Origin of the sequence: Solitalea longa (assembly GCF_002920915.1) — a bacterium.
GTDB classification, from domain to species: Bacteria; Bacteroidota; Bacteroidia; order Sphingobacteriales; family Sphingobacteriaceae; genus Solitalea; species Solitalea longa.
On the sequence record NZ_PQVF01000002.1, the window covers coordinates 57672 to 288357 of the forward strand.

Genomic DNA, 230686 nt, shown 5'->3' on the forward strand with positions numbered 1-230686 from the left:
CAGTGGTTTATTAGGTTTAAAATTGATGGACGAGCTTGCACGAAAAGGTGGTAGTGAAGCTAAACCAGAATTGAAACTGAAAGGTGATAAGCCTGAAAAGCACGACTAATCTGATTATTAAATAATTTCAAGAGCCGGAAACATTAGTTCCGGCTCTTTGCGTTTTATATAAAAACTAATAAAAGAAAATCAGCAATTTTGCAGTATGATTCCATTACGTCAGTTATTTCTACAACATAACGCACAAACCACCGATTTTCCTTTAATGCTCGAATTCACTAGAGGTGAAGGCATTTATTTGTTCGACAAAAACAATAAGCCTCATATCGATCTGATCTCAGGAATCGGGGTAAGCAATATAGGCCATTGTCACCCAAAGGTTGTTAATGCAATAAAAACACAAGCCGAAACCTACATGCACCAAATGGTATATGGAGAGTTCATTCAAGCGCCACAAACAGAATTTGCCAAAAAGCTGGCCGCTCATCTTCCTGAGCAGCTACAGTCGGTTTATTTTGTAAACTCAGGTGCCGAAGCTACTGAAGGAGCATTAAAACTAGCGAAGCGTTTTACCGGAAGAACGGAAATTATTGCCTGTAAAAATTCGTACCATGGAAGTACAAACGGTGCTTTAAGCGTAATGGGCAATGAGGATTACAAATATGCTTTCAGACCACTTCTGCCTGATATTCGTTTCATCAACTTCAATCATTTACCCGATCTTGAATTAATAACCACTAAAACCGCTTGTGTTATTCTCGAAACCATTCAGGGTGAAGCGGGTATTCGCGTACCTTCATTAGAATATATGCAAGCCTTGAGAAAGCGTTGCACGGAAACAGGTACGCTTTTAATTTTAGATGAGATCCAAGCCGGAATGGGACGCACAGGTAAACTGTTTGCCTTTGAGCACTTTGGAGTTATTCCTGATGTTTTACTTCTGGCAAAAGCATTAGGGGCCGGAATGCCAATCGGTGCATTTATCTCTTCTAATGAAATCATGGCTAGCTTAAGAAATGATCCTATTTTGGGCCATGTTACCACTTTTGGAGGGCACCCGGTGTGCTGTGCTGCAGGCTTGGCCGGCTTTGAAGCCTTGCTTGAAAGCAATTTAATTGAGCAGGTAGAAGCTAAACATCAGCTTTTCAAAGAGCTATTAAACCATCTTGCCATTTTAGATTTCAGAGGAAAAGGATTAATGTTTACCATTGAGTTTGAAAGTTTCGAATTAAATAAGAAGATCATTGACCGATGTATTGAAAACGGCGTTATCACCGACTGGTTCTTGCATTGTTCAAACTCGCTAAGAATAGCTCCTCCCCTGATCATTACTGAAGATCAAATCAGAGAGGCATGTGCAATTATTTTGCAAAGCATCAATGAAATAATGTAGATTTTAGATTTACGAAGTACGAAATACAAATGCGTACATTTCTCCTAATTATGAATTTCAAATTCGTACCGCTAAAATTGTACTTCTAACTTTACTATATGAATGTTTTAATTGTTGAAGATCGATATAGCTTATCTGACGAGATTGCCAAGTTTCTAAAACAAGAAGGCTTTTTATGTGATTTAGCCTATAATAAAAAGGAAGCTACTGAAAAGCTTTTTGTCAATTCGTACGACTTTGTATTGCTTGACTTAGGTTTACCCGATGGCGATGGTTTAGAATTGCTGCAAGAGTTCAGGCAATTACCTAACCGGGAAGATGCTGTTATAGTTTTAACTGCACGAGGTGCAACAGAAGACAAGGTAAAGGGCCTAGATTTAGGAGCTGATGATTATTTAAGCAAACCGTTTGAGCTTTCGGAATTGAACTCGCGCATGCATGCGATACTGCGCAGGAAACATCGTTTGGTTAAAAATGATGTTAACCTGCATGGTTTTGTAATCGACATTCAAAACAGGGAGGTAAGTTTCAACAACACGAAGATCAGCCTGACAAAGAAAGAATTTGATATTCTTAACTTTTTAATGCTGAATAAAAACAGGGTAATATCGCGATTGCAGCTTACCGAGCATGTTTGGGGGGATGTTTTGGAAATTAACAGTGATTCGAACTTTGTAGATGTTCATGTTAAGAACCTTCGTAAAAAGCTTCAGACCCACTCTCCTATCGACTGGTTTGAAACGGTGAGAAGTATAGGATATAAGATAAACCAATAAAATTTTTGATTTCAGATTTACGACTTTAGATTTCGTAAATCCGAAATCGTAAATCTGAAATTAACACATGCGCTTACAAGCAAAATTTGCCACTTACAACATCATCACTAAAATAGTCATCATCATTTCGTTGGCATTGGTTTTTGATTTTGGGGCGAAGCGTGTAGCGTACAACCATCTCGACACACGGATCCTTCAGAAAAAGCAGCAATTCATTAAAAACCTCTCTGGAAAAGAAATATCGGAATATATCACTGAACAGGATACCGATTTTGCCAGCTACAACGTGCTCAAAGAAGAATATATCTTATTAAAGATCATTCCTCCGGTAAATGAGAAGGATAGTATAGGCAATTTTTCGAATGAAGAACGGATCATTGAAAACCAGACCAGTAATTACCGCATATTAACTTATAACTTTGATTTTAATAAACAGCAATATCAGTTAGAAATAGGGGAAAGCCTGGCAAGCATCAAGCAGTTTCAGGAAACCTTTCGGAATTATACCTTGTTGGTATTGTTTGTGGCAATTGCGCTTACACTGATCACTGATTTTCTGTTTACTGGATATCTGCTCAAGCCTTTATCTGCGATCATCAACAGACGTTTAAAAGATGTAAACGATCCATCCCATTTCAATTTTGACCCCATTGAAACCAGTACTTCTGATTTTCAACACCTGGATAAACAATTAAAAGAAATGCTAATGCGTATATCAACATCGTTTTATACGCAAAAGGAATTCATTGCCAATGTATCACACGAAATTTTAACTCCTATTGCCATATTAAAAACCCGTTTCGAAAATTTATTGAACGATGAACGTGTAAGTGAAGAAGTACAAAACCAGGTTTATTCGTCTTTAAACACATTACACTGGCTAAAAAATGTGGTTAATAGTTTATTGCTCATATCGAAAATTGAAAATGAACAATTTGAACAGGAAGATGAGATTGATATTCACAAGCAAATTCAACAGATTAGCGAGGAGGTTGAACATCGACTAGAAGAAAAAAACATTAAACTAGGTCTGCATTTATCGCATTCATTCCAATTTAAAGGTAATGAAGCGTTAATCCGAACGATGATCTTTAATGTGGTAACAAATGCTATCAAATACAATCAATTGAACGGGAGGATAAACATCCTCGACCAAGAGATAAACAGCCATTATGAACTTTTGATAAGTGATACTGGCCTTGGAATTGAGCCAGAACTACTAAAGAATATTTTTAAGCGATTTGGCAAACCAGCAACTATTGAAGAAAACAGCAATGGGCTGGGTCTTTCTATTGTAAAAACAATCGCCAGCTTTCATAACATTGACGTAAGTATCTCCTCTACTCTACACAAAGGAACTACCATAATATTCAAATTTCCAGCAACAGCTTAACAGGCAATCAAACCACCGAATTTCTTATTCAAAAAAACTGAATCTTCATAAAATCTTCATGTAATAAGCTGACCTTAGACTCAACAATACAATGGTAATCATAAAGATTACACCTTTAAAACGTGAATAAGCAGTTTTAGATCAAACAAAAAAACACAAAAAATGGTAGCGGAAGCTACAATAACGAAACCTAAAACTCCATACAGTTCATTAGGTAATTAATAGTAGAAGAGGGCCTGTTTGCATACCAGCAAACGGGCTTTTTTTCTGAAATTTAATTGATTTTTAAAGGCCATCAAGAACCCACTAATTAGCGTTCATGGCTGTTGGTATATTTTTTATTTCATGTGGGTTTTACATCATCTTATTCCGTTTTACCAAATAGGCATTCAACACCGGATAAAAGCCTTCATTAATATCAGCATCAATGTAATCGATACGATATTGCGCACATTTAAGCATCAGGTTATACTTATACTCTGTAATGGCTTTTAAATACGACTCTTTAACCTGGCCCGGCTGAACTTTGATTTCTTCACCACTTTCCGTGTCAATAAACAGGTAAGGACGATTTTCAAATCGAAACTCTTGTTCCGAACGCTTATCGGTTACGTTAAAAAGCACCACCTCATGTTTATTGTGTTTCAAATGGTTAAGCGCTGAAAAAACTGCTTCCGTGTCTTCTGCACTTTCCATCATATCACTGAAAATAACCACCATTGAACGTTTATGAATATTCTCGGCAATTTCATGTAGCGAAGTGACCAATGAAGTATTTCGGTTTTTTGGCTTATCGGCCATCAATTTTTCTAATTCGAAATAAACAAAGCGTTGATGGGCGGTAGTAGATTTGGCCTGAGTGGATAATAATACCTTATCAGAAAAAACGCTTAATCCGAAGGCATCGCGCTGACGTTTCAGCAGATTGATCAATGATGCCGCGCAATATACTGAAAACTGCAGCTTATTTTTTTCTCCTTCGGGATAATACATAGACGAAGAAGCATCAATAATCAACTGGCAGCGCAAATTAGTTTCTTCTTCAAACCGCTTGGTGAACAAACGGTCGGTGCGACCAAACAATTTCCAATCGATATTTTTTACTGATTCGCCGGTATTATATAAGCGATGCTCGGCAAATTCAACCGAAAACCCATGAAACGGACTTTTGTGCAAACCGGTAATAAAACCCTCCACCACCTGGTTGGCCAATAGTTCAAGGTTTATTTGTTGAAGTTCTTCTTTGTTTTCGAGCATCGTTGTTGAGATAAGAGATATGGGATTTGAGATATGCAAATCACTTTTCGTTTGAAAACGAATTAGGATAAACGCAAATAGCTATCAAATTTCATTCATTCAAATATAACCTTAAGAATGTATTCTGAAAACAAAAATGGCCTTGGAAAAATCCAAGGCCATTTAATTAGTGCTTTATATGATTATCCTAATTGAGCTTCCAATTTACCGGCTAAAACCGATTTTGGAACTGCGCCAATTTGTTTATCTACAATTTCACCGTTTTTGAAGAATAATAAAGCAGGAATGTTACGGATACCAAATTTCATTGATACTTCAGGATTGTTATCTACATCTACTTTTCCGATAACAGCTTTACCTTCGTATTCGCTTGCTAATTCTTCTACAACTGGACCAACCATGCGGCAAGGACCGCACCACTCTGCCCAGAAATCAACTAATACAGGTTTATCTGATTTCAATACAACTTCTTCGAAGTTTGCGTCGGTAATTACTAAAGCCATATTTTTAAAATTTACGTTTGCAAATATAACAGATTGACTGAATAATTGTTGCAACGAATACATCAAGAAATTAGACTTACCGAATTACTTTTTAAAGCCATGATGGCAGCGTTCAAATCCCATTTATTCTACCTTTATCCTGTTTATTTTAATTTCAACGTAACACTTCTTTTGAAACATTAAACATTCCCTGCACTCTAATATCATCCGAAGAAGCCCCAACCATTAATGTAAATTGGCCAGGTTCAACAACTTTTCGCAGCTGATTATCAAAAATAGCAAGGTCATCGGCGGTTAGTGAAAACTTAACTATTTTCGCCTCACCTACTTTTAAGTTAACTCTCTTAAAGCGTTTCAGCTGTTTAACTGCGGTAACCACCGAACTTACATTATCCTTAATGTATATCTGTATCACTTCATCACCATCAAACTTGCCGGTATTTACAAGCTTAAATTCCACCGCAACTTTTAAATCACGTTCTTCCTCCGAAACTTTAATTTCTAAATCACGATAATCAAACGAGGTGTAACTCAATCCATATCCAAAAGAATATAAGGGTTTCTCATCCATTTCAACATATCCGTGAGGAGAGGGTTGTTTATGGTTATAATAAACAGGAAGCTGTCCCACTGATTTAGGCACAGAAACGGTTAATCGCCCTGCAGGGTTAAAGTCTCCAAACAGCACATCCGCAATTGCATTACCACCTTCCTGACCGGGATACCATGCGTTGATTATAGCAGGAACATTCGTAGCAGGCCAATTCAGATTAAGTGGTCGCCCCTCAATCAAGACAAGGATTACCGGAGTACCGGTTTTAACGACTTCCTGCAACAGTTTAAGTTGATATCCCATCAGATCAAGGGTAGCACGATCAAAGCCTTCACCGCTTTCCATGTCACTTATCTTATCTGACACTATCGCTGCTCCGGTATTTTGATACTCGGTTTTAAAATCCCTTGCACTGGATCCTCCAAGCACAACTATAGCTACTTCCGATTTTTTCGCGAGTTCTACAGCTTCTGCAATCGACTGTTCCGTTGTATCCCGGATATTGCAGCCCTTAACGTAAGTGACTTCTGCATTTTTACCGACCTTATTCCTGATACCCTCCAAAACCGTAACTACCCTATCTTCTTGCTGTGGAGCGGTATAATCACCTAGTTGATTATAACTATTATTTGCATTTGGACCAATTACTGCAATTCTCTTCAAGTTCTTTTGAAGAGGCAATAAATGGTTTTCGTTTTTGAGTAAAATGATTGATTCTTTAGCCACCTGATTTGCCAATTGGGTATTCTGTGCCGACCCAACCAGTTTTGCAGCCTTATTTGGGTCGACGTAGGGTTGCTCGAATAACCCCATTTCAAATTTCAACCAGAGCACTCTAGCCACCGCCGAATCAAGTGTTTTTTGTGACACTTTACCTTGCTCTATTGCCTTTAGTAATTGGGCCCCATACCCATACCCTCCTAAATCCTGATCCAATCCGGAATTAATTGCCAAAGCTGCAGCATCTTCTTTGGAGGCCGCAACATTATGATTATTATATAAACCTGAAATACTGCCAAGATCAGAAACAGTAAATCCATTAAACTTCCAGTTTTCTCTTAGCACTGTTTTAAGCAGAAAGGGATTTGCACTGCAAGGAATACCGTCAACAGAGTTATAGGCAGTCATAACCGACCATGCACCAGCCTTTACAGCTTCTTCAAACGGAGGTAAATAAGATTCAAATAATTCTCGCTGACCCACCGAAATGCTCCCTCCGTTATGTCCTCCATCAGGATTTCCGTAAGCAACAAAATGTTTAAGGGTAGAAGCTAAATTGATTCCGCTTTTTAAGTTATTGCCTTGAAACCCTTTGACCATAGCCTTCCCCATTTCAGCATTCAGATAAGGATCTTCTCCATAAGTTTCCTCCATCCTTGACCAACGGGGTTCTCTTGCCAAATCGAGCACCGGACCATAGCCAATGTGTGCACCTTGTAGCCTGGCCTCAACGGCAATTGTTGATGCCATTTGTTCAATTAAGTCGGGATCCCAGGTACTAGCCTGACCAATGGCCGTTGGGAAAACCGTTGTACCAATTGCCATATGACCATGGGGACATTCTTCGGCCAATAACAATGGAATACCTAAGCGTGTGTTTTTAATAATATACCGTTGAAGCTCATTCGTTGCATTAGCCGCTAATTCAGGATTTAACCCGGTTTTCAAGGTCTTTTTTGTCCATGGATCGGCCCTTAATGTAGCCCAAAGCATCCCTATTTGCTGTTCTGCCACGGATTTTTTAAACAGATCGCTAACTTCAACCTGGTTCCCTTTTTTCAAATACATATCCCATCCAAGCAAAGCCGAAAGTTGACCTACTTTTTCTTCGATTGTCATTCTTGAAAGAAGATCATTTACTCTGCTTGTAATCGGTGTATTTGCATTTTTATAAAGAGGTGTTTGTACTTGTGAAAAAGCTGAACAGGCAATAAATATTGATAACAATAACAACAACCCATTTTTTAAATTCATAAAAACCTTATTAGTCTATTGTAATGACTTTCTCTGTTACATTCCACCCTTGTAATTTGATTGCAAGCTCAGTTGAATTAAGTTTCGGATCGAACTCAACCACTACTTTCTTCTCCCCGCCCGGAGTAACAGAAAGATAATTATCAGAATAAAACACCGGCAATATTCGATTTGATGATTCCTTATCAACAACGGACAATCTGTTAAAAAACGCCACAGGGTTAGTTGTTGGATTCTGGAGCGTAACTTCCAGTTTACCTGGAGCAATTTTCTTGGCATTTACCTGCAGATCTGCAGCTTTCATCTCTTGCAAACCCGTGTATTGTCCGCTCTCATTAGGTAACCAGTAAAAGTTATCACTTACTACTTTTTGATGCTCATCCAGTATTCTTAATGATAAAAAAGCACCTTTGGCTTTTGCCATCTCATCTACCTCTTTTTTGATGGATAGATATTTTTTAGCGCTTGAAGCATCAATATTAGAAAACACCTGAGTTATCAGTTTTTCTTTCCCTTCCATATCGATCAATTTCACCTCTAGCATCAAATTCCGTTGAGCTTCAAAACCATTGTTTACCACCATTACCATTCCATCGACAGGATTACACATAATATGCAGTGCCTCACTTCCTGATCTTAAGCCATACAAACAAGCATTCGGATCGAGGTAATAATCATACATCTGTCCTCTCATTGCAGTCCAAGGATTTTGAGTTTTCCAGATGATCACGCCTGTATACCAATCCCAAATGTGAGAGCTAAACCCTTCAATTAATCCCCGATATTGATCATAATTTACCAATTGGGCTTTTAAAGCAAAGTCTCTTAAATCCTTCGGCTTTCCGTAGGGCTCTATAAATTGATTATACCCAACACCAGTGTACTTATGGTATGTCCAAACCGAATCCGTTAACTCTTCCGGTTTCACCCCTGATTTAAAAACAGGGACTTTCATATTTTCTTTTGGGATAAATCTCTCGAGTGATTCATAATCACCAATACCTACCGACCCCACTTCACTATTAAAGGGATAGGTTCTTTCTTCCCAAAACGTCTTGATATTTTGAATTCCATAGGGGCCATCGCCGTTTCCTCCAATAGAATTGTACGACATTTCGTCAGCGTTCGAATATTCAACAAACCAACGAGTACCATCCAGTGTTGGCAAGATGGAGTCTCTTAATGGCACTAGTATATCCTCCGGCGGAGTCATTTCATTTCCCCCACACCACATGGCAAGCGAAGGATGATTGCGAACCATTTTAATCATATCTGCTGCCGATTCCAAAAACAGGTTATGATCTTCAGGGTATTTTCTGCGGGACCATTGATCCTCCAGTTTCATCGGGTCAAGCCAGCGTCCATTACAATCGCCGGATATCCAAAAATCCTGAAATACCAATAATCCATATTTATCGCAGGCCTCATAAAACTCAGGACGTTCAACCAATGCCCCTCCCCATATTCTGATCAGGTTTAGATTCATATCCCGATGAAAACGCACTTCGGCATCATAACGTTCTTTTGAAAACCGAAGCATCGCATCAGAAATAATCCAGTTACCGCCTTTAATGAATATTTTCTGTCCATTAACCGATATCTGCTTGCTTCTTGTTCGTTCATTCCATTCAGTTTTGATCTCTCTTAATCCAAAAGAAATAGATTCAGAATCCGTGACAACTGCACCATTCTCTACAAATTCAAGTTTAATGTTATAAAGAGGCTGATCTCCATAACCAGCCGGCCACCATAAACGAGGATTAGTAATGGTTAAATCGGGCAGTCGAACTGTTACGACAGTATTTGGCTTGATCAGTACTTGTTTGGATATTGTTTTTCCGTCGAAATTATATTTTAATACACCTTGTACCGTTTTATTCGAGGCATTTTGTAGGTCAGCAGAAAGCTTAATCTGCGCAGGAGCTTGTATTCCTGATGACTTCCTCTTACCAGGAACTACTGTGACCACAAGTGGATCTTTTATGTTTACAGCTGCGGTCCGTTCAATAAACACTTTATCCCAAATTCCGGTATTTCGGTCGCGAATAGGTTGGATCCAGTCCCAACCGGCTACATATTGATGCGAAACATTTCGGGCAATAGTTCCATCACCGCCTTGTCCTCCGTTCGGGTTCCCAACCGGATCAGGCGGATAAACGATCACGGCCAATCGGTTATTTCCGGTTGAAGAAAGTAACGAAGTAATATTGAAAGTCTTCCGAAGAAACATTCCTTTGTATGGCTCGACATTTACTTTTTTCCCATTCAGGTAAATATCGCAGCTGTAATTAATCCCCCGAAAAGTTAACCAAACCTGCCGTGAACCTGTTGGCGCTTCCTCTTTAAAATCCTTAACAAACCAATAAGTATAGTAATCTCTCCCGGTTTGATAGATATCTGGGATCAGGTTATTATTCATCCCGTAAAAAGGATCAGGAATTTCCTTGTTAGCAAGCATGGAAGTTAAAACCGTTCCGGGAACAAGAGCTGGTTTCCATGCTTTCAATGAATAGGATAAGGAGGAAATGGCATCCCCAGTTTCTTTTATTGATGTTATTGGAGCACATACCCAGCCCGAGTTTAATTCGTACCGGTTTTGGGCGGTTAATTTGAAAGATGCTATAGAGAGAATAATCAAAACGATTATGCCTAATCTTTTCTTCATACGTAATTGTTATAAACCTAACTAAATTTACAATATTATCAATTACAGTCAGCTTCGACTACGCTCAACGTGACAAAACAAACTACGTTTTAACAACTATTGATCAGCCTGAGCGTAGTGGAAGGCAATTAAAAAGACAAGGCAGTAATTAAAAAATCACTGCCTTGTCTTTATATAATTAACCCAATTAATTCAAGCTGAAGTTCACATTCTTAAACTTGCCTATCTCATTCATAAAATTATTATTCGGGTCGATCTTTATTGACTTAGATGGAAGATCGAGCACAATACGCTCAATTGCATCAATCACATTCAGTTTCAATTTACAATTACCCGGATGCGCTTTGCAAAGTGATTCCAGGTTATCAATAAACTCTAAAGTAAGTTCATGCAGTGGAAAAGTCAAAGTGACATTTTTGGCCATCTTTTCTCGAATCTCCGAGAGCAATTGAATACTTTCTACCTTAAACTCGAGGTTATCTGCCTGACCGAAACGTGGTTTAAAAGAGCCTTTAACAAACACACATAAGCCCGATTGGAAAAAGTGTTTATTTTTCAGGTAATCTTCTGAGAACATCATCATCCGATGACTACCTGAATAATCTTCGAAAGTAAAACCGCCAAAAGGTTTACCGTGTTTTGTCAGACGTTCTTCGGCAGCAGTAATGATACCAGCAACCACTAATGTACCTGGTTTAGGTGTAGCCAAATCCGTAATCCTTGCATTACAGAAATTGTCAATTTCCAATTTATAATCATCTAAAGGGTGGCCGGAAATATACATTCCCACTACCTCTTTCTCAAAACTCAACTTTTGTAATAAACTCCATTCCTCTGAATCCGGCATAGGTGGCTCTGGAACATGAGCATCAGCGGTTCCTCCAAACAAAGAGTTTTGAGCACTATTCTGATTGGCCACAAAATCGTTCCCGAACTTTACTAAACGTTCAATACCATTCAACCGATCGGAAACATTGACACCAAAATATTGCGCACGGTGGTATTCATCATAACAATCAAAGGCACCGGAATACACCAAATTCTCCCATGATTTTTTATTAACCGCCCGTAAGTTCACACGTTTGGCAAAATCATAAATCGATGCATAAGGTCCATTTTCTTTGCGCTCCGAAACCAAACTTTCAATGGCGGCCTCTCCCAAACCTTTAATTCCCGATAAACCGAAACGTATTTGTCCTTTTAAAGTTGCCGTAAAGTGGAGTGAACTTTCATTCACATCAGGCCCTAAAACAGGTACGCCAATACGCTTACACTCTTCCATAAAGAAAGTGATCTTATCAATCTGACCCTTTGTGTGCGTTAATACCGAAGCCATATATTCAGCGGGATAATGCGCTTTCAGATAGGCGGTTTGATAGGCTACGAAAGCATAACAAGTAGAGTGCGATTTATTGAACGCGTAGGATGCGAAGGCTTCCCAGTCGGTCCAGATCTTCTCTAATACTTTGGCATCATGACCTTTTTCCTTCGCGTTTTCAATAAATTGAGGTTTCAGCTTATCCAGCGTTTTACGATCTTTTTTACCCATCGCTTTACGCAACACGTCGGCATCACCTTTAGTAAAGTTGGCCAGTTTCTGCGAAAGCAACATCACCTGCTCCTGATAGACGGTAATTCCATAGGTATCAAACAAGTACTCTTCCATGTCGGCCAAGTCATACTCAACTGCCTTTCGACCGTGTTTACGTTCAATAAAGTCTGGAATGTACTCGATAGGTCCCGGGCGATACAGGGCGTTCATCGCAATTAAGTCTTCAAACTTATCCGGCACCAGGTCTTTCAGGTACTTCTGCATACCCGGGCTCTCAAACTGGAACGTACCGTTGGTTTCCCCGCGTTGATAAAGCCCAAACGTTTCCTGATCATCCAATGGAATATAATCGATATCGATCTCTACCCCATGATTCTCCTTTATCATCTTCAATGCGTCGCGAATGATGGTAAGGGTTTTCAGCCCCAAAAAGTCCATCTTAATTACACCCGCATCTTCAATTACTTTTCCTTCATATTGTGTAACCAACAGATCAGAATCTTTGGCAACGGCAACCGGAACGATATTAGTTAAATCTTCCGGAGCGATAATAATACCCGCTGCGTGAATACCCGTTCCACGAATAGAGCCTTCGAGAATTAAAGCTTCCTTGATTACTTTGGAACGAAGATCTTTCCCTTCCCTGATCTCACGAAGCTGCTTAACGTTCTCAATATCTTCCGGCCCTAAACCTTCTTTATCCTTTAAAGACTTATCTCCATCAATAGGCGCATTCATCACCCTATCCAAAGAAATACCGGGCTTATCAGGCACCAGTTTCGCCATGGCATTTGAATCAGGTAATGGTAAATCCAAGGCGCGAGCAACGTCTTTAATCGACATTTTTGCAGCCATAGAACCATAGGTAATGATCTGTGCTACCTGATTTTTACCATACTTATCAACCACGTAATCAATTACACGCTGGCGTCCCTCGTCGTCAAAATCCGTATCAATATCGGGCATTGACTTACGATCGGGATTAAGGAAACGCTCAAACAGGAGATTGTATTTAATCGGGTCGATATTGGTAATTCCGATACAATAAGCCACCGCTGAGCCAGCAGCCGACCCACGGCCCGGACCAATAAATACGCCCATATCGCGGCCGGCCTTAATAAAGTCGGATACGATAAGGAAGTAACCCGCAAACCCCATAGTACGGATAGTATGCAGCTCAAAATTGATACGTTCTTCCTTATCAGCATCAAGCGTATCTCCATAACGGGCCCTTGCTCCTTCCCAGGTAATATGTTCCAGGTATTGCATCTGGTCAATAAATCCTGGAGGAATTGGGAAGTTTGGAAGTAAGATATCCTGCTTTAATTTAAGGAGGTCAACCTTATCAACAATTTCGTTGGTATTATCAATGGCTTCGGGAATGTCATGAAACAAGGCGTTCATTTGCGCCTGTGTTTTGAAGAAGAACTGATCGTTAGGGAACCCAAAACGGTAACCTTTACCGCCTTCTTCATCGGTTGCAATTGGTGTTGCCTGTATATCACCGGTGTTGATACACAATAATATATCGTGAGCGTTGGCATCTTCCTGATCCACATAGTGTGAATCGTTAGATGCAATAACTTTTACATTGTATTTTTTAGCAAAACGAAGCAAAACTTCATTCACTTTCTCTTGTTCGGGTAAGTTGTGTCGCTGTAATTCGATGTAATAATCTTCACCGAAAATATCCAGCCACCATTTAAATTCCTTCTCCCCTGCTTCTTCACCCTCATTTAAAATGGCCTGTGGAACCGATGCTCCAATACAACAGGTGGTAGCAATTAGTCCTTCGTGATATTGAAGGATCAATTCTTTATCAATACGCGGCCACTTGCTGTACAAACCCTCCATAAAACCATAAGAACATAGTTTGGTAAGGTTTTTATAACCCTGTGCATTTTTCGCCAAGAACAGCTGATGGTAACGTTTATCTTTTTTCTCTTTTGTAAATTTCTTTTCGTGACGATCAGTTACCACATAAAACTCACAACCAACAATAGGTTTTACTTTATTGTCGTGCTTACCAGCTTCGGCCACAAACTTGAACACCCCAAACATATTACCGTGGTCGGTAATTGCGAGGGCTTTCATGCCGTCATTGGCGGCCTTTTTAAATAGCTTGGAAATATCCGCCGCTCCATCGAGCAGGGAGAATTGAGTATGTACGTGGAGGTGACTGAATTCGGGCATTCTTTTTTATTTGCAGTTTTATGATAGACCATAGACCATTGTCGATAGTCGATGGAATTACATTAATGAACGTTAATGCTTAAAGCTCATTAGATATTAATTCACAGCTCTTTACCATCGTCTATTGACTATGGACCATGGACTAAATAAGCGATTTCAAAGGTAAAGAAAAAAGGGAGTTGTTAAGCGGATGTGGAAAACGTGTATTTCGTGCTTAAGAAGACATATCGCAATGAATTTTATTCGGCAAGGGTTAAGTAATAGACAAAAACTTAAGCTAGTTCCCCGAAAAAAACTTATAGACATCTTTTCGTGATAATAATCGCGAACAATTCTTTATTTTTCAAATCAACATTCTCTAAAACTAACTTCATAACTAAAATTCAATACAATGAATACAGATAAGGAAAATTGAAACCCATAAATGAATTGCTATTAACCTTTCTTATACACATCCACCGCTTTAATCTGCATAAAATTGTCGGCATCACTTAATAACGGTGTAAACCCAAATTGGGCATACAAACCGTGAGCATCGCGGGTTGCCAACAGCATTCGTCTTAATCCCTGTAAATCTGGATGTTCTTTAATAACTTGCATCAACCTTTTTGAAAGTCCCTGTCCCCGGTATTTTTCATCAATAAAAACATCCGCCAGATAAGCAAAGGTGGCCCCATCGGTAATCATCCGGGCAAAACCAACCTGCTGCTTTTCGTGATAAACGCCAAAACATAGGGAATTGGCAATTGACTTGGTGACAATTTCAATTGGAATACCGGCTGCCCAGTATGATTCTCTATTTAAATACTGGTGTATATAAATCACATCTAATTTTGATTTATCGGTAGATATCAAAAAATCGGAATAGGTAGCTTCAATTAATTGCATACCCAAAGATAATTATTTGATTTAAAGCAGGTACTACAGTTCATCTTCAATTAATGTTACCAAACATTTAAACCTCCGGCAATAAAATAAACCCTAACGAAGGCTATAATAATTCATTAATAAATATTACCTTATATATAATAACCGCTTATTATATTTTCTAACGTCTTTTTTTAGATCATTCCTATTTCCGGCTTTTCGGAGAATCTTGTTTTTAACATTAGCAACATGCCAAAACTTAAAATCGGAGTTATTGATTTGGTTAGTAAAGGACCAACAAACACACTTTGGGCAAGAATAATGCATGCAAACATGGCTAGCATAATGCCTCAGGTGGTGGCAACCTGGTGCGAACAAGATGGTCATGATGTAAAACTGATTTGCTATACGGGGTTAGAAGATCTGCGCAAAGAAATTCCGCAGGGAATAGATTTGGTATTTATTTGCGGATTTACCCAGGCCGCCTTACTGGCCTATGCCTTAAGCAACTATTTCAGAAGCAAAGGTGTTGTAACTGTACTTGGAGGACCCCATGCACGCTGTTACCCTGACGATGCAGTTAAATATTTTGATTACGTAGTTGGTTTTGCACACAAATCAACCATTGCTGAAATCACCAATAACTGTACACCCCAACGACCAGAAGGAAAACACTTAACCGAAAAAGGACAACCTGGGCATTTTCCGGGGGTAGTTGAGCGGTGGAGGTTTATTGAGGAAACATTAAAGAAAGCTCCTTTCCTTAAAATTGTACCCATGATTGGCAGCGTTGGCTGCCCTTATACCTGTTCATTTTGCATTGATGCCGAAGTTCCCTACCAGCCTTTAGACGTTGAAACTCTCAAAAAAGATCTGCGCTTTCTGTTAACTAAATTTAAAAAGCCGCTCATTGTGTGGCACGACCCTAATTTTGGGGTACGATTTGAACATTACATGAATGCGATAGCAAGTGTTGCACCACCTAAAAGCTTTCAATTTATTGCCGAAAGCAGTTTATCCATTCTCACCGAAGATCATTTGAAAGTATTTCAACAGAATGGATTTCTGGCCATGTTACCGGGCATTGAATCATGGTTTGAACTTGGCAATAAATCACGAACAGCCCATAATACTGGTATGGAAAAAATGATGCGCGTTTCGCAACATGTGAACACGATCTTTAAATACATTCCATACATGCAAACAAACTTTGTTTTGGGGTTAGATTCTGACGAGGGATCGGACCCATTTGAAATCACAAAACAATTTATCGATCTATCTCCTGCTGCTTTTCCAGGTTATTCATTGCTTTCGGCATTTGGAGAGGCTGCGCCATTGAACCTTGAATATCAAAAAGAAAACCGCGTTTTACCGTTTCCATTCCATTTCCTGAATAATCACCTGGCAATGAATGTGAAGCCAAAAAACTATGAGTGGGTTGATTTTTACGACAAAGTGATTGATCTAACTGAATATTCATTTTCTCAAAAAGCCATTTACCGTCGTTTTGCTGCAACACCAAAATTTACCTCAAAATGGATGAATTTTATGCGCGCCATTTCCTCGGAAGGCTGGGGACGTTTAAAATTTTATCGTCAGGTACGTAAAAACCTTATTGAAGACAGAGCCTTTAGAGATTATTTTGAAGGAGAATCACAACAACTACCTGAATTTTATATCAATATTATTAAAAGAGACTTAGGAGATTGGTGGGACTGGCTCCCTCAGGACGCTATTTATCATAACCCCAATGCTTATTTGCACAAATCATCTAAAAAAGCACTAAGTCGCCTCAGTGAGTAAACAACTTAATAATTTCAATTGATCTTTTCTGTAGAACACAATTTTTCATGCCCTTCCTTCATTTATTGAATAGTTTCTTTCAATAAACACTCCTCATTTTCAAAATACAGGTCTTTTAACAAGCATTAAAACCTTTTTCCCTCCTCGTGCAACATACTCAAAGTTTTTTTGTCATGCTAAAGGAGCATGAAATCCAATCTATACTTTGCGAGCCTGCAAAGCCTCGATTTTGTTACAAACAGCTCGTGTTAAGTAGTCGAACAATTATTAATATTGATACATGAACAAAACTTTTCTGCTATTAATTTGTACGCTTTTCACATTTAACGTTTATAGTCAAAAAAGTGACTCGACGATTACCAAAAAGAAGTACTTTACCAAACCTCTAAGCGGAAGTATAAACTTTGATGGCATTCCACAGGAAGAAGCTTGGAATGCTGTTGAATGGGGGGGCGATTTTACACAATGGCAGCCTAATGAAGGAAAATCGCCTTCGCAAAAAACCAATTTCAAAATTCTTTACGATAATCAATACCTATACATCGCTTATCGTTGCCATGATATGGCGCCTGATTCGATCATAAAACGTATGGGCAGAAGAGATGAGTTTCCTGGTGATTGGGTAGAAATTAATATCGATAGTTACCATGATTTGCGCACCGCCTTTTCATTTACCTTATCGGTTTCGGGGGTACGTAACGATGAATTTGTTTCAGAAAACGGCAATAATTGGGATGCGAACTGGAACCCCATTTGGTTTGCTAAAACCCATGTTGACGAGCAAGGTTGGACTGCCGAAGTTAAAATTCCGCTAAGTCAGCTTCGTTACGGCAATGAAACTGAAAAGGTTTGGGGCATCCAGGTTATGCGTCGCATTTTCAGAAAAGAAGAACGTTCTACCTGGCAGTTTATTCCACAAAACTCCGGAGTTTGGGTAAGCAGTTTTGGCGAACTATATGGCCTCAAAAATATTCCTACACACCGTCAGATTGAAATTGCCCCTTATCTAGTTGCCCAAGCCGACAAATACCAGGCAACTCCGGGAAATCCCTTTGCTACCGGATCAGATAAAAAACTGACCATGGGAGTAGACGGAAAATTTGCCGTAACAAATGACCTGATTCTCGATTTTACGGTAAACCCTGATTTCGGACAAGTGGAAGCTGACCCTTCACAGGTTCGTATCGATGGTTTTCAGAATTATTTTGAAGAACGTCGCCCGTTCTTTATTGAAAGTCGGAATATATTTAGCTATCAGCTAACTGGCTCAGAAGCTGGAGGTGATTACGACTCAGATCTGCTTTTCTATTCCCGCCGTATTGGGAGTTCTCCGCACAGCTATCCAACTACCGGAGCTGGAGAGTTCGCTGATGTTCCCTTAAATACTTCTATTTTGGGGGCCGCTAAGTTTAGCGGGAAAACCCAAAAAGGCTGGAGTATTGGCGTGCTCGAAAGTGTAACCCAACGCGAGATGGCCACCATTGATAATTTGGGTGTAAGACGCGATGAATTGGTTGAACCATTAACCAACTACTTTGTTGGACGATTACAGAAAGATATAAATAGTGGCAATACTGTTTTAGGAGGTATTTTCACGGCAGTTAACCGAGGAGAGGGCTTGAATAACATGTTGACTAAAAACGCCTTTTCTGGAGGCTTGGATTTTCTTCATTACTGGAAAAAACGCACCTGGTACATAAGGGGTAATATGGTGTTTAGTCATTTAGAAGGAAGCAAAGAATCGATTCTAGGTGTTCAAACTGCCTTTGAGCACTTATTTCAACGAGATGGAGCTCCAGAGGTTTCGGTAGATCCTAACCGCACCTCGTTGACAGGCACCGGAGGGACTTTCCGTTTGGGTAAAATAGGTGGAAAATCAGGCAATATGGGTCAGGTATTTAAATTTGAAACCGGCGTTACCTTCCGCTCTCCCGAACTCGAATTAAATGATATTGGTTTTATGTTAACATCAAACGAAATCAATCATTTTACCTGGGCCGGATTACAATTTCAAAAACCATTTTCCATTTTCCGTAGCGCACGGATTAACTACAACCATTGGTCGCGGTGGGATTTTGGCGGTCAATTCCTTTATCAAGCCTTCAACACCAATTCACATGCAACGTTCAAGAACAATTGGCAAACAGGTGTAGGGCTCACCTGGAATCCTTATGATGTTTCAAACAATACTTTGCAGGGCACATCATCCTTACGCAAGCCGGCAGGAATAGCCCAAAACTGGTATGTTAACAGCGACTATCGTAAAAAAATATATACTAATTTTTATTACAATAATTTCTGGGGGTTTGAAAATACTGTTAAAGGAAATGATTTGGGCATTGCCTTTACCTTCCAGCCTTTAAATGCACTTCAATTGAGTTTAGGAGTTGATTATTCATACTATTGGCGCCGTCAGGATCAATTTGTAGCCAATGCTAAAGTCGATGATCAAGCTATGATCCGTTCAATTGTTAGCTCTGTAGATCAAAATACGCTTCGTTTTACAGGAAGAATGAATTTTAACATTACTCCCGATTTAACACTGCAATACTATGCGCAGCCTTACATTACCCGACCGCTCTACAGCAACTTCGCATACGTATCAGATCCATTGGCTAAGCACTATAACGACCGGTTTACACCTTATACTTCCAGCCAAATAAGCGAAAGTGATGGCCGCTATTATATTGATGAAAAGGGAGACGGAACGGTAAAATATGATTTCGCTAAGCCTGACTTCAACTTTGTACAATTCCGTTCGAACTTAATTGCCCGCTGGGAATACCGACCAGGTTCGGAACTATACCTGGTTTGGTCGCAAGGAAGTACTTCCAGTTCAAATTATGAACTCGATACACCAATAATGGGTAGTTTGTTCGACAATGCATTTACCGATCAGGGGCGCAATACATTTTTGATAAAGTGGACCTATCGATTCATACGATAAATATTTAAAAGCCCCCCAATGCTAATACCACTGGGGGGGCTTTAACAAAAATTATCTTAGAGCAGGAGTCATTGATAAAGTAACCCCTATCCTATTCCAGGCGTTGATAATGATAATGGCCATGATCACTTCGGCCAATAATTTTTCTCCTAAAACTTTTTCGGCATATTGGTAAGTAGCATCAGAAACACCTTTAGGTAACAAGGTCATCTCTTCTGTTAAAGCCAATATTGCCTGCTCCTCTTCACTAAAAAACCGGGTTTCTCTCCAGGCACTTAAGGTATAGATGCGCTGTTCGGTTTCTCCCAACTCACGGGCATCATACGAATGCATATCCAAACAATAAGCACAGCCGTTTATTTGCGAAGCCCTGATCTTAATTAGCTCTTTATGCAGCGGGTTAATTTCTGTAGTTTTTAAGTAGCTATCGAAAGCCAACATTGCTTTATAGGCTGACGGTGCAACCTGGTTAATGTTAATTCTGTTACTCATGACTTTTAATTTTTCAGATAATTGTTATTATTTACAATTCAAAAGTCGTGAGCCTGCCGCTCAAAAAAATTAATCTAGTTTAAGAAATACTACAATTGTTAATAGTGCTTAACGGGGTGGTATTACCCACGTGCGATAAGTCCACTTTAAGAGATTTAGAGGTTCTTTTTCGCCCTTATTTTACTTAAAAACTCCAGTGTGATACCTAAGTAAGAAGCCAGCATATACTGCGGAACACGCTGAACGAATGCAGGGAACTGCTCTACAAAGTTGCGGTACCGCTGCTCTGAAGAAATGGTATGGATCCAAAGTATTCGTCGTTGTGCAGCCACAAAGTTTTTTTGCAGGATGATCCGGAAATAACGTTCAACCTTTGGAACTTCATTGTATAAATTTTCCAAAGCATTTTTATCAATTGCAATCACCTCCGACTCTTCAACTGCCTGAATGAAAAAGGCCGAAGAAGTTTGATTTTCGAAACTGTCAAAATCCGTTATCCACCAATTTTCAATACCGAATTGGGTAATTTGCTCCAGTCCGGAATTGGTAATTAAGTAAACCCTCAAACAGCCTTTAACCACAAAATAATTATAGTTGCAAATTTGTCCTTCGGATAAAGGGTATTCCTTTTTCTTTACTTTTTTAAAAGAAAGCCTTCCAAGCAATAACTCTTTTTCAGACATATCAAGATCAACAAATCGACCAATATGATCCAAAAGAGGTTGGAACTGTTCAGGCAATGATGTATTTAGATAGTTTTTCATTAAGATCTCATTTCAAACAGAAACTATAAACAAATATTACATTTTATCAGCTTTTTAAAATACGAAATTGATGCAAGCCCCTTAAATTGCATTAATTAAACTTTGTAAAAATGAGCGCTGAAACAAATGAAAAAATTGCTTTAAACTGGTTTGAAGCTTTTAATGAACATAATTTAGAGAAACTGTTATCACTTTATGCTGACGATGCCATCCACTTTAGCCCGAAATTAAAGGTAAGAAGGCCAGAAACGCATGGCTATGTAAAAGGTAAAGAGGCTTTACGCGAATGGTGGCACGATGCTTTTGATCGTTTACCTTCGCTGCATTATACTGTAACAACCTTAACAGCTAATAACAACCGGGTGTTCATGGAATATGTGCGTAGCGTTGAAGGAGAATTTGAAATGTTGGTTGCCGAAGTATTGGAAATAGAAAATGACAAAATTGTCTCCTCCAGGGTTTACCATGGATAATAAAATTTGATCTATTGTATTTATCTTTACTGTAACATCTATTGTTATTGTCTATTTAAAAGATACTTTCATGATTAAACATCTGGTATTACTTTCAGTGTTTGTTGTTGTTTTTAACTTTTTTGCAGATGCTCAAAATAATTCTAACGCAATGCCTGTATCTCAAGCTGAGCTGGATGAGTTATACAATCAACAAACAAGTCGTCAAATGCGCGATAACTTTAATAACTTTTGGAAGAACAGAGGAAAAGAGCACCCTGATCAAAAAAGCTATTCTTTTAAAGTTATACTCAAAGACAGTTCAGAGTTAAAATGCAAATCCAAGATCTATTTTTCTGATTCAGTAACTTACATTCTTTATAAATCAGAGAAAACGGGCGACAGTATAAAGATCACCCCTAAAGAAACCCAAAACATACTAATGGATGATGTTTTTCTAAGCAAAAATATCGAAGGGATCTCAACTGATAGTTGCTGGCTATTTAAAACTATAAAAGGAAAAATCAATGTTTATTCCTTCTACCCTATGGCTCCCAAAAACTCGACGGAAACTATTGCCTATTTACAAAAAGGAGATGGACCATTAGTTAGATATTCGCCAAAACAACTATTGCGTATGGTGGGTAAAAATAAACGTTCTGTAAAGCTTTGTGTCAAACAAAAGTATATGGATGCCCTTACTCAGTATAATGGTGATTAGCTATCGAATTAATCAAAGCACTATCACAAAGACACAAAGTTTGGTGCTCGTTATTTTTTTGTGTCTTTGTGACTTAGCCCGATCATTCTTTTTAACCTTTTTTGAACTTTTCTATCTCATCTACAAACTCTACGGCTTTAGATAAAGTTTTACCCCCAAAGCTTTCCATCATACTTTTCACCCACTTTATGTGCATATTTTTGTAGGTAAGTTTTTGGTACAAATAAATAGAAGCAGCACAAAAGATCGCTACTACGCATAGATTAATTATCCAAAACTGCGGCCCTGCTTTTTGAAACAGTTCGGTACTATACCAAAAGGTACAATAAAACGGTGTTTGCAAGATCAATATACGCCCCACATTCGATAAGGATATTCTTACTTCAGTAAGCTTCTGTTGAGTTACGGTTATACTTTCGGCGATATTAATGGAATTAAGTATAACAATGTGCTTAATATAAACCGCCACTGCGTAAATATTGAATAGAACAATTGCTCCAATGGATATTCTAAAGAAGATATTAGGCGTATGATATACTAAAAAGCCTAAAAACCATACCCATAAAATACCCAATACAACATAAACAGCCTGATTTCTTAAAAAAGCCCTGATTTTCGATTCGGCTTTTTGGGTTTGAATCTCTTCAATCAGTTTTCTGTTCAATGTTAATGTTTCCTCAAGCTTGCGACTTTGCTGCTGCCATAAGCTTTTTAATTCTAATTCGTCCATCGTTATCAATTACTTACAAGTGAAAAACGTTGTTTTAATTTCTCTTTAATGCGACTAATCTTTGTAGCCACATTGGTTTCGGTAATACCTAAAATTTCAGCCATTTCTTTATAACTGCTTTCTTCGAGGTACAGAATCATTAAAGCCTTATCCAGCTCTTTTAACTCATTAATAAACTGCTGCAGTAATCCAATATTGACCTCCAGATCTTCCGATAAATTTTCATCAGCAATTTCAATAAGTTCCTCCATTAAAGGCACACTCGCATCTTTTCTTTTATGCTCCTTTCGGTAAAAGGAGATAGCAGTATTCAATGCAACCCGATACATCCATGTCGACAGCTTATAATTATGGTCGTAGCGTTCAAATGACTTCCACAACTGAATAATAATTTCCTGAACCAGGTCTTTCCTATCCTCATTGTCTTTACAATAAGAATTGGCCACCTTGTAAACAAGTCCTTTATTTTTTTCGAGCAGTAATAGAAACTCTTCCTTACTCATTATCATTTTCTATTTTAAAAGAGTTGTTGCAGCAGAGAACCATGGACTCTCTTTGGAGAAATATAGTTTCTTTCAACATTAATTTGTTGCTCAATATTCCGTATTACAAACCTTACTTCAGTTTGCAACACTATTATTAATATAAGCACCATCATTAAATTCTGTCTTCTTGCAATTTCCTTTTCCATAAAACCATAAAATAACCAGTTAGGTAAAATCTTTACCAATTATTAACCTCATGTAGCAAAAAATCACATCATTCCCTATTTTTTTATTTACTAAATCATCGATTTTAAGTCTTTGGTTTAAAGAGGGTTTCAACTTATTTAAACAACACCAGCACTTTTTCAGGCACTAGAAGTCAAAAATACAGCGTTAATAAACTATCATTTAACATAGTGGCTTGCCAATTGTATTACTTGGCAGGTATTTTTTTTAACAAAATTCTTTTGATATGAAAAAAGCAGCGATGGCTCTAACCATGTTTTGTACCGTTTTTTTGTTTTCATGTGTTAGCAATAAAAAGCTCAAACTGGTAAAAGCAGAAAAAGAGGATATAAATACTCAGTATCAGAATTTATTGGCCAAACAGCAAGATTGCGAATCGCAGTTAGGTAAGGCCAACTCACAAATTGAAAATTTAAATCAACAGATGGCTTACTTAAAAGAAAACAATACAGTGGCCATAAAACAATTGCAAGATCTATCGGTTATTTCGGCATCTCAAGCCGAAAGCATTAAAAAGTCGATGGAGAATATCGGCGCAAAGGACCTTTACATTCAGGATTTGCAAAAATCGATGGCACGTAAAGATTCATTAAATATGGCCCTGGTAATGAACCTGAAAGGTGCTGTTGGCGATTTAAACGATAAAGACATCAATATAAAAGTTGACAAAGGCGTAGTTTACATTGATATTTCTGATAAGCTTTTATTCAACAGTGGTAGTTACACGATAACTAACCAAGCGAAAGTTGTTTTAGGGAAAGTGGCTAAAGTATTACTTAATCAGCCAAATATTGAGTTTATGGTTGAAGGCCATACCGACAACAAACCAATTAAAAATAATTCCATGGAAGATAATTGGGACCTGAGTGTTAAACGCGCCACATCAGTAGTAAGGGTCTTACAGAACGATTACGGCTTGCCGCCTGAACACATGACAGCCGCCGGAAGAAGTGAATTTATTCCAATTGCTGATAATTCGAGTGCCGAGGGCAGGGCTACTAATCGACGTACACGAATTGTGATCTTACCTCAACTCGATCAATTCTTCAAGTTGTTGGAAACACAAAAAAAATAAGCCTTTAAAGGGACGAAAGTTTCGTCCCTTTTTCTATTTACCTGAGATACTTGATTCAAAATCTTAGTCGCTACTTTAATTTGGTTCGACTATCTTAAAACAAACTAAATTTATTCGTGTTTAGATAATCACTTACAGGTCAATAGAAATAAGTTTTTTAATTATGGCTTCAAACTTGTTACTATTCTGTAGGCTCACTACCATATAACCTTCTGATATTTTTATACTTTTGTATACAATATTAGCTGATACATAATTTTAGCACATTAAAATAAAAGAGAGAGACTTCTTCCTCGTTGCAGTATATGATTACAGAGAATGATATTCTACGTCGGAATAAAAGAGTTGTAGATTTTTTTACCCGTTCAGGCTTTTCAGTTAAATTATTAGGCGACCAAAATTGTCCCGCGATTATTTATAACGACCTTTTTTGTCTGTCGTGTTACGTAAAAAACTTTGATCTGATTTTTACTGACAAACCAAAAGCCGGTGCCGAGATTTTTAGAGTTAAGTTGGAAGCAGGAAGTTTCCTCCAACGCGCTGAATTAATGGATGTGCTAGATCAGGCTGAGCACCGTAGAGTGTTCAAGGTAAAAGTTTCATCAGTTGATTTATTCCTTTCGGGGTATAACTTTTTAGATAAAACAAAACCCGAAACCCGATATCCGGTATTTGCTAAGCATGGGGCCAAATTGTATTTCGACGAAGAATACGCCCGTCAAATTTGCGAAGACTACAATGAATACGATCTGGTTGTAGTTTAATCAGGTACAATTACTAATAGGCAAAGCACTAATAATTAATTTAAACATTATTAATGCTTTGTACTATGCGTATAATTATTATTAAAATCGATTGCTACAGCATCCTGTCTTTCCAATCCCGTAAGTACCATTTCAAATCATCTGAGCAAGTACCAAGTTCTAATTTACCCCTCCTATTCTCACGGTAATTACTATTTTTTACAGCAAACAAGAGAAAGTCTAAAACCCTATTTTAGACCCCAATAAAATGAGCTGATTATTTTATCATATTTTATAACTCTTCCCCATTTTATTCGTTTAAGTAGTAAACAACAATAGTCAAATCAATAAACCATATTACCAAACATGCTAAAAAAAGTACTCATTACTTGTGCCATTGTAATAGCGGTATTACTGGCAGCAGCTACCGCTGTGCCCTTTTTTTTCAAAGACAGTATTGTAGCTAAAGTAAAATCGTCCATCAACGAAAACGTTAATGCGAAAGTTGATTTCAAAGATTTCGATCTAACATTGATCAGCTCGTTTCCCAATTTAGGTTTGCAATTAAACAACCTTACCGTTATTGGAGTTGACAGTTTTGCAACAGACACACTTGCCAATATTGAGCAACTCCAGATTGATGTTAATCTGATGAGTGTAATCAAAGGTGAAACTTATGATATCCGTTCGGTTTCATTGGATAAGCCTTCAATTTATGCTAAGGTGTTAAAAAGCGGAAAAGCCAACTGGGACATTGCTAAACCAGGTCCAGCAGAACCGACTCCATCACAACCAACCTCTTTTAAAGCTGCATTGAAAAAATACAGCATCAATGAAGGTAAAATAATCTACGAGGATGCTTCTTTAGGATTTTTCATGGAGCTCGACAACCTTAATCACAGTGGTAAAGGTGATTTTACCCAGGATTTATTCGTTCTTGAAACCGAATCATCAATTGAAAAATTAACGGTTAAATACGGAGGAATTCCTTACCTGAATAAAGTAAACCTAGCAGCCACGTTGCCAATTGAAATGGACATGAAGCAGATGAAGTTTACGCTGAAGGAAAATGAAATTAAGTTGAATGAGCTGTTACTTTCATTTGTTGGAAGCCTTGCTATGCCATCTAATGGTGATATGGTGATCGACTTTAAATTTGATGCGCAAAAATCTGAATTGAAAAACTTCCTTTCACTAATTCCTGCTATTTACGCAGCTAACTTCAAAGACCTTCAGGCTTCGGGTAAGTTTGCAATGAGCGGTTTTACCAAAGGTATTTATAATGAAAAATCGTTGCCTGCCTTTAATTTGAATATGGCGATTGAAAATGGTAAGATCAAATACCCTTCATTACCCTCAGCTATCAACAATATTCAGGTTAAAACCACCATCAACAATCCTGATGGGGTAATTGACCACACCGAAGTTAATGTTCCTGCTTTCCACCTGGAATTCGGCAGTGCTCCTATCGACGGCCGGTTATTGGTTAAAACGCCTGTTTCCGATCCTTATGTTGAAATGGCAATGAAAGGTAAACTGGACCTGAAACAATTGACTACCATTTTCCCGATGAAGGATATGCAGTTAAGTGGACTTTTGGATGCAGATTTAACAGCAAATGGCCATAAATCATCAATTGACAAAGGGAAATATGAAGAATTCAAAGCAGCGGGAAAATTGGCATTAACCTCATTTAATTATTCAGGTGCTAATGTTCCGAAACCGGTAAGCATTCCATCGGCTAACATGACCTTCAATCCTAAAAACATTACCTTAAGTAATTTATCGGCTAAAGTTGGTGCAAGTGATTTTCAGGCTAATGGAACAGTTAATAATTACCTGGCTTATGTATTTAAGAAAAATCAGCCTTTACAAGGTACTTTTAACGTTTCTTCAAACCTCATCAACGTAAACGAATTGATGGGTCCTGCAGCTGTTGAAACCAAAAACGATACTACTAAACTTACGGTGGTTGAAGTTCCGGGAAATATCGATTTCACCATGACAGCTAAAGTTGCCCGTGTTTTATACGATAACATGGACATACAAAATGCACATGGCGCAATGATCGTAAAAGACAAAACGATTTTCTTCAAGGATATGTCGCTGAACATGTTGGATGGTTCGGTAACCATGAACGGTTCATATGCCACTACCGATGCTAAAAAACCAAAAGTGGATATTGCTTTCGGTATTGATAAAATGAATATCCAAAAAGCATTTGCAACGTTTAATACCGTTAAAATGCTGGCGCCGATTGCTAAGTACACCAACGGTTCGTTCTCAACTAACCTTAAATTCAATACGGATTTAGATCATAACATGATGCCTGTTTATTCTTCGATCAATGCCGAAGGTATAACGAATATTATTCAGGCGATTGTTGAAGGCTTTGAGCCAATGAATAAGCTTTCAATGGCTTTAAACACTGATAAATTCAAAAAACTGGAAGTGAATAACCTGCTGGCAAAATTCAGAATTGAAGAAGGTCGTTTAAAGGTTTCTCCTTTTGATATTAAAAAAGGTGATTTCTTGATGAATGTTCAGGGTTCTAACGGCATTGACCAGTCGATGGATTATAAGCTGGCCTTAAATGTACCTCGCAGCATGCTGGGCTCACAAGCTAATGCAACAGTAAATTCGTTGGTTTCACAATTTAACAGCAAAACCGGCACAAACGTTTCGGTGGGTGAAACGGTTAAAGTAAATGCCATTTTAGGTGGTAGCATTACCAAGCCAACTGTTAAACTACAGTTAGCAGGAGGTAGCGACGGTAAATCAGCTGCACAAACGGTACTGGCACAAGCAGTTGACCAAAAGAAAGCCGAAGTGGAAACTAAAGCCAAGGAAGAAGTTGCAAAACTAAAAGAGCAGGCAACTGAACAGGCTAAACAAAAAGTTGACACCGTTAAAAAACAAGCAACTGAAAAGGTAAAATCAGAAATTAAAAACAAGTTAAAAGGCTTCTTTGGAAGTTAATATAAACGAACCTTTTCCTTTTAAAGACCATCAGTTATGCTGATGGTCTTTTTTTATTTATTTAACCAGCAGCTCTTCAAAATAATACAGCAAAACATTTAAAATTATTTTATTTTAACATTTTAAATATTGCTTATTTTTTAAAAAGACAATTGCAATGACCATAAAAAGCAACCGTTTAGCTTCAATTGATGTGCTTCGCGCCTTAACCATGTTCCTGATGATCTTTGTAAATGATTTGTGGACATTAATAGGCATTCCAAAATGGCTTGAGCATGTTGACGTAAACACTGATGGAATGGGTTTAGCGGATACCGTTTTTCCGGCATTTTTATTCATTGTAGGTTTATCAATTCCCTTTGCTGTAGAAAGCCGATTGAAAAAGGGTGACTCAACTTTTGAAATTCTAAAGCATATTGGCTTTCGCTCATTAGCGTTATTGATCATTGGTTTTTTCCATGTCAATCTCGAAACTTATAATCCGGAAGCAATTCTTTCAAAACCTATATGGGAAATACTCATCACCATTGCTTTCTTCTTAATCTGGTTATCTTATCCAAAAGATTTCGATAAGCGTAAAAAACAATTGTTACAAGGAACCGGAATTTTAATGCTTATTATTCTGGCTGCTATTTATAAAGGAGGAGACGCCGCACATCCAACTTGGATGACTCACCAATGGTGGGGAATTTTAGGTTTGATTGGTTGGGCGTACCTACTTTGCAGTTCAATTTATGTTCTTAGTAAAGGAAACATTGTACCGGTAATTATCAGTTTAATTGCATTAATCGCTATTAATTCTGCTTTTCATTTGAACTACCTACCTAAAAATCTTCATTTCTGGCTTATTGGCGACGGTTCAAACGCTACTCTGGTAATGGGAGGTATTCTGGCTGGTCTTATCTATAAAAAGAATAGCGATAAAAATAGCAGTCTTTGGTTGCTTTTAGGAGGTTTTGCTTTGCTGATGTTTATTTACGGTTTTAGTACCCGCCCGCTATGGGGAATCTCTAAGTTGCGCAGCACTCCTTCATGGACCACTATCTGTTCGGGTATTACACTTATTGCTTTTATGCTTTTAATCTGGTTGGTTGATATTAAGAGTAAAGAAAACTGGTTCAATAGTTTAAAACCCGCAGGAACCGCTACTTTAACCGCTTATTTATTGCCTTACATTCATTACCCTATATTTACCCTTATTGGTTGGCAGTTACCTGAAATATTACGAACCGGAGGAATAGGCATTATTAAATGTTTATTGTATTCATTGATTATTATTTTGATTACCGGTTGGTTGGAGAAAAGGAAGATTAAGTTGAAGTTGTAAGGATGAATATTATGTGTATTTAATGTTTTATGAAGATTAAACTCTTGCGGTCAGCTAGACTGGCATTGCTTTTATTTATAACCACATTGAAGGTTTATGGACAGGATTCCTTTTTTGTTTCTGAAACCTGCAAACAGATTCAGGCATTAAAAAACAAAGATGACGTTGAAGAACAATTAAAAATCTTTCGTCAGCAATCCGAAAAACATGGACCTGATCAATTAAAAAATGCTTTGGAAAAAGGCCATGTTAAATCCCCATTTATCTTTTATTACAAGTTTACAAGAGACCTGGATAAGTCTTGTTCGAACTATAAACTAGGAATTTTCCCCATCAAGGCTCTTCACGTAATAGATATAGAAAACAAGTTAACAAAGGTCGAGACAGATTCATTAAAAAGCTTAGTAAGTGAAATTGGCAAGGAGAAAAAGGTCTATTTATTAGTAACAACCATAGATGATTACTACCCTGATACAACCATTAAAGAATTTTGTCAGAGAAATATTAATAGTTGGGGCAATGGGCGATATTTTGAAAAAGACAATATACTGATCGCAATTAGTCTAAAAAACAGAGATATATACATCTGTACAACGAGTATTTCTATGAAACATTTGACCAACGAAGAATGCATTGAAGTAATACAAACAATAAAGCCTTATCTAAAAAACAATGAATTATATAATGGACTTGCAAATGGCTTAATTGCCATAAAAGAAAAACTATAGTAATAATCAGACACCACATTATTGATGAATAATTTATGGTTGTTAAGCAAAATTGCTTCAACAGATAGCAATTTTTGCTTAACATAGATGAAAAAGTTCTTTCTCCGAAAGGAAAATTTCATTGAAAAAAAAGGACTTTTTCCATGCGATGAGGCAATGTTCCTTAAACAAATGACCACAACCTCCTACTCAAAGGGGAACTGCTCCACTTGTTCCGCAATTATGCCTTACAACAATGAAAATAGCTATTCTTTACAAACAAAAATCCTTTGTATTCATCCAAATTAGCCCAAGCAATCTGATGCTCCAATTAATTGCCATATTATTTCTATATTAACTGCCCAAACATTCTACTGTTAACATTCATATTTTTTAAGGTGTCGAATCGCTCTGCTTCAGTTTACAAGCTTCTTCCTAAAAAATGACAAGTCTATTTAACAAAAAAACCATACTACTGGCATTTACCCTCTTCGCCATGGTCAATTGTAAATCAGAAAAGACAGGTGATGATCCCAACCCTGTTCCTCCGGTTGCACCACCTGTCGATAAACCCAATCATCCGCCTCAAACGCCTACCATCTATAACGGATACTCACTTATTTGGAACGATGAGTTTGACGGTGAAACTATTGATGCAGAGAAATGGAATTCTGAAACAGGTACCGGTATTAACGGTGATTTTGGAACTGGCCAATTGGATAGGGCCACCAACCGCTCAGAAAATGCAGTAATTGCCAAAAATGTTGCTGATGCTTACGGAAACTGTTTAGCCATTACTACACAAAACGAAAACTATATTGACCGTAATTATACCAGCGCCCGACTAAATACCCAAAACAAAGGGTCATGGGGACCAGGCACGCGTATTGAAGCCCGGGTTTGGGCACGTGATGTTTTGTACAAGGGCCAGGGATTTGCTTTTTGGATGATGCCCAGTGAAATACCTGAAGGTCAGGATCACCTAATGTGGCCGCAGGGAGGCGAAATTGATATAATGGAATATGTTGGCAGTGTACCCTATCACAACCTGGGAAGTGTGCATTATGCCTGGTTTTGGGAAAACAACGAATACAAAGATTGGAACCATGCCCATAAAGGCGCTTATTATTCTTATGCAGATAAACAAGTCCCTACAGTGAACCCACAATACGGAAATTGGCCTGCAACTGCCAACGACCCTAAAAGCGGAAGTGGTGGATTTCATCTTTACCGCATCGACTGGTTTACCGACCGTATAGAGTTTAGCGTTGATGAGCAGGTTTATCACATCCATTATATCAAAGATGGAGATGCTTTTGCCAATGGTGTAGCTGATGGTCAGGATAAAGATGCTGTAATAACCAAAAATGGAAAAAGGGTTTTCCTTTCTGAATATTCACAACATTTTACGGAATGGAATCCTTTTAGTCATAAATTTTATTTGCTGCTAACTGCCGGAGTGGGAGGCAATGATAATTTAACCTATGGTGGTTCTATTGTTCAAAACGCTAAATTCCCATGCAGCACCTATATTGACTATGTACGTGTTTATAAACGTAACTAGCTGCAACAGACAATATATTTACCTATAATTCCACCCGCTTCAAACACGTAGTTATACTTTTAAATATCAGGTATTTACACCTTTAATACCACTGCTTAACCCCCTTACATTTGACTAACGAATCAACGGAGATCCGCCGAAAATCCATTGAAAAGAGTAGGCAATTACATTCACCTTAAAACATTTTATTATGTCAAACAAGCTCTCATCACAGTTATCATTTCTGCTAAAATTCAAGATCTATCCTCCAGAAGCAGAAGATGCAATTAATCCTCATGGACCAAAATTTTCAGTAGCCATTAGGGAATATATGATAGCAGGATTGGTCCGCGATATCGCTCAGAAAATTCCTAAACGAGAAATTAAAGCAAAACTATTATCTGTTGGAAAAGCTCTTGTAGGGGTTGCTTCCAAAGGTTTGATAGTTGCATGGGAAGACGGAGATGATATTTGTCCGCCTTATTTCCCTCACCGTTTCCCGCCACCTCCTCCAGGTCCATATCCCGATCCTGATCCTCAACCCTACCCTTGGCGCACTGCATTTGAAGTTGACTCAGCATTTGATCGTGTCATCGAACAAAAGCAACTGATTGGTGCAATTAAGCTTTTAGCCATCTTAACTTCGCAAAAAGAACTGGGCGAACAATTAGGTGATATTGGTTCCGAATTGGACCAGCATTTAAATAAAGGCGAATTTGTTAACGCCAATTAACCACACTATTTTATTCTACTTATGATCAAAAAGCCATTGTTTAACGATGGCTTTTTTGTTTTTTTGGAGATTCGAGTGTTCAACTTATAGTATCTTTTTGTAACGTTTAAAATACATTTTAAAGCAAAAAAATATCTAACCAGTTAAATAACAAGCTTTTAACACTACTTATCATTTACATTCGAAATGTCAGCCCAGTTTTTCATCTTCTTATCATACAACCTTCTTTTATTTGAATCGTCATAGTAATAGAAACACCGCTTAAGGCGGTTATTAAAGAAAGGATTCAATATGAAAACGATAAAATTTACATTGGTAGCTGCATTAACCGTGTTAAGCATGTCCTTTTGCATGAATATTAGCAAAGCATCAGCGCAAGGTTTCGAAGGACAATATGAGGAGGGTGACAGAGATGTTAGCTACCAAACTTTTTACGATGAATTAAGCCCATACGGCGATTGGGTTTACGACAATCAGTATGGGTACGTTTGGCGACCAAATATGGGTCCTGATTTTATGCCATACCGTACCAACGGTCACTGGGTCTCGAGTGAAATTGGCTGGACCTGGGCGTCTGATTATCAATGGGGGTGGGCTCCTTTCCATTACGGTCGCTGGAAATTTGATACTTATTTAGGCTGGTATTGGATACCGGGTTATGAATGGGCGCCAGCCTGGGTAGTTTGGAGTTCAAATACTGATTACTATGGATGGGCACCAATGGCACCGGGATGGAACATTAGCGTTTCAATTAACCTTGGCAGCATTCCAAGTAATTACTGGGTTTTCGCCCCACCTAGATATTTATGCCATGTACGCATGTATGATTATTGTGCGCCGGTTTACAATAATGTAACTATTGTTAGAAATGTAACCGTGATCAATAACTATGGTTACTATAATCGCACTCGCTACGTTTGTGGCCCTAGAGTACATGAATACAATACCCGTCCGGGCTGTCATGCCCGTCCGGTTCCGGTTCGCGAGTGCCATGAGCCACGCAGCACCAGATGCGATAATAAGAATATGTATGTATATCGTCCACGCATAGTTAATCATCCAAGTTGTCGTCCACCGGAAGTAAGAGGTCGCGAATATTTTGCTAATCGTGATGCACAACCTCGCAGCCGTGGTGAATACCCTGGAAATAGCAGACCTGATAATCGTTATGAAAACAATCGTCAACGGACTGAGGCTCCACAACAAGATAATCGCAGGAACGACAATTGGACCAACCAACAGCGAGACAACAACAATGAGCGTCAGCAACGGGAAAGGGCAGTACAGTATGCTCAGCAGCAACAGGAACGCCGTTCTCAAGCAGAATCTCGTCAAGCGCCACAGCAAACAGAACGCTATGCGCAACGACAGCCACAGCAAGAACGTCGTTCTCAGACTGAATATCGCCAGGTTTCACAATCACAAGAACGACACAGCAGAGAAAACAGCAGTTATCAAAGTGCTGAGCGTTCATCAAGAGGTCAACAGCAACGCAGTGAATCACACAGCGAAGGCCGACCAAGAGGCAGAAATTAGTGTTTGATCGACATAAAGTTTAGTTTGTAATGGCCCGGAATAGTTTCGGGCCTTTTTTATAACCCGTAAATAAAAGTGCTACAGCAGATTTGTATATTTAAGTGAAATGCTCTAACACCGGCAGATGAAAAACAAATATGTTATTCTGTCAACCCTAATGATAGGAACCCTTATGGGTTCACTCGACTCGAGCATTGTTAACGTTTCCCTCCCAATTATTCGCAAAGATTTCAACTGCCGCATGGATGAGATTCAATGGGTTGTTACCGCCTATATGCTGAGTTTCTCTTTATTTATGCCCCTAACCAGTTGGCTAAAAGACCGTATCGGCTTTTTTAATTTATACGTTGGAGGCCTAGCTGTTTTTACACTTGCTTCTTTACTATGTGGTATTTCAACTGACTTAACAACTCTTGTGGGAGCGCGTGTGATACAAGCCATTGGAGGCGGAAGCCTTCCTCCTACTGCAATGGCCATCATGTCAACCGTTTTTCCAAAAGAAGAAAGGGGAAAAGCGCTGGGATGGTGGGGCATGGGTTCTGTTGTTGGACCAACAATTGGCCCGACATTGGGCGGTTTTTTAACCCGTGAATTCGGCTGGCACAGTATCTTTCTGATCAATCTCCCTATAAGTGTAATTGCCATTGGTATGTGCTTTTATTCCCTCGGATTTTTACGACAGGTACCTAAGAAATATGTAAAATTTGATTTTAAAGGATTCGTAAGCCTAACCGCATTCCTTATCCTTATTCAATTGGTGTTGGTTAGAATGGAACAAGCCGGTATACTTTCTTTTGAAACGCTTGGCGTTTTGATCTTACTTATTGCCTCATTCATCTTTTTTATTCGGGTTGAAAAGAAAGCAGAGTCGCCAATTATCAATTTAAGACTCTTTAAAAACCGTCGATTTGTGAGTTGTATTTTGGTAACCATAGCCCGTTCGGCAGCCTTGTTTGGAGGATTGTTTCTAGCACCCTTCTTATTACAGGGACTTTTAAAATACAATGAATTGCAATCGGGTTTAATCTTATTCCCTGGAGCTTTATTAATGGGAGCTTTAATGCCCTTTTCAGGTACTTTAGCCGACCGTTATGGATCAAGAGGTCTGACCATGTCAGGACTGGTAATTGTAGCGATTTCTATGCTTCAATTTTCAATGTTGGGAGCAGAAAGTGTTTTAGCCACTATTTTGTTAGCTGTATGTTTACGGGGTATTGGATTAGGGCTATTGATCACTCCTGTGTCATCGGCAACCGTTAATTCAGTAAAACTCGAGCAGGTTTCCATGGCTTCATCCATTAATAGTTTATTGCTACAGGTAGGTGGCTCGTTGGGTATTGCCATGCTAACCTTTATCCACCAAAATGTTTATAATCATAAAATTGAGCTTGGTCTTTCAACTGTTGAAGCAGAACAATTTGCCCTGAACAGAGGTTTTACTGTTTCCATGATCCTGGTTTTACTGGCCCTGATCCCTGCAAGCAAGATCCCCGCAAAAAATATTGTAACAGCTAAAAAAGAGCATCACGACATTTGAGGCGAAGGTTTTAGTTTGAAATAGTATCTTTAAGCACCTATCCATTTCGTTGTGCATTTTCAGTCATTCATCAATAAGCTAGCTACTCAACTTAGGCAACCCTTACCTGGTAAAGAAGCGCATTTACAAATGATTCCGGCGGTGCGATTACCTGATTATGATAAAGGTTATGATCTTGAGAATGCCCGACAAAGCAGCGTTCTAATTTTACTTTACCCTTCTTCTACTTCTATCTTTATTCCCTTTATTCAGCGGCCAATTTACGAAGGTGTTCATAGTGGACAAATTGGGTTACCTGGAGGAAAAATGGAGACCTATGATCCCTCACCTGAAGCAACAGCCTTGCGGGAAGCCAATGAAGAAATAGGTATTATTGAAGCAGAGGTTGAAATTATTGGAGCCCTTACCCCTGTATATGTTCCCCCAAGTCGTTTTCTGATCAATGTGCTGGTAGGTTATCAGAATTCTTCACCCATTTTTATTAAAGACGATAAGGAGGTTGATGAGATCATTACCATCTCAGTGGATGATGTGTTGAACGATTTAACCATGGGTTCCGTTCCGGTAACCAATTCAATGGGATTGCATTTCGATGCTCCCTGTTTTCTGATTGAAAACAAAACCATTTGGGGAGCCACCGCAATGATCATCAATGAATTTAAATGGATCTTAAAGAAGACTGATCTGGAAACTGACTGATGACTTGCGACTGATAACTAACCTTTTACTCCGTACTCCTTTTGTAAAAGTTCAATAATTGCATTTACTTCCTCTGGTTGAAACCAATGGGTGCCTTTATCGCGGTTAAACCAGGTAATTTGTCGTTTGGCAAACCTTCGGGTATTTTGTTTTATTAAATCAATGGCTTTTTGCAAGTCATGTTTTCCTTCAAAGTAATCGAACAACTCGGTGTAACCTACAGTTTGTAAAGCATAAATATGTTTACTCGCCTCCATTGATTGCACCTCTTCAACTAAACCAGCATTCACCATCAGATCAACACGATGATTTATGCGCTGATAAAGCTCTTCGCGCGGAAGATTTAACCCAATTTTTATGATCTGAAACGGCCGGTTTTTAGTTTCTTTCGTTCTAAAAGTAGAAAAAGGTTCTCCAGTCATTAAACAAACTTCGAGTGCCCTCATTAAACGTTGCGGATTATTCACATCCACTTGCTTAAAGTATTCCGGATCCAATCGCTCAACTTCCTGCTGAAGATAACTCAAGCCTTCATTTTCGTAGCGCTCCACAATTTGCTGACGTAATGATTCATCGGCCTTGGGTAAATCATCTAATCCATCGCACAACGCATTGATATACAATCCAGAGCCGCCAACCATTATTAAGGTATCGTATTTCTGAAATAATTGTTCGAGTAAAGCCAGTGCTTCAACCTCAAAACGGCCTGCATTTATCTCATCGAAAATAGAATGTGAGTTGATAAAATGATGTTTTGCTTCAGCAAGTTCAGCATCCTCGGGTTTTGCGGTGCCGATGCTTATTTCTTTAAAAAACTGGCGGGAATCAGCAGAAAGAATTTCTGTTTTGAAGTGTTTTGCCAACTCAATGGCAGTGCGGGTTTTGCCAACGGCCGTAGGGCCTACAACAACTATTAATTTTTTAATCTTTTCTTTTAGCACGTTTAATAAGTCTATGGTCCATAGTCCATGGACCATGGACTTATTTATTTACTAATAGTCATCGCGATCGCCGTATTCATCGTCGGAGCCACTTCCATAGCCCATTTCACCAAATTCATCATCACCTTCTTCTTCCTCTCCCGACTCTTCACTTTCTTCCTCTCCCTCAGATTTCGATGCGGATGAAAAATCCTCGACATCAATGCCAAACTCATCTAATTCTTCCGGCTCTTCAATATCAAACTCATCTTCTAGTGATTCAAGCGGATCTTTATTTGCTGCAGCAGCTGAAACGGCCGAAAGACGGAACTGCTTAGGTGCATCTCCCGTTGATTTTGTACATACCGGATATTCAACCCCTGCTTCAGGCTCTAAAAAGATCTTTGAAAGTTCAACATGGAAATCAAACGGACGATCAAAGTTGGAGATATAATAGAATTTCTGGTGTGGATCGTCAATGAATTTGCTAAGCTTAAAGTCTTTCATCAACTTCACTTCCTGCGCAACTTTTCGTGCATTTGGCATAAAGGCCAACTCTTCACCTTTTATCCATTGGTCATTACTTACATAAAATGACGAAGGATGCTGCGCATCATAATTGATTGACTTATGAATGGCGTAGTGAAAATCCTCGAATGTATGATTCGATTTTATGTCGATTTCTCTAACCGCGTCGTAATCTTCAAAAGCAACTCTGAATCGATAAATAGCCATTATATATACTGTTTATGAAATTCTATTTGTTTATTAATAGGTTAAATACCCGGCTTCGATTAATTTCTCTGAACGTCACACACCTGCCGGTTTTTTTTGCAAAAATAGGAAACTCACCCGAATCAATGAACAATGCCTTACAAAAAGTACATAAGACACTGTTAAACAAGGGCTTTCATAAGCACAAGTCAGACCATTCTCTACTTCCCGGCCGATAAAATTTTCGATCTAATTTTTTTTCAATCAAATTTGGCGTTTTCATTCTCATTTATAACTTTGCAATACAAAGTTCTTTTTAAATGGACATCAACGTAAACAAGCACCTTGAATCGTTAACCGAGATCAGGAGCTTAATGGAGAAATCTTCAAAATTTATTTCGCTAAGTGGTTTATCGGGCATTTTTGCCGGTGGTTATGCTTTATTGGGCGCCGCTGCTGCATTTTGGGCTAATATCCATTATAATCAGTTAAGAATCCCTATTAAAGAATTTTCTCCAGAGTTTTCGCTTCAAAACAGTTTTTTATTATTCTGCCTGATCGACGCTTTGCTCATTTTGCTTTTATCCATAGTAACCGCTTTTATTTTCTCCAAACAAAAAGCAGCTAAAACGCAGCAATCTATTTGGGATAAATCGGCGCAACGATTAGCTATTAACCTTGCCATTCCATTAGCCACAGGTGGTGTTTTCGCTATTTATTTATTGCTCGATGGCAATTATAAACTGATTGCTCCAAGCATGCTGATTTTTTACGGATTAGCACTTTTTAACGCCAGCAAATATACCATTGGCGACATCAGGTATTTAGGCTTAACTGAAATTGCTCTTGGATTGATCAACCTTTTTGTAACCGGATATGGATTTTGGTTTTGGTGCTTCGGATTTGGAGTAATGCACATTATATATGGCTTAGTGATGTACCGCAAATATGATTCGGCAGCCTAAACTTAAAACGCTTAATTAAGAAAAACCAATGGTCGTAAATCTGTTTAACAATTTCAATAAAGCCTTTGAAAGCAAGGTCAGATTGGGCATTATGTCGGTTTTAATGGTAAACGAAACCATTGATTTTACAACCTTAAAAGAACTATTGAATGTAACCGATGGTAATTTGGCCAGCCATTCAAAAGCACTCGAAGAACTTAAATACATTATGATAACTAAACAATTTATCGGTAAAAAGCCGAACACCACCTATTCAGTAACTGAATTAGGCAAAAAGGCTTTTGTTGAACACTTGAACAGCCTTGAGCAGTTATTGAATTCTAACAGATAATTTTTTTTGTATAACAACTTTGAATTACAAAGTACTTTTAATTATAAAAAATGAAAAAATTCATCATTATCGGTCTTTATAATCTTAGCAAAAAACCTTATCAAGCTCTTTTTAAAAACAATAAGGCTTGGAACATTTCGTCTCAAGAATTACGTGACTTTCCGGAAGGATCATTAGGAAATGAATTAGGCTGTTTTCTAACAGAAAATGATTTCGAGCTACAAGCCAAATTAGAAAATCATGATGTTTTTCATGTTTTAGCTGGCATAGGCACTTCAGTGATCGAAGAAATTGCTTTGCAATATTATTTGCTTGGAAATGGTAAGAGGAGTATTTATCTAAAACTGGTGATTCTTTTAGGCACTTTGTCCTACCCTAACCAATTTTCGCTGTTTTTTAGTAAATACAAGGAAGGTAAATCATTCTCCGCTTTTCATAACCTTGATTTCTTCCCTCTTCTTCATCATCCAATTGCGGAAATAAAAAAACACCAGCCCAGTATCGCTTTAAAATACACCAATAAAGGCAAATTCTATTCGCCCTTAAAACCTATAGCAATTACTGTTCAACGACAAGAATTTATTAAATATTAACACAAATAGAATCATGGAAACCTTAGAAACAAAACAACCCGCACCAACCTTCTTCGAGCGTAATGCCATTATTATTAAACTGATGATGGTCGGTTTTATCAGCCTGTTATTACTTATCCCGTCGGTAATGATTCAGAACCTGGTTATTGAACGTTCTGAAAGCAGAGATCATGCAGTAAACGATATCTATTCGAAATGGGGACAGACGCAAACCTTGGCCGGGCCAATTCTAAATGTGCCTTATCGAACGTTAACAAAAGATGCGAATGGCAAGGAAGAGATCACGCTCGATTACCTTCATTTTTTACCGGAACGACTTGATGTAAAGGGAAATATTGACCCTTCAATTCGGTATTATGGAATTTACGAGGCGATCTTGTACAACGGAAAACTTAATTTTTCAGGGAATTTTACCTCTCCTGATTTGAACGGATTGAAAGTAGTTCCTGAAAGTATCTCATGGAAAGACGCTTTTATAACCATTGGCATTAGTGATTTAAGAGGTATAAAAGAAAGCGTTTTAGTTAATCTGAACGATAAAGCATATACGGTAAATCCGGGTATAGAAAGAGGTGGCGTTTTTGATTCGGGTTTAAGTATTCCATTTCCATTGGAGGGTGCTCAATTACTGTCTGGAGTAAAATTTGGCTTTAGTATTAACTTAAACGGAAGCAGTAAATTAAGCTTCTGGCCATTAGGCAAGGAAACCAATATCCAACTGAACTCTCCTTGGACTACGCCTAGTTTTTCTGGAGCATTTTTACCAGAGAGCCGTGAAGTCTCTGAAAAAGGATTTTCGGCCAAATGGAAAGTACTGGAGCTAAATAGAAATTTCCCGCAAAAATGGACAGGAGATCTGTATAGCTTTGCAAACGCTGATGAAGATACAGATGCTACCTCCCTAGCCATTGATACTAGAGAACATAAAACAAAGAACGCAGTTATCGACAATTATTCTTTTGGTGTTGACCTGTTGATGCCAGTTGATTTCTATCAAAAAGTATATCGCTCGGCAAAGTATGCGCTTATGTTTATCGGCCTCACCTTTACTGCCTTCTTCTTTATTGAATTGGTTAACAAAAAGCGAATACACCCTGTTCAGTATATTTTGGTTGGATTTGCCCTGGTGATCTTTTACACGCTGTTGCTTTCATTCACCGAGCATTTATCATTTGGAATAGCTTATTCAATCGCATCGGCGGCAACCATTTTACTGATTACCTGGTTCTCGGGAACAGTGCTTAAAAGTAAAGGTCTCTCTATTCTAATGGGATCCTTACTTTCTGCGCTTTATTTATTCCTCTACATTTTATTGCAAATGGAAGATTATTCGCTGTTAATTGGCAGTATCGGCTTATTTGTAATATTAGGATTGGTGATGTTTATTTCGAGAAAAGTAGACTGGTACGATTTCAGAAAAACGGAAGTACAGGTCAATTAGCTTTCAGTAAAAAAGCCGCAAAACAATATATTTTGCGGCTTTTCTATCTCTAAACTTACTATTATGAAAATATGTTTTTTTAAAATCCTTAAACAAAACGCGAGTTGGTTAAACAGCATTTTTATCTTTTTCTTCTTCAGGTATCGGAGCTCTGTCGTAAACAATCAGTCCCATTTCAACTCCTTTTTGAACAATAAAACCTAGCGCTTCTTCCCTGTCGTTTTTAATTTCGCCTTCTAAAATGGCTTCACGTACTAAATTCTTCAAAACTCCAACTTCCTTACCTGCAGGCAACTGAAACATGGTCATAATATCAGTTCCGGTTACCGGAGGTTGCCAGTTGCGGATCTTATCACGTTCTTCAACATCCTTCAGCTTTTGCTGAACGAGTTCGAAATTACGTTTGTATTTTTTGATCTTGAACTCATTTTTAGTGGTTACATCTGCGTGGCAAAGTTTCATTAAGGCGTCAATGTCTTCACCTGCATCAAACAACAACCTTCTAACGGCCGAATCAGTAACGACTTCCTGGGCCAAAACAATTGGCCGTAAATGCAGCAACACCAACTTTTCCACCAGTTTCATCTTTTCATTCAACGGAAGTTTTAACTGACGGAAAATCTTAGGTACCATACGAGCACCTTTATCCTCATGCCCATGGAAAGTCCAGCCATGCACAGGATCGTATCGTTTGGTTGCAGGTTTGGCAATATCATGTAAAATAGCCGCCCAGCGTAGCCATAGATCATCAGTGCTTTTACAGATGTTATCCAGCACCTCGAGCGTGTGGTAAAAATTGTCTTTATGCGATCGGCCATTGATGGTTTCAACCCCATGCAGAGCCACCATTTGTGGGAATATCAGCTCCAGCAAACCTGTATCGAACAAAAGATTAAAACCAATTGACGGTTTTTTAGAAAGGATAATTTTGTTCAGTTCGTCTGTTATACGCTCTGCAGAAACAATTTTAATGCGGTCTTTATTCTTGGTGATAGCCTTCAGTGATTTTTCTTCAATCTCAAAATGCAACTGGCTAGCAAAACGAATGGCCCTCATCATTCGCAAGGGATCGTCAGAATAGGTAATATCCGGATCTAATGGCGTACGGATCGTTTTATATTCCAGATCAATAACACCATTGAATGGATCAACGAGTTCGCCAAAAGTGCTTCCATCATTTAAACGGATGGCCATTGCATTGATGGTAAAGTCTCTGCGATTTTGATCATCCTGCAGTGTACCTTCTTCCACAATTGGTTTGCGGGAATGTGAGCGGTACGATTCTTTACGGGCACCTACAAACTCCACCTCCAGGTCCTCAAGCTTTAACATAGCCGTTCCGAAATTCTTAAAAACAGCCAAACGCTTTTCCAAACCTACTTTTTTTGCTACTGCAGTGGCAAATTCAACACCATTGCCCAGCACCAAAATATCAACATCCTTTGATGGTCTTTTTAAAAAAATATCGCGCACAAAACCACCAATCACAAATGCCTCAATATTTAACCGTTGCGCTTCCTCTGATATCGTTTTAAAAATCGGATGATTGAGATGTTTTCTCATTCTAATTAGGTTGTTAGCTTTTAGTTATGAGCAGTTAGCTGATCTAAAAGATCCATCTTCCCTGTACTTCTAACTCTGTACTTTTATCTTCTTTATACTATTTTCTCAAGATCTTAATCAGGCCACCGTTACCTAATTTAATGATCGACGATGGAGCGGCCGATTTTTTACTTCTTTCAAAATCAACAACATAATCAACCCCTTGTTTAATTTCTTCGGAAATTTCATCAAAACTCATTGCCGATGGATTTCCGCTTATATTGGCTGAAGTGGAGACTATAGGCTTTCTGAACTTACGGATCAGTTGCTCGCAAAAGGGATGTTTTACCACTCTGATACCTACACTTCCGTCCGCGTTCAAAACATTTGGAGCCAGCCCTTTTCCACCGTCAAAAACAACGGTTAAAGGTTTTTCTGATAGTTCAATCAGTTCATAGGCCACATCAGGAACTTCCTTTACGTATCTGAATAAATCATTAAGATTCTCGAGTAAAACAATAAAGCTTTTCCCTTCACGCTTTTTAATTTGTATGATCTTTTCTACAGCTTCAGGATTTGTGGCATCGCAACCCAAGCCCCAGATCGTATCAGTTGGGTACAAAAGGATACCTCCAGACTTCAGGACTTCTAATGATTTCTCAATTTCTTTCTGCATTATTGATTGTATTCAATAGTTTCAGGCAAAACTACCTTTTAATTTTGTTTGGATGAAACTGAGCGCTAATTAAACTAGTCAACCAGGTTAAAAACCGTCATCGTCTTTATCTTTTTATAATTCCCTTCGGATGGGATAAAATAAGAAACCTCTGTAAAGTTGATCTTCACCTTTTTCCCTACGTATTTATTCGGATCGGGTAATAACTTTTCGGCGCCGCAGTTTTGCAACCAATAGAATGTTTCTTGCAGTCCTTGCTCGCTGGTGCAAATAAATCTATAGAAATCCCCTTTTACCACTTTCGTGAGTTTTCCATTAAAATTGGAGCTTACACTTTCTGTTCCGGCTGAAGAGGAAGAAGACGTTTCATCTGTAGCGGCCATTTTCATCGCAAAATCAACAAAGGCCGGACAGGATTTCATCAGTTGTTTAGCCACGTCGTTGCCCAGCTGTGTTCCGGCTTCATTAGCGTTGGGCCCCATCAAATCATAATATTCCATAAGACTGCCCATATGCTCCAAACACACCTTCGTCATCGTTTTTTCAAAAAGGTTACTAGCAGAATCAGCTGAAAGTTTATCAATATTAACGCCCTTCAGTTCTAAACAAATTTTTTGAGTGATGGTATCGACCAATGCTTCTTTTTGGGCAAAAACATGGGAAACCGAAAAAAGCAGAATAGCGAGAATCAGTAAATTTTTCTTCATAAAACAAGTATTAAAAAAATAGTCCATAAAGTAATTGACTTTATGGACTACATCTATAATTTACAATAAATTCAGCATTAAACGGCTACGTTATAATCACGTAATGCATTGTTCAATGATGTTTTTAGATCTGTACTTTCTTTACGTTTTCCAATGATCAATGCGCAAGGAACCTGATAACTGCCGGCAGCGAATTCTTTTGTATAACTACCAGGAATTACAACTGAACGAGATGGAACAAAACCTTTATATTCTTTAGGTTCTAAACCGGTAACATCAATTATTTTTGTTGATGCTGTTAATACCACGTTAGCCCCTAAAACGGCCTCTTTTTCAACGTGAACACCTTCTACTACGATAGCACGTGAACCAAGGAAACAGCCATCTTCGATAATAACCGGAGAAGCCTGAACTGGTTCCAACACACCGCCGATACCAACACCACCACTTAAATGCACATCTTTACCAATTTGCGCACATGAACCCACAGTAGCCCAGGTATCAACCATAGTACCCGAATCAACATAGGCACCGATATTTACATATGAAGGCATCATAATAACACCTTTCGCAAGGTAAGATCCGTAACGAGCCAAACCATGAGGTACAACGCGAACACCAGCCTCTTTGAAATTGGTTTTTAATTTTATTTTATCGTGGAATACGAAAGGACCGGCCTTGATTTCTTCCATTTCGCGGGTAGGGAAATACATAATAACTGCTTTTTTCACCCATTCGTTTACATGCCAGCCGCCCATTACTGGTTCGGCAACACGTAGCTTACCTTTATCAAGTAATTCTATAACTTCTTCGATAGCTAAAATAATGTCGCTGTAGTTAAGCAGGGAACGATCTTCCCAAGCTTTCTCAACTTTGTCTTTTAAAGCACTTAAAGGCATTTGTAGAGGAATTTTAAAAATGAACTAATTCTTTTGAATACAATTAAGATTTAAGGTTAAATCTTTCGGCAAAGATGCGCAATTTTTAAATAAAAACTTTGAACCTGAAATTCATTTAACTGTCAATTCTATAACTTGTAAGCTTCATAATTATTAATTTGCAGCATGAATGAGAATGAAAAACTGAGGGTTGATAAATATTTATGGGCCATCCGGATTTTTAAAACCCGAAGCCTGGCAACAGAAGCATGCAAAGGTGGAAAAGTGAAATTGGATGGAAACAATTTAAAGCCGGCCCATGTGGTTAAGGTTGACGATGTTTATCATATTCAAAAAGGCATTGAGAAAAAAATTGTAAAGGTAACCGGCTTACTTGAGAACCGTGTAGAGGCCAAAAAAGCAGTTTTATATTACGAAGATCTGAGTCCGGTGAACACCGAACCTCGGAATATGTCGATATTTACAGCTCCTGTTTTCACCCGCGAGCGCGGAACAGGAAGGCCTACTAAGCGCGAACGACGTGATCTGGATGATTTAAGAAATAGTGGAGACTGAAAATCAGTCGGCAGTGGTCAGTCGACCTTGTACTTGCTGATTCTGCAATCAGCAATCCAAAACCTAACTTTAATAAAAACGGGTTGCAAACATTCTTTTGTTCGCAACCCGTAACTTGAAATAAGAAAAATAAATTATTTCTTATCCGCTTTATATTCTTCGTTCAAACCCTTTAACACATCATTGGTAACATCCAGGCTTTCATCAGCATATAATATATTGCTATTGCCTTTTGAGTAAGAAACCACCATTTTGTAGTTATGGTCTTTGGCATATTTCTTCAAGTAATCAGTGATTTTTCCATATAATTTTTCAGTTTCTTCCTGCTCTTCCTTAGCTGCTTGTCCGGCTAAGCTTTGCTGTAACTGACCTAAATCTTGTTGTTTCTTTTGTAGCTGTAAGCTTAACTGTTGCTGTTGCTCTTGGGTCATGCCCTGAGCAGCACGTTGAGCGTTTGCCACTTCTTGCTGAAATGAACGGCCCTTACCTTCAAACTGCTGTTGACGAAGTGTGTTCTTATCATCAAGCTTCTTTTTAACATCAACAAAATATGTGTAATGCTTTTGCAATGAATCAGAGTTCACATACACAATTACTTCTGATTTTGCCACATCAGTTTTTGCTGCGGTTGAATCAGCTTTTTTAGTCGTAGTGTTGCCGTTATCGTTAGAACATGCAGCCATAATACCTAAAAAGGTAATGCCACATATTGGTAAAAGAGCAATTGATTTTTTAAGGTTCATATTTAAAACGAGTTTGCGGCAAATATAAATATTCAAACCATTTTCAAAATTTTTTCTGAACCTACTTTTAAAAAAAAATCAGCGCCCATATTACAATAAAAAGAGTTGCGAAGATTGATCTGCATCAATGGTCGCAACTCTCTAACATTTACTTAACACTCTATAACTACAATTATTCGGTAATGGTAATTACATTTCCATTAATGGCAATATTGTATTTTTTCAAAGCGCGGGTTGAACCGGCAGAGTTAACAGGTCCATTAATTACCGAACCATCTAACTGATAACGGCTATGATGCAATGCACATTCGAAACGATTATTCGTTTCGTCGTACATTATTGAGCCTTGTTCATGTGGGCAAATAGCATCAAGTGCAACAAAGGAGCTCGCCACTATAGTAGCAGCAGTTCGTACAACAATTACCCCCTGCTTAACCTTAGAGCTACCTATGTTTGGAAAATCGGTGCTGGCATCAAATGTAAAATTCACCGGATTGCCGTTGTTACCACCATTGTTACTTGGGCCAGCATCATCTCCTCCGCCACAAGCATGTAATACCCCCCCGGTACAAACCAGTGCTGCACCAATACCTAACTTAGACAAGAATTCATTGCGTTTCATATTGTAATTGTTTATCAAAGTGGTTTACGTTAGTCTTATTGCAAAAGTTGCCTCACTGCGGAAAAGAAATTTAAAAAATTGCCTATTGAAAAGAATCTGTGATTCTTGTTTTAAAAATTCAGTTTCAGGTTGAATCATACCGGACATTTCTCCTTTTTAAAATGTTAATAAATAGCATTTATTACGGCTTTATAAATCGGCAATAAATTACTAATATCGAGGTCTTAATAGGCACTTTTCATTTCGGCAAGAGGCCTAAAAACAGTATCTTTGAACTTTTGTAACTATAGGATAACATGAGCGAAACAGCAGAAACAAAAGCTGCGAATTATTCAGCGGATAATATTCAGGTTCTTGAAGGATTAGAAGCCGTACGCAAACGCCCAGCCATGTACATTGGCGATGTTGGCGTAAAAGGCTTGCACCATTTGGTTTATGAAGTTGTTGACAACTCAATTGACGAGGCTTTAGCCGGATATTGTAACGATATAAACGTTACCATTCAACAAAATAATTCTATCTCAGTAAAGGACAACGGCCGTGGTATTCCAACGGGTATGCATACTAAAGAGAAAAAATCAGCTTTAGAAGTTGTAATGACTGTATTGCACGCCGGGGGTAAATTTGATAAAGACACTTATAAAGTTTCCGGAGGTTTGCACGGTGTGGGGGTTTCCTGCGTGAACGCCTTATCTACCCATTTAAAAGCCGAAGTGCACCGTGACGGGAAAGTTTGGGTACAAGAATACGAGCGTGGTAAGCCACAATATGATGTTAAAACTGTTGGTGAAACCAGTGTTACCGGTACCATTGTAACCTTCACTCCTGACGCAGAGATTTTCACTCTTACTACCACTTACAATTACGACACACTTGCTGCTCGTTTACGTGAGCTTGCTTTTTTAAATAAAGGTATTCGCTTAACCTTAACCGATGAGCGCGAAACAGATGATGATGGCGCTTTTATCACTAATACATTTTATTCAGATGGTGGGTTAAGAGAGTTTGTTGCTTATTTGGACGGCACTCGTGAACCGTTGATCCCCGAGCCGATATACATTGACGGCACCAAAGCGGGAATTCCGGTTGAGCTTGCTCTGCAGTATAACAGTACTTACTCTGAAAACGTTCACTCGTACGTAAACAACATTAATACCATTGAAGGTGGAACGCACGTAGCCGGTTTCCGTAGAGGCTTAACCCGTACGCTCAAAAGTTATGCTGATAAAAGTGGTTTACTGAAAAACCTTAAGGTAGAAATTACAGGTGATGACTTCCGCGAAGGATTAACCGCGGTAATTTCTGTTAAAGTTCAAGAGCCGCAGTTTGAGGGTCAGACTAAAACCAAATTAGGAAACAACGAGGTTACCGGAGCGGTTGATCAGGCGGTTGGGGAAATTTTAAATATTTATTTAGAAGAACACCCTAAAGAAGCACGATTAATTGTACAAAAGGTTGTCCTTGCTGCTACAGCTCGTGCTGCAGCCCGTAAGGCCCGTGAAATGGTGCAACGTAAAACAGTTATGACCGGCTCGGGTTTACCTGGCAAACTTTCGGATTGTTCAAATAATGACCCTGAAGCATGTGAGTTATATTTGGTAGAGGGTGACTCGGCAGGCGGTACAGCCAAACAAGGCCGAAACCGTAATTTCCAGGCCATTTTACCACTAAAAGGAAAGATCCTTAACGTGGAAAAAGCCATGGAACACAAGATCTACGAAAACGATGAGATCAAGAATATCTTTACCGCCATGGGCGTAAGTATTGGCACTCCAGAAGATGATAAAGCTCTTAACATAGTTAAACTACGTTACCATAAGATCATCATCATGACGGATGCCGACGTGGACGGTTCTCACATTACAACACTGATCCTTACCTTCTTCTTCCGTTACATGAAAGAACTGATCGAGTTTGGATACATTTATATTGCTACGCCGCCATTATACATGGTTAAAAAAGGTAAGGAATTTGAATACGCATGGACCGAAGACCAACGCTTAGCGGCTATTGAACGCTTAAAAGGTGGCGGTAAAGAAGACAGTGTACATACACAACGATACAAAGGTTTGGGAGAGATGAACGCGGAGCAGTTATGGGAAACAACCATGAATCCTGATACACGTACGCTTCGTCAGGTAACCATTGAAAACGCTGCCGAATGTGATCACATCTTCTCGGTACTAATGGGCGATGAAGTAGCACCACGCCGCGAGTTCATTGAAAAACATGCGAAATACGCTAAAATTGATGCTTAACAGCATTATAAAATAATTCGAATAAAGGCTCCTCTACCGGAGCCTTTATTTTTGAATATAAATTGTATACAAAGCAACCAAATAAAAAACCTGTCCGTACTAGCAGTACAGTTCTTCGGGTAAACCAGCTACTCTTAACAATTCATACACTCTATTTCTATTTCCTTTCGAAGAATTGACAATTAACCAATTTGTTAATCTAATTTCTTCAATTATGAGAAAATCTGATTTAATGATGGTGAAAAGCATCGGATGTTTTTTACTGCTTGGATTTCTTAACACATCTTGTCAGGAGGACGGCCAGGTGGCGACCTTAAATGATTCGCCAAAATTGGCCAAAGAGTTTGAGGATTCTCCTATTTCGCCTCGCTTTGAAGTTCCGGCCCATATGGATAGAAATGAAAACGGTGAGGCTTGTGTTCATTTATATAATAACCGAAAGCTGTATTTTGAAATATCTGTTAACAACCTTGACCCTACTGATCATCTTACCGTTGCCCATATTCATGAAGGCGGAACCTTGGAAACGGGCCCTGTGTTGGTAGGGCTTGTGGATAACAATGTGTTAAAATTCGACTCAAATAATAGTATAAAAGACACGATAGATGTTACGGAAGAACAGTACCAACGGATATTGGCCGGAAATGATTTGTACATAAACATCCACTCTATGCAAAAACCCGGAGGATTATTACGTAATCAATTGGACCACCCGCTTAAGTTTGGTGCCGATATTAACCTGTTACCAGGCAACCAGGTTCCTGCAGTTAACAGTACCGCTAACGGAATGGCTCAAATCAGGATTTCGGAAGATAAAATGTTGTTTTCGAAGGTTACTGTTGCCGATTTAGAAGCTGGAGACAACCTGGTGATTGCCCATATACACAAAGGAACAGCCACTGAAAATGGACCGGTAATTATTAACGTGGCAGATAATGTCGGTCAAATAGGATCAATCCAATCAAGAACGATCAATGACACTCAGTTTGCTGATCTTTTTGGTAATCCGCTTTACGTTAATGTGCATTCAACAAATTTCCCGGGAGGAATTATCAGGGGACAACTGAAAGACTAATTTTGCGCTCTCTCTAAGTGAAGGAGGCCTCGCCTCCTTTGCTTTTAGGCTTTTAGTACCAATACTTTATTGGCGTAATCAATAACCGCATTGTATCTGACTAAAATATCACTGCCAATAACACCTATAACCTTTTCAAAACCCAGTTTTTCATATGCAATATTGATATGTGACAGATCGAGGACGGCCGCATCATACTTCTTTATGCTTAAATCTCCGAGTTTTAAATCAATAGTTGCCCTAAAACACTGCATTGAATTAGTGCCCAAACCCGTAGAAAGTTTTTCATCCAAATGAAAAGCCTGTTCACCTGCTATTGCTTGCAACAGATCATGATCAAATGCAGTTTTCGACGCACCGGTATCTAAAATTGCCTTTTGTCTTACCCCATTAATCTCAATTTCAATTTTAGGGTGATACCCTTCTCCATCCAAACTGAAAATGTTTAGCGGGAGTGTATATGTTTTTACACCAAAAATGAGTGTTGAAAGATTAAAGACCATAGTAAAATTAACTTAAACAAGAACTGCTCTTTACGGACTATAAATTTCCAAATTAAAAACAGCATACAAAGGAACAAAAGAAAATGATGAACTACGTATTTAAAACAATAAAGCCTGATCGGTTTCGATCAGGCTTTAAATTATTTTTATTGGCTAGTGATTAAACCAATTTCATATCTGATAATACATTGTTCATTGCACGAACAGCGTCAGCGCTTTTTGCAAAAGCTGCTTTTTCTTCTTCGTTCAATTCGAAATCAATGATTTTTTCCCAACCATTTCTTCCTACTACCACTGGAACTCCCATACAGATATCTGACTGACCATATTCACCTTCTAAGAAAACTGAAGAAGCGAATACACGTTTCTCGTCACGAACAATAGACTCAACCATTGCAGCACCGGCAGCACCTGGAGCATACCATGCTGAAGTACCCAATAAACCGGTTAAGGTAGCACCACCCACCATTGTATCAGCAGCAACTTTTTTCAATGTATCAGCATCTAAAAATTTAGAAACCGGTACACCATTATAAGTAGCAAGGCGAGTTAAAGGAATCATGGTGGTATCACCGTGACCGCCAATAACAGTTCCATGAAGTTCATTTGATGAACAGTTCATTGCCTGACCTAAGAAATATTTAAAACGAGATGAATCCAATGCTCCACCCATACCAATTACACGGTTTTTAGGCAAGCCTAAAGCCTTGTAAGTAAGATAAGTCATCGTATCCATTGGGTTTGAAATAATAAGGAAGATAGCATTTGGGGAATGCTTTAAGATGTTTTCTGCAACACCTTTAACAATACCAGCATTAATACCGATCAACTCTTCGCGAGTCATGCCTGGTTTACGTGGTAAACCTGAAGTAATAACTACTACATCCGAACCTGCTGTTTTTGAATAGTCGTTAGTAGTACCAACAATTTTGGTATCAAAACCTAACAACATAGCAGTTTGCATCATGTCCATTGCTTTACCTTCGGCAAAGCCTTCTTTGATATCTAATAAAACTACTTCAGAGGCAAGCTCTTTACGAGCGATGTTGTCTGCACAGGTAGCACCCACGGCGCCTGCACCAACTACTGTTATTTTCATAATAAAAGTATTTATTGGGTTATAAAAGTGCACGAATATATGACTTTCGGCATGAAAAATTTATGATTTAAGACAACTTAATACAGCGAAAAATTGCATATATAAAATCAACCAACATCACTTCCTTAAAAGGAAATACTGTCTTCTAGAACAAGCCATTTGCAATCCTTTTCTTTAAATAAAGATGAGCTGATTAACCACTTTGTCATTTTAACTGATACAGAGTGATTTACTTCGAATTTATTAAGAAATCGTTTTAGGTTGAAGTTTAACCTTTGGCTTTTTCTTTTTATACCAAATTACCAGCAACACAGTTCCTGTAAGTGCAGCGAGTAAATTAACGAGGGCAGCAAAAACAAGAAGTAGGTCACGCGTAGATTTACCCATTCCATGGGAAAAATGAAACATATGCAGCTTTGAAAAACTGAAGCGTTCTCTTGCATCCACATCATTAACCTTTGTGGCCAGTTTACCCGATGAGGTTTCTACATACCAGCGTTCATTGTTGTTGGCATTAAATTGAACCTTGTAAACCGGCAAACGTTTGTTCATCATGCTGTAGTCATCATCAAAAGCTGTTACAGAAGTAACCGAAATAATATTTTCAGGAGATTGCCGACTGAAATTACAAGCCATATTTTTAGCGAATGCCTCCTCTCCATCAGGCAGTTCTTTCAAATCAGTAATCGATACGTATTGAATAACATCCGGCAAGGATTTCATTTCCATATGATGTTGGGAAGCGTCCTTGTCCTTTTTGTGGCATTCCGCATTGGTAGCATTTGGGGGCGAAACAATTCTCAAATAGTTGGTACCATTTAATTTCGCTAATGAAACATTTTTTACCGAATAACGCTTCGCAATAGAATCAAACGAAAATGATAGATGTGCCGCCTTAAACTCATCATTTATAGAATAGAGCTGACGCGTGTCGGGTTCTAATTTCACAAAAGCACGGTAGGCACCGCTAAACGTAAACATCAGCATGGTTATAGATGCGATAATTCCAATTTGGCGATGCAAACGGCGATATTTCAGTGAAGAATTCGAAGAGTTTACTTTTTTACTTTTTGTTATACAGACTATATAAATCCCCATAACGGCTGTGATAAAAGAAATACCAGCCAGGAAAACTAAGACTGCACTGCGAAAAGGACCTAACTTTTCTAGAAACTGCCAGCTATGAAAATTGCGAAAGAAAATTGAGAAAGCAGCCCTGCTATCGTTAGTTGCAAGCCCCATACGATCACTGGCCGGATCAACATATAAGCGAGTATTATCATACCGATTAAAATCAACCCTGTAAACAGGCAGCAATCGGTTGTTATCAAGGTATTCCTCATCAAAATTCTGAATAAAAGAAACCCCGGTAACCTTGGCTGTTGAATCCCCTAAAAACTGTTTAGCGATCTTCATTGCATAGTTTTCAGCTGCGGCCGAATCAATGGCTGCCGATTGGGCATCAATATAGGTTAGCCGGTTATCCGCAACCTTTCTAATTTGATAATAGATCTTACCATCTAATTCAACCAATCGAAAATTTGAAATGCACTCAATACGATTCTTAAGTAAAGCGGAATCTAATGAGACCTTAACTTTTGAAAGATCAATTGATTTGGATGCCAGAAATTGATTTTTAACTTTCGGTTTAAAGGAGCTCATGATGGGACTCATGAACCCGCTTAAAGTCCACATAATAACCGGAATGGCAATGATGATACTTAACATTCGATGCCATTTATATATATTTTTCCTGATCATTTGCTGTTCTAAATATGCTATTACTGAAAATCAACTACATTTTGCTTAGCTGATAGCTTACCCCAAACACCAGGGTTCGAGGTGCTGCAGCTGTATAAGTTGTACGATCGGTAGTGTTATTACCCCTTGATGCGTTGCTTGCGTACAATTCATCGGTAAGATTCATCAAATTTGAGTACACTTCAATGCCTCTCCATTGATAACCCACCCTTGCATTTAGCAGATCATAGCCGGAATAACTAACCATGTTGATTTGATTTTGATACCAGGCCGAAACATGTTGCCACTCTATAGAGCTTCGGAAGTTTTTAAACCATTTCGGATAATAACTCAATTCATTATTCCAAACCCAGCGCGGCGACGAAGGCATATCATAACCATTCAGGTTTTTAAGTTGATCAGCAGCTTTATTGCTCACCTGGAAATCTTCAAAACGATGGATAGCATAGGTACCTCCCAAACGGAAACTTAGTTCTTTTACTGGTTTTAGCGTAGTGCTAAACTCAATCCCTTTATGCAGGGTTTTTCCTGCAGATTGGTAATCATAAGAATTATCAGGCTGACGGATATTCAGTAATTCATTCTGCCCATCCATTTGGTATATAGCCACATCAACATAAACCTTATTTTGCAGGAAGGATGCCCATGCACCAAGTTCATAGTTTTGAAACAGTGCCGGTTTTAGGTTATAGTAAAACTCTGCAGGGCTGGTATTTGGTTTTTTACGAAAAATAGCGGTTAATGCCGGAGGAGCAAATCCTTGTGAATAGTTGGCATACAAACCTTTGTCATGACCCAAATCATAAGTTAAACCGACTTTTGGTGTAAAGCGTTGATATTCTTTGCTGCCTGCTGATGCATCTAAAAAATTATCATAGGTAAACGACATCAAATCGTAACGTAAACCTGTTGAAAAGCGCAAATTCTTCAAAGGCTCAAAATCATATTGTAAATAAGCCGCAGCATTTCTGATTTTGGCAGCATAATCAGACAGTTTAATATCCGGGCGCTCCTTAATAATGGTGTATTTCTCTACAGATTTACCGTCAGGACGTAACTGCGCATTTAAATCTACCTGATAAGCTGAATAATCATTAGGGGAATAATCGAACATACCTCCCGTAATCAGTTTTGAGTTTAAGAAACCAAAACGCTGGCTGTGCTGCCCTACTATACCATAACTGGTAAAATCATTTGAATTGATTTCTCCTGTGGCAGTTGTTTGCCCCGATTTCCATTTTATGCTATACGAAGGATTTTGTCCATGCTCGTTAAAACGATTAAACAGCGTAATAAAACTCTTAGACCCGTTCGTCCAATCGTGTTCTAATGTAATACGTGAGCGACTGGCGGTTGATTTTCTGTACGTAAAATCGTTTGTACTGGTGTAGTTTCGGTTAAAAAAGGCAATACTATCAACGCTACCACTGGTTTGCGAATAGTAATCGCCATACATTAAAGTACCGATCAGACGAGTTTTATCTGACAATTGGTATTCTAAGCGGGTATTAATAGATGTTTTATTATAATCAGAATAAGTCATCCAGGCGCCCTTCTGTTGGCTTCTCAACCCTCCTATATATATACCAAATTTTCCAATTTGCGCTCCGGCACCAAACTGCAAACGTTGGTAGCCCCATTGATCAAACTGAACACCCACCCGGGCCGATGGAACAGCTGTTGGGCGTTGGGTTATAAAATTAACGGCTCCGCCTACTGCTTCAGGGCCATAAATAGACGAGACCGGACCTTTTACAACTTCTATAGAACTAACGGTATATTGGTTAACTTCCAACAAGGCATTATGATTAAAAACACCCATTGGCCTGATACCAATACCATCTTCCATATACAGATAATAACCTGAAGTAGTCATTGGCTGGCGAATAGACATGCTGTGCTGCTCATTGCTTAAATTCACCATCAACACACCCGACACCTTGTTCATCACCTCATAAAAAGCAGTAGGCTTGGTTTCTTCTAACAATTTAGCCGAAACCTTGCTAATAGCAATCGGTGCCTGACTACGCAATTGTGTTTCTCGGCTCGCAGTTACAATTACCTCCTGCATATTAGCCGTCAAAGGATTTAAGCCGATGGAAAGATCTTTAGTTTCAACAGGTGTGGTTACTGTTTGATACCCAAGCAATGAAACGGTAATCGAATTAACTTTTTCTGTTGCAGAAAGCTTGAAATTCCCCTGAGCATTTGTTTGTGCACCGATCGTTGAATTAGGCACAAAAACGTTTACTCCCGATAGTGGCTCACGGGTAATGGCATCGTAAATTTTCCCTTTTATTAATTGCTGGGCATAAGTGTTTGCAAACACACTTATTAAAAGTATAGTAAAGTATAACTTCAGTCTCATAAACTCATTTCTTGCCCATAAGCACCCTGTACGGCATTAGGTATAAGCATATACCGGTACACTTAGCTCAACTTGGGCTGATAATTCAAAAACTAAAAAGATGAATGTTGATTTCGGAATAATAAAGTATAGGATCACATTGATAAAAATCAATAGACCAATTCCGAAATGAATAGAAGTTAAACCTGGGGAGGCTGATAGATGGAAAGGGAAACTGTACATGTTTCTTTCTGCAGGAAGAAACGTTGTTGAGTTAACTCGATATAGGTACTATCAATAAAATTTTGCACAACCGAATGTTCAAAAAGGTTGATCTCAAACTTTTCTCTAAGTGAATTATTGGCCTTTTGCTCCTGCTCTGCTGCTTCTTTCTTCAAGGCTTTCATCAAGTAACATTGACCATTACAATGAAGTTTAGGCTTATTTTTATTTTCACAAAGATAGGTGGAAATGAAACTTTTATTTACCTCATAGCCCGAAACAATGACCAAGCTGCTAAATGTTTGCAGTAGTATGGCTATCATTAAAACTATGGATAAAATTCTTTTCATTGATTTTCTTTAATCCCTTACGATTATTTGTACTTAAGGAATACGTCAACAAAATTAGAAAAGAAAAACAATTTAGAACTGATTTAAATCATTTGCTTTTATGAATAAATAGATTATGACTTAGGTATAACTTTTCAAACAGTTTACCAGCAATACATTGGAAATTTTATGATTTACTTATAATTTTTCGAGCAGTTTCCTGACAACGGTAATATTTTGCGATTCGGGGAATAAATAGTTTATGGCATCAGCAAATTCACGCCGCCAAAACCATTCGGCGTGGCGGCCATCGGGCTTAAATACAACCTTTAATTGCTCTTCATTCAATCCTTTGTGCCTAAGTATGGACTCCATTTTTCGTACTTCATAAACCAGTGAGTCACTTTCTTTTTCTCCAGCCAAAATATACAAATGTGTTTTACGTATTGGTTTCCATTTAGCGGCATAACTGTAAATAATAGGATGAAACCAAAAAGAAGGCGAAAACACTCCTATCTTTCCAAATACTTTATCGTATTTCAAGCCACCGTAAAAAGAGATCAATCCCCCCATTGAACTACCCATGATGCCGGTATTTTCAACATCTTTTAAGGTTCGGTAGTGTTCATTAATATAAGGCCGCAGGGTATTTACCATAAATTCGAGGTACAAATTGCCATTGCCACCTCCATATTTTAAATTCTGATAAGGAGAGTAATCATTCAGTCGTTCTTTTCCACCATGGTCAATACCTACCACGATTAATTCCTTATTAAGACTGTCGAGGGTTTCATCAACATTCCATTCGCCATAAGGGGCGTAAAAATCATCAAATAAATTCTGACCGTCCTGCATATATAACACCGGATAGCGTTTCTTTTTTACTGATTTATCGAAATAAGATTTAGGGAGATAGATCCATACCCGGCGATGGGTTTTCAGCTGTGGAATATAAAAAACCGAATCCACCAACCTAACATTAGCTGATGCGGTATGAATCATTTCTTTTTCATAAGTATCACTCCAGCCATCAACATCAATTATCATCTCGGTATCGCCATTTACTTCTACATAACGGTTGACTTTGGAATTGCCCAGGCTGTCAACTTCAACCTTATCCCAGGTACCTCGTGTGACCTTAAACTCATATTTACCAGGCTTTAAATCGGCAGTTAATGAATAAGTACCGTTTGCCTTACGTTTAAAACAGTAATTTGAATCACCGGGGTTCCATCCGTTAAAATTGCCGGCGAGGTAAAGCTTGTCGGAAGAAGATGTATTTTCAGGTACAGATTGTATATGAACTGTTAACTGGGCATTACATAAAATGCTCAAAAACAGAAAGAACGCCAACAAAAGGATTCTTTTTTGCATAGTTCTAAAATAGAAAATGGAAAATGGTTTGCAACATTTTTTAGGGTATTTAATTCTTAAAAGCAAAGCTTAAGGGTTATTTACCCATAGGCAACTTTACCGAATCAGTGGCTAACATCAATCCCTTTCTTTTGAGTTACAGTTGATTTTACCTGAAGTAGGTTTGCGATCATAGAAAAAGAAAAATCGCTTTTGATGGGCTTATTTTCAACATGATCAGAATATTTTGAAGAACGGTAAAATAATGCTTCAACATTTTCATTATCTGTCGTAATTTTATGTTGCTGAACGGCTGTCTTACCATTTTTAATATTTCCGAGCCGATCAACAGGATTCAGCCGGGCTTTTTCAATACCCCCTATCTCTCCAACACTGACAGCATGCGAAATATTCCTACAAAACTATGTAAAAAACCTCATTAGGAACCAAAAGGGGCTGTTTTAGAAATTAAATCACTTAGGCTAATTCGAAGTTAAATCTTAGTGTAATTCATACAAAATGAAAATTATTTATTCTGCTTACAGCAAAATATTTATTACTGAAAATCAGTATATTATATGATTATAAGCGCTCAATTGTGTAATCAATTAAAAAACAATAGTCGACTTTTTAATATTTTTTTAATTCTCCCATTAATAAATCTTTTTTTTTGCTATTTTTGAAATGTTTCTGATGATTCATTAAACAAACAACGGATAGGATTAATATTAACGGAATATATTATGATAATTATTGCTGATGGTGGTTCTACAAAAACTAACTGGTGTCTGTTGAATAAAGAGAACAAGAAGGTTTATTTTAATACAGAGGGCTACAACCCTTATTTTATTGACACTCCTGGAATTATTCAGTCATTAAAAAATAACCTTCCGGATAATCTTGATATTAACAGCATTGATCATGTTAGTTTTTACGGTGCTGGATGTTCGAATGAAGAGAAAAACGAGGTTGTCGCTTTAGCATTACGTACCGTTTTCACAAAAGCAAAGGTTTTTGTGAGCCACGACTTATTGGCTGCAGCAAGAGCTTTACTAGGCAATCAACCCGGATTTGCTGCTATTTTAGGCACAGGCACCAATACCTGTTATTATGATGGGCGCGAAATTACCTTAAATATCGACTCGTTAGGTTATATGTTGGGTGATGAAGGCAGTGGCTCGCACATTGGCCGCCGACTATTGCGCGATTATATGCGTGGAGTAATGCCTAAAGAGTTAAGTGACGCTTTCGATCGAACGTACGGATATTCACACAGCGATATTTTAGATCGTATATATAAAAAGCCATTACCTAACCGTTTCCTGGCTAGTTTCAGTAAATTTTTATACGATAACAGCAACGTTCAGCCCTATACCCGAACTATAATTAAAGATTCGTTCGATGCATTTTTCAAGGACCTGGTAAGTCGTTATCCTGATTATCAAAAACATACGTTTAATTGTATTGGTTCAGTTGGCTATAATTTCCGTGATGTGTTACTTGAAGTAAGTACCGAATACGGAATGCAGGTGGGCAAAATTGTTCGCTCGCCAATAGATGACCTTGTTCATTATCATATTAATGAATTAAAGCTTAGTACAGTTTAATTTTTCCTGATAATTTATTATCACACTTCATGGCTGCTTTTCCCAGAGCGGCCTTTTTTATTTTAAAAACCGCCAAGTTTTATAATCAATATTTTAATAAATAAACTTTCAGTTATAAAAAAATATTTCTACAATTATAGTGTACTAGTAAACCATAACACTATATCAATCTTACATGTTAAACATTTATCAATTAAAATTTGGCTACAAGGCTAAGCAGCATCTCTTTGAAAAATTAGATCTGGAATTATCAGCAGGACATATTTATGGGCTTTTAGGAAAAAATGGAGCGGGAAAGTCTTCTCTATTAAGAATGATGTGTGGTTTGGTATTTCCTAAAGAAGGCTCAGTTGAAGCTTTTGCCTTTAACCCTATGCAACGTCATCCTGCGTTTTTGCAACAAGTATTTTTCGTACCGGAAGAAGTGGAACTTCCCAATTTAAAAATCAAGCAGTTTGCAAAAATAAATGGCGCTTTCTACCCTGGTTTTGATAGAGAGAAGTTCAACCTTCTGTTAACTGAATTTGAATTAAACATCGACTCCCACATCAAAGACCTATCCTACGGACAACAAAAAAAAGTAAGCATTTCATTTGCGATCGCTACTAATGCCAAATTGTTATTGCTCGATGAACCAACCAATGGATTGGACATTCCATCGAAAGCACAGTTGAGAAAAATATTGGCAGGTCATATCAATGAAGATAGCTGCATAGTTATTTCCACCCATCAGGTGAGGGACCTGGACAACCTGATTGACAGCATTATTATTTTGGAAAACGGGGCAATTATTCTAAACGAAAACACTGAACGCATTACCGAAAAGCTGGCATTTAAAGTTTTGCAACAAGAAACTAGTTCCAATGTGTTATACGCAGAGCCCTCACTGGCCGGACAACTTTCTGTTCTGGAAAACACACGTAACGAAGCAAGCAAATTGGACATTGAACTGCTGTTTAACGCCGCCATTGAAAACAAACCTGAAATACTACGAATCTTTAACAACTAAACCATGAACAACACATTTAGCTTTTATCGACTTAAATTGCTTTTTCAGAAAGACTGGGCGGAGAATAAGAAATTATATCTGCTCGCTTTACCGGGTTTATTGATTCTAATAACCTTAGTTTATAGAACTCAAAGTAACTTTAAATTTGATATAAATTGGATTAAGGAAATCCATAATACAAGTCAATGGTATATAAATGATTTGGAGTATCAAAATGAAAAGATTTTTTTTGGAGGCTGGTTTTTAACAAGCCTAGTAGCCATTTTTATAAGATGGAATAAGTTATTGACTAGAAAATCTTTAATTGACTTTTTACTTTTACCTGCTACATCGACTGAAAAATTCATATTTAACTGGCTTTGGATATTTCTAATACCATTTTTTATTTATGTAATACTCTTTCAGATTGTTGATTTCTTATTTATAAGCAGCTACATAGAGAAGATAAAGGAAGCGAATATTCCTCAATTAGTTGAAAAGCTCAAATACTTTAACATTAGTCATTTTATACAAAACGGGTGGTATGCTCTAGGCTATTTAACTATCATTTTTTCAGCATTATTACTAAGTCCTTTTATATTTAAAAAATATTCAATTCTAAAAGGAATCCTCATTATTCCTGTTTTCTCATATTTACTGAATTTATTTAGCGATAAACTTCTGAAATATTTATACCCTTTTCAGCATGGTGTTAATGGTTTATACTTTTCGATTAGTATTAGACTACCTCAGCATATTGAAAACGAAGGCTTCCTCCAAGAATATTCCTTGTCAGAAAATCACAAAATATTAATAGGACTCATCCTATTTGGAACCGTCCCAATACTTATTTGGTTAGCCAATTGGTATAAGATCAAAGAAAAACAAATCTAAAACAGAGCGATATGCAATTCCGGGAACAACAAGCTATTTATTTACAAATTGTAGATTATGCTTGCGAACAAATATTGCGTGGCATCTGGCTGCCTGAACAGCGTATCCCATCTGTACGCGAATTGGCTATTACGCTGGAAGTGAATCCCAATACCATTATGCGTGCGTATGAAATATTGCAGGATGAAACTATTTGCAGTAATAAACGTGGTGTTGGTTTTTTTACGAGTTTAGATACATATGAAAAAGTACAGCTTTACAAACGCAAACAGTTTATTGAAAATGACTTGCCTCCTTTATTTAAAAACATGCATCTGTTAGGTATATCAATTAGAGAATTGGAGGAGCGTTACCAAAATTATACCGCTAACCTAAACGTAAATTAATGAAGACTTCAAATAAAATATTATTAATTGTTTGTGCCATCTTAATTGGGCTAATACCGATTTCGGCACAGTTATTAAAAACACAGCTACCATCACGTGCTATTAACATGATAAATGACCCTTTCGATGGGGAAATAAATGTGGTTGTAATTGAAAAACTAAATTATTCCCATTTAGAAATTAAACCTGGCAAAAATGCAATTGAAATGCCTGATTTTTTAAAGGATTCAATTCTTATAAAAACACGCAAAGATACCTTGTACATTAAAGATGAGAGACATTCGCCTAATAATACCGGATATTTTCTTCATTTGAACCTAGTTAATTGTCCTAATGTCATAGTTAATAAAGTAAACAGTGGGGCGGGCACTATTGAAATTAGAAATTTCAATAGCGCTAAAAGAATGTTAGACTTTACACTTCAAAGCGGACAACTGGTCTTAGACTCTTTTACTGCGGATTCAATTGATTTCGATATTAAAAATGGATCGATAATATTAAGAAGGAATACAAAATTCGATTACATGAATTTGAAAGCTACCGAATCTGAATTAACTCTTGATTCAGAAGAAATAAAAACAATAAATGGCAAAGTAGATTCAACTGTCAGCGTCAGTGGCCTAATGAAAAATATAAGGTTGTTGCTAAACAGTACAAAGTAAATAAAAAAAAGAGGGAAGCTCTTCCCTCTTTTTTCTATTGATTCCAATAAAATTACAACTCAAAAGAAAATCCCATTTTCTTTAAATTATTATAGCGGGTTTTATTAAATTTATAAAGTTTTGCGGCCCGATGCGATACATTCTTTTGCTTTTCGTCAAGCTCAATTAAAAGTCCAAAACTTAAAATTTTCTTTCTAAAATTTCGTTTATCAATAGGCTTCTCTAAAATCACTTCATACAATTGCTGTAACTGGCTTAAAGTAAATTTTTCGGGAAGCAACTCAAAACCTATAGGCTGATACCTTATTTTATTTTGAAGGCGCTTATAGGCTTTTTCCAAGATCAGTTGGTGGTCGAATGCCAAAGGTGGCAAATCAGCAACCGCACACCACTGCGCTTTTTTAGCATAAGTACTTAACGGATTGAGTGTGTGCTTTTTCACTTTGATCAGTGAAAAATAAGCTACTGTAATTACTCTCCCCTGGGGATGTCGGTTAACATCTCCAAAAGTGTAGAGTTGTTCCATGTATACATCATTCAAACTGGTCAACTCAGTTAATACGCGATTAGCCGCCTGATCAATATTTTCATTGTCGTAAACAAGGTTACCGGGTAATGCTAAATAATCTTTAAAAGGTTCTTCAGCACGTTCAATCAGCAGGATTCTGAGCTCCCCCTTGTCAAAACCGAACACTACACAGTCAACTGAAAAGTCGGAATGTAGTTTAGGCAGGTCATTAATTTCCATCAAAAAAATAGGATATTGTATAAATTACACTAAGTTTACAAAATAAAACCACAATATTATTATTTTTGCACGAGAGACAAAATACAGAATGAAATATTAAAAGTACTCAATGTTTCTCGATAAATTTTGTAATTTTATCGCTTTATGGGGAAAAAAATTGAAAGAATTGCAGTATTAACATCCGGAGGCGATGCTCCCGGAATGAATGCCTGTATAAGATCAGTTGTACGAACAGGTATTTACCATGGCGCCAAAATGTTTGGCGTAATGCAAGGTTATCAGGGCCTGATCAACAACGAGATCATGCCTCTAAACTCAAAATCAGTGAGTAACATCGTACAACGAGGGGGAACCATCCTGAAAACTGCCCGTTGTTTAGAATTCAAAACTCCCGAAGGTCGAAAAACAGCCTATGACAATTTAGTTAAGCACGAAATTGATGCATTGGTAGTAATTGGCGGAGATGGTAGCTTTACCGGAGCCGAAATATTATCCCGAGAATATGATATAAAGGTGATTGGTGTACCTGGGACAATTGACAACGACCTGTTTGGAACTGACTTTACTATTGGTTTTGATACGGCTAATAATACCGTTATCGAAGCCATTGACAAAATAAGAGATACAGCAGCCTCACATGATCGTTTATTCTTTGTTGAGGTGATGGGCCGCGATGCAGGTTATATTGCATTATGGTCGGCAATTGGCGGAGGAGCCGAAGCGGTATTAATTCCAGAAAAAGAAACCTCAGTTGATGATCTTGTTGATAAATTAATGGTGGATTTAGGAAACCATAAGACCTCAAGTATTGTTGTTGTAGCTGAAGGAGAACACGGAGGAGGTGCAATTGCTATTGCTGAAAAGGTAAAAGAACGCTTTAACTACGACACTAAAGTAAGCATTTTGGGCCATTTTCAACGCGGAGGAAGTCCAACCAGCTTCGACCGTGTACTTGCCAGTCGTTTAGGTCAGGCGGCAGTAGAAGCCTTATTAAAGGGCCATAACCGTAAAATGGCAGGAATGATCAGCAACCATGTTGCCCTTACCAGTATTGATTTAGCCATTAAGAATAAAACCGAAATGGATGATTCATTAATTGAACTGGTTAACATCCTGGCTATTTAAGCAGCAAAAAACGCAAGCAAATTTCACAAACTATTATAAAATTAGATTAACATGAAAATTGGAATTAACGGATTCGGCCGTATCGGAAGGTTAGCTTTCCGCGCTGCCATTAACAGACCAGGTGTTGAAGTTGTAGGTATCAATGACTTAATTGAAGTTGACTACATGGCATATATGTTAAAATATGATTCAACTCATGGCCGTTTTGATGGAACTGTTGAGGTTAAAGACGGAAACTTAGTGGTAAACGGAAAAACTATCCGTGTAACTGCTGAGAAAGATCCGGCAAACCTTAAATGGAATGAAATAGGCGCTGAATACATCATCGAATCAACCGGTTTATTCCTAACGCAAGAAACTGCAGCTAAACACATCCAGGCCGGTGCTAAAAAAGTAGTTATGTCGGCTCCAGCAAAAGACGATACCCCTACTTTCGTAATGGGTGTTAACCACAAAAGTTTAACTGCTGATCAGAATATCGTATCAAACGCTTCTTGTACCACCAATTGTTTAGCTCCTGTTGCAAAGGTATTAAACGATAAATTTGGCATTGTTGAAGGTTTGATGACAACTGTTCACGCTGCTACCGCTACTCAAAAAACCGTTGACGGTCCTTCAGCTAAAGACTGGAGAGGCGGACGTGGTGCTTACCAAAATATTATCCCTTCTTCAACAGGTGCAGCTAAAGCTGTAGGTTTAGTAATTCCTGCTGTTAAAGGTAAATTAACAGGTATGGCATTCCGCGTTCCTACTGCCGACGTTTCTGTAGTTGATTTAACTGTTCGCTTAGAAAAAGCAGCTTCTTATGAGGATATCAAAAAAGCGATGAAAGATGCTTCTGAAGGTGAATTAAAAGGAATTTTAGGTTATACTGAAGATGAAGTAGTATCAACCGATTTCACCGGAGATGCTCGTACTTCTATCTTCGATGCTAAAGCAGGTATCGCTTTATCTGATAACTTCGTAAAAGTGGTTTCATGGTACGATAATGAGTGGGGTTACTCAAACAAAATCGTTGACTTAATTGAATATATCGCTACTGTAAAGTAATCCGATAAGAAATTATAATACAAAAAACGCCTTGCAGGAACCTGCAAGGCGTTTTTCATTACCCTCTCTTTAAAAGCATAGCTTTGATTAGACTATATATTTCTAGAAAACAGTTTGGTATTTTATCGAAATATTCACTTGCTCAGTGGAAATAATTTCCGCAGGTTCAAAAGCAAGATTTTTCTCTACTGTTGTTATAACTCCATTTACAGGGTAACCACATCTGTTATAGTTTAAAACATAACTCGAATCAAAAACATGATTATTATTTAACCAATACCGTTGTGACAAAAAATTGTTTCTGTTATTAAAAATTGGGAAATCCAGATTTGGACCTCTTCTGAAAACCTGAGAAAAAACCCAATCAATGTATTTTACATTTCTGAAAATGCCATTCTTGTTGTCGTAGTTATCAAATTGATAGGATTGCCAATCCACAGGAAATACCTCATCAAGTCCCTGAAGGTTTTTAGAGGTAACATTCCAAAAATCTAAATAAATTTTATCTTCTGTATCATAGGCAGAGCCATATGGAGGTTCATACTGATCAATAGTACCATTGGGATTGAATGTAATTTTTACTTCACCCACTAAGGTTCCATTGCCACTATACAGTTCGGTTTTAGAATAAGCAAGCCCGTTATAGTAATATTTATAAAAATGATGCAATACTCCACTGCCATCTTCAATGTTCACTCGAGTAAGTTTTAAAAATTTGTTATACTGAAATTGGATAATCCGGTTAACCACTCCTGAAGTGCTTATCGTTATTTTCTTGGGTAGATTCGTTTTTTTAACATATAAAAATTTATGCATCCGATCTCCGAATGTTATTTCTGTTGGAAGCAATAAGCATTGTGGATTTAAATTTAAATCCAAGGCTTCCACTTCTTTTTGCTTTTCAGGATTTACACTTTGATCTTCCTGTAAAGTTTGAGTTTTTTCACAACCAGTTATTGCAAAGAATAACATTAGTGCAGCGATTAATTTAGATTTCATAGTAAACAAATTAGGTTTAGTAGAAGAATTAAAATTCGTTTATTAAGGTATAATTAGAGCTGGGCAATGAACAATCAGACAGAAAAATTCCAGCATTAAAATTTAAAATAAACACCTGTATATAAGCATGTTAAACAAAAACATTGCAGTTTATCTCAAGTCGATTTTATTTTCTAATCTAATCAGGGTAAACTTTTATATTCAACCGAAAGGGCATCGACAGCGATAAGATGTGGTATATCATCAGGTATAAGAGTAATATAGGTTGAGATATAAACTGTTCCGATCGATGGATAGCCACATTTATTGTAGCCAAATCTGTATGTTGTTTCATAAATTTCAGTATCGTTAGGCCAGTATTTAACAAACCTGAAATTATTTTGATTGTTGAAAAGAAAAGTGGAGGAATTGAAATAATAATCCTTGTTTATACTGGTAAATGCCCAATCCATGTATAACACATTTTTAAAGATCCCATTCTTGCCATCATAGTTGTTAAACTCGAACCCCTGCCCTTCTATTATTATCGATTCAATTAACATGTGCAAGTTTCTGCCAGGATGATAGCCAAGTAGTGTATAATTAGTTTCTTCATAAGAATCCTCTAATGCATCAAATTTGTTGATGGTACCATCCGGATTAAATGTGATAATGAGCTTATTAATCAAGGCATTTTGTGCATTATAAATCGCAGTATTTGCTAACTGGCCGGTTCTGCTTGAATATTTAAATAAATAGTAATGACTAATAACGTCCTGACCATCTTTAACTGTAATCTTATTTAACCTGTAATTAGCCAAATATTCAAAGAATATTTTCTTAGTGGTATCAATGCCTTCCATAAATTTAATTGAAGCTATCCGTGCTGAAGTATCATTAGCATAAGTAAAAAAGTATCGCTTGTTTCCAATAATAAGTTTAGTCGGAACCAATCGACAACTTGTGATTGTTGTTGCAGCTTCTGCACTTTTAGCCTTACTTTCATTTGATGGTGGTTCATCTAAGACCTGGTCTTTTTTGCAGCTGACAATTGCGACAAACAACACCAATACTATTACAAATTTTGCTTTCATAATGATTAGATACAATTTGGTTAGTTCAACAATTGACTATCAATCAACACATTGTTAATCAAGGTGATATAAAAGTATTAAATAATAAAGGTCTAATTATGAGTAGAAATACGGCAAATAGAATAAACCGTTTAAAGTCATTCAAAAAAAACACCCGGTAAATTGCCGGGTGTTTCCGATAAAAAGAACCTATAGTGATTTATATTTTACTGATATATTCCTTATTTCAGCAGGAGGATCATTTTCTGGGTAAGTAGTATTATGAAATTGAACTGAAGCTACTCCACTTACAGGATATCCGCAATTGTCATATGTAAAGGAATAACTTGATTCGTACATAATGTTATCATTGAACCAAAAATCTTGTGACAAAACATTATTTTGGTTATTAAAGATGAAAAAAGGACCATCAACAGCACGTTCATTAATGTTATTACATAACCAGTCTATATATTTTACATGTTTAAAAATACCACTCTTCGTATCATAACTTTCGAAAAAATAGGCCTGATTATCCATATAAGGATCAGTTACCTCCCACATTTGCTCTAGATTAAAATTATTTGCAGCCTTATAAGTAAATCTTAAGTAATCATCCGAATCATATTGCCCACAATCAGCTGGAGGATCATACTTGTTAATTGTACCATTGGCGTTATAGGTTGTTAATAGGTTACCAATTAAAGTCCCATTACCTTTATATAATTCTGTTTTTGACAACGCTGGAATAACTGTTGAATAGGTGAATTTATAATAATGGGATAAAACTCCGGCGCCATCTGTTACATTTATACGGATTGGTTTAAGTGATCTGTTATATTGAAGTGATATAACTCTTTTAATAGTCCCGGCTTTGCTAATGGTCACTTTAGTCAGAGTGCTAGAGCCGGTTGCATACTCAAAAGCAAAAGTTGCATCTCCATATTTCAACTCGGTGGGTATTTGAGTACAAACTATAGGGAGCGCTTCAACGCTTTTTTGATTGGCAGCTTTTGTTGGTTCAACATCCAGTTCACCGGTAAGGGTTTGGCTTTTTTGGCAGCTTGTTACTGTAAAAAATAAAATTACTGTAGCGATTAATTTAGATTTCATAATGATTAGATAATTAATTTGTTGAGTTAGAATGTTAATGCCTGTTTTTTAAAGGCGAGGTAAAAGTAGAAAAAGGGAAAAGGGAGCATCAGCGTATAAATACCTAATTAACTATGTATTAACTACTTATAATTAACTACTAATGAAAATCCAGAAACGAAAGAGACAATCGGAGGCGCCTAGCTAATAAGAAGGGAACAGAAGATAAAAAAGCGTAAAGGTCGGCTATATAATACGTGTTTTAACTGCATAAAAAAGGCGATTCTTATAGAATCGCCTTGTACGTGTATACAACGATTTTTTATAGTTTAGGATACCCTGGAGAGTTCTTCACCTCTTCAATTTGCTTTGTATGACGTGCACTATGGGCGGTTAACAAAACGAGAAATTGATACGCATCCAGCATTCCTAAAGGACTTTGCCCAATATGTCCGTGCAAATCGTCCTTAGTCTTTTTAATATAATCGATAGTTTTCTGACGTTCACCTTCAAATGCTTTAACTGCATCAGCCGGTGTGGCGAAAACATCTTTGGGAACTAACATTTCAGGAGCTTTTGCTTTATGACTGCGATCTTCGATCATAGCAGAAATATCTTCCGTTTTAATGGTAACCTTTTTAGCCGGATCAACCGGTTTACTCATTATTGAATCGAGCGCATAACCTCTAATCATTGCTTCGGCTTTGATGATATGCTCAGCGCATTCGGCTATCGACCAACGGCTCGAATCTGCTTTATAATGCCATTGGGCATCAGACAAGCCTTTAATAGAATTCAGAAAGTTAGTTTTGGTTTTCTGAAGATAGTTAAGTACATATTCACGCTCATCTTTGCTGATCTGCTGAGCAAAGAGAACCCTTGGCAATAATGATACAAACAGTACCAGAGCCAAAAAAACGGGTTGTTTTGGGGTCTTAAATTTCATAGCGAGAGCGATTTAGGAAATCAAGTTAATGAAATTTAGTTAGAAATAATCTACCACCGATCTAACAATCCTGTTAGAGAACAATCAAAAAACTCGTGCATGAACCTTGCTATAAACCCATAAAAAAGTGGCTGCCTTTGTTTTGACAGCCACTTTGTTTATTCACGGAGTCTTTTATTTAACTCATTATAGTTTAGGATATCCTTTAGAGGATTTTATCTCCATAATTTGCGCGGTATGACGTGAACTATGGGCTGCTAATAAAACAACCCACTGATAAGCATCCAGGTACCCAAAGACAGGATGTTGCATCAAATGAGTATTCACCTCATTGTTGGCTAACTTCATAAAATCTATAGTTTTCTGGCGATCTGTTTCAAACTCAGCCATTAGATCTTCCTCGTTTTTCCATCGGTGAGTAGGTTTAAGCATCTCAGGTGCCTTTGCCTTAACCGACCGGTTCTGAACCATTTTAACCAGATCCTCGGTTTTATATTTCATTTCAGCTCGCATCGCTGAATTTGCCGGATCAGCCATGAGCTTATTCACTAAACTCAGCAGTGTTTTTTCGGAAATTGCAATATGTTCGGAACACTCAGCAATTGACCAATGCAGTGAATCTGTCTTATAGTTCCATTGCTCCGGCGTTAGATCTTCAATTTGAAAAAGAAATTTCTCTTTGGTTGTTTGAAGTAGTTGAAGAGCGTAGTCCTTTTCCTGTTTGCTCAATTCTTGTGCTAAGGAAAAAACAGGCATTGCAAAGGCAATACACATCAATGCCAGGGTTTTTCGGATGGCTAGTTTTGCTTTCATTTCCACATAAGTTGTTTGTGTCAATTAAAGAAAAATCTTTGGTTCAAACAAAGAAAAGGATCGATTTGGCGGTCAATCTTTTTCTCTAAGAACTGCAAAGCAAAACCCCGATTTATGGATTCACCGGGGTTTTCTTTTTGATATCTTATTATTGACAAACATGTAAATCATCACTTACATTCACTTGGCTTAAGTTCCACTTTGCTATTAAAATTCAACGATTTGTGATCTTTAAACATCAGCCTGCCATCTTTCTCAACTGTTTCTCCGTAACCTTCCACAAAGTCATCTCCTTTTTTAAGAAACGCCACTTCCCGCACTGACTCAATTCCTTCCGATTGAAAAATATAATCCAACAATAATGTATCACCTTTTAACATACCTTGCACATTGCCCTTATTACTATCTTTTTCGTAGAAATTATAATTCAACGTTCCAAGAATCAGGCTGTCATCCGACATTTTAAACCGTAATAAAACACTGTCTTTATCCTTAATAAATGAATAACAATATTCATTTGATTTGGGTGAATCAGAAGTGCTTACTGAATCCGTTTGAACCGTTGTTTTATTTGTTTTAGAGTTACAGGCTATTATAAAAACAAACGCCATTACCGAGAGAGCTGTGTTTCTTTTCATTCTTTAATAGGTATTTATAATGTATTGTTGATTTTTCGCGAAGTCGACAGGATTATTAATCCAATTGCTCTTTCAGAAAATAAAAGAAATAGAGCCAAATCAGGCCCTTAACCAAGAAGAACAAAAAGCCAAGAATTCCAATCTTCTTAAAATATGTTTTGATCTTTGAATTCATAAATAGCCGAACTAACCTTAATAAGTACGCAAAAAATAAATTTTTATTTTACTGATCAGCCTTCTCCCCTCCTTTAGGTCCATAAAAAAACACCCAGGTCGAAAAGTCTTCTGTAAAGTTCATAAATCTGTGTTCAACGCCAGCCGGAACAAATAAAAATTCACCCGCTGTAAAAGGAAAGACTTCCCCGTTCATATAAAAATCACCACTTCCTGCGATCACTACGTAAATTTCATCACGATCATGTGGCTGCTGATGATCAACCTTTTCGGGTTTGTAAACCTCCACCGATAAAGTACCATGCTTAAATATTTCTGTAAATAATTGCTTGCTGTCTTTTAATGTTTGTAAAGCTTTTTCTGTAGATAGATTCATATTAAATGTGTTATAAGTTTTCCTTCTTTATACCCAAATCATATGCTATTAGCATGTATTGTTTAAGTTCATCATTTATGTCATCAGCAGAAAATATCCGGCAATGATGATTGAATGTGTTCGAACCGGGAATTTGTCCCATTTTATGAAAGCATAAATTATCTTCATACAGTTGATTCAGATGAAAAACCACATCAATATAATTTTTACCTAAATTAATGATGGAACAAAACCTGATTTTGGCGGCAAAGCCAATTTTCGATTTCGCCGGATGTAATACAAAATCACCGATCTTGCGATACTCGTCAACAAATCGATTAAATACTTGAGTGGTAATTTCTGATTTCCCCTCGAGGAAACTTTCCAGTGTTCGATCATTGCATGAATGATTTTGGTTTTGGTGAAGAAACTTCTGCTGGCAAAGCGGGCAAATCCACATAGCTTAATATCTAATTAAATCAAAGGGAGCCCATAGGCTCCCTTATACTTTTTCGGTTTAAAGCTTTTGCTTAGCTAGGAGAATTTTTATCAAAACCAACCATCCAGTTAATGCCAAATTTATCGGTAAACATACCGAAATAAGATCCCCAAAAAGTATCCCCCATCGGCATTGCAACTGTACCTTCTGCAGATAATCCCTTAAACAAACGATCTGCGCTTTCCTTGCTATCAGCACTTATTGAGATAGTGATATTATTACCTACTGTTACTGGAGGACCAAAACCTTGACATGTATCGCTTCCCATTAACACTGAACCGCCACCAATGGGCAAAGAAATGTGCATTAATAAATCGTCTGATCCGGCTGGCATTGGAGGCATTCCTTCTTGTGGAGGCATATCTTTAAACCGTCCGACAAAGGCAAAATCGCCACCAAAAACCGACTTGTAGAAATTAAAAGCTTCTTCACACTTACCTTCAAAAGTAAGATAGGGATTGATTGTAGTTGCCATTTTAAATTAGTTTTAAAGGTTAATAGACAGATAGGTATTAATTTTTGAAGGATGGAAGTTACAGAAATATACAATTCTACGTATACCCAAAACGTAACTTATAGCTTACAGTTTGTTTAGATCTTCTGATAATCAAGCTAAAAATTAAGAAACAAAAAAGCCCGATTAATCGGGCTAAATTATTTTTCTTTTTTGCGGCCAACCTCGCCATCAATGACAAGCAATTTTGTTGGTAACCATTCAAAGTCTTTTTTGCTTTCCAGACAGTTTATCATTTGCATTAGCTGCTGAATGATTGTAAAGGTTACGAAGCAAAAGTAGACGCATTAGGGTAGCTAGGCAATACTCATTTATGAGTATTTTTATATTCAGATTGACTATTGAAAAAACATTATAAAATCCACTTTTCCTGTTCCTCTTTAGTCAGAAAAGTCCAGGCTACAAACCGACTAACCTTATTACCCTGGCTCATTTCCACAGTTTTAAACTCTTGTACATCAGCACGTTTAAGCAATGTATAAATTCCGTTTAGGTTAACGCTTTTTGAAACCAAGGTAGTAAACCATAAGCATTGCTTCGAAAAAGCTGTGCTTTCATTGATCATCTTTCTTATAAATTCAAACTCTCCTCCTTCGCACCAAAGTTCATTATGCTGACCTCCAAAATTAAGTACAGGCTTATGACCTTGTTTTTTACCAAGGTTAGTTAATTTCCGGTTGGTGCCTGAAGCAGCCTCTGCAGCCGATGAATGAAAAGGTGGGTTGCAAAGTGTTAAATGAAAACGATCTTCAGTCTTTATTAATCCTTTAAATATCTGATTAGAATGTTTCTGTAAACGAAGTTCAATTTTAGATTGAAGGGTTGGATTTGCCTTAATTATTTTTTCAGCCGATTGAACTGATCGAATGTCAATATCAGAGCCAACAAAGTTCCATCCATATTCTGTGGTTCCTATGATGGGATAAATGCAATTAGCCCCCGTTCCAATATCTAAAACCTTTGCAGTTTGACCTTGTGGCTCCACACCATTATTGGCTTCAGCTAATAAATCGGCCAGGTAATGAATATAATCAGCACGGCCCGGAATAGGCGGACATAGGTAACCTGCAGGAATGTCCCAATAATCAATTTGATAAAAATTCTTCAGCAATGATTTATTCAGCATTTTTACTGCTGCTGCATTGGCAAAATCAATTGACTCAATACCAAACTTGTTTTCTGAGACAAAAGCTGAAAGTTCAGGGCAAGCACTGATCAGTTCAGGGAAATTATACCGCCCTCTGTGCTTATTGCGTGGATGTAAGTTTGTCTTTTCAACCGAATCTTTTTTCAACTGCATGCCCTAATTATTTAAAAGGCAAATTTCGTTGAAAGATCGTTCATTATAAAGATTAATTGCTTGCTGGTTGATGATCATAGCTAATAACCCTTGAAATTCTCCAAACGCCATCTTTAAACATCCACAAATGAGTGAATTTGGCTATTCCTACACGTTTTTCAGTACCGTCTTTATATACCTCGTAGAAATAATGCTCTCCGTTTTGAACTGCCCCATAATTTCCCATTGGATAAACTTTCATAGTTCCGGGAACTAAAACCCTCTTCAGTCCAACTTCTCGGTTGGGATCACAAAAGTTCTTTTTCAAGTTAGCGATGAATGCAGCTTTAGAAATGGTTATGCCTCCTTTATCATGGTAAAACTCCATATCATCTGTAAAAAACTTCTCTGTAATCTCAGGCTGACAGGTATAAGCCGTTGCAAATAAGCTACTGTCCAACGCAAACAGGACTTTATACAATTGCTTTTCATCTGAAGGATAAGCAGTGGAAGTTTGTCCCTTGGAAGTCCATGCAAATAAAACAAAGAGTATTAAAATTCTAGTTTTCATTTTGGTGATGCTTTTTTTGATTTACCATTTCCATTTTTAGGCTCAGTGAATTCCGTCTTTTCCGCATTTACTCCATTAGACTTAACCGACTTCTCTTTTTGTGTTGTCGTCTTCGTATTTTCAGCTGATATATCTTGAGCTTTCCCCGAATTTTCTGATGGCGTTGCTGTTTCCTTCTTTTCCTCTTTTACGCCATTTGACTTAGCCGGTTTTTCCTTCGAAGCACCTGTTTCTGTTTTTTCAATGTGTTCTCTAAACGAAGGATGATCCTTTAGCTTCCAAATAGTAACACCTAATGGAGGCAGGCTAATTGAAATAGACTGTGCTTTGCCGTGTTGCGGTTGCATTTCAGCTTCTAGCGGATAAGGATTCACCACTCCACTACCCCAGTAATCATGTTTATCGGTATTAAATATCTCCGTCCACACGCCATTGTGAGGTAGACCGATCCTGTAATTATGACGGGCCACCGGTGTTAGGTTGGCCGCTATTACTACATATTCCTGCCAGTTATGGCCTTTGCGGCAATATAGAAATACAGAATTCTCTGCATCCGATTGATCAAGCCATTCAAAGCCATAACCTGAAAAATTATTTTCAAACAGGGCTGGCTCATTGCGGTAAAGTTGATTCAGGTCCTTCACTAAATCTTCCATGCCTTTGTGAGGTTCAAATTGGGTTAGATGCCAATCGAGCGAATGGTCGTGGTTCCATTCGGCAGTTTGAGCAAACTCGCACCCTTGGAACAACAATTTTGTTCCGGGATGAGTAAACATAAAGCCGAATAGCGCTCTTAAATTGGCAAAACGCTGCCACTCGTCTCCAGGCATTTTACTCACTAATGAACCTTTACCATGTACCACCTCATCATGCGAAAGCGGCAGCATAAAATTCTCGGTAAATGCATAAACTGTACTAAAAGTAAGGTCTTGCTGATGATGCTTACGATAAACAGGTTCTTTCGAAAAATATCGTAGCGTATCATTCATCCAGCCCATCATCCATTTCATACCAAAACCTAAACCACCTTGCCATGTAGGATGTGAAACACCCGGCCATGAGGTTGATTCTTCAGCTATCATCTGTATATCGCCATAATTTCCGTAAGCCACTTCGTTAAGTTCTTTCATAAACGAAACCGCATCCAGATTTTCCCGGCCACCATATTGATTAGGCACCCATTCACCCTCTTTACGTGAATAATCGAGGTACAGCATTGAAGCCACGGCATCAACACGTAAACCATCTGCATGATAACGATCGAGCCAGAAAATTGCATTGCTAATTAAAAATGAACGAACCTCATTTCTTCCGTAGTTAAAAATATAGCTGTTCCAGTCGGGGTGAAAGCCCTGACGAGGATCAGAATGCTCATACAAATGCGAACCATCAAAATTGTATAAACCATGTGCATCTCCTGGAAAATGCGAAGGAACCCAATCAAGGTAAATTCCAATTCCGGCATTGTGCAGACTTTCAACCAAAAACATAAAATCTTGGGGTGTACCGAAACGAGCTGTTGGCGCAAAATAGCCGGTAACCTGATAACCCCATGATCCCGAGAATGGATGCTCCATAATCGGCATAAACTCCACATGGGTAAAGCCCATATGGGTTACATATTCAACCAGTTGATGGGCCAGCTCCTGATAAGAAAGAAAACGATCGGGGTTGGAAGGATCGCGGCGCCAAGAAGCCAAATGAACTTCATACACTGAAATCGGCTTATCCAAGGCATTTTTCTGATTCCTTCTATTCATCCATTCCTGGTCATTCCATTCGTACCAGGTATCCCACACTATTGAAGCTGTACGAGGAGGCTCTTCCCAAAATAAAGCATAGGGATCACCTCTTTCAAAGTAGCCATTTTCGTGTGTTCTGATAAAATATTTATATGCTTCGCCTTTACCAATATTCGGAATGAAACCTTCCCAGATCCCTGACGAGTCCCATCGGGCATTTAAAATATGTGCATCACTATTCCATCCATTAAAATTACCAATAACCGAAACCCCAGTGGCATTAGGCGCCCAAACGGCAAAATAAGTCCCGGTTACACCATCGTGTTCTACCACATGTGAACCAAGTTTTTCATATAATCTAAAATGTTTACCGGCTTTAAATAGACTGATATCGAAATCGGAGAATCGACTATAAGATTGTACGGAAGAAGTCATAGAGTTTGATGGATGTTATATCGCGTTAATAAGCCTAAATATCGGAAAAAGAAGGATAGAAACGTTAGGTTTTTTAAGCGAAGGTAAAATTGAACCACAGAGGTCATAGAGTGACACTGCGTATTTGGATAAACTAAGTGTTTTAGCGTGAAACCCGGTGGTTTTATTCATCTAAAATCTCATCCGCTGAATTCTTATTGCATTTAGAATAGCCAGCATGGCTACGCCTACATCTGCAAAAACAGCTTCCCACATAGTAGCAAGCCCTCCCGCGCCTAAAATTAAAACAGCTGCTTTTACCACGAATGCCAGTCCAATATTTTGCCAAACAACGGTCTTGGTAGCTCGTCCAATTTTAATGGCAGTAGCTATTTTCGAGGGTTGGTCGGTTTGAATCACCACATCGGCTGTTTCAATAGCTGCATCGCTACCCAAGGCACCCATTGCAATACCTACATCGGCCAATGCCAAAACCGGTGCATCATTTATTCCATCTCCTACAAATGCCACTACTCCCGGTTTACCTTTCTTAATTTCTTCAAGCTTTTTAACCTTATGCTCTGGCAATAGATCACCAAAAGCCTGATCAATACCCAAAAAGCGGGCAACCTTATGTGTAATGGAAGTTTTATCGCCCGAAAGCAATACCGTTTGGCGAACTCCATTAATATGCAATTCTTCAATTGCTTCTTTGGCATCCGGTTTAACCTGGTCGGCAATAAGAACATACCCTGCAAATTTGCCGTCAACAGCCATCATAACAGTTGTTTCAGCGATTCCTTTTAAATCCGAATTATAAATAATATCGAATCTATCCATCAACTTACTGTTTCCCGCCAGCAGCTGTTTTCCTTGCCACTCCCCTTTCAATCCTAAACCGGCAAGCTCTTCAACATTTGTTATTGCTAACTGTTCAACTCCATTCTTCGAATAATCAGCAATGGCATTGGCAATAGGATGCGTGGATTTACTTTCGAGAGCACCCAACATTTTTATGAATTCTTTTTCATCATATCCGTTAGAATTCACTTTTTGAACATTGAAAACCCCTTCGGTTAATGTTCCTGTTTTGTCCATAACAACTGTTTCTACCTTAGCAATAAGATCGAGGTAATTAGAACCTTTAAACAAAATTCCATGACGAGAAGCCGCTCCTATACCTCCAAAATATCCTAGTGGAATGGAGATCACCAAAGCACAGGGACATGATATTACCAAGAAGATCAACGCACGATATAACCAATCCCCAAATACATAATGTTCAACAAAAAAGAAAGGAAGTATAGTTAAAGCAACTGCAAGGTAAACCACAATCGGGGTGTAGACTTTGGCAAACTTTCGGATAAACAGTTCGGTCTTAGCTTTTTTTGCCGTAGCATTTTGAACCAGTTCAAGAATGCGAGCTAAGCTGCTTTCGGAGTATTTACGGTTTACTTTTAGTTGGATAACGCGATCGAGATTGAGCATGCCTGCCAACACCTGTTCATTTTTACGGATCGTTTTTGGCTTGCTTTCTCCGGTTAAAGCAGAAGTATTAAAACTACTTTGATCAGAAAGCATAATTCCATCCAGCGGTACTTTTTCTCCTACTTTAATCTGAATGGTTTCCTCAACATTCACCTTCTCAGGATTTACAGTAATAAAAGAATCGTTCCTTAATACATTAGCACTATCCGGTCTTACATCTAGCAAGGCTTTAATATTTCCTTTTGCTTTGCTAACAGCAGCTTCCTGAAACAGTTCACCCACCGCATAAAAAAGCATTACAGCAACCCCTTCAGGATATTGACCAAGGGCAAAGGCTCCAATTGTAGCAAGGCCCATCAAAAAAAACTCTGTAAACACTTCGCCTTTAGCAATAAGTGCAAATCCTTTTCTAATAACAGGCCAGGCAACCGGAATATAGGCAAGCAAATACCAGACAAAGCGAACTGTACCGTTGAAAAAACCGGGTTTGATATAATGATCGAATACCAAACCGATCATCAACATTAAAAAACTAAATAGCTCTGATTTATACCTAATGAACCATGATTGAGACACTACTTCTGCATGGCTATGTTTATGTTCTGAAGGCGCTGCTTCAACCTCTGCACAATGCTCACACTCCGAATGATAATATTTATGATTGAGTTTCACTGTTTGCTTATTAAACGAATTTAAGGTTAATTCATTTAGTATTACGAGTTACGGACCAAGTTTGAATGAATAACATTTCCCAGCAACCCGTAACTCGTAATTAGTAACCCGTAACTTATAATCAATTACAGTCTCAACTTCAAACCTCCGTTAACAACAAACCCATCCAGAGGCGCATATAGATCTTTAAATACCGGATTAGTAATCGGTCCTGTGTAAATGCTGCCATATTTAGTTTGACGAACATCCAAAAAGTTTTCAAAATTGATGAATAATGAAAAACGCTCCCATAAACGTTCGGCCATAAAACCGGTGATCCAATAATTTTGACTTCGGGTACCATCTGACAATAGTTGAGGACTAAAATAATAAGCCTCTAAACCTAACTTCCATTTATCATGCAGCTCATACATTAAAACTGAATTTAAACGATGCTTGGCTGTCAGCGTATTTTCTTTCACCAAGCCCTGATAGTGGTTTTCGGCATCGGTATACGTATATCCCAAAAACAATTTAAAATCATCATAGGTAATTTTTGCATTGGTTTCAGAACCTTTACTATCACCATAACCATCAATGTTTTCAAACTTGTAAACACCGTTTGACTCATTCTGCAATACCAATGGATTATTTAAATAAGTATAAAAGAAAAGCTGATTGATCGATAATCCAACTGTATTGTTGAATAGAGAAGTGCTAAAGTTAACATCCCAATTAACGCCATAGCTGCGTTCCAGAATGTTCTCATCAGTATTAATTGGCAACACGCCCTTGTACTGCAGGCGCTCACTTTCTTCAGTAAAAATAGTTGGGGTTTTGTAGCCCAAACCGCCACCCATTCGGGTATTAAAATGGTTATTTAATTTAACCAAAACCGATAAACGGGGAAGGAATGCAAAGCCATAATCCCTAACATAATCTGTCCGCAATCCGGTTTCAACGTTAATTCTTCCCGTCGCTGTCCAGTTATTTTGAATAAAGCCGCCAACTGTAAGCAGATCATAATTTCTTAGTGGAAAACTATTGTATTGCTGTTCAGTAAACTTATCCGTTAGGAGATTAAGCCCTCCTACCCATTCCATTTTTTCGCCGTTTGCAGCATAATTTAATTCTGAAAAAGAGCCGAGCTGTTGGCCATTAAATTCATAACCAGGAGTAGTTAGTTCTCTCTTAAATGAGTTGAAACTACTTTTAAATGTGAGTTTACCAATCTTCCCCGTATTCCATTCCAATGATCCCTGTCCCGAAACCCGATTCGAATTATTATTTTCAAAATAGCTGTGGTTAGTATCTCCTTTACCATCAATATAATGCAGATCTCCACCTATCCGGTCTTCAAAGCCCATATTAACCCCAACGTTCAACTTTAAGTTTTTATTAAAATCAACAAATAGTTTAGGATTGATGGTATAACGCTCGAACTTCGGAATTGCGGTTAGGTCAATATCCGAGGGATCATAAGGTTTATTACTATTGCGTGCCGCATAAAGCGTAAGGCCTATTTTATTGAACTTTTGGGCAAAAAACCCATTTAAATCTAAACCTCCCGCCGATGTTCCGTTTAAGAAAAAATTGAGCTCGCGGTTTGGAGTTGGCGTTTTACTGATCAGGTTTACCAATCCGGCAATAGCTCCACCACCGTACAAGGTTGATGCAGAACCCTTCACTACTTCCACTTGCTTCAAATCTAAAGGGGGAGTTTGTAATAACCCCAATCCTCCTGAAAACCCTTCATAGAGTGGCATTCCGTCTTTTAGAATTTGTGTATAGCGACCATCTAATCCTTGAATCCGGATAGAAGCATTCGCTGTTGTTGCTGAAGTTTGCTGAACCTGAATTCCGGTACTTTCACTCAGCACCATTCTGATGTCGCCCGGTTTCATATTGGCTTTTTCGTCCAATTCCTCACCTGCTATAAACTCAACACGGGTAGGTATATTTTTTATGGTTCTTGAGCTACGGGTTGATTGGACAACAACTTCATCCATTTCCTCTTCTTCAGGCTGCAAACTGATCAATAAGGTATCGGTAGTGTTTCGAGGAAACACGATTTCGGTTTTATTTTCTTCAAAACCCAAAAACCTTACTATGATTTGTTGCTTACCATTAGGAATATTTTGAAGGACGGCCAACCCATACGCATTGACTTTAGTTGCCATTTTCAGGCCCTCAACCATAACCGTTGCTCCGGCTAATGATTCATTGTCTTCTGCATTTTTTACAGAAACAACTAATTTATTTTGACTGAAAGCAGTCGAAGAAAAAAATAAAGTAATTATAAATAGAAAGATAAATCTCATTTATGATGAAAAATTAAGCATAAAACATTGTCTGCATAAAGTTTATGCAGCTTAAAACAATAAATAATTTTATGCTTGCTTTGGGGGCTGCCAAATAGAAAGGTGATAGACCGAAAGGTAGTTATCGGTGTAAAAAGAATAATGAGTAATGATAAGTTTAGGCTTGGTTTCAAATGAAACTATCTGCATTGAAACCGTAAAACCACAACAAGCGCTACAACTTGAAAAAGGGGAACACAAACCATCTTTTTCTACCTGCTTTGCAGTTGAGCACTCTTTCTTTACCTCATCCTCATTGCAATTATCGAACATACAGCATGGCACCACTGATAACAGCAGCACAAAAAAAGCCAGTATGACGATAAGAGGTTTCATGCACTGCAATAATAAGCAAAATTGCACTTGACTGATTGTATCAATTTTATTTTGATAAAACTCCCAAATCATAAATCATCTGGTACATTTAGGGAACCTGGTTTTTCCAGAGATTGATTACTTTAGACTACTAAATAAAAAACTCTACACTACTTTACTCGACCTATGCTCACACACCCTATCATTGAAAAGGTTATGGAAGAAAATAAATCAGTGATCAACGCTGACTTCAACCGATATAGAAATCATGTTTATCGGGTGTTTAATCTGTGTCTTAAGCTTGATAACACTGTTGAGAATATTGACAAATACGCCATAGCAGCTGTTTTCCATGATTTAGGTATATGGACCCACCATACTTTTGATTACTTGCATCCATCTGTTGCCTTAGCTAATGAATATTTACTACGTATCAATAGAGTGGATTGGCAAGAGGAAATAACGCTGATGATTGATATGCATCATAAAATAAACCGTTATACCGGTCATTATGAAAACACTGTGGAAACATTCCGGCAAGCCGATTGGATTGATGTAACCCAAGGAGCGCTGCACTTTAACCTAAGTAAAGCAGTAATTAATGAGATCAAAGCGCTGTTTCCTAATTTAGGATTTCATGCGTTTCTATTAAAACAATCTTCCCTAAACTTTTTAAAGCATCCTTTTAACCCTTTGCCTATGTTTAAGAGGTAAAAGGTGGGCACATGAAACAGAAGATCACTTCCCAATAATTATATTTTAACAAAAAACGGTGCTGGGAATTACCCTCAGCACCGTTTTAAATTTATCAGCTTTTCTTCAATTCGTTATAAGCCCTTTTTAATAAAATCAGCGGGAACCTGACCTTGCATTCCTTTTAGTTCAATTCCAGAGAGTTTTACAATTAAAGGAGCAACATCAACCATATTCATAATCGGAATAACAACTCCTTTTTGTAGTCCCGGACCAAAAGCAACAAAACCGGTTTCTATTTGCTTATGATCGGGAAAATAACCATGAGTCCCTCTAACCTTATCAAACTTTTCGATAAGAACTGTTGATTTACCGCCAAAGGTAGTTCCATTTAAACCGGTTAATGCCAATGGGCTATTCGGATCTGCACCAATAGCATCCATTTTGTCTTTATCAACTAGGGCAAAATAGTTTTTAACTGAATCAGGTACATTTTGCAAAATGGTTTTCACTTTTGCCAGCGTGGCTTTATCGTTAGGATCTTTTAATTGTAAGAAAGCCGAACCTCCCGAAGTATGAAACTGCGCTTTCCAATCACCTTTTTTAGCATCGTTAATCAATCCATTTTGCTTCAATAAATAATTAGGATTGAAACTTCGATAAATATTCTCGAAACCATGATCGCCCAATATTACAATCAGGGTACTATCGGCAATTCCGGCACGGTTTATACCTTCCATTAATGTTTTAATGTTTCTATCAGCACCGGCAACAGCGGCTCGAACCATGTATGACTCACGGCCTTCGGCATGTTCATAATGATCAGTACATGCTAGATGGAGCGCTATAAAATTAGGTTTGTACTTACGAATGATATAGCTTGAGATACGGGCCACATTCTCATCACCTATCAATTCATTATTTTCTGCACCTAAATCATTCGCTTCTAAAACACCGGTTGCATTGTCTTGTACTTCCTTCCATAAACCTGCCGGGGCTGTTGCTGCGGAAGTATACGGACGAGCGTCGCTCATGTCTTTATGATTCCAATACTCCGGAATACGATAATCAATAGGTGCATTTACCGTAACCGGCCAACGTACACAAGCTGTTTTACGACCAGCCTTATGCATGGCGTCCCAAAGCGTTTCCACTTTAATAGTTTGATAATCCCAATACCATTTACCGCTTTGACCTTCGGCCTCGAACGGAGTATTGTAATAAACACCGTGTTTGGCTGGAGTTACCCCGGTAACCATTGTTGTATGGTCAGGATAGGTAACTGATGGAAATACCGGATTTAATCCTTGCGCTGCCACACCATTTTTCATTAACTCTCTTACCGTAGGCATAGCATAAGTACTATCAAGGTAAAACTCAGGTCTGAAACCATCTATCGTAACCAAAACAACATACTTTGCCTGTGCATTTTGAGCCGATACCTTTGAAGTAAATGCGGCAATAACTGCCAATATCAGCGCACTTGTTATAATTAGTTTTTTCATGTTAACTTATTTTGAATAATTAAAAACCGTATCGCACTCCTAATTGAATTTGGTACGGATTCCCGCTTAAGTTTGAAACTCCGGCATTGGTATTTACACTGTACTTGTAAGTAAGTGCATTCTGATCAAAACCTTTAATAGTATAAATACTTGTGGTTCCAACGTTATGATTTACTCCCCATGATTTATTCAGCAAATTGGCAATATTGAATAAGTCGGCAGAAACTTCAACAAACTGGCTTTTATAGGTTTTCACCTTTTTCATTAATCGAAGATCGAAAACACCATAGAATGGATTCTCTCCACCATTTCTTTCTGCTATTTTACCAAAATTGCTTCTGATATAATCTTTAGTGCTTTTTTCCACATTCGGATTACTTAATATGGCATTGATACCATCTTTCAAATACTGAGGAGTGTTGGGATTATTCGGATCATAGATATATGCTAGGTCGTTGGATGCCACAAAGTCGCCATTTACGTTTCCATTAACAGTTAAAGAATAACGGGTTCCTGAAATTCCAGAGAAACGAAGACCAACACTTACACCCCAAAACGTTGGCGCGGTACCAAAGAATACTACTTTATTGCGGAATTGATTATCCGAATAACTCATTGAACTAAGGTTACGTGGATCATCTTTAATGTATTGTACAAGCGTAGCTGTATTGGCTACGTTACCGTTATATGAGGTATTGTCTTTTGATTGATTCCAGGTGTATGATACTGAAACCTCTCCATCTTTATAATAACGATACGTTCCGTCAAGTACAAATGCAATCTGATTCACTTTTCCTTTGCTTTCTAATTGTAATACCCGACCTACATCAGTTGTTTTGCGCCCTTTTGTCCAATCGGCGGCACCATTTGAAGTATTGATCGTATTAGCTGGTACATAAACACCACGGTTATCTTCGGCTGCAATACGGAAGTATGGCTCATCCGCCATATTTCTATCTAAATAAGTATAGTTATTACGCCCCATTGTTAAATAACCGTTAATGCTCATTCTAAAATTCTGGTTAAAAAAGTGAGAATAAGAGGCATTTGTTTTATACACAGTTGGAACCTTGGCATCCTTTCCGTTCATATTGATAGTAGCCATCTTAGGAACTGAAGGATTGTTGATCAGATCAAGTCCCGGAGCTGTTGATGGATCCTGACGATAGGAAATGAAGTTAGGAGTAGGTACTGCACTACCACTTAAGTCAACACTCATAATGTGTGAACCATCAAACAACATATTATTAATCATTGAGTAAGGGTTAAGCGCTGAGCCTAAGATACCTCCCCCAAGTCGAATGATATCTTTACCATTTTGAGCAAGATCCCATGTTATTTGAGCGCGAGGTTGAACCTGGAGTGTGGCCAATTTATTGGCGGTATTCAATCCTAAAGTGTTATAAACTGTTTCGTTGAAGTTAGCCTGATCTAAATAAGTGGTATAATCCACCCTCACACCTACAGTTACGTCAAAACCAGGGAATGCACTCGTTTGAACCTGTCCGTAAAGGTTTGGAGTTAAAATATTGAATTTAATATTTTGATCACCCGACAAATAGATCTCACGTGCAAAGCGATACGGAGTTTGGTTATTAAAGTTCTCTAAACCCGTAAAATAAAAGCGCCCGTTGATCTCGCTTCCGTAAATAGAATTCTGGTTGGTGAAAGATAAGCCACCACCAAAAGTGAAATTGAACTTCCCTTTATTCCAATACAGGTTATCTACAACTTGGATCACGTTATTATTAAAATAGTCGCCACCATAACGCTGCCCACCAAGTTGTATTGCCGTGGTATAGGTAGAATTATCAGCAGCTACTGAGGTGATATTTTGCACGATGGCTCTTGGAATATTGTCTTCAGGCAACTGATCATTGGCAAACAGCTTATTATATTCCCAATAATGCTGCAATTTCAGTTCGTTGGTCAAATTTGAGTTTAGCGTCGAACGCAATGAGGCCATCAAACTGTTATTCAAACTTCTACGAGAGCTATACACCTCGTAAATATTAATAGCTGTATTATCTCCATCCGATTGATTATCCATATCATAGATAAAATTATTTCGAACGGTAAGTAAGCTTTTACCTATTTGCCAGTCTACACGACCAAAAACAGCATTGGTACCCTTGGTTTTATCGAACTCACCAAATTGTGAAGAGTTAGCTACTCCATATTTGTTTCTGGCAATTAGCAGGTAGTTATCTAAAGTAGCCTGGGTAACATTGTAACGTTTTTCATCCGCGGCATTTTGGATTTTAGCAATAATCAATGGACGAGCATCAGCCTGATGATCGAAAGCCAAAAAGAAATGAGCTTTATCCTTGATAATTGGACCCGACAGTGAAAAACCATATTGATAGGTTGAAAAGTCCTGATCTCTTTTTAAACCGTTTAATCCATAAGGGCTTGATAAACGATTATTCCGAGCATAGGTAAACGCACTTCCTGAAAAGGTATTGGTTCCTGATTTGGTAACGGTACTTATTGTTCCGCCCCCGGCATTACCAAAAGTAACATCATACTGGTTGGTCACTACCTGAAACTCGCGAACGGCTTCCATCGTAATTGAATAAGCCCCTGTAGGCAATCCTCCGGAAATAGTACCTCTGGCCGCCATACCATCAATGGTATAGTTAGTTGATGATGGCAACTGCCCTGAAAGACTACTACCTGTACTTAATGGAGATAGATCTGTTAGAGAGGTGAAGTTTCTACCATTTACTGGCAGTTTAGAAATATCTTTAGCCTTAATAGCCGTTGATGATCCAATGTTCTCTATTTTATTTCTTATCGAACCGGCAACAACAACAACTACATCCAATTCTGCAGTTTTCTCCTTCATTATAAAGGTTACTTGCAATCGATCACCTTGGTTTAATGTAAAGTTGGTTTGTTTCTCGGTGGACATACCTGCCATTTCAACGGTAATTGAGTAAGGAGAACCTAATGGCAATTCTTTAAACTGAAACTCACCTTTGTCATTTGAGATCCCTTTGGCAATAAAGCCTGTCGACTCATTTTTCACAGTGATGGATGCCCTGCTGAGCATTGCTCCTTCAGGCACCTTTATTTTACCGGATATACCGGCAAAATTGGCCTGAGCCATACTGTATAAACTTACAAAGCACAAGAGAATGCAGAGTAAGAATGATTTTTTGTAATTTTTTTGCATAGTGAAAGTTGTTTTTTGAATAGCTCAAAAATGCTTTCACTATGTTACCGGGAGTTTAACTAACAATTAATTTGCAATCACATTGATTATCAGAATATTATCTTATTATTTCATTTAAATAAAAACTTATATTAATAGTTAAAGGAGGGTTAACAATTAGCCATTAAAGAGGTTGTTTAAATTCATAAAAAGTATTAATTAGATACAATAGCCCTAAATAACAAAAGGCACCTATAGGGTGCCTTTCAATATCATCAGAAATAAATAACCTTTTCAATTAGGCCAATATCTCAATCTTTTTAAACTGTTTGGTAGTAGTAAAAGAAAGAACATTTGTTGCATCAACACTATATTTTTTCATTTCCTTCCCATCAACCACCACTTTTTTCACTTTAAACGGAAGGCCATAAACAATATGCTCATACTTCTCGTAACGAGGAGTATACATACCAAACATTGTTTGCTCCATCACAAATGAACCATTGGTTCCTCTTACAGTAATTGTTTTTTCGAGATAAATATCAAGTTTATAGGCAAAGTTTTCACCGTGGTCTTCATAAATGATCGACTTTTCTTCCATTTCTGAATACCAGGTTTTTAATGTTAAAAACTCAAGCTCTACTTCATTAACATACTGCATTACAGGATATTCAGGAACTGAGGCACCAGCCTTTACAAAAATCGGCATACTATCTAAAGGAGTATTGATCACAAACTCCTTACCTCCCTTATACTTTTGATTATTCCAATAGTCGTACCAGGTACCTTTTGGTAAATAAACTTTACGATTGGTTATGCCCGGTTGTAAAACAGGGCAAATCAGTATGCTATCGCCAAAACTAAATTCATCCTCCCGGTAATGATTGATCTGCTCATTAGGCTCGAGCATTATCACCGGACGTAAAACCGGCATATGATATTTATAATGTTGCCAGAATGCTGAATACAAATAAGGAAGCAACTTATAACGCAACTCAATAAATTTTCTACAGATCGATTCAAAAGGCTCACCAAACGACCAAGGCTCACGTTCACGGGTATCACCCGCCGAATGTGCCCTCATTAATGGTGTAAATACGCCCAACTGGATCCAACGAGTAAACAATTCTCCATCAGGTTCACCTGTAAAACCGCCAATATCGGTTCCACAGAAAGAAATACCTGAAATACTCAAACGCTGACACATTACATTCGCCAGTTTCAAGTGTTCCCAGCTAGCAACATTATCGCCTGTCCAAACGGACGAATATCGTTGAACTCCCGAATATCCTGCTCTGGTAATGGTAAAAGGCCGTTTATTTTTTTGAAGCTTTTGTAATCCTTCATAAGTAGCTCTTACCATTTGCATTCCGTAAACGTTATGTGCTTTACGATGTGAACCACGATGATGATCAAAATTATGGCGTACATCGTCAGGGAATGAACCCGAACCAAAAACCGCAGGTTCGTTCATATCGTTCCAAACACCGTCCACACCGGCATCAAGTAATCCCTGGAATAGGCCACCCCACCATTCACGTACTTTCGGGTTGGTAAAATCAGGAAACTGGCATCGACCCGGCCAAACGTTACCTTCCATAAAGTAATCGTCACATCGGCGACAGAAATAGTTATTTGCCTTACCTTCCTTAAACACCCAATAATTATCATCTACCTTAATTCCAGGGTCGATAATTACAACAGTTTTAAATCCAATTTCATCCAGTTCTGTTAACAGCTGTTTGGGATCAGGAAAATATCGGTCATTCCAGGTGAAACACCTGTAGCCATTCATATAATCAATATCTAGATAAATGGCATCACAAGGAATTTTCTTTTCCCTGAAGGTATTGGCTATTTGTTTTACTTTTTTATCAGGATAATAACTCCATCGGCACTGGTGAAAACCCAAAGCCCACATCGGTGGCATTTGATGAGTTCCGGTTAACATGGAATAGCGTTTAACCACATCAACCATTTGAGGCCCATGAATGTAATAGTAGTTCAGTTCACCACCATCTGACCAAAAGCTTGTACAATCATGGCTCTCAACCGCAAAATCATAATGAGTTTTAAAGGTATTATCATAAAAGATACCATAGCAATAGCCTTTGTTCAAACTCATGTAAAAGGGAATGCTCCTATATAAAGGATCCTGATTTTTGGCAAAAGCGTAAGTATCCGTATTCCACAACACCTGTCGCTTGCCTCTTAAATTAAATTCAGTAGCCTTATCACCTAAAGCATAAAAATCCTCAGTAGCCTGACAGGTTTTACTGCAGTAAACATAGTAACCGCCAAACTGAACATTTTCTTCATAATGCATTGGTTTGGCATCTGAACTCATCAGATTTCCGTTGCGGTCAATAAATGAGATCAGGAAATCGGCTTTTGTAACTGCGCAGGTTACTTTAGGAGTGGCAATCAGGTATTGGAGTTCAGTTTCGGTGAATTTAACTTCCGTTATAATGTGATCGTACGGATTAATAGCGTAAGAAAAATCGGCCAGGAAGGTTCCCTGCGGAGCCATGCGTACCCTGATGATCTCATCACTGATTACCGAAATTTGAACTTTTGAGGCACCGTCTGAAAATACAAAACGGTTGCCATCAGTTATATAGTTTTTAACCGACTTTAAATATTGCTTGGTAATGGGGCCAAGCGTTACGATGGGATTGTTTAAGAACTTTTCCTCATTATTTTCGTCTGGAACTTTTAAAGCCGGGTCAATCATAAGATCGAGGTTTGTTAAATTTTCCATAATTGTTCGGGATTGCTGTAAAACTAACTGAGCTTAGTTTTAATGTCTATTAGTGTAAATATAACACTTTGAGATATTAAAAACCGACTTAGAGAAAAATTAGTGTTTAAACAGTTTCTTCGGACAATTAAAAAATGATTGTGAACTACGCGAAGTTTTCAAGTGAAAACAGGTCTTCTAAGCTCATTGCTCCCAAAGAGGGAACCACGAAATGAGCATTTTTAAGTGCATCTTCAGAACCAATACCTACTGATCGCATACCGGCATTATTGGCCGCTTGAATACCTGATATTGCATCTTCAAAAACAATACAACTATCCGGGTCAATACCTAATTCACGGGCCGATCGCAAAAATATTTCGGGGTTTGGTTTGCTTTTATTTACAAGGTTTCCATCTACAAGTACAGGAAACTTATTCCTCAGTTTTACTTTCTCCAATATGATTCCGGCATTTTTACTGGCAGAGGCAATGGCCACTTTTAATCCGGCATTTTGAACTGCTTCAATAAATTCAGCAGCACCAGTAATCACATCCTTCTCGGTCATAGTGTTGATATGCTCAACATACCAGCGATTTTTCATTTCTGCCAAATCATATAGTTTATCTGCAGAAGTGGAAACACCTCCAATACTCAAAATAATCCGCAGGCATTCCATGCGGCTTACTCCTTTCAGTTGTTCATTATCTTCTTCGGTTATATCAAATCCCAGTTCATTAGATAAGCGTTTCCAAGCCAAATAATGAAAATGAGTGGTATCAACAATAACCCCGTCAAGGTCGAATATACAGGCTTTGATGGGCGACATAATAGGTTAATTTAAGAAGTTGGCAATATCGGTAAGATATGCCTGATTTACAAACTGATTAATTAAACAAATGGCATTACTAATTTCTTAGTAATGCCATCAATGTTTTTCTATAAGAAAATACCTTACAAATTATATCCAATAGAAATATAACCAGTAGTTCCTACCATTGGGTTCCCCCAAGCTTGTCGGTATGACTGGTTTGTTAAATTTGATGCACCTAACTTGATGATTGTTTTATTTTTAGGAAATGCTTTAGAAACTTGAGCATCTAAACTACCATATGCAGGAATTACTGCTCCATTAGATGCCTGAAGATTAACTCCGACAAATGATGATTGCCAGATGAATTCTTGTTGCCATCTGTAAGTAAGGTTAAATCCGAAATCTGTTTTAGCAATATTACGGTTACCTACATTTACATTGAAACGATATTCAGGAGTATTGAACTGAGCATACATTCCATCTAAATCTTTTTCATTAGTAAGTTTATTGAAAGATACGTTACCACCCACAACAAAGTTTAAAGGCAATGAGTAATCCATTCCTAATGCCCATCCCCAAGTATTAATAGTTTTTGTGCTATTTACTGGTAATGAATAAATATTTTGTTGAGTTTGACTTACAGGTTGAACGAGAACTTGCTCTCCCATAAAGTTATTGTAGTCACTTTTATAAACGTAAGCGTCAATTAAAAGCTTTCTATTCACTAATGCTTTATAACCCAACTCATAAGAAACTACTTTTTCAGGCTTGAAATCAGTAAATTGATACTGTTGAGGATTCCCAGCTTGTACAGACTCTAATGAATATACCGGACCAGATAATAATCCATAACGTTCACGTAAAAATGGTAAGCCTCCGATTAGATGTGCTTGTGGGGTTACCAAATCAATATATTGGTCTTGTGTAGTTGGGATACGGAAACCTGTTTGATAAGAGGCTCTGAAATTATGATCTTTTGCAACTGTTAATACAGCAGAAAGGCGTGGTGAGAATTGACCTTCAAAGTTCATATTTTTATCATAACGTAATGACCCTGAAAGTTTCAACTGGTCATCAAATAATTTTTTACCTAATTGAATATAAGCACCCCACTCTTTGATATTAAACTCGCCACCATTTTCGTCAAGAGCAAATAAGGTTTTCTCTGAGTTCAAATCATAGATGCGGTAGTTACCTCCAACTAACATTTCCATGAACTTAATTTCATTCATGAAATTGTACATACCTTCAACTTGGTAAAGATTGGTTTTATCGGCAAAACGGGCTCCTACGCCATTTGCATCGCCTGGAATTGATTTTTCACGGACTGTTTTAGCGGCAGCATCAAATTCAGCAGTACCTGGCATTAATCTACCTTGATCTGCAGTGGTGCGTGCCTGAGTATTAAAATTGCCAAATCCTCCTTTTGCAGCAGCAGTGGCAGCCGCAACTGCTTCAGTAAATGCAACAGGTTGAGGTTTTCCGGCTAACATTCCTTCTTGATATTTAGCTTGAAATGTACTCGAATAGGTTGTTAATGCACCGGTAGCATAGGTACCGAAGTACTGCTGAAACCAAGTCTGGCTGGGTTTCCAGGCCTCATTTATACCTGCACCTAACGTACCTGAAGCATAGCTATCACCTGCGTCTTCTTGAGTAGTATATGCGCGAACATAAAAATTACTTCCTTTTACTTCTGCCTTGTATTGGCCCATATTGAAGTTTTTGATTGAATAACGATCAGCACCTGTATACACCGTTGTTCCGTAGCCATAGCTACCTTGTACAAAAGCTTCAACATTTTCGTTAATACGATAATGAAATGCGCCATTAAACTTCAAATTTTTGGTATTATAATCAGTAAGGTCACGCTCATTATATCCTGTACGGGATACATAAGTGTTATCTTTTGATGGCATCATTCCATCAAAAATAGCCTGAGGTGTAAGAACTCCACCTGTTGCATCTGATAATTGCTTAATTCCATTGCCCAAAGGATTTCCTGGAGTTAAAGCAGCAGGTAATAACCTTTCGTACATATTTAAATTCAACTCATCTCCATAAGTATTTACCCCGTTATAAGCTGGATTCGTAAACTGAGCACCATTATTTAAATTAAACCCATTTAACAAGCTTTGATCACGCATATCACTAGCTTGCCAATCATCTGCACCTAACATTTCAAAATTAAGTTTAAAGGCAAACTTGTTATTAAATGCCTTAGCGTATCGTAAAGCTACATCGTAATAAGGAGTGTTTGTTTTACTACGATTTGATTCACTTAACATACCACCTTTTATTAAGGCGCTAAAACCTTGATAGTTGAAAGGACTTTTACTGTTTAACAAAACAATTCCAGTAATAGCGTTAGGTCCGTAAAGTGCCGAAGCTGCTCCAGGAAGCAATTCTGCATTCTCCATATCAAGTTCAGTGATACCAACAATATTTCCCACTGAAAAGTTCAAACCTGGAGCCTGATTATCCATACCATCAATGAGCTGAACCATTCGGGTATTACCATTGGCATTGAATCCTCTTGTACTCACTGACTTAAATGTTAAAGATTGAGTACTCATTTCCACTCCTTTTAAATTAGCCAATGCATCATAAAATGAAGGAGCAGGAGATGATTTGATTGCTTGAACGCCCATACGTTCAATTGATACCGGTGACTCAAGAATTTTTTCTTCCACCCTTGATGCGGCAACAACAACTTCCTGACCAAGTACGGCCTCGGTTTCAAGTTGAATAGCCAAATCGGTGGTATTTCCGGTAACATTAACTTCAAAAGGTTTAAATCCAATTGAACTCACAATAAGTACAAATGGAACAGGTGTGGTGGTTTTTAATGTAAAGTGGCCTTTCGCATCAGTAGCCGTACCTGTTTTCTTGCCCTTAATAGTTACACTTACTGCCGGTAATTCCTCTCCCGTTGCTTTGTCTTTAACAGTTCCACTTACAGTCACAGCATTTTGAGCAAACGCAACAACCTGTAGCAACAGAAAAAAAGCCATTAATAGCCAAAATCTCTGGTAATTGTGTTTCATAAATTTTAAGTAATTAGGTTCCTAAATTGGTTATAAGGCTCCTAAAATATTAAAAAAAGGGGAATAACAAATTTTTTTATGCTTGCAGAAGAATATTTTTTTTCAACATCTATAATATTCTCAACATATTGTTTTGTTTCTTGAAATTAGTTCCTAATATTATTTCATATAACCAATTTAAAACAAACAATGAAGATTTTTAAAGCCATTGCGCTACTGGTGGTTTCAGGAGCACTGTTTTACCTAATGGACAATAAAACAGGCCCGATACCTCCTCTAGGGCGATTTTTGAGTCCATATATGGGTTTTTGGCAAAACGCTGAAGTAAAAAAAACTGAAAAAGAACAAAGCTTTTCATTACCGGGGGTAAAAGAAGAGGTGAGCATTTTGTACGATGAAAATCGCATACCGCATATTTTTGCAAAAAATGATTACGATGCTTATTTCGCGCAGGGGTATGTTACTGCAAAGGACCGTTTATGGCAAATGGATTTCCAGACACGTTTTGCTGCCGGAAGAATCGCTGAAGTTATAGGCGATAAAGCCATTGAACTGGATAAATATAAACGTCGTAGCGGAATGGTGTATGGTGCCGAACAGTCATTAAAAGGTATGATGGAAAATCCTGCCAGCCGTATGGTTGTTGAAGCTTATACGGCAGGCATAAATGCATACATCGCTTCATTATCTCCTAAAGAATATCCTATTGAATTTAAAATTCTGGATTATAAACCCGAGGCTTGGACCCCTTTAAAATGTGCCTTGTTACTAAAGCAGATGACCTCTACTTTAGCCGGAGGTTCTGACGATTTCTATTTAACCAATATTTTAAAACAATATGGCCCTTCGGTGGTCAAGGACCTTTTTCCTGATTATCCATTTCGCGAAGACCCTATCATTCCTGTGGGAACTAAATGGGCATTTAATCCATTAAAAGCTCCAGAAACGCCTTCGAGCTTCATTGCCATGATGACCGATTCAATTCATCCCCAGGAAAAAATTGAAGGTATTGGCAGTAATAACTGGGCTGTTTCGGGTTCAAAAACCGCCAGCGGATTGCCAATTTTGTCCAATGACCCTCACCTCGATTTAACCTTACCTAGTATCTGGTATCAAATTCAAATCGTAACCCCTACCATGAATGTTTACGGTGTATCATTACCGGGTTCGCCACATGTAATAATTGGTTTTAATAAAGATGTAAGCTGGGGAGTAACTAATGTTGATGCCGATGTTTTGGACTGGTATCAGGTTAAATTTAAAGACAATAATAAAGATGAATATTGGTGGAACAATAAATGGAACAAAACCACCAAACGAACAGAAACTATTGGCGTACGAAACGGAACATCAATTACTGATACGGTTATTTACACTCATCAGGGACCTGTGGTTTATGATAGTCCACAAGAACCATTTAAAGACTTTGTTCCTGTTGGTACCGCAATGCGGTGGATCGCTCACGATAAATCAGATGAACTTGCAACGTTCTATAAATTAAATCGGGCGAAAAACTATAACGATTATCGAGAAGCATTAAGAAGCTACGTGGCTCCTGCTCAAAACTTTGTATTTGCCGACAATCAAAATGATATCGCCATTACTCCTAATGGAAAATATCCGTTGAAATGGAAAGAACAGGGAAAATTTGTTCTCGACGGAACTGACCCTAAAAACGATTGGCAGGGTTGGATTCCTGCTGAGCAGAATCCTACGGTTAAAAATCCTGAAAGGGGTTTTGTTAGCTCAGCTAACCAATCAAGTACTGATCCAAGCTACCCTTATTATTTAAACTGGGAGTTTGCACCATATGAGCGTGGTACGCGGATCAATCGTCGTTTGGCACAAATGAACCACATTACCGTTGATTCAATTCGTAGCTTACAAAACGATAATTATAGCATTCATGCCGAAAATGTTAAAACAATAATGATCTCTTTGATCGATCAAGGTGATCTAAGAAAGAAAGAAGAAGTTGAAGGCTATCGATTATTAAATAACTGGAACGACTACTATAACGCCAATGAAATAGCCGCAACCATTTTTGATGAATGGTACAGTTTGTTAAGACAGGCCATTTGGGCAGATGATTTTAGCGGAAAAGGCAGTATTATGCGTTTCCCTTCTAGAGATCGTACGGCACAAATAATTCTGCACGAGCAAAATTCGAAATGGGTGGACAATATAAAAACTCCTCAAAAAGAAACATTAGCGGAATTGGTAACCCAAACTTATAGCGCTGCCATTGACAGTTTAACGCAAGCACATGGGCCAATGGGCGAAAAATGGCAGTGGGGTTATGTAAAAGACACCTTTGTTCCGCATCTTGCCAAAATCCCAGGATTTAACAGTAAGCATTTGTTCAACGGTGGTAGTAAAGGTTCGGTAAATGCATTAAGCCAGCACAATGGCCCATCGTGGAGAATGATTGTTGAATTGGGGGAAAGTGTAAAGGCTTATGGAGTTTACCCCGGAGGTCAGTCGGGTAATCCAGGCAGTTGGTATTATGATAATATGGTTGATACCTGGTCTGAAGGTAAACTTAATGAATTGGTTTATTTACTTAGTCCAACCGCAAAAGACAAACGAATTATCTCTGTAGTTAAATTAAATAAATAATAATATGCTATTTTTCTTAATATTTATCATATGTGCTATATTGCAAATAATGCTTCCGTGGTGGATCATCATGGTGATTCCATTCATTTTAGCATTATGGAAAAGTGAAAAAGGTTCAAAGACATTTATTTCGGCGTTTGGAGCTATTTTCCTGAATTGGTTTTTATATGCATTTTTTGTTCATTTTAAAACCGAAGGAATTTTAACCGTCAAAGTTGCTGAAATGCTAACTGTAAAATCGCCTGTGGTATTAATATTTATAACCGGAATTATTGGAGGTTTGGCAGCAGGAATAACGGCTATAACAGGTCATTACTGCAAAAATCTGATAAAAAAACAATAGAGTAAATACTCTTAAAGATAAACGATTGTTAAATAACTTAGTCGTTTCTTTACCCTAGCCTCTGTTTCAACCACAGAGGCTTTTTTTATGCGATACAGGTTGATTACTTTTGCACCGTGAACAAACCAACTTCCCAAGAGATCTTCTCCATTAACAACGAGCAAACTTTTAATGAGTTTTGTCTTCGGGTTTTTAGGTATCAGGCCCAAACAAACCCGGTTTATAAAGAATATTTGAAGCTTATTAAGGCAGACCCTCAATCTGTTAACACTATTTCCGCAATTCCTTTTTTGCCGATCAGTTTTTTTAAAACTCACGATGTTATTACTGAAAATCAGCATTCGTCAATTATTTTCAGTAGCTCCGGAACCACCGGTATGATCCAAAGCCGGCATATGGTAGCCAATGTTCAGCTTTATATAGACAGCTTTACGAAGGGTTTTGAATATTTCTATGGTTCCCCACAAAACTATTGCTTCCTTGCTTTACTCCCTTCTTACCTTGAGAGAGAAGGTTCTTCACTGATTTTAATGGTGGAAGACTTGATCAAACAATCCGGTCATGCAAAAAGTGGTTTCTTTTTGCACAACCATTCCGAACTGTTTGAAACCCTGAACGAACTTGAAGTGCAAGGCCAAAAAACCATTTTAATTGGAGTGACTTATGCCCTACTCGATTTTATTGAAAAATATCCGATGAGTTTAAACAATACCATAATTATGGAAACGGGGGGCATGAAAGGCAAGCGCAAAGAAATGGTTAGAGCGGAGCTGCATGAGGTATTGGAAAAAGGTTTTGGAGTACGGGAAATTCACTCGGAATACGGCATGACAGAACTGTTGTCTCAGGCTTATTCTAAAGGAAAGGGAATTTTTGAATGTCCACCATGGATGAAAATATTAACCCGTGATACTAATGACCCACTAAGCTTAACTAATTTAAACCAGTCGGGAGGCATTAACATTATTGATTTGGCTAATCTAAATTCCTGTTCATTTATTGCCACTCAGGATCTTGGTAAACTTTACCCCGATAATTCATTTGAAGTGTTGGGCCGCTTTGACAATAGTGATATCCGCGGTTGCAATCTATTGGTTCAATAGTTAAAATAACCGATCGTCAAAAGCAAAAGGTTTAACCTTTACTATTTCCACCTTTTTCATGTCAGCATGACCTGGATTAATTAGATAGTTAAACTCATCTTCAACAAGAGCCGAGGGAACTTTTAATACTAACCCGCCAGATTGACGAACAAAGTCATCACCAAAAAACTTTAAAGAAAAGGGAGATGGAAATTTTTTCCAGTCCAAGGGCAATAGGTGTAGATCAAGATTTATAACGTGTTCTTCCGGAACACTTAAATGAATAACTGAATAATTAACTGGTAATTGGGTTGCTGGTAGATGAGCAAGTAACTCTAGCACACTTAACGCTCTCGTTGATGAAGTATAGATCAAAGATGTTCCTATGCTATTCCAACGGCCTCCAAACAACCTTGATCCAGCCCCACTTAAATCATTTATATACTCATTTCTGGCAATATGGTAAACGTTCATTAGGCTAACACTCCGTGTTCAATCTTACCTAATTCATTGAGTACAATATTGAACCCCAACGAATTATCTAGTAAATTAATGGGGGCTTCTCCACCAAGTATAAAACTGGGTGTTCGCATCCAATTTTTAAAAGTATCCATATTACCAAAAACCTCTTCGCCCCGGGTATAAAGTTTTGCAAGCTCAACAGTTTTTTCGGCATATTCAGTTTTCAAAATAGATGAAGAGGTATACCGGTGAAGCGAACGCTCAGAGAGATGCAATACAGTGGCTATTTCAGCTAGCGAGAATGATATTTTTTTGGCGAGCTCCATAACTGCCTTTTTGGGAATACCGTTACGCGCAATATTCATCCAATCAAACTCTGATCGAGGCTGATTAGTGATTTTTAATGCTGTTAACCCTCCCATTAACTGCACTAATTCGGTAGATTCAGATAATTCAACCTTTCCATAAGGAACACCTTTATCATGTGCTTCAAAGCTCATATTGTGAAGTTTGTCATAAATTTACAGACAAATTTCATGAATTTAAAATTTTTAAAAGTTTCTGCTAACAAATTCCTGAACATTTAGTGACATGAATCGATTCACAATTTGTTCAGCCGCAATCTTATTATGTTCGAGATGAAGATTCTTCATGCCATTATTTTCAAAATTATAGGCATGCTTCAATAAGTAATCATCTAAAAACTGAAACTCCTCCGAGGTCCAATAACCATTGATCGGATCAACTATTCCATCATAATCCGACCCTAAGCATTGAATATCCCAGGCGAACAAGCCATTTGCGTCGAGTAAAATCGCAATATGTTCTATTTGGCGCCAAACCAATCTCGACCAATTATAAAGTATCTTTTTTCTCAATATACTGCCTTTGGTATTTTCGAGTTCAGCCTTACTGGCAATTCTACGTTCATCCAGTTGAACGCCAAACAATCCTCTTGATCGGGCTATCAGCAATAATTCATCATCATAAAAATTAATCTCCTCATCAACAAAAAAATGCCGATCAGTTTCATTTCCACAAACTCCACCATGACTGGCTACTATTGGAATTCGTTCGTTTGAATATTCAGTCGCCAGCATATCGAAATATTCCAATCTCGATTTCCGGCTCATATGCTTAATATCAATCAATATCCGTTTGCCATTGGTATTATCAAGAAGTTTTCGGGCAACTGATTTGCCAAGTTCTGTGAACCCTTCACCCAATTTATAACTCTGATCACAAACAGTTCCAACAATGCCTTTTAAACTTTTAGCCTGACCACATAATTCATTATAAAAATGATGAGCAAAAGTGACAAACAATGGTTTATGAGGCCAGTTTTTAACCTTGTCGAGATTGCTTAATATTAAAGCTTCCTCACTGGGTTTATTAACCGGATCCATTCCGGTTCCCAAAGCATGACAGCCTTCAAACGTAATAAGGATCGCTATGGTGAAAACCGGATCATTTTCGATCAATAAAGATTCTACCTCAGCATAACTTTTAACAATAACATACCGATACTTTTGATTATCGATGGTATAGATCTTACCATCCAATTGTTGCAGAAATGCATATTCCTGTTCCAAATCGGTAAAGTAATCTGCTGAGGACTGTATAAAATCAACACGCTTCTTCCCTACTCCGGTGATAAAATTGTTAACCACATCTGAAATTTTTCCAGAGCCTAAATGATTATTAAAGAACAATTTTTCAATAGGATATAATGAGGCACAAATCAAACCTACATTACCATAGCCTAATGCTGTTAAATTAGATTGAGAAAAACGGGTTATTCCTCCAACAAAATTTAAAAGCTTATCCGATAAATTTGGGGGATCATAATACCAGATAGATGAGCGGTCATTAGTTCTTGAACTGTTTGTTCCTTGCTCTCTGTTAAAACTTTGTCCATAAGATTTCATGGTAGGGTGACAATGAATGTCAGCGAAAACATTTTTCATAGTATTGATTTTTAGATACTTAAATATACTAAATCAGCAAATCAAAGTAATCACCCACACTACTAAAAGCAAAAAGCTCTGGATATCCAGAGCTTTTCTAAAACCAAACTACTACAGAGAACTACGCTTCTACAGTTTCTTTTAGCATGCTTCCAAACTCGGCTTCTAATGCTTCACCTTTATTTTTTGCATACCATAAATGTATCTCCTTGGCCATTTCGTCCTTGGACATTCCTAATTCATTTTTCATGTGAAGAACTCTTTCCTGGAGAGCCTCGGGGCGCGGACCCCAAGTGCCTATTTCTTCGAAAGTTTCGGCGTTAAGGCGTATTAGTTTTGGAATACTCCGGCTGCCGTTTGTTAAATATTGATCCATTAACTCAGTATGTTGATCTCTCAACAGAAAACGAATCTCAATATTGGAACTTAAATCAGCGATTTTTTTAATCAGCGGAACATTCTGAGCCGCATCACCGCACCAACCTTCTGTTAACATCAGCCATATTTCCTTTTGATTATATGAATTAACTATTTCGGTTAATTCTGCAGAAGGGGTATAGGTTTTATCCCAACGATTCATGCGCTGAACATTCATTCGGGCATACTCCAACATTTCCGGTGAACTGTTTCCTCCGGTAGTTAAATTATGCGGCAACAGGTCATTTATCAATTCCCTGTAAGATTCGTATGTAATTGATTGTTCGTATTCGGATTTTAAGAAAGCATTTTGGCTCATTACCATTTTAGTTTAATGATTCGCCTCAAAAGTGAGAGTTAAATCATTAAACTAAAATGACACAAATCATGATTATTTATTTTTACATAATAATGACTTCTTGCCAACACACATGTGAGATTATGCCTGCGCGGTAGGTCCACCAAAATTCATGGGTAAGGCTTGCTGCCCTTCGTGAGTTTTTATTTTTCCATGAACCATTTCATATTTATGAATATTGTCTTCCAGGGCATTTAGCAAGCGCTTGGCATGCTCTGGGGTTAACACAATACGAGATTTAACCTTTGCCTTAGGAACTCCAGGCATAATACGTATAAAGTCGACAACAAATTCGGTTGATGAATGGGTAATAATAGCTAAGTTAGAATAGGTTCCTTCCGCAATTTCTTCCGACAGTTCTATGTTTAATTGGTTTTCGTTGTTTTCTTCCATAATAGCAATCTTTATTGTTCAAATATAAGGCTTGATTAATTGAAAAAATAGAATTGTTGTTTTATTTAAGTATGACCTCTGTTGCTCCATAACCAAATTTATCCTTGCCAGCGTCTTTAAAGGTTTTAACATGAGGGTGCTTACTTAGCACTTTATACAATTCATGCTTAAGTATTCCGTTACCTATTCCATGAATAAAAACGATGGATGAAAAATGGTGAACTATGGCAGCCTCTAAACATTGATGAAACTTATCCAATTGTATTTTCAAAATATCGGACTTGTTTATAAATTGATGATCATCTCTCAGTTGCTCTATATGAAGATCAATTTCCTTGGGGGGTACCGCAACTTTAGGTGTTTCAACTTTCACGTTGAAAAAACTCTCTTTCAGCTCATCAATATTAATGATCAATTCCGGTTCATCAATTTGGAACAACCAACCGGTATCATTAAGCGCACTAATACTCTTTTTAGAAGAACTAAAATCTTTGGCTTTAAATTTAAACTCCCCTACTAATGCTTGCTCCGGCTTAAAATCACTAAACGAATGACGCAAAGTTTGAATAATAAGCTTAGGCCAGGCATCTAGTTCTGATAACGAATAGGATGTTATTTTTTGATTTGAATGAGGCTCAATTGTTCCTGCAAAAATCGACTTAAATTGCTGCTTCGTTTCACCTATAACTGAAACCAGTAGTTGAAATGACGTTTCGTTAATTAAATAAAGATGCACAACCGACTTAGCTTTAGCATCGCTGACCACTCCCCAATAAATACCATGCTTTACAAAATTGCTGGTGGAAGCAGGCATTAACGATTGTTTTTCCTCCGGTTCATCATCATCCAAGTGACTGCCATGAACAAGCGTTATCTTCGAGATCAGTACTGGAATTTCAAAATCATCTTCTCCGGTAACACCTACCGTTTGATGGTTGATTATACGAGTGATGTAACCTTCCCTTCGCTCGTCAACAAATCGTACAAAATCGCCCAGTTTATAGTTCATTTTAGAATATATTTTTTTATAAAAATCTATTACTGCTATAAAAGCAAACAGGCTACTCGATTAAGGAGCAGCCCGTTTGCTTATTATCTGTTAAGATAGTTTGATTGTTAAATCATCAAACTAGTCTTCATCTTCTTTTGAAGCAAGAAGTTTTTCGTATTCTTCACGAGAACCAACAATCATACGATCATAAGTACGCATACCGGTACCAGAAGGAATTAAGTGACCAACGATCACGTTTTCTTTCAAGCCTAACATTAAGTCAGTTTTACCAGCAATCGCAGCTTCGTTAAGTACTTTTGTTGTTTCCTGGAAGGATGCGGCCGAAATCCAGCTCTTAGTACCTAATGAAGAACGGGTAATACCTTGCAACACCGGACTAGAAGTAGCAGCAACCGCATCGCGAGCCTCTACTAATTTCATATCTCTGCGTTTAAGGATTGAGTTCTCATCACGTAGTTTACGAACTGTGATAATTTGACCCTTCTTAACCGAAGTTGACTCTCCTGGATCTACAACTACTTTCTTATCAAACATGTTGTCATTCTCATCCATAAAGTCGAGTTTGTCAACAGCTTCTTTTTCTAAGAAACGAGTATCTCCCGGATCTTCGATGAATACTTTTTGCATCATCTGGTGAACGATAACCTCAAAGTGCTTATCGTTGATTTTCACACCTTGCAGACGGTAAACCTCCTGAACTCCGTTTACAAGATATTCTTGTACGGCACCAGGACCTTTAATTGCTAAGATATCGGTTGGACTTATTGATCCGTCAGACAATGGCATACCAGCTTTAACAAAGTCATTATCCTGAACCAGGATATGTTTTGACAATGAACACAGGTATTTTTTGATCTCGCCATCTTTTGATTCGATGATGATCTCACGGTTACCACGTTTAACACCACCCAAAGTAACAACACCGTCAATTTCAGTAACAATTGCAGGGTTTGATGGGTTACGAGCCTCGAATAACTCCGTTACACGAGGAAGACCACCGGTAATATCTCGGGTTTTTCCAGCTGAACGAGGAATTTTAACAAGAACCTGTCCTGAAGAAACCTTTTCACCTCCCTCAACGGCAATGTGCGCTCCTACCGGAATACTGTAACCTTTTTCACCATCCTTACTTACAATGCGGATAATTGGGTTTTTGGTTTTATCACGGCTGTCGATAATAACTTTCTCTTTGTGACCAGTTTGCTCATCTGATTCTTCACGGAAGGTAACACCCTCAAGAATTGCTTCAAATTCAACTTTACCGGTATATTCAGAAACGATAACAGCGTTATATGGATCCCAGCTACAAATTGCAGCACCTTTTTCCACTTTTTGGCCATCCTGTACAAACAGGTGAGCACCATAAGGAATGTTATTGGTCATAATAACCTTGCCTGAGTTCTCTTCGATTAAACGAATCTCACCTGAACGGCCTAAAACAACTTCGATGTTTGCATCATCAGTTTTTAAAGTAACCGTACGGATGTTTTCGAATTCAAGCTTACCAGGGAACTTAGCAATAATTTGTGATTCGGCAGCAATGTTTGATGCAGTACCACCGACGTGGAAGGTACGAAGTGTAAGCTGTGTACCTGGCTCACCGATAGATTGTGCAGCAATAACACCTACAGCTTCACCGATTTGAACCATTTTACCGGTTGCAAGGTTACGGCCATAACATTTAGCACATGTTCCGCGTTTTGATTCACAAGTTAATACCGAGCGAATCTCCACTGCTTCAACGGCTGAATCTTCAATACGCTGAGCAACATCTTCATTAATCTCTTCACCCGCAACAGCTAAAACCTCACCCGACATTGGATCGATAACATCATTTAATGATACACGACCAAGAATACGATCATACAATGGCTCAACAACTTCTTCATTATCTTTCAATGCTGAAGTTAATACACCACGTAAGGTACCACAATCTGGTTCAGATACTACCATGTCTTGAGCTACGTCATGTAAACGACGAGTTAAGTAACCAGCATCGGCAGTTTTTAACGCCGTATCGGCCAAACCTTTACGAGCACCGTGGGTAGAGATAAAGTACTCTAGTACCGACAATCCTTCTTTGAAGTTTGAAAGAATCGGGTTTTCGATAATCTCACCCCCTGAACCTGATTTCTGCGGTTTTGCCATCAGACCCCTCATTCCACAAAGCTGACGAATCTGCTCTTTAGAACCACGGGCTCCTGAATCCAACATCATATAAACTGAGTTGAAACCTTGGTTGTCTGAAGCAAGTTGCTTCATCAAGTGATCAGTTAACCGTGAGTTAATACGAGTCCAAATATCAATGATCTGGTTGTAACGCTCATTATTAGTAATGAAACCCATGTTATAGTTGTTCATTACCTCGTCTACTTCCTCTTGAGCCTGTTTCAACAAAATGGCTTTTTCTTCCGGAATAGTTACGTCTTTCAAGTTGAAGGATAAACCACCTTTAAATGCCATCTGGAAACCAAGTTCTTTAATATCATCAAGGAACCTAGCAGCACGAGCCATACCGGTAATTTTTACGATGTTACCAATAATATCACGTAATGATTTTTTGGTTAACAGTTCATTAATATATCCGGTTTCAGAAGGAGAAAATTCGTTTACAATTACACGACCAACAGTAGTTTCGATCAATTTATTTACAGGTTCGCCATTTTCGTCAATGGTGTTTACCTTAACCTTAATCCAGGCATGTAAATCAATACGATTTTCATTTAACGCGATACGAACTTCCTCAGGGCTGTAGAATATCGAACCTTCACCACGAACAATACGATCTGGCGTAGACTTCCGACCTTTGGTGATATAGTACAGACCCAACACCATGTCTTGCGATGGTACAGTGATAGGAGTACCGTTAGCAGGGTTCAGGATGTTGTGAGCAGCCAACATTAAAATTTGGGCTTCCAAAACTGCTGCATTACCTAATGGTAAGTGAACAGCCATCTGGTCACCGTCAAAGTCGGCGTTGAACGCGGTACACACTAATGGGTGTAACTGAATTGCTTTACCCTCTACTAATTTAGGTTGGAAAGCTTGAATACCTAAACGGTGAAGTGTAGGAGCACGGTTTAGAAGAACAGGATGTCCTTTTAATACGTTTTCAAGAATATCCCAAACTAAAGGATCTTTGCGGTCAACAATTTTCTTAGCTGATTTTACTGTTTTAACAACACCACGCTCAATCATTTTACGAATGATAAATGGTTTGAACAGCTCAGCAGCCATATCTTTAGGTAAACCACATTCGTGTAATTTTAAGGTAGGACCTACAACAATTACCGAACGAGCTGAATAGTCAACACGTTTACCTAACAAGTTTTGACGGAAACGACCCTGTTTACCTTTCAGGATGTCTGAAAGTGATTTCAAGGCACGGTTACCTTCAGTTTTAACAGCATTTACTTTACGTGAGTTATCGAATAACGAGTCAACAGCTTCCTGTAACATACGTTTTTCGTTACGTAAAATCACTTCAGGAGCTTTGATCTCGATCAAACGTTTTAAACGGTTGTTACGGATGATCACACGACGATATAAATCGTTCAAATCTGAAGTTGCAAAACGACCACCATCCAAAGGAACTAACGGACGTAATTCTGGTGGAATTACCGGAACGATCTTAACGATCATCCACTCCGGACGGTTCTCAATATTGGCTTGAGCGCCACGGAAAGCTTCAACAACCTGAAGGCGTTTTAAAGCCTCATTTTTACGTTGTTGTGAAGTTTCGTTAGCAGCCTGGTGACGTAAATCATATGATAACTGATCCAATTGTAAACGACCTAATAAGTCCTGAAGAGCATCAGCACCCATTTTAGCCACAAATTTATTAGGATCCTTATCATCTAAATATTGATTCTCTTTAGGAAGAGTATCTAAAATATCTAAGTATTCTTCTTCTGTTAAGAAATCAAGGTATTGGATACCATCCTGAGCTTTAATACCCGCTTGGATAACCACATAACGCTCATAGTAGATAATTAAATCAAGTTTTTTAGTAGGAAGACCTAACAAATAACCGATTTTATTTGGCAATGAACGGAAGTACCAAATATGAGCAACAGGCACAACTAAGTTGATATGGCCCATACGCTCGCGACGTACTTTCTTCTCGGTAACTTCAACACCACAACGGTCGCACACAATGCCTTTATAACGGATACGCTTGTATTTACCGCAGGCGCACTCATAGTCCTTAACCGGACCGAAAATACGCTCGCAGAATAAACCATCACGCTCCGGTTTATAGGTACGGTAGTTGATCGTTTCTGGCTTTAATACCTCACCACTTGAACGTTCAAGAATGTTCTCAGGTGAAGCAAGGCTGATCGTAATTTTGGTAAAATTACTTTTGATCTTATTTTCTTTTTTGTACGACATATTCTTTTTTTGAATGAGAGAATGAGTGAATTAGAGAATGACAGAATGGATTTTCCATCCTATCATTCATTCATTCAAAATTATTCAAGTGTTACGTCTAAGCCTAAGCCGCGTAACTCATGTACCAATACGTTAAATGACTCAGGAACACCTGGAGTTGGAAGGTTTTCACCTTTAACAATGGCTTCGTAAGTTTTAGCACGTCCGATAACGTCATCCGACTTAACGGTAAGGATCTCTTGAAGAATATTTGCTGCACCGAATGCTTCAAGTGCCCAAACCTCCATCTCACCGAAACGCTGACCACCAAACTGTGCTTTACCACCCAACGGTTGTTGAGTAATAAGTGAGTAAGGACCGATCGAACGAGCGTGCATTTTATCATCAACCATGTGCCCCAATTTCAGCATGTAGATAATACCTACTGTTGTTGGCTGATGGAAACGATCGCCTGTTAAACCATCGTATAGATAAGTTCTACCTGACTCTGGAACACCTGCTTTCTTGATCCAATCTTCAACTTCTGAGTGACTAGCACCGTCGAAAATTGGAGTTGCGAACTTGATACCTAATTCTTTACCAGCCCATCCTAAAATAGTCTCATAAATCTGACCCAAGTTCATACGTGAAGGTACCCCAAGTGGGTTCAACACGATATCTACTGGAGTTCCGTCTTCCAAGAATGGCATATCTTCATCACGAACAATACGGGCAACGATACCTTTGTTACCGTGACGACCAGCCATCTTATCTCCTACTTTCAGCTTACGTTTTTTAGCAACATAAACTTTAGCCATTTGAACAATTCCTGAAGGTAACTCATCACCTACGCTGATAGCGAATTTCTGGCGACGGTAATCTCCCAATTCCTCGTTCACTTTAATACCGTAGTTATGAAGTAACAACTTAATCTGATCGTTTTTATCTTTATCAGTTGTCCACTTATTCGGGTTGATATTCTCATAGTTCAACTCAACCAACATCTTTTGAGTGAATTTCACTCCCTTAGCGATCAATAACTCTTTATAGTTATCATAAACGCCTTGAGCTGTTTTGCCGTTAACTAATTCAAATAGTTTCTCAACTAAAGTATCTTTTAACTTAGTGTTGTTATTGTTATGACGTGCGTCCAATTTCTCTAATTGCGCTTTCTCATCATTTTTTGATGTTTTCTTAGCACGAGAGAATAATTTGGTATCGATAACTACACCACTGATTGAAGGAGAAGCTTTCAATGAAGCATCTTTCACATCACCGGCTTTATCACCAAAGATGGCACGTAATAATTTTTCTTCAGGAGAAGGGTCAGATTCTCCTTTTGGAGTGATCTTACCGATCAAAATATCACCTTCTTTAACCTCAGCTCCAATACGGATGATCCCGTTTTCGTCAAGGTCTTTAGTTGCTTCTTCTGATACGTTAGGAATATCTGGAGTTAATTCCTCTTCACCACGTTTTGTATCACGTACTTCCAATTCAAACTCTTCGATGTGCAATGAAGTAAAGATATCTTCACGCGCAATACGCTCAGAAATTACAATCGCATCCTCAAAGTTGAATCCTTGCCAAGGCATGAACGCTACCTTTAAGTTACGTCCTAATGCTAATTCACCATTTTGGGTAGCATAACCTTCGGTAAGTACCTGACCTTTATTAACCTTCTGTCCTTTTTTAACAATAGGTTTAAGGTTGATACATGTACTTTGGTTGGTTTTCTTGAATTTAGTTAATGAATAACTACGCTCATCACCCTCAAACGAAACTAAACGATCGTCGTCAGTGCGTTCATAACGGATAGTGATCTTATTAGCATCAACATACACAACTTCACCGTCACCTTCTGCATTCATCAATGTGCGAGAATCTGAGGCTACACGACCTTCCAAACCGGTACCAACAATTGGCGATTCAGGACGTAATAAAGGAACGGCCTGACGCTGCATGTTCGATCCCATCAAGGCACGGTTGGCGTCATCGTGCTCTAAGAAAGGAATCAACGAAGCGGCAATTGAAGTGATCTGGTTAGGAGCAATATCAATAAGGTCAATTTTCTCAGGCTCAATTACAGGGAAGTCACCCTCGTAACGAGATTTTACTTTTGGAGTTAAGAAATTACCTTTATCATCATATTGCGCATTCGCCTGAGCGATAGTTTTACCATCTTCATCTTCTGCACTCATATAAATAACTGGCTCACCTACCGAAACTTTACCTTCAATAACTTTACGGTAAGGAGTTTCGATGAAACCTAAATTATTGATCTTCGCATGCACACACAGAGACGAGATAAGACCGATGTTCGGACCTTCAGGAGTCTCAATAGTACATAAACGACCGTAGTGAGTATAGTGAACGTCACGAACCTCGAAACCTGCACGCTCACGAGAAAGACCACCTGGACCTAAAGCTGAAAGACGACGTTTGTGCGTAATCTCTGCCAATGGGTTAGTTTGGTCCATAAACTGTGATAACTGGTTAGTTCCGAAGAACGAGTTGATCACAGAAGAAAGTGTACGTGCATTGATAAGGTCAGTTGGCGTAAACACCTCGTTATCGCGAATATTCATACGCTCACGAATAGTACGCGCCATACGAGCTAAACCAACACCAAACTGTGCGTACAATTGCTCTCCTACTGTACGAACACGACGGTTCGACAAGTGATCGATATCATCCACCTCAGCTTTGGCATTGATCAAACGAATAAGGTATTTAACGATCTCGATGATGTCAACTTTGGTTAACACCTTAGTATCCTCATCGGTATCTAAACCTAATTTACGGTTGATACGGTAACGTCCTACATCACCTAAATCGTAACGTTTATCAGAGAAGAACAAACGCTCAATAATACCACGAGCTGTTTCTTCATCAGGTGGTTCAGCGTTACGTAATGCACGATAAATGTGTTCAACAGCTTCTTTTTCAGAGTTTGAAGTATCTTTTTGAAGCGTGTTATATATAATAGCATGATCAGCGGTGGTTACATCATCTTTAGTTAAGATGATTGATTTAACACCTGCATCAATGATCAAGTCGATATGATCGTCTTCAAGGATCGTTTCACGTTCCATGATCACTTCGTTACGATCGATAGATACCACTTCACCGGTATCCTCATCCACGAAGTCTTCAACCCATTTACGTAAAACTCTGGCAGCCAAACGACGGCCAACATATTTTTTCAATCCTGATTTGCTAACCTTTACCTCATCAGCAAGGTCGAACAATTCAAGAATGTCTTTATCAGAATCATACCCAATGGCACGCAGCAACGTTGTAACCGGGAATTTCTTCTTACGGTCAATGTAAGCGTACATCACATTGTTAACGTCTGTTGCAAATTCGATCCATGAACCTTTGAAAGGAATTACACGGGCCGAATAAAGCTTAGTACCGTTTGTGTGGCGGCTCTGACCAAAGAATACACCTGGTGAACGGTGCAACTGAGATACAATAACACGCTCAGCACCATTGATCACGAAAGTACCTTTAGGTGTCATATAAGGTATGGTACCTAAATACACATCCTGAACAATCGTTTCAAAATCTTCGTGTTCCGGATCGGTACAATACAACCTAAGCTTAGCCTTTAATGGTACGCTATAGGTTAAACCCCGTTCAATACATTCTTGAATATCATAACGAGGCGGATCAATGAAATAATCCAAAAACTCAAGCACGAAAATGCCACGAGAGTCGGAAATAGGGAAGTTTTCGCTGAATACTTTAAACAAGCCTTCTGTGTGACGATCATCCGCCGTGGTATCCAATTGGAAAAACTGTTGGAACGATTCCAATTGAACATCCAGGAAATCCGGGTAATCCAGTACGTGTTTACTTGTAGCGAAACTTACTCTTTGCGAATTATTAGTGTTGTTTGCCAAGGGAATAAAGTTTGAGAGTGAAAACTATTATAAGGTTTCAAACATCGATTAAAACATTGATAACTCATTCATTATCAATGGATTCGCGTAAATTTTATTAAACTTATAAAAACAGGAATAGACTCCCCCTTTTGGGAAGAGTCTCATCCTGTAATATGTGAATTAAGTAATTACTTAATTTCAACTTTAGCTCCAGCTTCTTCTAATTGCTTTTTCAAAGCTTCAGCTTCGTCTTTAGCAACACCTTCTTTTAAAGGTTTAGGAGCACCGTCTACTAAATCTTTAGCTTCTTTCAAGCCTAAGCCAGTTAAATCTTTAACTAATTTAACAACTGCTAATTTTTGACCTCCTGCGTCAACAAGAATTACGTCAAAAGCAGTTTTTTCTTCTTCAACAGCAGCAGCTGCACCAGCGCCACCTGCAACCATTACTGGTGCAGCAGCAGCAGGCTCAATACCGTACTCGTCTTTTAAAATTTGAGCAAGCTCGTTAACTTCTTTAACTGTTAAGTTTACTAGTTGTTCAGCAAACGCTTTCAAATCTGCCATCTTTATAAAAATTTGATAGTTTAAATACTAAGTTAATTACAATATAAGCACTCTAATGGCAGCTTATTCGCCTCTTTCTGATAATGTTTTAAGGATACCAGCCAATTTACCACCTTCTGATTTAAGAGCCGAAATAACGTTCTTAGCAGGAGATTGTAATAAGCCAATGATATCACCAATAAGCTCATGACGAGATTTGATCGCCGTAAGCGTATCTAACTGATTGTCGCCAACGAAGAAAGCTTGTTCAATTGAAGCACCTTTCAAAATTGGTTTCTCAGCACCTTTTTCACTACGCAATTCTTTGATCAATTTAGCTGGAATATTTCCTGTATTAGAAAACATTACGCCAGATGTACCTTTTAATGCAGCGAATAATGGGCTGTAATCAACACCTGTAGCTTCCATCGCCTTACGAATAAGGGAATTTTTAGCTACTTGAAACTTAATGTCTTTTTCAAAACATTTTCTTCTGATCGCGTTAATCTTAGCAACAGTTAGATTTGAAGTGTCGGTAATGTAAAAATTACCGTACGTTTCCATCTTTTCTTTAAGATCGAGAACGATTACATTTTTTTCTTCTCTGTTCATGTCTTAGATTCCCGCTACAGATTTAGTTTCAACATGAATGCCAGCACTCATTGTGCTTGACAAGTGAATACTTTTGAAATAAGTACCTTTAGCAGCTGAAGGTTTTAAACGAGAAATAGTTTGAATTACTTCTAACGCATTTTCGTAAAGTTTTTCAGGAGTAAATGATACTTTTCCTACTGAGGTATGAATGATACCGGTTTTATCAACTTTAAAGTCAATTTTACCACCCTTAACATCAGTTACCGCTTTACCAACTTCGTTAGTTACAGTACCTGATTTTGGGTTTGGCATCAAGTTACGTGGACCTAAAACGCGGCCTAACTTACCTACTTTAGCCATACAAGCTGGAGTTGTGATGATGATATCAACATCTGTCCAACCTTGTTCAATCTTAGTAATATAATCATCCAAGCCTACGTAATCCGCACCGGCTTCTTTAGCTTCCTGTTCTTTGTCTGGAGTACATAATACTAAAACGCGAACAGTTTTACCGGTACCGTGTGGTAACACAGCGATACCTCTCACCATTTGATTAGCTTTCCGAGGGTCAACACCCAAACGAATATCTAAATCAACAGAAGCGTCGAACTTGGTAGTGGTGATCTGTTTTACTAAGGCAGAGGCCTCCTGTAGAGAGTAAGCTTTATCTTTCTCCAGCAGGGATAATACTTTTTTGCGATTTTTTGTTAATCTTGCCACTGTTTTACCCTTAATAATTTAATTAATTAATTAATATGGACGCTCACCAGAAACGGTGATACCCATGCTGCGTGCAGTACCAGCAACCATTGACATTGCTGATTCAATTGTAAACGCGTTTAAGTCAGGCATTTTATCCTCTGCAATGGTACGTACTTGATCCCAAGATACCGATGCAACTTTTTTACGGTTAGACTCAGCCGAACCGCTTTTAAGTTTTGTAACTTCCAATAACTGAATTGCTACTGGAGGAGTTTTGATGATAAAATCAAACGACTTGTCGGCGTAAACTGTAATTACAACAGGAAGTACTTTACCTGGTTTATCCTGGGTTCTAGCATTAAACTGCTTACAGAACTCCATGATATTCACCCCTTTTGCACCTAATGCAGGTCCTACTGGAGGAGAAGGATTGGCAGCACCGCCTTTGATTTGTAATTTAACAAGCGCACTAACTACTTTTGCCATGTCTCGTTTGTTAATTAAGAAATGTTAAACAATTGTGGAAGCAATAAGTAACATTTAAAATTCACTAATATAAAATTAATGAGGCGCAAAAGTAAACCTTTTGCGCCATATTATCAAATATTTATGATTATTCTTTTTCTACCTGCATGTAGTTCAACTCAAGTGGGGTTCTTCTACCGAAAATCTTAACCATCACTTTAAGTTTTTTCTTCTCTTCGTTCACCTCTTCTATTACACCGGTAAAGCCATTGAATGGCCCATCCATCACTTTCACATTTTCGCCCACATAATATGGAACGCCTGTGGTTTCACCTTGAGCGGTAATTTCGTCAACCGTACCTAAAATACGATTCACTTCTGATTGGCGAAGAGGAATCGCAGTTCCGTCTTTATCACCTAAGAAGCCAATAACACTATTAATATTTTTAATAACGTGTTCGAGCTCGCCATCGAGTTGAGCCTCAATAAGTACATAACCTGGGAAAAAGTTGCGTTCTTTGGCTATTTTCTTACCATTACGCATTTGGTAAACCTTTTCCATAGGAATAAGCACCTGTGGAACAAGATGATTGATGCCTAAACGATTAATTTCGGCCTCAAGATATTGCTTTACCTTTTTCTCTTTTCCACTAACGGCTCTTACTACGTACCATTTTAATTGATCACTCATCCCTATCCTCCTAAATTATGCGAACAAATTATAAAAAGATCCGAGTATGCCCTGTCCGAAAGCTTCGTCCATTGCAAACACCACAAGTGCTAAAATTCCTGATGCTACAAGAACTACCATTGCACTGTTGAACAATTCAGAAGCTGTTGGCCATGTTACGTTATTCACCAACTCGTTTTTAGATTCTTTGATGTATTCTACTACCTTGCTCATTTAACTACGTTATTAGATACAATAAATGGTTAATAGAATTTTTACCGGTTTCCTTCAGAATTTTCGAGAAACCAATAGAAAACTATTAACCTATTATCTTGCACGGGTGGAGAGATTCGAACTCCCATCAACGGTTTTGGAGACCGCTATTCTACCCTTGAACTACACCCGTTTAAAAAACAACAGCGATTAGCGAACTAACGCTGTTGTTTTATATTGTATGTTAATTACTTAACAATTTCAGTTACCTGACCAGCACCTACAGTACGACCACCTTCGCGGATAGCGAAACGAAGACCTTTTTCCATAGCGATTGCGCTGATTAATTTAACGTTGATTGTAACGTTATCACCTGGCATTACCATTTCTACTCCTGGCTCAAGTGTAATTTCACCTGTTACGTCAGTTGTACGGAAATAGAATTGAGGACGGTATTTGTTGAAGAATGGAGTGTGACGGCCACCTTCAGCTTTGCTCAATACATAGATCTCAGCTTTGAAATCAGCGTGAGGAGTTACTGAATTTGGTTTCACGATAACCATACCACGACGGATATCAGTTTTCTCAATACCACGTAACAATAAACCTACGTTATCACCAGCCTCACCGTAATCTAAGATTTTACGGAACATCTCAACACCTGTTACAGTTGATTTCAAATCTTCTGCACCCATACCAATGATTTGTACTGGGTCACCTGAGTTGATCACACCACGCTCGATACGACCAGTTGCTACAGTACCACGACCAGTGATCGAGAATACGTCTTCAACAGGCATCAAGAAAGGAAGATCTTTCAGACGTGGTGGAACTGGAATGAATGTATCTACAGCATTCATTAATTCCATGATGGTAGCTACCCATTTAGCATCACCGTTCAAACCACCAAGAGCAGAACCGCGAATAACTGGAGTATTGTCACCATCAAATTCGTAGAATGATAATAACTCACGAATTTCCATTTCAACTAGGTCTAACAATTCTGGATCGTCAACCATGTCTACTTTGTTCATGAACACAACAATTTTAGGAACTCCTACCTGACGAGCAAGAAGGATGTGCTCACGAGTTTGTGGCATAGGACCATCAGTAGCAGCTACTACCAAGATAGCACCGTCCATCTGAGCAGCACCAGTAACCATGTTTTTTACATAGTCAGCGTGACCTGGACAGTCAACGTGCGCATAGTGACGAGTAGCAGTAGAGTACTCAACGTGTGCGGTGTTAATAGTAATACCACGCTCTTTTTCTTCAGGAGCAGAGTCGATAGAATCGAATGAACGAGCTTCTGACAAACCTGCATCTGCTAATACTTTAGTGATAGCGGCAGTCAAGGTAGTTTTACCGTGGTCAACGTGACCGATTGTTCCAATGTTCAAGTGTTCTTTGGAACGGTCAAATTTTTCTTTTGCCATTTTATTTTATACTTAATGTAGTTTTATAAATTGATTAAAAATTAGACTAAACTAATTCAGAGCCTTTGGGGGGAATTGAACCCCCGACCTCATCCTTACCAAGGATGCACTCTACCCCTGAGCTACAAAGGCCTCGCCTAACAATCAAAGGTTAACCGCTAGTGGTATCTTTCATTAAAAAAGAAACTCTAACTGTTAACGATCTTGATTACAAGAGAGCGGGAGACGAGGCTCGAACCCGCGACCTACAGCTTGGAAGGCTGTCGCTCTACCAACTGAGCTACTCCCGCTTGTAATTTTGTTTTTAGAAGCTAAATGGTTGATCCTGACTTGCAAAATCAACCATTTACCTAATTGTTAGCGTGGGGAGAGAAGGATTCGAACCTTCGAAACCGAAGTAACGGATTTACAGTCCGTCCCATTTGACCGCTCTGGAACCTCCCCATCAGAAACAAAACTTTGCTTCTTTTGAGCCTCCTATCGGAATCGAACCAATGACCTACTGATTACAAGTCAGTTGCTCTACCAGCTGAGCTAAGGAGGCTTAATTTTGCTATTTAAAAGAACTTTTTTATTTCTTTATCCGCTTAACATTTCTGTTTTGTTAAGGGATTGCAAATGTACAAATTTTTAAACTCTGTCAAAATTTATTTTAAAATTTTTCTTGACCTAGGTTCAGATTAAAAAATGGGGTTGAATAGCCCTTAAATCTGATTTTTGTACCTTCAAAGAACATTGCCGAAGCGGCTGCAAAAGTAATACTTTAACCCAAATAGCAAGAATATTTTTAGTTTTTTTTCTCCTGTTTCTCCTTTGCATTTGATAGTCAGATAGAAAAGTTTAAATCCTGTTTAAAACTTTCTGATAAAATGAATCAGTCTTGGTTTTTTTCAAGCTTAAAACTGATACAAAAAACAAAGCCGATGAAGGATCATCGGCTCTATTATTTGCTTGTTTTATTTCTTATTTTAAAACTCCGGCTCCAATTCAACAGGTGAATCTGCTTTGCCCGAATGAGTTTTTAATTTTTCTTTGTGTTTTTTTAATTGTTTGGCGAGTGATTCTACAGCAATATCTGTAGCTTCTTCAAACGTTTGGCATTGTTCTTTTACAAATAAATCTTTCCCAGGAATATTAATTTTAATTTCTACAATCTTGTTCGCATCATCTTCGGCCTTGTCGAGTTTCAAAAAAACATCTCCGTCTATCACATGATCAAAAAATGAATCCAGCTTATCCAGTTTGCGTTGGATAAAATCAATTAATTTAATGTCTGCATTGAAACGAATGGATTGCACGCGAATTTTCATAAATCCTCCTTTTTTTTGTTAAGCCCTGGGATGGGCTTGTTTATAAATAGATTTTAATCGTTCAGTGGTATTATGTGTATACACCTGAGTTGCGGCCAAACTACTATGGCCTAAGAGTTCTTTTATTGCGTTTAATTCAGCCCCTTTATTCAACAAATGAGTGGCAAATGAATGCCTTAAAACATGAGGGCTTTTCTTTTTTATCGTTGCTACTTGTGTTAGATAATTATTAACTAGGTTATAAACATACTTAGGATATAATTCATTTCCTTTATTGGTAACGAATAAACATCCGGTATTGGTATCAAATCCTTCTGATTTTTTAACAATTACGTAATCTGAAATTAAACTTCCAAATGATTTAGTAATTGGAATAATTCTTTCCTTATTTCTTTTACCTAATATCTTAATAGTGAGACTAAAAAAATCAACATCTGTTTGTTTTAAACTTATCAATTCTGCTAATCGAATACCTGTTTGATAAAACATTTCGACAATGAGTTTGTCACGAATACCTGAAAACCCTTCTCCAAAATCAACATTATTTAACAAGTGTTCAATGGAAGTTTCATCTACCACTACAGGCAAGCGTTTTTCCTTTTTTGGTGCCTGGGCTTTAAGAACCGGATTAAACTCTATAAATCCTTCCCGATAAAGAAATTTGAAATAAGTACGAAGTGTTGAAAGTTTGCGATTAATAGTAGCTGCACTTTGCTTATTGTTCATTAAATCCACTAACCAGGAACGAATAATAGGATGCGTTACTTCAGTTGGACCTATGATCTCATATTGGGTAAGGAATGCAAAAAACTGCTGAATATCATTTTGGTAAGATATTATTGTATGAGAAGAGTAACGTTTTTCAAACTCTAGGTAACGGAAGAAACTTTCGAAATGCATCAAAAAAAAATGGTCGTATATTTCAGTTGAATATACGACCATTGATATGTAATTGCAAGAAGAATTACAGATTCTCTTGCTGAAGTGTTTGCTTGTAAATAGCTTTCTTAACAACATTACGACGTGCTACAGAATGCTTTTCAAAGGCTTGGCGGCTTCTAAGTTCGCGTAATACACCAGTCTTTTCAAATTTCTTCTTAAAACGCTTAAGCGCCTTATCGATTGCTTCGTTTTCTTTTACGTTAATGATAATCATACCCTTGATATACCTCCTTTCAGTGGGACGACAAAGGTAAAACAAATAAGCTGATTATCAAACTATTTTAAAATTACTTTTTCAACCGATTGTTGTTGTAATTGCAGAGCGGATAAACCTTGCATTATAAAATACTGCGCCAAGCCGTAAGTTATCATAACCATTATACCCAAAGCTGCACTGGGAGATACAAATTGATTCACTGCCAATGTAGTATCCGAGATCAAAAAGAGTATTGCTCCTGTGTATATTGAATTGAATACAGATGGCGCTAGGCCACCTTGTAAGGCTATAGCAGCAATTGCCATTGTAGAAATAACTATCGCATAAATTACTACAGGTGCCATCATTGGCCCCAAATATGGAATAATTTTAAAGATCAGGATACCTCCTACGACTAATACTGGAATCCCAAAAAATAATTTATTCTTATTTACACCTGAAAGCGAAATAGAATTGGCAATTCTCCTAAAAACAAGAATATAGCATACATGAGCAATCAAAAAGCTTATTAAGCCACCAATGAAGAAATAAAACCCAGGCGCCTTGGAAGAGTCGTCGGCAAATAGCAAGGCTATATCACCTAACCAAGAAAACAAAAAGGCCGAATAAGTCATTGTTCGAATTAGCTGGTTTTGTTCATTAGTATTTAACGAGTAGATCCAAGCCAGAAAAACCATTATTAAAGGTTTGGCAATATATCCTAACTCAATAAATTGGAAATAATTGGCGACTATGGTAAGTACTACTGATAAGAAAAATAAAAATGTTAACGCTCTCTTCATAAATTGATTGATTTAATGGATCTAAAATAAATGAAAAAGCCAGACTATCAAGCCTGGCTACCAATGGAATAATTTAAAGTATAGTTAGTCGTTTAACACTTCACGCGAAATAACAATCTTTTGTATCTCCGAAGTTCCCTCTCCTATTGTACAAAGCTTAGCATCGCGATAATATTTTTCAGCCGGAAAATCTTTTGTATAGCCGTAGCCTCCAAATATTTGAACTGCTTCATTTGCGGTTCTTACTGCCACTTCTGAAGCATAATACTTAGCCATTGCTGATTGTCGGGTCACTTTCTCTCCCCTATTCTTTAAGTCTGCGGCCCTGTGAATCAATAGTTCTGCGGCATCAATTTCAGTAGCCATATCAGCTAGTTTAAATGCGATAGCCTGAAACTCACAAATTGGTTTACCAAACTGTTGACGTTGTTTCGAATAGTTTTTAGCTGCATTAAATGCTCCCTTTGCAATTCCTAAAGCTAAAGCGGCAATTGATATTCGACCTCCGTCTAAGATCTTCATTGCCTGTTTAAACCCATCGCCTTCATTTCCTAGTAAATTATCCTTATGAACACGAACATTATCTAAGATCAACTCTGTGGTTTCCGAAGCCCGCATTCCCAGTTTATTCTCTTTTTTACCATGAGAAAAGCCAGAAGTTCCCTTTTCAATTACAAACGCCGATGCTCCATTTGAATCACCAGAATTACCTGTACGAGCCATTACCACGACTACATTAGATGATTTACCATGAGTGATCCAGTTTTTGCTGCCATTAATAATATAGTAATCTCCATCACGTACAGCTGTAGAATTCATGCGAAGAGCATCTGATCCAGTATTGGCTTCAGTTAGTCCCCATGCGCCAATCCATTCGGCTGTAGCAAGTTTAGGCAACCAGCGTTGTTTTTGTTCCTCGTTACCAAACTGAAGAATGTGACCGGTACAAAGCGAATTATGTGCAGCTACCGACAAACCAATCGAACCACATACTTTTGCTATTTCTTCTATAATGGCCACATATTCAAAATAACCCAAACCAGCTCCACCGTATTGTTCAGGAACCAACACACCCATTATCCCTAACTCTCCCATCTGTTTAAAAAGTTCTACCGGAAAATATTGGCTCTCATCCCAATCCATCACGTGTGGCAAAATTTTCTTTACAGCAAAATCTCTGGCCATTTCTCTTACCAACCGCAGGTTTTCGGAGGATAGGTTCGTGGTTGAATCAAAAGTTAAATCGGTCATCATAAGGTTATATATAAATGGTTATTGATAGTTGACGAGTGATATTATCTGGTTAGAATGCGGCAACAATTTTTCCCTTCCTTTTAAAAAATCAAGTTCTACCAAGAAAGAGATTGCTCCCACTTTAGCGCCCAGCTTTTCAATAAGTTTCGCAGCTGCATCAATTGTTCCGCCAGTGGCCAGTAAATCATCATGAATCAGCACAATTTTTCCTTCATCGATTGCATCAGCATGAACCTCAAGAGTGGCCTGGCCATATTCAAGATTATATGACTGCTCAATCGTTTTATAGGGCAGTTTCCCTTTCTTTCTGATTGGCACAAACGGCACATGTAATTTATGTGCTATCATCATGCCAAATAAAAAACCACGACTTTCAATTGCAGCAACCTCATCAATTTTAACTCCGTCTAACCGTCGCACATATTCATCAGCAATATCATTGCACAGCTGTGGGTGCTTTAATATTGGAGTAATGTCTTTGAAAACGATCCCTGGCTTTGGAAAATCTTTAACATCTCTTATTACTGCTTTGATTTGTTGTTCAATTGTCATGATTTTGATTATTAATTATGATTAGATATCGAATTTACAAAAATGCCTGTCATTAGACAGGCATTATATAAATGTATTATGATAAGTTTAGCCAAGTTTTAAATAAACTCTTTTTAATCAAACAACAAATAAGGAGCTACTTTGGTTAATATAGCATCATCAATTACTTCAGTCTTTAGCAGATCTTCACTTTTTAAAAACTTGCCATGCTGATTCCTGTAGTTTAATACTGTATTAATTTGCTTGTAACTCCAATAAGGGTACTTTTTTAGTTCATTAAAAGAGGCGCTATTGATATTCACTTTTTGGATCAGCGAAGAATTAACCGATATTTTCTCTTGTATCGACATATATAAGAGTGAGTCTAACCCATATACATCTTTAAGTTGTTCCTTCGAGTAGAAACCACCAAGCCTGTTTCTATATTTTAAAATTCGAATGGCAAAAGCTGGTCCAATACCGCGTAGTGCGGTTAGTTCAGCTGAATCTGCGGTGTTCAGCTCTATTTGTTTCGGTTTGAGAATCGAAAATTTCGGGATGTTATTGACTTTATAGTTAGTTGAAGAAATGGGATCATCTTTATCAATTACAATAAAAGGTTCCAATCTTGCATAGTCCTTCTCTGTTATTGAATAGATCTTTTTTAAATCTTCGCTCTTTTTAAACTTCCCCCCTTTACTAACATAATTAATAATTACCCTTGCTTGCTTTTCAGTTAAGCCCATTTGCAGCCAATCATTTAATTGCAGGGTATTTGGATTAAATGGCTTGAGCTCAACTTTAGCCTGGCTTATTGATTCATTTGAATTAATTTTCTGGAAGGCCTGCTTATCTGCATACTGCATCTTACTCCTTTCAAATTGATCAATTTCATATTCAAATTCATTAAAATCAATTGGGGGCTCCCTGAAAACAATTTCCTTGAAAAAGTTTAATCCTATAACAATCAAGCTAATAGAAGCTAAAACCAATAAGCCATTTTGCTCCTTTTTAGAAAAGGAAATCCATAGATTGTAGATGTTTTTCATACATAAAAATTAAAGTTTAATTCACAATTTTCAAACTTTGAAGAAAGTCACAAATAAGTATCTTTAGCGAATAGCAATATTTAAGAACCTAAATCTTATTTTTGCGGATTAAACCTTAAATGGAAAAAATGAAGTTAATCACGAAAAAAGAGTTCGCGAAGGCAACAAAACTGGATAAGCTGAAAATGCCTGGCCTGGCCGAACTAGTGATGGAATTGACCAAGATTAACAAAGTAAATAGAGTTTTTGCCGAAAATATTGATAAACAAGGGCTTGATTTTATCGATGGAGTGCTTGAAGATATTGGCGTTACTATTGAATTTGACGAAGATGACCTAAAAAACATCCCGAAAGAAGGTGGCTTTATCGCTTTGGCGAATCATCCTTACGGAGGTGTTGAGGGTTTAATTTTGGTAAAACTGCTTTGCATGGTTCGCCCAGAGGCTAAAGTAATGGCTAATTTCTTATTAAAGAAAATACCTAATATTTCAGATTACTTTATTGGCGTGAACCCTTTCGAAAACGTTAAAAGCGTTTCGAGTATGGCCGGAATGAAACTAACCATGGAACAATTGAAAGAAAATGTTCCTGTGGGTATTTTTCCAGCCGGAGAGGTATCAACCTATGATGCAGAAGCACAAACCATCACTGATAAAAAGTGGTCACCTATAGTAGGAAAGTTAATTACCAAGGCGCAATTACCGGTTGTCCCTATTTATTTTCACGGAAATAATGGTGTTTTGTTCCATTTGCTTGGCTTAATTCATCCTTCCCTTCGAACGGTAAAACTTCCATCGGAACTGTTCAATAAAAAAGGAAACACGATAAAATTAAGAATCGGCAAACCGATAATGCCTGTTGAATACAATAAGTTTCCTAACCCCGAACGAACCTTAAATTATCTACGAGCCAGAACATACGCTTTAAATTCGAGCTTTGAGGCTGACGTAAACCGCTTCTTCGTAAAAGATATTTTCACTGTTTTAAAAAAGCCTGAGGACGTAGTTGAGGCTACTTCTCAAGAGTTGTTGGAACAGGATGTTGCTCAAATCAAAGAAGAGGCATTGGTTTATACCGAAAAAAACTATGAGGTTTATATAGCCAAAACACAACGCATTCCAAATATTATCAGAGAGATCGGGCGTCTGCGTGAAATCACTTTCCGACAGGTTGGCGAAGGTACCAATAAGAAAATCGATTTGGATGAATTCGATTTATATTACCGCCACTTGTTTATTTGGGATAAGGATGCCAATAAAATTGTTGGCGCTTACCGTATTGGACGAGGAAATGATATATTTTATGCCTATGGTAAAAAAGGCTTTTATATCAATACCCTGTTCAATATTAAAGACCAGATGAACAATGTGCTTAAACATTCGCTTGAATTAGGCCGTTCGTTCATTGTTAAAGAATACCAACAAAAACCACTTCCATTGTTCTTACTTTGGAAAGGTATCAGCGCTTATGTATTAAAGCACCCCGAGTTCCAGTATCTGATTGGTCCGGTGAGTATCAGTAACAGTTTTTCTAATCTGTCGCAATCATTGATCATTGATTTTATTACTCAAAACTTTTATGATCATGAACTAGCGAAGCATGTTACCCCTAAAACCAAATTTAAAGTAACACATACCAATGTTGACACGGATGTTTTAATTGAGCAATTCAATTCGTTAAAATCATTGGATGCATTGATCTCTGAAATTGAAATCAGCAATAGCAAAATCCCAGTACTTTTAAGGCAGTACATTCAACTGAATGCTAAAATTATCTGCTTCAATATTGATCCGAAGTTTGAAAATTCGCTGGATGGTTTCCTTGTTTTAAATCTGAAGGATATTCCGGAAGATAAAATGGAAAAACTTTCACAAGGTGTCTAACTAGAAAATAACTCAAATATAAAAAGTAAGAAGGTGCTCGATATTAATATCGAGCACCTTCTTACTTTTACCATACTGAATAAGACTCCGGTTTTATTTTTTAAAATAAAAAAAGTGAAGCCCGAGGGCCTCACTTTCCTTAATCGTATTTTTCAAGGTAACTATTAATAAGTTGTAGCCTGAGGATTAAAGTTACCCCAGCCTGAAGTCCAATTGGTGGTATCAAAAGCACCTTTATAAGTGACCTGGGTAAAGTAACTATCCAATCCTGTAAAGCTAGCACCCGTTTTTGCTACAGAAGCTGATTTCAATAGGAAGTTGGGAGCAGTTTGATTAAATGCATCTTCAATTCCTGCATCAGCAGCTGTATTTAAAGCACTATTGCCTAAAAGGGTGAATGCTGCATTTAAGGCTGCATCATCAACATAAGTAGCAGCAGTTGTACCTTTTACACCAAAAGGCTTAGCAATACCGTACACCAAATTGTCTTTAAATTCAGATGAACCATCTTTTAATGAGGCAGCAGTATTATCGCTTTCAATTAAAACGCCTGCAGTTGCAAAACCGGTAATAATTGAGTTTCGAACAACTAACTTCGAGCTTCTTCTCCAATGGTTACCAGCTGCATGGTGAGTGTTAGCAGTAGAGTTAACGCCAATCAAAGTCATATTTGAGATCACAGGACGAGTGATTGGAGTGTTAGTAGTACCATTTGCATCGTTATCCGATTCGATACCGTTTGATGCTCCGGTACCAGCGTTGTCGGCAAATGCAGGGTCTTGTTGAGCAATTATAAACTGTAATTTACCGCTAAAACCATTATCAAAGTCGAAGTTATCGTCGGTAGCGTGAACAGATACTAAGTATTTAGCATTTACAGTCCCGCCGAAGAACTCGAAACTATCATCACCAGAGAATGAAACCTGAATGTGATCTAACGTAGTTCCTGATCCAACACCACCACAAGTTAATCCGTTGATCTCATTGTTTGGTTGGAAAGCGATTCCTGGGTATTCAATACGAACATATTTTAATGAACCTGAATTATCGGCCGGATCATTACCTCCGTATTTACCATCACCTGCAGTGTTGTCAACACCACCTTCAATAACACTTTCGCCTCCGGTAACATTGATAGGAGCTTTACCTAACAAAATGATACCACCCCAATCACCAGGAGCACGTTGACCAGCCGGTTGACCTGAAGTAAATACAACTGGATCTGCTTCAGTTCCATTTGCCACTAATTTACCACCGCGGGTTACAATAATGGTCGCTTTAGAATCTTTATCACCTTTAATAACTGAACCAGCTTCAAAAGTTACCGTTGCACCATTTTTAATATATACAAAACCTTTTAAAACGTAAGAACCACGTTTATAAGTTACGCTCTGAGTAATTTCTCCGGTTATTTCTTTGTTAACAATAGGAGGATCAGGAGTAGGATCGTCATTGCTACTGCTACATGAAGCAAATGCTAATGCTCCAAAACCTAAAGTTAAAATGGCTAATAAATGTTTCTTTTTCATTTTGCTTCTTTGAATTTGATACAAACATATCGTCGCATCGTTACCTGAATGTTAAGCATTGATTATATGTGAAGCATCATTCTGTTACCATTTTGTTAAGTGATAATTCTAAGCTCAATTCCAATTAATAAAAAAGGGAGCTGAAATAAATCAGCCCCCAATTCAATCAAAAATAGTGGGTAAAAGTGATTGCTATTTAAATGTATAGGCAAAGGCCAGCGAAAAACTTCTGCCAAAAACCGACGAACCGATTACATTATCTGAATTATCAAAAGATTTATTCTTATTTATATCCTGATACAATGTAGTTTTTTGGTTCAGTAAGTCTGATGCGGTAAGTTTTAATTCAGCATTATTCTTAAACAGTTTCTTACTAACCTGAAAATCGATTACATCACGAGAATTTTCATATACATCTTCATACTCACCCGGAACACCCACTTCATTTATACGTCTGCCAATTCTATTGTACATCAAACTCATATTTAAAGAGCTTTCTAAAGCACTAAACTGCAAACCTGCATTAACCAAATAAGGTGATTGTCCTTGCAACGGCCTATCTCCAATAGCTTTTCCTGTAGCATCAAGTACATCCACTTTCGAATTAATAAGAGCCGCATTGGCGAAAACAATAAGGTTACGCGCCCAGTCAGCTTTTGATATGAACGTTAAATCTTTTCGAACCTCTGCTTCAATACCATAGTTAACCGCCTTGTCAACATTTTCGTAACTACGGGTACGATTTACACCACTTAAACCGGGCACCACAATTTGCTCAACCGGATTGTTAAAGCCTTTATAAAAACCTGAAATTGATAATACCTGTCCAGCCGATGGGTACCATTCGTATTTCAAATCAACGTTATTAATATTGGTTGAAATAAGATTTGGATTTCCGTAAACAGTGGTGGCAATTGAAAAGTCATAGAATGAGAACGGAGAAGTTTCTCTAAACTCGGGACGAGAAACGGTTCTCGAATAAGCCACGCGAGCATTCGATTTATCATTTACCTTAAAGGTTAAATTAGCCGATGGCAACAGATCGAATTTAGAGAAGTCGAAATCCTCTTCCCTTAAATTATCAGGCGTACGGGTTTTTAAATTTTGTGAGTAAGCTTCCGTTCTTAATCCCCAAACCAGGCGTATTTTTTTTGAAAGATTATTATCGAACATAAAATAAGCCGCATTTAAGTAAGCGACGGCATTATACTTATACGTTCCGTTGTTCAGCTCACCCAACTGAAACCCCCCCGGACGAATATTCTCATCATTAAAAATCTGGTCTTGAGGAAGCGCTAACAGATCATTCTCAAATTGAAGACTGGTATAATAAGCCAATACGCGAGAAGAAAAATCCCGTTGCTTATAATAGCCCATATAGCCAAACTTCAATAAGCTTTTCTCTTTTAAAAATGTAAATGGTACAGAAATGAAGCCATTGCCACCATAAACATTATCTTTTAGGTCTGAATAAAACTTACCACCATAATTTGGAGAAGGAGAACCACCAATACCAGCGGTATAAGGAACAGAAGGGTCATCCACTTTCTCCAGATCTTTGGAGTAAAGTATTCGACGAAGATCCGGCTCACTACGATTAGCATTCGTGTAGTTTAGGTTCCAATCTAATTTTATACGTTTTTCACCAACCAAATGCTCTCCTTCAATTTGTGAGGAAAGGAAGGTCTTCGGCGTGGTATAATCCGAATTAGCAAGCACTGCATTATCCTTACCATCCTTGTTCCATCCAGAACGATCCGTATGTGAATTATCTAACGTTCTGTTATAAAAGTTTTTGAATGAGATTTTATTGCCTTTGTAGTTGTATGCAAAATTTAAAATACCACCTAAAGCCGATGAATACTTAAACTGCTGGTCGTCATAAGAAAATACCTGCCCCGTGTTATCATAGTCATCCCTGTGTGTTTCAGTGATATTTTCCTGGTAACGGTACGATAATGAAAAGATAGAACCTAAAATGGTATTGTTTTTAAACTTTTTATTGTTACCCAAGGTAAATTGAAGCGCCGAAGTTGGCATTCCTTTTCCTTGATCCAAAACAGCCCAGTCATTTTGCAAGTCGCGACCAAATTGGTAACGCTGTTCATTGGTGTAATCGGCATAAGTAATTTTTGACGGAATACTTGAAGGCAAACTTCGTGTACCATCTTCAATAGTTAACCAATCTAACTTTCCTTTTTGTGAGCCTTTAAAAGGCTTGAACGTTGATTGCGAATTAAAGCCTGTGCCGATATTAAGCGTAATAAAGTTTTCGTCAGGAATGTCTTTGGTTGTAATTTGAACAATACCTCCTGCAAAATCCCCCGGCATATCCGGAGAAGCCGTTTTATTGATCATAACGCTTTCAACAAGGTTTGATGGAATAGCATCGAATGAAAACGCTTTGCGATCAGGTTCGGTACTTAACATTAGTGAATTATTAAGGGTAGTTACATTGTAACGATCATTTAATCCACGTACAATAACGAACTTATTATCCTGAACGCTGGTTCCACTCACCCTTTTTAAAACATCGCTGGTGGTTTTATCAGGAGTTTTCTTAATGATCTCTGCAGAAATACCATCTGAAATACTGATGTTGTTTTTTTGCAACGAATAAAGGGCATTAACTGTTTCTTTTTTATATGTAGAAGAAACAACCACTTCGCCTAACTCTGTGGCAGCATCATCCAACACCACATTCAACTCTGTAACTTTATCGGCCTTTACTTCAACCTCTGAAATGGTTTTTGTTTTATAACTGATGTATTTGAATTCGAGGGTGTAGGTACCCGGAGCCAAATTAAACTCATAACGGCCATCAACCGAAGTGGGTGCTACTTTTTGTGAACCTTTAATTATTACCGGTAATCCGGCAATAGGTTCGTTAAATGTTTTATCTGAGACCTTACCAATAATTTTACCGTTTTGCGCCCATGCCGTAACCGCAGTGAGCAACACTAAAGTCATTGAAAGAAAAATCGTTGAAATGGAGAATTTTTTCACTTTTACCTAATTTTTGTTTGAGGCAAAAGTATGTGGGGAACATTAAGCTGATGTTAACTATCAATTAACCTTGTTTTACTTATTGGTTACATCTGTGTTAAGCAGAAATTTAAAACCGAATCAAATTATTGATTTTCAGCATTTTAACTAACATTGAAAAATTAGATAATTATTAAATCAAGTTTTATTTATTGTATTTAACAGTACATTTTAAGTTAACGTTCTAATAAATATCGTTCAGTGATGAACAAAGCCGCAAAGGATCAGGAACTTATTAAACAAAAAGGATAATCAGGCTTTAATAATTTATTAAACCTGATTATCCTTCTGTATTTCTTGTGCTTTTTCTGCTTTACGAAACGTATAACTAGTAAGCTATACCCAGTTTTTTAAAGATGAAATGGAGTAACCAAATAGGGCCAATCAATAAAAATTTAACATCATCTAAAAACGACGGTTTTTTGCCTTCAATATTATGCCCGATAAATTGAAAGATCCATGCAACAACAAAAATTATTGCACACAAAATGGCCAAACCAGACAGACCAATGTTTTGCTCAATTAGAACATACAACGCTGAATAAGCACCAATGATCACCACCATTACCAAGGCAAGTGGCTGCGACAAGCGCCAATAATAATACAATGAGAACGCTATCAAAAAGCTCGCCCAGTTTAAAAACTTATAGTCCCATGGAACAGGAATACTCCATAATAAACCAATCAAGCTAAACATAATTGCCGGAACACAGATCCAGTGTATGAGTTTGTTGGTTTTATTCTGATGACTTTCAGCATACTTATCGAAATACTGATCGACTAACTTTGGAGCGTTTGCAGTTGATTTTGAGGTTGCGGCCATCTTTTAAATTGGTTGTTTTATTAATGATTGGTTAAACATTTAATGCATCCTAATTTAGTATAATTCTGTAAATAACAATAAGGCCCGACTAATTGCCGGGCCTTATTATTATAATTGATTAAACTAAGTCGTGATTCTATTTTGCGTATGCCACTGAACGGCTTTCGCGGATAACAGTCACTTTGATCTGTCCAGGATAAGTCATCTCTGTTTGAATACGAGTTGACAAATCAAATGCCAGTGTTTCTGCCTGCTGATCAGAGATCTTATCGCAATCAACTACTACACGTAATTCACGTCCAGCCTGAATAGCGAATGTTTTTTCAACACCAGGATATGATAATGCAAGATTTTCCAGATCGTGAAGACGCTTAATATAACTTTCAACCACTTCACGACGAGCACCAGGACGAGCTCCTGAAATAGCATCACAAACCTGAATAATTGGTGAAATAATGCTGGTCATCTCCACCTCATCGTGGTGAGCACCAATCGCATTACAAACATCGGGATGTTCTTTAAATTTCTCTGCCAACTGCATACCTAACAAGGCGTGAGGAATCTCCGGATTATCTTCAGGCACTTTACCTATATCGTGTAAAAGTCCGGCACGTTTAGCCAACTTAACATTCAAACCTAACTCAGCAGCCATAGTAGCACAAAGGTTAGCCACCTCACGTGAGTGCTGTAATAAGTTTTGACCATAAGAAGAGCGGTAACGCATACGACCAACCATACGGATCAATTCCGGATGAAGGCCATGGATACCTAAATCAATAACAGTACGCTCACCAATTTCCACGATTTCATCTTCAAGCTGTTTTTTGGTTTTGGAAACCACCTCCTCAATACGAGCCGGGTGAATACGACCGTCGGTAACCAAGCGGTGTAAAGAAAGACGGGCAATTTCGCGGCGAACAGGATCAAAACATGATAAAATAATCGCCTCCGGAGTATCATCAACAATGATCTCAACACCTGTAGCCGCTTCTAAAGCACGGATATTACGGCCTTCGCGACCAATGATCCGTCCTTTAATTTCATCGCTTTCAATGTTAAAGATCGAAACGGTATTTTCAATTGCCGCCTCGGTAGCTGTACGCTGAATTGTTTGAACAACGATCTTTTTAGCCTCTTTGGTAGCGGTAAGCTTGGCATCTTCAATAACATCTTTAATTGATGCCATTGCCTGTGACTTTGCTTCTTCTTTAAGCTGTTCTACCAATTGATCCTTGGCTTCAGCAGCAGTTAATCCTGCTACCTTTTCCAACTGGGTAACGTGCTCATTTTTAAGCTCCTCAACCTCTTTTTTCTTCGTTTCAACGATATCAAGTTGCTTATTCAGATTTTGCTTTACCGCTTCTAACTCCTGGTCTTTACGGTTAACATTCTCAATTTTCTGATTCAGCGATTGCTCTTTTTGTTTCAAGGAGTTATCTCTTTGAGCGGCAACCTGATTCTTTTGACTAATCTCTTTTTCATGCTCGGCCTTTAGCTGAAGAAACTTCTCTTTTGCCTCCAGTAACCTATCCTTTTTAAGGATTTCAGCCTGCGCTTCTGCATCTTTCAGAAACTGCTTAGCCTTATTTTTGGCCATCACTTCCTGGCTTTTGAACAGTCGACGTAACAAAAACCGGTCTATTCCGATACCTGCTACCAGCGCCAACACTGCATATAAAATAATATCTATACTCATTCTACATTATAAATAAAAAACCGCAACTATAACTTATATAAACACTTAACAGGCTTTACACCATAACTAAACAAAAAAGTGATTATATAAATTTAACTGCGGTTAAACTTATTTAGTTAACTCTAAAAATTACTGATTTGATAAAAACTGAGAAAGCTGATGGTCGAGTTCAGCGATTTTTTCAGAAATGCCATTATCTTCAATCAAGCTTTTTCCATCAAATTTCAGTGCAGCAGTCGCATAATGCAACACGCACATTGAAAGTAAATCCTGTTTGTCTTTAACCTCATAATTTTGCATCAGCATCTTTATTCGGTCATTGATCTCTTTAGCGGCTTTCCTTACAGTTTCCTCTTCCGAAGCGTTAATTCGCAACGGATACACCCTATCGGCAATATTTATTTTAATGGAAATTTCTCCCATTTGAGCATTAAATCACGCGTTTACTTAGCTAAAAGTGCAATGCACCTGTCTATTTCTTTCGCAAATTCGTTAATTTTTTGTTGGATGTCAAGAGCCTTTTCGCTACCCCCTGATATTGAAGCCGCTAATCGGGCCACTTTAATCCGGTCTTCCAACTCCAAAATTTTAACATTTCGGCTTTCTGATTCAACCTTTACCCTTTCCAGCTCTTCAATTAGCACAGCATGCTGCTGCTGAAGCTTTGAATGCATAACCATAAGTTTCTGCATCTTTTGCTGGAGTTGTTCAAGTGTTTTTACCAGATCAGCCATTTTTCTCAGATAAAAGAAGAAAGTCTCAAGAATAAAGATTTCTTTTAGAATTCAAAAAAAATCAACTAATAAATTATTCTTTTCCTTCTCTCCTAGCTCTTATTTCCTTATTTCAGCACCCAATTTTTCAAAACCGATTACCAATTTTTGCATTACGCCATCAATTTGTTTATCGGTAAGGGTTTTCTCCTCATCCTGAATCACAAAACTTAATGCGTAAGATTTTTTGCCATTTGGTAATTTGTCGCCTTCGTATTTATCGAATATGTTCACTTCCTTCAACAGGTTTTTCTCTGTTTGGAACGCCAATTCTTTTAATTGCGCAAAGTTCAAGGAACTGTCAATCAACATCGACAAATCACGGCGAACAGCAGGGAACTTGGCGACTTCTTTATATTCAGCCTTGTTATTCAACTGAACTTTAAGAATATATTCCCAGTTAAAATCAGCAAAGTAAACAGGTTTATCAATATCCATTTTCTTTAAAATGGCTTTGTTCACCTGACCAAACTGAACGATCACATTTTTGCCTTTTTTATAAACCAATGCTTCAGCAAAAACATCATTTTTCAGTGTTTCAGATGAAGCTATTGAAACTTTTAACTTAGTTAAAATCGCGTCAACAAACCCTTTTAATTGATAGTAATCAGCTGTTTCTTTTGAAGCATTCCATTGCTCAATTTCTTTTCTTCCTGTTACAAATAAAGCCAGCTTGGATTCTTCCGTGAAATTACAATCAACTTCTTTATAGACTTTACCAAATTCATACAGCTTTAAATCAGCATTTTTGCGATTCTGATTATACGCAATGGCTTCTAAGCCCGAAAACAACAATGTTTGGCGCATAACATCCAAATCATTACTCAACGGATTTAAGATCACTACATTTTCATCAGGGTTAATCGTCGCTGTTGACTGACTGTACAACGATTTGGTTAATGAGTTGGACATGATCTCATTAAACCCATTTGAAGTAAAGAAATCAGCAACTGCATTTTGCAATTTTTCACGATCAGGTTTTACCGCAAACGACAATGAAGAATTTAAAATCGTTGGAATTTCAATATTATTATAACCGTAAATGCGAAGGATCTCTTCAATAACATCCACTTCACGGGTTACATCCACCTTATTAGTAGGCACACTCACTGTTAATCCTTCGTTATTTTTCGAAAGAATCTCGATCCCTAATGCCAACAAAATAGCATTGATTTCCTCTACAGGAATTTGCTTTCCGATAAGACGATGAACGTTTTTATAAGAAACCTCAATTTTGGCTTTCTCAATTTTAGTTGGATAAATATCAACTACTTCCGAAGAAATTAAACCACCGGCAACCTCCTTGATCAATAAAGCAGCACGTTTAAGTGCATAAACAGTAGCCTCTGGATCTGTACCACGCTCGAAACGGAAAGAAGAATCGGTTTTTAAACCATGGCGTTTACCGGTTTTACGTACCGATACCGAGTTAAAATAGGCTGATTCAAGGAAAATTGAAGTAGTAGTTTCGCTTACACCCGAATGTAAACCACCGAAAACACCGGCAATGCACATTTCTTCTTCAGCATTACAGATCATTAGATCTTTTGAAGACAAGGTGCGTTCAACACCATCAAGTGTGATGAACTTCTCCCCTTCAACAGCATCCCGAACGATCACTTTGTTGCCTTTTATTTCAGCAGCATCAAAAGCATGTAAAGGCTGTCCGGTTTCATGTAACACGTAATTGGTTACATCCACCACATTATTTATCGGTCGAAGGCCAATTACCCTCAATTTATTTTGCAACCAATCAGGAGAATCTTTAACAGTAATCCCTGAAATAGTAACTCCTGAATATCGTGGACAAGCCTCGTGATCAATAACCTCTACCGAAATGCTTAGATCCTGACTATCAACGGCAAAATTATCTACCGAAGGCAGTTCTACCGTATTTTTTAATACCGCAGCAATATCACGGGCAACACCAATGTGAGAGGCTGCGTCAACCCTGTTTGGAGTTAAGCCAATTTCAAAGCAATAATCATCTTCTATTTTGAAATACTCTTTGGCAGGCATTCCAACAGGAGCATCTTCAGGAAGTACCATAATGCCGGCATGTGATTCGCCCAAGCCAATTTCGTCTTCGGCACAAATCATACCTTCAGATACTTCTCCCCTTATCTTAGCTTTTTTAATTTCAAATGGCTCTCCTGATGAAGGATGAACAGTACAGCCAACTGTAGCTACCACCACTTTTTGCCCGGCAGCAACATTTGGGGCACCACAAACGATATCCAGTTCGCGTTCGCCACCAACATTTACTTTGGTTACACTTAATTTATCAGCATTGGGATGTTTATCACGAAAGGTCACATGCCCAATTACCAGTCCTTCCAATCCGCCTGGAATTGTTTGGATCTTTTCAAGGCTTTCTACTTCTAAGCCTGTATTGGTAAGGACCTTTGAAATCTCCTCAGGGCTTAATTCGGTATTGATATATTGTTTTAACCAGCTATAAGAAATCTTCATTTGTTTTAACGCTTTTAGGCGAAGCGCAAAAGTAGGAAAAAATTTGATGCTACAGCTTTGCCGCCCCAACTAAGGCCAAAAAATCATTGAAGAAGCCGAATATTCATCCTAAGCATAATTTCTGAATAAATAGCTCCGCCTAAAAACTATTTAGATTAATTACAAATAATTTTGCTTGATTAATTCTGATTTATACATTTGCGCTTAATTTAGATTTAATACAAATAACAAAAACCTCCATATGAACTTTAATATCTACAAATTCCCCTCTCTTGCTTATGCTATAAGCTTTATGCTGATATTATTTTTAGGATTCGGAGCAACGGCTCAGACCAAAAACGGTGTAATTTCAGGAACAGTTAAAACCAGTGATGGCAACCCTGCCGCTTCAGTAAACATTAGCTTGAAAGAAATAAACAGAGGAACTATTACAAATGAATTGGGCGCTTTTCACCTTAAAAATATTAAAGAAGGCACCTATACATTATTAGTAAGCTCTGTAGGACTTACTTCACAGGAAAAAACAATAACTGTTGCTTCCGGTCAAACCTCAACTGTAGAATTAACCCTTACCGAAACTGCAGGCCAACTAGCCGAAGTAGTGGTAACGGGTGCAAAAAGTGTGAACAAAAAACCTGTAACGGTTGGTAGAATTGAAATCGCTCCAATGGATCTTCCACAGGCTGTTGCAATTATTGATAACAAAACAATAACAGAGCAACAAGTAAATAAATTAAGTGATGCTATAAAAAATGTAAACGGTGTAACTCTAACCGATAACAGAGGGACCAACGTGGAAACATTTTTTGCAAGGGGATACAACCTGGGTGCAAATAACATTATGAAAAACGGCGCCAGAGCTAATTCCGGTATCGTTCCAGAGGCAAGTACCTTAGAAAGTGTTGAGGTTCTAAAAGGAAGTGCGGCTTTACTTTATGGAAATGTAAGCGGAGGAGCTGTAATCAATATGGTTACCAAGAAACCGAAATTTGAATATGGAGGTGAAGTGTCGATGCGCACAGGAAGTTATAGCTTTTATAAACCATCCGTTGATGTGTATGGACCGATTAGTAAAAAATTAGCTTTCAGAGCAATTGGCACCTATGAGAATGCTGAAAGCTTTAGAAGCTCGGTAGAATCAAAACGCTATTACATTAATCCATCTTTATTATATCAGATCAGTTCTAAAACCGATTTATTGGTACAGGGAGATTATTTGAATGCTGACTTCACCCCAGACTTTGGAATTGGTACTTTAACCGATAGCGAAAGCAGTAAAATTCCAACAACTATAAGCAAGTCGAGCTTCTTTAATACGCCATGGGCTTATCAAAAAGCAAAACAAGCAACCGCTTCAGCTAACTTAAATCATCAGTTTAATGCTAAATGGAAGTTAAATTCCGTTTTGGCTTACCAAAACTTTGACCGTAACTATTTCTCAACCGAGCGTATTCAAGCAAACGCTGTGGGTGACTGGAATAGGGTTTTAACACGTACAAAATCAAATGAAAACTACTATACCGGTCAATTGAACCTTACCGGAGACTTGAAAACGGGCAAAATAAGACATCAATTATTAGTTGGATCAGATGCAGAGCGCTATAACAATACTACCTATACATTCAAAAAATTTGCTACCGCTTATGACAAGATTAACATTTTAGACCCATCAAAATATCCATTACGAACCGATATGCCGGTTACAACAGATTCGTTAAGAACAGTGGTACCTACCAATCGCTTTGGGATATTCGTACAAGACTTGATTTCTGTTTCAGAGAAATTTAAAGTATTAGCAGGCTTAAGATGGTCGTACCAAAATGTAATTACCGGAAACATTCACAATATTGCAACCGGTGCTGAATATAAAACAACCGTTAAAAACAAAGATGAAAAAGCCTTCTCGCCACGTTTAGGTTTGGTTTATCAACCAACAAAAACTACTTCATTATTTGCAAGTTATTCAAACAACTTTGCCCCTAACAGTGGTGTTGATATTAATAATAACAACCTAGACCCTTCAATTATTGACCAATATGAAGTAGGTGTAAAAAATGATTTCTTCCAGGGACGCCTTTCTGCCAACCTCACCATTTATAAAATAATTAATGATAACTATGCTCAATCCGTACCTGGCTCGTCAAACGGAGCTAAAGAGTTAGCAGGCGAAACAACAAGCGATGGATTAGAAGTAGATCTTAACGGTACATTAGCTAAAGGGTTAAACTTCCTGGCTGGTTATAGTTACACCTACATGCGTTTTACCAATACTACAGGAAATACTGGAAGCAATAAAGAAGGTGAACGATTAGTAGGAGTTCCATCAAACACTGCAAATGCAAGCCTATTCTATACTTTTTCAAACAATTTATTAAATGGCTTAAAAGTAGGATTTTCAGGATTTTATACAGGAAAAAGGAATGGAGGGTATAACAACACGAACTATATCAATGGAGCTGTACCTCCTGCTGGACAACCTCAAAACCGCTTAATTCCTGTTGACGGCTTTACCACATTTGATCTGTCATTGGGATATACGTACAAAAAACTTTCCATCTTAGGTAAGGTGTCTAACTTAGCCGATGAGTTAAACTACTATGTTCACGAAAACTACAGTGTAAACCCTATTGCCCCTCGTCAGTTCACCACTACATTGGCATATAAGTTTTAATTAAAATCAATTAAATAGCTTTTACGGCCGGATCATTTTCTAATGATCCGGTTTGTTTATAAATAATATGAAAGTATTTTTCAGAAATATCCACCTTTATCTAAGTCTAGCGGCCGGATTGATCATTTTCACTTCCTGCCTAACCGGTACCATTTTAGTTTTCGAAGAGGAAATCGAGCATAGCTTGTACGCCAACCGCTATTTTGTTACTTCTCAGGGTGAACGTTTACCCTTGACTCAAGTAGTTAAAAGCGCTGTTGAAAGTACTCCAAAGGCTAAACTTTCGTCGGTTAAGGTTTACCATGAAGCCAACCGATCGGTAGAGGTAAGCATTACCGTTCCGGAGAAAAAAGGCCATAAAGAGCAAATGGATAAGGCTAAAGCGGAACAAAAACCAGAAGCAAAAAGTACCGACAAACGAGGCCCGAAATCGAAAGATAAAAAGAACGAAAAGCGTAAACCAACCATTACTGTTTATGTAGATCCATTTACTGGCAAAGTTTTGGACGTGGTTAACCCAAGAGAATCCTTTTTCTTCACAGTGGAGTCCATTCACCGCTGGTTACTGGGTGGCAAAGACAGCATTGGGAATTTTCTTACAGGCTTCTCTACTTTATTTTTCTTTTTCATTTTGATCACCGGGATCATCTTGTGGTGGCCAAAAACGAAGAAAATACTATATCAGCGTTTAAAAATTAAGTTTGATGGCGGATGGAAACGACTGGTTCATGACCTGCATATTGTTACAGGATTTTACCTTTCTATTTTCTTAATCGTTATTGTTTTAAGCGGATTAGTGATGGCTTTTAACTGGGTTAACAAAGGATTGTTCACCCTAACCGGTTCTAAAATGGAAAACCCTGAACCTCCAACGGTTGTTTTTCAAAAGGTATTGAAATCGGTTTCGGTTGATGAGGTAGCCAAAACTATTCAAAATGAAGTTAACACCTTCGAATTATATACTATCCGCATTCCAAAAGATTCGGTAAGCACCTACAGTGTTAACGTACTTCCTTTAAACTCAATTGAAACCGCTGGCGATACTTATTTTATCGATCAGTATACCGGTAAAACTGTTGGAGCTCAAAAATTTTCAAATAAAAACTCGGGACAAAAAATACGCGCCATCGTTAAGCCTTTACACACTGGCGCTATTTATGGCCTTACTTCAAAAATTATCAGCTTTTTAATTTGCTTGTTGTCTTTGGCTTTTCCGGTTACAGGAGTAATCATGTGGCTAAACCGATTGAAAGTAAATAAGAAAAAAGAGAAGAAAACGGTGGTTCAACCAGCTGTGGTCAATCAAAAATAATTAAAACAGAAACGCTAAGTCAAAACTTAGCGTTTCTGTTTTTTAATTCCTACTACATTTTACCTTCATCAGCAAAACTATAAAAACCACCGTCAGTAATAATAAGATGATCAACCACAGCTATATCGAGCATTAGACCTGCTTGTTTAAGCTTAGAAGTTAAAATTAGATCTTGCTGGCTGGGTTTTAAATTTCCGGAAGGGTGATTATGAACCAACACCACATTGGAGGCCGTATGTTCAAGCGCTAATTTGAAGATAATCTTTGGATCGACCACAGTTGATGATACACCACCTTTACTGATGTTTTGTACAGAAAGCACACGATTAGAGCGGCCTAAAAAAACAGCCCAAAATTCTTCATGGCCGAGGTCAGCCAAATAAGGCCGCATTAACAGATAAGTGTCTTTACTGGAAATAATTCGAGTAATTTTGGTTGCATCTTCTTCCTTCCTCCTTCTTCCTAACTCCAATGCAGCTAAAATAGAAATAGCTTTCGCCTCTCCTATTCCATTAAACTTAACTAATTCCTTAATACTCAATTTAGCCAAGGTGTTTAAATCATTATTCACCGCATTTAAAATATGCTTGCTTAAATCAACAGCGCTAAGCTTTGCGGTTCCTGAACCTATTAAAATGGCGATCAGTTCGGCATCGCTCAAACTCTGGCGGCCTTTCAGCATCATTTTTTCACGCGGACGATCGTCCTCCGCCCAAGCTGTAATAGGCAGTTTTTTGTCGTAGATATTTTCCATATTTTAAGTAGAAGTTGTATTGAATGCAAAATGTAAAGCACGAAAAAAGCAGAACCGTGAAGTCCTGCTTTAACTAAATAATATAATCTAACTAATGACCTTTTTTTTCGTCTAATCCTTTAAGCGATTTATATCGCTTTTCGTTATTTCTATACATCCACCATCCTGCAAACAACCCACAAAAAACACAAACCGGCAATCCCCAATAAATTCGTATTAACAAGTACTGATCCATATCCTCAATACCTCTAAGAAAATCGATCCCAATTACAATAAGAACAATAGGAATGGCATATTGCAAAAGGCCAATTCTGATAGCGAATCGCAGTTTATTTTCCTTTCGCTCTTTTTCCCATTTACGTAAAAAGGCAAAATCATTTTTGGGCTGAGGCATACTGATCGCGTTAATAATTAGATGTTAAAAATTAACAAACATTTTCAGCAATTGAAAGACAAAAAGTTGACCAAATGAAAAAACACTTCCAATGCGGAGCGTTTCAATGTTTTATAATTTACAGTGCATATAGGTTAAGACAGGTAGTCTACCTTAAATTACGGTGTTGTGGTGGCTACCGGAATGATCTTTCCATTAAAAAACTTATGTCCAGTAAGTGCAAAATCGGCAATGTATTTACCCATTTCAAATGCAAGCACCGGTGCCTGATAACCAGGAAATGCCTTTTCCAACATTTCGGTTTGCGCCGAACCAAGTGCCAGGCAGTTAACCTTAATCTTTTGCTCTTTAAGCTCTTCTGCCAAACATTCGGTTAGGTTGTGTAATGCCGCCTTGCTTGCCGAATACGACACCAAACCCGGAAACTTTACGCTTCCCTGGAAACCGCCCATGCTGCCAATGTTAAGAATATGGGCATTTTCAGAAAAATAAGGCAATAACTGCTGAATCATCCGGATGTGCCCATACAAATTACTGTGCATCATTTGGTCGAAATCAGCGAGGTTTAATTCAGCAAAAGGTTTATTGATCAACTCCCCGGCATTGTTAATGAGTATATCAACTTTACCAAACAGTTGTTTTACAAAGGGAAGCAAGCCACCTTCGTAATCGCCTGAAAAAATGTCAAAAGCAATTGCATACAGCTTAGAACCCGGATTCAGTTGCTCATTGATGCTTGCCAATTTAGCCAGTCGTTCTTCAGTGCGGGCCAATGCTATGATGTTAACATTTGAATGAGCTGCCAATTCGAGAGCGGCTTCAAAGCCTACTCCACTGCTGGCTCCGGTTATGATAATGTTCATGAATAGTTATTAAAAGGTCCATAGTTGATAGACCATGGACCATAGTTTTTGTTGCAAAGATAAAATTGTATATGAGCCATGGACAATTGACCATGGCCTATAAAGTTATTTTTAATGGACTAAGTCAATTACCGGATTGGCAATCAATGAAAAGCCATCATTAATTAACTTAGTCATTGATGGGTTACTTGCTGCTTTATTTTTTAGCCCGAGCTTAATATCATCAGCTAGTTCAGGGTGCAGCGCTGTATGTTCAAAAATCTCTAAAATTTCAAGAGCACATAGCCAATCGTTGTTATGTTCGGTTTTCAGCGAATCCCAAACAGATGGTAAAAGTGCCACATCGGCCTTATGCTCACGTACATTCCTAACTATACGATACAATTCATGCAAGCGTACTGTTTGATTATCGAACTGAATCTGATGTGTTTTAGTCTCAGAAACCAACGCTATTGGTTCAAATGCATCTTTATCGGCGGCACCGCAAAATACCGAATCGATTTTATGCCCTACAGCCATATCATAAACTCCCCAGAAAGGCTCGAAATAAACCTTACCTGAGTTTTTGTCGTACACTTTACAATCAATAAAGCTCAAAAGAACCAATTTCTCTTCTTCCTGAATCACCGATTTTAAGGTACCTTCCACCACAATCCCGCTTTCAAACTCCAACACCGTAGGTTCACCCAGCTCAATTCCCATATTCTTAAAGTCATTAATATGAAAATCTTCCAAAGGCATATCAAAATTCTTCAACTTGCCTACCGGAGAACTAAAGCCATCAGAATGATAGGTTTTGCCATGACTATCTAATTGGTTGTCGTTATAACTTAATGCCGAAGGCCCTGTTGTTTTAATGTAAACTGGTTCATCATTCGCATTCAGAACTATATCGGTAAACGTACCAGTAACCTGCAAGCCTGAGCTGAACACTGCTGTACAAGTATTTTTGCACTCAATAGCTTTCATCAAGCCATGGGTTCCTCCCTTTCTGAACGACATTGTAGAAGCAAATTCTTCCAATACGTTTATCAGGGTTTCAAAATCAGGGGTTACAAATAATTGGGGCTGCGGTTTGGTGATATCGTACGAATAATTCAGCGTATCTATCGAATAAGGCAGTTTGATTACATCCGGGCGCATACATGATGCACTTTCACCAATTGACGAAAGCAAGCCCGCTCCATAAATTTTAGGATCCTCAAGGGTTCCGATCAAACCGTATTCAACAGTCCACCAATGCAAACGACTCAACAGAGCCATTTCCGAGGGCTCTCCCAAATTTTGCTGCTTAAACTCCAGATCTTTTTCTGCTTGCACAATATCAGCAGGATCGGCATCAGGCATCTCTTTTAAAATAGATAAATGACGTATAGCTTCATACAATTCAAAATCTTTGGACGAATACATGGCCTTTGATCCGATGTAACCGAAATAGCTTAAGTAATCGGCGTAACGAGATTCTCCAATAATAGGCGCATGTCCTGCCGACTCATGGATAATATCCGGTGCAGGAGTATATTCAATATGATCGATCTGACGAATATCTGCCGCAATTACCAATACTTTATAAGCCTGAAACTCCATGAAAGCTGCAGGAGGAATAAATCCATCAACTGTAACTGCCCCCCAGCCTATTTGGCCAAGAGCGTCATTCATTTCCTGCAAACTGGGGATCTTTTCTATGGTTAACCCTGCCTTTTTTAAGCCTGGAATGTAGGGGTAAAAGGCCACATCTTTCAGATAGCTATAGTTTTGACGCATTACGTAACGCCAAATAGCATGATCAACCGGTGTGTAATGCTCATAATGCTGTTCAACGATGTATTGCTTCAAATGGTTAGGCAAAGCTGCCACTTGTTTATTGCTAAAGGTATTCATTAACTTAAATTGATTGGTGGTGTAAATTTAGCAATCAGGAGTATTTATCAATAACTTTTTGAATTAAGTTAAGGTGGAAACCTGAAAAATAAATCGACCGAGAATTTCTATAAAAAAAATTACAATACCAAGGGTTACATTTTTAGGTATTTGAGCATTAATGAAAACTAATTTATAAGAACCTAGCGTAATTTATAGCTGCCAATTCTAGACTACCCAGACATAACGTACCTAAGGTTAAATTCATCCTTTTAAAACCTTATTATAATGAAAAACGTACAAAAACTACTAATTGTAGTTCTTTCAGCTACCGCTATGAGCTGTGGCCAAGGAAAAAAAGCTGAAAATTACGAAAACTCCGCAGACAGTTCTGTTGTTGCATCATCTTCTGCAGCTGTTGAAACCACCCATACTTCAGGAAGAAGATTCATTCGTTCTTCAGAATTAAAGTTTAAAGTAAAAAACGTTACGGAGGCTACTTACAAAATTGAAGACATTACTAACAGAAACGGAGGCTTTGTTACCTTAACAAACCTGAACAGTAATGTAGATTATACAAATACGACCAAAGTGAGCGCTGATTCATCCGTTGAATCGAAATATGTAACCGTTACAAATGAAATGACCATCAGGGTGCCTAATACCAAACTCGATACTACCTTAAAAGACATCGCAAAGCTGGTTGACTTTTTAGATTATCGTATAATAAAATCAGATGATGTTAGCTTGCAATTGCTTTCCAATAATTTAACTCAACAACGCATAACCCAAAACGAACGTCGATTGACTAATGCCATTGATAATCGTGGCAAAAAATTGAATGAAACTTCAAACGCAGAGGAGACCCTATTGAACAAACAGGAAGAAGCTGATAATGCCAAAATCTCAAACCTTAATCTGGAAGATCAGATCAATTTCAGTACTGTTCAGCTTTCTATTTATCAGCGCCAATTGGTAAAACAAGAGTTGATTGCCAACCAGGAAAACATCAAACAGTATGAACCGAGCTTCTTTAGTAAAGCCAAAGAATCGTTCATCACCGGTTTTGAAATACTGTCTGACCTGATTGTTTTTATCATCAGACTTTGGGCGTTGATCCTTCTGGCGGTGGTTGCTTTTATTCTTTACAGAAGATATGGCTATAAATTGAGAAAGGAAGTGTAAACAGATATAAAACGAGAAGGAAGATCGTTCTTCTCGTTTCTTTCTTTATATTTCAACATCAATCAATTAGCGAAACATGAACATGGAAAAGTTTTTCATCAATCCTGATATTACGAAGGCTGAGACTTTACCAACGTCATTTTATAAAAGCATAGCTCTTTTTGAGGAATCCAAAGAAAAGATCTTTGCTAAGAGCTGGCAGTTAATAGAATCAGAAGAATATGCAAAACAGGCGGATGAGGCTTTTCCATTTTCATTATTACAAGGTTTTTTAAACGAGCCTTTGGTTTTAGTCAGAAATCAGAACCATGAATTAAACTGCTTTAGCAATGTTTGCACCCACCGTGGAAACATTTTGGTTCATCACCCCGGTAAATACAAAAAGTTCATCTGCAATTATCATGGCCGAAAGTTTAATACCGATGGCCAATTTGAATCGATGCCCGAATTTAAGGAGGCCAAAGATTTTCCAAGAGCCTGTGAGGATCTTCACCAAGTTGAGGTAAAAGAATGGAATGGATTCCCATTTGTTTCATTAAACCCAGGCTTTGATTTCGATAATGTAGCTGCCATTTTAAATGAGCGTGTTGGCTTTATGCCGGTTTCCCAGTTTCAGTTTCGCCCCGAACTATCAAGAGAATACCTGGTAAACGCTCATTGGGCACTGTATTGCGATAATTACCTAGAAGGTTTTCATGTTCCTTTTGTCCACCCAGACTTGAACAAGGTTTTAGATTACCAACAGTACAGAACACTCATCTATGATTATTGTAACCTGCAAATAGGCATTGGTGATCATGCTGAGGAATGCTTTAACCTGCCCGAAAATCACGTTGATCATGGGCAAAAAATAGCTGCGTATTACTATTGGCTGTTTCCAAACATGATGCTCAATTTTTATCCCTGGGGATTAAGCATAAATATTGTAAAGCCTATTTCAATTAAGCAATGCCAGGTTAAGTTTTTAACTTATATGTACGACGAATCGAAATACGATAAAGGAGCGGGAGCGCTTTTAGATAAAGTAGAACGTGAAGATGAATTTGTGGTGGAGAATGTACAACGAGGCATTAACTCGCGGTTTTATAAGAATGGCCGTTTCTCTCCGACACGAGAACAAGGCGTTCACCATTTCCACTCCCTTTTAAGCCGTTTTATCACTGGCGAAATTATCTCTTAACTGTTTATGAGCTGTTTTCTGAAACAGGTAATAAAAAGGAACACCGGCAATTAACAAGATGATTCCGTAAAGAATACTTTTCGAACCGGTTCCTATAATAGCTCCAATAGAAAACAGAAAGGCGATAATGGTAATAACCACAAGCTTAGTATTCTTTCTCCATCTAAAATCGGCTTGCGTTTTTCGCCTAATCATTAACTCGGCTACCGAACAAAAAACATACGGAATCAGCGTGGACAGCGTTGACAAAAGAATAAGATTTTGGAATTGTTCCTGCAGCGATTTTGAATAATTTAAGGTAATGGCAATGCACACCAGTATGCTCGAAATAATTAAAGCATTTGCAGGTACATTATTCTTGTTTTTCTTTTGAAAGAATGAAGGGAATGCTCCATTTCGGGCCACTGCATAAGCTACTTGTCCCTGCATTAAAACCCAACCATTTAATGTGCCTACACAGGCAATCACTGCCGAAATTCCAACAATAATATAGAAAACGTTCCCTCCTATTAGCTGCGCAGAATCAGCAAAAGGCGCTGTAGACTTGGTCAAATCGACGTTAGTTAAAATCCCCATTACTGCAGTACTGGAAAATATATAGATTACCGAAGCCAATATAGTTCCGACAATCGTTGCCTTCGCTATGTTTTTCTCCGGATTACGAATATGCTCGGCAGGAACGGTAGCGGATTCCAAACCAAGAAAGGACCAGAGTGTTAATGCAGCAGTTTGTAAAAAAATAGATGGATAACTGATATGCTGTGGACGAACCCAAAAGTTGGTCGATTTAAAATAAAAGAAACCCACTGTTCCGATAATTATCAATGGTATAATTTTAAGAATAGTGGTAACCATCTGAAACTGGGCTGCTTCTTTTATTCCTTTCAGATTGATAAATGTTATTATCCATACCACAGCAATACCAATGCTTAAGGCTGCCAATGGATATTGATTGAGAACCGGGAAAAATGAAGATAAAGTGGCGACCAGTGTGATAACTATTGCTGCATTACCCGTCCAGACGGCTATCCAATACCCCCAGCCTATTATAAAACCCATCAAAGGACCAAATGCCTTATCAACATAAATATAAAGACCACCGGTAAATGGAAGCAACTTACTTAAACGCGCAAAAACAATGGCGAGCGTAACAGCTCCTACGGTTGAAATAAGCCAGCCCCATAAACTAAAATAGCCAAAAACCGCCAATGATGCTGGTAGTAATAGAATTCCTGTACCAATCATGTTTCCTGAAACAAGTGCGGTGGCATGTAAAAATCCAATCTTTTTATCGGGCATAGTAGCGTTTCGTTATGATCAATTTAATTATAAATATGTCGCTTTCAAAACTCCCATAATCAACCTATCTTTCTGAAAACCAAGCCTACAACATTTTTGTTACGAAACATTTCGTAGATATATTTTTAAATACGAAAGTCTTCGTATATATTTGATATACGAAACAATTCGTAGACAAACTTAGCGTTTAGAACGTATGAAAATTCCGAAACCTACCGATGCCGAATTAGAGATACTGCAAGTATTGTGGGAACATGGCGCCAACACCGTCCGTTTTGTAAACGAACATCTGAATGAAAAAAAAGAAACAGGGTACACCACTACCCTAAAGCTCATGCAAATTATGCATGGCAAAGAAATGTTATCTCGAGATGACAGAAACCGTACACACATTTTTGACGCAGCAGTTAAAGAAGATGATATTCAAAAAGAGCTGCTGGATAAGTTTCTGGATGCTACTTTCAGAGGCTCGGCATCGAAACTTGTGATGCACGCACTGGGAAATTCTCAAACATCAAAAGAAGAGCTCGATCAAATTCGGCAACTTTTAGATCAATTAGAAGGAGGTAAATAATATGAATTCCTTTGATTCTATCTTAAACGGAAACTTTTCACAGGCCTTAGGCTGGACCCTTATCCATTCAATCTGGCAAATTGCTATTATAAGCTTAATACTTGCCGCGTTGATGGTTGTTTTAAGAGATAAAAGCGCCCGCTTACGTTACAATGTGGCCATCGGTTCACTTGGAGCCGTTTTGGCAATCTCTATATTTACTTTTTTGAGTGTATGGACCAGCACACCTGCAACTTCGCAAAGTATCAATTTCAACCAACTTAGCTACAGTCAGTTGTTTTTTGAGGCTAACACCCAAAGCAACTTCGTTTCAAACTGGTGGAATTTACTAGGTTCATTTATTCAACAAAACTTAAACCTGATCTTAATTGCCTGGACAATTGGGGTAGCAATCCTTTCTGTTCGACTGATCGGTGGAGTGTCTTATATATTCCGTTTAAGAAATCGGCATTTAAAACCCGTTACTGAACAGTGGCAAAACAAGCTTAAAAAACTTGAAGACCGATTTGAAATAAAACGTAAAGTGGCGTTGTTTGAATCGGCGCTGGTGCAAATCCCAACCGTTGTTGGATATCTGAAACCTTACATTTTAGTCCCTCTAGGTACTTTTGCAGCTTTACCTGCTAATCAGATTGAAGCCATATTAGCGCATGAATTAGCACATATTAAACGTAACGATTACCTGATCAACATCTTACAAACCATTGTCGAAATCATTTATTTCTTCCACCCTGGAATTTGGTGGATCAGTAATACGATCAGAAAAGAACGCGAATTATGCTGTGATGATTTAGCCGTATCCTCAGGATGCGATGCCATCTCACTTGCCCGCGCATTATCAAATATTGAAGAATTTTTCAGCACTCAACCAAAAACAACATTAGCTATGGCACTTAACGGAAAGGGATCGTTATTAAATCGGATCAAGCGTTTAATTGGTCACCAGGAACAAAGCACAACAACTCTTAACAGTTTCTCTGGAACAGCGATTATACTTATTGCTGCAATTATCACTTTTACAATGAATAGCACCAATGTGTTTTCATCAGAGAAAAAAGATAAAAAGCCAATTGAGAAAACTCTTAACACTGAAAAAACACCTGTTCAGGCGGTCTCATTAACTAATATTTCTTCGGGTAAGTTTGTGAATTTGGACAGTATCAAGATCAATAATAATGTAAGTATTGATGATAAAGACGCCGTGGTAATTATTAAAAACGATAAAGGAGAGGTAAAAGAAATTAAGGTGAATGGCAAAGCTATTCCTAAAGAAAACTGGAATCAAAAAGAGCTACAAATGGCAATTAGCCAGCGAATGGGTACTCAGGTAGCGCCTATTCCACCTCCTCCACCTGTTGGAGCTGCTTCTCCTATAGGTGCCGTTCCTCCAGTTCCGCCTACTCCACCAGTTCCAGGATCTAGCGCATTGCCTCCTATTCCTCCAGTACCTGCACTACCTCCCATGAGTTTTAATTTCCCTGGGTTTAATTTCAACCTAGACATGAGTGATTACAAGGAAAACATGACTCCTGCCGAACGTAAAGCCTTTGAGAAGAAAATGAAAAAGTTTGAAAAGGATATGGAGGCCTGGGGTAAAGAATACGAGAAGAACTTTGGAAAAGACTGGGAACAAAAAATGGAGAAAGAATGGGAGCCTCAATTAAAGCAATGGGAAATGAGCATGGATGAATGGTCAAAACAAGCGGCTCCTCAACTGGAAGCTATGGCTGCCAATATGGCGAATATGAATCCAGAGGTAAACATGAACTTTCCTGCTCACAGTTTCAATTTTGACATGAACAATAACTTTTCATTGTCATTGGAGCAGGCATTGGTGGCTGATGGATTGATCAAGAAAGATGAAAGTTATAGTTTCATGATTTCAGGCAGAAATAAAGAGTTAATTATAAACGGCAAAAAACAATCGCCCGAAGTATTTGAGAAATATGATAAACTGGTAAGAAAATCATCTGGAGCCAAAGGCGAGGACTACACCTTTAGCATTTCGAAGTAATTCTCTTTTGTAGATTCATATTAATAAAAATGCCTGTCTGGTTAAAACCGACAGGCATTTTTTATGTAAAGTAATAGCCTTCGACTACGCTCAGGCTAGCTTAAAAGGTCATTTAACTATCCTAACAAATTCTTCCAGCTCACCATTTTACCGATAATGCTCTCCAACTGATCAATAGCTACACGCTCCTGCTCCATTGAATCGCGGTGGCGGATAGTTACGGTGTTATCTTCTAACGATTGATAGTCAACGGTGATACAGAAAGGTGTTCCAATAGCATCCTGACGACGATAACGTTTTCCAATTGCGTCTTTCTCATCATATTGCATATTGAAATCCAGCTTCATCTTATCCATGATCTCACGCGCTTTTTCAGGTAATCCGTCCTTTTTGGTTAACGGAAGTACCGCAGCTTTAACAGGAGCCAATGCCGGGTGGAATTTCAATACCACGCGAGAATCTTGTTTATCGCCTTCACTCAAATCCTGCTCTTCATACGCATTGCACATGGTTAACAAGAACATACGATCTAAACCGATAGAAGTTTCAATAACATATGGCACATAGTTTCCGTAAGGTTTGCCTTCTGCATTTAGCTCAGGATCGAAATATTGCATTTTCTTTCTTGAATATTCCTGGTGCTGGCTTAAGTCAAAATCAGTACGAGAGTGAATACCTTCAACTTCTTTAAAGCCAAATGGGAATTCAAACTCAATATCTACAGCAGCATTTGCATAATGCGCTAGTTTAGTATGATCGTGGTAACGGTATTTCGCAGGATCTGTACCTAAAGCCTTGTGCCATTTTAAGCGAGCTTCTTTCCAGTAGGCATACCATTCCATTTCGGTACCCGGACGAACAAAGAACTGCATTTCCATTTGTTCGAACTCACGCATACGCATAATAAACTGGCGGGCAATTACTTCGTTACGGAATGCCTTACCAATTTGCGCAATACCGAAAGGAATCTTCATTCTTCCTGTTTTTTGAACATTCAAGAAGTTTACGAAGATACCCTGAGCCGTTTCAGGACGTAAATAAACTACATCTGCCTCGTCAGCCATTGCTCCAAATTGCGTGTTAAACATCAGGTTAAACTGACGAACATCGGTCCAGTTGCGGGTGCCGGAAACAGGACATGCAATCTCGTGCTCAATGATCAATTCTTTTAAGCCAGGCAAATTCTCAGCTTTCAGGTATTCATCCATTTTAGCCTGAAGTTCTTCAGCCTTTTGGGTTTTACCGTCTTTCTCATACTTGGCAATTTTATCTTCTAACAAGTTATCGGCACGATAACGTTTTTTAGAGTCTTTATTATCGATCATCGGATCGCTAAAGCCATCAACGTGACCTGAAGCTTTCCAGATTTTCGGATGCATAAAAATTGCCGAATCAATCCCGACAATATTCTCATGCATTTGAACCATGGCTTTCCACCAATAGGTTTTAATATTATTTTTTAGTTCAGCACCTAACTGCCCGTAGTCGTAAACAGCGCTTAAACCGTCATAAATTTCGCTCGAAGGGAAAACAAAACCGTACTCTTTTGAGTGTGAGGTAACATTTTTAAATAGTTCGTCGTTGTTTTTACTCATAGTGGCGCAAATATATTTTTTATCAGCCAAAAAAACACGGTTTGTACGGCATTAATTTGAAACTAACAGCTTTATCTTTTAGTAAATTTGTCAGACATCACCTTAATGAACCATGCCTGAAATAAGCAGATTTTATGGAATAATCATTAGAATGTTTTTTGATGATCATAACCCGCCACTCTTTCATGTAATCTATAACGAATACAGAGCAGAGTATGAAATAAAAACATTAACTCCTTTGGTAGGTTCTTTTACCCAAACGGGCACATCAGCTTGTTACTGAATGGGCAACAATTCATCAAAAAGAATTATTATTAAATTGGAATAACTTGCAAAATGAAATACCTGCTAATAAAATAGCTCCTTTAGATTAAAGTTATGTACAAAACAGCAGTGATAACGGAACTTAACGTTTTGGATAATTTCCATATAAAACTAAAATTTGATGATGGATTTATCCGAATTGTTGATTTTAATCCATGGCTAAATAAAGGTCCAATGACCAAACCTCTATCAAATCCGGAGTATTTTAAGCAAGTAAAAATTATAGATAGAGGACATGGAATTGAATGGCCAAACGGTTACGATTTTTGCCCTGATTATTTGCGTCATTTGGACAAGTATCAAGCAGAAAGCGGCTCGAACAATCAAGTTGCCGAACCGCCCGAAGAGTATCATTAGCCAAATACAAACTTCTAAAAATATTCTTCGATATAAGTACTGAGGAAATTATTGAAAGCTATCATCGTTTTTTGACTTTGGGATCCTTTATCCGACATTTTAAAATCCCCCGCTATACTTCCTACTCCTAACATTTTTGTCTTTAAATGATTTAGTAACGGGTCACTGACCTCACCATCGGGAAAGGAGTAACCTATTGACATTTTTGGAACTCCCAATAAGACCAATTTTAAGTCCGCATTAAATTTACTAAAAGTGCTTAATAGAGCAGTGTAATCGAGTGTATCTGTGTCATATTTAAACATTGAAATCATAAAGGAAGAATCAGGAACAGCAAAAATAAAGTCCTTAAGTTTCAATTTAGTCTTGTTTCCGGATAGATCATTATTCAAGATCACCTTTTTTACTAATCCCGAATATGCGTCCGCTGTAATTACCTCATCCTCCATTGCCATAATGCCTAATTGGTGAAAAGCCATTTTAGTATATTCGGGTAATTCTAAAACAGTACAGTAATCAAAAGAAAAATAAGATTTATTCACTGATGCTTTTCTGAAATATATATCATCGATTTCCACTAACTCACTGTCAATTTTCGCATCCCAAACCAATGGCAAATTCCTAGGAACATTCGTGAGTATTAATTTTCGCTTTTTGATATGAGAGATGTATTGAATTTCACTTCTTTTAATATCATAAAAAGTGTCATAAACTTTTTTGACATTAGGATCCATCACAATCGTTCTGACCGAATCATTATGATAGTAGCAATTTACCCTTAGCGTTTTTTTAGAATTGGAGTTAACTTCATAAGCGAAAAAAGCGTCCCTTTTTAATGTTTGTCCATGTACAGAAATTAGGCTTGAGTTTAATAATATCAGAATAAAGATGTTTAAGATTTTAGGGTTCATTAAAATAGCTAGCATATTACTGCAAACATAAAATTTTTAGCACAAATTTATTTCAACATTTAAGCACGTAAAATATTTATACTATATGGAGCCTTTTATTACTTTCGCAGGTGATTTTTGATAATTGATTTATAGAGGCTTATTCTATCCTTCAATCATTCAATCATTCAGTCATTACAAGAAAGCATGTCGGTAATAGTAGAACAATTAACCAAACAATACCAACACCAAACGGCCGTAAACAGCATTTCATTTGAAGCTCATCCCGGCCGTATTATGGGTTTTTTGGGGCCTAATGGCGCCGGAAAGTCCACCACGATGAAAATGCTTACCGGCTTTATTCCACCTTCCTCAGGGAAAGCGAGCGTTTGCGGTTTCGATATTGTTGAGCAATCATTAGAAGTTCGCAAGCATATTGGATACCTTCCTGAGCACAACCCGTTGTATTTAGAGATGTATGTAAAAGAATCACTGGCTTTTACTGCAGCGATGCATAAGTTAAAAAACCCGACTAAACGCATTGCCGAGGTAATTGAAATGGTAGGTTTGAACGTGGAGCAGCATAAAAAGATCGGTCAGCTATCAAAAGGATACCGTCAACGTGTGGGATTGGCACAAGCAATCATTCATGATCCTCAGGTGTTGATTTTGGACGAACCGACCACAGGTCTCGATCCGAATCAGTTAGCTGAAATCAGAGGATTGATAAAAAACATTGGGAAAGAGAAGACCGTTATTTTCTCTACCCACATTATGCAGGAAGTTGAAGCCATTTGCGACCAGGTGGTGATCATCAATAAAGGGCTTATTGTTGCCAACGACAATACCTCTAATTTGAAGAACCTGCTTTCAGGAGGATTTACTTTTTATGTTGAATTTGACAATTCCGTTTCGGAAGAACAGTTAATGACTATTGAAAGCGTAAATGCTGTTCAGCAGGTAAATAATCATGAATGGAAACTAAGCAGTACTGCCGATATCAGAAAACAGGTTTTTGACTTTGCCAAATCGAATGACCTTGCTCTTCTGAGCTCTAAGCAGGAAGAAAGTTCATTGGAAGATATTTTTAGAAACTTAACGCAATAATACTTTTTGACTCTGCGCCCCCGCGGTTAATTTCACCGCAGAGACGCAAAGATGCAAAGCTGAAAACAACACATGTATACGATACTTAAAAAAGAAATTTCAGGATTTTTAAGCTCAATGGTTGCGTATGTAACCATTATCTTTTTCCTGGTTATTACCGGTTTGTTTTTATGGGTATTCCCTGATTCAAGCATTTTAGATTACGGCTATGCCGGTCTCGACAGCCTGTTTTACATCGCCCCTTATGTATTCATGTTCCTTATTCCGGCTATTACCATGCGCTCTTTTGCCGAAGAAAAGAAAGAAGGAACCTTTGAATTACTTTCTACAAGTCCGATAACTGATTGGCAGATCATTTTAGGAAAATTTGGCGCAGGTCTTTTACTGGTTGTTTTTGCCCTTATTCCCACTATTGTTTATTACTATTCGGTTTATGAATTAGGTGCAACTCCCGGCAATCTCGACTCAGGAGCGGTAACTGGTTCTTATATCGGCCTTTTATTACTTGGAGCTGCATTTACAGCCATAGGCATTTTCAGTTCATCTATCACCAACAATCAAATTGTAGCTTTTATTATTGCGGTATTCTTATGCTTTATCGCATTTAATGGTTTCGAATCTATAAGCTCAATTGCTTCTTTAGGAACGCTTTCATCTGCGTTGATCAACCTGGGCATCAATGCTCATTATCAATCAGTGAGTCGCGGAGTGTTGGATACTCGTGACCTGATCTATTTCCTAAGCTTTGCCGCTGTTTTTCTGGCTGCAACAAAAACGGTTTTATCCGCACGAAAATGGTAATTCCATCGTGATCCTGGATGAAAAGTTTTAATACATGAAATTGACTCAATGAAAAATACCAAACAAAAAAATATATTTCAGCTTATCGGTTTTATCGCTGCTATTGTAGCCTTGAACGTTATAGCTTCCACGTATTTTACCCGCATAGATTTTACGAAAGAGAAACGCTATACTCTTTCTGGAACAACAAAAGGAATACTCCAGAACTTACAAAACGAAGTAGTTGTTAACGTTTATCTCGATGGAGAACTTCCGGCAAACTTTAAGCGCTTAAAAAAGTCGACGCAGGAAATGCTGGATGAGTTTAAAGCCTATTCGAACGGTAAACTTTACTTCAACTTTATTGATCCACTGGCATCAACCAATGTTGAAAAGCAAAATGCGATGATCGATTCATTGGCAAAATCAGGTTTACAGCCAACCAACCTAATGATGAAAACCGATAAAGGGAACACACAAAAGATCATCATTCCTGGCGCTTTGGTTTATTATGAAGGCCGACAATTGCCACTTAATTTATTACAAAATAGCAGCAGAGCCGGTGCCGGAACCCAGGAAGAAGCCATTAACGCTTCTATTGAAAACATTGAATACTCATTGGCATCTTCAATTAAGAAGTTATCCGAGAAGAATAAAGCCTTAATAGGGTTTACTATTGGTCATAATGAATTGGACGACCAACATCTTTCGGATATAGGCAGAAGTTTAGCCGAATCGTACCAGCTAAGACGGGTTGATTTAAACACGGTTAAACTGGCTGATCTTTTCAAGTTTAAAACGCTTGTAATTGCAAAACCAACTCAACCATTTGCCGAGCCTGAAAAATATAAACTCGATCAGTTTTTAATGAACGGCGGTCGTTTATTCCTTTTGATTGACCAGGTTAATGCAGAAACTGATAGCATTAGAACAAGAGGAATGTCTCTTGCAACTCCGTTAAACTTAAACCTCGACGATCAGTTATTCCGTTACGGAGCCCGGGTAAATTATGATTTGGTTGAAGACGTGTATTGTGCGCGTATCCCGGTTATTTTAGGCGAAGGCAATCAGTCCCAGCAAGAACTTTTGCCTTGGGTGTATTATCCAATGTTGATCTCCACTTCAAGCCACCCAATTGTTCGCAACTTAGATGCTGTACGTTGTCAGTTTATTAATTCGATAGATACGATTGGCAATAAGAACATTCATAAAACAGTTTTATTGACCACTTCGCCATATACACGCAAAGCTAAAGTTCCAGCTATGTTGTCGCTGGCAAGTGTGCAGGACGAACCTGATCCGAAAGATTATACTGGAGGACCGCAAGCTGCCGCAGTGTTATTGGAAGGGAAATTCAACTCGATATTTAACAACCGAACAATTGAGGGCGCAGACTTAAGCACTCCATTCAAAGCTGAAAATAAAGAGAGTAAGATCATTCTTATAGCTGACGGCGATGTGATCAGAAACGACGTTTCGGCTTTAGACAAGCAGATCTTTCCCTTAGGATTCGACAAATACACCAACCAAACCTTTGCTAACAAAGTGTTTGTAGAAAACAGCATCGACTATTTAAGTGATGATTCGGGATTGTTAACTCTTCGAACTAAAGAAATTAAAATCCGCTTGCTGGATAAAGAAAAGATCAGAGCTCAACGTTTGCAATGGCAGTTAATTAACACGATTGCTCCGGTAGCCTTGGTATTGTTGTTTGCTATAGGCCATTCGTATTATCGAAGAAGAAAGTACTCAGCCTAAGAAATAAGAAAAATAGTTGCACAAACTCCATGTGGCGAAAAAAAAGCTCCCTATTTTGGGAGCTTTTTTATTTGGAAGAAACTTTAGTTATACAAAACTCCATCCAGCACCTGGATCACATTATATTTTCCCTCAACATCACTGTATATAGTTTTAGCTTTTTGATTGATTAAAGGATGATGCTCCTTTTCCATGCTCATCGGATGATCATCGCATTGAATCTCTATTTTTTCATTATTAAGACTATAAAACACCTTTGTAACTTTTCCACCTCCTACACTTCCATTAAAAACCTGGGCAAAAAGCACTTTGCCCTTCAATAAATGTGCTCGTATAAACTTTTGGGCTAAAGCCTTATCTTTTTGGGCATTCTCAATAAAACCTTTAGGCATATTATTAAAAGCCTCATTGGTTGGCGCAAATAAAGTAAATGATGATTTTGAAGATTGCAATTCGGGTAAATCAGCGGTTTTAAGTAACCCTACCATAACACTAAAATGCTCCTTATCCTTAGCCAGGATCTCATCGAATCCAGCGTACGGCGGAATAACTATTGGCCGAAAATCTTGTGCAAAAACTGTATTAAAAGTGCAAATGCAAATAATACAAAGAATAAATTTTTTCATGGGTTTTAATTTTAGGATAAATGATAGTTTAATTTTTCAAAGGAGGCGGTTCCATGCTCACCTTGCCAATTAGCGGTTTAAGCATCATCCCTGCCATGGTTCCTTGCCAGTGAATGTATTGCCAATGATCATCCTTGTACTCCCATCCGCTTGTGTAGAGTATTTCAGCAACTTGCTGACTGCCTACGTAAATCTTAGCCCTTCCTGTACGAAAAGCCACATTACCGAATATTCGTTGTTTTTGTTCAGAAAGCTTAGCCACAGATCCTTTAAACCTTGGCACTGCCGGCAATGCTTCATTGAGCGTTTGCGCTTCACCATTTGCATTAATGGTATAATAATCAGATCCGCATAGTTTTCTAAAAGCCGCTGAATCTCCGGCTGTGGTAGCATCAAACATGCTTTTCTCTACCGCATCCAGTTGTTTAATTTCATCAGCCGATAGTGGCTTAGACTGGTTACAAGCACAGGTGACCATTAAAAGCATGGCCAATAATTGAACATTTTTCATATCGATCGTTTTTAATAGAATTAAGGATAAATTTTAAATCCCGAGAAGGTGGTTCCTCCTGGTGAGCCATTTCCAAATACGATTAATGAAGAATCTACCGATTTAAGTACTTCGAGACTCAAAATATCTCCAGCATTAAGTTTTAAGGTGCAACTAAATAATTGTTCAGTAGCATAATTGGCAATAAAGTTTAATACTGTGCCACTATGAGCCAATAAATACTTTCCATTCTTCATTATATAAACATTACAGCTAACTCCATTAATTGCAATCCTACTCATCCACGTTAATCTTATATCAAAGTGATAATAACCATCACTTTTCACTTTAAATGTTCCATTATTATCTGAGGGCCAGTCGTTATATTGTCTTTGAAGCCCAAGAATAGGTACTTGTTCAGTCCCCTTAACCGTAACACTTTCTGGAAGCGACATTATAAACACCTCCCGAGAGTTATTATCTGGCTGACCTTGCCCCAATAAAACCATTGGAAACAGTAAGCAAATCAGGCCGAGGATACTCCTGAGTATCCTTGAAAATTTATTTTTAAAAACCATGGCGAATTAGTTTAATTATTGAACAGTAGTGATTTTGAACAGATTATTTATGCCGGATGGTGCTGATCCACCTAATGTGAGTGCTTCTCCATTATTCATCGTATTCACCTGAATATACCTGCCATTACCGGCCGACTTGATATAATATTGACCTTCGGCGGCACGCTCTAAAAACCAAAATTGGGTTGAGTTATTGCTTCTATCGCTTACTACCAAGTTGTTATTTTCAATATCAAGGCATTTTCCATACTTCATATTAATCACTCTAAACTGAGCTGATCCTGCAGCATCTAATGCTATTTTCCATTGTTGCTGAGTCCCATCAGGAGCGCATGGCCCGTCTGCATTATTTTGGCTAAACTGTTGGACTTTACGACCATTTGAAAAACAGCTAGACTCTACTTCCACGGCTTTTCCACTGAAAACAGTATTCATTCTGTATACGGCTGGGGTGGCGAATGGAGAACTGTTCTTGGTTTCCGTTTTATCAACCATTTCAACAATACCAATATTATTCAACGTAAGGTCGTTCAAACACATTCGAATTGGAACACCAAACTTGTTGTAATACATTGGAATAAGCTGATAAGCGCCGGCCATATTCCCAAACACCGGAATACTGGTATTTAATGTGAACTCTATTTGAGCCGCGATAATGTTCAAATTACCAATGGATGATTGCATAGGAAAGTCATAGATCCTATTATCAGGAGTAATAGCCCTAATAAAGAATGACCTAACATTTGAGGGAAAAGCCCCAATATTTCGTGCACGTAAACTGATCTGAATCCCATCGCCATATATTCTTTTTCCTGTACTTGATGACGGTGGATTAGTTACGGTTGGTGCTCCAAGGGTTACAATATCGGTGTAGGTGGGACGAGAACTTGCGGTAAAGACGTCGGTAGAATTGGGGTCTAGTTCTAAGGCTACAAAGTAGCTTCTGTAATTATTTCCGGTGGGGGCACCATTTGCATATTTATGAATTAGAGTTCTGCTTTTTATGTCCAGATCGATTAGTATTTGCTGATCATTAAAGTTTGGATCATAAATAAAGATCCGATTATAGCGCTTATCATAACCATAAACTAAAACCTGATGCCCTAACAACACGCCTGCCACTGCATTTCTTAATCCGAGCAACACAAATTTACCCTGATTAATTGCCTGGACAATTCTTGGAAATTCATCACCCAAACTCCAATTAAAATGATTCTCATCTGTATCAAATCCAGGAAGAACAACGGTTCTTGAATAAGACGCATAAGATGACAATTGAAGTCCGAAAATATAGCCCCATAGAGCTGAGTTTTCGGGAGGCACACATTCATTTATTCGTTTTCCATCAATCACCTCTCCACTCCAATAATTGCCGGAGTTATCATGTGTTGGAACGGGGATCTTACTTCTCCAATAATTAAAAACTGCCAATGACATACCTCCACATAGCCCTTTGGTATTTAAAGTACGTGGATAATTGACAAAGTTATTCGGAAAATGAAACCCATCTCTTTGAGGGTCAAAATCAAGCTTTTTAAAATCCTGAGCTTGGGTTAAATTAAAACTTAAGAGCATGATAGCACTTGCCAGATGCAGCTTTAGGGTTATTAACTTTTTCATAATAAATGCGTTAGATTAATAACACCAAGCTAATCACTCTTAGAAAGTGATTTTTGGAAGATGAGTAAACGGCAGTTCTATTGAGTAAAATGCAGGTAAGAAATAGAATCGGCAAAAAACTAAAGACTAAGTATTCGCATCAGCTCATCTTTGCGCTGACGGGAAATAGGAAGTTGTGCGCCATCATTCATCTCTATTGCTCCTCCCTCCGTTTTTATATATCTGCTAACTTCTTTTAGGTTGATAAGATAAGAGTGATGAATGCGCATAAATTGATAGCCAACTAACAATTCTTCTACATCTTTTAATGTTTTAGAAACCACCAATTTCGTTTTATCAACAAAAAACAAGGTGGTGTAATTGCTATCCGATTCACAATACACAATGGTTTCGGGCTTTACGAAATGAATGGCTTGCTGCGTTGAAAAGCTTACTTTTTCGGGAAGCGAATTGGGGGAAACATATTGCTGCATCAGTATCTCCAACTGCTGTTTAAAATTGCTATTTAAACGCTGGCGTTGGTACCGCTGAATGGTCTTTGTCAGATCCTCTGCATCAATCGGTTTTAGCAAATAATCAAAGGCTGCAAAACGAAATGCTTTTAGTGCGAATTGATTATAAGCGGTGGTAAAGATGGTTTCAAATGTTGGATCCGGAAACTGCTGTAAAACTTCAAAACCATTTTTTACCGGCATTTCTATATCTAAAAACACCAACTGCGGCTGATACTCCTGTATAGCGGCAATACCTTTATCTGCCGAATTACAAAGGGCCATGATTTGTACCTGTGGACAATAATTTTGCAATTGCCACTCCAGCATTTCCAGAGCATTTTTTTCGTCATCAATTAAAACCGCTTTCATAAATAAAACCCAACTAATACATTAAACAATAGGTATTTGCAGCACAATTTTGGTACCTGAAGGATGTCCATTTTCATCCGTAAGATCGTAGATGCTGATTGAATTTTTAAGTTGATATAAGTTATTGATAATTTGAATCCTGTCGCTGCTTATTTGCATTCCGTAAGATTTATACTTAATCATTTCTTTGCTTTTTAGCTCAATGGCCTTTTTTCTGCCAATGCCATTATCTTCAATCTCCGCTTGCAGCAAATGGCCATTGACTTTTTTAAACCTGATCCAGAGTTTGCCTTTTTCTTCTTTTTGCATTAACCCATGCCAGATGGCATTTTCTACATAAGGTTGAATAAGCATGGAAGGCAACTGCAAATTAGCTTCATCAACATTCTCCTCTTTTTGAATCTCATACTCAAAAGCATAATCGAAACGAAGGGATTCCATGTCAAGGTACAATTGGAGCGTTTGAATTTCTGCTTCCAAACTAATATGATCAATAGCCGAATTGTCGAGAATTAGCCTTATCAACTTGGCAAACCGGGTTAGATAATGCGAAGCCGTTTTGGTATCACTTTTAACTATATAGCGATTGATACTACCTAAACAGTTGAATATAAAATGAGGATTCATTTGAGCCCTTAATGCCCGCATTTCCACCTCTTTTACTTTCTTATTAAAGTTTGACCTTATTCTTAACCGATACCAACCAATAGAAACCAATAATAACACTGTTGCAGCCACTAAAACATAAATCCACCGTTGAAAGCGGCTTGCTGTCAATTGGGTTTCCTGCTTTTGTGCCTCTATTTTTTCATTAAAATAAGTATTCAGCGTTTGCCGTTCCTTTTGTTGATTAAGTTGAAGTTGAGCTTCCTCAATTACCTTTTGTTGATAATACAGCGCACTATCGTAGCGATGTTGTTGTTTAAACAATAAGGCCAACAATATCCCCGATCTTCTTAACGACTCCGCATCTCTCAGCGAACCAGCTAACCCAAATGCTTTTCGGGCATAATAAATAGCCGAATCAGCCTGGTTAGTTAATTTATAAATCGTTGCGATCCGTTCATACGACAATAATACCAGCTCCATATTATGATCATGATTGAGGCCCAACACAGAAGCCGACCGATAAAACCCCAAAGCCTTATTAGTATGTCTTTGTTGGTGCTCAATGTCACCTAAAAACAAATCGACGTGAGTAGAGATTTTATCACCAACTTGCTGAGCTTTTGCCGCATACCACTTTGCTGAATCATATTGATGTTTGCCTAAAAAAGAACTTCCGATCTTACAGTAAATATTACAAAGAGTCTCATGCAAGGGATGCATACTAATTAAGGGTTGTACCCAGGGCAAAGCCAGGCGATAGTTCTTAACCGCCTGTAATGTATCGTTCACTTGCCAATAAACATTGCCAATTTGATTATATAGGTAAACAATAGCAGCTGAGTCGTTCCTGAGCTTTCGAATTCGCAGCCCCTCTGCAAATAGCTCCAATGCTTTTTGAGTATTGCCCAACCGCAAAAACACTTCTCCTTGCAAGTTTATGGCATAAGCCTTCATTTCATCACTTTGCACCTTTGAGGCAAGGCTAAAAGTTTCCAATGCATATTTATAGCTGCTATCAAGATTATTATTTAAGAACCCGAATCCCTTGCTTAACGCACCACGCAGTCTCATTGAATCAGTAACTTCAGCTGTATAACCATTCAAATCTTTCCATCCTTCAATATTCCAAAGGAGAGTTGTATCACTACTTAAATCTACCTCACGATTTTGAATATTAAGACCATTTGATGTTGACTCAACAGACTGCCAACTTCCTCTGGTTATCTTAAATGAATAATGTCCTTTGGGAAGATTCGATAAGGTAATCTCTGTCCTAAAAGGGTTGATCCGTTTAAATTTAGATCTTTGATCACAAGGATTCCAATGGTTGAAGGAACCACTGAGATAATGAGCATGCTGCCCTGTAAAATCATTTAATTGTACGCGCAAATCATATTGCCCATACAATGACGAAAAAACCAATACTAATAAAAAGGTAGCAAGCAGGGTCTTCCTCATTTATATAGATTTAAAATAGCAAAACCACAGGTATTGCACCTACAGCTTTACTCAACTTTAAGCAAAGTACTTTTTTTAATATAAGCAATCAGCAAGAATGCGTTGACAGCATAACCCATAATGTAAATGGTTAAACATTTTTAGTAAACAGACCAACTTCACTTATATTTCAGTAAATTAACACCAATTGTTGCAAAGATTAATACGTTCTCAAATCATGCATTTTCTCGAGTACATTGGTTTTCTGTTACTTTCGTCGGTTAAGTTTTTCTTCTTTTACCCGGTATTTATTACTAAAGAAAACTACAATTTTTTCGAGGCCATGACCTTTGGCTTAACCTCGGGATTTATAGGCACTGTTACTTTTACTTTCTTTGGAGATCTGCTGTATAAATTCTTCCATAATCTTAAATTAAAACGAGAAGCTCAGCAACCTTCCAAACAAAAAAGCCCTAGCGTAAAGCAACGGCGATGGATCATTAAACTGCGCAATGGTTGGGGGTTATGGGGTATCGCTTTATTATCGCCGGTATTAATAACTATTCCTTTCGGCTGTTTCCTGGCTACTCGCTATTATCATAACAAACATAAAATACTTGGACATTTCATGCTGGCCATTGCCTTCTGGTCGGCATTTATTTTTCTTTTTAAATCGGCAATTGTTGGTTTGGTTTCTTAGACCTAAAATTCAATAAACTTTACAATTTCAACGCCTTGCGCTTTTTGCGGACCAATCATGGTGTAATAGGTAACCTCTCCTACTTTTTTAAACTCAACGAAGGCATTGGTCTTATTTATTTTGTATTTGGCGTCGATATCATTCTCATTCGAAACTTTATAATTTGTTTCTTTTATTTTCAACCATAAACCTCCACCATCAGCCGCCGGATCACCATACCAAATCACATCAACACGGCTTTGTTCAAATTTAATGTTCTCGTCTTTCTTAGAACAACAAACCAAAACAGCTGAAACAAAAACCAACAAAAGGATATTTTTTTTCATAAAACAATGTGCTATAGCTATTTCCAACACAAAACTAAATCATTGATAAAAATTAATCGTTAATAAATTGAAAAAGAATCTTTATTATCGTTAGCAACATTTGGTTTATTAACGAAACGTTGATACTTTCATCTTTTTAATTTTAAAACTTAGGCCTATTTTTGGTCTTTCGAATTTTACGCTTTATTTATTGCCGGTTTCTATTGACATTTAAAGAGTTGAATACGCATCGGCTTCAACAAAATTAACAATACACACATGAAATTTATTGTTTCAACAAGTACCTTATTAAAACAGTTACAAGCCATTGGTGGCGCACTGAGCAGCAATACGGTGTTACCAATTTTGGAAAACTTTTTATTTGAGATCAACGAAGGTACACTTACCGTTTCGGCTACCGACTTACAAACTTCAATGACTACCAGCTTATTGGTAGAAGCTAAAGAAAACGGCAAAATTGCTATTCCTTCACGCATTTTGCTCGATACACTTAAAACTTTACCTGAGCAGCCTGTAACATTTACAATTGATAAAAATTCCTTTGCAGTAGAGATCAATGCGGGTGATGGTAAATATAAGCTAGCCGGTGAAAACGGTGATGATTTCCCTAAAATTCCGGTTGTTGAAAATGCCAACAGTATTTCTATTACCGCCTCCGTATTAGCCGAAGCGATCAGCAAAACTTTATTCGCTGTTTCAAACGATGAATTACGCCCGGCAATGACAGGCGTATTTTGCCAGCTTTCTCCTGCCAATATCACATTTGTAGCTACAGATGCCCATAAACTGGTTCGTTACCGCCGTTCAGATACCAAAGCTGAATCTGCTTCATCTTTTATTTTACCTAAAAAAGCACTGAACTTATTAAAAAGCTCATTGCCAACAGAAGATGTAGCCGTTCAAATCGACTATAACAACAGTAGCGCATTTTTCCGATTTAACAGCATCAGCCTAATTTGTCGTTTAATTGACGAGCGTTACCCTGATTATGAAGCGGTAATTCCTCAAAACAATCCTAACAAATTAACCATCGACCGTTCACAGTTTTTAAGTTCACTTAAACGTGTGGTTATTTATGCAAATAAAACCACTCACCAAGTTCGCTTGAAAATCTCTGGCAGCGAGTTAAATATTTCTTCGGAAGACTTAGATTTCTCTAACGAGGCTTATGAGCGTTTAACCTGTCAGTACAACGGTGAAGATTTGGAAATTGGCTTCAATGCCCGTTTCTTAATTGAGATGCTAAATAACCTTGATTGCTCAGAAGTAATTCTTGAAATGTCGACTCCTAACCGTGCGGGTATCTTATTCCCTACTAACCAGGAGGAAAACGAGGATGTACTGATGCTGGTAATGCCAGTAATGCTTAATACCTACGCATAAAAAACTGTTAGTCATTAGCAAGTGTTCAATATATTGATTGGATCCAACTACTAATCACTAAATGCTATAAAAAATATAAAAGCTGCTCTGCACCCACTGAGCAGCTTTTTTTTGCCCGCAACAATACTCTACTTAGTCAATAGACTTATTTTAAAATAAATTTGGAATTCTGAATTTTATCAACTTATATTTGGCCATCGAATTACTTCAAAGCTCTTCTGAGCTACTGTAATTCTTTATATAGAAGAGGCGAGAGAACAGGCTTAATGACCCTCTGGCAACCCCCAAAATGGAAAGGTGCCACTTCCTGCCCCGCGAAAGGGGAGCTATAAAAAATTACAGGATATGAAAAAAACACTTCAACATTCAGCACTTACAACTTTCGAAATAAGTTTACAACGTAACGTCTTGTCTGTAGTCGGCAATATGTGTTGTTGTTGTATTTGCTAATACCTCCAAGGTATACTACAACAGGCCAGAGCTTAACGCCGAAGCGCGCTGGTAATTAAAGCTCCAACAGGTCCAATCATTCATTTTTTTCATTAAAAATCTTAACCGCTCACATATGTCAACATCAAATTACCGTTTCGAAACACTGCAATTACATGCAGGACAGGAAGTAGACAGCACCACATTATCACGTGCAGTTCCATTGTATCAAACAACATCATACGTTTTCAAAGATTCGCAACACGCGGCTAATTTGTTTGGATTAAAAGAATTCGGCAATATTTACACCCGCATCATGAACCCTACCACTGATGTATTCGAAAAGCGTGTAGCAGCGCTCGAAGGCGGAGTGGCAGCATTGGCAGTAAGTTCCGGACAAGCTGCTCAGTTCATTGCATTAAACAATATTTTACAAGCCGGAGATAACTTTGTTAGCACTTCGTTTTTATACGGAGGAACTTATAATCAATTTAAAGTAGCATTTAAACGCCTTGGTATTGACGTACGGTTTGCCAAAGGCGATAAGGCTGAAGAGTTTGAAAAACTGATTGACGCCAACACCAAAGCGCTTTACGTTGAAACCATAGGTAATCCGGAATATAACATTCCTGATTTTGAAGCACTATCGGCAGTGGCAAAAAAATATGACATTCCTTTAGTTGTTGACAATACCTTTGGTGCTGGCGGCTATCTTGCCCGACCTATTGAACATGGAGCCAACATTGTAGTTGAATCAGCCACAAAATGGATTGGGGGCCACGGGACCAGTATTGGCGGAGTAATTGTTGATGCCGGAAATTACAACTGGGGCAATGGAAAATTCCCTCAGTTTACTGAACCTTCGGAAGGTTACCATGGCCTGGTATTTTGGGATATTTTTGGTGAAGGTAATCCATTAGGCCTACCCAATATAGCATTTGCTATCCGTGCCAGGGTTGAGGGTTTGCGTGATTTCGGTCCTTCAGTCAGCCCTTTTAATTCTTTCCTATTTATTCAGGGACTGGAGACCTTATCTCTAAGAGTTCAACGCCAGGTAGACAATGCTTTAGCCTTGGCTGAATGGCTTGAGGTACATCCACAGGTTGAATATGTAAGATATCCAGGCTTAAAAAGCAGCGCTTATCATGAGTTGGGTAAGAAGTATTTACGCAATGGCTTCGGAGGTGTGCTATCATTTAAAATCAAGGGCGGTAAAGAGGCTGCTGATGCATTTGTAAACAACCTTAAGTTAATAAGTCACCTGGCAAATGTTGGTGATGGTAAAACATTAATTATTCATCCGGCTACCACTACTCATGAACAGTTAAGTGAGGAAGAACAAATTTTGGCAGGAGTAGAACAAGGTTTGTTACGAATTTCGGCAGGGTTTGAACACATAGATGATATTAAAGAAGATTTACAACAAGCTTTTGCAATTGTAAATAATAAAGAAGCCGCATTGGCATAAACAAAGGGCTTTGGGAGGTTTTGTATTCAACTAATTTGAAATGAATTCAAACTTCTTGAATCTAATTTTTTAAATAGTTTTAAGTTTGCAGCTACATCTGCGGTTTTGCCGCAGATGTTTTCCTGTTTTAGTGAAGCATAGTATTGATGATTCAGCATTTTACGTACAAAGAACCATTTGAATTAGAGTCGGGTGCAGTTTTACCCCAGGTGGAGATCACTTATTTTAGTACCGGAAAGTTAAATCCGGAAAAAAGCAATGTTATTTGGGTTTGCCATGCATTAACAGCCAACGCAGATGTTAGCGACTGGTGGAATGGCATAGTTGGGGAGGGAAAAGTTTTCGACCCTGATCGTCATTTTATTATTTGTGCGAATATCTTAGGATCATGCTACGGCACTACGGGGCCTCTTTCTATTAATCCCGAAACCGGAAATCCCTATTATCACACTTTCCCTCAGGTTACCACTCGCGATATGGTTCGTGTTCATGAACTTTTGAGAAAACACCTTTCCATAGATAAAATCCATACGGTTATTGGTGGCTCTTTGGGTGGTCAGCAGGCAATGGAATGGGCTATTGAACAACCCGATTTAATTGAGAATCTATTCTTAATTGCCACAAATGCTTATCATTCTCCATGGGGAATTGCTTTTAATGAAAGTCAGCGATTGGCTATAGAAGCCGATACCACTTGGAAAAACAGTGACGATAATGCAGGTTTGTCGGGCATGAAAGCCGCACGGTCAATTGCGCTCTTAAGTTATCGTCATTATGACGCGTACAATATCACCCAAAAAGAAACTGACTTAAACAAAGTTGATGATTACAAAGCCAGTTCATACCAAGCCTACCAGGGAGATAAATTAGTGAAACGCTTTAACGCTTTTTCGTATTGGCACCTAAGTAAAGCAATGGATGCTCATAATGTAGGGCGTTGCAGAGGAGGTATTGAAGCTGCTTTATCAAAAATTAAAGCAAGAACATTAGCGGTAGGCATTAGCTCCGATTTATTGTTCCCCACCAATGAGCAGAAGTTTTTGGCTCAAAACATTCAAGGAGCTCAATACATTGAAATTGACTCGTTCTTTGGACATGATGGTTTTCTAATTGAATGGGAACAATTAACCAAGATCATCAAAGAGTTTTAATTTAATAAACCACAGAGTAACACGAAGATTTGATCTTAAAATTACGCTGTGCAACTCTGTGGTTAAAAAATCATTCTTCTTCCCTCGTTTTCAATTTAGTTTTTGAATACTGAAGGCTATCTAATCCTTCGGACGATTCATGTAATCGCCAATTATTTAAATCTGGCTGGCCGGCATTAACCCAGGCGGTATACCAAAAGTTGCCTACGGAGCTGATTGCCGCTTGCATCCTCCGTTCTACCATTCCATTCAATCGTTGGTGATAATTTCGGGCATATTCTTCAGAATAGTCGCTAACTATTGCCCCGTTTTTATTATTCAGACCAAACTTCCGTTCAGCGGCTGTTGTTTTATTAAGTTCTTCTTCGAAACATAGAACCGAATCTACTGCCGAATGGCTTTGAAAAATCAATTTCCAGATATAACTGCTTGTATTGTTTATATAAACCGATCGGCCGGTTAGCTGATCATAATTCTCAGCAAATAACACCGGTAATCGGGTTTCCCAAAACGCATGAATTCCCTTTTGATTGGTTTTCTGTCCGTTATAGTTTGAGGTTGTGTGCAATGGAACAGAAGCATCAGCAAGGTAATGTCCTAAAAAAGCAGAACATCGTAGCACGGCAGCTGAATCTCGATTGGCAAAAGCTCGGGTTAATCGTTTCATAAACTGTTCAATGTTCCATGGCAAAACACCGTTTGCTTCGAGGGTATCAACAGAATAACAAGAAACCGCTTCATTCCACTGCCTTAATTTTGTTTGAGTAAATAATTCGGGATACAGATCAAGATCGATATAATGTTTTGGTGCCTCATTTTTCAATAAGTATCGAAGCTTGTCAGGATCAACAGCATGCTTGGTGATATAGTCGATATTTCGCTTATAAAACCCCAGCATTTCTTCAGGCAATGTAAAAACAGCCATTCGATTTATTTGCATATGAGCCCAGAAACCCCATTTTCTAGACGCTCTTGCTGTTACCAATGGCAACAGAAGAAACATAAAGACAATCGAAACTCTTCGAAAACGCATAGATAGATTTTAGATTACAGATGTTATAAAGCCTTAGCAGATTTAAAGCCAGATTTGGGTTTTGCTTCAGCTATATTTAATTCACCTTGCGTTTTATTGAATATGAATACTTTGATAGTTCCTATAGTATAGTTGCAAACCCATGCTTCCAGCTTATCGTTATCTTCAAAAAGATCAACCCCAACCGGACTCCCACTTGATTTAAGCGAATAAATTTTAGTAAAGCCCTTCTCTCCTATTTTGAAAACCTCAAGCTTATTACCTTTATAACACGTAACAAACAAGAATTTACAATTTTTAGATAGGTCTATTGTTCGCGGATTAGCGTCAGTTTGAGCTGTGAACAATGTTTTACCACTTACCGGATCAACACAGGCAATTTGTGATAACATATTATAGGAAACGAATAATCGGCCCTGGTTATCGGTAACGATGTGTCTTGGATTTGAAGCAACGTTAATGACCGTATCCAGGTCCCAGCTTTTATTGTCAAGCACATTTATTTGTGCGCCACCCATAATGGCGATGTATGACTTTTGGTGAACATCATCAATCACAACTCCCCGTGGTATAGCACCAGTGGAAATATTTTTGATCAAATGGGCATATGGGAAAACCGTAGGATTTATTTCGAGTACACTGGTATTTTTTGAATGCCAGTTACTCACCAAAAGATGCGTACTTTTCTTATCAGCAGCAATAACTTTAGGCGTATTACCTGTCTTAATAAGAGGAACAAAAATGGTATCAGGGCTTGCCCCCGTTTCATAAACAACAAATAACTTTTTAATTAAAGAATCTGGAGCGGAAACTGATTTCATTTTAGAAATATCCTGAAGGAAAATGGGTGTAATCCCTCCGTTATTATGCAACGAAACCCATAAAATACTATCATGATTGCTTATAACAGCTTCAACAGGCTTTTCCTTGTACGAAATGATTTCTTTCCGGTCTTCATAATTCCAGCCTTTGCCAATTGAAGGCTTAAACCTAAACTCTCGCATTAGTTGCTTCGACTCCCGACTATATTCATAAACACTCAGACCTTCTAAGTTTAACGCATACAAACGACTTTGATCAGAATTAAAGAGAACAGACTTTGTTCCTGGAGCTGATTGTAAAACCATAGTTGTATCAAATACCAACTGCGAATAATCTCTTAACGCCAGTTTATCAATATCCACTGAGTCACCCTTTACAACTTTCGAACTCACCTGCCTGTTTTCTAATTGAACAGGCTTGGTTTTCTTGCAGCTAACAATTGCTCCATTTAAAACAAACAGAACAATTAAAGATTTAATGTTTTTCAAATTTCAATAACTAATAAACAATATTAACTATTAATTATAATCAATTCATAACTATCATGTTAAATATCTAATAGAACATTAATAGTTTGTAAAACTGAATTCCCAGACATTTTATGTTAGAGCTGAAAGAAAACGGCCAGCACCAGGTTTTAAACTGCCTTATTTTTATATCTTTGCACCGGCGGAAAGAAACTAAAACCCAATGGCTTAAATTTTAAAATGTAGTTTGCATTTTAAATTATTAGCTCTATATTTGCAGTCCTTTTAGAAAAAGAAAAGAGTTTATAATAACATGGCAAATCATAAATCAGCAATAAAAAGAATACGTGCCAACGCAACTAAACGTTTAAGAAACCGTTATCAGGCAAAAACTACTCGTAATGCTATCAAAAGATTACGTGGTATGAACACTAAAGCAGAAGCTACTGAACTTTACAGAAAAGTTTCTTCAATGTTAGATCGTTTAGCTAAGAAAAACGTAATTCACAAAAACAAAGCAGCTAACAACAAATCAAAGTTGGCTAAATTTGTAAGCAAATTAAGCTAATCAGGTACTTTACCGTACTTAATTAACAATATACGCAAAGCTTAATCCACATCGGATTAAGCTTTTTGTGTTTACATACCACTGAAAACCATCAACATACTCCTACTCCCGTATTTGTAATATTTTACATACTAACAATTTTGTATTCTATTTACCTGTAATCATTTCTAACTTAGTAATGTATTTACTTTAACTTTTACACTTTATATGAAAAAAAAACTAATTGGAGTAGCTTCACTCCTCCTGGGTTTAACAACATCTATCTATGCCCAAAAAGTTGACTTTACCGAGTACAACCTCGATAATGGACTGCATGTTATATTACATAAAGCTAATGCAGCTCCGGTAGTAACCGTATCTGTTATGTACCATGTAGGCTCAAAAAATGAAGTACTTGGCCGCACCGGCTTTGCCCATTTCTTCGAGCATTTATTATTTGAAGGTTCCGATAATTTAAAGCGAGGCGAATTCATGAAGGTTGTTTCTCAGGCAGGGGGACAAAACAACGCCAACACCACTCAAGATCGTACCTACTATTATGAAGTTCTTCCATCTAATGAACTTAAAACCGGTTTATGGCTTGAATCAGAACGCATGTTACACCCGGTAATTAATGAAATTGGTGTGAAAACTCAAAACGAGGTGGTTAAGGAAGAAAAACGTCAGCGTATCGACAATCAACCTTACGGTCGTTTTGCAGAGGAAGTATTTAAACGTTTGTTTACCAAACATCCCTACACATGGCAAACGATCGGATCAATGGCCGATCTGGATGCAGCGAAACTTGACGAATTCAAAGCGTTTTTTAAAAAATACTATGCGCCAAACAATGCCTGTTTAGTGGTTACCGGTGATTTCGATATTGAAAAAACCAAAAACCTGATCAGCGCTTATTTTTCGGCGGTTCCTAAAGGCGAAGAGATTGTTCAACCTAATATTACTGAAACACCAATCACTACAGCAATAATCGACAGTGTTTATGATGCCAATATTCAGCTTCCCGCTGTTATCACATCATACCGGGTGCCAGGCATGAAAAGCAGGGATGCATATGTTTTAAATATGATCTCAACGATCTTATCAAATGGCGGAAGCTCTCGCTTGTATAAAAAAATGGTTGACGATAAAAAAAATGCACTTCAGGTGGGTGCATTTAACTATTCACTCGAAGATTATGGTGCTTACATTACGTATGCCTTACCTAATGGTAACGCAAGTTTAAGTGATCTGGTAAAAGATATTGATGAAGAAGTGGCCAAGATGCAAACAGAGTTAATTTCTGAGCATGATTTCCAAAAACTTCAGAATATCATGGAAAACAATTTTGTGAATGCAAATACAGGAGTGGAAGGAATTGCTAATAATTTGGCAGATGCTTACACTTTTCAGAAAAACACCAATTTGATAAATACCGAGATAGAGATCTATCGTACCCTTACCCGGGAGGAGATGCGTGAAGTGGCGAAAAAATATTTAGGAGCTAATCAGCGAGTGTTATTGTATTATTTACCAAAAAGCAACCAATAATTTAAATCCGAATTTACAATGAATAAGATATATTTAAGTGCAGTAGCTTTTTTGTTAATATGCACCACCACTTTTGCTCAAACTATTGATCGCAGTAAAAAGCCTGCTGCTGGTCCTGCGCCAACTATTCAAATTGGTAAGCCGCAAAGCTTTGTATTAGCTAACGGCATTAAAGTATTGGTGGTTGAAGATCATAAGCTTCCTAAAGTAAGCGCCAGCTTAATGCTCGACCGTGTTCCTCAACTGGAAGGTAAAAAAGCGGGTATTTCAGGTATTTTAAGTGCTATGCTAAATGAAGGCACTACTTCTCGTCCGAAAGCTAAATTTGATGAAGAAGTTGACTTTATAGGAGCTAATGTAAGTGCCAGCTCAGGCGGAGGTTCGGCATCGGCTCTTACCAAATACTTTGATAAAGCTTTTTCATTGATGGCCGACGCCGTTTTACATCCTGCATTTCCGAAAGAATCATTTGATAAGATCAAATCTCAGGCAATTACAGAATTAAAGTCCGATGAAAAAAGCTCCAAAGCAATCTCTTCCCGCGTAGTTGACGCATTAGTTTACGGAACCGATCACCCATATGGCGAGTTTCAAACTGAAGAAAAACTAAACGGAATTACCCTTACTGATGTAAAAACTGATTACAAATCGCAGTTTGTTCCTAATAAAGCTTATTTAGTTTTTGTAGGCGATATAAAGCCTGACGCAGCGAAAAAGTTAGCCACTAAATATTTTGGCTCGTGGGCAAAAGGTACGTTGATTGAAAAACAGGTTAAAAAGCCGGTGAATGTTAAAACTACTGAAATAGATTTAGTTGACGTTCCTAATGCCGTTCAATCGGAAATTACTGTAACCAATGTGGTAGAAAACACCAAAAAAAACCCTGATTACTTCGCTTTAATAGTAGCTAATCAAATTTTGGGCGGTGGCTCTAACGGTTACTTATTTTTGAACCTGCGCGAAAAACGCGCTTTCACCTACGGTTCTTACTCCTCGGTTGAGGCTAACCGCTACGGTGCCCGTTTTGGCGCATCAGCAAGTGTTCGTAATGCTGTTACCGATAGCGCTGTTGTGGAAATATTAAATGAAATTAACCGTTTGGGAACAGAGAAAGCAAGTCCTGAAGCAATACAACTTGTAAAAAACACCTACAACGGAAACTTCGCAATGGATTTGGAAGACAAGTCAAACATTGCAACCTATGCGCTGAACATTCAAACAGAAGGCTTGCCTCAGGATTTTTACCAGACTTTTTTACAGAAGATCAATGCTGTTACTGCCGATGATATTCAACGGGTAACTAAAAAGTATTTCACTGCAGGTCAGGCCCGAATTGTGGTAGTTGGTAAAGCTTCTGAAATTGCCCCTAACCTTGAAAGGTTAGGTTATAAGATCAATTATTTCGACAAATATGCCAACCCCGTTGCTAAACCAGCTAACAAAGTAACGGCCAATGTAAGTCCTCAAACAATTATCGACAATTACATAAAAGCTGTTGGAGGCAAAGACAATATCAAAAACATTACTTCTGTTGCATTCAATACCGAAGCTAACATTCAAGGAATGACCTTAAACGCAATCATTAAACAAATGACTCCTAACAAGGAATCATTAGTGATGAGCTATAATGGAATGACTGTTATGAAATCTGTTTTTGACGGAACTGCCGGATATAGTGAGATGCAAGGACAAAAAGTACCTTTAGGCCCGGAGGATGTGAAGAAAAAACAAGAAGAGCGTAGCCTTTTCCCCGAAATTTATTATGCTGCCGACAAGTTTAACCTTGTAGTTGAAAACACTGAAAAAGTTAATGACAAAGACACTTATAAAGTGAAAATCACTTCTCCTTCAGGAAATATAAGCTATAAGTACTATGATGTTGTATCTGGTTTATTGCTAAAACAAGAATCAACCATTAAGCTTCCAACCGGACAGGAAATGAATCAAATATCCGAATTTTCGGATTATAAACCGGTTAACGGAGTGTTAATGGCTTATACCATTTCAATTACCAGCGGACCTCAACAGTTTGACTTAAAAGTAAAAGATGTAAAAGTAAATACAGATGTTGCGGAATTAGATTTTAAATAATCTGTAACAACTAATAAAAAAACAGCAGTCGTTTCAAATTGAAGCGGCTGCTGTTTTTTTATAATCCGATCTTAAGCCAAATACAATTTCTCATAATATTCGGCTGCCATTCGGTTCGATTCGAAAGCAGGCAATACATCCAACATACTTTGCTTCATCATTTTAACCCAATCACTTGGCCGTTCGTAATACATTGGTATAATTTGATTTTCGAGGATATCAAGCAGGTTATTCATATCCTCATTATCCTGATCATGAATTGGTTTTGATTGATCTGCTAATGGAATTAAAAACGAATTGCTCGTGCTTGCAAATTCAGGTATCCAACCATCTTGGGTGGTAAAGTTAATTGCTCCGTTCATACAGGCGGTCATTCCTGATGTTCCTGATGCCTCCCGAGGAACTCTTGGATTATTTAACCAGATATCTGCTCCATACTTCAGCTTTTTCGATAGTTTCAACTCATAACCAACCAAAACTGCAATGTTTGGATACACTTTCGACAGGTGAACCAAATTGTTAAAGGTGGAAACAGCCCCATAATCCATAGGATAAGGTTTTCCTGCCCAAATAATTTGAACCGGATATTTTTTGTTAGTAATGATCCGTTCAAATCTTTCCCGGTTCTGAGTGATCAGATCGGCTCGTTTATACGACGCAAAGCGCCGGGCCCAAACCAATGTAAGCACATCCGGATTAAACAAATCGCCGGCCTGATCGGCAACCGTTTCGAACAAACGCGCTTTAAGATATTTCTTCCTTTTTACCAGCAATTCGTCCTTATCATTCTTAACATCATCATACATATCCTTATCAGCCCAATACAAATAATTCTGTGAATTGGTGATTGAAATGATCTGACAAAGACCTTCATATTTACTCCACATTGATTTGGCCACCTTACCATGTAATGCCGAAACTCCATTGGCAATCTTTGCAAACCGAAGAGCAACCTGTGAATAATCGAAAATATCGTTATGCATCCCGCTGATAAACCTGATCTCGTCGAAATTGGTTCCGCAGAAGTAGCCCATTTTGTTTAACAGGTAAATATCATGTTTCTCATTGCCGGCTTCTTCTGGAGTATGTGTTGTAAAAACCAAACGCTTTTTAACTTCCGCCAGGTCTTTATATTTATTGTAAAGGTAAAAACTTGCAGCAAGGCCATGCGCTTCGTTCAGGTGATAAATATCCGCCTCATAACCCAGCTCATCCAGCAGCTTGGCTCCTCCTACTCCCAATAAAATAAACTGAGCCACTTTAGCGGCCAAATCTGCATCATACAAATGAAACGACAGGGACCGAGCCAGGTAATCATTCTCAGGCAAATCAGTGGTTAACAGAAATAAAGGAACGGTATTAAATAAAGAGGGCCTCAGATATTTCGCCGTTACCCAAACGGGATGACCATTTACATCTATTGTAAACTTTATACCGGTGTCTTCCAGGTAAGAGTAAGTTTTCTCCTGGAACAAAACGTTCATCGACTGATCCTGCTGACGAATCTGGTCGTAATAGCCATATTTCCAAAGAATACCTATTCCAATAAGATTTTGCTTTAGTTCAAAAGCGCTGCGCATATGCGAACCTGCCAGAAAACCCAAACCTCCTGAATAGATTTTCAGGCTTTGATCAATGGCAAACTCCATACTGAAGTATGCTACCCGTTTATTAAACTTTGGATCATAAGAGTAGGGGTGATTGTATTTCGATTCGAAAAGTGACATAGAGAGCAATTTTTTGTTCCCTTAATATCTGAAAGAAATGCCTTAAAAACAAAAAAGCCCATTATCAATGGGCCTTAAGTATGTTAATTTATCGACAAAAGCACTTTCCAGGCATCTGCGACTTTTCCTTGTTCGAGAAGCTCTTTCGCTTTATTGTGAAGGTGTATTTCGAGGGTGTTTTTGTCGCCAATAAATGAGTCGAATATTTCTTTTATTTCAGGCTGAAGTCTTGTCAATTCAACTTCTTCATCGGATGGCAAATGCTCAACATTGCCCAACTGGCCCAGGTTGTTACCGGTAAGCACGTGGCTGTTTCGTATTGCTGAAGGAATTTTGTCAACACCAATTCCAAGGGTGGTTAATGGCTTGGCCACCTGAAACAATGATTCAGGTGTAACACGGCAATACCAGTCGCCACCCAATCGTGCTACGTGATCTACCTTACGTTGGTCAATACCCGAACCATCTTCCTTCATTATTTGTTCGCTGATATGCATTCTCAGCACTTCGGCTAACACCAGGTTTCCGGCACCACCTTCTGTTCCTAATGGAATAACTTCCCTAACCACACATTCCAACTGTACAGGCGATTCAGCTACACGCATGGGTTTCACCAAATCTGATTTTAACATCGTAAAACCAGCTTTTTCAAATTCATTTACACCTTTAGCGTATTCGGTACTGGCCAATGAGGTTTGTTGAACCATATCATACGAAACGATATTAATAACTACTTCAGACACCTGTTGTACGTTTTCTAAAGTGTGCTTGGTTGAATTATCCCGAACCCTACGTGCCGGCGAAAACACACACATAGGAGGATTGGAACTGAATAAGTTAAAAAAACTAAAAGGACTTAAATTATGGTTACCATCCTTATCAACTGTAGCCGCAAAACATATAGGACGTGGAGCAATAGCATGTTGAAGATAGTTCTGTACTTCGGCAGGTTTAAGTGATTTTATATCGAGGGAAATCATGATTCATATTAACCGCAGAGCCGCAAAGCCACGGAGTTAAAAATTATTTACAAATCGTTTTATTCCATTTTTCATTAATGGAACATTAAAGTTTATTAAGAAACCGAGTTTTTTGTTTGCCAAACGCAAATAAGAAATCAATTGGGCCTCATATACAGGATGATGATTTTCGGAAGACTTTAATTCTAAAATTATTTCATCCTCAACCAGAATATCAATGCAAAAAACTTTTCCCACATCATATCCTTTATAGAAGAGCGGCAAAGTAACTTGAGATCGTGCCTTTATTTTTCTAATCTCAAATTCTTTCAAAAGTGCAAACTCATATACAGATTCAAGTAAACCTGGCCCAATTTCTTTATGAACGCTAATACAAGCATCCATAATTTGCCCGGAGAGCAGATAATATTGTTCTTTATTCATACATAGGTAGCTTTGCGGCACTGTGCCTTTGCGGTTAAAGAATGGACAACAATTCCGCAATTCCACCTAAGATAAATCTTTTATTTTTTCTTCAATCCTAAAATCGAAAAATCAGTTTCAACAGCTTTAATGGTGTTACTTAAAATTCCTAAGCCGGTAATTTCCATTTCAACCACGTCGCCGTCATTTAGCCACTGTTCTTTGTAATCAGGGTTATTAAGCTTGCCAGTGCCGTTAAGTTCCAGAAAACATCCTGTACCCACAGTTCCTGAACCAATTACATCACCCGGCAAAATATCAGCACCGTAAGCGCAACGCTCAATAATTTCGGCAAAAGTCCAATCCATATCAGCAACATTACCTTGTGAAACCTGAACGCCATTCACCCAGCATTTCATATCAAGATTATAATTGGCACCAACATGTCCGGTTTTTGCAGGAACTTTAAATTTCTCAAGTTCATCTGGTGTTACCAACCATGGACCAATAACGGTTGAAAAATCCTTTCCTTTAGCAGGACCAAGGTTCAACAGCATTTCTTCCATTTGCAGTGTGCGGGCGCTCATATCATTCATGATCATAAAGCCGGCAATGTATTCATCGGCTTCAGCAGCCTTAATGTTACGGCCTTTTTTACCAATTACTACTGCTACCTCCAATTCAAAATCAAGCTTTTGAAAATGATCAGGCATGCATTCTATTTCACCCGAACCTTGCACTGCATTGTGGTTTGTAAAGTAGAAGATCGGATATTGATCAAACTCAGGAATCATCGGAACTCCTCGGTTACGACGCGCTGCCGCTACATGTTGACGAAAAGCATAACCGTCTCTGCAAGAGGTTGGATGCGGAACCGGAGGCAAAAGTTCAAAGAAAATTTCTTCTCTAACTTCAAGTTTACCCGCCTTAATATCTGCATCTATTTGCTTTGCACGCTCCATCAGCTCCTCACCACCTTGTAAAAAGGCAGTCATTTCATCAGGAATAGCTTTATTTAGTGAATGGAGATTGAAAATATGACCATTGATGTAAACACCTAAGTGTTCACGGTCCTCGGTTTTATAACTAACTAACTTCATTGAGTAGGTTTTTTAAGGTGGTCAAAACTATAAATTTTTAGGCGAAACGAGGATGTACTTTTTAATGAGAATAATTTCTATCTTAGCCAACTTCAATATAAAGAGAAAATGATTTTAAACGCAATTAAACATAAACTTTCGGACAGTAGCTGTACAACGGCATTGTTTCGCAAGGGGCTGCTTGCTAAAATCGTTTTCGCCCAATATTCCTTTTAAGTATTCCCCTTATTTCTTTGTAAATTTAGATTGGTATTAATATACCAACAATCAATAACCAATTTATTTAACCCCGTTAAATTTTAATTTCGTATGCCTATATATCATAGTTTGGGCACAATTCCGGCAAAACGCCATACGATTTTTCGTAAACCTGATGGTAAATTATATGCCGAAGAATTAGTTTCCACCGAAGGGTTTTCAAACTTGTATTCGCTGGTATATCATTGCCATCCACCCACAATAGTTAAAGCTACAGAAGAGCCATATTCGGTAGAACCTAAAATTGCACGCAAAAAGCATTTGCGCCATACCAGTTTAAAAGGCTTTAAAATTAAGCCAGAAGATGACTATATGAAAAGTCGTAAACCGGTATTGGTAAATGACGACCTGCATATTTCACTGGCAGCACCACGCAAGTCAATGACTGATTATTTTTATAAGAACAGTCAGGCCGATGAGATGATTTTTATCCATGTAGGCTCAGGTGTTTTGAAAACAGGTTATGGCAACTTACCTTTTGAGTATGGCGATTATTTGGTCATCCCAAGAGGAACCATTTATCAGCTGCATTTTAATGACGAAAATAATCGTTTATTCATAGTTGAGTCGTTCAGTCCTATTCGTACTCCTAAACGATACAGAAACGAATTCGGACAATTACTGGAACACTCTCCTTTTTGTGAACGCGATATTCGCCGCCCTCAGGATTTAGAAACCTTTGATCAATACGGCGATTTTAAAGTATTGATTAAGAAACAAGGATTGATCTATCCATATGTATACGGCACCCATCCTTTCGATTTTATTGGCTGGGATGGCTACCATTACCCATTTGCCTTTTCTATTCACAATTTTGAACCGATAACAGGTCGCGTTCACCAACCACCTCCAGTGCATCAAACTTTTGAAGCACACAATTTTGTGGTTTGCTCATTCTGCCCTCGTAAGTACGATTACCATCCGGAAGCAATTCCTGCCCCTTATAATCACAGCAATGTTGATTCTGATGAGGTGCTGTATTATGTAGATGGTGATTTTATGAGCCGCAAGAGTGTGGAAAAAGGACAAATTACACTTCACCCGGGAGGAATTCCACACGGACCTCATCCGGGAACCGTTGAAAAGAGCATTGGACAAGAGTACACTCAAGAACTCGCTGTAATGGTTGACCCTTTCCGTCCGCTAATGATCACGGAAGAAGCGATCGAAATTGAAGATCCCGATTATTTTAAATCGTGGCAAGAAGATATTAACTAGTTTTTAATACGAGTTACGAATTTCGGGTTATGAGTTTTGAAACCCTGAATCCGTAACTCGAAATAAATAATAAACATATGCATTTATTAGCCGTTTTAAGTGAGCATTTAGCTATGTGGTAACCTGCCCTGCACAATGTGAAAAACATGCATAGGGCAATCCATTAACTATATCAACTTAAAAATTAAAATTATGGCAACCGCTGAAGCAATAAACAAATTAAAAGAATTACACAAAGACCATAACCCATCGGCTGATTTTTTACCATTATTAGGTACCGATCACGTTGAGTTTTATGTAGGAAACGCGAAACAAGCAGCATACTTTTACCAGGTAGCTTTTGGTTACAAACTGGTAGCTTATGCAGGTCCTGAAACAGGTATCCGCGACAGAGCTTCTTACGTTTTACAGCAAGAGAAAATTCGTTTGGTGTTAACTACCTCATTCGATCCGAACAGTTATATTTCTGAACACGTTCGTGTACATGGCGATGGCGTTAAAGTTTTGGCTTTATGGGTTGATGACGCAGAAAAGTCATTCCAAGAAACAGTAAAACGTGGTGCAGAGCCTGAATTTGAAACAAAAACCATTACTGACGAGTTTGGTGAGGTAAAAATGTCGGCTATTAAAACCTATGGTGAAACAATTCATACGTTTGTAGAACGTAAAAACTACAACGGTGCATTTTTACCAGGTTTCGTTGCTGTTAAAAATCCTCCTGTTCAATCAACTCCAGTTGGCTTGAAATACATTGACCATTGCGTTGGAAATGTGGGATGGGGTGAAATGAATAAATGGGTTAACTTCTACGAAGAAGTGTTAGGATTTAAGTTATTGATCACTTTTGATGACCACGATATTTCAACAGAGTACACGTCGTTAATGTCGAAAGTAGTTTCTAACGGTTCAGGCTTTGTAAAATTCCCTATCAATGAACCGGCTGAAGGAAAGAAAAAATCGCAGATTGAAGAATATATCGATTATTATCAAGGTGCGGGTGTTCAACACTTAGCTTTAGCAACTGATGACATTATTCATACAGTAACAGAACTTCGTAGCCGTGGCATTGAGTTTTTAGTTGTTCCTGATTCTTATTACGATAGCCTATTTGAGCGTGTTGGTAAAATCGATGAGGATATTCAGGCGATCAAGAATCTAAATATTTTGGTTGACCGTGATGAGGAAGGTTACCTGTTACAAATCTTTACTAAACCTGTTGAAGATCGTCCAACTGTATTTTACGAGATCATTCAACGTAAGGGTGCTACCTCATTCGGAAAAGGAAACTTCAAAGCTTTATTTGAAGCTATTGAATTGGAACAAGGCCGTCGTGGCAACCTGTAATTTTGTACCTTTTATAATTCTTTAAATACCAGGGGCCGGTTTATCCGGCCTTTGTTGTTTTAACAAAAAAAGCGGACCTTGCTCAAGAAGTCCGCCCATTAATCGCTATGAAAACTCTAACACTGAATTATCTTTGAACCAAAACAGCCTGCTGGATATTTTTATCGAGGACTATCTCTTTGTTTATACCATCACGTGTTTTATAAATATGCTCGCCATCTGAAAATAAAAACCATTGATCATAAAAGCTAAACCAGGTAAAGGTTTTATCCAGCACATTGTTGAACATAATATTTTTCACCCCATGGATTTTGTCGTAAACAAATATGCTTCCTCCTATCTTTCCCTTTTCATGCTTGAAGTACAGCATCTTATTACTATCCATCCAAACCAGCGAATTATACTTTTCAGGTGAGCCGAAATACTCATCATTACGCTTTTGCCCCTTATCAATAATATTCAACCTCTTGGCAATTACATCAAAAGTACATAGACGGAATTCACACAATGATTGATCATCATAATTAAACGTGTGAATAAATGACAGTGTGTTGCCATCGTCTGATACACTGAGGTTGGTGAAATTCAAACCATCGGGAATTGGCACTGTTTCCTTCTTACCGTTTGCAATACTGATCCTATACACTTTTTGTCCAGCTGCATAACGGCTACCATTATTAGCATTCAACTTTTCGTTAAGCGAAACAACATAAACGTATCGGTCGCTCACCACCATCTCAGAAATATTATAGATTTTATCTTCAAGTAAAGAACTTTGCTGTCGGTCGAAATCGTACTTGTAAACGGCAGCTCCATTGGTCCAGTAAATATCACCTGTTGGAGATGATGCCCATTTGGTTAAGGTGGGGTAGGCTGTGTCCTTGATGAAATCCATAGGACAATTGCTGCGTTGAACAGCTCCTAAACTATACTTACCGAATACTTCTACGTTGCCGGAATTACCAGTATAGTTTTCTTTGAACAGAATTCTTTGACCATACACTGACTGTTGTATGATCAATAGCATTAAAATTAGATAACGTTTCATGGTCCCTCGATTAGAAAGCATAAATTAAATTAGTTGCTTATCAACGATTAGGGCTGTAGATTGATTGATTGATTATTTATAGATGTAAATTTTTTCCCAAAAATTTAAATTACAACCCATATCTGTAGAATTAAATCCACAAACTATGCCTTGTATATTAAGGAGATAATTGCAAATTATTTAATTGATGTTTAAACACTGATAAAAACGCAGTAACAAACAGATAATGAATGATTTAAACACACTGATCAACATACATGTTTTAATAATAAGAAAAAGAAACTAATGGTTTTATTATTAAAGTATATGTATATAATTATAGTCACCTGTATAATAATCCTAGCAAAAAGTATATGATATAAAGATGATAATGCGTATTATGTTCCGCTTGAATGAAATAATAAACTTGTAAATTCAATTAACCATCCTCATATATTATGGACGAAATACAGCTTCATGGACATTACCAGCTACCTATTGTATTTGACTTACTAGCGACCTTTTTATTCGCTTTTTCAGGATCAGTTAAAGCAATTGAGAAAGAATATGATTTCATAGGGGTTTTTATTTTAGCCTTGGTTACAAGTACCGGAGGTTCATTTATCCGTGATATTTTACTTCAACATGGCCCTCCAGCCATATTACTGGATTATCGATACATTTTAATGGTGCTGATAGCCGGAACAGCCGGTATCTATTTTTATAACCTTAACCATAAAATGGAATCCACCATTAAAATTGTTGATGCTATTTCATTAGGTATGTATGCTGTTTTTGGAACCCAAAAAGCCATTGCCCTGGAGTTAGGCGTTTTTGCGGCCTTTATCATCGGTTTTATTAACGCTGTTGGAGGAGGGTTGATCAGGGATCTGCTTACAAAAGAAGAATCAGTATTATTTAAACCCGGACACTTTTATTCCGTAACTTCTGTTGTAGCCATTGTAACCTTTTTAGTTTTAGGAGCAGGCTTTGATTTAAATGCCCAAATAGCAGCATTGGTTGCCATAGGAGTTTCTTTCCTTTTACGTTTTTCGGCTTTAAGATTTAACTGGACAACTAAAGCAATTAAGAAACGAATGTAAAAAAACGATTACACTTCCATTTTAAGGTATTTTCCCTGTTTGCTTAACCCTTTTTTATTGATATTATTAATTAACTTTCCTTTATTACATCGCTATTGAAAATTAAAATACATAAGCGTTGGGGTCATTTAATACTTTTTTCACATCAATCGATATTGTAAATCAATAGCCCTTTTATAGCAGGAAATGAAAGAGCGAACAAAAAAAATTACGGCAAAAACACTTTCAATGAAGGTTGCCGACAAAATAAGGAATGAAATAATTTTTGGTAATTATAAAGAAGGAGAAAGAATAATAGAACAAAACCTTTCCGAAGAGTTTGGCGTTAGCAGAATTCCTATCAGAGAGGCCATTCGATTACTTGAATCAGAAGGCTTTCTTGAAATATCACCCTATAAAGGATCTATTGTAAGGGAAATCACACCGCAATCTTTCAACGAAACTCAAATTATGCGTATAAGCATTGTGCCTACATTATTGCAACATGCTTTACCTAATTATACCGCTACAACTATTAAACAGGCGGAAGAACTAATTTACAAAACGGAGCAAAATCTATCGAGTACTACCTTTATGCATTTCATCGTAAAAATGCAGGATCTTATGTACGGGCCGTGTAAAATGCCCTACTTTTTACACATTGCTGAGGTAGTTTTGAAACGTCATTTGATGGTTTTGAATATCTATTTTAACTCCTTTAAAGAAAATGATTTTAGTTTTGATGGATACCGAACCTTTTTTGAAATATGCAAGAACAAGCAGCACGATGAAGCGATTGCATATTGGACCGAAACCATTAAAGTTCAGTATCAATTGATTAATGAAGCGTTTATCAAATGGTATGAAGCAAAGAGCAACGTTGCCTTTTAATTGGTTATACTTTACAAGTAAAATTTTGCAAGTTGATTCATGCCCGGGCATAATTTCTGTAAAATAACAACGTATTAGCTATATTGTAACTTATACGAGAGATTACGCTTTATATGGGATGCCGATTTGCCTTACATTTTTTACCGTTTAAAAAGTCATCCAATCTCGTCTTTTTAATTGCATTCTGTGTAATTACGGGTTTGTCATTTAATTCATCAGCTAAATCTTTCCATGATTTGGCTGATACCTCAAAAAAACGCGTCATCAGTATAGACTCCATATGGAGAAAGTCTTACATCGATTCGTTAACAAAGCGTTTTTTAACAAGAAATAGAAGACCGGAATCTGACTTACAACTGCAAAGTATAAAGGAGTATGTAAAGTATGAAGGCAAGGTGATCAAATCAATAGAATTGGTTCAAACCAATATATTCAACTTCTCACCACCTGTTCATCCCGATGAACGTCCATCATTAAAGCAGCGACTGAGCGAGGTGCATACCCAAACCAAACAATCTGTCATCCATCGATCGCTATTCTTCAAAGAAAATGAAAGAATAAGCTCCTATACATTAGCCGATAATGCCCGCTATTTGAGGAGCTTACCTTTTTTACACGATGCACGAATATTTATATCTCCATGTGGCACTAACAGTGATTCGGTTGAGGTAACTGTACTAACGCAAGACGTATTTGCGCCGGGTATTGCTATCTATCCCATATCAGGCTTATCGGGTGTAAAAACTAACTTATACCATACCAATATCAATGGTCAGGGACAGGCCATTGATGCAGCAATAGAAGCAAACAGCGACAGAAGCCCAGTGGTAGGTACAGCCCTCGCCTATACCAAATACAATTTAATGGGAACATTTACCGATGCTTCTGTCGGTTATTCACAACTAAATACGCAGGGCACAATTGACACAGGTGTTTATGAGAGTTCGTTTTTTATTAAACTGAACCGCCCATTATACTCATCGAGCAGCCGTGTTGCAGCAGGAATGGCCTTCAAATACAATAAGTCACTTAATGTTTACAGCCAACCCGATTCCGTTTTTCGTAATTATCAGTACCGTCTTTTTGATACGTGGCTGGCCTATGCCTTCAACTTTAAAAGATTTAATAAAAGAGGTGAATATAACAGAAGCCGAAGGGCCATTTCTTTCAGGTATTATAATCAGGAATTTTTAGAACGCCCAACACAAATTCAGTTTAATGACGACCCGAATTACAACAATGGACAATTTAGTTTGGGACAATTCATTGCTTTTCAACAGGAGATCTATAACACCCGTTATCTTTTTGGCTTTGGAAGAACCGAAGATATTTCAACCGGTTATTATGCAACATTGGCCATCGGAAGTGACCACCGCTTGAACAAAAACCGAATTTATACCGGCGCGGAATATGAACGACAAAAAGCTCTTGGCAAAGGTTTTTCATTGGCATATATCGGCTTGGGGGGCTTTATTGACCATGGCATAGAAGATATTGTATTAAACGTAAGAGGCTCTTTTTACAGTCGCTTAATGATCTATAAAAAAATGCGTTTCAGGCATTTAATAGAACTGGGCTATATAAACTGTTTTAATCCGGTATTGTATAAACCTGTAAACATTAATGATGGCTTTGGTCTCACGGCCTTTGAAAATAACACGCTAAACGGGTATCAGCGTTTTAATCTAAAGAGCGAATTGGCGCTTTACAGTTTATTCGAAATTCTTGGATTCAGATTCAACTCTTTTACATCGATTGAACTCTCTCAACTCGGCGATACCGATGATTTCATCTTCGGAAAACATTTATATGCTGGCGTTGGCGCTGGATTTAGAATCAGAAATGAAAGCCTTGTATTTAACACCTTGAAACTGGGCGGATATTATTACCCATGGGCGCCGGCTACCAGTCAAAAATTTGCATTTCAAATCAAAACCGTTATCGATCTTCGCTTTAATGTAAGCCCAATTAAAGCTCCTTCATTTGTAACTTATCGATAAGTTAAAAATGAAATCCTAAATCCACATATGCACTTACTCCTCCTTTCTGATCACAACGCATTATGGTTAACTCCAATGGTCCAAAAGCTGTTTTCACGCCAAGCCCTATTCCATATCCCGAAATCCAATCTCCCTGAGTCAAATCATCTAAAAATGTTCCATTGAAGTTATAATAGCCGGCGTTAAACTTTCCCGTTAAAAATATATTTCGATAACATTCATACCGATAACCAACCAATCCGGTTGCAATACTGGAAGTAGTTACATTTGCCTCACGCAATCCTATGAATGGGACCTGATTTCTAAGAAAATCTGTGGCTCCCCCTACAACAAACTGATTCAAAAAAGATTGTTGCTGATCGAAATTAACTCCCGCCTGGGCGTGCCAGATTAAAGTAGAACGCTTATTTAATGACCTGAAATAAGAAAGTTTAAACTCTCCACGTAAATAAGGATTGAAAGTAATACCAAGTGAATCAAGGTTGGTGATAGGATCACCATTTGAATCAAAAAAATCAATACTGGGATTCTGACCAAAAATTAATCCCAGTCCAGTAAACAAACTTATTCCACTTGTTGGAAACTGCTTACGGTCGAGTGAATTCATGTCATAAAAGAAATAAGTATTCCAATTATAGTTCCACCCCGACGATTCGCTTATACTGGTAAACTTGGGCTTTAACCGTGTTATTTCATAACTGGCTCCTAAACCTACACCAACTGATCGGTTAATGGCGTATTGCAAACGAGCGTCAATGGTTCCAAAACTGTATCGGTATAAGGAGGTCTGTTCAAAATCAACATACAGCGGAAGATCATAATTGATATTTTTCAGGCTAAAATTGAATCCCCAGTTTCTGCTTTCTCCCAAATATTTAAAATACTCCGCCCTTATCTTTGGGTCCTTACCAATATTAAGTGTTAATAAAGAACGAGAGTTTTTAACCGGAAAGTTACGCGAAGTAATATTGACAATGGCGGCAATGTCGCTAAAGCTATTATAGTGTAAAGCCATTTTAACAGCCGTTTGAGGGCTTTCTTTAGCATACAAGGTCATTTGTGTTTTATCACCATCGTACCTTTCAAATTCATAGGTAATACTTTGATAATTTCGTGTTCCAAAAACACGCCTTACCGCATCGGCAATTTGCTCACCATTATAATATCGGCCCGGCTTAAGGTCCATCTTACCTATCACAAAACTGGAAGAGGTCACCTTTAATCCATTTACAACAATGCGGTCGATCTTTACCTTATAGTTTAATGGAATGGTATCGCGTTTAGTTTTTACAGGAGGATATAAGCGATTAAGTGAATCAGCAAATTGTTTAAGCACCGGAAAATATTTAACGGCGGCCATTTCACCACGCTGCATAATTGAATCAGCATCATTAAACGATCCCGCACCGTACCCTTCAATGTCAGGCTCTATAAATAAATTACATTCTTTCACCTGTTTTAAAAAATCTTCAGCCTCACGATATGATCCTACCTGATACAAAACATCTAAAGCCGAGTTTAACTTATCTTTCGACTGTAATCCTTGCCCAACATTTACTCCAATTACGTAATCGGCACCCATTTCTTTCACATTCTGCACCGGAAAATTTCTCACCACCCCGCCATCAATCAAATTCATCCCATTGTACTCAACCGTAGTAAAAACACTCGGTATTGCCATACTTGCTCTAACTGCATTAATAATATTGCCTTTATCGATTACTACCATTTTTCCGGTGGCAACGTCAGTAGCTATACATTTAAATGGAATTTTGAGTTTAGAAAAATCCCTGACATCATTAACCGGCAGAAAAAGTTTTGCGAAGGTTAACCATAGTTCCTGTGCTTCTAATACACCGGTTCTTATTTTCACTTTCCCCTTAACCAAGGGCAATTCAATGGCGTAGCGATCGAACTCCGATTTTTCTTCATAAACAATACTGCGTAAATCTGGTTGATTGGTAAGTAGTCGATCCCAGGAGGTTGACTTAGCAATGATTTCAATTTCGTTTCCGGTATAACCTGCCGCATATAATCCCCCCATAATTGCACCCATGCTGGTCCCGGTGATATAATCGATTTTTAACCCTGCACTGTCAATGGCTTTTAGCACTCCAATATGAGCCAAACCCTTAGCTCCTCCTCCACTTAAAACCAAACCAATTTTGGGGCGTTGCTGAGGAAAACTTTTAAATGCATATAAAACGATGCAAAAAATCAGAGTTAACCTTTTGATTAAGATGCTAAACTTTATTGATCGGAGCATTTACGTAGAAAATAGTAGTGTAACTGAATAGAGCTGTAAAACGCACCAAAACTTATTTCTCAACTCAAATTAACCAACAATTAAAATAATTGTTTTATGAAAAAGTTACCAAAAAGAATTTAATATATCTGTCATTTGGGTTTTAAATTGAAATTAGTTTTACCCAAACCTTACTCTTGAAAATCAAAAGATTTGATTTTATAACGCTGTCAAAAAATAATAAAAACTATTTTCTCAAAAAGAAGATTTGAGCTAACTGTTTTTATCAAAATGTGTATTATTACGGTTAAATTTTTTAAAAAAATACAAGTAAAACCAAACGTGAAGAGAATTGCCATATTTGCCTCAGGATCAGGATCAAACGCACAGAAAATAATTGAACATTTTCAAAAAAACAAAGACGTGGAAGTGTCAATAGTTTTGGCTAATCGTCCGGATGCTTATGTTTTGCAAAGAGCTGACAATTTTGAAATTCCAACTCATGTTTTCGACAGGGACGAATTTTACCATTCCGACGAGGTAGTAAAACTGTTGCAAAGCTTAAACATCGACCTTATTGTACTGGCTGGTTTTTTATGGCTGATCCCGGAAAACCTCATTAAAGCCTTTCCTACTAAAATCATCAATATCCACCCGGCATTATTACCCAAATTTGGTGGCAAAGGAATGTATGGAAACCGTGTTCATAAAGCAGTATTAGAAGCCGCTGAACAGGAATCGGGTATCACTATCCACTACGTTAACGAACATTTTGATGAAGGCGAAATTATTCACCAATCCAAGTATAAAATTGAACAGGGAGATGATGTGGATATGATTGCTTATAAAGGACAACAGCTCGAACATCTGCACTATCCGAAAGTAATTGAAAACCTCTTGAAAAAAATGTCGAAATAATTAGAAAACAGCGAATTAAAGCAGATTATTTTTTCTAATTTTGCGCCTTGATTTTTTTGAAAGATGAACCACCCTGTAAAAGTTAAAAACGCCTTAATTTCAGTTTATTACAAAGACAATCTTGAACCAATCATCAAAGAACTTGATCGATTGGGAGTAACTATTTTTTCAACCGGAGGAACCGAAACTTTTATTCGTGACCTTGGTGTAGATGTTACACCGGTTGAAGACATGACCAGTTATCCTTCAATTTTAGGGGGCCGTGTAAAAACATTACACCCTAAAATTTTCGGTGGTATTTTGGCTCGCAGAGAAAATGACTCTGATAACCAACAAATGACAGAATTTACCATCCCTGAAATTGACCTTGTAATAGTTGATCTTTATCCATTTGAAGAAACGCTTGCAGCTGGTGCCACTCAGCAGGAAATAATTGAAAAAATTGACATTGGCGGCATTTCGTTGATTCGTGCAGCCGCTAAAAATCATAAAGACGTAATTATCGTAGCTTCTAAAAACGACTATGGCTATGTTGAACAAATTTTAAGAGAGCAAGACGGGGTTTCTACCATTGAACAACGTAAAGAACTTGCCAAACGCGCGTTCAACATCTCATCGCACTACGATACTGCAATTTTTAACTGGTTTAACAACGACGAACCATTACATCTTTTTAAACAAAGCATTCAAACTTCATCAGTTTTACGTTACGGAGAAAACCCTCATCAACAAGGTGTTTTCTACGGCGACTTAAATGCTATGTTCGACAAATTGAATGGAAAAGAACTTTCATACAACAATTTAGTGGATGTAGATGCGGCAGTTCAGCTAATTGAAGAGTTTACTGAGCCTACATTTGCTATTTTAAAACATAACAATGCTTGTGGAGTTGCTACACGCCCGGTATTAAAAGATGCCTGGGACGCAGCTTTAGCTTGTGACCCTATTTCGGCATTTGGCGGTGTTTTAATCACCAACCAACCTGTTGATGCTGCCACTGCAACGGAAATTAATAAGTTATTCTTTGAAGTATTAATTGCACCTGCATATAACGAAGATGCATTAAGCATTTTAACAGAAAAGAAAAACCGTATTATTTTACGCCAAAAACCGGTTGCGCTTTCTTCTAAACAATTTAAAACTTTATTAAACGGCGTTATTGAGCAAGACAAAGACCTTTCAATGGAAGGACCTGCTCAAATGCAAACCGTTACCACCAAAGCTCCTACTGAAGCTGAATTAAAAGATCTTCACTTTGCCAACAAACTGGTAAAACATACCAAATCAAACACCATCATTTTGGTAAAAGATGACGTTTTATTGGCGAGCGGTGTTGGACAAACTTCGCGAGTAGATGCTTTAAAACAAGCCATCTTAAAAGCAGAAACCTTTGGATTTGATCTGAAAGGCGCTGTAATGGCTTCTGATGCATTTTTCCCATTCCCTGATTGTGTTGAAATTGCTGATAAGGCAGGTATTACAGCCGTAGTACAACCTGGAGGTTCAATTAAAGACAAAGATTCTATTGAATATTGCAATAATAATAATGTTGCAATGGTCTTTACGGGAGTGCGTCACTTTAAACATTAATTTCTATATTTAACAGCGACTTATTGTAAAATTTACGCTTGTTAAAAAAACAACTAAGTAAGTAAGAATTAATAATTATAACCGAGCAACAAACCGAATGGGACTGTTTAACTTTTTTACCCAGGAAATCGCAATTGATTTAGGTACAGCCAACACCCTGATCATCCATAATGATAAAGTAGTAGTAGATGAGCCTTCTATCGTGGCCCTTGACCGTAAAACCGGCAAGATGATCGCCATTGGTCGCCAGGCAATGCAAATGGATGGTAAAACCCACGAAAACATTAAAACTGTAAGGCCTTTAAAAGACGGAGTTATCGCCGACTTTGATGCGGCTGAGCATATGATCCGTGGTTTTATTAAAATGATCAATGGTGGAAAGGGATGGTTATTCCCTTCACTGCGTATGGTTATTTGTATTCCTTCGGGTATTACGGAAGTTGAAAAACGTGCCGTTCGCGACTCGGCTGAAATTGCTGGTGCTAAAGAAGTTTACTTGATCCACGAGCCAATGGCTGCTGCAATCGGTATTGGTATCGATGTAGAAGAGCCAATGGGTAACATGATCATTGATATAGGTGGTGGTACTACTGAAATTGCAGTTATTGCATTAGGCGGTATCGTATGTGACCAATCTATTCGTGTTGCGGGTGATAACTTCGATTCTGACATTGTAAACTATATGCGTCGTCAGCATAATATTTTAATTGGTGACCGTACTGCTGAAAAGATTAAAATTGAAGTAGGTTCGGCTTTAGCTGAGTTGCAAGAACCACCTGCAGATTTTGCTGTTCAAGGACGCGACCTGATGACGGGTGTTCCAAAGCAGATCATGGTTTCATACACCGAAATTGCTCATTGTTTAGATAAATCTATTTCTAAAATCGAAGAGGCTATTTTAAAAGCATTGGAGATCACTCCTCCTGAGCTTTCTGCAGATATTTTCCAAACAGGTATTTATTTGACAGGCGGAGGTGCTTTACTTCGTGGTTTAGATAAACGTATTGCTGCAAAAACTAAACTTCCGGTTCATGTTGCTGAAGATCCACTTCGTGCAGTTGTTCGCGGAACTGGTATTGCACTTAAAAACATTGAGAACTTCAGATTTTTAATGCCATAATCATTTTTCAATGAAAGAATAAGAGAATGATAGAATGAGTGAATTTATTACACTTTAATTCTATCATTCTTTCATTTAGTCATTCACACATTAAACTTAACCAATGCGTAACCTTTGGCTATTCATTCTACGATTTCGCGCATTTTTCTTATTCGTTATTTTTGAGGTTACTGCACTTGTCTTGCTCATCAGAAATAACGATTACCAGAAAACAACATTCCTCAATTCCTCAAATCAATTTATTGGCAATCTTTACGAAACCTCCAACGACATAAAAAGTTATGTATTGCTGGGTCGTGTAAACGATAGTTTAGTAGCTGAAAACGCCAAACTTCGGAATATGCTTCCTAATGTGTTTTACATTGATTCTATCAAGAAGAAAACAGTGATCGACACATTGAAACAGGATTCAATGAAAATCCAGCAGTATTCGTATATCGAGGCCAAAGTGGTGAACAACACAATAAACTTTAGAAAAAACTACCTAACCATTAATCGGGGAAGCGACCATGGCCTTAAACCTGGAATGGGTGTAATTTGCGGCCAGGGTGTGGTAGGTATTGTTAAAGATGTGTCGGAACACTTCAGCACTGTGATGTCATTATTGCATAAAGACATGAGCATCAGCTCTAAGCTTTCATTAAGCAATGCGATTGGCTCGGTTATTTGGGAAGGGACCAACCCTCACTACGGAACCTTAAAAGAAATCCCGAACCATGTTCCGGTTAAAAGGAATGAACTGGTGGTAACCACAGGGTACTCTCTGTTTCCAGAAGGAGTTGCTTTAGGTAAAGTAATTAATTCGCCAAAACAAACCGGTGAGAGCTTGTTGAACATAGAAATCCAATTTGCCACAGATTTTCAACGTTTACAGTACGTTTACGTTGTACAAGATAAATTCATTCAAGAAAAGCAGAAACTCGAAGCCAACCTGAGCCATGATTAGATTAATTACTGCTAACGTATTCCGATTTATTTTCCTGGTATTATTTCAGGTATTCTTTCTCCCCAATTTATCGTTATATAACATTGCTGTACCTTACATATATGTAATGTTCATCATCTTATTGCCAGTTAATCTTGATAATTTCTGGATATTTCTATTATCTTTTCTGATTGGACTTTCAATTGATGCTTTTTCCAACACTATTGGCCTGCATACCGCAGCGTGTGTATTAATGGCTTTCTGCCGTATAGGTATTTTGGCAATCATGATTCCTAAAGGAGGGGAGTTTTTCCCTGAACCCACGATCCGCAACTACGGATTTCGTTGGTTTTTTACTTATAGTGCAATTTTAGTGGTAATACACCATGTTTTTCTGCTCAATATTGAATATTTTCGAATAAGCGAATTTCTAATGGCTACCTATAAGGCTATTATAAGTTCCGCTTATACTTTAACGTTAATTATTATCAGTCAATATTTATTCGGTAGCAGAAAGCGCTAATGAACAGTTTTTTTCAGCGGAAGTTTATCATCCAGGCCATTTTTATTTCAGCTATTTTTTTACTTGTAGCAAGGCTTTTTTATATACAGATTATTGACGACCGATATCTCGATTTTGCCAATAACAATGTTTTAAGAAGATTAGTGGTCTATCCTCCTCGAGGAGTGATATATGATCGTAAGAATGTACTATTGGTACAAAATGAGCCTGTTTATGACCTTATGGCGGTTCCCAAAAGTATAAAACCTTTCGACACCGCTTTATTTTGTCAACTAATTGAAGTAGAAGAAGATAAGTTTGTTGAAAAACTTCAAAAAGTAAGAGAATATTCTCGTGTTAAAGCCTCTTTAATTGAAAAGCAATTATCAGCAGAAACGTATGCCCGTTTACAGGAACACCTTTTCCAGTTTCCTGGCTTTTTCGTACAAAACCGTACCCTCAGAAAATATCCCTCTCCAATAGCAGCTCACGTATTAGGCTACATTGGTGAGGTGAACGATAAACTTATCGAGCTATCAAAAGGGGATTATCGTCAGGGTGATTATATTGGCATCAGCGGGATTGAGCGCTCATATGAGAAGCTACTGCGTGGCCAAAGAGGTATTAAGCGTGTAATGGTTGACGTTTTTAACCGTGAACAAGGTAGTTTTGATGAAGGAAAATTTGATACAGCCGCTGTTCCTGGTGATAAAATGATCACGTCCCTTGATGCCAAGTTGCAACAATATGGCGAAGCTTTAATGCAAAACAAGGTTGGCAGTATTGTAGCGATTGAACCTTCCACCGGCGAAATATTAGCTTTTGTAAGTGCACCCAACTATGACCCAAACCTACTGGTAGGTCGTATTAGAGGCAACAATTACATGAAGCTTTTGAAAGATCCATTAAAGCCATTGTTTATTCGTCCAATTCAGGCGCAGTATCCTCCAGGTTCAGTATTTAAGCCAATCCAGGCTTTAATAGGCCAACAAATGGGATTGATCACTCCTGATCAGCGCTTTCCTTGTGGAGGTGGTTACCGAATTGGGTCGAGACTGGTAAAGTGCGAACACAATCACTCACCGCAAAACATGGTCGAGTCAATTCAAAACTCTTGTAACGCTTATTATTGCTGGGCATTTAAAACAATGATTGATAATCATCCGGGAATGACAGTAGACCAAGCATATACAGCATGGAGAGATGCAATTGAAAAGTTTGGAATTGGCGTTAAACTCGATATTGACTTACCAAATGAATTAAAAGGTTTATTACCAACCCATAAATACTACGATAAAATATACGGTGCCAATCATTGGAAATCATCAACAGTAATTTCACTGTCCATCGGCCAGGGTGAGTTAGGTATTACCCCTTTGCAGATGGCCAATGTAATGGCTGGTATCGCTAATCGCGGTTATTTTTATCGTCCGCATTTGGTTAAGGCCATTGGAAGCAATAAGCTTATTCGTCCGGAGTATGCTAAAAAAAATTCATTAGGCATCGATTCCAAATATTTCCCACCGGTTATTGATGGTATGGAACGTGTAATACTAGCCGGTACAGCCACCTATGCCCGTATCCCCGATATTCCAATTTGCGGAAAGACGGGTACTGCACAGAATCCTCATGGCAAAAACCACTCTGTTTTCATGGGTTTTGCACCTAAGGATAATCCTAAAATCGCCATTGCTGTTTTTGTTGAGAACGCCGGTTATGGTGCTACCTGGGCAGCTCCTATAGCCAGCTTAATGATCGAAAAATACATCCGGGATTCTATAACTCGCCCTAAAGCATATGAAGATCGTATTTTAAATGCCAGCCTTTTACCAGGTGACCAATTTAACGCGAGTGGAAATATTAAAAAGAAGGACGAAAAGAAAGCGGAGACCAGCGATAAAAAAGAAGAGAAAAAACCGGTAAAACAGGTAAAGCCTACATCGGTAACTCAAAAACCCAGAGAAGAAAAAAAGGAAACTACGCAAAAAAGATAGAACAGAAAACGAGCAATGAACCAAAGCCAGCAAACAAGCCCCTTTTACAATGTTGATTGGATGACGATCATCATTTATTTCTGTCTAGTTTTAATCGGATGGGCAAATATCTACGCTGCTGTTTACGATGCGGATCATTCGAGTATTTTCGATATGAGCAGAAATTATGGCAAACAACTGCTCTGGATCTCGAGCTCCGTTCTTATGATTATCATCATTCTACTGATAGACTCGAAATTCTTCAACTTTTCGGCATATGTCTTCTACGGTATTACCATTATTTTGCTGGTAGCTGTTTTATTTGTGGGCAAATTGGTAGGCGGTAATCGAGCCTGGTTCGAAATTGGGGCTTTCAGGCTTCAACCAGCCGAATTTGCTAAGGTGGCCACTTGTTTAACGTTAGCCCGTTATATGGGCTCCACAAACCTTAAGCTCGCAGATCTGGGTGATCAGCTAAAATGCTTTACGCTCATTTTTGCTCCGGTCGCACTTATCCTTTTGCAACCCGATGCTGGTTCAGCAATGGTGTTTATGTCGTTTTTTATTGTATTGTACCGCGAGGGATTACCACCATTCTACCTTGTTTTCGGCCTTGTATCTGTTATACTTTTTGTACTGTCCTTACTCATTCCACAATCCTACATAATTATAGGTCTTATTTTATTAACCGGCTTTTTATTATGGAGAGACAGAAGAGTTCGTCGTCATTATTTTCTGATCATTGGAAGTGCTATTTTATCAATAGCCCTGGTTACAGGTGTTAATTACGCATTTAATAATATTCTTAAGCCACACCAACGTGACCGTATCGACTTGCTTTTGGGTAAAAAAGTGGATCCGAAGGGAGTGGGCTATAATGTTAACCAATCAAAAATAGCAATAGGCTCAGGCCAATTTTTAGGCAAGGGATATTTAAAAGGAACACAAACTAAATACGATTTCGTTCCGGAGCAAAGTACTGACTTTATTTTTTGCACCATTGGAGAAGAATGGGGTTTTGTTGGCAGCGTTTTGGTGCTGGGTCTTTATACTTTCCTACTGATGCGCATCGTTGTAATTGCAGAACGACAGCGATCGACCTTCTCCCGGATCTATGGCTATGGCGTTGCCACGATTATTTTCTTCCACGTGTTCATCAATGTTGGAATGACCATTGGAATTATGCCGGTTATTGGCATTCCATTACCGTTTATTAGCTATGGAGGTTCATCTCTATGGAGCTTTACCATCTTACTATTTATATTGATAAAGCTCGATACTAATCGAAATGGAATTATTCGTTAAACCGTTGCTTAACAATTGCAGTAAACTGTTCTTTTAACTCCGGTTTAATACCCCATTCATATTTTGAAGCCAACTGTTGTTCGATATAATGGTTGGCTTCGTTGTAATTGGTGCAGGCATTCAAATCTTTTAAGGCCGATTCGAACGATTCTACACTATTATTAAATAGGCCCTTAATAAAAGCGAACTTATCATTGAAACCAATTGCTTTTTTAAGGTCGGTTACAGGCGGTTTAAAAGTGGTGTTTAATTCTACCTTATCTTTGTTTGCCGAAGAAATTGAATCATTTAATGTAGGCACCTTGGTTTGAAACTGTCGATTGATCTCGGCCCAGGCTTCTTCTTCTTTTTTAATCTTTTCGTCTGCCGATAATACCGGCTCTTGCTCAACTTCCACCGTTCTCAAAGGAGCAACTTCAGGTTCCGCAATGGATATTGGCTCCGCTTCGGTTTCTATTTTCTTAAGATCTTCTGCAACCTTTGGCTTTTCCTCTAGTTTGAGTTCTGCTTTTACAGCTTCATCAACAACAGGCTGCTCTTCGTGAAAAGAGTGTTCAACTTTACTTTTATCTTCCTTAATCAATAACTCATCAATAGAGACACTTGGGGTGTGTATCTCTTTAGAAAGACTGGGAACAACTACATTTTCTTTGTCAACGATTTTTTTCAGAATCAGCACATGCTCTTTCAAAAAATTAGCATTTGCTTCAAAAAGTTCGAGATCTACAGGCTGAATACTGGATTGAATATATAAGCTTCGGCATTCGGTTTTTAGCTCATCTAAAATGGAACCTATACGGCTTAAAATGTCTTCACGTGTCATAGTAATCTATTTAAAACAAGAACGAAGGAATCTGTCTATTTGTATCAAAAATAATAATTAGGTTCAGAAAACACACCAGCCATTTTGCTGATCATATGATTAGTAAGTATTTAGCGATTTATCAACAGAAATCATTTTTATTATTATAATACGCATATTCGTGATTTGAAAAACATTAATTGACGGATGACAAACGAGGGAATTGAGCGATCTAGACTATTTCAGCAAGGGAGTATTGAAGTAATTTGCGGGCCTATGTTTTCGGGCAAAACGGAAGAATTATTACGCCGGTTACGCAGGGCACAAATAGCCAAGTTAAAAGTTGAAATTTTCAAACCATCTACCGATACCCGTTACGATCCCACTGCAGTAGTGTCTCATGATTTAAACTCCATACAATCAACTCCTGTTGAAACTTCTTCGTCCATCCTTTTATTAGGTGGTCATACGCAGGTTGTAGGTATTGACGAGGCGCAATTCTTTGATGATGAACTCCCCAATGTTTGTGAAGCATTAGCCAATAAAGGGGTACGTGTAATTGTGGCAGGATTGGATATGGATTTTTCGGGTAAGCCCTTTGGGCCAATTCCTAAATTAATGGCCATTGCTGAATTTATTACCAAAATAACGGCCGTTTGTATGGCTTGCGGAGCTCCAGCTAGCCGCTCCTATCGGTTGATTAAAAGCTCAGAAACGGTGTTACTTGGAGAGAAAGAAAGCTATGAACCACGTTGTAGGATATGCTTTAATTTAGACAAATAATAATTTTACTTATTATAGATAATTCTTAACAAGAAATTAGGTATTGATAATTAATTTTCTCTATTTTTAGGCAAACCAAAACACCAATACCAAATTTTATGTTGCTACTTTCAGACCTCAGTTCTAAAGTTGGCGCTCTTCTCATTAAGATAGGATTTTCTGAAGAAACCTTATCGGCCCTTCAAAAAATTGATTCGCACTTTGCATTCAAGTGGCTATCAATCATCGTAATCCCAACCTTATTTCTAATTGTTTTTTGGCAGAAAAGAAAACTTTATGATTACCAGCGTAGGTATGGCCGAAGGTAATTGATAAAACGCGCGGCAAGCAAACACTAAAAGACATTAAATGAAAAAAGCCCCAAATTGGGGCTTTTTCTGTGGTGATGGCCGGGATCGAACCAGCGACACAAGGATTTTCAGTCCTTTGCTCTACCGACTGAGCTACATCACCTCGCGGTGTAAATAATAATAAGTGGTGATGGCCGGGATCGAACCAGCGACACAAGGATTTTCAGTCCTTTGCTCTACCGACTGAGCTACATCACCTCATTTTATCAGCAAAACCCATTCGATTTTGCTCCTTTTACAAAACCATAATTGGTTTCGTTTTGGGACTGCAAATGTAGTATCTTTTTATACAAATCAAAAGGGTTTTTCTGTTTTTTTGAGACCATTCATTATAAGTACCAGATTATCTGCACAAATAGATTTCGCACATAAATAATTAGCCGTAACAAAAACCTAACTTAGTAATCACGTTAATGAGTTTGCACCAAAAGCAAATCTTCAATTTATAACAATTCTAAGTAGAAAATAGACCGTTTTAAAAATTGGTTTATTTTTTTGAATTATTATTTTAGCGCTACACTCTGATCAAAAACCTTATGCTAGGACAACTATTATTTGTAATCATTTCGGCAATGGCCATTTGGCTGTTCTCGCGGAATGTAAAGAAAATCCGCAGAAACATTTTGCTGGGGAAAGACATTGACCGAATGGATAACCCCTCAGAACGGTGGAAAAACATGGCACTGGTCGCCCTAGGCCAATCGAAAATGATGAAAAGACCCATTGCTGGTTTTTTTCACATTCTAATTTATGTAGGTTTCGTAATCATCAATATTGAAGTACTCGAGATTATCATTGATGGTATTTTCGGCACACACCGTGTACTTTCAATTGCAGGCGGCTTATATGACTTTCTGATTGGTTCATTTGAATTTTTAGCACTGGGAGTTTTAACCGCCTGTATCATTTTCCTGATCCGAAGAAATATTATTCATATAAAACGTTTTTCGGGCACTGAAATGAAAGGCTGGCCGGTTAGCGACGCCAACTATATTTTAATAGCTGAAATTTTGTTAATGACGGCATTTTTAACAATGAATGCTGCAGATTATAAATTACAGACTTTAGGTGCTGAGCATTATATCAAAGCCGGAGCCTTTCCAATAAGTTCTTCATTAGCTTCCATAATGCCTGCCAACGTTATTTCTTTGGAAATGATTGAACGCGCCTGCTGGTGGTTTCATATTGTTGGCATTTTTGCATTCCTCAATTACATTCCTTATTCAAAACATTTCCATATTCTTTTGGCATTCCCAAATACCTGGTATGCAAACCTTAAACAGAAGGGAAAATTCACAAATATGAGTTCGGTTACTAATGAGGTAAAAGCCATGCTTGACCCTAGTTTCAGTCCGCCAGCCGATGCCGCACCGGGACGTTTTGGAGCTAAAGACGTAACGGACCTTACCTGGGTTAATTTGATGAATGCCTATTCTTGCACCGAATGCGGAAGGTGTACTGCCAATTGTCCGGCAAATATTACCGGTAAGCTTTTATCGCCCCGTAAAATTATGATGGACACACGCGACCGCTTGGAAGAAGTTGGAAATAATATCGATAAACATGGGAAAGATTACCAGGACGGAAAGGCCTTATTAGGCGATTATATCACTTCTGAAGAGTTATGGGCCTGTACTACTTGTAATGCCTGTACGGAGGCTTGTCCGGTTAACATTGACCCATTATCAATTATTGTTGAATTACGCAGATACTTGGTTATGGAAGAATCAAATGCACCGGCAAGTATCAATAACATGTTCGGTAACATTGAGAACAACCAGGCACCATGGAAATACTCACCAGCCGACCGCATTAACTGGATTAACAACTAATTTTTGAAGGATAAAAGAATAGGAGAATGAAAGGAACGATTTTCATTCTTTACTCAAAAAGCTAGATCATGAACGAATTACAGATAAAAACAATGGCTGAATTTATGGCTGCCGGAGAAGAGCCTGAATTATTATTTTGGGTAGGCTGCGCCGGTAGCTTTGACGAACGTGCTCAAAAAATAACCAAAGCTGTTGCCACCATATTAAATAATGTTGGGATCAAATTTGCCATTTTAGGAACGGAAGAAAGCTGCACCGGAGATCCTGCCAAACGTGCCGGAAATGAGTTTTTGTTTCAAATGATGGCAATGACCAATATTGAGGTGTTAAACGCTTATAACATAAAGAAAATAGTTACCGCCTGCCCGCATTGCTTTAATACATTGAAAAATGAATACCCGGAACTGGGAGGAAATTACGAGGTTTTACACCATTCGCAACTTTTACAGCAGTTAATTGATGAGGGTAAACTAAAAATTGAAAACGGCGAAACATTTAAAGGCAAAAAGATCACCTATCATGACCCTTGTTATTTAGGGCGTGCCAATGGCGTTTACGAGGCTCCGCGTGCAGTGATCGAGCAATTAGATGCCGAGCTTACTGAAATGAAACGTTGCAAAACAAATGGCCTCTGCTGTGGTGCCGGCGGAGCACAAATGTTTAAGGAACCTGAAAAAGGCAACAAAGACATCAATATTGAACGAACAGAAGAAGCATTGGCCTTAAAGCCGGATGTAATTGCGGTAGGATGTCCTTTCTGTATGACCATGATCAGAGATGGAGTTAAATTGGCTGAAAAAGAAACAGAAGTTCAGGTATTGGATATTGCCGAAATTGCTGCTAAAGCAAACGGCTGGAGTTAATTATATTTCAGTTTATACTATTGAAAAAGCTGCACAGGTTTAACCTTGGCAGCTTTTTCACCTTTTGGTATACACACAAAAAAGGGCCGTTAAAACTAACAGCCCGTAATGTTTTAGAATAGGTACTCAAACCTGAGTACTGCTGCAATCAGTGTCCGTAGATTTGGTGAGGTCGTGATAGGCAGCTAATGTACAATGGCTTTTAGTTGTTTACAATACCTACAATCAGGTATTTTATCTGTTCAAACATTGGTTTGGCTGTGTCCTGTATTATTGCAGTTTGTCCATCGACAACCGGATTCTCCACTCCTTAGGATAATAATTATTAAAACGATGTCCTATTTTCTTTACCCATCCTAAACCAAGTCCTTCAAATTCGATCAGATTCCAGCCTTCTTTTCCATCTTTAAACACACAGTCATCCTTTCTCAAAAATTTAAGAGCTTCATTCTTATCAACCTTAATGATCGAGAAAAAAGTTTTATTTAACTCAACGGATAAGGCCAGCGGATGATCAGGCCTGAATTCTTTTTTGTTGAATGTCCCTATCGTTATGCCTGAACTGAACACATAAAGGTTCTCATAAATAAATTCAAACTCTCTGGCTTTAGCAATCGGAAAGGCAAGAATCTCCTCAGCTTTGGAATAGAATTTCCATTCTTCAGCGTTAACCAGAACCCCTTTAAATGCTTGCGTATGTTTATCCTCTATAGATAGCAAATCACTTTTCCCTCTTTTTTTAGGAAACTTAAACTCAATGTCATCCTTTGCCGCTTTCCTTACTACCGCCAGAAAGAAGCCCTCTCCTTCAGCATTGTGTGGATAAAAACGATAACCGGTAAACCCTGCATAGGCACTTTCTTTAACATTCCAGTTATCAGAAACATCCAGTTTTACATTTTCTGCTTCATATTGCTCACAAAGCCAGGCCAAGTTTGCTTCATTTTCCTCTCTACTAAAAGTGCAGGTACTATAAATCAATACACCTCCATCCTTTAATGAGGGCCAAATATCGGCCAATATCCGCCGCTGTCGAAGGGCACAATGTTGCACATTATCTTCTGACCATTCGTCAACCGCATTTACATTTTTACGAAACATCCCTTCTCCAGAACATGGAGCATCAACAACTATGCAATCGAAAAATGATTTTACTCCTTTAAACTCTTTGGGATCATTGTTGGTAACCACCACATTTCCATTACCCCATTTTTGAACATTTTCAGCCAGAATAGGCACTCGACTTTTAATCACCTCATTGCTTACCACCAGGCAATTATTGGAGAACATAGAAATAAGGTGAGTTGACTTCCCTCCTGGTGCGGCGCATAGGTCTAAAACATTTAATCCTTCACGATCAGGCAATGCCTGCATGACTGCTTGCTCCAGAAACATAGAACTTGCTTCCTGAACATAATATGCACCTGCATGTAATAATGGATCGGCTGTAAACAATGGTCGGCTTGGTAAATAATAGCCGGTTTGGGTCCATGGAATTGATTTATAAGCTATATCAAATGGATATTTTTGCTTATTGATTCTAATACTTACCGGTGATTCCGAACTTAAAGCATCAATGAATTTATCAAGTTCAGGTCCCAGAAATTCGGCCATTCTCAGTTTAAATGGTGGAGGTAGTTTCATATTCAAAGATAAGCCAATATTTAGAGGTCTACCCCTTTTAGTTAAGTAAATGTTAATTAAAACAGCTAAACAAAGAACCTCTCTACCTTCACCTTTCCCGTTTTACATTTAAAATCTTCTGACCAAAAGATAAGGAACTATTAAGATGATTATCTTTGCCTTATGAATAACTTCAATGATACTTCAAGGGTTTGGATCTATCAATCGAACCGCGAATTAAATACTCATGAAATAAGCCGTTTAGAAACCATTTTGGATCAGTTTACCACTGAATGGACCGCGCATGACAATTTATTAAAAGCTAAGTCTGAAATCCGTTATAACAGGTTTATCATTTTGATGGTGGATGAATCGCAATATGGAGCCAGCGGGTGTTCAATAGACAAATCGGTTCGATTAATGAAAGAAATTGAGCAGACGTTCGACATCAACTTATTCGATCGATTTAACATTGCATACAAAACCGGCGAGGAAGTTAAATCTGTTTCAAGAGACAATTTTGAAGAATTGCTTAAAGCCAAAAAATTGAATAACGAAACAATTGTTTTTAATAATCTGGTGGCTTCAAAAAAAGATTTTGAAACTAAATGGGAAGTTCAATTAAAAGACAGCTGGCATAACCAGGTCTTTTCATCAGTTTTATAAGTATTAATTTAAATAATACAGAATAAAGATCACCTGAATGGCAATAAACAGGATACTTACTAGAATATAATCCCTTTTGGTAAATTTTAAAGAATCCATGATGGCATGTTTATGTTTCTCAAGTATAAAGCAAAATAAAGCGGTTCAAAATACCTAGTAGTTGGTATTTTGTTTCTTTTATCAAAAAAAATGGCTCAAAGTTTATCACCTTGAGCCATTTTTTGACTATTTCCTTAATTATTCAAAATCAACCGGCCCTAAAATGCGCATAAAGCGCATTATTCGTTTAATTTTCTTTTTTACCTGAGGAGATGGCTTAGTAGGAGACCATTTCAAGGGGCTTGGCAAAATAGCTGCAATGGAAGCAGCTTCACGTTTACTCAAATCTAAAGCCGGTTTTTTATAATATGCATTTGCTGCGGCTTCGGCACCGTAAATACCGTCGCCCATTTCAATAACATTTAAATAAACCTCCATTATTCTCTTTTTCGACCAAAATACTTCAATTAAAAAAGTGAAATAAGCTTCAAAACCTTTGCGAATATAGGAGCGTCCTGACCAAAGGAAAACATTTTTTGCCACTTGCTGGGAGATCGTGCTTCCTCCTTTTATCTTCTTGCCTTTCTTTTTATCGTTATAAACCCAGGCTTTGCGCATGGCATCCCAATCAAACCCCATATGCTCCATAAATAATTGATCTTCTGAAGCAATTACAGCGCGTTTTAAATTAGGTGATATCTTGTCAAATGAAACCCAATCTTTTTCAAGTTTCATTTCCTTTCCATCAGCCCGTTGTTCAAAGCAACGCTGGGTCTGCAAAAAAGTAATGGGAATAGGAACGAAACGGTACACAATTACCCAAAGAATAGTAATAGCAAAAAACCAAAGTGTGGCTTTGCCAATAAATCGAAAAACTTTTAACATCGCAGGGCAAAAATAATAATTGGTACGTGGCTGTAAATAGTGAAGTTAAAATTGATAGAATTAGTTTTGCTCAATAGCCTGTAACTCTATATTTCCCGAAATATTACACATGGCCGCAATCTCATTAGTTATTTTATCAAGCTGTGAACGTATTAGATCCAAATCCATCAATTGCCGTTCTAACTCTTTTTGTATAATCTGATCATTGCCTGGATTATTTCCCCTGGTCTTATGCACTTTATTTTCGAGCTCTATAAAAAACCGTGTAAATGAATGGCGCACACAAATTAACTGATCATTTTCTATAGCTTCAGCCAAATCATCTAAAAGGGCAGTACACTCATCTATTAAATTATACGTAATCGAATAGTTAAACTCCTTGCTAATACCAGGCAAGATAGCGCCAAAGGAAGTGATCTCTCTCGTTAATTTTGCATTATAAAATGCCAAATCTTCGGCAAGCTTTAACCGATCTTTATTGGCTCCAGGTTCATATTTTATTCGCTTAAATGCATCCGCCATGTTTAGGTTCGAAACTTCGGCTTTACGACGCAAGCCTATTAACCGGCTATGAAAACCAGTTTTTTCTTTCAGCTCGAAACCCACCTGGGCAAGATAATTTTTATTGGATTTAATAGCCAGAGCAAGATATTTGCTCAATTTAACATGCTCCCATTTTGGCCATAATAAATAAGTAGCTCCAACAGCAATGATCCCTCCTATAATCGTATTCACCATTCGGTATAAACCAATGTGCCACTCGTACGGAAGATTCAGATCGATCATTGCCACCAATTCAATAGTTAAAAAGAAAACCGCGATAGCATAATTGCGAGACTGGAAATAAAAAAACAAAAACAAACAAACTGCAATTACAATAAATATTACATAGTGAAATTGAACAAAATGCATTAAAATGCTGGCAGCAAACACACCGCCCAAAGTTCCCAATACCCTATCCCAAGCCTTTAAACGGGTTGAACTAAAATCGGGTTGTAATACCACCATTATCGTAAGTGAAATCCAATATCCACGGGGAATTTCAAATGAGTAGAATAAAAATATCCCGAAGGTGGCAATAAGCGCCAAACGCAAACTATGCCGGAATAATTCCGATTCAGAAGTGAATTCAGAAAGGGTGTTCTTCCATTGCGAGCGAATGGAAACAACTGGTTGAAAATGTGTAATAAAGGAAAGTTGGCGACGCTTCTCATCAATCCGTTCAGCCCAGGTAAGTGCGGTTTGTAAGTAACCGATTGACGATTCGAACATATTGATCACTTTTAAAACTTCAACTTTATCATATAACGAAAGATTTGCGGCATCCAACCTTTTTCTTAAGATCACCACCATATTTTCGCACCGTTCAATCCTGATCTTAAGCAACTCCTCATCTTCTGTTGATCGCGACATTAAATAATGTCCCACGGTTGATGCGGCCAATTCCAAGGCTTGAAACGTATTTTTTAAAGTTGGAACAATAAAACCCAGTCGTTCATGCTTGCTAACTTCTTTCATTTCGTAGAAAAGCGCCATTGCCGTGGAACCAAATCGAGATCCAGCCCGAACCACTTTTAAAAGCTCCCTTCTAACCGAAACAATCTTCTTATCTCCCTTTCGCAAATAAGGCAAGAGCTCATTTATGGCAACTCGCAAATTGGTTTCCTGCTCATTAAGCTGTTTCTCTGCCTCATGCTCATCAATACCTGATAATTGAGGAACCATACCCATCATACTGGCAGAAACCGTCCATGGTTTTGAAATGGCTATATCATAAGGCAACTGTGGTTTTATAACCCATAAAACTATAACCCTTAACACTATTGCCCATGAGCCACCAATTAAAACGGCCATTGCCCTTTTTTCGGCTATTGCCAATGTATTTGGCCCAAATAAAGAAAGAAGAAAAAGAATAACTGCTAGTGTACCCAGTGTTAAGCCATGATCGCCAAGTCCTCTTGCCATTCCTGATAGGAATGCCACCATCAGCAAAAAAGCCATAGCAGCAAACATGTTTCCACCCGCTACAGTTCCTAAAAAAGAAGCGACGGCAACAGCAAGGGTTCCTAACACCATCACCCAAACACGTTGAGCAAACGAACCTGTAACCCGTGCCCATGAAATTAATTCGGCAGCCAATCCTCCATAAACACCAATATCACTATATCCGCTTAATTGGGCAACAACAAGAAAACTAACAAGGCTCACCATTGACACCAAAGCCCTGCTGATATCAGGATTTTGCTGTTCACGATGAATAAAAGTACGAGGATTGGTTATGTATGTTTTTAACAGCACAGAAAATTGTTTATTGATCTAAAATATCGCCTTAAATTAGGCAGAAGGGCAGAAAATAAAAAGCTGATAAAAGAAAAAGGCGCCTGTTTGCACAGGCGCCTTTTCAATGATCTATTTTTGAAATTATTCAGCGATAACTTCAAAAGGCACCTGAACTTTAACTTCTTTGTGTAAGTTAACGTTTGCAACGTACTCACCAACAAATTTAACGTCAGTTTCGAAAGTGATCTTACGACGATCAACTTCAAAGCCTAATTTTTTAATAGCTTCAGCAACTTGTAATGCATTTACAGCGCCAAAGATCTTACCGCTCTCACCAGCTTTAGCACCGATAGAAAGTTTCACATCTTTTAAGCCTTCAGCAATTGCTTCAGCATCTTTTTTCAATTTATCTTGCTTAAACGCAATTTGGCGTAAGTTTTCAGCCAAAATCTTGCGGTTGCTATCGTTAGCGATAACAGCAAAACCTTGAGGAATTAAGTAGTTACGTGCGTAACCAGGTTTTACCTTTACTACGTCGTCTTTTTCGCCTAGCGCTTTAACGTCTTGTTTTAAAATTACTTCCATTGTAGCGCCCTCCTTATTTTAAACCATCAGTTACATAAGGCAAAATAGCAATATGACGGGCACGTTTAATTGCCTGAGCTACTTTGCGTTGGTATTTTAACGAAGTACCAGTTAAACGACGTGGTAATACTTTACCTTGCTCGTTAATAAACTTTAACAAGAAAGTAGCGTCTTTGTAGTCGATGTATCTGATGCCATTTTTCTTGAAACGACAGTACTTTTTACGGTTATCCTCAACCTTTGGAGGAGTAACGTATGAAATGTTATTGTTAGCCATTATGCAACACCCTCCTCAGTTTTTCTAGCAGCTTTAGGAGCTAATTCTCCTTTGCGTTTACGCTCAGTATAAGCAGCAGCGTGTTTGTCTAACGCAACAGTTAAGAAACGCATTACGCGCTCATCACGTTTGTACTCCACTTCTAATTTGTTAATCAACTCGCCTGAAGCCTTAAACTCAGTTACTGTGTAGTAACCTGTAGTTTTTTTCTGGATTGGGTAAGCCAGTTTTTTCAAACCCCAATTGTCTTCATGGACAATCTCGGCTCCGTTATCAGTCAGGATTTTCCTGAATTTGGCAACAACTTCTTTCGAAGCTTCTTCTGATAACAACGGGGTTAGAACGATTACGGTTTCGTAATTCTTCATCTGTTGTAAATAATTAATTAAAAATTTGCCCTTTTAAGGGGCTGCAAATGTAGACATTTTATTTTGATTATCAATCAATTCCTTTAAAAAGGCTCCAATTCTGTTAAATCCTGGTTCTTAAACAATTGCGTAAATAGTTTTAAACATTTTCTTAAGCAGATGCAACATTTCTTAATCCTGAAAAGTCTTTACAACAAATTGATTAACAGCACAATAACAACAAACCATGGTAATACTGAAGTTACAGCACAATAATAGCCATGTTACAAAAAATACACTACTAGGTGTAACATAGTAGTGTAACTTAGAGTCATACCTACCAACTAAATGATTTGATAACTAAAAACTTAACACAATATGAAAACGCTCGCAAAAACCATCACTGTTGTTAGCATCGCTACCCTTACTGCAGTTGGTACTACCAAGTTAGACCTAAACACTTATGCAGGCAGCGCTGAAAAAAACAACAAAACTTCAATAGATATTTATTTTCCACAAGAAGAATTCTTACTTAACAAAACTCAGTACTTAAACGAAGTAACTGTTCATGCATATTCAAGCAACAGAATAAATTCACTTATAGAGTTTAAACCCGACTTAACCTTAGACGTTGACGTTACTGCGTTAGTAACTGCTGAAAGCTTAAGCAAACAGATCAAGTTCGCCCCTATGCAACCTGTTGTTGAGACTGAACCAGTTGCAGGAGAAGAAGCCTATTTAACAGAATTGATCCGATTTAAACCTACAGAAAATGAAGTTTCGGATTTGGAATTGAACGCATTGATACAATTTGTACCAGATGAAATTGATTCAAATCCAGTGACAGAACCTTTGTCAATTGATCAATTAGTGAAATTTACTCCTTCAATTTTAAACAATGAGACTATTGTTGAGCCGATGAGTGCACTTGATGAACTGATAAAATTTACTCCAAGCACAGCTTTATATCAAGGTGAAATTGTTGAACCGCAAAGCATTTCTGATTTGGTAAAATTCCAACCTTCAAACTGGGAGAATGAATTGGTAGAAGAACCTGTTACTGATTGTAACACCGAACTGGTAAATAAGTAACAAAGGTATTAGCGGCAACTCATATTGTATAAGGAGGCACGAAATTAACGTACCTCCTTTTTTAATGACTAAAGTTCATTCAATTCCTTTTCTTCTGAATTGACCTACTCCATTTCCCTCCCAAGCTCAAAATCTATAATTTCTTTAAAGGCCATGCAACATTCAAAGGCTCACCTTGTCATTTTAACAAATTGACAAACAACGTATTAAACAACAATACACAGTAATATGTAAGTTACAGCACAATAATAGCCATGTTACAAAAAATATAGTACTATGTGTAACCCACTAGTGTAACTTAGCGTCATAGATATCAACAAAATGATTTGATAACTAAAAACTAAACATAATATGAAAACGCTCGTAAAAACCATCACTGTTGTTAGCATTGCTACCCTTACTGCAGTTGGTACTACCAAGTTAAACCTGAACACTTATTCGGGCAGCGAGGAAAAAAACAGTAAAACTTCAATAGATATTTATTATCCACAGGAAGAAAGCTTACTTAACAAAACTCAATACTTAAACGAGGTAACCGTTCATGCTTATTCAAGCACCAGAATGAATTCACTTGTAGAGTTTAAACCTGACTTAACCTTAGATGTTGATGTTACAGCATTAGCAACAGCTGAAAGATTAAGCAAACAGATCAGGTTCGCTCCTATGCAACCTGTAGTTGAGACTGAACCTATTGCAGCTGAAGAAGCTTATTTAGCAGAACTGATCAGATTTAAACCTACAGAAATTGAAGTTTCAGATTTGGAATTGAATGCATTGATACAATTTGTACCAGATGAAATTGATTCAAACCCAATAACAGAACCTGTGTCAATTGATCAATTAGTGAAATTTACTCCTTCTAGTTTAAACAATGAAACTATTGTTGAGCCGATAAGTAAACTTGATGAACTGATTAAATTTACTCCTTGTACTGCTTTATACGAAAGTGAAATCATTGAACCACAAAGCATTAATGACATGGTAAAATTCCAACCTTTAAACTGGGAGAATGAATTGGTAGAAGAACCCGTTACTGATTGTAACAGCGAGCTAGTTATAAAGTAATATATATAAAATTTGGTAACCCTTATTTTACAAGGAGGTAGGAAGACAGTTCTACCTCCTTGTTTTTTAGGCACTAACGCTAACTTTCCCTTTCCTCACCTATCGTCCGCTTTCAATACAATAAAATATCTTTTACCTGAAGGTGTTATATTTATAAAATCAGAGTTGCCCTGGCCGCTCCGAAAACTTAATCCTGCTAAAGCAGTATAATTCTTTCACTTTAAAACAGGCCGATGATTCACTTACCACATTTAATTACCGACCTCACCTTAATACTGGCTTCTGCCGGAGTAACTCTTTTAATCTTTAAAAAATTAAAACAACCTGTGGTATTGGGGTATTTAATTACAGGTCTTTTAATAGGCCCAAATTTTACCCTTTTCCCTACCGTTACCGAAATTGACAGCATTAAAATATGGGCGGAGATAGGGGTAATCTTCCTTCTATTTAGCCTTGGACTTGAATTTAGCTTTAAAAAACTGATCAAAGTTGGCGGCAGTGCATCAATAACTGCAATAACAGAAGTTATTTCAATGCTGGCCATTGGTTATATTACAGGGCTGGTGATGGGCTGGAACCAGATGGACAGTATTTTTTTAGGGGGCATTTTATCGATCTCGTCCACCACTATTATTATCCGGGCATTTGAAGAACTGGGAGTAAAGAACAAGAAATTTGCATCATTGGTTTTCGGAGTACTAATTGTGGAGGACCTGGTGGCCATTTTGTTACTGGTATTGCTTTCCACATTAGCTGTTAGCCAGCAGTTTGCAGGAGACCAAATGCTGATCTCGGTACTAAAGCTCGTTTTCTTTCTTTCTATTTGGTTTTTAGGAGGAATTTTTTTGATCCCAACTCTTCTTAAAAAAGCGAAGCGTTTGATGAACGAAGAAATGTTGCTTGTTATTTCGCTGGCCTTATGCTTACTGATGGTATCACTGGCAACAGTAGCCGGCTTTTCTCCTGCCCTCGGCGCCTTTGTCATGGGAGCCATACTTGCCGAAACAACTTCCGCCGAAAAAATTGAACATCTCGTAAAACCAGTTAAAGATTTATTCGGAGCCATTTTTTTTGTTTCAGTAGGGATGTTGATCGATCCAATAGTTTTGGTTGAATATTGGGCCCCCGTTTTAATCATTACTGCAGTAACTATTGTTGGAAAGACATTAAGTTCAGGTTTAGGGGCACTTTTATCCGGCGAAACCTTAAAACATTCATTACAAACAGGAATGAGTCTGGCACAAATTGGAGAGTTTTCATTTATAATTGCCACCCTGGGATTAAGCTTGAACGTAACAAGCGAATTTCTCTATCCAATTGCAGTTGCTGTTTCGGCCCTAACAACATTTACCACACCTTATTTCATCAATCTGGCAGAACCTACCTATAATTTCATTTACAAGTTACTTCCTGAAAACGCTCAAAATGCATTATTAAGATACAGTTCAGGCTCTCAAAATGTATCTGAAACCAATAACTGGAAAGAATTTCTCAAAATTTACCTTTCTACTATAATTACCAACTCTATAATAATTGCAGGGATTTTATTTACAGTAAAATACCTGACCCCAAAAATCAAAGAACATTTTATCCTAAATAATTTTGAACAACTGGCCATTATAATTTTGGCGTTTGCGCTAATGAGTCCGTTTCTTTGGGCTCTTTCTGCAAAAAAGATCCAGGGTACGGCATATAAACAATTATGGTTCGACACCAAATACAACCGTGGACCATTAATTAGTTTGGAAGTATTGAGAATTTTATTGTCGGTACTATTTATTGGCGCATTGATCGGCCAGTTTTTCTCTGTAACAATTGCAATTATTGCAGCCATTTTGATATCACTGATTAGTTTTATAATTTTTTCAAATCGGCTACAATCTTTTTATGGGAAACTAGAATCCCGATTTCTGAACAATTTAAATGCACGAGAAATTAAAGAAGCGGCTCAAAGAATGGATGAACTAATGCCATGGGATGCTCACCTTGCTTCTTTTACGGTTAATCCTGAATCAGAAGCCGTTGGTAAAACCTTAATTGAACTATCGTTAAGAGAAAAATTTGGAATTAATGTAGCTGTTATAGAGCGCGGTACTAAGAAGATTAAAATTCCTGGTAAGGAAGAATACATCTATCCCTACGACAGAATTGCGGTAGTTGGTACTGATGAGCAGTTAAAAAACTTTGAACAATTCATTACATCAATTCCGGTTGACAATGCAGAAACCAATGGCAGCAATAGCGAAATTTCACTTCAAAAAATTACAGTAAATGCAAGTTCGCCATTATTGGGCAAAACCATTAAAGGTTCAAAAATAAGGGAAAAAGCCATGGCCCTTATTGTTGGTATTGAACGAAATAATCAAAGAATATTAAATCCTGAAAGTTCGTTTCAGTTTGAAAAAGGAGACATTTTGTGGGTAGCAGGCGAGAAAAAGCTCATCCATTCAGTTGTAAATGAATTATAAACGGCGCTTCGATAGATCAAACTCATTCACCTTTATCTCCCATATCACGCTGGGGAACAGAATCAGGCTTTATTGTAATCAAAGTAACTTCAGGTTTATAATTCATATCTCTTAAATCGGTTGCTGGTTTTTCGAAATATTTATAAAGCAAATAAGATAAACCAATGGTTAGTGTCCAATAAATTAAATAGCAGAATAATCCTGTAAATGCCCCCAATTCATTATTTCCTACAAAAGCTTTTATACTATTAGATATTAGTGAATTATGAATAAGGTACATTGAATAGGAGATTGTACTTATAAAAGTTACGACCTTTAATAAGATCGCATTTTTAATATCTACGAAACATAAAAGTGGCAAAATCAATAAGGCTCCTAAGCTATATATCAAGGGATAGATCACGTAGAAAAAGAAGGTATCTGCGTGTTGATTATGTAAATAAAAAAGAAAGCTAAAACTCAAACATCCAATCCCAATAGCAAAAGCCCAATAACGAAGTCGTTTCCAAAGATTAGCCTTGAAATAATTGAAATAAGCTCCAACAAAACCAATAAATATCGAATCCAAGCGGAAGATCATTACCTGACGTATTGAATCATTCCAATCTACTTCCGAAGTATGAAAAAAAACAAAGTAAATTGCCCTTACCGAAATGACCAAAAAGATCAACAAGCCGGTGGCTATTAGAAAGATAAGCTTCTTTGAAAAATATTTTAGAAGGGCTGATAAAATCACTAAGGACAATGGCGCACATAAATAGGCGAATTCCTCAACTGACAGGCTCCATGAATCATAAAAAAAACCGGAATTAACGTGGGCGGAAAAATTCTGTATAAAGAAAAAATAAGTCCACAAATGATCCGGTAATGTTATTCTGAAAATATATACGGTAAACAGAATATTTAAAATTAAAACCAGGTAATAATTGGGTAATGTCCTGAACCATCTACGACTCCAAAAGTTTTTAACTTCTGCAAAGCCAAAATCGTCAGTTTTAATAAATACCTTTAGGAGAATACTTCCAATGAGAAAACCACTTAACACAAAAAACAATTCTACACCCATATAACCGAATGCCCCATTAAACAATGTTCTTATGGGCTTAGGACAACCATCCAACATCCATCTTCCATGTCCCAATACAACTAATAGAATAGCATTTGTGCGTAGTAAGTCAAGGCCGACAATTCGGTGACTGGTAGAATTAATAGACATTCAGAGTGTAAATTTTAATCGATTTGAGCAATTTTTCACCTTTAATAACACTTAACAGGTCAATTATTTGTTACAAAAGGTTACCTTAAAATAATAAATAAATATTTAATCCAAATAAATTAGGAAAAATAATTGTTTGAACATTAAAAGAGTTCTGACATTATACTGTAACACCTTTAAACAACGCTTGCACTTGGCTTAAACAATTTCTATTTTCGTTGCGGATGGAAAATTTCATTGTATCAGCGCGAAAATACAGACCCGACAAATTCAACAGTGTTGTGGGTCAGGCACATATAACCAATACGCTGAAGAACGCGATAAAGACGGGACAGTTAGCTCAGGCATTCTTGTTCTGCGGTCCGCGTGGCGTTGGTAAAACTACTTGTGCTCGTGTGCTGGCCAAAACCATCAACTGCCAAACTCCAACGGCTGATTTTGAAGCCTGTGGCGAATGTGAATCATGTCTTTCGTTTAAAAACGGAAGTTCAATGAATATTCATGAATTGGACGCCGCTTCTAACAATTCCGTTGATGATATCCGGAGTTTGGTAGAGCAGGTTCGATACGCTCCTCAAGCCGGCAAATACAAGATCTATATCATCGACGAGGTTCACATGCTTTCTGCAAGTGCATTTAATGCATTTCTGAAAACGTTGGAAGAGCCACCATCGTACGCCATTTTTATTTTAGCTACCACTGAAAAGCATAAAATCTTACCTACCATTTTATCCCGTTGTCAAATTTTTGACTTTAACAGGATAAAGGTTGATGATATTGCCCATCACCTGGAGTACATTGCTAAAACCGAAAACATCAGCTTCGAACCTGATGCATTACATATTATTGCTCAAAAAGCTGATGGCGCTCTACGCGATGCTTGTTCGATGTTCGATCAGATCACCTCATTTTCGCAAGGAAATATTACCTATAGATCTGCAATCGACAATCTGAACATTCTTGATTATGACTATTATTTCAGGGTTACCGAGGCTTTATTAAACGAAAACATTTCTGAAAGCCTGCTGATCTTTGATGAGATTTTGGACAAAGGATTCGATGGCAATAATTTCATCAATGGATTATGTAGCCATTTCCGTGATCTGCTAGTTTGCAAAGACACCGCTACTGTTAAGTTATTGGAGGTAAGTGAGGGAATTCGGAAGAAATATCTCGAGCAATCTCAAAAAGCGCCTGTTTCATTTTTACTTTCAGGATTAAGCATTGGTAATCAGGCAGATTTAAATTATAAAGGCAGTAAAAACCAACGTTTACAGGTGGAATTGGCTTTAATGAAAATGTGCCATATCAGGGCGGCATTAAACGTATCGAATGGTCAACTTCCGCAATCGGAGGTAAAAAAAAAACCTGATACCGTAACAACAACGCCGTCACAAACTACTCCTCCTGTAACAACAACTTCACCGGTGGTTAAAAACGAACCGGTAGTAGCTAAGGCTGATCCCGCTCCTCCTGTGGCTCCAAAGGCAGCTACTGCTGCTGTTCCTAAGGCTACCGTATCAGCGGCAATTCCTTCACTCAAAATTCCTTCCATTAAAAATCTTGGAAGCAATACAACACAACCTGAAGAGGACGAAAGAAAAGAAAACGCTATTGTTGAAACGGTTGAAATAAAAGTAAATCAACCTTTTACCGAAGATCAGCTTTTACGTTATTGGAATGAATTTGCGGAAATTGCGGCTGGAGAATCGAAAATTGGTTTGCATACCGTGATGACAGTGAACAGTCCTAAACTTCGACCTGATTATACAATCGAAGTAATTGTGATCGATAAATATCAAACCGATATTGTACAGTCGGAGCAAATACAGGTTCTGCGTTTCCTAAAAAATAAGCTTCAAAATAATACCATAAAAATTGAAGCGGTTATTGGAGAAGGTCCCGAACAAGCAAAGAAAACACTTTATACCTCTACCGATAAGTTTAAATACCTGGCCGAAAAAAACCCAAACTTACTTGAGCTTAGAAGGAGGCTTGATCTTGAGATTGATTTTTAGTGTTTGATTGAATCCTGAACTGCTTCATCGTCTTTATCTTCAGTTTCCATCTCTTTCTCATCCTTAGTTTCTTTCCCCATTTTCACCAAAGGATTATCGCGCGTTCCGGTTATGGTCATTGGTATGCCGATAATGCCAAAAGGCGGCAACCCCAATCTGAATTTCAAATTCAAGCGTCCGTCAAACGTGGTTTGTCCTTCAATTTTTGGACGAAAACCAGCAATCTTAAACCTTGTTTTTTCAATATTGATCACATTGTTCTTAATCGAGGTTTTAATTTTCACTCCCTTAAGATTTGGATTATTCACCTCCTCTTTACCGGTGCTTTTACTTACTGCAGTAAGCATTTTCAAGCCTGCTATTTTAACATCTTTAATCGATAACACTCCGGATCCTACCAATGATGGATAAACAGGCATCATATCAGCGTTCAACCGACCTTTTAAATCATAGTTTAATGAAACCACACCCTTTGCCTTTGCCGCCGCCGGTGCCAAATCATGGAAAATTTTTATTTCCTTATAAGCCCGTTGCACATCAAAGTCCTTAGCGTTGATCTTATAACTAAAATATGCTTTCCGTGGATTTTCACTTTCGTAGGTTGCATCCATCACCACTTTACAGCCAATCAAATTAAACCCTGTTTGATTTAAACCAATTTGACCATTGCTTAGAGTCATTTGCCCTTTACAACTATCCAACTGCAGGGCTTCATATTTAACACGCTTGGCAAATGCATTAAAGGTCATCTCCAAATTTTTGGGTACCATAATAACTCCGCTTTCACCGGCCGCAACCGCTGTAGTATCTCCTGAATAAGCCATGAACTCATCGACTACCAGAAAGTTCGATCGCAGATCAAAAACACCTTTCAAAAGGTCGTTCTTCAATGCATAATTAATAACATTACTGAGGTATCCATCCAATTCAAAATCTGATTGCCCATACAAAGCCTTAAACTTATCGAACTGCAGCTTGTCGTTTTTAAAACTAAAAACTCCTGTTTCCAAAACGAGCGGCTTAGGGAACAACTCTGAAACGAAATTAATATTATAGAGTTTCAAGGTTCCTGAGTTATTTAATCGGCTATAATTGCCCTTCATGGCATCGCTTTGCCGGCCACGCAAAGCAAGGTTGGCATCAATTTTACCATTAACATTTAAGCCTTTGTAAGAAAACACCTTGTATATGCGACCAATATCAATCTGGCCATTCGCTTTTATATCATAGAGTAGATCATCAAAATTTGCCAGGTCGGCATTTAAACTAAAAGGTGTTCCCTCAAATTTGAATGTTAATGGCTGTATCGAAACCTTTAGATCTTTTAAGGTTCCATCAGTATTAGTTGCCGTTGACCGAACCTCAATATTTTCAATAGGATTTGGATAGTATTTAGTTTTAATACGTCCATTCATTAATGAAATCGTTGCCTGTGTATGAGGAAACTGGTGTTGGTCAGGATCATATTTACCTTTTGTAAGCACATCCATATTTAGCATTCCCCGGATATCAACACTGTCGACCGGATACACCTGCTTTATATCAGCAAGATTAAAATTTGCTTTCAGATCGGCTTCCATTGGAAAGCCCTTGGCTCCATTTATCTTCAAAAAGCCTTTTATATAATTTTTTAGAATGTTTGCATTTAGATTCTCAATGGCAATATTGGCATTTTTAATATTATTGTCGGGACAGCTCCCATTTATTGCAAAGCTGATATTGTTGATGGACTGCGGTAGCGAAGCATATTTAAAATAGCCATTTGTTAACGACGACCTTAATGTGAATTTAGGTATGGAAAGAATAACTGTATCATGTCGTATCGAATTAGGATCGAGACCTGCAAGGTATTTTCCTTCCGCTAGCAGGTGCAGATTATAACGTCCTCTTACCGCAAAATCACTAATACCATAAGCTTTTTGCCATTTTTCAAGATCTATATCTGAATTAATATTGACATACAGAACGGGCTGATAAATTCCTTTTATTCTGATGATCGAACTAAAATAATCTTTATCAATATTGAAAAACAGAGAATCAATTTTTAAGTAGGTGCTGTCGAAATTCAAAGAAGGCAATTTAATATCCATATTCAGAAACAGATTTTTAACCGGAGACGGAACCTGCTGATTGGCAATTAGTCCATTCCTGATTTTCATGTTGACATTAAAATCAGGCATTATATTTTTTTCAGAAATGTATTTTCCAATCAAACTTGCTGTAACATCCGTTGAACCTTCAACCTTTGTTTTTTCAAGCCATTTTTGGTACTCCGGCGGGAAGGTTGTAAAAAAATCATGAAGGTTGGCATCCTTGGTACTTAACTTAAAGTCCATATCATAACCCACATCTAAAAACTCAAAGCGTCCGTTAAATTGCACAGGCAACTTGTTTATCTTCAAATCATTTCGTTGAAACAATAAGGCTAAGGAGTTGGTATTTATTTGCGTTATTAAATTGGCATTAACCTCTTTGCTCAAAAAATACGGTACACCGTCAAAATAAAAATCCAATGAATCAATTTGCGCCTTGGTATACAGGTCGAAAATATCCTTGCTTAAATCGCCTTTCCCATCGTAGTTAAACCCTTTTGCATCCAGCACCATAGGCAGCGAACGATCATTATAATACAGATGGCTATTGGTAATTAATATCTGTTCAATTTTCAATGACATGCTGCTGCTATCAGCTACCTTATTTTCGTTTTTATCCTCAGCCGGAACATATACATTATAATTGGCTTCGCCCTTTTCGTTAAATAAAATATTTATCTGGGCACTGGCAAGAAAGATCTGGTCTACCTTTATGCTTTCCTCAAAAACACTTTGAAGGTTAATCCCAAGGGAAATCTCCTTAGCTCCAACAAGGGTTTCTTTGGTATATGGAGAAGAGCCTTTTAAGTTAAAATCATAAAGAGTGAGCGTTAAGGCGGGAAAATGTTTAAAAAAGGAAAGGCCAACATCTGAATAGGTTAATTCGCCTTTGAGGTTCTTAGCCGACCAGGTTTTTATTTTTGCAGACACTCCGTCTTTTAAAAAGAAGGGTGTAATAAGCAGTATTAACAGAATGCAGGCAAAAGCAATTCCGGCGACTTTGAGTATTTTAATAAGAACAGAGCGAAGTGTAGGATTCATTTAAAGATGAATGAGCGTAAATAAATAAATGCAACTAGCTAATTACAAGCATTGTACCACTATTAAATTTACAAAAATAAAAGCCATTAAACAGCTGTTTAATGGCCTTTGATATTAATTACAGACAACTATTTATTGTGTTATGGATCTGGCAAGATTTCTTTTTGAAGGATAAGTAAAGGCGTAAATAATTATGGAAATTAAAGAGAAAATAACACCGATCGAACAAACACCCAGCCATTGGTAATCATCCCAAATCGATAAACCAATTGCCGATCCTAATGCCGTTCCTATAAAGCTTCCGGTCATAAAAACCGTATTTATCCGGTTTCGAGCTTCCGGAATTAAGGCATAAATGCGAGTTTGATTTGAAACATGAATGCTTTGCATGCTCATATCCAGCAAAACGATTCCTAGGACCAAGCCGATTATACTTGTTCGGGAACAATATAGAAGGACGAAAGAAAACATAATAAATACTAATCCAAAGCCAATGGTAATCCTTGGGTTGCGCTTATCAGCAATCTTACCGATCAAAGGCGCCATTAAAGCACCCATACCGGCTGCCAAACCAAATAGTCCAATGGTATTGGCATTAAAATGAAAAGGCGAAGCCGATAATAGCAATACCATAGTTGTCCAAAACATACCAAACGATGCAAAAGTTAAGGCATTTAGGGCCGTAGCTTCACGTAAAACCGGCTGTTCTTTAATCAAATAGATCAATGAACGCATGAGCTGAGCATAACTGCCCTGAAAACCTGGCTGGCTTACAGGAAAGACAAAAAACATTATTATAGCAAGCACAAAACATATTGCCGCTGCAATGTAAAACATGGCCCTCCAGCCCCAAAGATCGCCAACAAAACCACTTAACGTCCTCGACAATAAAATGCCAATAAGCAAGCCGCTCATAATGGTTCCTATGATACGCCCGCGCTGTTCTGGTAAGGTAAGATTAGCGGCCATCGGGATTATTAATTGCGGAACCATGGAGGTGAATCCAATCAACAGGCCGGCAATCTTAAGTATAAATATATTTTGGGTTACCGCAGCTCCAATTAGGGCTACAGCCGAAGCAAGTGTCATAATTATGATCTGCTTCTTACGTTCAATTTTATCTCCCAAAGGTGTACAAAAAAATAAGCCAAGAGCATAACCCAACTGGGCATAAAAATTAATTTGCCCTGCATTGCTTTCTGAAACATGAAACTCTTTACTGATTAATACGACTAATGGCTGACTGTAATAAATATTGGCTACAATTAGGCCGGTTGCGAAAGCCATGAAAAGCACCTGTGCTCGGTTTAAATATTGCGTCATTCAATTAATTTAAGGATACAAAGATAGGTTCATCTAAAGGCAAAGCTGTAAACTAAAACGGATTGTTTACTTTTTAAAGAAAAAGTAAACGGAGCATGCAACTTTTAATCAATGCCTACGTCATTAATAAAAACCTATCACTCACTAAATAAGAATATTTTATCATGAAATTTTTGACCAAAACCCTTCTAACCTTAGCACTAGTTTTTGGCATCTGGAGCACTTCGTTTGCACAAAATCCGGGTATTAGCCCTAGTGTACATGATTTCAACGGCATCTCTGTTGGGGGGCCCATTAATGTAATTGTAACTATGGGTAATGAAGAAGCTCTTAAAATTGAGGCTTCAGAAGAAAATTTAAAAAACTTGATCGCCGAAGTAAAAAACAACACCCTTGTGCTGAAACTCAAAAACTCTAATTACACCTGGAAAAGAAACGAAGACAATATAACTGCTTATGTAACAGCCAAACAACTTAATAACCTTTCAGTTGGCGGGTCGGGAACGTTAAAAATTGAAGGAACCCTAAAAACAAATGATGCAGATATAACGGTTAGTGGATCTGGAAGTATTCAGGTAACAATTGAAACATCTTCATTAGAAAGCACAGTAAGCGGCTCAGGCAATATTAAAATTTCAGGTACTGCAGATAAATCGGACATCAAAGTTAGTGGTTCAGGCGAATTTAAAGGACAAGATTTAAAGACTAACAATACTTCAGCTGTGATAAGTGGCTCGGGACATGCCAATGTGCACACAGATGGAAAATTAGATGCCGTAATTAGCGGTTCAGGAAGCGTGAATTACAGCGGAGCTGCAACAAATATCGACACGCGTACCAGCGGTTCTGGCAGAGTAAAAAAAGTAGATTAACCTATTTTATATCGATAACAAAAACGCCCGTTTTTAACGGGCGTTTTTGTTTAACACAATTCCCGAAAATTATTTATCGCCTGATAAAATATGCTTTGCATAATTGACTTTCAATTCATCCAGTCGTAAAGCCTGCTTTTTAAACCTTGCTAAAAAATCATTATAATTCTTCTTGTTTTTTGATGACCATACCACTTCTGCCAGCGCAATAGCTCTCGGAAACACCATGTACTCTGCATGTTCAGGAGTGGTAATGTATTCTGTCCAGAGATTTGCCTGAGCCCCTTTAATATAATTTGCCTCTTCTGGTGTTAAAGAATCAGGAACCGGATCGTAAGAATATACTTTTTCAACCGGTATAAATCCGCCTATTGCTAAAGGTTCATTTTCTGACTTAGACTGATAATGATCAAGATAACAAAAGCCTCCCGGAGTCATTATTACATCATGATGTTGTTTAGCCGCTGCTATACCGCCTTCTATCCCTCTCCATGACATTACTGTAGCATCAGGAGCTAATCCACCTTCCAATATTTCGTCCCAACCAATTATCCGACGACCTTTCGAATTGATAAACTTCTCCATTCGTTGAATAAAATAGCTTTGCAATTCATGCTCATCTTTTAATCCTTTCTCTTTTATCAATGTTTGACAATGGTAGCAGTTTTTCCAACGAAGCTTCGGACATTCATCACCACCAATATGAATGTATTTGCTCGGGAACAAGTCCATTACCTCTGTTAACACATTTTCAAGAAATTTAAAGGTAGTATCTCGCGGACAAAACACATCGTTAAATACACCCCAACGGGTTGCAACTTCATATGGGCCTTGTGTACATCCCAACTCTGGATATGCCGTTAAAGCAGCCAATGCATGCCCGGGCATTTCAATTTCTGGGATAACATTTATAAAACGATCTTGAGCATATTTTACTATTTCTTTAACTTCTTCTTGAGTATAAAAACCTTCGTAAGTATTACAATCGTATTTCCGGTCCATAATTGGCGTGCCCGTAGTGGTTTTGCCTACTGCAGTTTCTTTTCTCCAGGATCCCATAGAGGTTAATTTCGGATACTTCTTAATCTCAATTCTCCAGCCCTGATCATCGGTTAAGTGCCAGTGGAAAGTATTGAATTTAAACAGCGCCAACAGGTCGATGTATTTTTTGATAAACTCAACGGGAAATGTGTGGCGGCAAACATCCAAATGCACTCCACGATAATCAAAACGCGGCACATCCTGAATAACTGCACATGGAATGCTCCATTTCACAGATGAAACCTGTTGCTTTTCTTCAATTTGTGGAGGCAATAACTGACGCAGTGTTTGAACAGCCCTGAATATACCAGCAGCGGTTTTAGCTCGAACATCAACTATGCTTTTAGAAATCGATATCCGGTATTCCTCTTCATTTTTCATCCCCGGATCAAGGGTAAACACCAATGCGTTTTTGGGCACATTTCCACCCAATTCCAATTGATAACCAGTTGAATTTTTCACCAATCCGACCAAAAAATCAACGGCTTTTTTAAGCTGCTCATCCTTATTATTCAGTACAATTTTGGTAGACGCATTTATTACAAACTCCCCTTTTTTAGCAATCAGCGTTTGGGGTAAGGGTATTATAGGATAACGGTCGGCATTTGTTTGTGCAACCGCTGAAAAATTAAGCAGTAAATAACCGAAAAGCAGCAATAGCTTAGAATTGATATTCATAATGAAGAAATTGATTTTTAAGATGGAATTCTAAAGATAAAAAAGATGGCCGAAAAGTTTTCACATTTCGGCCGTCTTTTTAAATTATATTTAAAAGCTATCGCATTAATCGCTTAAGCTTTGGATAATCATCATGTAATGACTTAAATGCCATCGGTTTTCTGTCAATTGAGAAAGCAATTTCTTTTAAATTGAAAGCCGACAACGTTCTAGCCGATTCAGTAGCTTTTGCACTGGTAACAACATTGCCTGTGATTTGAACCAATGCCTTATTAAGCAGCACTTCATTAATATCACCGAGTGGTTTTAAATCAAGTCGATTATCTAAATCTTCAATATCTGGAACAAAACCAGTACTATAATCTGATTTACCCAACGAGTTGAAGCTTTTAGTAACAATTGGCTGCATTCCCCATTTAATTTTTCCGGTTTCGTCTGTCACAGTTATTGAACCCACATTTTTACCGTACGTTTTCGCGCCAATTAGCACAACTGTCATATATGGTTTAAGTCCGTTTATTAGCAATTCGCTGGCTGAGGCAGTATGATTACCGGTTAACACATAAAGTTTATTAATACTGTTACCGATGTTATTGGCTTTTGCGATAAACTTACCCAGTAAAAAATCGGCACCAAGAGATGGATCGTTCAAAATCTCTTTTGTTACCTGCGCATTGTATTGTTTCTTATAAAAAACTTTGCTGGCATCAAGATCTTTAACAATTAAGCTGGCTAACAAGGTTGATGAAGTAACCAATCCTCCGGTGTTAAATCGAAGATCTAGTACCAGATCAGTAACCCCCTTTGATTTAAATCTTCCAAAAACTTCATCCATTTTCTTATCGTACTTTTTGGTGTCATTACCCGGATCGGCCACAAACTGATTATAAACAAAATAACCTACCTTTTTATTGTTGAATGTATAAACCGAATCGAGAAACACCGGATCTTCTTCAATTTCAAGGGCAACCAGGCTTTTGGTTTCTTTATCTACAAATAATCCGTTTGAAAGAGTTGATGTTGTTACGCTAAAAGATTCCAATCCAAAAAGCAGATCGTAATAATTAGAAGTATTAAGTTGTGTTCCGTTTACCTTTGAAATTATATCTCCCCTCTTCAACCCAGCTTTTGCAGCCGGTGAGCTAGGCAGAACGTACATTATATGACCAATGATATTAGAACCTACACCGGTGGTATACAATTTCAACTCAAAACCAACAGATTTGGTAACGCCATTTAAAGAATTTTGTAAGTCGCTGGCACTTTCCTGGATCCATGAAAAGCGGTCTTCGGTTTTATAAAGCAACGACTCGAAATATTTTTCAGGGTCTAAATTCTTATCTGTTTTTGAAGGGATTTTATCGGTCCAGTAATACAAATACCGCATATTATCATCAATCCAGTTGTTCACCTCTTGATATTGATTTGGCTTTGGATCGTCTTTTTTACAGGATAATATTAAGGTGGTGGCGAGTACAATCAAAGCCCCATAAATGCGAAGCATACTTCTTGTTTTCTTCATAAGTTTATGCTAATTACAGCTAATAAAATTTTAGTATTGGCCCCAAAATTAGAAAAATAACCGACTGGCAAAACATGTTTTCAAATTCTTTTCTGCACAAGTTATAATTCTCGAACTCTTTACGTTAGGCGGCATTTGAGTCAGCTCGTACTATTTTCAAATTCTCTAATTTTAGCCTATTCACATCCATGTATTTTTATAAATTTGGGCTCGATTTGAAAAACTTCATAAAATTCACATTATGTCAATAGAAAAAATTAAAGTTGCCAACCCTGTAGTTGAATTGGACGGCGACGAAATGACCCGTATTATCTGGAAATTTATCAAGGACAAATTGATTCTCCCTTATTTAGATCTTGATATTAAATATTATGACTTAGGTATTGAGCATCGTGATGCTACCAATGACCAAGTGACTATTGACGCAGCTGAAGCTATTAAAAAATACAACGTTGGTATCAAATGTGCCACCATTACTCCTGATGAGCAACGCGTTGAAGAATTCAAACTGAAACAGATGTGGAAATCACCAAACGGCACCATCCGTAATATCTTAGATGGTACTGTTTTCCGTGAGCCAATTGTTTGTGATAACGTTCCTCGTTTAGTTCCTAACTGGACTGCTCCTATCTGTGTTGGTCGTCACGCATTTGGTGATCAATACCGCGCTACTGATTTCGTTACTAAAGGAAAAGGTAAATTAACGATCAAGTTTGAAGGTGAAAACGGTGAGGTAATTGAGCATGAAGTTTACAACTACAAAGGTGATGGCGTTGCCTTAGCAATGTATAATACTGATGAGTCGATCCGTGGTTTTGCACGTTCATGCTTTAACCAGGCGATCATGAAAAAATGGCCTTTATACCTTTCTACAAAAAACACCATTTTGAAGAAATATGATGGTCGTTTCAAAGATATTTTCGAAGAAATTTACCAAGGTGAATTCAAAGCTGAAATGGACAAATTAGGCATCACTTATGAGCACCGCCTGATTGACGACATGGTTGCTTCTGCTTTGAAATGGAACGGTAACTTTGTTTGGGCTTGTAAAAACTATGATGGCGACGTACAGTCAGATACAGTTGCTCAAGGCTTTGGTTCATTAGGTTTAATGACTTCAACTTTAGTTACTCCTGATGGCAAAACTATGGAAGCTGAAGCTGCTCACGGTACTGTAACCCGTCACTACCGCGAACACCAAAAAGGTAAACGTACTTCAACTAACCCAATTGCATCTATTTTCGCCTGGACTCGCGGTTTAGAGTTCCGTGGTAAATTAGACGGTAACCAAGCCTTGGTTGATTTCTGCCAGGCACTAGAGCAAGTTTGTGTTGAAACGGTTGAGTCGGGTAAAATGACCAAAGACTTAGCAGTTTGTATCTACGGTAACAATGTTACTCCTGATCAATACTTATATACTGAAGATTTCTTAGCAGCAATTGACGAAAACTTGAAAGCTAAATTAGCGAAGTAAATTTTCGGAAATTCACCCACAGAAATTGGATTTCAATTTATAAAAGAGGTTGCACATTTAGTTGTTCAGCCTCTTTTTCTTAACAGCCAGCCTCTCATGAAAAACGTTATTGCACTACTATTTTATCTAAGTATACTCTCAACTGCTTCATTCGCACAATTAAAGCCTGTAAAAATCAATGCAACCAAAATACCTGCATACATAAAATACAAAGGAAAATTTATTGAAGGAATTGAATGGACCGATAAATCTGGTAAAAACACTTTGTTGCTTACCGAAACCGGTGAACAATGGAAAACCAACGATGACTATAATTATCGGGAACAATATTTATATGCTTATCACTATCTAACTACTGATAGCTTAAAATTGGATTGGAAAATTCAGGATTATGTGAAGGAGTGTGAGGTTGATGTTTTGGCTAACTTTGTTAAAAACTCGACCAGCATCACTGATTTAAACAATGATGGCGTTGCCGAAATTTGGCTTATCTATCGGGTTGCCTGCCGTGGCGATGTAAGCCCGAGTACAATGAAAATAATAATGCACGAAGGCTCGAAAAAATACATCGTTAGAGGCGAATCAAAAGTTAAATATTCACAAACTGATTACGCAGGAGATAAAATGGTTTTCGATGTATCTTTTAATAATGCTCCCGAAAGTTTCAAAACCTATGCAACACAACTATGGAATAAATATGTACTTGAAAAGTTTGAATAGTCTTCATTTTGCTTTAAAATAGAAAAGCTTAAAAGAAGTTAAATCTCCATTGCACTTTAACTTCCTTTCATTAAATTTGAGAGAATTTAATTGCATCAAAAGCAATTATTAATACTTTGAGACTCAACACCATGCAAAAAGCACTATCCATCATTAAAAACAAATATTATTTAGCACTGATATTATTTTTTGTATGGATGCTGTTTTTAGACCGCAATGATTTTATTTCTCAATACGAATACCGCCAAAAACTTTCGCAGATCCGAAAAGATCAGGATTACTATAAAGAGGAGATTATTAAGGTAAAGAAAGATGTTAAAGAACTTTCGACCGACCCTGCCCAACTCGAAAAATTTGCCCGCGAAAAATACCTGATGAAAAGAGACAATGAAGATATTTTCGTCATTGTTCCTGAAGAGGACGAGAAAAAGGATAAATAGTCCTATTTTTTCTGTTTGATATAAATCACCTTACTGAAAACAGGTACTCTACCAAATTCAACAGTTTATCTGTAAATTAATGTTGTAAATTTTATATTGTATGAAATAGTTTGGATAACAGCTAACTGTTACCAGGCACGTGCATGACCATAATCATATTTTACAGCATGGAGTTTATCTATTTTTAATCATATCAAAACCTTAAAAATGAAAACTATTTTAGTTCCTACCGATTTTTCTAAATCTGCTAATAACGCTTTAATGTTTGCCAAAAACCTGGCTGTAAATCATAACTATAGAATAAAACTCCTGCATATTGTGCAAACAATGGTTGACCCGAATATGCCTCCTGAGATTATTGATGAGGTATTAACTACGCAGGAAAAAGAAGCCAAAGAGCATAATGAAGCACTACAGAAAGAGATAGAGAGTGCGGGCATTGAGGTTGAAAGCGTTACCCGTCGTGGTTTTTTGATTGAAAGCGAAATTCTGGATGAACTCACTCAAGGCAATATCAACTTAATTATCATGGGAACCAAAGGAGTAGCCGATTTGGTTGATAAGCTTTTGGGAAGCAATGCTTCTTCAATAATAGAACGAGCTAGCTGCCCGGTACTGGTGGTACCATCGCTGGCCAACCCTGATAAACCTATTAAAAAAATTGTTTACGCAACACAATTTCATGGTGAAGAACTGCCGTATATTGAACGAATTATTGATTTCTCGGATAGTATTAATGCCGAAACAACCATATTAAAAATCACCACCAATGATAAGCAAGAAGAATCACTGATCAATAAGCTGAACCTTAGCTCAGCCAGTCACAAGTGCAAAATTGAAACGTTTTCGGCTCATTCTGTTTCTGAAGGAATTAGTGAATACTCAAAGAAAAACAATACAGACTTGTTAGTTATGGTCACACACAAGCGTACGCTATTAGAAAAGTTCTTCAACCCAAGTATCACTAAAAAATTAGCCGAACATGTGAATGTGCCTCTACTGGCTTACCACGGATAATAGTTAAATCAATACAGGGATTTTCAATTAAACGCTCTCGTATGAAAATCGCTTTCTTTTCTAGCCGTCAATACGACATTGATATTTTCAATGCATTGAATGAGCAGTATCAGCATAAACTCGAATTTTTCGAACCCGAACTAGATGACAAATATGCTGTGCTGGCCAAAGGATTTGATGCGGTTTGCATATTTGTAAACGATGGTTTAAACGCATCTATCATAGCCCAATTGGCCGATTACGGCATAAAAGCTATCTTTCTACGATGCACCGGTTACAACAATGTAGATCTTGAAGCAGCCAGAAAAAACAACATTTTGGTTTACCGGGTAAGCTATTATTCCCCCTATTCAGTTGCGGAATATGCCATGACTTTAATTTTAGCCCTAAACCGAAAAGTGTATAAATCTTATAATCGTATTAAGCGGGGCAACTTTGAGCTAGAGGGGCTGATGGGCTTCGATTTACATAAGAAAACGGTGGGCGTTATTGGCACAGGCAAAATAGGCAAAGTGTTTACCGATATATTACGAGGTTTTGGTTGCAGGATTTTGGCCTATGACCTGTTTCAAAATGAAGACTGCTTACGCTCAGGCGTTACTTATACTGACCTGAATCAGCTCTTTGCCGAATCAGATATCATTAGCTTGCACTGTCCTTTAACTCCTGAAAACCGCCATATTATTAATGAGGATGCTATTGCTTTAATGAAACAGGATGTAATGATCATTAATACCAGCCGTGGGCAATTGATAAATACAAAAGATATAATCGACGGTTTAAAATCTGGCAAAATTGGATCATTGGCAATAGATGTTTACGAAGAAGAAGCTGAGCTGTTTTTCAAAAATCTATCAGATAAGATCATACAAGATGATATTTTTGCACGTCTCTTAACTTTTCCGAACGTTCTTATTTCAGGGCATCAAGCCTTCTTTACCAAAAACGCCCTTGATGACATTGGCCATGCAACACTGCAAAATGCTAATGCGGCGGCAGAAGGAAGAACGAATGAAAACAGTTTGTAATTTGTAATTTCGCAGCTTATTCATTTAACTTCCATGAGCAAAATATTTCATTTATCAACCTGCAGTACCTGTAGTAAGATCATAAAACAAGCTGAAGAAGCAGGAATTAAGTTTGAAAAGCAGGACATTAAAACAGAGCAAATTTCAGCAGCAGAACTTGAAGCAATGATGAAGCTGGCTGGCTCTTACGAGGCCTTATTCAGTCGCCGCTCGCAAAAGTTCAGACCAATGGGTTTACACGAAAAAAATCTGACTGAGAATGATTATAAAGAATTGATCCTTCAGGAATATACTTTCCTAAAACGTCCGGTAGTAATTTCGGGAGAAAAGATCTTTGTAGGCAACAGCCCGAAAGTGGTAGAAGAAATGGTTGAAAAATTAAAACAATAGACCATAATCCAGTGGACCATGGTCTATTGACTATGGTCTATTTCAACATCGACACAAAATCATCGAATAAATAACGTGAATCATGCGGACCTGGAGAAGACTCTGGGTGATATTGAACAGAAAATGCTTTCTTTCCTTTAACTCTGATTCCTTCAATGGTACCATCGTTTAAGTTTACGTGCGTAATTTCTACTTTATCTGATGCTTTCACCTCTTCAGGTTTCACAGCAAAACCATGATTCTGAGAAGTTACCTCACAATGATTTTTGATCACATTTTTAACCGGGTGATTTAAACCGCGGTGACCGTTTTTCATTTTGTAGGTTGAAATGCCATTTGCTTGCGCCAGCATTTGGTGACCTAAGCAAATACCGAACATTGGTTTTTCGGCAGCAATAATTTGCTTAACGGTTTCAACTCCGTAAGGCATTGCTCCCGGATCGCCCGGACCGTTGGAAATGAAATAACCATGAGGATTCCATTGTTCCATTTCGGCAAACGTAGTTTTTGCAGGGAATACTTTACAGTAAACACCACGTTCATCGAAATTGCGCAGGATATTTTTCTTTACCCCTAAATCAAGAACAGCTACACGGAATGAAGCTTCCGGATCACCATAGAAATAAGGCTCTTTGGTACTTACTTCCGAAGAAAGCTCTAAACCTTCCATAGAAGGAACTTCTTTCAATTTCTTTTTCAACTCTTCGATATCAAGAGTTTCAGAAGAAATAATTCCGTTCATTGCACCTTTATCACGAATATGACGAACCAACTGGCGGGTATCCACATTGCTGATCGCCACAACATTTTCATTCAGATAGTATTCCTGAATTGATTCGTCAGCCATTTTACGTGAGTAATTCGACGTAAAATTTTTACAAACCAATCCGGCAATTTTTACCGAGTCAGATTCAACTTCATTGTCACTGATACCATAGTTACCAATATGTGCATTGGTTGTTACCATGATCTGCCGATAATAAGAAGGATCTGTGAAAATTTCTTGATAACCGGTCATTCCGGTGTTAAAACAAATCTCGCCGGTGGTAGTTCCAATCTTACCGGCTGCTTTTCCGTGGAAAACTGTACCATCTTCGAGCAACAGTACAGCAGGGATTTTCTCGAACGTGCTCATTAAGTTGCAAAGGTAGAAAAAATCAGGTATTTTCGCCTGCTTTTATTCAAAATTCCACAAAATGTCAGTCAATACCGAAATCCGTAGAATTACTACCAACACCGTTCAGGAAATGAAGCTGAATGGAGAGAAGATATCCATGCTAACTGCTTATGACTTTTCTACAGCGGTAATACTGGATTCGGCGGGCATAGATGTTCTTTTGGTGGGTGATTCGGCCTCGAATGTAATGGCTGGACATGAAACTACATTGCCAATTACCCTTGATCAGATGATCTATCATGCCGCCTCAGTTGTTAGGGGAACAAAACGTGCATTGGTAGTTGTGGATCTGCCCTTTGGTTCCTACCAGGGAAATTCGAAGGAAGCACTGGCATCAGCTATTCGTATAATGAAAGAATCAGGTGCGCATGCTGTTAAACTTGAAGGTGGCTTAGAAGTAAAAGAATCAATAGAACGCATTATCTCTGCCGGCATACCTGTTATGGGACACTTGGGCTTAACCCCACAGTCGATCTATAAGTTCGGAACCTATACTGTTAGGGCTAAAGAAGAAGCTGAAGCCAATAAATTACTCAGCGATATTCAACTTTTGGAAAAAGCAGGATGTTTTGCTGCTGTATTAGAAAAAATCCCGGCGAAACTAGCCAAAGAAGCTACCTCTTTAGTAAAAATACCAACTATTGGTATTGGTGCCGGACCAGACGTTGACGGACAAGTTTTAGTGGTTAATGATATGCTTGGCATCACCAAAGGTTTTAAACCACGTTTCTTACGACAATACCTGAATTTATTTGAGGAAATTGGCGGAGCTGTTAAACAATACATTGCCGACGTAAAAAGTTCTGATTTCCCAAATAAGAAAGAGCAATATTAAAAATTACAAGTTTAGAAGTACAAAGTAATTTCGGCATTGTACTTTCTTCTTCTAACTTTTAACTTTAAGTTATGGGAAAGGGATTAGCAGACACCTACTCTTACAAAGATATTGAGGTACTTTATGAAGACAACCACTTGCTGGCTATAAATAAGCCGGCAGGCATTGCTGTGCAGTCAGACGAGTCGGGCGACAAGCCATTGATTGACTTTGTAAAAGATTATATAAAACACACTTACAACAAGCCTGGTGCCGCTTTTGCCGGCTTGATCCATCGACTGGACCGACCAGTTAGCGGGGTGATCCTATTTGCCAAAACCAGCAAAGCCCTTGAACGTTTCAACAAGCTTTTTAAAGGACGTGATATTCACAAAACCTATTGGGCAATTGTAAAAAATCAGCCACCCAAAACCGAAGACACCTTAATTAATTATTTAAAGAAAAACCCTCAAACAAATACCTCAAAAGCGTACGACAAAGAAATAGAAGGAAGCCTGCGTTGTGAGTTGAGCTATAAGATCATTGGTCGATCGGATTCATATTTCTTACTGGAGGTTAATCCTGTAACAGGCAGACACCATCAAATTAGGGTCCAGCTATCGAATATAGGAAGCCCGATCAAAGGAGATCGGAAATATGGTTTCCAACGGTCAAACCCCGACTGGAGCA

Annotated in this window: 193 protein-coding genes, 7 tRNA genes, 1 pseudogene and 1 riboswitch (2 of these 202 only partly in view); of the genes and pseudogenes, 85 read left to right on the top strand and 116 right to left on the bottom strand. The window is 37.9% G+C overall.

Going from position 1 to position 230686, the window contains the following annotated elements; genetic code table 11:
• The 4 genes from C3K47_RS02820 to C3K47_RS02835 form a co-directional block, all read left to right on the top strand.
• On the top strand, window positions 1–109 hold the 3' end of the coding sequence (locus C3K47_RS02820) for an SPFH domain-containing protein (protein WP_243392486.1). The gene continues 1760 nt to the left of window position 1, outside the view; the window shows 109 of its 1869 coding nt (coding positions 1761–1869); its start codon lies beyond the left edge, outside the window; its stop codon occupies window positions 107–109.
• A 96-nt stretch (window positions 110–205) separates the two neighbouring features.
• Window positions 206–1393: an aspartate aminotransferase family protein gene (locus tag C3K47_RS02825; RefSeq protein WP_103787578.1), complete on the top strand. Its 1188-nt coding sequence runs from the start codon at window positions 206–208 to the stop codon at window positions 1391–1393.
• Window positions 1394–1491: 98 nt separating this feature from the next.
• Entirely contained in the window at window positions 1492–2169 is a 678-nt protein-coding gene (locus C3K47_RS02830; RefSeq protein ID WP_103787579.1) for a response regulator transcription factor, read from the top strand.
• A 67-nt stretch (window positions 2170–2236) separates the two neighbouring features.
• On the top strand, window positions 2237–3562 hold the full coding sequence (locus C3K47_RS02835; protein WP_103787580.1) for a sensor histidine kinase: 1326 nt from the start codon (window positions 2237–2239) through the stop codon (window positions 3560–3562).
• Window positions 3563–3916: 354 nt separating this feature from the next.
• On the opposite strand, the gene C3K47_RS02840 is transcribed toward C3K47_RS02835, so the two are convergent.
• The 6 genes from C3K47_RS02840 to C3K47_RS02865 all read right to left on the bottom strand — a co-directional run bounded on the left by C3K47_RS02840 (window position 3917) and on the right by C3K47_RS02865 (window position 15147).
• Entirely contained in the window at window positions 3917–4819 is a 903-nt protein-coding gene (locus C3K47_RS02840; RefSeq protein WP_103787581.1) for a DUF58 domain-containing protein, read from the bottom strand.
• A 182-nt stretch (window positions 4820–5001) separates the two neighbouring features.
• The gene (gene trxA / locus C3K47_RS02845; RefSeq protein WP_103787890.1) at window positions 5002–5322 is read right to left on the bottom strand and encodes a thioredoxin; all 321 of its coding nucleotides are present in this window, start codon (window positions 5320–5322) and stop codon (window positions 5002–5004) included.
• Window positions 5323–5476: 154 nt separating this feature from the next.
• Window positions 5477–7849, bottom strand: a complete 2373-nt coding sequence (locus tag C3K47_RS02850) for a glycoside hydrolase family 3 N-terminal domain-containing protein (RefSeq protein WP_103787582.1) — start codon at window positions 7847–7849, stop codon at window positions 5477–5479.
• 10 nt (window positions 7850–7859) lie between these two features.
• A complete protein-coding gene (locus C3K47_RS02855; protein WP_103787583.1) occupies window positions 7860–10514 on the bottom strand; it encodes a glycoside hydrolase family 2 protein in 2655 nt (884 codons plus the stop codon).
• A 187-nt stretch (window positions 10515–10701) separates the two neighbouring features.
• Window positions 10702–14259: a DNA polymerase III subunit alpha gene (dnaE, locus tag C3K47_RS02860; protein ID WP_103787584.1), complete on the bottom strand. Its 3558-nt coding sequence runs from the start codon at window positions 14257–14259 to the stop codon at window positions 10702–10704.
• A 435-nt stretch (window positions 14260–14694) separates the two neighbouring features.
• Entirely contained in the window at window positions 14695–15147 is a 453-nt protein-coding gene (locus C3K47_RS02865) for a GNAT family N-acetyltransferase (RefSeq protein WP_103787585.1), read from the bottom strand.
• A 228-nt stretch (window positions 15148–15375) separates the two neighbouring features.
• On the opposite strand from C3K47_RS02865, the gene C3K47_RS02870 reads away from it, so the two are divergent.
• Window positions 15376–16929 (top strand): B12-binding domain-containing radical SAM protein, encoded by a 1554-nt coding sequence (locus tag C3K47_RS02870; protein WP_103787586.1) that lies wholly within the window; start codon window positions 15376–15378, stop codon window positions 16927–16929.
• 280 nt (window positions 16930–17209) lie between these two features.
• Window positions 17210–19876, top strand: a complete 2667-nt coding sequence (locus C3K47_RS02875; protein WP_103787587.1) for a DUF5916 domain-containing protein — start codon at window positions 17210–17212, stop codon at window positions 19874–19876.
• Between the two features lie 51 nt (window positions 19877–19927).
• Here the strand turns inward: C3K47_RS02875 and C3K47_RS02880 are convergent, their stop codons facing one another.
• On the bottom strand, window positions 19928–20368 hold the full coding sequence (locus tag C3K47_RS02880) for a carboxymuconolactone decarboxylase family protein (protein ID WP_103787588.1): 441 nt from the start codon (window positions 20366–20368) through the stop codon (window positions 19928–19930).
• 155 nt (window positions 20369–20523) lie between these two features.
• A complete protein-coding gene (locus tag C3K47_RS02885; protein WP_103787589.1) occupies window positions 20524–21132 on the bottom strand; it encodes a Crp/Fnr family transcriptional regulator in 609 nt (202 codons plus the stop codon).
• A gap of 110 nt (window positions 21133–21242) precedes the next feature.
• Here C3K47_RS02885 and C3K47_RS02890 point away from each other — a divergent pair, with 110 nt between their 5' ends.
• Together C3K47_RS02890 and C3K47_RS02895 are read left to right on the top strand one after the other, a co-directional pair.
• Window positions 21243–21605 carry a nuclear transport factor 2 family protein gene (locus tag C3K47_RS02890; protein WP_103787590.1) on the top strand — a complete coding sequence of 121 codons (363 nt, stop codon included), beginning with the start codon at window positions 21243–21245 and terminating at the stop codon, window positions 21603–21605.
• Between the two features lie 70 nt (window positions 21606–21675).
• On the top strand, window positions 21676–22305 hold the full coding sequence (locus C3K47_RS02895; RefSeq protein WP_103787591.1) for a hypothetical protein: 630 nt from the start codon (window positions 21676–21678) through the stop codon (window positions 22303–22305).
• 91 nt (window positions 22306–22396) lie between these two features.
• Here the strand turns inward: C3K47_RS02895 and C3K47_RS02900 are convergent, their stop codons facing one another.
• Both C3K47_RS02900 and C3K47_RS02905 read right to left on the bottom strand, forming a co-directional pair.
• Window positions 22397–23035: a hypothetical protein gene (locus C3K47_RS02900; protein ID WP_103787592.1), complete on the bottom strand. Its 639-nt coding sequence runs from the start codon at window positions 23033–23035 to the stop codon at window positions 22397–22399.
• Between the two features lie 5 nt (window positions 23036–23040).
• Complete coding sequence (locus C3K47_RS02905; protein ID WP_103787593.1) at window positions 23041–23538, bottom strand: sigma-70 family RNA polymerase sigma factor; 498 nt, start codon at window positions 23536–23538, stop codon at window positions 23041–23043.
• A 454-nt stretch (window positions 23539–23992) separates the two neighbouring features.
• On the opposite strand from C3K47_RS02905, the gene C3K47_RS02910 reads away from it, so the two are divergent.
• The 10 genes from C3K47_RS02910 to C3K47_RS02960 all read left to right on the top strand — a co-directional run bounded on the left by C3K47_RS02910 (window position 23993) and on the right by C3K47_RS02960 (window position 36645).
• Window positions 23993–24841, top strand: coding sequence for an OmpA family protein (locus tag C3K47_RS02910; RefSeq protein ID WP_103787594.1), 849 nt, complete (start codon window positions 23993–23995; stop codon window positions 24839–24841).
• Window positions 24842–25146: 305 nt separating this feature from the next.
• Window positions 25147–25605: a hypothetical protein gene (locus C3K47_RS02915; RefSeq protein WP_103787596.1), complete on the top strand. Its 459-nt coding sequence runs from the start codon at window positions 25147–25149 to the stop codon at window positions 25603–25605.
• Between the two features lie 345 nt (window positions 25606–25950).
• The gene (locus tag C3K47_RS02920; RefSeq protein ID WP_103787597.1) at window positions 25951–28563 is read left to right on the top strand and encodes an AsmA-like C-terminal region-containing protein; all 2613 of its coding nucleotides are present in this window, start codon (window positions 25951–25953) and stop codon (window positions 28561–28563) included.
• A 157-nt stretch (window positions 28564–28720) separates the two neighbouring features.
• Window positions 28721–29890, top strand: a complete 1170-nt coding sequence (locus C3K47_RS02925; protein ID WP_103787598.1) for a DUF5009 domain-containing protein — start codon at window positions 28721–28723, stop codon at window positions 29888–29890.
• 29 nt (window positions 29891–29919) lie between these two features.
• Window positions 29920–30618: a TPM domain-containing protein gene (locus C3K47_RS02930; protein WP_103787599.1), complete on the top strand. Its 699-nt coding sequence runs from the start codon at window positions 29920–29922 to the stop codon at window positions 30616–30618.
• Between the two features lie 421 nt (window positions 30619–31039).
• Entirely contained in the window at window positions 31040–32161 is a 1122-nt protein-coding gene (locus tag C3K47_RS02935; protein ID WP_103787601.1) for a glycoside hydrolase family 16 protein, read from the top strand.
• A gap of 190 nt (window positions 32162–32351) precedes the next feature.
• Window positions 32352–32873, top strand: a complete 522-nt coding sequence (locus C3K47_RS02940) for a hypothetical protein (protein WP_103787602.1) — start codon at window positions 32352–32354, stop codon at window positions 32871–32873.
• Window positions 32874–33164: 291 nt separating this feature from the next.
• Window positions 33165–34409 carry a DUF6600 domain-containing protein gene (locus C3K47_RS02950; protein WP_133159318.1) on the top strand — a complete coding sequence of 415 codons (1245 nt, stop codon included), beginning with the start codon at window positions 33165–33167 and terminating at the stop codon, window positions 34407–34409.
• 124 nt (window positions 34410–34533) lie between these two features.
• Complete coding sequence (locus tag C3K47_RS02955; RefSeq protein ID WP_103787605.1) at window positions 34534–35946, top strand: MDR family MFS transporter; 1413 nt, start codon at window positions 34534–34536, stop codon at window positions 35944–35946.
• Between the two features lie 51 nt (window positions 35947–35997).
• Window positions 35998–36645: an NUDIX hydrolase gene (locus tag C3K47_RS02960; RefSeq protein WP_133159319.1), complete on the top strand. Its 648-nt coding sequence runs from the start codon at window positions 35998–36000 to the stop codon at window positions 36643–36645.
• Between the two features lie 17 nt (window positions 36646–36662).
• Here the strand turns inward: C3K47_RS02960 and miaA are convergent, their stop codons facing one another.
• Both miaA and C3K47_RS02970 read right to left on the bottom strand, forming a co-directional pair.
• Entirely contained in the window at window positions 36663–37622 is a 960-nt protein-coding gene (gene miaA / locus C3K47_RS02965; protein ID WP_103787607.1) for a tRNA (adenosine(37)-N6)-dimethylallyltransferase MiaA, read from the bottom strand.
• A gap of 15 nt (window positions 37623–37637) precedes the next feature.
• Window positions 37638–38300: an IS1096 element passenger TnpR family protein gene (locus tag C3K47_RS02970; protein WP_103787608.1), complete on the bottom strand. Its 663-nt coding sequence runs from the start codon at window positions 38298–38300 to the stop codon at window positions 37638–37640.
• A 299-nt stretch (window positions 38301–38599) separates the two neighbouring features.
• On the opposite strand from C3K47_RS02970, the gene C3K47_RS02975 reads away from it, so the two are divergent.
• Genes C3K47_RS02975 through creD form a run of 4 tightly spaced genes read left to right on the top strand, consistent with a single transcriptional unit; the run spans window position 38600 to window position 41609 of the window.
• On the top strand, window positions 38600–39244 hold the full coding sequence (locus C3K47_RS02975) for a hypothetical protein (protein WP_103787609.1): 645 nt from the start codon (window positions 38600–38602) through the stop codon (window positions 39242–39244).
• Between the two features lie 28 nt (window positions 39245–39272).
• A complete protein-coding gene (locus C3K47_RS02980; RefSeq protein ID WP_103787610.1) occupies window positions 39273–39575 on the top strand; it encodes a winged helix-turn-helix domain-containing protein in 303 nt (100 codons plus the stop codon).
• Window positions 39576–39625: 50 nt separating this feature from the next.
• Window positions 39626–40168 (top strand): hypothetical protein, encoded by a 543-nt coding sequence (locus C3K47_RS02985; RefSeq protein ID WP_207765226.1) that lies wholly within the window; start codon window positions 39626–39628, stop codon window positions 40166–40168.
• 13 nt (window positions 40169–40181) lie between these two features.
• The gene (gene creD, locus C3K47_RS02990) at window positions 40182–41609 is read left to right on the top strand and encodes a cell envelope integrity protein CreD (RefSeq protein ID WP_103787611.1); all 1428 of its coding nucleotides are present in this window, start codon (window positions 40182–40184) and stop codon (window positions 41607–41609) included.
• A 108-nt stretch (window positions 41610–41717) separates the two neighbouring features.
• Here the strand turns inward: creD and C3K47_RS02995 are convergent, their stop codons facing one another.
• The 4 genes from C3K47_RS02995 to C3K47_RS03010 form a co-directional block, all read right to left on the bottom strand.
• On the bottom strand, window positions 41718–43172 hold the full coding sequence (locus C3K47_RS02995) for a CCA tRNA nucleotidyltransferase (RefSeq protein WP_103787613.1): 1455 nt from the start codon (window positions 43170–43172) through the stop codon (window positions 41718–41720).
• 97 nt (window positions 43173–43269) lie between these two features.
• Window positions 43270–43827: an L-threonylcarbamoyladenylate synthase gene (locus tag C3K47_RS03000; protein WP_207765227.1), complete on the bottom strand. Its 558-nt coding sequence runs from the start codon at window positions 43825–43827 to the stop codon at window positions 43270–43272.
• Window positions 43828–43901: 74 nt separating this feature from the next.
• Window positions 43902–44534, bottom strand: coding sequence for a hypothetical protein (locus tag C3K47_RS03005; protein ID WP_103787615.1), 633 nt, complete (start codon window positions 44532–44534; stop codon window positions 43902–43904).
• Between the two features lie 77 nt (window positions 44535–44611).
• A complete protein-coding gene (locus C3K47_RS03010; protein WP_103787616.1) occupies window positions 44612–45433 on the bottom strand; it encodes a 2,3,4,5-tetrahydropyridine-2,6-dicarboxylate N-succinyltransferase in 822 nt (273 codons plus the stop codon).
• A 165-nt stretch (window positions 45434–45598) separates the two neighbouring features.
• Between C3K47_RS03010 and C3K47_RS03015 the strand changes: the two genes are divergently transcribed.
• The gene (locus C3K47_RS03015) at window positions 45599–45988 is read left to right on the top strand and encodes an RNA-binding S4 domain-containing protein (RefSeq protein ID WP_103787617.1); all 390 of its coding nucleotides are present in this window, start codon (window positions 45599–45601) and stop codon (window positions 45986–45988) included.
• A 134-nt stretch (window positions 45989–46122) separates the two neighbouring features.
• Here C3K47_RS03015 and C3K47_RS03020 read toward each other — a convergent pair whose 3' ends face one another.
• Together C3K47_RS03020 and C3K47_RS03025 are read right to left on the bottom strand one after the other, a co-directional pair.
• Window positions 46123–46731 carry an OmpH family outer membrane protein gene (locus tag C3K47_RS03020; protein WP_103787618.1) on the bottom strand — a complete coding sequence of 203 codons (609 nt, stop codon included), beginning with the start codon at window positions 46729–46731 and terminating at the stop codon, window positions 46123–46125.
• 172 nt (window positions 46732–46903) lie between these two features.
• Window positions 46904–47353 carry a QcrA and Rieske domain-containing protein gene (locus C3K47_RS03025; RefSeq protein WP_103787619.1) on the bottom strand — a complete coding sequence of 150 codons (450 nt, stop codon included), beginning with the start codon at window positions 47351–47353 and terminating at the stop codon, window positions 46904–46906.
• A gap of 296 nt (window positions 47354–47649) precedes the next feature.
• Here C3K47_RS03025 and gyrB point away from each other — a divergent pair, with 296 nt between their 5' ends.
• Window positions 47650–49611, top strand: coding sequence for a DNA topoisomerase (ATP-hydrolyzing) subunit B (gyrB, locus tag C3K47_RS03030; protein WP_103787620.1), 1962 nt, complete (start codon window positions 47650–47652; stop codon window positions 49609–49611).
• 214 nt (window positions 49612–49825) lie between these two features.
• Window positions 49826–50686, top strand: a complete 861-nt coding sequence (locus C3K47_RS03035; RefSeq protein WP_103787621.1) for a CHRD domain-containing protein — start codon at window positions 49826–49828, stop codon at window positions 50684–50686.
• A 44-nt stretch (window positions 50687–50730) separates the two neighbouring features.
• Here C3K47_RS03035 and C3K47_RS03040 read toward each other — a convergent pair whose 3' ends face one another.
• The 6 genes from C3K47_RS03040 to C3K47_RS03065 all read right to left on the bottom strand — a co-directional run bounded on the left by C3K47_RS03040 (window position 50731) and on the right by C3K47_RS03065 (window position 58321).
• Entirely contained in the window at window positions 50731–51189 is a 459-nt protein-coding gene (locus C3K47_RS03040; protein ID WP_103787622.1) for a retropepsin-like aspartic protease, read from the bottom strand.
• 160 nt (window positions 51190–51349) lie between these two features.
• On the bottom strand, window positions 51350–52288 hold the full coding sequence (mdh, locus tag C3K47_RS03045; RefSeq protein ID WP_103787623.1) for a malate dehydrogenase: 939 nt from the start codon (window positions 52286–52288) through the stop codon (window positions 51350–51352).
• Window positions 52289–52531: 243 nt separating this feature from the next.
• Entirely contained in the window at window positions 52532–54016 is a 1485-nt protein-coding gene (locus C3K47_RS03050; protein WP_165784618.1) for a PepSY domain-containing protein, read from the bottom strand.
• A gap of 67 nt (window positions 54017–54083) precedes the next feature.
• Complete coding sequence (locus C3K47_RS03055; RefSeq protein ID WP_103787625.1) at window positions 54084–56417, bottom strand: TonB-dependent receptor; 2334 nt, start codon at window positions 56415–56417, stop codon at window positions 54084–54086.
• Between the two features lie 179 nt (window positions 56418–56596).
• On the bottom strand, window positions 56597–56968 hold the full coding sequence (locus C3K47_RS03060) for a hypothetical protein (protein ID WP_133159320.1): 372 nt from the start codon (window positions 56966–56968) through the stop codon (window positions 56597–56599).
• 177 nt (window positions 56969–57145) lie between these two features.
• Window positions 57146–58321: an alpha/beta hydrolase gene (locus tag C3K47_RS03065; RefSeq protein WP_103787627.1), complete on the bottom strand. Its 1176-nt coding sequence runs from the start codon at window positions 58319–58321 to the stop codon at window positions 57146–57148.
• A 722-nt stretch (window positions 58322–59043) separates the two neighbouring features.
• Between C3K47_RS03065 and C3K47_RS03070 the strand changes: the two genes are divergently transcribed.
• The 5 genes from C3K47_RS03070 to C3K47_RS03090 all read left to right on the top strand — a co-directional run bounded on the left by C3K47_RS03070 (window position 59044) and on the right by C3K47_RS03090 (window position 62837).
• A complete protein-coding gene (locus C3K47_RS03070) occupies window positions 59044–59907 on the top strand; it encodes an N-acetylglucosamine kinase (protein ID WP_103787629.1) in 864 nt (287 codons plus the stop codon).
• 175 nt (window positions 59908–60082) lie between these two features.
• Window positions 60083–60916 (top strand): ABC transporter ATP-binding protein, encoded by an 834-nt coding sequence (locus tag C3K47_RS03075; RefSeq protein WP_103787630.1) that lies wholly within the window; start codon window positions 60083–60085, stop codon window positions 60914–60916.
• Window positions 60917–60919: 3 nt separating this feature from the next.
• Window positions 60920–61789, top strand: coding sequence for a hypothetical protein (locus C3K47_RS03080; RefSeq protein WP_103787631.1), 870 nt, complete (start codon window positions 60920–60922; stop codon window positions 61787–61789).
• An 11-nt stretch (window positions 61790–61800) separates the two neighbouring features.
• On the top strand, window positions 61801–62175 hold the full coding sequence (locus tag C3K47_RS03085) for a GntR family transcriptional regulator (RefSeq protein ID WP_103787632.1): 375 nt from the start codon (window positions 61801–61803) through the stop codon (window positions 62173–62175).
• Window positions 62175–62837, top strand: coding sequence for a hypothetical protein (locus C3K47_RS03090; RefSeq protein WP_103787633.1), 663 nt, complete (start codon window positions 62175–62177; stop codon window positions 62835–62837). The genes C3K47_RS03085 and C3K47_RS03090 overlap by 1 nt, the downstream gene beginning before the upstream one ends.
• A 52-nt stretch (window positions 62838–62889) precedes the next feature.
• Here C3K47_RS03090 and C3K47_RS03095 read toward each other — a convergent pair whose 3' ends face one another.
• A complete protein-coding gene (locus C3K47_RS03095; protein WP_103787634.1) occupies window positions 62890–63585 on the bottom strand; it encodes an NUDIX hydrolase in 696 nt (231 codons plus the stop codon).
• Window positions 63586–63729: 144 nt separating this feature from the next.
• Between C3K47_RS03095 and pfkA the strand changes: the two genes are divergently transcribed.
• Together pfkA and gap are read left to right on the top strand one after the other, a co-directional pair.
• A complete protein-coding gene (pfkA, locus tag C3K47_RS03100) occupies window positions 63730–64710 on the top strand; it encodes a 6-phosphofructokinase (protein WP_103787635.1) in 981 nt (326 codons plus the stop codon).
• Between the two features lie 51 nt (window positions 64711–64761).
• Window positions 64762–65760 (top strand): type I glyceraldehyde-3-phosphate dehydrogenase, encoded by a 999-nt coding sequence (gene gap, locus C3K47_RS03105; RefSeq protein WP_103787636.1) that lies wholly within the window; start codon window positions 64762–64764, stop codon window positions 65758–65760.
• A gap of 102 nt (window positions 65761–65862) precedes the next feature.
• On the opposite strand, the gene C3K47_RS03110 is transcribed toward gap, so the two are convergent.
• The 15 genes from C3K47_RS03110 to C3K47_RS03180 all read right to left on the bottom strand — a co-directional run bounded on the left by C3K47_RS03110 (window position 65863) and on the right by C3K47_RS03180 (window position 81683).
• On the bottom strand, window positions 65863–66759 hold the full coding sequence (locus C3K47_RS03110; protein WP_103787638.1) for a hypothetical protein: 897 nt from the start codon (window positions 66757–66759) through the stop codon (window positions 65863–65865).
• Window positions 66760–66941: 182 nt separating this feature from the next.
• Window positions 66942–67832 carry a hypothetical protein gene (locus tag C3K47_RS03115; protein WP_103787639.1) on the bottom strand — a complete coding sequence of 297 codons (891 nt, stop codon included), beginning with the start codon at window positions 67830–67832 and terminating at the stop codon, window positions 66942–66944.
• Window positions 67833–68021: 189 nt separating this feature from the next.
• Complete coding sequence (locus C3K47_RS03120) at window positions 68022–68924, bottom strand: hypothetical protein (protein ID WP_103787640.1); 903 nt, start codon at window positions 68922–68924, stop codon at window positions 68022–68024.
• A 301-nt stretch (window positions 68925–69225) separates the two neighbouring features.
• Entirely contained in the window at window positions 69226–69849 is a 624-nt protein-coding gene (locus C3K47_RS03125; RefSeq protein WP_103787641.1) for a DinB family protein, read from the bottom strand.
• Window positions 69850–70035: 186 nt separating this feature from the next.
• On the bottom strand, window positions 70036–70662 hold the full coding sequence (locus C3K47_RS03130) for a DinB family protein (protein ID WP_103787642.1): 627 nt from the start codon (window positions 70660–70662) through the stop codon (window positions 70036–70038).
• A 170-nt stretch (window positions 70663–70832) separates the two neighbouring features.
• Complete coding sequence (locus C3K47_RS03135; protein ID WP_103787643.1) at window positions 70833–71300, bottom strand: hypothetical protein; 468 nt, start codon at window positions 71298–71300, stop codon at window positions 70833–70835.
• Between the two features lie 223 nt (window positions 71301–71523).
• Window positions 71524–71850 carry a cupin domain-containing protein gene (locus C3K47_RS03140; RefSeq protein WP_103787644.1) on the bottom strand — a complete coding sequence of 109 codons (327 nt, stop codon included), beginning with the start codon at window positions 71848–71850 and terminating at the stop codon, window positions 71524–71526.
• Window positions 71851–71860: 10 nt separating this feature from the next.
• Window positions 71861–72289 carry a DUF5655 domain-containing protein gene (locus C3K47_RS03145; protein ID WP_103787645.1) on the bottom strand — a complete coding sequence of 143 codons (429 nt, stop codon included), beginning with the start codon at window positions 72287–72289 and terminating at the stop codon, window positions 71861–71863.
• A 70-nt stretch (window positions 72290–72359) separates the two neighbouring features.
• Window positions 72360–72803, bottom strand: a complete 444-nt coding sequence (locus tag C3K47_RS03150; protein WP_103787646.1) for a VOC family protein — start codon at window positions 72801–72803, stop codon at window positions 72360–72362.
• A 391-nt stretch (window positions 72804–73194) separates the two neighbouring features.
• The gene (gene rlmF / locus C3K47_RS03155) at window positions 73195–74142 is read right to left on the bottom strand and encodes a 23S rRNA (adenine(1618)-N(6))-methyltransferase RlmF (RefSeq protein ID WP_103787648.1); all 948 of its coding nucleotides are present in this window, start codon (window positions 74140–74142) and stop codon (window positions 73195–73197) included.
• 52 nt (window positions 74143–74194) lie between these two features.
• Window positions 74195–74692 (bottom strand): nuclear transport factor 2 family protein, encoded by a 498-nt coding sequence (locus C3K47_RS03160; RefSeq protein ID WP_103787650.1) that lies wholly within the window; start codon window positions 74690–74692, stop codon window positions 74195–74197.
• The gene (gene glgB, locus C3K47_RS03165; RefSeq protein WP_243392487.1) at window positions 74689–76869 is read right to left on the bottom strand and encodes a 1,4-alpha-glucan branching protein GlgB; all 2181 of its coding nucleotides are present in this window, start codon (window positions 76867–76869) and stop codon (window positions 74689–74691) included. The genes C3K47_RS03160 and glgB overlap by 4 nt, the downstream gene beginning before the upstream one ends.
• Before the next feature lie 171 nt (window positions 76870–77040).
• Window positions 77041–78861, bottom strand: coding sequence for a heavy metal translocating P-type ATPase (locus tag C3K47_RS03170; protein ID WP_103787651.1), 1821 nt, complete (start codon window positions 78859–78861; stop codon window positions 77041–77043).
• A 272-nt stretch (window positions 78862–79133) separates the two neighbouring features.
• Window positions 79134–81308 carry a TonB-dependent receptor gene (locus tag C3K47_RS03175; protein WP_103787653.1) on the bottom strand — a complete coding sequence of 725 codons (2175 nt, stop codon included), beginning with the start codon at window positions 81306–81308 and terminating at the stop codon, window positions 79134–79136.
• Window positions 81309–81377: 69 nt separating this feature from the next.
• Window positions 81378–81683, bottom strand: coding sequence for a DUF6660 family protein (locus C3K47_RS03180; RefSeq protein WP_103787654.1), 306 nt, complete (start codon window positions 81681–81683; stop codon window positions 81378–81380).
• Between the two features lie 165 nt (window positions 81684–81848).
• On the opposite strand from C3K47_RS03180, the gene C3K47_RS03185 reads away from it, so the two are divergent.
• Window positions 81849–82376, top strand: coding sequence for a phosphohydrolase (locus C3K47_RS03185; protein ID WP_103787656.1), 528 nt, complete (start codon window positions 81849–81851; stop codon window positions 82374–82376).
• Window positions 82377–82489: 113 nt separating this feature from the next.
• On the opposite strand, the gene C3K47_RS03190 is transcribed toward C3K47_RS03185, so the two are convergent.
• The 5 genes from C3K47_RS03190 to C3K47_RS03210 all read right to left on the bottom strand — a co-directional run bounded on the left by C3K47_RS03190 (window position 82490) and on the right by C3K47_RS03210 (window position 93618).
• The gene (locus tag C3K47_RS03190) at window positions 82490–83860 is read right to left on the bottom strand and encodes an alkaline phosphatase family protein (protein ID WP_103787658.1); all 1371 of its coding nucleotides are present in this window, start codon (window positions 83858–83860) and stop codon (window positions 82490–82492) included.
• Between the two features lie 19 nt (window positions 83861–83879).
• Window positions 83880–87038 carry a TonB-dependent receptor gene (locus C3K47_RS03195; RefSeq protein WP_103787659.1) on the bottom strand — a complete coding sequence of 1053 codons (3159 nt, stop codon included), beginning with the start codon at window positions 87036–87038 and terminating at the stop codon, window positions 83880–83882.
• 277 nt (window positions 87039–87315) lie between these two features.
• Window positions 87316–89778: a glycoside hydrolase family 31 protein gene (locus tag C3K47_RS03200; RefSeq protein ID WP_103787661.1), complete on the bottom strand. Its 2463-nt coding sequence runs from the start codon at window positions 89776–89778 to the stop codon at window positions 87316–87318.
• Between the two features lie 145 nt (window positions 89779–89923).
• A complete protein-coding gene (pgmB, locus tag C3K47_RS03205) occupies window positions 89924–90586 on the bottom strand; it encodes a beta-phosphoglucomutase (protein WP_103787662.1) in 663 nt (220 codons plus the stop codon).
• Window positions 90587–90711: 125 nt separating this feature from the next.
• Window positions 90712–93618 (bottom strand): TonB-dependent receptor, encoded by a 2907-nt coding sequence (locus C3K47_RS03210; protein WP_103787664.1) that lies wholly within the window; start codon window positions 93616–93618, stop codon window positions 90712–90714.
• A gap of 189 nt (window positions 93619–93807) precedes the next feature.
• On the opposite strand from C3K47_RS03210, the gene C3K47_RS03215 reads away from it, so the two are divergent.
• The 3 genes from C3K47_RS03215 (at window position 93808) to C3K47_RS03225 (ending at window position 97683) form a co-directional block, all read left to right on the top strand.
• A complete protein-coding gene (locus C3K47_RS03215) occupies window positions 93808–96237 on the top strand; it encodes a penicillin acylase family protein (RefSeq protein WP_103787666.1) in 2430 nt (809 codons plus the stop codon).
• A 4-nt stretch (window positions 96238–96241) separates the two neighbouring features.
• The gene (locus C3K47_RS03220) at window positions 96242–96580 is read left to right on the top strand and encodes a hypothetical protein (protein WP_133159321.1); all 339 of its coding nucleotides are present in this window, start codon (window positions 96242–96244) and stop codon (window positions 96578–96580) included.
• A 116-nt stretch (window positions 96581–96696) separates the two neighbouring features.
• Window positions 96697–97683: a LuxE/PaaK family acyltransferase gene (locus C3K47_RS03225; protein ID WP_103787669.1), complete on the top strand. Its 987-nt coding sequence runs from the start codon at window positions 96697–96699 to the stop codon at window positions 97681–97683.
• Here C3K47_RS03225 and C3K47_RS03230 read toward each other — a convergent pair whose 3' ends face one another.
• From C3K47_RS03230 to C3K47_RS03360, 27 genes are all read right to left on the bottom strand, one after another.
• Window positions 97684–98136, bottom strand: a complete 453-nt coding sequence (locus C3K47_RS03230; protein ID WP_103787671.1) for an RES family NAD+ phosphorylase — start codon at window positions 98134–98136, stop codon at window positions 97684–97686.
• Window positions 98136–98624 carry a type II RES/Xre toxin-antitoxin system antitoxin gene (gene parS, locus C3K47_RS03235; RefSeq protein WP_103787673.1) on the bottom strand — a complete coding sequence of 163 codons (489 nt, stop codon included), beginning with the start codon at window positions 98622–98624 and terminating at the stop codon, window positions 98136–98138. The genes C3K47_RS03230 and parS overlap by 1 nt, the downstream gene beginning before the upstream one ends.
• A gap of 51 nt (window positions 98625–98675) precedes the next feature.
• Entirely contained in the window at window positions 98676–100091 is a 1416-nt protein-coding gene (locus C3K47_RS03240) for a membrane dipeptidase (protein WP_103787675.1), read from the bottom strand.
• A 121-nt stretch (window positions 100092–100212) separates the two neighbouring features.
• Window positions 100213–100827: a thioredoxin family protein gene (locus C3K47_RS03245; RefSeq protein WP_103787891.1), complete on the bottom strand. Its 615-nt coding sequence runs from the start codon at window positions 100825–100827 to the stop codon at window positions 100213–100215.
• Window positions 100828–100947: 120 nt separating this feature from the next.
• The gene (locus C3K47_RS03250; RefSeq protein ID WP_103787677.1) at window positions 100948–101259 is read right to left on the bottom strand and encodes a DUF3467 domain-containing protein; all 312 of its coding nucleotides are present in this window, start codon (window positions 101257–101259) and stop codon (window positions 100948–100950) included.
• Window positions 101260–101320: 61 nt separating this feature from the next.
• Window positions 101321–102268 (bottom strand): Smr/MutS family protein, encoded by a 948-nt coding sequence (locus C3K47_RS03255; protein ID WP_103787679.1) that lies wholly within the window; start codon window positions 102266–102268, stop codon window positions 101321–101323.
• Window positions 102269–102388: 120 nt separating this feature from the next.
• Window positions 102389–106663, bottom strand: a complete 4275-nt coding sequence (gene rpoC / locus C3K47_RS03260) for a DNA-directed RNA polymerase subunit beta' (RefSeq protein WP_103787681.1) — start codon at window positions 106661–106663, stop codon at window positions 102389–102391.
• 80 nt (window positions 106664–106743) lie between these two features.
• Window positions 106744–110550 carry a DNA-directed RNA polymerase subunit beta gene (rpoB, locus tag C3K47_RS03265; RefSeq protein ID WP_103787683.1) on the bottom strand — a complete coding sequence of 1269 codons (3807 nt, stop codon included), beginning with the start codon at window positions 110548–110550 and terminating at the stop codon, window positions 106744–106746.
• 170 nt (window positions 110551–110720) lie between these two features.
• Complete coding sequence (gene rplL / locus C3K47_RS03270) at window positions 110721–111098, bottom strand: 50S ribosomal protein L7/L12 (RefSeq protein ID WP_103787685.1); 378 nt, start codon at window positions 111096–111098, stop codon at window positions 110721–110723.
• A gap of 63 nt (window positions 111099–111161) precedes the next feature.
• The gene (gene rplJ / locus C3K47_RS03275) at window positions 111162–111689 is read right to left on the bottom strand and encodes a 50S ribosomal protein L10 (protein ID WP_103787687.1); all 528 of its coding nucleotides are present in this window, start codon (window positions 111687–111689) and stop codon (window positions 111162–111164) included.
• Between the two features lie 3 nt (window positions 111690–111692).
• Complete coding sequence (rplA, locus tag C3K47_RS03280) at window positions 111693–112391, bottom strand: 50S ribosomal protein L1 (protein WP_103787689.1); 699 nt, start codon at window positions 112389–112391, stop codon at window positions 111693–111695.
• Window positions 112392–112421: 30 nt separating this feature from the next.
• Complete coding sequence (rplK, locus tag C3K47_RS03285) at window positions 112422–112859, bottom strand: 50S ribosomal protein L11 (protein WP_103787691.1); 438 nt, start codon at window positions 112857–112859, stop codon at window positions 112422–112424.
• 127 nt (window positions 112860–112986) lie between these two features.
• Window positions 112987–113529, bottom strand: a complete 543-nt coding sequence (nusG, locus tag C3K47_RS03290; RefSeq protein WP_103787693.1) for a transcription termination/antitermination protein NusG — start codon at window positions 113527–113529, stop codon at window positions 112987–112989.
• A gap of 15 nt (window positions 113530–113544) precedes the next feature.
• A complete protein-coding gene (gene secE, locus C3K47_RS03295) occupies window positions 113545–113742 on the bottom strand; it encodes a preprotein translocase subunit SecE (protein WP_103787695.1) in 198 nt (65 codons plus the stop codon).
• 101 nt (window positions 113743–113843) lie between these two features.
• A tRNA-Trp gene (locus C3K47_RS03300) sits at window positions 113844–113914 on the bottom strand.
• A 55-nt stretch (window positions 113915–113969) separates the two neighbouring features.
• The gene (gene tuf / locus C3K47_RS03305) at window positions 113970–115157 is read right to left on the bottom strand and encodes an elongation factor Tu (protein ID WP_103787696.1); all 1188 of its coding nucleotides are present in this window, start codon (window positions 115155–115157) and stop codon (window positions 113970–113972) included.
• A 60-nt stretch (window positions 115158–115217) separates the two neighbouring features.
• Window positions 115218–115289: transfer RNA gene (locus C3K47_RS03310), tRNA-Thr, on the bottom strand.
• An 85-nt stretch (window positions 115290–115374) separates the two neighbouring features.
• Window positions 115375–115447: transfer RNA gene (locus C3K47_RS03315), tRNA-Gly, on the bottom strand.
• A gap of 73 nt (window positions 115448–115520) precedes the next feature.
• Window positions 115521–115601, bottom strand: a tRNA-Tyr gene (locus C3K47_RS03320).
• A gap of 27 nt (window positions 115602–115628) precedes the next feature.
• Window positions 115629–115701, bottom strand: a tRNA-Thr gene (locus C3K47_RS03325).
• A 424-nt stretch (window positions 115702–116125) separates the two neighbouring features.
• A complete protein-coding gene (gene hpf, locus C3K47_RS03330; RefSeq protein ID WP_103787697.1) occupies window positions 116126–116467 on the bottom strand; it encodes a ribosome hibernation-promoting factor, HPF/YfiA family in 342 nt (113 codons plus the stop codon).
• An 18-nt stretch (window positions 116468–116485) separates the two neighbouring features.
• Complete coding sequence (gene xerA / locus C3K47_RS03335) at window positions 116486–117409, bottom strand: site-specific tyrosine recombinase/integron integrase (protein ID WP_317043007.1); 924 nt, start codon at window positions 117407–117409, stop codon at window positions 116486–116488.
• Between the two features lie 22 nt (window positions 117410–117431).
• On the bottom strand, window positions 117432–117623 hold the full coding sequence (rpsU, locus tag C3K47_RS03340; protein ID WP_103787699.1) for a 30S ribosomal protein S21: 192 nt from the start codon (window positions 117621–117623) through the stop codon (window positions 117432–117434).
• A gap of 62 nt (window positions 117624–117685) precedes the next feature.
• Window positions 117686–118408, bottom strand: coding sequence for a lysoplasmalogenase (locus C3K47_RS03345; protein WP_103787700.1), 723 nt, complete (start codon window positions 118406–118408; stop codon window positions 117686–117688).
• A gap of 84 nt (window positions 118409–118492) precedes the next feature.
• A complete protein-coding gene (locus C3K47_RS03350) occupies window positions 118493–119659 on the bottom strand; it encodes an acyl-CoA dehydrogenase family protein (RefSeq protein ID WP_394341677.1) in 1167 nt (388 codons plus the stop codon).
• Between the two features lie 21 nt (window positions 119660–119680).
• A complete protein-coding gene (locus tag C3K47_RS03355; RefSeq protein ID WP_103787702.1) occupies window positions 119681–120214 on the bottom strand; it encodes an adenine phosphoribosyltransferase in 534 nt (177 codons plus the stop codon).
• A gap of 113 nt (window positions 120215–120327) precedes the next feature.
• The gene (locus C3K47_RS03360; protein WP_103787703.1) at window positions 120328–121242 is read right to left on the bottom strand and encodes a ComEA family DNA-binding protein; all 915 of its coding nucleotides are present in this window, start codon (window positions 121240–121242) and stop codon (window positions 120328–120330) included.
• 128 nt (window positions 121243–121370) lie between these two features.
• Between C3K47_RS03360 and C3K47_RS03365 the strand changes: the two genes are divergently transcribed.
• On the top strand, window positions 121371–123125 hold the full coding sequence (locus C3K47_RS03365) for a lysophospholipid acyltransferase family protein (protein WP_103787892.1): 1755 nt from the start codon (window positions 121371–121373) through the stop codon (window positions 123123–123125).
• Window positions 123126–123289: 164 nt separating this feature from the next.
• On the opposite strand, the gene C3K47_RS03370 is transcribed toward C3K47_RS03365, so the two are convergent.
• The 7 genes from C3K47_RS03370 to pheT all read right to left on the bottom strand — a co-directional run bounded on the left by C3K47_RS03370 (window position 123290) and on the right by pheT (window position 133463).
• On the bottom strand, window positions 123290–124654 hold the full coding sequence (locus C3K47_RS03370) for a hypothetical protein (RefSeq protein WP_103787704.1): 1365 nt from the start codon (window positions 124652–124654) through the stop codon (window positions 123290–123292).
• Window positions 124655–124846: 192 nt separating this feature from the next.
• On the bottom strand, window positions 124847–127660 hold the full coding sequence (locus C3K47_RS03375; protein ID WP_133159322.1) for a TonB-dependent receptor: 2814 nt from the start codon (window positions 127658–127660) through the stop codon (window positions 124847–124849).
• A 367-nt stretch (window positions 127661–128027) separates the two neighbouring features.
• Entirely contained in the window at window positions 128028–128522 is a 495-nt protein-coding gene (locus C3K47_RS03380) for an Mpo1 family 2-hydroxy fatty acid dioxygenase (protein WP_103787706.1), read from the bottom strand.
• Between the two features lie 136 nt (window positions 128523–128658).
• A complete protein-coding gene (gene rny, locus C3K47_RS03385) occupies window positions 128659–130218 on the bottom strand; it encodes a ribonuclease Y (RefSeq protein WP_103787707.1) in 1560 nt (519 codons plus the stop codon).
• Between the two features lie 129 nt (window positions 130219–130347).
• Entirely contained in the window at window positions 130348–130641 is a 294-nt protein-coding gene (locus tag C3K47_RS03390) for a cell division protein ZapA (RefSeq protein ID WP_103787708.1), read from the bottom strand.
• A gap of 20 nt (window positions 130642–130661) precedes the next feature.
• Complete coding sequence (locus tag C3K47_RS03395) at window positions 130662–130952, bottom strand: hypothetical protein (protein WP_103787709.1); 291 nt, start codon at window positions 130950–130952, stop codon at window positions 130662–130664.
• Window positions 130953–131051: 99 nt separating this feature from the next.
• Window positions 131052–133463 (bottom strand): phenylalanine--tRNA ligase subunit beta, encoded by a 2412-nt coding sequence (pheT, locus tag C3K47_RS03400; RefSeq protein WP_103787710.1) that lies wholly within the window; start codon window positions 133461–133463, stop codon window positions 131052–131054.
• Window positions 133464–133704: 241 nt separating this feature from the next.
• Here pheT and C3K47_RS03405 point away from each other — a divergent pair, with 241 nt between their 5' ends.
• The gene (locus C3K47_RS03405) at window positions 133705–136134 is read left to right on the top strand and encodes a TonB-dependent receptor (protein WP_103787711.1); all 2430 of its coding nucleotides are present in this window, start codon (window positions 133705–133707) and stop codon (window positions 136132–136134) included.
• Between the two features lie 67 nt (window positions 136135–136201).
• Complete coding sequence (locus C3K47_RS03410) at window positions 136202–137446, top strand: PepSY-associated TM helix domain-containing protein (protein WP_103787712.1); 1245 nt, start codon at window positions 136202–136204, stop codon at window positions 137444–137446.
• Between the two features lie 52 nt (window positions 137447–137498).
• On the opposite strand, the gene radC is transcribed toward C3K47_RS03410, so the two are convergent.
• From radC to C3K47_RS03430, 4 genes are all read right to left on the bottom strand, one after another.
• On the bottom strand, window positions 137499–138200 hold the full coding sequence (gene radC / locus C3K47_RS03415) for a RadC family protein (RefSeq protein WP_103787713.1): 702 nt from the start codon (window positions 138198–138200) through the stop codon (window positions 137499–137501).
• 91 nt (window positions 138201–138291) lie between these two features.
• Window positions 138292–138594 (bottom strand): hypothetical protein, encoded by a 303-nt coding sequence (locus C3K47_RS03420; protein ID WP_103787714.1) that lies wholly within the window; start codon window positions 138592–138594, stop codon window positions 138292–138294.
• A 158-nt stretch (window positions 138595–138752) separates the two neighbouring features.
• The gene (locus tag C3K47_RS03425) at window positions 138753–139457 is read right to left on the bottom strand and encodes an SDR family NAD(P)-dependent oxidoreductase (RefSeq protein ID WP_103787715.1); all 705 of its coding nucleotides are present in this window, start codon (window positions 139455–139457) and stop codon (window positions 138753–138755) included.
• Between the two features lie 111 nt (window positions 139458–139568).
• Window positions 139569–141338: an aromatic amino acid hydroxylase gene (locus C3K47_RS03430; protein WP_103787716.1), complete on the bottom strand. Its 1770-nt coding sequence runs from the start codon at window positions 141336–141338 to the stop codon at window positions 139569–139571.
• Window positions 141339–141605: 267 nt separating this feature from the next.
• Between C3K47_RS03430 and C3K47_RS03435 the strand changes: the two genes are divergently transcribed.
• Together C3K47_RS03435 and C3K47_RS03440 are read left to right on the top strand one after the other, a co-directional pair.
• Entirely contained in the window at window positions 141606–142502 is an 897-nt protein-coding gene (locus tag C3K47_RS03435) for a DUF4349 domain-containing protein (RefSeq protein ID WP_103787717.1), read from the top strand.
• Between the two features lie 82 nt (window positions 142503–142584).
• Window positions 142585–143682 carry an aromatic ring-hydroxylating oxygenase subunit alpha gene (locus tag C3K47_RS03440; protein ID WP_103787893.1) on the top strand — a complete coding sequence of 366 codons (1098 nt, stop codon included), beginning with the start codon at window positions 142585–142587 and terminating at the stop codon, window positions 143680–143682.
• On the opposite strand, the gene C3K47_RS03445 is transcribed toward C3K47_RS03440, so the two are convergent.
• Window positions 143647–144981 carry an amino acid permease gene (locus C3K47_RS03445; RefSeq protein ID WP_103787718.1) on the bottom strand — a complete coding sequence of 445 codons (1335 nt, stop codon included), beginning with the start codon at window positions 144979–144981 and terminating at the stop codon, window positions 143647–143649. The two genes, C3K47_RS03440 and C3K47_RS03445, sit on opposite strands and share 36 nt — an antisense overlap.
• Before the next feature lie 196 nt (window positions 144982–145177).
• Here C3K47_RS03445 and C3K47_RS03450 point away from each other — a divergent pair, with 196 nt between their 5' ends.
• Window positions 145178–145555 (top strand): BlaI/MecI/CopY family transcriptional regulator, encoded by a 378-nt coding sequence (locus C3K47_RS03450; RefSeq protein WP_103787719.1) that lies wholly within the window; start codon window positions 145178–145180, stop codon window positions 145553–145555.
• A gap of 1 nt (window position 145556) precedes the next feature.
• Window positions 145557–147569 carry a M56 family metallopeptidase gene (locus tag C3K47_RS03455; RefSeq protein WP_103787720.1) on the top strand — a complete coding sequence of 671 codons (2013 nt, stop codon included), beginning with the start codon at window positions 145557–145559 and terminating at the stop codon, window positions 147567–147569.
• 116 nt (window positions 147570–147685) lie between these two features.
• Here C3K47_RS03455 and C3K47_RS03460 read toward each other — a convergent pair whose 3' ends face one another.
• Window positions 147686–149164, bottom strand: a complete 1479-nt coding sequence (locus tag C3K47_RS03460; protein ID WP_103787721.1) for a glycine--tRNA ligase — start codon at window positions 149162–149164, stop codon at window positions 147686–147688.
• Window positions 149165–149276: 112 nt separating this feature from the next.
• Here C3K47_RS03460 and C3K47_RS19850 point away from each other — a divergent pair, with 112 nt between their 5' ends.
• The 3 genes and pseudogenes from C3K47_RS19850 to C3K47_RS03470 all read left to right on the top strand — a co-directional run bounded on the left by C3K47_RS19850 (window position 149277) and on the right by C3K47_RS03470 (window position 149845).
• Window positions 149277–149447, top strand: a complete 171-nt coding sequence (locus C3K47_RS19850; RefSeq protein WP_207765228.1) for a DUF4160 domain-containing protein — start codon at window positions 149277–149279, stop codon at window positions 149445–149447.
• Window positions 149425–149538: pseudogene (locus C3K47_RS19855) on the top strand (hypothetical protein); the annotation flags it as partial. The gene C3K47_RS19850 and the pseudogene C3K47_RS19855, both read left to right, overlap by 23 nt.
• A 4-nt stretch (window positions 149539–149542) precedes the next feature.
• Entirely contained in the window at window positions 149543–149845 is a 303-nt protein-coding gene (locus C3K47_RS03470; protein WP_103787722.1) for a DUF2442 domain-containing protein, read from the top strand.
• A 14-nt stretch (window positions 149846–149859) separates the two neighbouring features.
• Here C3K47_RS03470 and C3K47_RS03475 read toward each other — a convergent pair whose 3' ends face one another.
• On the bottom strand, window positions 149860–150771 hold the full coding sequence (locus C3K47_RS03475) for a hypothetical protein (RefSeq protein ID WP_103787723.1): 912 nt from the start codon (window positions 150769–150771) through the stop codon (window positions 149860–149862).
• Window positions 150772–150942: 171 nt separating this feature from the next.
• Between C3K47_RS03475 and gldA the strand changes: the two genes are divergently transcribed.
• From gldA to gldG, 3 genes are all read left to right on the top strand, one after another.
• The gene (gldA, locus tag C3K47_RS03480) at window positions 150943–151842 is read left to right on the top strand and encodes a gliding motility-associated ABC transporter ATP-binding subunit GldA (RefSeq protein ID WP_103787724.1); all 900 of its coding nucleotides are present in this window, start codon (window positions 150943–150945) and stop codon (window positions 151840–151842) included.
• A 72-nt stretch (window positions 151843–151914) separates the two neighbouring features.
• Window positions 151915–152643: a gliding motility-associated ABC transporter permease subunit GldF gene (gene gldF, locus C3K47_RS03485; protein ID WP_103787725.1), complete on the top strand. Its 729-nt coding sequence runs from the start codon at window positions 151915–151917 to the stop codon at window positions 152641–152643.
• A gap of 48 nt (window positions 152644–152691) precedes the next feature.
• Window positions 152692–154380: a gliding motility-associated ABC transporter substrate-binding protein GldG gene (gldG, locus tag C3K47_RS03490; protein ID WP_103787726.1), complete on the top strand. Its 1689-nt coding sequence runs from the start codon at window positions 152692–152694 to the stop codon at window positions 154378–154380.
• Between the two features lie 83 nt (window positions 154381–154463).
• Here gldG and C3K47_RS03495 read toward each other — a convergent pair whose 3' ends face one another.
• From C3K47_RS03495 to C3K47_RS03520, 6 genes are all read right to left on the bottom strand, one after another.
• Window positions 154464–155006 (bottom strand): fasciclin domain-containing protein, encoded by a 543-nt coding sequence (locus C3K47_RS03495; RefSeq protein ID WP_103787727.1) that lies wholly within the window; start codon window positions 155004–155006, stop codon window positions 154464–154466.
• A 28-nt stretch (window positions 155007–155034) separates the two neighbouring features.
• Window positions 155035–155517, bottom strand: a complete 483-nt coding sequence (locus C3K47_RS03500) for a nuclear transport factor 2 family protein (RefSeq protein ID WP_103787728.1) — start codon at window positions 155515–155517, stop codon at window positions 155035–155037.
• Between the two features lie 20 nt (window positions 155518–155537).
• On the bottom strand, window positions 155538–155951 hold the full coding sequence (locus C3K47_RS03505; RefSeq protein ID WP_165784619.1) for a hypothetical protein: 414 nt from the start codon (window positions 155949–155951) through the stop codon (window positions 155538–155540).
• Between the two features lie 138 nt (window positions 155952–156089).
• Complete coding sequence (locus tag C3K47_RS03510) at window positions 156090–157694, bottom strand: RICIN domain-containing protein (protein WP_103787730.1); 1605 nt, start codon at window positions 157692–157694, stop codon at window positions 156090–156092.
• A 119-nt stretch (window positions 157695–157813) separates the two neighbouring features.
• Window positions 157814–158557 (bottom strand): LytR/AlgR family response regulator transcription factor, encoded by a 744-nt coding sequence (locus tag C3K47_RS03515; protein WP_103787731.1) that lies wholly within the window; start codon window positions 158555–158557, stop codon window positions 157814–157816.
• 21 nt (window positions 158558–158578) lie between these two features.
• Window positions 158579–160624 carry a tetratricopeptide repeat-containing sensor histidine kinase gene (locus C3K47_RS03520; protein ID WP_103787732.1) on the bottom strand — a complete coding sequence of 682 codons (2046 nt, stop codon included), beginning with the start codon at window positions 160622–160624 and terminating at the stop codon, window positions 158579–158581.
• Between the two features lie 217 nt (window positions 160625–160841).
• Here C3K47_RS03520 and C3K47_RS03525 point away from each other — a divergent pair, with 217 nt between their 5' ends.
• Window positions 160842–161303 (top strand): hypothetical protein, encoded by a 462-nt coding sequence (locus tag C3K47_RS03525; protein ID WP_103787733.1) that lies wholly within the window; start codon window positions 160842–160844, stop codon window positions 161301–161303.
• A gap of 2 nt (window positions 161304–161305) precedes the next feature.
• Here the strand turns inward: C3K47_RS03525 and C3K47_RS03530 are convergent, their stop codons facing one another.
• Window positions 161306–161629 carry a hypothetical protein gene (locus C3K47_RS03530; RefSeq protein ID WP_103787734.1) on the bottom strand — a complete coding sequence of 108 codons (324 nt, stop codon included), beginning with the start codon at window positions 161627–161629 and terminating at the stop codon, window positions 161306–161308.
• A 258-nt stretch (window positions 161630–161887) separates the two neighbouring features.
• Between C3K47_RS03530 and dnaN the strand changes: the two genes are divergently transcribed.
• From dnaN to metX, 3 genes are all read left to right on the top strand, one after another.
• Window positions 161888–163012: a DNA polymerase III subunit beta gene (gene dnaN / locus C3K47_RS03535; RefSeq protein ID WP_103787735.1), complete on the top strand. Its 1125-nt coding sequence runs from the start codon at window positions 161888–161890 to the stop codon at window positions 163010–163012.
• A gap of 233 nt (window positions 163013–163245) precedes the next feature.
• A riboswitch (SAM riboswitch) is annotated at window positions 163246–163347 on the top strand.
• A gap of 230 nt (window positions 163348–163577) precedes the next feature.
• The gene (locus C3K47_RS03540) at window positions 163578–164909 is read left to right on the top strand and encodes an O-acetylhomoserine aminocarboxypropyltransferase/cysteine synthase family protein (protein WP_103787736.1); all 1332 of its coding nucleotides are present in this window, start codon (window positions 163578–163580) and stop codon (window positions 164907–164909) included.
• A gap of 146 nt (window positions 164910–165055) precedes the next feature.
• Window positions 165056–166060 (top strand): homoserine O-acetyltransferase MetX, encoded by a 1005-nt coding sequence (gene metX, locus C3K47_RS03545; protein ID WP_103787737.1) that lies wholly within the window; start codon window positions 165056–165058, stop codon window positions 166058–166060.
• 70 nt (window positions 166061–166130) lie between these two features.
• On the opposite strand, the gene C3K47_RS03550 is transcribed toward metX, so the two are convergent.
• Both C3K47_RS03550 and C3K47_RS03555 read right to left on the bottom strand, forming a co-directional pair.
• Window positions 166131–167093 carry a zinc dependent phospholipase C family protein gene (locus C3K47_RS03550; protein ID WP_103787738.1) on the bottom strand — a complete coding sequence of 321 codons (963 nt, stop codon included), beginning with the start codon at window positions 167091–167093 and terminating at the stop codon, window positions 166131–166133.
• 23 nt (window positions 167094–167116) lie between these two features.
• On the bottom strand, window positions 167117–168403 hold the full coding sequence (locus tag C3K47_RS03555; protein ID WP_103787739.1) for a YncE family protein: 1287 nt from the start codon (window positions 168401–168403) through the stop codon (window positions 167117–167119).
• A gap of 292 nt (window positions 168404–168695) precedes the next feature.
• Between C3K47_RS03555 and rpsT the strand changes: the two genes are divergently transcribed.
• The 3 genes from rpsT to C3K47_RS03570 all read left to right on the top strand — a co-directional run bounded on the left by rpsT (window position 168696) and on the right by C3K47_RS03570 (window position 172568).
• Entirely contained in the window at window positions 168696–168950 is a 255-nt protein-coding gene (gene rpsT, locus C3K47_RS03560; protein ID WP_103787740.1) for a 30S ribosomal protein S20, read from the top strand.
• Between the two features lie 207 nt (window positions 168951–169157).
• Window positions 169158–170477, top strand: a complete 1320-nt coding sequence (locus C3K47_RS03565) for a M16 family metallopeptidase (RefSeq protein ID WP_103787741.1) — start codon at window positions 169158–169160, stop codon at window positions 170475–170477.
• 18 nt (window positions 170478–170495) lie between these two features.
• On the top strand, window positions 170496–172568 hold the full coding sequence (locus tag C3K47_RS03570; RefSeq protein WP_103787742.1) for a M16 family metallopeptidase: 2073 nt from the start codon (window positions 170496–170498) through the stop codon (window positions 172566–172568).
• 71 nt (window positions 172569–172639) lie between these two features.
• On the opposite strand, the gene glgP is transcribed toward C3K47_RS03570, so the two are convergent.
• The 4 genes from glgP to C3K47_RS03590 form a co-directional block, all read right to left on the bottom strand.
• On the bottom strand, window positions 172640–174295 hold the full coding sequence (glgP, locus tag C3K47_RS03575) for an alpha-glucan family phosphorylase (protein WP_103787743.1): 1656 nt from the start codon (window positions 174293–174295) through the stop codon (window positions 172640–172642).
• An 83-nt stretch (window positions 174296–174378) separates the two neighbouring features.
• The gene (locus C3K47_RS03580; protein ID WP_103787744.1) at window positions 174379–175275 is read right to left on the bottom strand and encodes a flavin reductase family protein; all 897 of its coding nucleotides are present in this window, start codon (window positions 175273–175275) and stop codon (window positions 174379–174381) included.
• Window positions 175276–175311: 36 nt separating this feature from the next.
• Window positions 175312–175698 carry a GxxExxY protein gene (locus C3K47_RS03585; RefSeq protein WP_103787745.1) on the bottom strand — a complete coding sequence of 129 codons (387 nt, stop codon included), beginning with the start codon at window positions 175696–175698 and terminating at the stop codon, window positions 175312–175314.
• An 80-nt stretch (window positions 175699–175778) separates the two neighbouring features.
• A complete protein-coding gene (locus tag C3K47_RS03590) occupies window positions 175779–176777 on the bottom strand; it encodes a fumarylacetoacetate hydrolase family protein (protein ID WP_103787746.1) in 999 nt (332 codons plus the stop codon).
• A 309-nt stretch (window positions 176778–177086) separates the two neighbouring features.
• Here C3K47_RS03590 and C3K47_RS03595 point away from each other — a divergent pair, with 309 nt between their 5' ends.
• Complete coding sequence (locus C3K47_RS03595; RefSeq protein ID WP_103787747.1) at window positions 177087–178253, top strand: homogentisate 1,2-dioxygenase; 1167 nt, start codon at window positions 177087–177089, stop codon at window positions 178251–178253.
• A 192-nt stretch (window positions 178254–178445) separates the two neighbouring features.
• Window positions 178446–179597: a 4-hydroxyphenylpyruvate dioxygenase gene (gene hppD, locus C3K47_RS03600; protein WP_103787748.1), complete on the top strand. Its 1152-nt coding sequence runs from the start codon at window positions 178446–178448 to the stop codon at window positions 179595–179597.
• Window positions 179598–179724: 127 nt separating this feature from the next.
• Here hppD and C3K47_RS03605 read toward each other — a convergent pair whose 3' ends face one another.
• Entirely contained in the window at window positions 179725–180645 is a 921-nt protein-coding gene (locus tag C3K47_RS03605) for a hypothetical protein (RefSeq protein ID WP_103787749.1), read from the bottom strand.
• Between the two features lie 437 nt (window positions 180646–181082).
• Between C3K47_RS03605 and C3K47_RS03610 the strand changes: the two genes are divergently transcribed.
• The 3 genes from C3K47_RS03610 to C3K47_RS03620 all read left to right on the top strand — a co-directional run bounded on the left by C3K47_RS03610 (window position 181083) and on the right by C3K47_RS03620 (window position 184597).
• Window positions 181083–181727, top strand: coding sequence for a trimeric intracellular cation channel family protein (locus tag C3K47_RS03610; protein WP_103787750.1), 645 nt, complete (start codon window positions 181083–181085; stop codon window positions 181725–181727).
• A gap of 186 nt (window positions 181728–181913) precedes the next feature.
• Entirely contained in the window at window positions 181914–182597 is a 684-nt protein-coding gene (locus C3K47_RS03615) for a GntR family transcriptional regulator (RefSeq protein ID WP_103787751.1), read from the top strand.
• Window positions 182598–182833: 236 nt separating this feature from the next.
• A complete protein-coding gene (locus C3K47_RS03620) occupies window positions 182834–184597 on the top strand; it encodes a BamA/TamA family outer membrane protein (RefSeq protein ID WP_165784620.1) in 1764 nt (587 codons plus the stop codon).
• 1 nt (window position 184598) lies between these two features.
• On the opposite strand, the gene C3K47_RS03625 is transcribed toward C3K47_RS03620, so the two are convergent.
• Window positions 184599–186863 (bottom strand): patatin-like phospholipase family protein, encoded by a 2265-nt coding sequence (locus C3K47_RS03625; protein WP_103787753.1) that lies wholly within the window; start codon window positions 186861–186863, stop codon window positions 184599–184601.
• Window positions 186864–187133: 270 nt separating this feature from the next.
• Between C3K47_RS03625 and purN the strand changes: the two genes are divergently transcribed.
• From purN to rodA, 7 genes are all read left to right on the top strand, one after another.
• Entirely contained in the window at window positions 187134–187760 is a 627-nt protein-coding gene (gene purN / locus C3K47_RS03630; RefSeq protein ID WP_103787754.1) for a phosphoribosylglycinamide formyltransferase, read from the top strand.
• A gap of 63 nt (window positions 187761–187823) precedes the next feature.
• Window positions 187824–189350, top strand: coding sequence for a bifunctional phosphoribosylaminoimidazolecarboxamide formyltransferase/IMP cyclohydrolase (gene purH, locus C3K47_RS03635; protein WP_103787755.1), 1527 nt, complete (start codon window positions 187824–187826; stop codon window positions 189348–189350).
• 97 nt (window positions 189351–189447) lie between these two features.
• Window positions 189448–190470, top strand: a complete 1023-nt coding sequence (locus C3K47_RS03640; protein WP_103787756.1) for a rod shape-determining protein — start codon at window positions 189448–189450, stop codon at window positions 190468–190470.
• 103 nt (window positions 190471–190573) lie between these two features.
• Window positions 190574–191416 carry a rod shape-determining protein MreC gene (gene mreC, locus C3K47_RS03645; protein ID WP_103787757.1) on the top strand — a complete coding sequence of 281 codons (843 nt, stop codon included), beginning with the start codon at window positions 190574–190576 and terminating at the stop codon, window positions 191414–191416.
• Window positions 191409–191918, top strand: coding sequence for a rod shape-determining protein MreD (locus C3K47_RS03650; RefSeq protein ID WP_103787758.1), 510 nt, complete (start codon window positions 191409–191411; stop codon window positions 191916–191918). The genes mreC and C3K47_RS03650 overlap by 8 nt, the downstream gene beginning before the upstream one ends.
• Window positions 191918–193891, top strand: coding sequence for a penicillin-binding protein 2 (gene mrdA / locus C3K47_RS03655; protein WP_103787759.1), 1974 nt, complete (start codon window positions 191918–191920; stop codon window positions 193889–193891). The genes C3K47_RS03650 and mrdA overlap by 1 nt, the downstream gene beginning before the upstream one ends.
• A gap of 15 nt (window positions 193892–193906) precedes the next feature.
• The gene (rodA, locus tag C3K47_RS03660) at window positions 193907–195175 is read left to right on the top strand and encodes a rod shape-determining protein RodA (protein WP_103787760.1); all 1269 of its coding nucleotides are present in this window, start codon (window positions 193907–193909) and stop codon (window positions 195173–195175) included.
• Here the strand turns inward: rodA and C3K47_RS03665 are convergent.
• Complete coding sequence (locus C3K47_RS03665) at window positions 195165–195998, bottom strand: hypothetical protein (protein WP_103787761.1); 834 nt, start codon at window positions 195996–195998, stop codon at window positions 195165–195167. The two genes, rodA and C3K47_RS03665, sit on opposite strands and share 11 nt — an antisense overlap.
• Window positions 195999–196184: 186 nt before the next feature.
• Between C3K47_RS03665 and C3K47_RS03670 the strand changes: the two genes are divergently transcribed.
• Window positions 196185–196760: a thymidine kinase gene (locus tag C3K47_RS03670; RefSeq protein ID WP_103787762.1), complete on the top strand. Its 576-nt coding sequence runs from the start codon at window positions 196185–196187 to the stop codon at window positions 196758–196760.
• Between the two features lie 380 nt (window positions 196761–197140).
• On the opposite strand, the gene C3K47_RS03680 is transcribed toward C3K47_RS03670, so the two are convergent.
• Window positions 197141–197213: transfer RNA gene (locus C3K47_RS03680), tRNA-Phe, on the bottom strand.
• A gap of 22 nt (window positions 197214–197235) precedes the next feature.
• A tRNA-Phe gene (locus C3K47_RS03685) sits at window positions 197236–197308 on the bottom strand.
• 338 nt (window positions 197309–197646) lie between these two features.
• Between C3K47_RS03685 and C3K47_RS03690 the strand changes: the two genes are divergently transcribed.
• Both C3K47_RS03690 and C3K47_RS03695 read left to right on the top strand, forming a co-directional pair.
• The gene (locus C3K47_RS03690; protein ID WP_103787764.1) at window positions 197647–198942 is read left to right on the top strand and encodes a 4Fe-4S dicluster domain-containing protein; all 1296 of its coding nucleotides are present in this window, start codon (window positions 197647–197649) and stop codon (window positions 198940–198942) included.
• 68 nt (window positions 198943–199010) lie between these two features.
• Window positions 199011–199805, top strand: a complete 795-nt coding sequence (locus C3K47_RS03695; RefSeq protein WP_103787765.1) for a (Fe-S)-binding protein — start codon at window positions 199011–199013, stop codon at window positions 199803–199805.
• A gap of 270 nt (window positions 199806–200075) precedes the next feature.
• On the opposite strand, the gene C3K47_RS03700 is transcribed toward C3K47_RS03695, so the two are convergent.
• Window positions 200076–201449 carry a methyltransferase RsmF C-terminal domain-like protein gene (locus tag C3K47_RS03700; RefSeq protein ID WP_103787766.1) on the bottom strand — a complete coding sequence of 458 codons (1374 nt, stop codon included), beginning with the start codon at window positions 201447–201449 and terminating at the stop codon, window positions 200076–200078.
• Between the two features lie 162 nt (window positions 201450–201611).
• Between C3K47_RS03700 and C3K47_RS03705 the strand changes: the two genes are divergently transcribed.
• Window positions 201612–202094 carry an ABC transporter ATPase gene (locus C3K47_RS03705; RefSeq protein ID WP_103787767.1) on the top strand — a complete coding sequence of 161 codons (483 nt, stop codon included), beginning with the start codon at window positions 201612–201614 and terminating at the stop codon, window positions 202092–202094.
• Window positions 202095–202331: 237 nt separating this feature from the next.
• On the opposite strand, the gene mtgA is transcribed toward C3K47_RS03705, so the two are convergent.
• The 5 genes from mtgA to rpsF all read right to left on the bottom strand — a co-directional run bounded on the left by mtgA (window position 202332) and on the right by rpsF (window position 206528).
• Entirely contained in the window at window positions 202332–203018 is a 687-nt protein-coding gene (gene mtgA / locus C3K47_RS03710; RefSeq protein WP_103787768.1) for a monofunctional biosynthetic peptidoglycan transglycosylase, read from the bottom strand.
• Between the two features lie 60 nt (window positions 203019–203078).
• Complete coding sequence (locus tag C3K47_RS03715) at window positions 203079–205316, bottom strand: FUSC family protein (protein ID WP_103787769.1); 2238 nt, start codon at window positions 205314–205316, stop codon at window positions 203079–203081.
• 123 nt (window positions 205317–205439) lie between these two features.
• A complete protein-coding gene (gene rplI, locus C3K47_RS03720) occupies window positions 205440–205883 on the bottom strand; it encodes a 50S ribosomal protein L9 (RefSeq protein ID WP_103787770.1) in 444 nt (147 codons plus the stop codon).
• Window positions 205884–205896: 13 nt separating this feature from the next.
• Window positions 205897–206160 (bottom strand): 30S ribosomal protein S18, encoded by a 264-nt coding sequence (rpsR, locus tag C3K47_RS03725; protein ID WP_103787771.1) that lies wholly within the window; start codon window positions 206158–206160, stop codon window positions 205897–205899.
• The gene (rpsF, locus tag C3K47_RS03730) at window positions 206160–206528 is read right to left on the bottom strand and encodes a 30S ribosomal protein S6 (RefSeq protein WP_103787772.1); all 369 of its coding nucleotides are present in this window, start codon (window positions 206526–206528) and stop codon (window positions 206160–206162) included. Before rpsF ends, rpsR begins: the two co-directional genes overlap by 1 nt.
• A 357-nt stretch (window positions 206529–206885) precedes the next feature.
• Between rpsF and C3K47_RS03735 the strand changes: the two genes are divergently transcribed.
• The 3 genes from C3K47_RS03735 (at window position 206886) to C3K47_RS03745 (ending at window position 211132) form a co-directional block, all read left to right on the top strand.
• Window positions 206886–207599, top strand: coding sequence for a hypothetical protein (locus C3K47_RS03735; protein ID WP_103787773.1), 714 nt, complete (start codon window positions 206886–206888; stop codon window positions 207597–207599).
• Window positions 207600–207950: 351 nt separating this feature from the next.
• Complete coding sequence (locus tag C3K47_RS03740; protein ID WP_103787774.1) at window positions 207951–208664, top strand: hypothetical protein; 714 nt, start codon at window positions 207951–207953, stop codon at window positions 208662–208664.
• A 233-nt stretch (window positions 208665–208897) separates the two neighbouring features.
• The gene (locus C3K47_RS03745; RefSeq protein ID WP_103787775.1) at window positions 208898–211132 is read left to right on the top strand and encodes a cation:proton antiporter domain-containing protein; all 2235 of its coding nucleotides are present in this window, start codon (window positions 208898–208900) and stop codon (window positions 211130–211132) included.
• A gap of 22 nt (window positions 211133–211154) precedes the next feature.
• Here C3K47_RS03745 and C3K47_RS03750 read toward each other — a convergent pair whose 3' ends face one another.
• Window positions 211155–212348: an acyltransferase family protein gene (locus tag C3K47_RS03750; protein ID WP_103787776.1), complete on the bottom strand. Its 1194-nt coding sequence runs from the start codon at window positions 212346–212348 to the stop codon at window positions 211155–211157.
• A gap of 224 nt (window positions 212349–212572) precedes the next feature.
• Between C3K47_RS03750 and C3K47_RS03755 the strand changes: the two genes are divergently transcribed.
• A complete protein-coding gene (locus C3K47_RS03755) occupies window positions 212573–214366 on the top strand; it encodes a DNA polymerase III subunit gamma/tau (RefSeq protein ID WP_103787777.1) in 1794 nt (597 codons plus the stop codon).
• Here C3K47_RS03755 and C3K47_RS03760 read toward each other — a convergent pair.
• Together C3K47_RS03760 and C3K47_RS03765 are read right to left on the bottom strand one after the other, a co-directional pair.
• Complete coding sequence (locus C3K47_RS03760; RefSeq protein ID WP_103787778.1) at window positions 214363–217500, bottom strand: AsmA family protein; 3138 nt, start codon at window positions 217498–217500, stop codon at window positions 214363–214365. The two genes, C3K47_RS03755 and C3K47_RS03760, sit on opposite strands and share 4 nt — an antisense overlap.
• A 132-nt stretch (window positions 217501–217632) precedes the next feature.
• Window positions 217633–218823 carry an MFS transporter gene (locus tag C3K47_RS03765; protein ID WP_103787779.1) on the bottom strand — a complete coding sequence of 397 codons (1191 nt, stop codon included), beginning with the start codon at window positions 218821–218823 and terminating at the stop codon, window positions 217633–217635.
• Window positions 218824–218987: 164 nt separating this feature from the next.
• On the opposite strand from C3K47_RS03765, the gene C3K47_RS03770 reads away from it, so the two are divergent.
• Window positions 218988–219695, top strand: coding sequence for a head GIN domain-containing protein (locus C3K47_RS03770; protein ID WP_103787780.1), 708 nt, complete (start codon window positions 218988–218990; stop codon window positions 219693–219695).
• 69 nt (window positions 219696–219764) lie between these two features.
• Here the strand turns inward: C3K47_RS03770 and C3K47_RS03775 are convergent, their stop codons facing one another.
• Together C3K47_RS03775 and C3K47_RS03780 are read right to left on the bottom strand one after the other, a co-directional pair.
• The gene (locus C3K47_RS03775) at window positions 219765–221414 is read right to left on the bottom strand and encodes a beta-N-acetylhexosaminidase (protein ID WP_103787781.1); all 1650 of its coding nucleotides are present in this window, start codon (window positions 221412–221414) and stop codon (window positions 219765–219767) included.
• Window positions 221415–221511: 97 nt separating this feature from the next.
• Window positions 221512–222936, bottom strand: coding sequence for a S41 family peptidase (locus tag C3K47_RS03780; RefSeq protein ID WP_103787782.1), 1425 nt, complete (start codon window positions 222934–222936; stop codon window positions 221512–221514).
• A gap of 241 nt (window positions 222937–223177) precedes the next feature.
• On the opposite strand from C3K47_RS03780, the gene C3K47_RS03785 reads away from it, so the two are divergent.
• From C3K47_RS03785 to C3K47_RS03810, 6 genes are all read left to right on the top strand, one after another.
• Window positions 223178–224410 carry an NADP-dependent isocitrate dehydrogenase gene (locus C3K47_RS03785; RefSeq protein ID WP_103787783.1) on the top strand — a complete coding sequence of 411 codons (1233 nt, stop codon included), beginning with the start codon at window positions 223178–223180 and terminating at the stop codon, window positions 224408–224410.
• 96 nt (window positions 224411–224506) lie between these two features.
• Window positions 224507–225130, top strand: a complete 624-nt coding sequence (locus C3K47_RS03790; protein ID WP_103787784.1) for a M949_RS01915 family surface polysaccharide biosynthesis protein — start codon at window positions 224507–224509, stop codon at window positions 225128–225130.
• 131 nt (window positions 225131–225261) lie between these two features.
• Entirely contained in the window at window positions 225262–225570 is a 309-nt protein-coding gene (locus C3K47_RS03795; RefSeq protein WP_103787785.1) for an FtsB family cell division protein, read from the top strand.
• Window positions 225571–225777: 207 nt separating this feature from the next.
• The gene (locus C3K47_RS03800; protein WP_103787786.1) at window positions 225778–226587 is read left to right on the top strand and encodes a universal stress protein; all 810 of its coding nucleotides are present in this window, start codon (window positions 225778–225780) and stop codon (window positions 226585–226587) included.
• A 41-nt stretch (window positions 226588–226628) separates the two neighbouring features.
• Window positions 226629–227615 carry a 2-hydroxyacid dehydrogenase gene (locus tag C3K47_RS03805; protein WP_103787787.1) on the top strand — a complete coding sequence of 329 codons (987 nt, stop codon included), beginning with the start codon at window positions 226629–226631 and terminating at the stop codon, window positions 227613–227615.
• A 33-nt stretch (window positions 227616–227648) separates the two neighbouring features.
• Complete coding sequence (locus C3K47_RS03810) at window positions 227649–228005, top strand: arsenate reductase family protein (protein WP_103787788.1); 357 nt, start codon at window positions 227649–227651, stop codon at window positions 228003–228005.
• Between the two features lie 37 nt (window positions 228006–228042).
• Here C3K47_RS03810 and carA read toward each other — a convergent pair whose 3' ends face one another.
• Window positions 228043–229140, bottom strand: a complete 1098-nt coding sequence (carA, locus tag C3K47_RS03815; protein WP_103787789.1) for a glutamine-hydrolyzing carbamoyl-phosphate synthase small subunit — start codon at window positions 229138–229140, stop codon at window positions 228043–228045.
• Between the two features lie 61 nt (window positions 229141–229201).
• Between carA and panB the strand changes: the two genes are divergently transcribed.
• Together panB and C3K47_RS03825 are read left to right on the top strand one after the other, a co-directional pair.
• Window positions 229202–230017: a 3-methyl-2-oxobutanoate hydroxymethyltransferase gene (panB, locus tag C3K47_RS03820; protein WP_103787790.1), complete on the top strand. Its 816-nt coding sequence runs from the start codon at window positions 229202–229204 to the stop codon at window positions 230015–230017.
• A 71-nt stretch (window positions 230018–230088) separates the two neighbouring features.
• Window positions 230089–230686: the 5' portion of an RluA family pseudouridine synthase gene (locus tag C3K47_RS03825; RefSeq protein ID WP_103787791.1), read on the top strand. 113 nt of this gene lie beyond the right edge of the window; only the first 598 of its 711 coding nucleotides appear in the window; it begins with the start codon at window positions 230089–230091; its stop codon lies off the right edge, out of view.

Bases quoted from the DNA above. Each gene is read 5' to 3' on its own strand.
- C3K47_RS02825 (WP_103787578.1), top strand. From the start codon at position 206: ATGATTCCATTACGTCAGTTATTTCTACAACATAACGCACAAACCACC.
- C3K47_RS02830 (WP_103787579.1), top strand. From the start codon at position 1,492: ATGAATGTTTTAATTGTTGAAGATCGATATAGCTTATCTGACGAGATT.
- C3K47_RS02835 (WP_103787580.1), top strand. From the start codon at position 2,237: ATGCGCTTACAAGCAAAATTTGCCACTTACAACATCATCACTAAAATA.
- C3K47_RS02840 (WP_103787581.1), bottom strand. From the start codon at position 4,819: ATGCTCGAAAACAAAGAAGAACTTCAACAAATAAACCTTGAACTATTG.
- trxA (WP_103787890.1), bottom strand. From the start codon at position 5,322: ATGGCTTTAGTAATTACCGACGCAAACTTCGAAGAAGTTGTATTGAAA.
- C3K47_RS02850 (WP_103787582.1), bottom strand. From the start codon at position 7,849: ATGAATTTAAAAAATGGGTTGTTGTTATTGTTATCAATATTTATTGCC.
- C3K47_RS02855 (WP_103787583.1), bottom strand. From the start codon at position 10,514: ATGAAGAAAAGATTAGGCATAATCGTTTTGATTATTCTCTCTATAGCA.
- dnaE (WP_103787584.1), bottom strand. From the start codon at position 14,259: ATGCCCGAATTCAGTCACCTCCACGTACATACTCAATTCTCCCTGCTC.
- C3K47_RS02865 (WP_103787585.1), bottom strand. From the start codon at position 15,147: ATGCAATTAATTGAAGCTACCTATTCCGATTTTTTGATATCTACCGAT.
- C3K47_RS02870 (WP_103787586.1), top strand. From the start codon at position 15,376: ATGCCAAAACTTAAAATCGGAGTTATTGATTTGGTTAGTAAAGGACCA.
- C3K47_RS02875 (WP_103787587.1), top strand. From the start codon at position 17,210: ATGAACAAAACTTTTCTGCTATTAATTTGTACGCTTTTCACATTTAAC.
- C3K47_RS02880 (WP_103787588.1), bottom strand. From the start codon at position 20,368: ATGAGTAACAGAATTAACATTAACCAGGTTGCACCGTCAGCCTATAAA.
- C3K47_RS02885 (WP_103787589.1), bottom strand. From the start codon at position 21,132: ATGAAAAACTATCTAAATACATCATTGCCTGAACAGTTCCAACCTCTT.
- C3K47_RS02890 (WP_103787590.1), top strand. From the start codon at position 21,243: ATGAGCGCTGAAACAAATGAAAAAATTGCTTTAAACTGGTTTGAAGCT.
- C3K47_RS02895 (WP_103787591.1), top strand. From the start codon at position 21,676: ATGATTAAACATCTGGTATTACTTTCAGTGTTTGTTGTTGTTTTTAAC.
- C3K47_RS02900 (WP_103787592.1), bottom strand. From the start codon at position 23,035: ATGGACGAATTAGAATTAAAAAGCTTATGGCAGCAGCAAAGTCGCAAG.
- C3K47_RS02905 (WP_103787593.1), bottom strand. From the start codon at position 23,538: ATGAGTAAGGAAGAGTTTCTATTACTGCTCGAAAAAAATAAAGGACTT.
- C3K47_RS02910 (WP_103787594.1), top strand. From the start codon at position 23,993: ATGAAAAAAGCAGCGATGGCTCTAACCATGTTTTGTACCGTTTTTTTG.
- C3K47_RS02915 (WP_103787596.1), top strand. From the start codon at position 25,147: ATGATTACAGAGAATGATATTCTACGTCGGAATAAAAGAGTTGTAGAT.
- C3K47_RS02920 (WP_103787597.1), top strand. From the start codon at position 25,951: ATGCTAAAAAAAGTACTCATTACTTGTGCCATTGTAATAGCGGTATTA.
- C3K47_RS02925 (WP_103787598.1), top strand. From the start codon at position 28,721: ATGACCATAAAAAGCAACCGTTTAGCTTCAATTGATGTGCTTCGCGCC.
- C3K47_RS02930 (WP_103787599.1), top strand. From the start codon at position 29,920: ATGAAGATTAAACTCTTGCGGTCAGCTAGACTGGCATTGCTTTTATTT.
- C3K47_RS02935 (WP_103787601.1), top strand. From the start codon at position 31,040: ATGACAAGTCTATTTAACAAAAAAACCATACTACTGGCATTTACCCTC.
- C3K47_RS02940 (WP_103787602.1), top strand. From the start codon at position 32,352: ATGTCAAACAAGCTCTCATCACAGTTATCATTTCTGCTAAAATTCAAG.
- C3K47_RS02950 (WP_133159318.1), top strand. From the start codon at position 33,165: ATGAAAACGATAAAATTTACATTGGTAGCTGCATTAACCGTGTTAAGC.
- C3K47_RS02955 (WP_103787605.1), top strand. From the start codon at position 34,534: ATGAAAAACAAATATGTTATTCTGTCAACCCTAATGATAGGAACCCTT.
- miaA (WP_103787607.1), bottom strand. From the start codon at position 37,622: ATGGTCCATGGACTATGGACCATAGACTTATTAAACGTGCTAAAAGAA.
- C3K47_RS02970 (WP_103787608.1), bottom strand. From the start codon at position 38,300: ATGGCTATTTATCGATTCAGAGTTGCTTTTGAAGATTACGACGCGGTT.
- C3K47_RS02975 (WP_103787609.1), top strand. From the start codon at position 38,600: ATGGACATCAACGTAAACAAGCACCTTGAATCGTTAACCGAGATCAGG.
- C3K47_RS02980 (WP_103787610.1), top strand. From the start codon at position 39,273: ATGGTCGTAAATCTGTTTAACAATTTCAATAAAGCCTTTGAAAGCAAG.
- C3K47_RS02985 (WP_207765226.1), top strand. From the start codon at position 39,626: ATGAAAAAATTCATCATTATCGGTCTTTATAATCTTAGCAAAAAACCT.
- creD (WP_103787611.1), top strand. From the start codon at position 40,182: ATGGAAACCTTAGAAACAAAACAACCCGCACCAACCTTCTTCGAGCGT.
- C3K47_RS02995 (WP_103787613.1), bottom strand. From the start codon at position 43,172: ATGAGAAAACATCTCAATCATCCGATTTTTAAAACGATATCAGAGGAA.
- C3K47_RS03000 (WP_207765227.1), bottom strand. From the start codon at position 43,827: ATGCAGAAAGAAATTGAGAAATCATTAGAAGTCCTGAAGTCTGGAGGT.
- C3K47_RS03005 (WP_103787615.1), bottom strand. From the start codon at position 44,534: ATGAAGAAAAATTTACTGATTCTCGCTATTCTGCTTTTTTCGGTTTCC.
- C3K47_RS03010 (WP_103787616.1), bottom strand. From the start codon at position 45,433: ATGCCTTTAAGTGCTTTAAAAGACAAAGTTGAGAAAGCTTGGGAAGAT.
- C3K47_RS03015 (WP_103787617.1), top strand. From the start codon at position 45,599: ATGAATGAGAATGAAAAACTGAGGGTTGATAAATATTTATGGGCCATC.
- C3K47_RS03020 (WP_103787618.1), bottom strand. From the start codon at position 46,731: ATGAACCTTAAAAAATCAATTGCTCTTTTACCAATATGTGGCATTACC.
- C3K47_RS03025 (WP_103787619.1), bottom strand. From the start codon at position 47,353: ATGAAACGCAATGAATTCTTGTCTAAGTTAGGTATTGGTGCAGCACTG.
- gyrB (WP_103787620.1), top strand. From the start codon at position 47,650: ATGAGCGAAACAGCAGAAACAAAAGCTGCGAATTATTCAGCGGATAAT.
- C3K47_RS03035 (WP_103787621.1), top strand. From the start codon at position 49,826: ATGAGAAAATCTGATTTAATGATGGTGAAAAGCATCGGATGTTTTTTA.
- C3K47_RS03040 (WP_103787622.1), bottom strand. From the start codon at position 51,189: ATGGTCTTTAATCTTTCAACACTCATTTTTGGTGTAAAAACATATACA.
- mdh (WP_103787623.1), bottom strand. From the start codon at position 52,288: ATGAAAATAACAGTAGTTGGTGCAGGCGCCGTGGGTGCTACCTGTGCA.
- C3K47_RS03050 (WP_165784618.1), bottom strand. From the start codon at position 54,016: ATGTTAAGTATCATCATTGCCATTCCGGTTATTATGTGGACTTTAAGC.
- C3K47_RS03055 (WP_103787625.1), bottom strand. From the start codon at position 56,417: ATGAGACTGAAGTTATACTTTACTATACTTTTAATAAGTGTGTTTGCA.
- C3K47_RS03060 (WP_133159320.1), bottom strand. From the start codon at position 56,968: ATGAAAAGAATTTTATCCATAGTTTTAATGATAGCCATACTACTGCAA.
- C3K47_RS03065 (WP_103787627.1), bottom strand. From the start codon at position 58,321: ATGCAAAAAAGAATCCTTTTGTTGGCGTTCTTTCTGTTTTTGAGCATT.
- C3K47_RS03070 (WP_103787629.1), top strand. From the start codon at position 59,044: ATGATAATTATTGCTGATGGTGGTTCTACAAAAACTAACTGGTGTCTG.
- C3K47_RS03075 (WP_103787630.1), top strand. From the start codon at position 60,083: ATGTTAAACATTTATCAATTAAAATTTGGCTACAAGGCTAAGCAGCAT.
- C3K47_RS03080 (WP_103787631.1), top strand. From the start codon at position 60,920: ATGAACAACACATTTAGCTTTTATCGACTTAAATTGCTTTTTCAGAAA.
- C3K47_RS03085 (WP_103787632.1), top strand. From the start codon at position 61,801: ATGCAATTCCGGGAACAACAAGCTATTTATTTACAAATTGTAGATTAT.
- C3K47_RS03090 (WP_103787633.1), top strand. From the start codon at position 62,175: ATGAAGACTTCAAATAAAATATTATTAATTGTTTGTGCCATCTTAATT.
- C3K47_RS03095 (WP_103787634.1), bottom strand. From the start codon at position 63,585: ATGGAAATTAATGACCTGCCTAAACTACATTCCGACTTTTCAGTTGAC.
- pfkA (WP_103787635.1), top strand. From the start codon at position 63,730: ATGGGGAAAAAAATTGAAAGAATTGCAGTATTAACATCCGGAGGCGAT.
- gap (WP_103787636.1), top strand. From the start codon at position 64,762: ATGAAAATTGGAATTAACGGATTCGGCCGTATCGGAAGGTTAGCTTTC.
- C3K47_RS03110 (WP_103787638.1), bottom strand. From the start codon at position 66,759: ATGAAATCTAAATTAATCGCTGCACTAATGTTATTCTTTGCAATAACT.
- C3K47_RS03115 (WP_103787639.1), bottom strand. From the start codon at position 67,832: ATGAAAGCAAAATTTGTAATAGTATTGGTGTTGTTTGTCGCAATTGTC.
- C3K47_RS03120 (WP_103787640.1), bottom strand. From the start codon at position 68,924: ATGAAATCTAAATTAATCGCTACAGTAATTTTATTTTTTACAGTAACA.
- C3K47_RS03125 (WP_103787641.1), bottom strand. From the start codon at position 69,849: ATGAAATTTAAGACCCCAAAACAACCCGTTTTTTTGGCTCTGGTACTG.
- C3K47_RS03130 (WP_103787642.1), bottom strand. From the start codon at position 70,662: ATGAAAGCAAAACTAGCCATCCGAAAAACCCTGGCATTGATGTGTATT.
- C3K47_RS03135 (WP_103787643.1), bottom strand. From the start codon at position 71,300: ATGAAAAGAAACACAGCTCTCTCGGTAATGGCGTTTGTTTTTATAATA.
- C3K47_RS03140 (WP_103787644.1), bottom strand. From the start codon at position 71,850: ATGAATCTATCTACAGAAAAAGCTTTACAAACATTAAAAGACAGCAAG.
- C3K47_RS03145 (WP_103787645.1), bottom strand. From the start codon at position 72,289: ATGTGGATTTGCCCGCTTTGCCAGCAGAAGTTTCTTCACCAAAACCAA.
- C3K47_RS03150 (WP_103787646.1), bottom strand. From the start codon at position 72,803: ATGGCAACTACAATCAATCCCTATCTTACTTTTGAAGGTAAGTGTGAA.
- rlmF (WP_103787648.1), bottom strand. From the start codon at position 74,142: ATGCAGTTGAAAAAAGATTCGGTTGAAAAGACAAACTTACATCCACGC.
- C3K47_RS03160 (WP_103787650.1), bottom strand. From the start codon at position 74,692: ATGAAAACTAGAATTTTAATACTCTTTGTTTTATTTGCATGGACTTCC.
- glgB (WP_243392487.1), bottom strand. From the start codon at position 76,869: ATGACTTCTTCCGTACAATCTTATAGTCGATTCTCCGATTTCGATATC.
- C3K47_RS03170 (WP_103787651.1), bottom strand. From the start codon at position 78,861: ATGTTGATGATCGGTTTGGTATTCGATCATTATATCAAACCCGGTTTT.
- C3K47_RS03175 (WP_103787653.1), bottom strand. From the start codon at position 81,308: ATGAGATTTATCTTTCTATTTATAATTACTTTATTTTTTTCTTCGACT.
- C3K47_RS03180 (WP_103787654.1), bottom strand. From the start codon at position 81,683: ATGAAACCTCTTATCGTCATACTGGCTTTTTTTGTGCTGCTGTTATCA.
- C3K47_RS03185 (WP_103787656.1), top strand. From the start codon at position 81,849: ATGCTCACACACCCTATCATTGAAAAGGTTATGGAAGAAAATAAATCA.
- C3K47_RS03190 (WP_103787658.1), bottom strand. From the start codon at position 83,860: ATGAAAAAACTAATTATAACAAGTGCGCTGATATTGGCAGTTATTGCC.
- C3K47_RS03195 (WP_103787659.1), bottom strand. From the start codon at position 87,038: ATGCAAAAAAATTACAAAAAATCATTCTTACTCTGCATTCTCTTGTGC.
- C3K47_RS03200 (WP_103787661.1), bottom strand. From the start codon at position 89,778: ATGGAAAATTTAACAAACCTCGATCTTATGATTGACCCGGCTTTAAAA.
- pgmB (WP_103787662.1), bottom strand. From the start codon at position 90,586: ATGTCGCCCATCAAAGCCTGTATATTCGACCTTGACGGGGTTATTGTT.
- C3K47_RS03210 (WP_103787664.1), bottom strand. From the start codon at position 93,618: ATGAAACACAATTACCAGAGATTTTGGCTATTAATGGCTTTTTTTCTG.
- C3K47_RS03215 (WP_103787666.1), top strand. From the start codon at position 93,808: ATGAAGATTTTTAAAGCCATTGCGCTACTGGTGGTTTCAGGAGCACTG.
- C3K47_RS03220 (WP_133159321.1), top strand. From the start codon at position 96,242: ATGCTATTTTTCTTAATATTTATCATATGTGCTATATTGCAAATAATG.
- C3K47_RS03230 (WP_103787671.1), bottom strand. From the start codon at position 98,136: ATGAACGTTTACCATATTGCCAGAAATGAGTATATAAATGATTTAAGT.
- parS (WP_103787673.1), bottom strand. From the start codon at position 98,624: ATGAGCTTTGAAGCACATGATAAAGGTGTTCCTTATGGAAAGGTTGAA.
- C3K47_RS03240 (WP_103787675.1), bottom strand. From the start codon at position 100,091: ATGAAAAATGTTTTCGCTGACATTCATTGTCACCCTACCATGAAATCT.
- C3K47_RS03245 (WP_103787891.1), bottom strand. From the start codon at position 100,827: ATGAGCCAAAATGCTTTCTTAAAATCCGAATACGAACAATCAATTACA.
- C3K47_RS03250 (WP_103787677.1), bottom strand. From the start codon at position 101,259: ATGGAAGAAAACAACGAAAACCAATTAAACATAGAACTGTCGGAAGAA.
- C3K47_RS03255 (WP_103787679.1), bottom strand. From the start codon at position 102,268: ATGAACTATAAACTGGGCGATTTTGTACGATTTGTTGACGAGCGAAGG.
- rpoC (WP_103787681.1), bottom strand. From the start codon at position 106,663: ATGTCGTACAAAAAAGAAAATAAGATCAAAAGTAATTTTACCAAAATT.
- rplL (WP_103787685.1), bottom strand. From the start codon at position 111,098: ATGGCAGATTTGAAAGCGTTTGCTGAACAACTAGTAAACTTAACAGTT.
- rplJ (WP_103787687.1), bottom strand. From the start codon at position 111,689: ATGAACAGAGAAGAAAAAAATGTAATCGTTCTCGATCTTAAAGAAAAG.
- rplK (WP_103787691.1), bottom strand. From the start codon at position 112,859: ATGGCAAAAGTAGTTAGTGCGCTTGTTAAATTACAAATCAAAGGCGGT.
- nusG (WP_103787693.1), bottom strand. From the start codon at position 113,529: ATGAGTGATCAATTAAAATGGTACGTAGTAAGAGCCGTTAGTGGAAAA.
- secE (WP_103787695.1), bottom strand. From the start codon at position 113,742: ATGAGCAAGGTAGTAGAATACATCAAAGAATCTAAAAACGAGTTGGTG.
- tuf (WP_103787696.1), bottom strand. From the start codon at position 115,157: ATGGCAAAAGAAAAATTTGACCGTTCCAAAGAACACTTGAACATTGGA.
- hpf (WP_103787697.1), bottom strand. From the start codon at position 116,467: ATGAAAATTCGCGTGCAATCCATTCGTTTCAATGCAGACATTAAATTA.
- xerA (WP_317043007.1), bottom strand. From the start codon at position 117,409: ATGGTCGTATATTCAACTGAAATATACGACCATTTTTTTTTGATGCAT.
- rpsU (WP_103787699.1), bottom strand. From the start codon at position 117,623: ATGATTATCATTAACGTAAAAGAAAACGAAGCAATCGATAAGGCGCTT.
- C3K47_RS03345 (WP_103787700.1), bottom strand. From the start codon at position 118,408: ATGAAGAGAGCGTTAACATTTTTATTTTTCTTATCAGTAGTACTTACC.
- C3K47_RS03350 (WP_394341677.1), bottom strand. From the start codon at position 119,659: ATGACCGATTTAACTTTTGATTCAACCACGAACCTATCCTCCGAAAAC.
- C3K47_RS03355 (WP_103787702.1), bottom strand. From the start codon at position 120,214: ATGACAATTGAACAACAAATCAAAGCAGTAATAAGAGATGTTAAAGAT.
- C3K47_RS03360 (WP_103787703.1), bottom strand. From the start codon at position 121,242: ATGAAAAACATCTACAATCTATGGATTTCCTTTTCTAAAAAGGAGCAA.
- C3K47_RS03365 (WP_103787892.1), top strand. From the start codon at position 121,371: ATGAAGTTAATCACGAAAAAAGAGTTCGCGAAGGCAACAAAACTGGAT.
- C3K47_RS03370 (WP_103787704.1), bottom strand. From the start codon at position 124,654: ATGAAAAAGAAACATTTATTAGCCATTTTAACTTTAGGTTTTGGAGCA.
- C3K47_RS03380 (WP_103787706.1), bottom strand. From the start codon at position 128,522: ATGGCCGCAACCTCAAAATCAACTGCAAACGCTCCAAAGTTAGTCGAT.
- rny (WP_103787707.1), bottom strand. From the start codon at position 130,218: ATGAGTATAGATATTATTTTATATGCAGTGTTGGCGCTGGTAGCAGGT.
- C3K47_RS03390 (WP_103787708.1), bottom strand. From the start codon at position 130,641: ATGGGAGAAATTTCCATTAAAATAAATATTGCCGATAGGGTGTATCCG.
- C3K47_RS03395 (WP_103787709.1), bottom strand. From the start codon at position 130,952: ATGGCTGATCTGGTAAAAACACTTGAACAACTCCAGCAAAAGATGCAG.
- pheT (WP_103787710.1), bottom strand. From the start codon at position 133,463: ATGAAGATTTCTTATAGCTGGTTAAAACAATATATCAATACCGAATTA.
- C3K47_RS03405 (WP_103787711.1), top strand. From the start codon at position 133,705: ATGAACTTTAATATCTACAAATTCCCCTCTCTTGCTTATGCTATAAGC.
- C3K47_RS03410 (WP_103787712.1), top strand. From the start codon at position 136,202: ATGAAAGTATTTTTCAGAAATATCCACCTTTATCTAAGTCTAGCGGCC.
- radC (WP_103787713.1), bottom strand. From the start codon at position 138,200: ATGGAAAATATCTACGACAAAAAACTGCCTATTACAGCTTGGGCGGAG.
- C3K47_RS03420 (WP_103787714.1), bottom strand. From the start codon at position 138,594: ATGCCTCAGCCCAAAAATGATTTTGCCTTTTTACGTAAATGGGAAAAA.
- C3K47_RS03425 (WP_103787715.1), bottom strand. From the start codon at position 139,457: ATGAACATTATCATAACCGGAGCCAGCAGTGGAGTAGGCTTTGAAGCC.
- C3K47_RS03430 (WP_103787716.1), bottom strand. From the start codon at position 141,338: ATGAATACCTTTAGCAATAAACAAGTGGCAGCTTTGCCTAACCATTTG.
- C3K47_RS03435 (WP_103787717.1), top strand. From the start codon at position 141,606: ATGAAAAACGTACAAAAACTACTAATTGTAGTTCTTTCAGCTACCGCT.
- C3K47_RS03440 (WP_103787893.1), top strand. From the start codon at position 142,585: ATGGAAAAGTTTTTCATCAATCCTGATATTACGAAGGCTGAGACTTTA.
- C3K47_RS03445 (WP_103787718.1), bottom strand. From the start codon at position 144,981: ATGCCCGATAAAAAGATTGGATTTTTACATGCCACCGCACTTGTTTCA.
- C3K47_RS03450 (WP_103787719.1), top strand. From the start codon at position 145,178: ATGAAAATTCCGAAACCTACCGATGCCGAATTAGAGATACTGCAAGTA.
- C3K47_RS03455 (WP_103787720.1), top strand. From the start codon at position 145,557: ATGAATTCCTTTGATTCTATCTTAAACGGAAACTTTTCACAGGCCTTA.
- C3K47_RS03460 (WP_103787721.1), bottom strand. From the start codon at position 149,164: ATGAGTAAAAACAACGACGAACTATTTAAAAATGTTACCTCACACTCA.
- C3K47_RS19850 (WP_207765228.1), top strand. From the start codon at position 149,277: ATGCCTGAAATAAGCAGATTTTATGGAATAATCATTAGAATGTTTTTT.
- C3K47_RS03470 (WP_103787722.1), top strand. From the start codon at position 149,543: ATGTACAAAACAGCAGTGATAACGGAACTTAACGTTTTGGATAATTTC.
- C3K47_RS03475 (WP_103787723.1), bottom strand. From the start codon at position 150,771: ATGCTAGCTATTTTAATGAACCCTAAAATCTTAAACATCTTTATTCTG.
- gldA (WP_103787724.1), top strand. From the start codon at position 150,943: ATGTCGGTAATAGTAGAACAATTAACCAAACAATACCAACACCAAACG.
- gldF (WP_103787725.1), top strand. From the start codon at position 151,915: ATGTATACGATACTTAAAAAAGAAATTTCAGGATTTTTAAGCTCAATG.
- gldG (WP_103787726.1), top strand. From the start codon at position 152,692: ATGAAAAATACCAAACAAAAAAATATATTTCAGCTTATCGGTTTTATC.
- C3K47_RS03495 (WP_103787727.1), bottom strand. From the start codon at position 155,006: ATGAAAAAATTTATTCTTTGTATTATTTGCATTTGCACTTTTAATACA.
- C3K47_RS03500 (WP_103787728.1), bottom strand. From the start codon at position 155,517: ATGAAAAATGTTCAATTATTGGCCATGCTTTTAATGGTCACCTGTGCT.
- C3K47_RS03505 (WP_165784619.1), bottom strand. From the start codon at position 155,951: ATGTCGCTTCCAGAAAGTGTTACGGTTAAGGGGACTGAACAAGTACCT.
- C3K47_RS03510 (WP_103787730.1), bottom strand. From the start codon at position 157,694: ATGAAAAAGTTAATAACCCTAAAGCTGCATCTGGCAAGTGCTATCATG.
- C3K47_RS03515 (WP_103787731.1), bottom strand. From the start codon at position 158,557: ATGAAAGCGGTTTTAATTGATGACGAAAAAAATGCTCTGGAAATGCTG.
- C3K47_RS03520 (WP_103787732.1), bottom strand. From the start codon at position 160,624: ATGAGGAAGACCCTGCTTGCTACCTTTTTATTAGTATTGGTTTTTTCG.
- C3K47_RS03525 (WP_103787733.1), top strand. From the start codon at position 160,842: ATGCATTTTCTCGAGTACATTGGTTTTCTGTTACTTTCGTCGGTTAAG.
- C3K47_RS03530 (WP_103787734.1), bottom strand. From the start codon at position 161,629: ATGAAAAAAAATATCCTTTTGTTGGTTTTTGTTTCAGCTGTTTTGGTT.
- dnaN (WP_103787735.1), top strand. From the start codon at position 161,888: ATGAAATTTATTGTTTCAACAAGTACCTTATTAAAACAGTTACAAGCC.
- C3K47_RS03540 (WP_103787736.1), top strand. From the start codon at position 163,578: ATGTCAACATCAAATTACCGTTTCGAAACACTGCAATTACATGCAGGA.
- metX (WP_103787737.1), top strand. From the start codon at position 165,056: ATGATTCAGCATTTTACGTACAAAGAACCATTTGAATTAGAGTCGGGT.
- C3K47_RS03550 (WP_103787738.1), bottom strand. From the start codon at position 167,093: ATGCGTTTTCGAAGAGTTTCGATTGTCTTTATGTTTCTTCTGTTGCCA.
- rpsT (WP_103787740.1), top strand. From the start codon at position 168,696: ATGGCAAATCATAAATCAGCAATAAAAAGAATACGTGCCAACGCAACT.
- C3K47_RS03565 (WP_103787741.1), top strand. From the start codon at position 169,158: ATGAAAAAAAAACTAATTGGAGTAGCTTCACTCCTCCTGGGTTTAACA.
- C3K47_RS03570 (WP_103787742.1), top strand. From the start codon at position 170,496: ATGAATAAGATATATTTAAGTGCAGTAGCTTTTTTGTTAATATGCACC.
- glgP (WP_103787743.1), bottom strand. From the start codon at position 174,295: ATGTCACTTTTCGAATCGAAATACAATCACCCCTACTCTTATGATCCA.
- C3K47_RS03580 (WP_103787744.1), bottom strand. From the start codon at position 175,275: ATGATTTCCCTCGATATAAAATCACTTAAACCTGCCGAAGTACAGAAC.
- C3K47_RS03585 (WP_103787745.1), bottom strand. From the start codon at position 175,698: ATGAATAAAGAACAATATTATCTGCTCTCCGGGCAAATTATGGATGCT.
- C3K47_RS03590 (WP_103787746.1), bottom strand. From the start codon at position 176,777: ATGAAGTTAGTTAGTTATAAAACCGAGGACCGTGAACACTTAGGTGTT.
- C3K47_RS03595 (WP_103787747.1), top strand. From the start codon at position 177,087: ATGCCTATATATCATAGTTTGGGCACAATTCCGGCAAAACGCCATACG.
- hppD (WP_103787748.1), top strand. From the start codon at position 178,446: ATGGCAACCGCTGAAGCAATAAACAAATTAAAAGAATTACACAAAGAC.
- C3K47_RS03605 (WP_103787749.1), bottom strand. From the start codon at position 180,645: ATGAAACGTTATCTAATTTTAATGCTATTGATCATACAACAGTCAGTG.
- C3K47_RS03610 (WP_103787750.1), top strand. From the start codon at position 181,083: ATGGACGAAATACAGCTTCATGGACATTACCAGCTACCTATTGTATTT.
- C3K47_RS03615 (WP_103787751.1), top strand. From the start codon at position 181,914: ATGAAAGAGCGAACAAAAAAAATTACGGCAAAAACACTTTCAATGAAG.
- C3K47_RS03625 (WP_103787753.1), bottom strand. From the start codon at position 186,863: ATGCTCCGATCAATAAAGTTTAGCATCTTAATCAAAAGGTTAACTCTG.
- purN (WP_103787754.1), top strand. From the start codon at position 187,134: ATGTGTATTATTACGGTTAAATTTTTTAAAAAAATACAAGTAAAACCA.
- purH (WP_103787755.1), top strand. From the start codon at position 187,824: ATGAACCACCCTGTAAAAGTTAAAAACGCCTTAATTTCAGTTTATTAC.
- C3K47_RS03640 (WP_103787756.1), top strand. From the start codon at position 189,448: ATGGGACTGTTTAACTTTTTTACCCAGGAAATCGCAATTGATTTAGGT.
- mreC (WP_103787757.1), top strand. From the start codon at position 190,574: ATGCGTAACCTTTGGCTATTCATTCTACGATTTCGCGCATTTTTCTTA.
- C3K47_RS03650 (WP_103787758.1), top strand. From the start codon at position 191,409: ATGATTAGATTAATTACTGCTAACGTATTCCGATTTATTTTCCTGGTA.
- mrdA (WP_103787759.1), top strand. From the start codon at position 191,918: ATGAACAGTTTTTTTCAGCGGAAGTTTATCATCCAGGCCATTTTTATT.
- rodA (WP_103787760.1), top strand. From the start codon at position 193,907: ATGAACCAAAGCCAGCAAACAAGCCCCTTTTACAATGTTGATTGGATG.
- C3K47_RS03665 (WP_103787761.1), bottom strand. From the start codon at position 195,998: ATGACACGTGAAGACATTTTAAGCCGTATAGGTTCCATTTTAGATGAG.
- C3K47_RS03670 (WP_103787762.1), top strand. From the start codon at position 196,185: ATGACAAACGAGGGAATTGAGCGATCTAGACTATTTCAGCAAGGGAGT.
- C3K47_RS03690 (WP_103787764.1), top strand. From the start codon at position 197,647: ATGCTAGGACAACTATTATTTGTAATCATTTCGGCAATGGCCATTTGG.
- C3K47_RS03695 (WP_103787765.1), top strand. From the start codon at position 199,011: ATGAACGAATTACAGATAAAAACAATGGCTGAATTTATGGCTGCCGGA.
- C3K47_RS03700 (WP_103787766.1), bottom strand. From the start codon at position 201,449: ATGAAACTACCTCCACCATTTAAACTGAGAATGGCCGAATTTCTGGGA.
- C3K47_RS03705 (WP_103787767.1), top strand. From the start codon at position 201,612: ATGAATAACTTCAATGATACTTCAAGGGTTTGGATCTATCAATCGAAC.
- mtgA (WP_103787768.1), bottom strand. From the start codon at position 203,018: ATGTTAAAAGTTTTTCGATTTATTGGCAAAGCCACACTTTGGTTTTTT.
- rplI (WP_103787770.1), bottom strand. From the start codon at position 205,883: ATGGAAGTAATTTTAAAACAAGACGTTAAAGCGCTAGGCGAAAAAGAC.
- rpsR (WP_103787771.1), bottom strand. From the start codon at position 206,160: ATGGCTAACAATAACATTTCATACGTTACTCCTCCAAAGGTTGAGGAT.
- rpsF (WP_103787772.1), bottom strand. From the start codon at position 206,528: ATGAAGAATTACGAAACCGTAATCGTTCTAACCCCGTTGTTATCAGAA.
- C3K47_RS03735 (WP_103787773.1), top strand. From the start codon at position 206,886: ATGAAAACGCTCGCAAAAACCATCACTGTTGTTAGCATCGCTACCCTT.
- C3K47_RS03740 (WP_103787774.1), top strand. From the start codon at position 207,951: ATGAAAACGCTCGTAAAAACCATCACTGTTGTTAGCATTGCTACCCTT.
- C3K47_RS03745 (WP_103787775.1), top strand. From the start codon at position 208,898: ATGATTCACTTACCACATTTAATTACCGACCTCACCTTAATACTGGCT.
- C3K47_RS03750 (WP_103787776.1), bottom strand. From the start codon at position 212,348: ATGTCTATTAATTCTACCAGTCACCGAATTGTCGGCCTTGACTTACTA.
- C3K47_RS03755 (WP_103787777.1), top strand. From the start codon at position 212,573: ATGGAAAATTTCATTGTATCAGCGCGAAAATACAGACCCGACAAATTC.
- C3K47_RS03760 (WP_103787778.1), bottom strand. From the start codon at position 217,500: ATGAATCCTACACTTCGCTCTGTTCTTATTAAAATACTCAAAGTCGCC.
- C3K47_RS03765 (WP_103787779.1), bottom strand. From the start codon at position 218,823: ATGACGCAATATTTAAACCGAGCACAGGTGCTTTTCATGGCTTTCGCA.
- C3K47_RS03770 (WP_103787780.1), top strand. From the start codon at position 218,988: ATGAAATTTTTGACCAAAACCCTTCTAACCTTAGCACTAGTTTTTGGC.
- C3K47_RS03775 (WP_103787781.1), bottom strand. From the start codon at position 221,414: ATGAATATCAATTCTAAGCTATTGCTGCTTTTCGGTTATTTACTGCTT.
- C3K47_RS03780 (WP_103787782.1), bottom strand. From the start codon at position 222,936: ATGAAGAAAACAAGAAGTATGCTTCGCATTTATGGGGCTTTGATTGTA.
- C3K47_RS03785 (WP_103787783.1), top strand. From the start codon at position 223,178: ATGTCAATAGAAAAAATTAAAGTTGCCAACCCTGTAGTTGAATTGGAC.
- C3K47_RS03790 (WP_103787784.1), top strand. From the start codon at position 224,507: ATGAAAAACGTTATTGCACTACTATTTTATCTAAGTATACTCTCAACT.
- C3K47_RS03795 (WP_103787785.1), top strand. From the start codon at position 225,262: ATGCAAAAAGCACTATCCATCATTAAAAACAAATATTATTTAGCACTG.
- C3K47_RS03800 (WP_103787786.1), top strand. From the start codon at position 225,778: ATGAAAACTATTTTAGTTCCTACCGATTTTTCTAAATCTGCTAATAAC.
- C3K47_RS03805 (WP_103787787.1), top strand. From the start codon at position 226,629: ATGAAAATCGCTTTCTTTTCTAGCCGTCAATACGACATTGATATTTTC.
- C3K47_RS03810 (WP_103787788.1), top strand. From the start codon at position 227,649: ATGAGCAAAATATTTCATTTATCAACCTGCAGTACCTGTAGTAAGATC.
- carA (WP_103787789.1), bottom strand. From the start codon at position 229,140: ATGAGCACGTTCGAGAAAATCCCTGCTGTACTGTTGCTCGAAGATGGT.
- panB (WP_103787790.1), top strand. From the start codon at position 229,202: ATGTCAGTCAATACCGAAATCCGTAGAATTACTACCAACACCGTTCAG.